The sequence below is a fragment of the Dietzia cinnamea NBRC 102147 genome (assembly GCF_001571065.1).
Lineage (GTDB): Bacteria > Actinomycetota > Actinomycetes > Mycobacteriales > Mycobacteriaceae > Dietzia > Dietzia cinnamea.
Map to the genome: position 1 here is coordinate 1 of NZ_BCSW01000002.1, position 165,643 is coordinate 165,643.

A 165,643-nucleotide genomic window follows, 5' to 3' on the forward strand; every position below is an offset into this window, starting at 1 on the left:
GGGGGCCGATGACCGACGAGAGCGCGGGCATCGGCCCCCGCCTGCGCGTGGGATACGTCTCAGGTGTCCAGCCCGACAAGTGGCTCACCCGGTGGCGCGAGCGCAACCCCGGTGTGCCGATCACGGCCCGACGTGTGGGGGACCCGTGGCCGGATCTGGCCCGGTCCGCCGGGGAAGACGGGTTCGACGTGATCTTCCTCCGTGAGGCCGACGATGCGCCGCGGTCGGCGCCCCCGGGACTCCTGCGGATCCCCCTGTACACCGAGACCATGGCCGTGCTCGCCGAGAAGGACCACGAGCTCGGGGCGTTCGACTCGTTGAGCGCTGAGGACCTGGAGGCCGAGCGCTGGCTCGATCCGGTCGACGCGGTCACGGCGACGCCGGAGGAGGTGTCCGCCGCCGTCGACCTGGTCGCGGCCGGGGTCGGGCTGCTCGCCCTGCCGCTGCCGTACGCACGGTCGCTGAGCCGTCGGGACGTGGTGGCCCGTCCGCTCGAGGGCGTCCCGGCCACGCGGATGGGCGTGGCGTGGTCGCCCGCCAGGGAGGGCGACGAGCTGATCGACGAGTTCGTCGGGATCGTGCGGGGCCGCACGGCATCGACGTCGCGGGGTGCGGGGGAGCCGCCGCGTGAGAAGCGCACGGCCCGCGAGAAGACGGCGGCGAAGGCGCGTGCTCGCGCCGAGCGCGGGGCGCGGCCAGCGGAGCGGGGCGTGTCCCCGGCGAGGGGTAAGCGGAGGCGCTGACCGCCGCTGGTCAGCGGTCGGCTGCGCCGACCATCCGGCGGGCGAACTCGACGTGGCGACACACGACGTCGTCAGCGCTCAGCGGGCCGTCGGGTCGGTACCAGTTCGCGATTGAGACGCACAGTGACGCGATCGCCCGCGCCGCGTCCTCGGGGAACTCGCACGCGAAGTCGCCGGACCCGATGCCCGCGCGGATGGCGTCCTCGATCATCTTCTGCTGGGCATCGCGTTGGCCGACGTGGTGGGCGCGTACCTCCGGCTCCATGCTGCGCATCTCGGTGGAGGCGACGAACGCCTGGTCGCGCCGGGCCATGTGGAAGCGGGCGAGACATTCCACCACGTTCTCGAAGCGGGTCACCGGATCGTCGCCGGCATCGTCGGCGGCAGCGGCGGTGTTGGCGAGCATCTCGGTCATCGCGGTGTCGACCAGGGCGGCGAGGATCGCCTGCTTGGAGCGGTAGTGGTGGTACAGGCCGGGCACCGACAGGCCGGCGGCCTCGGCGATCATCCGGATAGAAGCTCCGTGGTAACCGTGGCGCGCGAACACGCCCAGCGCGGCGCGTAGGGGAGGGGAGAGCGCGTCGTCTCCGAATTCGCGCCAATCCGCCGTGGTCGCGATCTCCTCACTCATCCCCATCACCCTATAGCCGTCCTCCGCTTGACACCCAATGTGGCGTAGGCAACACTATGGCACACCGAGCGATCGCTCGGTCGGCTACGTCGGAACCGGCGGTGACGGGAGGAGCGAGATGAGTCAGAGCGACCCGCGACCATGGCGGGAGCTGTACCGTCCAGGGCTCGACGAGAGCGCGGTGGCGCGACGATCGAGCCTGGTCGAGGCGTGGCGCGAGCGCGTCACCGCGGCGCCGGATCGAGTGGCGATCGCCTACTTCGACACCGAGCTGTCCGCGGCCGAGGTCGACCAGATGTCCGACGCGCTCGCCACCGCGCTCCAGGTCCGCGGGGTGGCGCCGGGCGACCGGGTGGGCATCCACCTGCAGAACATCCCCCAGTACGCGCTGGCGATGCTCGCGCTGTGGAAGATCGGCGCCGCGGCCGTGGTGCTCAACCCGATGTACTTCGGACGCGAGCTCCTACTCCCGGTCGCCGACTCCGGCGCCGTCGGGATCATCGCCACCGACAGGGACGTGCCCGCCATCCGGGACGCCGTCAGCGGTACGGACGTGGCCTGGGTCGTCAGCACCAGCGAGCGGGATCTGCAGACGCGGAACGATCCCCGCGCGTTCGGCGACGAGCAGCCGGCGGAGCCCTCCGCGGACGGGGACCTCGTCGAGCTCATCCGCCGGTTCGAGGGTCGCGCGCCGGAGCAGGTCACGGTCACGCCGGACGATCTGGCGCTGCTCACCTACACGTCGGGCACGACCGGGCCGCCGAAGGGGGCCATGAACTCGCACGGCAACGTCGTCGCGGTCGCCCGGAGTCTCGCGGACTTCGTCGATGTGGCGCCGGGGGACGTCGTCCTGGCCATCGCGCCGCTTTTCCACATCACCGGCGCCGTCATCAACGCCACGCTCGCCCTCATCGGCGACGCGACGCTCGTCTTCGCGGGCCGGTTCCGACCCGAGGTCGTACTCGACGCGTTCCGTGAGCACGGCGTCACGTTCACGATCGGCTCGATCACCGCGTACAACGCGCTCATGCGCCTGGAGGACGCGGGCCCGGAACACTTCGCCGCGGTGAAGACCCTCTACAGCGGTGGTGCCCCCATCCCGCCGTCGACGGTCGAGCGGTTCGCCGAGCGGTTCGGGCACTACATCCACAACGGCTACGGCATGACGGAGACGACCTCCGGTGTGATCGCCGTGCCGCCGGGCCTGCGGGCGCCGGTCGACGCCGCCAGCGGCACTCTGTCGATCGGCGTGCCGCTGCCGGGGATCGACGCCGAGGTCGTCGACGCGGACGACGCCCCCGTCGCTCCCGGCGAACAGGGCGAACTCGTGCTGTCCGGGCCGCAGATCGTCTCCGGTTACTGGCGGAACGAGGAGGCCACCGCCGCGACCATGCCCGCCGGGCGGCTGCACACCGGTGACGTCGCCGTCATGGACACGGCCGGCTGGGTCTACCTCGTCGACCGCCTCAAGGACCAGATCAACGCCTCCGGTTACAAGGTGTGGCCGCGCGAGGTCGAGGACGCCCTCTACGAACACGACGCCGTGTTCGAGGCCGCCGTCGTCGGCCTGCCCGACGAGTACCGCGGGGAGAAGGTCGTCGCGTTCGTCTCGCTCAAGGCCGGCCGCACCGCCACGGAGGACGAGCTGATCGCGTTCGCCGCCGACCGGCTCGCCGCCTACAAGCGACCGGCCGAGGTCCACCTCGTCCCCGAACTGCCCAAGACCCAGACCGGCAAGATCCGCCGTCGCGAGCTCCGTGACGCACATGCCCCTGACCAGCGCTGACCGCGCGCCCCGAACCACCCCTCACACCGAAGGACACTGACATGGCCGAGGCCACCCTGAACCCCGGCGACAACGGCGGCACCACCGCCCACGCCGCGCCACCCGCGCAGACGGCACCGGGAAACCGCAACAGCATCCGCTCCCTGGCCGCCAGCACCACCGGGCAGCTGTTCGAGTGGTACGAGTGGACCGCCTACGCGGTCTTCGCGCCCTTCATCGCCGCAGCGATGTTCAACAACGACAACCCGGTGTCCGCGCTGCTGGCGACCCTCGCGGTCTTCGCCGTCGGCTTCCTCATGCGCCCCCTCGGCGGGATCGTCTTCGGCCGCATCGCCGACGTCAAGGGCCGCAAGTTCGTCCTCATCACCACCATGCTCATGATGGCCGGCGCCAGCCTGCTCATCGGCCTGCTCCCGAGCTACGAGACGCTCGGGATCTTCGCCTCGGCGCTGCTGCTCCTGTGCCGCATGATCCAGGGCTTCGCCCACGGTGGCGAGTCGGCCACCGCCTACAGCTACGTCGCCGAGATCGCACCGCCGCACCGTCGCGGCATGTGGGGCAGCCTCGTGTTCGTCGCCATCATGGGCGGCACCGTGATCGCCTACGGCATCGGCGGCGGCATCACCGCCGTGCTCTCCGAGTCCGCCGTCGGCGAGTGGGGCTGGCGCGTGCCGTTCCTGCTCGGCGCCGTGTTCGCACTGTTCGTGCTCTACCTGCGCCGCGGCATGGAGGAGTCCGACGTCTTCGACAAGGCCGCGGCCGAGGCCGAGGCGTCCGGCACCACCGTCACGTTCTCCCGGCGCAAGCTGGCCGGCGCGATCGCCCTCGTGGTGGCCATGGTCTCCGGCATCACGGTCGCGCACTACACGTGGAGCTCGTACGCCTCGACGTTCGCCATCACGCAGCGTGACATGGACTCGGAGGCCGCGTTCTGGGCGATCTTCGGCAGCCAGCTCATCGCCCTGTGCACCCTCCCGCTGTGGGGTCTGCTCTCGGACCACATCGGCCGTCGCCCGGTCATCTTCATCTTCGCCATCGGCACGATCATCACCACGCCGATGCTCATGGGGATGATCGACGACCGCCCGTGGACGCTGTTCGTGGCCTCGCTCATCGCGATGACGTTCGTCGCGGCCGCCGGGTCGATCCTGTCCTCGTTCATGTCCGAGGCGTTCCCCACAAAGATGCGCACCGCCGGGATCGGGTTCGCCTACTCCCTGTCGGTCGCGGTGTTCGGCGGCAGCGCCCCGTACCTCAACGCCCAGTTCATCGAGTGGGACCTGTACTGGATGATCAGCGCATACATCATCTTCCTGTGCGTCTGCACCATGGTCGCGACCGCCTTCATGAAGGAGACCCGGGGTCACGACCTGCACCGGGTCGGCCAGCACTGACACGGCGCCTCCGACCCACGCAGCCCAGGACTGCTCCGAACCGTTCACCCGGCCGCCCATCAACAGCGAGGATCGAACTCCATGACCCCATCATCGTCAGAGGCCACCGGCCTGTCGCTCGACCAGCTGCTCCGCCCCGACATCGTGGGTCCGAAGATCGCCGAGGCCACCGGCGACCGGGCGTGGACCGACTTCGACGCCGAGCTCATCGCCGGCGGCAAGTCGAACCTCACGTTCACGCTCCGCTCGGACGCCGGTGAGCTCATCCTGCGGCGGCCGCCCACGGGGAAGCTCCTGCCGAGCGCCCACGACATGGGCCGCGAGGCGCGCATCCAGCTCGGACTCGCGGACACGGACGTGCCGGTCGCGAAGGTGGTACTCAACGAGACCACCGGTGACGACCTGGGCGTGCCGTACTACGTGATGGAGAAGGTGGTCGGCCACGTCATCCGTGACGTGCTACCGCCGGGCTTCGCCGAGTCCGACGACGACAAGGCGGCCATGGCCGACGCCCAGATCGACGCCCTGGTCGCGCTCCATGCCGTGGACCAGGACGCCGTGGGCCTGTCCGATCTCGGACGCCCGGAGGGTTATCTGGAGCGACAACTCCGACGCTGGCTGGGCCAGTCGGAGAAGTCCAGTGCCTCCGTCCGGGCCGAGCGCCTGCCCGACCTGGCGGCGCGTCTCGGCGAGAGCATGCCCACCTCGCCGTCGTCGCGGATCATCCACGGTGACTACCGCCTGGACAACTACGTCGTCGACCCCGACGACCCCGGGCGCATCAAGGCGATCCTCGACTGGGAGCTGTCCACCCTCGGTGACCCCGTCGCCGACCTGGCGCAGACCGTCCTGTACTGGGGCGATCCCGACGGGCCGACGGTGCCGCTCATCCCCACCATCACCACCGAACCCGGGTGGCCGGGGCCGCAGCGCCTCCTCGACCGGTACTGCGACGCCACCGGCACGGACCCGTCCCACATGCCCTGGTACCTGGCGTTCGCCACGTTCAAGTTCGCCGCCATCGCGCAGGGCGTGGCCACCCGCTCCGAGGCCGGCGACATGGCCGGACAGGACTTCGGAGACATCGGCCCGCAGATCCGCGAGCTGGTCGACCACGGCCACTCGATCCTCGACTCCCGGAAGGGGACCACGTGATGACTGATCCCACCCCCGGCGCCTCCGATCCCGGTGCGCCGGCCCCCGTCGACCCGCGCACGGGACCGCAGTCGGCGGTGCCCGTTCTCGACCGCTTCCGGCTGGACGGCCGCGTCGCCGTGATCACCGGCGCGTCCTCCGGACTCGGGGCGGGATTCGCCCGCGCGCTGTCCTCGGCCGGCGCCACCGTCGTGCTCGCCGCCCGGCGCCGGGACCGGCTCGAGGCGCTCGCAGACGACCTGCGTGCGTCCGGCGGCACCGCGATGACCGTGGCCTGCGACGTCGCGGACCCGGAGGCCTGCGCGGCGATGGTCCGCGCGGTGATGGACGCGCACGGGCGCATCGACATCCTGGTCAACAACGCCGGTCTCGGCACCGCCGTGCCCGCCCTCAAGGAGACGCCCGAGCAGTTCCGCGGCGTGGTGGACGTCAACCTGAACGGCGCCTACTGGGCGGCCAAGGAGTGCGCGGCCGTCATGGGGCCCGGCTCGAGCATCGTCAACGTCGCCAGCGTGCTGGGACTGACCGCCGGCTTCGCGCCCCAGGCCGCGTACTCCGCGACCAAGGCGGCCGTTCTCGGCCTGACCCGAGACCTGGCGCACCAGTGGGGCAGCCGCCGCGGCATCCGCGTCAACGCGCTCGCCCCCGGGTACTTCGCCTCCGAGATGACCGACGAGATCCCCGAGAAGATGCTCGCCGACATCACCGGCAGCACCATCTTCGGGCGGCTCGGACTGCAGCCCGAACTCGACTCAGCGCTGGTCTTCCTCGCCTCCGACGCCTCGTCCTTCATCACCGGCGCGACTCTCGTGGTCGACGGTGGCATGACCCTGCACTGACCGCGTCCGCGCCGACAACCTTTACAGGAGTAGAAACAATGGAATTCGCTCACAGTCAGCGCAGCCTCGAGCTGCAGGAGAACATGTGGGAGTTCATGCGGGAGCATGTCTTCCCGGCCGAGCCCGTGTGGTCCGCGTACCTGCGCGAACACGGCGACAACGCCTACCCGCCGATCATGGAGGACCTCAAGGCCGAGGCCCGCCGCCGCGGCCTGTGGAACCTCTTCCTGCCCGAGTGGTCGGGCATCTCCAACCTCGAGTTCGCCGCCGTTTCGGAGATCACGGGATGGTCGCCCGTCATCGCCCCCGAGGCGATCAACTCGCAGGCCCCCGACACCGGGAACATGGAGACCTTCCACCTGTTCGGCACCGATGAGCAGAAGGCCAGGTACCTCGAGCCGCTCAAGGAGGGGAAGATCCGCTCGGCGTACGCCATGACCGAGCCCGATGTCGCCTCCTCGGACGCCACCAACATCCAGACCGTGATCCGCCGCGAGGGCGACGAGTACGTTATCAACGGCCGCAAGTGGTGGATCACCGGCATCGCCGACACCCGCTGCGAGATCCTCATCGTCATGGGCAAGACCGACCCCGACGCCGAGACCCACCGTCAGCAGTCCATGGTCCTCGTCCCGCGCGACACCCCGGGCCTGCGGATCGAGCGCAATCTGCCCCTCTTCGGCTACCAGGACCAGCACGGGCACTGTGAGCTGGTGTTCGACAACGTGCGGGTGCCCGCTTCGAACCTGCTCGGGGAGGAGGGGGCCGGCTTTGCGATCGCCCAGGCGCGCCTCGGACCGGGCCGCATCCACCATGCCATGCGCGCCATCGGGATGGCCGAGCGGGCGCTCGCGCTGATGGTGGACCGCGCCAAGTCGCGCCACGCGTTCGGCGGGTCGCTGGCGAGCCAGGGCGTGGTGCAGGAGCACATCGCCAACTCGCGGATCGAGATCGACCAGGCGCGCCTGCAGGTCCAGCACTGCGCGTGGATGATCGACACCGTCGGCGCCAAGGAGGCCCGCTTCGAGATCTCGGCCATCAAGGTCATCGCGCCGCAGGTCGCGTGCGCGGTCATCGACCGGGCCATCGAGGTCTTCGGCGGCGCCGGCGTCTCCGACGACACCCCGCTCGCGTACTTCTACGCCTGGGCGCGCGCCCTGCGGATCGTCGACGGCCCGGACGCGGTCCACCGCCGCACGATCGCGCGAGGCGAACTGAAGAAGACCCCGCCGTACATCGGATAACCCTAGGCTGTCCTACCAGTAGCCGGGGCGACCGGCACCGGGGGACGCACGAGAGAGAAGGAAGAACCTACATGGGTGCAGTGATAGTGGAGGCCGTGCGTAGCGCGGTGGGTAAGCGCAACGGCGGCCTGGCCGGGGTGCACCCGGCCGACCTGTCGGGCGTGGTGCTCAACGGGCTCGTCGAGCGCGCGGGGATCGACCCGGCGGTCGTCGAGGACGTCATCTGGGGCTGTGTGACGCAGGCCGGTGAGCAGGCCGGCGACATCGCCCGGACCGCTGCCCTGTCCGCCGGGTGGCCCGAGACGGTCAACGGCGTGACGATCGACCGGCAGTGTGGGTCGTCACAGCAGGCGCTGAGCTTCGCTGTCGCGGTGGTCGAGTCCGGCTACCACGACGTGGTCGTGGCCGGCGGCGTGGAGTCGATGACCCGCGTGCCGATGGGCTCGCACGTGTCGTCCGATTCGTTCCCCTACGGGCAGCAGTTCATGGACCGGTACAACGGCATCGCGCCCAACCAGGGCGTGGGCGCCGAGATGATCGCCGAGCGGTGGGGCTTCTCCCGCACCCAGCTCGACGAGTTCGCCGTGGCCTCGCACGAGAAGGCCGCCGCCGCCCAGGACGCCGGCTTCTTCGCCGGGCACATCGTGCCGGTGACCACCCCGGACGGCGTGTTCGACACCGACCAGGGCATCCGCCGCGGCAGCACCGTCGAGGCACTGTCCGGGCTCAAGACGCCGTTCAAGGAGGATGGCGTCATCCACGCCGGTAACGCCTCGCAGATCTCCGACGGCTCGGCGGCAATCCTGGTGATGAGCGAGGAGGCGGCCGCGAAGTACGGCTGCACCCCGCTGGCGCGCGTGCACACCGCGACCCTCGCCGGCGACGATCCGGTCATCATGCTCACCGCGCCGATCCCCGCCACGGCCAAGGCGCTGACCAAGTCCGGCCTGTCGATCGACGACATCGGGGTGTTCGAGGTCAACGAGGCCTTCGCCTCCGTGCCGATGGCGTGGCTGGCCGACACCGGCGCGGACCCGGCCAAGCTCAACCCGAACGGCGGCGCGATCGCCCTCGGGCACCCGCTCGGCGGCTCCGGCGCGCGTATCTTCGCCGACCTGGTCCACCACATGAAGGACGAGGGCATCAAGTACGGCCTGCAGACGATGTGTGAGGGCGGCGGCCAGGCCAACGCCACCATCATCGAACTGCTCTGACCGGCTCGATCAGCGCTACCCGACCCCCGGCCCCCGCCACGACGGCGGTGGGCCGGGGGTCGCTGCGTGTGCGGGTCATCCGGCGTGCGCGCGGTACCCGGCGGCCGCCGCACCGCCTATTGCCGTTCGCCACCATCCAGAAGACGATTTCGCCTGTGTCGACCGAGTAGATCTGTGCGAAAGGCTCTTCTCGACGCGTGAGTTCAGTCGCCGGTGAGGACGATGGCGCGCCCGAGCACCTCGCCACGGTCGAGCGCCTCGTAGGTCCGCGGCGCCTCGGCCATCGGGACACGCCGCGAGATGACCTGGCCGAGGTCCAGCTTGCCGGCGGCCAGCAGGCGGATGAGGGCGGGGACGTCCTGTCGGGCCCGCGCTCCGTACGAGCCCTTGATCTGGATCTTCCGACGGACGATGCGCGCCAGGTCCGCGTCCAGCGACGTCCCGGCCGACGGGATGCCCACCACGACGACGCGCCCGCCCTCTCTGGCGACCTCGGTGGCTTGGCGGGTCGTGACCGCGGAGCCGAGCGCCTCGAATGCCGCGTCGACGCCCCGTCCGCCCGTGATCTCCATGACGGCGGCCGTCGCGTCGGTCTGCGCCGAGTTGATGGTGTGGGTGGCGCCCATACGGCGGGCGAGCGCGAGCTTGTCGTCGTCGACGTCGATCGCGATGACCGATTCCGCGCCGCTCACCGCGGACAGCTGGACGATGTTCTGGCCGACGCCGCCGACCGCCACCACCGCGACCGACTCCCCGGTGCGGACATCGCCGACGTTGCGGACCGCCCCGTATGCGGTGAACATCGAGCACCCGAGGATCGCCGAGTCGGTCAGGTCCAGTTCCTCGGGGAGGGGGAACACGGCCGTGGCCGGGGTGACGCTGTACTCGGCCAGCCCGCCCATGGAGTACATGGACAGCGGTTCGCCGGAGGCCCGGCGGAGCCGGCTCTCGCCGTCGTACAGGGTGCCCCGCAGCCGGTTGTACTCGAAGAACGTGGAGCAGATGTCCTCCATGCCGCGCGCGCAGTTCTCGCAGTAGCCGCACGGCATGATGAACGAGCCGACCACGCGGTCGCCGGGGCGAACGGTGGTGACGCCGCGGCCGACCTCGGCCACGACGCCCGAGATCTCGTGGCCGAGCACGCCGGGGAGCGGGAATCCGACCTCGCCCTTCATGACGTGGAGGTCGGTGTGGCACACCCCGCAGGCGTGGTTGTGCACGAGGACCTCGCCCTCGCGGGGTTCGGGGATCGGGATGTCCTCGATCACCAGCGGGGATCCGGTCTCGACACACACGGCGGCCTTCATGGCGCCGACTGTACTCAGGCGCCGGCGCCCACCTCAGCAGATCCGATGGCACTCAGGGGCGGATGAAGCTCCCCGCTAACGATGATCATAGTTGGTAGCATCCAGGCGACGCGCTGGAAGCGGCGGAAGGCGGGCGATGAACACGACGGTGGCGGACCCGGAGGTCTCCGGGGACGATTTCGCGGACATCCTCGCGACCACGCGCGACTACATCCGCACGGTGGTGCTGCCGCGTGAGCAGGAGATCGCGGACGCCGACGAGGTCCCGGCGGACATCCGCACGGGGCTGGCCGACCTGGGCCTGTTCGGTTACGCGATACCGCAGCGCTGGGGCGGCCTGGGGTTGGACCTGACCCAGGACGTCGAGTTGGCGATGGAGTTCGGGTACACGACCCTCGCGATGCGGTCCCTGTTCGGTACCAACAACGGGATCGCCGGGCAGGTGCTGGTGAACTTCGGGACGGACGAGCAGAAGGCGAGGTGGCTGGGGCCGATCGCCTCCGGGGAGGTGATCGCGTCGTTCGCCCTCACGGAAGACGGCGCGGGGTCGAGCCCAGCGGGGCTGACCACTAGGGCGGTGCGCGACGGAGCCGACTGGGTGATCGACGGGACCAAGCGTTTCATCACCAACGCGCCGCTCGCCGGCCTGTTCGTCGTGTTCGCCCGGACCCGCCCCGCCGACGCCGACGGCACCGGCATCGCCGTCTTCCTCGTCCCCGCGGACACGCCGGGCGTGACGGTGGGGCCCAAGGACGAGAAGATGGGTCAGGAGGGTGCCTGGACCGCCGAGGTCAGCTTCCAGGCCGTCCGCGTACCTGACGATGCGTTGGTCGGCGGTGACGAGGACACGGGCTACCGGGCCGCGATGACCTCGCTGGCGCGGGGCCGCGTGCACATCGCCGCGTTGGCGGTCGGTGCCGCGCAGCGCGCATTGGACGAGTCGCTCGCGCACGCCTCCACCGCAACCCAGGGCGGGACGGTGATCGGTGAGTTCCAACTGGTACAGGCGATGTTGGCGGATATCCAGGTGGGCGTGATGGCGGGTCGCGCGATGGTCCGCGAGGCCGCCGCGAAGTATCACTGTGGTGAGGACCGCCGGATCGCCCCGTCGGCAGCCAAGCTCTACTGCACCGAGATGGCCGGTCGGGCCGCCGACCTGGCCGTCCAGATCCACGGTGGCAGCGGGTACATCCGCGGCGTCCCCGTCGAGCGGATCTACCGGGACGTCCGGCTGCTGCGCCTGTACGAGGGGACCAGCGAGATCCAGAGGCTCATCATCGGTGGCGGCCTCGTCCGGGCGGCCACGCGGGCGGCGGGTAGCCGGTGACCGCCGCGGGGTCGGTGGGTGGTTCGCCCGACTCGGCGGAGCGGGCCGACAGTCCGGACCGGTTCGGTGTGCCGGCGGCGCGGCTCAACGACGTCGCCGGGCTGATCGAGCACCCGCAGCTCGAGGCCCGGAACCGCTGGCGCGAGGGGGAGACCCCGGCCGGCCCGGTCCGCGGACTGCTGCCGCCGATGACGTTCTCGGACGTCGAACTGCCGATGGGACGCGTGCCGGCGCTGGGCGAACACACCGAGGCGATCCTGGCCGAACTGGCCGGGGCACTGGACGAAGGGGACACATGATGGGACTGCTCGAGGGTCGGACCGCGGTCGTCACGGGGGCCGCGCGCGGGATCGGGCTGGAGATCGCCCGGACGTTCATCGCGAACGGGGCCCGGGTGGTGATCGGAGACATCGACGACGAGGCCGGCACCGCGGCGGTCGCCGACCTGGGGGGCGAGGACAACGCACGGTACGTGCACTGCGACGTGCGGGACGGCGCCGCGGTCGAGGCGATGATCGACGTCGCCGAGGAGGCGTTCGGGCCGCTCGGGGTGTTCGTCAACAACGCCGGGGTCACCCGCGACGCCACGATGCGCAAGATGACCGAGGAGCAGTTCGACGACATCATCGCCATCCACCTCAAGGGAAGCTGGAACGGCACCCGCGCGGCGGCGGGGCGCATGCGCGGCCACGGGGGCGGGGCGATCGTCAACATCTCCTCGATCTCCGGGAAGGTCGGGCTGGTGGGCCAGACCAACTACTCGGCGGCCAAGGCCGGGATCGTCGGACTGACCAAGGCCGCGGCCAAGGAGGTCGCCTTCGCGGGCGTGCGCGTCAACGCCGTCCAGCCCGGGCTCATCCGGACCGCGATGACGCTCGCGATGCCCGAGCACATCTGGGAGGAGAAGATGGCCGAGATCCCCATGGGGAGGGCGGCCGAACCGAGCGAGGTCGCGCAGGTGGTGCTGTTCCTCGCCAGCGACATGTCGAGCTACATGACCGGCACGGTCCTGGAGATCACCGGCGGTCGGCACATCTGACACCGCGCCGCGCCCGTCACCAGGCGAGGTCCCATCGGATCGGCTGCTCCAACGCCGCGCGGAACTTCTTCTTCAGATAGTGGTGGTGGTCCGTGATGTGCTGCGCCATGAGGTCGTGGGCCGCCACGGCGTCGCGGTCGGCGATCGCCCGGTAGATGTCCTCGTGGATCGCGCACGTGTGATCGCGCTGTCGCTTCGGGTAGGCCACCCCCATGGATGCGCCCGCCAGGATCCCGAGCAGCGCGTCGAAGAGATAGCCGAACAGGACGTTGCCCGACCCCCACGCGATGAGGGCGTGGAACCGCTCGGAGTCGTCGGTGAAGTACTCACCCCCCTCGGCCCCCTCGCGCGTGGCCTCGACGTTGAGGCGGAGCTCCTCCAGCGCCTCGCGGCTCATCCGCGCGGCGGCGAGCCTCGCTATCGACGGCTCCATCGCCGCCCTCGCCTCCATGATCGTGGAGAACGGGGCGTTCTCGAACTGCATGAGCAGGCTCAACGCGGCGGCGAGCGTCCCGCCGTCGGGCTGCTGGACGATCGGGCCGCCACCCGGCCCGGGTTTGAGGGTGATCGCCCCCTGGAGCTCCAGGTACCGCAGGGACTCCCGCAGCGTGCCCCGGCCGACGCCGTACTCCTCCAGCATGAGGTGCTCGGGCGGCAGCCGGTCACCGACGGTGTTGCCGCGCCGGGCGATGTCCTCGACGATCCGCTTCGCCACCAGTAGCGCCGTCTTCTGCGGACGCGAGACCCCGCCGGGCCCGCGCTGCGCATCGCCTGTCGTATCCATGTGCACCATCATCCTGCCTTCACGGCATGAGGACCGTGAAGGCCCAGTCCAGGACCTCCGCGTCGCCGTCGGGTCGGTGAGCACGCACCCGGGCGCGCAGGTCGAGTGCGGTGCCGCCGCCCTGGAGCGGCTCGGCGGTTCCCACCTCCAGCTCGCTGGACAGGGTGTCGCCCTCGCGCACGGGACCGGTGTGATCGCAGGACCGCCACCCGAGCACCGTCAGCATCGCCGGGAGGGCGCGCGTGGCCTGGGACAGCGCGAGGCCGATCGTGTGTCCGCCGTAGACGAGCCGCCGGCCGCCGGACACCCGCTCGTCGTGGTGGGTCTCCGCGATGTTGAGCGTGAGCCGGGCGAGTTCGGGCGCGCCGGTGACGACGTCCGCGCTCGAGCCCAGGACGGTGCCGGGCGCGGGGAGCGGATCGCCGGCACCGGGCACCGCGTCCCGATAGGCCGCCACGTCCCACCCGTCGGGCGCGGTCCACGGGCCGGGGTCGGAGGTGCCGATCGTCGACAGGTCGTCGGCGTGGTCGACGCGCTCGGGGTCGACGTCGGGGGACAGGGGGAGCATGGCGCAACGGTGGAAGTCCAGGACGGTCCGGCCGTGCTGGTCGGTGGTGGTCATCCGCAGCGCCGCCAGCCCGGTGGCCGGACGCCCCGGCCGCGGGGTGTTGCGCTTGAGGCCGACCACCTCGGTGCGCGTGGCGAGGGTGTCGCCGAGGTGCGGGTGGCGGTGGAACCTCAGCCCTCGGTAGAACAGGTTGGCCTTGACGCGCTGCGTCACGACGGTCGACTGGCCTATCGCGACGTCGGTGACGAGGCCGGGATGGGCGACGGGGCCGCCGGTGACCGCGGCGCCCAGCTGACGGTCGAGGGGGAGGCGGAGGCGGTCACCGAGGACGGCCTGGTGGGCCGCGGCCACGCCGTCGGTGAGGGTGAGCGCCGGCGCCCGGTCGAAGACCATGCCGCGCTCGAGATCGTCGAAGAACGGCCCGCCCGCGTAATCGATGCGCATGATTATCGACTATAGCGGTGCGGGTGGGGAGGATGGCGGGGGAACGCCGCAGCCGGCGGCGGGCGACGTGCGGCGGGGTGACCGCGGTGACGTGACGACGACGAGGTGGGACAGGTGCCGGAACTGAACGACGAAGAGTCCTACCTCGTTGCCACGGTCCGCCAGTTCATCGACCGTGAGGTCAAGCCGTCGGCGCGCGAGGTGGAGGACGCCGACACCTACCCCGAGCGCTGGATCGAGCAGATGAAGCAGATCGGTATCTACGGGCTCGCGGTGCCGGAGGAGTACGGCGGCATGCCGGTCTCCATGCCGTGCTACGTCCGGGTCACCGAGGAGCTGGCCCGCGGGTGGATGTCGTTGGCCGGGGCGATGGGCGGTCACACCGTGGTGGCCACGCTCCTGGCGCAGTTCGGGACCGAGGAACAGAAGCGGACCCACCTCCCTCGCCTGGCGACCGGCGAGATACGGGCGACGATGGCGCTCACCGAACCGGGCGGAGGATCCGACCTGCAGAACATGTCGACGGTCGCCCGCACCGACGGGAACGAGCTGGTCATCACCGGCGCCAAGACGTTCATCACCAACGCCCGTCGCTCGGGCCTCATCGCGCTGCTGTGCAAGACCGATCCGGAGGCGACCTCGCGCCACCGGGGGATGTCGATCGTGTTGGTGGAGCACGGCCCCGGGTTGACGGTCTCCCGTGACCTGCCCAAGCTCGGCTACAAGGGCGTCGAGACCTGCGAGCTCGCATTCGATGGGTACCGGACACCCGCGGACCGCGTGCTCGGCGGCGAGCCGGGCCGCGGCTTCGCCCAGATGATGAAAGGGCCTCGAGACGGGCCGCATCCAGGTCGCCAGCCGGGCGCTGGGCGTCGCGGCGGCGGCGATGCAGATCGCGCTGGACGCGGTCCGCATCCACGGCGGGTACGGCTACTCGACCGAGTTCGACATCGAGCGGTACTTCCGGGACGCCCCGCTGATGATCGTCGGCGAGGGGACCAACGAGATCCAGCGCAACGTCATCGCCTCGCAGTTGGTGGCGCGGGGTGGCCTGGGATGAGGAGAGGACGGATATGAAGGTATTCGAGGGACTGGACCAGGTCGAGGCGGCCGTCGGCCAGCACATCGGCTACAGCGAGTGGATGGAGATCACGCAGGAGCGCGTCGACGCGTTCGCCGACGCGACCGGGGACCACCAGTGGATCCACGTCGACCCCGCGCGGGCGGCGGAGGGGCCCTACGGCACGACCATCGCCCACGGTTACCTCACCCTGTCGCTGTTGCCGGTGCTCGGTAACCAGGTCATGGACATCCGCGGGTTCTCGATGATGATCAACTACGGGCTCGGCAAGGTGCGGTTCCCCGCGCCCGTCCCGGTGGGATCCCGGATCCGGGCCGGCGTCGAGCTGACCTCACTCGACCGCAAGCCCTCCGGCGCCCAGCTCACCACGCTCGTCACGGTCGAGATCGAGGGCGGCGACCGGCCGGCGGTGGTCGCCGAGGCCATCCGCCTCATGGTCGAGTGACGGACCGCAGGCGGGAGGACGCGCGGTGAACCCGCGGATGACCGAGGCCCTGGCCGACGTCGTGATCTGCGAGCCGGTACGCACGGCGGTCGGGCGCAGGCACGGCGTGTTCGCGCCGCTGCAGGCCGCCGACCTGGCCGCGGCCGCGATCACCGGTCTGCTCGAGCGCACCGGACTCGGCACGGCCGACGTCGACGACGTGATCCTCGGGCAGTGCTACCCCAACGGCGAGGCCCCCGCGATCGGCCGGGTCGCCGCACTCGACGCCGGCCTGGACATCAGCACACCGGGGATCCAGATCGACCGCCGCTGCGGTTCGGGCCTGCAGGCCGTGCTGAACGCGGCGATGCAGGTCGCGGTCGGGGTCAGTGACGTGGTGATCGCCGGTGGTGCCGAGTCGATGTCGAACAGCGAGTTCTACTCGCTCGGGTTGCGTGGGGGCGTCCGCGGCGACCGGGTCGAGTTCATCGACCGCATCGCCCGCGGCCGCGTGACGTCCGGTGGTCGCGATCATCCCGTCCCCGGCGGGATGCTAGAGACCGCCGAGAACCTCCGCGCCGAGTACGCGATCTCCCGGGAGGAGCAGGACGAGCTGGCCGCCGAGAGTCAACGCCGGGCGATCGCGGCGCAGGACGCAGGGGTCTTCGACGAGGAGATCGTGCCGGTGCGGGTCCGGCGGGCGAAGGAGGACCTCGTCGTCGTCGACACCGACGAACACCCCCGGCGAGGCGTCACGGCCGAGTCCCTCGCCGCGCTACGGCCCGTCCGATCGCGCGTCGACCCCGAGGCGACGGTGACGGCCGGCAACGCCTCGGGGGAGAACGACGGCGCCTCGGTGTGCGTGGTCACGACCCGGCGTCGCGCGGCGGAGCTGGGCCTGCGCGCGTTCGTCCGGCCGCTGGGATGGGCGGTCTCCGGCGTGCATCCCGCGCGGATGGGGATCGGCCCGGTCCCGGCCACGGCCGAGCTGCTCGGGAAGCTCGACCTGAGCCTCGCGGACTTCGACCTCATCGAGCTGAACGAGGCGTTCGCCGCCCAGGTGCTCGCGTGCCTGCGGGAGTGGGAGGCCGACCACGGCTTCACCACCGCTGACCGCGCGCGGCTCAACGTGCACGGGTCGGGAATCTCGCTCGGGCACCCCATGGGCGCGACCGGGACGCGGGTCCTCACCACCCTGGCGCGGGAGCTCGACCGGCGAGACGGACGGTTGGCGCTGGAGACGATGGGTCTCGGAGGAGGCCAGGGCCTCGCGGCGGCGTTCGAACGGGTGTGAGGGCCGCGGGCGGGGCCCGGAGTCGGCGGCCCGGAGGCGGCGGACGCGGAAGGCCGCGGAGAATTCACGTCGACTTAACTACAGCGATGTGATTCGGGGCGTAGCGTCGGGGCCAACGGTCGGTGGGGAAGCCGACCGTCGGGAGGCCCAGCCGATGATCGTTTTCCGCGATCGGGAGGGGGCCGGCACCCGGCCCTGTCGTCTCCGGACGACCTGGGCCGACCGGTCCATCCCGACACGACCGCGGGTGCCGCGGTCCAGGAGCGCGCCGTGACCGACACCGTCCGTACCTACGTCCTCGACACCTCGGTTCTGCTGTCCGACCCGTGGGCCGTCACCCGCTTCGCCGAGAACCGGGTGGTCCTACCCATCGCGGTGATCGGGGAGCTCGAGGCCAAGCGCCACCACCCCGAGCTGGGCTACTTCGCCCGCGAGGCACTGCGGCTTCTAGAGGACCTGCGCCTGCGCCACGGCCGCCTCGACGGCGACCTGCCCGTCACCGACACCGGCGGCACCCTCCGGGTCGAGCTCAACCACACCGACCAGTCGGTCCTGCCCGCCGGGTTCCGCGACACCGGCAACGACTCCCGGATCCTCGCCTGTGCGCTCAACCTGCGGGCCGAGGGCGACGACACCGTCCTCGTCTCCAAGGACGTCCCGCTCCGCGTCAAGGCGGGCTCGGTGGGACTGCCCGCGGACGAGTACCACGCGCAGGACGTCGTCCTCACCGGCTACAGCGGCGTCTCGGACCTGCCCGCCACCCAGGAGCTCGTAGACACCCTGTTCTCGACCGGCGGTGTCTCACCGCTCGCCGCCCGCGCGGCCGGCCTCGACGCCGAGACGCCCGTCCACTGCGGGGTGCGGGTACAGACCGACTCGTCCTCCGCGTTGGCCCGTGTCACCGACGACGGCGGCCTCAGGCTGGTCCGCGGCGACGTCGAGGTCTTCGGCCTGCGGGGCCGCTCGGCCGAGCAGCGTATCGCGATCGACTGCCTGCTCGACGAGTCGATCGGCATAGTCTCGCTCGGTGGCCGCGCCGGCACCGGCAAGTCCGCCCTCGCCCTGTGCGCCGGGCTCGAATCCGTGCTCGAGCGACGTCGACATCGCAAGATCGTCGTCTTCCGGCCCCTGTACGCCGTCGGCGGTCAGGAACTCGGCTACCTCCCGGGCAGCGAGTCGGAGAAGATGTCTCCCTGGTCGCAGGCCGTGTTCGACACCCTCGAGGGGCTCGTCAGCGAGAACGTGATCGACGAGGTGATGGATCGCGACATCCTCGAGGTGCTGCCACTGACCCACATCCGGGGCCGCAGCCTCCACGACTCGTTCGTGATCGTCGACGAGGCGCAGTCGCTCGAGCGCAACGTCCTGCTCACCGTGCTGTCCCGACTGGGCACCGGATCGAGGGTCGTGCTCACCCATGACGTGGCGCAGCGCGACAACCTCCGGGTCGGCCGGCACGACGGGATCCAGGCGGTGGTGGAGAAGCTCAAGGGCCACCCGCTGTTCGCCCACATCACGCTCAGCAGGTCCGAGCGCTCGGCCATCGCCGAGCTCGTCACGACCATGCTCGAGGAGTTCCAGCCGGACGCCTCGGTCGGTGCGCTGCGGCGCATCCACGCCGCCTGAGGCGGGCGGTCGGGGACCGGGCCCGCCCCTCGGGGCGAGGAATCCAGCGGAGAGAGGACGGCAGCGGCGCAGGGCCCGGGCGGAGTCGCCGGGGCCCTGCGCCTGTGTCCGGGTGCGGTGGCGGCGGGTCAGCGCTCGCGATCGAGACCCGTCATCCCGAGGACGTCGAGACGACGGTCGAGCTCCTCCTCGGACAGCGGGTCGGGGACGAAGCCCAGCGCGATGACCGCCTCGCGGATGGTCAGCCCCTCGGCGAGGGCGTGCTTGGCGACGCGGGCCGCCTCCTCGTAGCCGATCGCCGAGTTCAGCGGCGTGACGATCGAGGGGGAGGACTCGGCCAGACGGCGCATGCGGTCGACGTCCGGCTCGATGCCGTCGATGCACCGCTCGGCGAACAGGGTCGACGACGTGGACAGGATCCGGACCGACTCCAGCACGTTGCGGGCCATCACGGGGATGGCGGTGTTCAGTTCGAAGGCGCCGCTCGCGCCGGCCCAGGCGACCGCGGCGTCGTTGCCGACGACCTGGGCGGCGACCTGCGCGACCGTCTCGCACAGCACCGGGTTGACCTTGCCGGGCATGATCGACGACCCGGGCTGCAGGTCCGGCAGGTGCACCTCGGAGAGCCCGGTCATGGGGCCGGACCCCATCCAGCGGATGTCATTGGCGATCTTGGTCAGCGAGACCGCGACCGTGCGCAGTGCGCCCGACAGCTCGACGAGCCCGTCACGGGCGGCCTGGGCCTCGAACGGGTCCACGGCCAGGCGGAGCTCCTCGAGACCGGTGAGGGAACGCAGCTCCTCGACGACGGCGGAGCCGAACCCGTCCGGGGCGTTGAGCCCGGTGCCCGCTGCGGTGCCGCCGATCGGCAGCTCGCCCACGCGGGGCAGGGTGCCGCAGACACGCTCGATGCCGGCCCGGATCTGGCGGGCGTAGCCGCCGAACTCCTGACCGAGGGTGACGGGGACGGCGTCCATGAGGTGCGTGCGGCCGGGCTTGACCACGTCGCGCCACTGCTCGGCCTTCGACTCGAACGACTCCGCGAGCACGCCGAGGGCCGGCACGAGGTCGGCGATCACGACCTCCGTCGCAGCGACGTGCGTGGCCGTGGGGAACGTGTCGTTGGACGACTGCGACATGTTCACGTCGTCGTTCGGGTGGACCGTGACGCCCTCGGCCGCGCAGAGCGAGGCGATGACCTCGTTGGTGTTCATGTTGGAGCTCGTGCCCGACCCCGTCTGGAACACGTCGACGGGGAAGTGGTCGTCGACCTCGCCCTCGGCGATACGGCCGGCGGCCGCGACGATCGCGTTGACCTTCTCCCGGTCGAGCAGCCCGAGGCGCCCGTTGACGGTCGCGCAGGCGGACTTGAGCAGCCCGAGCGCGCGGATCTGCGTCCGCTCGAGGCCCCGGCCCGAAACGGGGAAATTCTCCACGGCGCGCTGGGTCTGTGCACGCCAGAGGGCGTCGACCGGGACCCGGACCTCGCCCATCGTGTCGTGTTCGATACGGAATTCAGTCTGATCGGCCATGGGGCCAGACTAGGCGCGCCCGCCGGGCCGTGCAGGAACTACGGCGCGGGCCCGGCGAGCGCGGGTGCCGTCAGCGGGCGTCGGCGGCCTGGCCGTAGTCGACGGCCGAGAACTCGCGGAGCTTCTCCATCTTGTGACGGCCCTCGACGTGGCGGACCGTGCCGGACTTGGACCGCATGACCAGGGACCGGGTGACGGCGCCGTTGGAGCGGTAGCTCACGCCCCGGACCATGTCGCCGTTGGTGATGCCGGTGGCGGCGAAGAAGCAGTTGTCGCCCTTGACGAGGTCGTCGGTGCCGAGGATGGCGTCGACGTCCAGGCCGGCGTCGACGGCCTTCTGCCGCTCCGCGTCGTCCTGCGGCCACAGCTGGCCCTGGATCTCGCCACCCATGCACTTCATGGCGCACGCGGTGATGATGCCCTCCGGCGTACCGCCGATGCCCATGAGCATGTCCACCGAGCTGTCGTCGGAGGCCGCCGCCACGCCGCCCGCGACGTCGCCGTCCATGATGAGACGGACCTTGGCGCCGGCCGCACGGATCTCGGCGATGAGCTCGGCGTGGCGGGGCCGGTCGAGCACGCACACCGTCATGTCGCCGACGTCGATGTTCTTGGCCTCGGCCACCGACCGGATGTTCCACTCGGTGGACCTGGACAGGTCGATCCGGCCGACGGCGTCCGGGCCGACCGCGATTTTGCGCATGTAGAACACCGCCGACGGGTCGAACATCGCGCCGCGCTCGGCGACCGCGATCACGGCGATCGAGTTGGGGCGACCCTCCGCCATGAGGCGGGTGCCGTCGATCGGGTCCACGGCCACGTCGACCGCCGGCCCGTCACCGGTGCCGACCTTCTCGCCGTTGTAGAGCATGGGCGCCTCGTCCTTCTCGCCCTCACCGATCACCACTGTGCCGTCCATGTCGACGGTCGAGATGAGCTCACGCATGGCGTCGACCGCGGCACCGTCGCCACCGTTCTTGTCGCCCCGGCCCACCCAGCGCCCGGCGGCGAGAGCGGCGGCCTCGGTCACACGGACCAGCTCCATGGCGAGGTTACGATCGGGGCGCTTGGCGTCTGACATAGGTGGTCTGGCTCCTCGGAGGCGGGCGCGGGCGCGACGGGGTCACGCGCGTGCGGCGGGTTGTCGGCGCTCATTGTTCCACCTCCGCCACCGGGCCGGGGCCCACGCACCGGAGTCGCCCCGGGTGGGTGGGATACTCACAGGCGTGGCCGAGGCGAAACCGAGAATCCTGCAGGGCAACCGCGACATGTTCTGGTCGGTGGTGGTGCTCATGGTCATCTGCGGACTCTTCGCCGGTGTCGCCGGACTGTGCACCTTCAGCCCGTCGGGCCCCGAGCAGGGGCAGATCCCGCAGTTCGACGCCGACGCGTCTTTGCGCCAGGACGCCCGCAGCCTCGAGTACCCGATCCGCTCGCCCGAGGTCCCCGCGGACTGGACCGCCAACTCCGGCCGCGTCCAGGGCTTCGCCGGCACCACCTCCAGCCACGTCGGCTGGGTGACCGGCGAACGCAGCTACGTCGAGCTCGTCCAGTCCGACGCACCGGAGGACGCGTTCCGCTCGCTGAACGGCGGCCCGCGGCCCGAGCGCACCATGGTGCCGATCGCCGGGCGGGAATGGACCGTCCTCACCGGCGACGACGTCCGCCCCGTGTGGGTGCTAGACCTCGACGACGTCCGCGTGGCCGTGACCGGCTCGGCGCCCACCGATCAGTTCGAGACGCTCGCCGCCGCCGTCCAGGACGCGGAGCCGCTCCCCGCGCAGTGATCGCCCGCGCGGGGAGGTGAGCCTTCCCGCATGACCGGGCGGCGGGCTCAGCCCCGGGCGGCGCCGCCCTCGTCGTCGTCGCCGAGGACCGCGTCGATGCGCGCACGGGCGCCGTCGAGATGCTCGGTGCACCGCGCGGCGAGTTCCTCGCCCCGCTCCCACAGGGCGAGGGAGGCGTCCAGGTCCTGGCCGCCGGCCTCGAGGATGCGGACCACCTCGATGAGCTCGTCGCGGGCCTGCTCGTAGCCCAGTTCGGAGACGGGGGTCTGCTCGTCGGACATCAGGACTGCTCCTCGGGGGTGTCGGACTCGGGGGTGTCGGACTCGGGGGTGTCGGTGGTGTGCGACCCGGTGGTGGTCGGCGCGGGGGCGGCGGTGCGGCCGGCGGCGGGCGTCGACCCGAGCACCGCCGCGGACAGGGCGCCGTCGGAGACCCGGATGCGCAGCTGGGAGCCGGGCGGGGCGTCGGCGATCGACGACACCACCCGGCCGTCGTGCACCCCGGCCACCGACTGGACCACCGCGTAGCCGCGGGCGAGGGTGGCCGCCGGGCCCAGGGTGGTCAGGCGCGCCGACAGGTGGCCGAGCGACGTGGACTCCGAGTCGATGATCCGGGTGATGTCGCGCCGCGCGGCCCGCAGCGCCTCGGCGACGACCTCCGCGCGCGAGTCGACGATCCCGTGGGGGTTCGCCATGCACGGCCGGGACCGCACCGCGGCGAGCTGGTTGCGCTCGCGCTCCACCCAGCCGCGCAGGGCCCGGGCGGTGCGGGCGCGCGCCTCGGCGATGCGGCGCCGCTCCTCGACCACGTCGGGGACGACGCGCTTGGCGGCGTCGGTGGGCGTGGCGGCACGCAGGTCGGCGACGAGGTCCGACAGCGGGGAGTCGGGCTCGTGTCCGATCGCCGAGACGACCGGCGTGCGGCACCGCGAGATCGCGCGGATCAACGCCTCGTCGGAGAAGGGGAGGAGGTCCTCGACGGAGCCGCCGCCGCGGGCGAGGATGATGACGTCGACGACGGGGTCCGCGTCCAGCTCGGCCAGCGCGTCGAGGATCTGGGGCACGGCCGACACGCCCTGCACGGCCGTGTTCCGCACGGCGAAACGCACGTCCGGCCAGCGGCCACGGGCGACCTCGACCACGTCGCGCTCGGCGGCGCTCGCCCGGCCCGTGATCAGACCGACGCACGTCGGCAGGAACGGCAGCGGTCGCTTGAGGCGGGGATCGAACAGACCCTCCGCCGCCAGGGCCTGCTTGAGCCGCTCGATGCGCGCCAGCAGCTCGCCCACGCCGACCGGGCGGATCTCCGAGACCTGGAGCGAGAACGAGCCGCGGCCCGTGTAGAAGCGCGGCGTGCCGCGCACCACGACCCGGCTGCCCTCCGTGACCGGGACGGGTGACTCGGAGATGAGCCGGGGCGGGCACGTCAGCGTCAGCGAATTGTCGACGGACGGGTCACGCAACGTGAGGAAGGCCGTGCGGGTGCCCGGGCGCAGACTCAACTGGGTGATCTGACCCTCGACCCACACCGCGCCCAGGCGGTGGATCCACGCGGCGATCTGGTCCGAGACGACCCGGACCGGCCACGGTGACTCGGGGCTGCTCGGGGTGCCGGGGGAGGAGGCGCTCACGCGTCGCGGGGGGTGACGCGGCCCGTCGGCACGTCCGGATCGTCATCGTCGTCACCGCCGCCGCGGGGCGCCCGCGACGAACCGTACACCCGGTAGGACACGTCGAGGACCTCCTCGGTCTCGTCCTCGTCGAACGTCGCCCACTCCGGCTGATCCGACCGGGCGGGGAAGACCGAGGCGAGCACCCTGTCGCCCTTGACGGCCAGGTCGGTGAGGGTCTGCCCCGCGTGCAGGTACGACTGCACCAGGCCGCCGGCGACCCGCACGGGCACGCCGGGCAGCGTGGACACCGCCTCGATCGCGCGGCCGGGCAGGGCCACGACGCGCTCGGCCGCGGTGGCGGCCAGACCGATCGAGGCACGGGTCAGAAACAATGGTCGGAGCATGCGGACCTCTCTGCCGGGGGGCGTGCGGGAGGCGTAATGGTCGAAATCCAGTATGAACCGTACCCTGGTGACATGACCGAGCAGACCGACATGATCGCCGAACCGGCAACCAAGCGGGTACTACTCGCGGAACCGCGCGGCTACTGTGCCGGCGTCGACCGAGCCGTCGAGACGGTCGAGAAAGCCCTGGAGAAGCACGGGGCGCCGCTGTACATGCGCAAGGAGATCGTCCACAACAAGTACGTGGTGGAGTCCTTCACCAAGCGTGGGGTGATCTTCGTCGACGAGACCGACGAGGTGCCCCAGGGCGCGAATCTCGTGTTCTCCGCCCACGGGGTCTCGCCCGCGGTCCGGGAGAGCGCCAAGCAGCTGGAGCTCACCACCTTCGACGCCACCTGCCCGCTCGTGACCAAGGTGCACACCGAGGTCAAGCGCTTCGCCCGGGAGGGCTACCAGATCCTGCTGGTCGGCCACGAGGGCCACGAGGAGGTCGAGGGCACCGCCGGCGAGGCGCCCGACGTGGTGACCCTGGTCGACGGGCCGGACGCCGTCGACACCCTCGAGGTGCCGACGGACACGGAGAAGCTCATCTGGCTGTCCCAGACCACGTTGAGCGTGGACGAGACCATGGAGACGGTCCGCCGCCTCAAGGAGAAGTACCCCACGCTCATCGACCCGCCGTCCGATGACATCTGCTACGCCACGCAGAACCGCCAGAGCGCGGTCAAGGCGATGGCGCCCCAGTGCGATCTGGTGATCGTGGTGGGTTCGAAGAATTCCTCGAACTCCGTGCGGTTGGTCGAGGTGGCCCTCCAGGCCGGCGCGGATGCCGCCCATCTGGTGGACTACGCCGACGAGATCGACCTGGCGTGGCTCGAGGGGGTCACCACCGTGGGGGTGACGTCCGGCGCGTCCGTTCCGGAGATCCTCGTCCGCGGGGTGCTCGAGCTCCTCGACGAGCACGGGTACAGCGATGTGTCGACCGTCAAGACCGCGCAGGAGACCATCACCTTCGCCCTGCCCCGCGAGCTGCGGATGCCGCAGAAGGCCTGACCCGACCGCCCGCTCCCCGCGGGCCGGAGGGCACTCACCGCCCCGGTACGCCCCGCCTCAGCGGCGGGCGTGTGCCGGGGCGGTGCGCTGGATATAGGGGGCCGCCGGCCGCGCGGGCCGCGGCTCCAGAACGAACGCCCGGATCAGGGCTATCGCGATGACGACGACGGTCGTGGCGACCATCAGGGGGAACCGGGTCGCCAACGGCAGTGCGACCGAGACGATCTGCGTCCGCGAGAACACGTCCGCGCCCGAGCCCGCCCCGGAGATCACGTAGACCAGCGGCACCAGCAGCGTCATGATGATCGGCGGCTGGACCGCGGCCACGAACAGCGAGCGGCGCGAGATCGCGAGCACCGACACCACGCACCCGAGGACGAACGCGACGGTGAACCCGACGCCGAGCTCGCCCGAGACCGAGTCGATGGCCACGCCGGTCAGCGTGATGGCCACCGCCAGCAGGACCGCGGTCCAGGCGGGCAGCCCGCGCATCGAGGAGACCACGGACCTCTCGTCCGCGGGCACCCGGCCACTCCTGCGTCTACTCACGGAAGATGACTCTAACCGCCCAGCCGACGGGCGAGGAAACGGCCGAAACGACGCAGCGGACGGGGCTTGGCCGCCTCCTCTCGCGGGGATGGCCGCGTGCCGGTGACCGCCATCGGGTCGGTGATGCCGGGTTCGGGCGGGAGCTGATCCGATAACGGCGGAGCGGCGAGGCCGGCGTCACCGCCCACCTCGTCGTCGTCACCCGTCGCGGCGACCCCCGCACCACCCGGCGCCGACGCGGCGACGGCCGCCGTGCGCGCTCCGGGCGTCGCCGAACGCGGCGGGGCGATGTCCGGCCGTTCGTCGATCATCCCGGCCATGATCGCGGTGCTGCTCTTACGGAGCGGAGCGAACCGCGAGCTGGACATCTCCCCGAGCCAGGCCGTCAGGCGGCCCTCGTCGGTCGCGGAGGCCAGATCGGAGGCGGTGACGTCGCCGGTGCGCAGATCGATCTGCTCGTTGATATACCGGATGACCACCGCGGCCACGGCGAGGATCGGCACCGCGAGGAACGCGCCGATGATGCCGAAGAGCGTGCTGCCCGCGGCCACACCCAGGAGGATGACGCCCGGATGCAGGTTCATGGCGCGCGACTGCAGGATCGGCTGGAGGACGTTGCCCTCGAGCTGCTGTACGGCGATGATGACCACCAGGACGATGATCGCGGTGGTGAACCCGTTGGCCACCAGCGCGATGAGCACGGCGAGCGCTCCGGCGGTGAACGCACCGACGATGGGGATGAAGCCCGCGATGAAGGTGATGACCGCCAACGCCCACGCCAGCGGTACGCCCAGGATCACGAGCGCGAGGCCGATGAGCACGGCGTCGACGAACGAGACGATCGCCTGGGCGCGGATGAAGCCGCCCAGTGTGTTCCACGCCCGGGTGAGGACCTCGGTGAGGTGGCGGCCGGCGGTGCGGCCGGTGTTGCGACGCACGAACGGCAGGAACCGCGGCCCGTCCTTGATGAAGAAGAACGTGAGCACCAACACCAGGACCAGGGTGACGACGAACGATCCCACCGCGCTGACTCCGGTGAACACGCCGGACGCGATCTGGTCGCCCCGGTCCTGCAGCGTCGAGCTGAGCTGGTCCAGCAGGCGGTCCAGCTGCTCGTCACGGATGTTGAGCGGCGGCCCCCGCAGCCAGTCCTGGACCTCGGTGATCGCCTCGGACGTCTGGTCGGCGAGCTGCACGCTCTGCTCCACGATCGACGGGGCGATCAGTGCGATGACGCCGGTCAGCAGCCCCAGGGAGCCGATGATCGACAGCATGGCGGCCAGGCTTTTGGGCACCTTGTGCCGCACCATCCAGCCCGTCACGGGCCACAGGACGGTGGAGATGATCAGCGCCAACAGGATCGGCAGGATCCCCACCCACAGCGCGCCGCCGATCCGCGAGATGAGCCATCCCGCGACCAGCAGGATGGCCAGGCGCAGGGCCCAGTCGGTGACCCATCGCCCACCCAGGCCGATGAGTACGGACCGGTCGACGTGCTGTTCCTGATCCTCGACGGGGGGATGCGGCTTCGGCTCGTCGCTCATGGGAGTCATCTTGTCAGAGGCCGCGTCGGTGCGCTCCCTGTGACGGCCCGACGGCCGCGGGGGAGGGCCGCAGGCCGCGGTCCGTAGACTGTGGCCTCGTGAGCCTCACCCTCGGAATCGTCGGACTGCCCAACGTCGGTAAGTCGACCCTGTTCAACGCCCTGACGAACAACGACGTCCTCGCGGCGAACTATCCGTTCGCCACCATCGAGCCCAACGTCGGCGTGGTCGACCTGCCCGATCCCCGCCTCAACCGACTCGCCGAGATCTTCGGCTCCGAGCGGATCCTGCCCGCCGTCGTGTCGTTCGTCGACATCGCGGGCATCGTCAAGGGCGCCAGCACCGGCGAGGGCATGGGCAACAAGTTCCTCGCCAACATCCGTGAGGCCGATGCCATCTGCCAGGTCGTGCGCGTCTTCGACGACCCGGACGTCATCCACGTGGACGGCAAGGTCGACCCGATGGCCGACATCGAGGTGATCGCCACCGAGCTGATCCTCGCCGATCTGGAGACCATCGAGAAGGCGCTGCCGCGGATCGAGAAGGACGCCCGCAAGGACAAGTCGCTGGTGGCGCAGCTCGAGGAGATCCGCAAGGCCCAGGCCGTGCTCGAGGACGGGCGCACCCTGTTCAAGGCCCAGGACGAGATCGACCGCGGCCTCCTGCGCGATCTGCACCTCATGACCGCCAAGCCGTTCCTCTACGTCTTCAACGCCGACGAGTCGGTGCTGACGAGCGACGAGCGCAAGGCCGAGCTCAGCGCCGCCGTCGCGCCCGCCGACGCCGTGTTCCTCGACGCCAAGGTCGAGGCCGAGCTGCAGGAGCTCGACGAGGACGACGCCATGGAGCTGCTCGAGTCGATCGGCCAGACCGAGCCCGGCCTGAACGCGCTCGCTCGCGCAGGCTTCCACACCCTCGGGCTGCAGACCTACCTCACCGCCGGCCCCAAGGAGTCGCGCGCCTGGACCATCCGCAAGGGCGACACCGCCCCCAAGGCCGCCGGCGTCATCCACACCGACTTCGAGAAGGGCTTCATCAAGGCCGAGATCGTCTCGTTCGACGACCTCGACGCCGCCGGCTCGATGGCCGCGGCCAAGGCGGCCGGCAAGGTGCGCATGGAGGGCAAGGACTACGTCATGGCGGACGGCGACGTGGTGGAGTTCCGCTTCAACGTCTGAGATCGCGCAACGGTGGCGGGGCCGCGGGTACCGGGAGCACCGGCGGGTCAGGCCCGTCCGCGCTGGTCCACCGGTCGCTCGCGGTAGTCGCGCCAGGCCCGACGCGCATTGTCGCGGGTTCCGGTCGGGTGAGTCTCGTGCCACGCGCGGGTGAACCGGTTGTACTCGAACTGCGAGTCGATCGGCTTCGCGTCCCGTCCGCGGGTCGATCGGTAGTGATCGAGTGCGTCCTGCATCGTGTGCGTTCCGTCGGTTCCGGCGAAGAAGGCGCGCATCTCGGCATCGAAGCTGAAGTGAGCTCCCACCTGCTCAACGAACCACGCCCGGACGACCTGGCTGCACCGCTGGCCCCGCGGTATGACCGTCTGGAGCGTCAACGGGCCGGCGAGCTGAGCTCCCGCGGAGCGCGCGGGCGCCGGTGGCTCGTCGAAGAGGGCGCCGTCCAGCGCCGCCGCGATTCGGCGGGTCAGCAGGTCCTTCCCGCCCGTCGCCCTGACGCCGAGTCTTCTGGCGGCCCCCGGCCTGATATCGAGCAAGAACGGTCAAGCCGAGGGCGCCCCGTTCCACTGATAATCACAGCATGACCGCACGACGCCCGGGACGAGATCGCATCCGCGAGCTGCTCGACGCCGTTCTCGCCGAGCACGAAGGCGGCGCAGTCCTGAACACGCTCGCGGCGGACGCCCACTCGTCGTCGTTCCACTTCAGTCGTCAGGTGAGCCGGGCGGCAGGAGAAGCGCCGGCGGCGATGCGGCGGCGTGTCCTCCTCGAGCGCGCGGCCTGGGAGATCCAAGGAGGACGCAGCGTCACCGATGCGGCGTTCGCAGCGGGATACGACTCGGTCGAGGGATTCTCGCGCGCGTTCTCGCGGGCGTTCGGGTGCCCTCCTGGCGCCATGCCGCCGCGACACGACCGGGGCCACTGGCTGCCTGCACCGAACGGCATCCATTTCCACTCCCCGACGGTGCTCTACGTCGACGCGGGACGGGAGATCTCGGCCGGCGACGTCGTCGCCTTGATGATCCGGCACGACCTCGACGACACCGCCGCGGTGCTCGCCGCCGCCGAGGGGGTTGACGACGACGAGTTCCGGCGCGAGAGGTTGCCGGGACACAGGGTGCTCGAGTGGGCGGGTGACGAGACGACGCTCGCGAACGTCCTGCACCACCTGGCCTCGGACAAGCTGCCCTGGCTCGCGTGCATCGAGGGGGAGGACGAGCCGGACCTCGGCGTGGAGGACGACGTCGCGAGTCTCCGCAGGCGGCACTCCGAGATCGCCGCGCGGTGGCTGGCCATGACACGCGATGTGGAACGCCGTGGCGCGTGGGGCGACCGGGTGGTCGACGCGCTCTGTGACCCACCCGAGTCGTTCCTGCTGTCGCAGATCGTCGCCCACACCCTCACGTTCTCGGCCCACCGCCGCCAGCTCGCGCGCTGGATGCTCGCGCAGGCCGGCGTCGACATCAGGCACCTCGATCCCGACCCGATCATGTGGCACCGCCGCGCCTCAGGAGGACTGTCATGACCCGCTACCGCTACTCCACCGCCACGACCCTCGACGGATTCCTCGCGGACGACGACCACTCGCTGGCCTGGCTGTTCAAGCAGGACATCGACGAGAACGGGCCGGGCAGCACCGACGCGTTCCTCACGGAGGTGGGGGCGCAGGTCATGGGGGCGTCCACGTACGCGTGGGTGCTCGAACACGACCGTGACTGGTTGCCCGAGATCCCCACCTTCGTGTTCACCCACCGGGAGCTGGAGGCGGTGAATGACCACGTCTCCTTTGTCGCGGGCGCCCCGTCTGATCACCGCGAGTCGCTGGAGTCCGCGGCCGGTGGTCGCGATGTGTGGGTGATGGGTGGCGGCGGGCTGGCAGCCGAGTTCGCCGGGGCGGGGATGCTCGACGAGGTGGTGGTCTCGATCGCGCCCGTGACCCTCGGTTCGGGCAAGCCACTCTTCGGCGGCGCGTTCGACCTCGAGCTGAAGGGGTGCGATCGCAACCGCGACTTCGTAGTTGCGCGGTACGGCGTCCGGGGACCTCTGTCAGACTCGTGAAGGCCGGCCCGTACAGCGGGTGGCAGCGCACGCGGTAGAGCGCCGCCAGGGAGGGCGGAGCCGGTCGCGCCGACGGAGAGGGGAGCCAGTGACTGTTCTACGCGAGGTGACCGGTGTGATCGCGGCGGGCCTGTGCGGCGCGCTGCTCGCCGACGCCGTGCCGCACACGGTCAAGGGAATGACCGGCGAGCGGTTCCCGACGCCCTTCGCCACGCCCCCCGGGAGTCGGGTTGTCCCCGCCACTGCACAACGTGGCCTGGGGCGTGCTCAATCTCGCGGCGGGTGGCGCGCTGGCACGCCGCGTGGGATCTCCGAAGGACAGGGCCGCTGCAGCCACCGGCGGCGTCGCCATGGCATTCGTCCTCGCGCACTACTTCGGCGGCCTCGACCTCTCCGGAGATCGGGCGGGGCGCTGACCGGAGTGCCGCGGCGGTCGTTGGTGGCCCGGGGTCGTGGCGGTCGGGGGCATCGCATGCAGGGCGGGGCCGGCGCTCGCAGACCCGGCCCGATCCGTCAGGCGTGAGAGGTGACGAGCTCCTCGCGGACGAGGCGTGTTCCAGCGCTGAGTGCGCTGAGCTTCGCGAGTGCGACGTCCCGCGACAAGGGCGCCATGCCGCAATTGGTGCTCGGCAGGAGCTTGTCCGCGTCCACGAACTCGAGCGCGCTGCGGAGCGTGTCCGCGACCTCCTCAGGAGTCTCGACCTTCTCGCTCGCCACGTCGATCGCCCCGAGCATGACCTTCTTGCCGCGCAGTAGCCCGACCAGGTCGATCGGGACGCGGGAGTTATGGGACTCCAGCGAGATGATGTCGATACCGGACTGCTGCAGGAGGGGGAACGACTCCTCGTAGTGCCGCCACTCCGAGCCGAGCGACGCCTTCCAGTCGGTGTTGGCCTTGATCCCGTAGCCGTAGCAGATGTGGACGGCGGTCTCGGCGCGCAGGCCTTCGACCGCGCGTTCCAGGGCCGCCACGCCCCAGTCCTTGAGCTCGGCGAAGTAGACGTTGAAGGCGGGCTCGTCGAACTGGATGATGTCGACCCCCGCGGCCTCCAGGTCTCGCGCCTCCTGGTTGAGGATCGCCGCGAACTCCCACGCCAGCGCCTCGCGGCTGGAGTAGTGGCGGTCGTACAGCGTGTCGATCATCGTCATGGGCCCGGGGAGAGCCCACTTGATGGGCTTGTCGGTCTGCTGCCGCAGGAACGTCGCGTCGTCCACGAAGACCGGCTTCTCGCGGCTCACGGCGCCCACCACGGTGGGCACGCTGGCGTCGTAGCGGTTCCGGATGCGCACGGTCTCGCGCTGCTCGAAGTCGACCCCGTCGAGATGCTCGATGAAGGTCGTCACGAAGTGTTGCCGGGTCTGTTCGCCGTCGCTGACGATGTCGATGCCGCGATCGCTCTGCTCCTTCACGGCGATACGCAGCGCGTCCTGCTTACCTTCGATCAGCTCGGGGCCCTCCAACCTCCAGGGCGACCAGAGGGTCTCCGGCTGTGCTAGCCACGACGGCTTGGGCAGGCTGCCGACGGTGGTGGTGGGCAGGATCGGGGACATGATCGACTCTCCTCTGGTGCTCATCCGACGAGCACCGGGTAGCGGGCGGCCCACTGTTCGAGCTGCGCTCGGTGCGGCTTCATGAGGGCTTCCTCCGTGAACCTGCCCTGCGCCTTGCCGAGCCGGTTGCGCTCCTCGCGGTCGTACACGATCGGGGTGGGCGAGAAGTCGCCGTGATCCAGGGTCGGGCGGTAGACGTCCGCGGCAGGGGAGTGAGCGTTGTAGATCTCCGGACGGTAGATCTTCTGGAAGGTCTCCATCACGCTGATGGTGCCGATGAGCTGCAGGTCCGTGTAGTCGTGGAGCAGGTCACCGCGGAAGTAGAACGCGAGCGGCGCGACGCCGCCCGGTGGCATGAAGTACCGGACCTCCAGCCCCATCCGGGCGAAGTACTCGTCGGTCAGCGAGAAGTCGTCCTGCTGGTACTCGGTACCGAGGACGCGATGGTGGTGTCCGGTCCGGCGGTAGGTCCGGCTCGTCGACACGCTGATGCAGATAACCGGCTCCGCGGAGAAGCGCTCCCGGTACGCCTCCGAGGCGACGAAGCGCTGAAAGAGTCTGCCGTGCAGGTCGCCGAAGTCGTCGGGCACGGTGAACTCAGCGGTGTTCTCGTTGGCCGCCGGCAGGAGAACGCTGAAGTCGTAGTCCCGGACGTAGGACGAGAAGTTGTTCCCCACGATGCCCGGGTGACGCTCACCGGTGTCCCGGTCGAGGATCTGGACGTCCAGGACCTCGATCAGCGGGAACCGCTGGCTCTCGCCTGCCGAGGTGAACTGCAGATCCGCGGACACGATCTCCAGCTCGACGGTGTAGCGGTCCCGGCTCGGGTCGTGCCGGCCGGCGAGTCCGTTGAACCGGTCGTCGATCATGGCGAGGGCGCGGCGGAGGTTCTGCCGGCGGTGCTCGCCCCGTGCCAGGTTGGCGAAGTTCGTGGTGGTGCGGGAATTCTCCGACGGTGAGTAGTCCTCGTCGAAGCGGGTGGTGGTGATGCTGAACGCGAAGTCGTCCGACATGTACATCCAATCCGGGTCTCGATCGGCCGGGCTCGGCCTTGCGGAAAATCTGTGCCCTCATCCTGCAGCCCCAGTTCAGGCATCGGGTAACTACCGTTTGCTATGCGTCTCTATAGTCTGTGCCTATGGGCAGGGCATCCAGGGGCATCACGCTGCAACAGTTGGAGTACTTCATCGAGGTCGCGGCGGAGGGGTCGATCACGGGCGCGGCGGAGCTCCTCTACGTCGCCCAGCCGACCATGTCCGCCGCGATGAAGGACCTCGAGTCCAGGGTCGGGCGCACGCTGCTCTCGCGGTCCGCCCGGGGTGTGACGCTGACCGAGGAGGGTGCGGAGTTCCTCGGCTACGCCAGACAGGTCGTCGAGCAGATGTCCCTGCTCGAGCAGCGGTATCTCGGCCAGCCGCCGTCCCGCCGACTGCTCGGGGTCTCCGCGCAGCACTATTCCTTCGTGGTCGAGGCGTTCATCAGGATGGTGCGGTCCGCTGACGTGGAGCAGTACGAGTTCTCTCTTCGCGAGACGCGGACATGGGACATCATCGAGGACGTCCGGACGCTCCGGAGCGAGGTGGGCATCCTGTACCGCAACGACTTCAACCGGAAGGTCATCGACAAACTCCTGCGCGATTCCGGTCTCGTCTTCCACCCGCTCTTCGCGGCGGTCCCGCACATCTTCATCTCGAGGAAGAACCCGTTGGCCGCCCGCGAGCGGGTCACGCTCGGTGACCTGACCGACCTGCCCCGGCTCACGTTCGACCAGGGGGCGAACAACTCGTTCTACTTCGCCGAAGAGATCCTCTCCACCCTGTCGAGCAAGCGGGAGATCCGGGTCGCCGACCGCGCGACCATCTTCAATCTGATGATCGGACTCGACGGGTACACCATCTCGACCGGCATCATCAGTGACGACCTCGACCCGGAGATCGTGGCGATCCCGCTCGACGTGGACGAGAGCATCGAGATCGGCTGGATCAGCCACTCCGGCATTCCGCTCACCGAGCAGGCGCTGCGCTACCTGGCCGAGGTACGGGCCGTCGTCGCGGACTACGGAATCGACCTACTCGACTCGCCGTGACGCGGGTCGGAGTCTCGGTTTACTGTTCAGCGCTCGTCGCCTACACCACCGCGTGACCGGCCCGCTGGTTCTCCACAGGCGAGCCGAAGCCGGATCCTTCATCCACAGGTGGCCGCGCACGAGCTTCTCAGCACGTCGCTCTCCGCGATGCTGGGCTCATGGGAATCCGTTACTACGCATATGCCTTCGACGCCGACGCCACCCAGGCCGTGCTCGCCGACCCGCGCGCCTACATCAGCGCCGACCCCTTGGCGGATGCCTGGGGTTTTCCGCCCGGGTCCACGGTCGCCGCGACCGACTTTCGACAGGGCCCTCGGGAGGAGGACATGCTCTACCTGGACAAGGCGTGGAGAAATCTGCAGTTGATGACGTCACCGTCTGATCCGACTGACGAACCCCGCCCGGCGTATCGCATGTTCGAGGGCGACGTGACGCCGCTCGCGAACTGGGAAGGGTGGCTGCCGTGGGTTCGGGCGATCCCGCCAGAGGACGTCGCCCCGATCGCCGATGATCTGGACACACTCACCCGTGCGGACTTCGTTCCCTGTCTGCCCCCTCGTGACGGAGATGAGCCGGGCAACGAGTCGGAAGCGGAGTACGTGGACCACTACGTGAACCGGACGAGACGATTCCTCCGCGGACTCGAAGAGTCCGGCCGGGGCTTCGCGTACCTGATCGGGTAGCGGGGAGCACGGCTTCCCCGGGCCGACCGTCGTGCCCGGGGGAGCCGTGCCAGTCTGCGCCGCCACAGCAACTGCGCGGATACGCTGCCCGCCTGATCACAGTCCTCCCCACCTCGAGCTCACCGCATCGCACTGGGGGCCTGACCGGCACGGCCGCCACGGGTGACGTTCTGGCGAGGAGATGAGTCGATTCTCAGGCTCGCGGGGGTGAAGTTGCCGCGGTCGCCGCACTCATGGATGGTGTGGTCATGAGCTTCACCGTGTACCTGTCCGGCGAGATCCACACTGACTGGCGCGACCAGATCCGGAGCGGCGCGACGGCCGCGGGCCTCGATGTCACGTTCACCGAGCCGGTCACCGACCACCCGGCCAGCGACGCTGCGGGCGACCACCTCGGCGAGACCGACAGCCCCTTCTGGCGCGACCACCAGTCGGCGAAGGTCAACGCGATTCGTACGCGTACGTTGATCGAGCAGAGCGACCTGGTGGTGGTGCGGTTCGGGGAGAAGTACAAGCAGTGGAACGCCGCCTTCGACGCCGGCTACTGCGCGGCCCTCGGCAAGCCCTACGTGACGCTCCACGATGCGGAGATCGTCCACCCGCTCAAGGAGGTCGACGCGGAGGCCCAGGCCTGGTGCACGACCACCGACCAGGTGGTGGAGATCCTCCGCTACGTGCTCGAGGCGTGAGTCCGGCGGCACCCACGACGGGTGAGGTGGCGTCGCCGTGGGCGTGAGGGCGCGACCCCGGCGGCCCTCCCCGCTGCGGGGTCGGCGACCGACGAAGCAGGATCTCGCCGCCTTCGCCGATCTGCAGGAGGACGGCGTCGACGACGTCCTGCCGGTCGACCCCGGCGCGCTACGGCTGCTCATCGTGGGCATCAACCCCGGCCTCTGGACCGCGGCCGTCAACGCGCCCTTCGCACGGCCCGGCAACCGCTTCTGGCCGTCTCTCCATCGCGCCGGGCTCACCGACGACTTCGTCGACGCCTCGGCCGGACTCTCCGACGCGGACGAGGGAAAACTCCTCGCGGCCGGCATCGGGATCACCAACCTCGTCGGGCGCGCGACCGCGCGCGCCGACGAGCTCTCCCGCGAGGAGCTGCGGGAAGGTGGAGCGCGTCTCGCGGAGCGCGCGAAGATGCTGCGCCCGGGGGTCGTGGCCATCGTGGGGATCACCGCGTTCCGGACCGCGTTCACCCGCCCCGGCGCGACCGCGGGGAGGCAGGACAGCACGGCACTGCCCGGGTGGCCGGAGGACGTCGAGCTGTGGCTCGTGCCGCAGCCCAGCGGGCTGAACGCCCACGAGACCATTGATTCGCTCGCCGAGCACTGGCGACGGGTGTGGGCTGAGGCACAGGCCCGCGCTCCGCACCCCGGGCAGGCGGAGGACGTCGGTTCACCGGAAAGCTGATCCATCCACCAGCGGTATCCTGGTGTTTCGAGACGGGCCGGGAGGGCGACGATGGCTGTAGTGGTACAGGTGAACTTCTCGATGCGCGGCCCCTGGGGCGCGGAGATGGCGGAGGCGTTCCGAGGGCTGGCGGAGTCGATCAACGCCGAGCCGGGTTTCCTCTGGAAGGTGTGGATCGAGGACGAATCGGCCGGCCGGTCCGGAGGGATCTATCTCTTCGACACCCGCGCGAACGCCGAGGCCTACGTCGCGATGCACACCGAGCGTCTCGCAGGCTTCGGGATCACGGACGTGAGTGCCATCTTCTCGGACGTCAACGAGGACCTGAGCACGCTCAACCGCGCCAGGCTGCCCTGAGCCCGCCGAAATGACGTCACAGCGCGCGGCAGGCGGCCGGCCCCCGCCCGCCCGCCGTCTGACCGCGCCGACCCCCGTCCCGGCCACGACCACGGTCTCGCGACCGGCCGCCACCATTGTCGTCGATGAAGGGCACGCCGGCCGTCGGCTGGACAAGTTCCTGCGATCCCAGCTCAGGGGTGTGCCGGCGGGGCTGCTGTTCAAGCTTCTGCGCCAGGGCCGGCTGCGGGTGAACGGTCACCGAGCCGAGCAGAACTACCGGCTCGCCGAGGGCGATGTGATCGACCTCCCCGCGATGCAAGCCGGGGCCCCCGCCACGACGGTGACGCGGCCACCTACCGCCCTACTCGACCGGATGGCCAAGGCCGTCCTCTACGAGGACTCGAACCTACTGGTGGTGGACAAGCCCGCCGGGGTGGCCGTGCACCGAGGCTCGGATATGCCCGCCGGCGTCATCGAGACGCTGAGATTCCTCTGCCCCGACCTGCCCGGTCTCGAGTTGGGCCACCGGCTCGACCGCGACACCTCCGGGGTCCTGGTCCTTACCAAGACCCCGCCGATGCTGCGTCATCTCCACGAGATGCTGCGCGATCGGGAGAAGGAGATCGAACGGCATTACCTGGCGATCGTCGCGGGGCAGTGGCCTGCGAACCTCAGGGTGCTGGAGGCGCCGCTCCGGAGGCGAGACGCCGATGTGGTGGTGGACCCGCGGGGCCAGCGCGCGGAGACCCACGTCAGGGTCCGAAGGCGCGTGGGGGACTGGGCCACCCTGGTGGACGTGCGGCTTTTCACCGGCCGCAAGCATCAGATCCGCGTCCATCTGCAGCACGCCGGACATCCGATCGCCGGCGACGACCGGTACGGCGACCCCCGGTTCGACAGTGTGGTCGCGTCGCGTGGCGGTTCCGGGCTCCACCTACACGCCGCGAGGATGGTCATCCCGCTGCCCGACGGCCGCGACGTTGTGGTGTCGGCGCCGATGCCGGAACGGTGGCGGCGGGTGCTGGGCACCCCGGCGACGGGCGGTGCCGGGCGGGGGTCTCGTCGCAGCAGGCCGGTACGCAGCGGACGCTGACAGAGACCACCGCGCCCCCGTCGGAACATTTCGGCGGGGGCGCGGTCGGCTGAGGCGGGCGTGTCGGCTCAGTGAGCGGGAACGGCTGCCGACTCCGTCGACCCGGCGCGTGAGTCCAGGTAGCTGGTGATGGCCAGTCGGTTGATCGCCAATCTGCTGACGATGCCCACCATCGCGCCTGCGTCCCTGACGACCGGCACCTTCTTGAGGTGTGCGTCCGAGAGCGCGGCGACGGCGTCGGCGATCGAGGCTCCGGCGTCGATCGTCACGACCTCCCGGGTGGCCAACCGCATGACGTTGAGATCCGCGAGGTCCGCCATCGCGTCGACGAGGTCGTCGTCGGCCCCGATCGCGTAGGAGTAGATCGAGGTCGACGACGGGTGCGCCGCCGACAGGTAGCGCATGACGTCGCCGTCGGAGAGGAATCCGACCAGCGCGCCGTCAGCGTCGAGGACCGGGGCGCCGGAGATGCCGCGGACACCGAACGTGGTGAGGGCGTCGAGGACCGTGTCCGTGGAGGACAGTGCGTACACGTCGGTCTTCATGATCGACTCGACGGAGTCGACGGGGCGCGACCCGGTCTCGGACGCCGACGGGCGGGCGGTGCGCGCCGCCCGGTTCGCGGCGAACGCCAGCGCGATCCCGAGGAGGGAGACGATGACGACGACACCGACGGCGCTGCGGAAGCCCGTGAGCAGGGACTCGAACTCGTCGCCCCCGGAGTCGAGGTTGGCGCCGGAGACGGCGCCGTAGATGCCGGCGGCCAGCGACGTGCCCACGCAGCCCGCGATCTGGAAGCTGGTCGAGACCACGGTCACGCCGTGCGGCGCGGAGTCGCGGTCCAGGCTGGACAGCGCGAAGGTCTGCGACGGCCCGATCACCAGGGCGGTGGCCAGGACGGCCGGGATGTAGAGCAGGCCGAAGAGCAGGATCGACGAGTACCCGGCGGCGATGCCGACGCCGGTGACGAAGACCGCCATCACGAGGAAGCCGAGCGGGATCGACCAGCGGCCACCGTGCCGGTCGAACAGGCGGCCGGCCACCGGCCCGGCGACCACGGTGAGCAGGATGCCCGGCGCGAGGGTGAGCGAGGCACCCAGCGGCGAGATGCCCTGAGCCGCCTGCAGGAACAGCGGGATCACGACGTTCATCGCGAAGACGAACACCAGGCCCAGCATGGTCATCGACACGCCGAGGACGAACGCGCGGTTGGAGAACGGTCGCATGTCGATGAGCGGGTGCGCGATCCGACGCTGACGGACGACGAACACCCACAGAGCGGCGAGGCCGATGACCGCCGAGAGCGCGGCGTAGACCGGAGCACCGCCGAACGCGGCCGAGATGCCATAGAGGATGCCGACCAGGCCGACCGCGACGAGCAGGAACGACGGGATGTCCAGTACGGGGCGGCCCAGGTCAGCCACGGTGCGCAGCGCGATCGCGCCCGCGATCAGGACGAGCAGGGTCAAGGCGCCGAAGACCCACAGCAGGGTGGTCCACGGGGCGAACGTCAGCAGCACGCCGGAGAGCACGATCGCCAGGGAAGGCCCCAGGGTGGTCATCGCGGCCATGATGCCCATGTTCAGCCCGAGCTTCTCGCGGGGCGAGACGGCCAGCGTGATGTTCATGCCGATCGGGGTGAGCAGACCCGTCCCGATGGCCTGGAGCAGGCGGGCGATCAGCAGTACCTCGAAGGACGGGGCGAGGGCACCCATAATCGAGCCGATGACCATGACCGCGACGACCGAGACGAACAACTGCCGGGTCGGGAAGCGGTGGTACAGCACGTTCGAGACAGGGACGAACACGGCGGCGACCAGCAGATACCCGGTGGTGAGCCACTGCACGGTGTTCACGTCGACGCCGAAGTCGTTCATGATCGGCGTGAAGGCGACGTTGAGGAAGGCCTCGTTGAAGGTGGCGAGGAACGCCGCGGCGGCGGCGACCGCGATCATCCAACCGGCACGGCCGGGGACAGGCGCAGGGGCAGTATGGGATGAGGACAAGGAGTCTCCTGACGTCCGGCGGGTGGGGTTGATCGACCGTGCCGTGTCAGAAGGTCCCTGCGTGGACCCTCGCGTGTCGTGTCATCGATGCTTGAGTACGGCTGTGAAGCCGACGAACGAAGCTATCACGATTCCGCGTCGTCGCGTAAGCGCGTCCGGGTAATGGACCGGTTCATGGGGGCCCTGCGGGTCCGCCACCCCGTACCTGGCCGGGACGGGCCTACGGGCTGCCCTGTTAGCCTGACCAGGACATTCGCCGATCCGTCGAGGAGTATCACCGTGGAACTGAGCATGGACAAGGGCAACCGGTTCGTCGAGGAGACGCAGTCCCCGGAGTCGGCGGCGGCATGGAAGCAGCAGCTGGACGAGTTCGCGCCCGGGGCATCCGACTGGGTGGTCGGCGCGGTGTTCGGTGGAACCTACCAGCGGGACGGCCTGGAGCTCCGCGATCGCCAGATGCTCAACATGGCCGCCCTGGCCGCGATGGGCGGGACAGAGCCGCAACTCACCGGCCACATCAAGACGGCCATCGATGTGGCCGGGATGAGCCGGGAGCAGGTGGCGGAGTGCTTCGTGCACCTGATGCCCTACATCGGCGTGCCCAAGACGCTGGCCGCGATGCGCTGCATGAAGGCCGCGCTCGACAGCTGAACATCTTCTCTTGACGTCACTCCTACGTGGCGCCCGCCCACCCCGGCGGCGGGTCGATCTCCTCCGTGCCGCAGCGCCAGCCGGAGTGGAAGTCCTCGAAGGCAGACGGGGGAGCGCCGATCTCCTCGGCACGGTGCCTCATCGCGGCGAACCAGCGGCAGTAGTCGGCATCGTTGAAGTACCGCACCTGGCTCGGGGAGCCGAGGCCGCGCAGGATCTCGTCCGCCACGTCCCGCGCGCTCGTGCGGATCGAGACGGTGAGGTCCCCGACGTGGGGGAAGGCGCCCTCAGTGGCCCGGAACACCGCGTCGTCGTCCCTGGGTGGGAGATCCACCCCGTTCGGGAGGTTGTCGGCGGTGGTGACCTCTAGTCGCCAGTAGCCGACGGGACCGAAGTACGGCAGGGCGCGGATGCCGGCGAACCCCCGGTCATGGAGGTCCTCCACCGCGGCGAGCAGGAGTGGCCACACGTGTCGTGGGGCCGGGTAGTCGGTCGCGTCGGAAACGTCGGTCTCTCGATTCTCCCGGGAAATGGCGCACCGCACCCCGGGGCGGGCCCGGGGTGCGGTGCGGCTGCGGCGTGGAAGTCAGCCAGAGATGCTCGCGAGGGCGGCGTTGAACGTCTCGCTCGGACGCATCGCCTCCTTCAGCTTGTCGATCGCGGGCTGGTAGTAACCGCCCAGGTCGACCGGCTTGCCCTGCACCTCGAGGAGCTCGCCGAGGATGGTGTCCTTCTCAGCGTCGAGCTTGCCCGCCAGCGGCGCGAAGTGGGCCGCCAGGTCTGGGTCGTCGGACTGCGCGGCCAGCTCCTGGGCCCAGTACAGCGAGAGCCAGAACTGGCTGCCCCGGTTGTCGAGCTCACCGGTCTCCCGCGACGGGGACTTCCGGTTCTCCAGCAGTTTGCCGGTAGCGGTGTCCAGCGTCCGGGCCAGGATCGCGGCCTTGGGGTTGTCGTACTTGCGTCCGACGTCCTCGAGGCTGGCGCCGAGCGCGAGGAACTCGCCGAGCGAATCCCAGCGCAGGTGGTTCTCCTCGACGAGCTGCTGCACGTGCTTGGGCGCGGAGCCGCCCGCGCCGGTCTCGTACAGGCCGCCGCCGGCCATCAGCGGCACGATCGACAGCATCTTGGCGCTGGTTCCCAGCTCGAGGATGGGGAACAGGTCGGTGAGGTAGTCACGCAGGATGTTGCCGGTGACCGAGATGGTGTCCAGGCCACGCCAGGCGCGCTCGAGGGTGTACCGCATGGCGCGCACCTGGGACATGATCTGGATGTCCAGGCCCTCGGTGTCGTGCTCGGCGAGGTACTTCTTCACCAGGGTGATGAGGTTGTTCTCGTGCGGCCGGTACGGATCGAGCCAGAAGACGGCCGGCATGCCCGAGGCGCGGGCGCGGTCCACGGCGAGCCGGACCCAGTCGCGGATCGGCGCGTCCTTGACGGTGCACATGCGCCAGATGTCGCCCGCCTCCACGTTCTGGGAGAGCAGGACCTCGCCGGTGGCGGCGTCGACGATGTTGGCCACACCGCCGTGCTGGACCTCGAAGGTCTTGTCGTGGCTGCCGTACTCCTCGGCCTTCTGCGCCATCAGGCCGACGTTGGGCACGGTGCCCATGGTCCGCGGGTCGAACGCCCCGTTGGTCTTGCAGAAGTTGATGATCTCCTGGTAGATCCGCGCGAACGTGGACTCCGGGATGACGGCCTTGGTGTCCTTCTTACGGCCGTCGGCACCGTACATCTTGCCGCCGATACGGATCATCGCGGGCATGGAGGCGTCGACGATGACGTCGGAGGGGGAGTGGAAGTTGGTGATGCCGCGGGCCGAGTCGACCATCGCCAGCTCCGGGCGCGACTCGTGGCAGCGGTGGATGTCCTCGATGACCTCCTCCTTCTTGGAGGTCGGCAGGGACTCGAGCTTGTCGTAGAGATCGCCCATCCCGTTGTTCACGTTGACGCCCAGCTCGTCGAAGAGCTCGCCGTGCTTGGCGAACGCGTCCTTGTAGAACACGCGGACGGCGTGACCGAACACGATCGGGTGGCTGACCTTCATCATGGTGGCCTTGACGTGGAGCGAGAACATGACGCCCGTCTCCTTGGCGTCGTCGAGCTGCTCCTCGTAGAAGTCCAGGAGCGCCTTCTTGCTCATGAACATCGAGTCGACGACCTCGCCGGCCTCGAGCGGCACGGTCTTGAGGACATGGGTCTCGCCGTCCGGGGTCACGATCTCCATGCGGGCGTCGCAGGCGCGGTCCAGGATGATGGACTTCTCGCCGGCGTAGAAGTCGCCGTGGGTCATGTGCGCGACGTGGGTCTGCGACGCCATCGACCACTTGCCCATGGAGTGCGGGTTCGCCCGCGCGTACTCCTTGACCGCCTTCGGCGCGCGCCGGTCGGAGTTGCCCTGGCGCAGCACGGGGTTCACCGCGCTGCCGAGGCAGGAGCCGTATCGCTCGGCGATCTCCTTCTCCTCGGGCGTCTTGGGGTCGTACGGGTAATCGGGGAGGTCGTACCCCTTCTCCCGGAGCTCGGCGATCGCAGCGGTGAGCTGCGGCACCGAGGCGCTGATGTTGGGCAGCTTGATGATGTTGGTGTCGGGCTCCTGGGTCAGCCGACCCAGCTCGGCCAGGTTGTCGGGGACGCGCTGCTCCTCGGTGAGCCGCTCGGGGAACGCGGCGAGGATGCGGGCGGCCACCGAGATGTCACTGGTCTCGACGCCGATACCGGCGGGCGCTGCGAAGGTGCGGAGGACCGGGAGGAACGCCTCGGTCGCGAGCCGCGGTGCCTCATCGGTGAGGGTGTAGATGATCTTCTGGGGACCTTGGGTCATGGATGTCGACTCTTCTCGTTTCGGGCTGATCGTGTTCTTGTGGAACTGCGCCATCTGGCCGCCCACCATCATCCCCCGGGTCGGACCGACGGTGTCGGAGCCCCCGGCGGGACGATGGACGCCCCGTTCCGTGCGTACGGCCCGGGAATCGAGGCGGCCTCCCCTGCAGTGTGGTCCAACTGGCGCTCGCTCGCCGGGTTTCCCGACGTCGCCCACCCCGGTCGGGCCCGTTCTAGGCCGGGTCCGGGGCGCTGTCCACGGCGGTCGCCCGCCGGCCGGCGGACCAGGCGGTCCATAGTCGGTGGTAGATCCCGCCGTGGGCGACGAGGTCGTCGTGGGTGCCGCGCTCGACGATCCGTCCGGAGTCCATCACGAGGATGGTGTCCGCCCGAGAGGCCTGATCGAGCCGGTGGGCGATCACCAGGGCGGACCTGTCGCGGGTGACCTCGTCGGCCGCACGCTCCAGCGCCTCCGCGCCCGCCGAGCCGGCCTCGGCCGTGGCCTCGTCCATGACGATGACGGCCGGATCGAGCAGGAGGACGCGGGCCAGGGCCAGCTGCTGCGCGGCGACCGGATCCAGTTGGAGCCCGCGCGCCCCGACGACCGTGTCGAGCCCCTCCGGCAGCCGCTCGAACCACGCGGTGGCGTTGACCCGGCGCAGCGCGTCGAGCAGCTCGTCGTCAGTGGCCTCCGGTCTGGCCAGGGTGAGGTCCTGGCGCAAGGTCCCCGAGAACACATGGACCTCCTGGCTGACGGTGGCCAGACGGGCGATGCGCTCGCGGTCGGACAGCGACGACACCGGGTGGCCGTCGACGAGCACCTCGCCGGCATCCGGGACCAGGAGGCCCGTCAGTAGAGCGGCAACCGTCGTCTTGCCGGCGCCCGACGCACCGACGATCGCGACGGTCCGACCCGGTTCGATGGAGAAGCTGATGTCGCGCACCGCCCACGAGTCGCCGTAGCTGAAGCTCACATCGCGCAGCTCGACCCGGCCCTGCGGCGGCTCGACACCGCTGTCGGGCACCGGCACGGGCGGGTCCACCACCACGCCGACGATCCGGGACAGCGACGCGTAGCCCGACTGGACCACGTCCAGGATGCGCATGAAGGTCATGAGCGGACCCCGCAGGCGGATGATCATGAGCACCGCCCCGGTCACCGCGCCCACGGTGAGGGAGCCGGTGGCGACGAGGTGGTAGCCCACCGTGAGAGCGATCGCGAGCATGAGGAACTCGCCCACCAGCATCCAGACGTTGAGTACGAGCATCGTCGTGCGCGCTCGGATGCCCTTGCGCACCACGTCCCAGGAGGCGTTGCCGATCCGGGTGTGCATCCGGTCTTCGAGCGAGAAGGCGCGTACGGTCGCCCGGCCACGGATGGCCTCGAGGACCCGTCGCGCCCGCTCGGCCATTGCCGCGCGCTCCGCGGCGTAGCGGTCCGGGGCCTTGGCGAGGTATCGACGCGCGGCGAGGTAGTAGACGGGCGCGACGACGAGGGGGACGACGAGGAACTGCCAGTCCAGGGCGAACAGCGCGATCACTGTCGCCACGACCGTCAGGGCCGAGGTGGACAGCGTCGGGACGGTCTCGGTGACCGCCGAGGACAGTTCGGCCACGTCATCGGTGGACCGGCTGACGAGGTCGCCGGAGCCCGCGTCCTCCACCCGGTGGGTGGGCAGTCCGAGCGCGGTGCCGACCATGTCCTGCCGCAGGTTGGCGATCACCCGCTCGGACAGCCGGGCCACCAGGTAGAAGCCGGATGCGCTGAGCGCCGCGCCGCCGACCGCCGCCGCCAACAGCAGTCCGCCGATCTGCCACAGCGACCCCCCGCGTTCACCGGTGACCAGGTCCACGATCCGACCCATCAGCTGGGGGATGAGCACACCCGCGGTCGCCCCGAGGCTCAGCAGGATCAACGCCAGCGCCAGCCACCGCCCGGCGTGGCGGACCCGGGAGAGCTGCCGGGCCACCTCGCGACGGACCTGGCCCGCGGAGGCGACCGGAAACCTCAGGGCGGTGTCGGTCTTCAGGGGTGGTGTCGAACTCGTCGTCGTCATCCCTCGGCCCCCACGAGCAGACCCTCCGCGGTCTCGCGCAGTCGCCGTGCGGTCAGCCGCGCGTCCGCGACGGCGTTCCACGCCGGGGCCGGGCTGAAGACGATCGTGGTCTTCCCGATCCGCTCAAGGGCGATGTTGTCCGCGAGGTTCTGTTCGGTCACCGAGTCCACAGCGGTGGTGGGGTCCTGCAGTACGAGTACCTCCGGGGCGAGCGCGACGGCACGCGCGAGGGCGACGCGCTGCCGCTGACCGCCCGAGAGCATCCGCCCGCTCTCACCGACCCGCTTGTCGGGGCCGTCGGGGATGTCGTCGCAGCAGGCGACCCGCAGGGCGTGTTCCGCCGCCGCGCGATCGGGGTGGACGTTGTCCGCCACGCTGCCGTCGAACAGGTCGGCGGCGTGGGGCACGACCGCCACCCGCGTGCGGGGCAGTGACTCGAGGAGGCGGATCAGCTCGGCGTCGGTGCCGTCGACGACCGTCAGGCCTGACGGAAGGGCGCGGATGAACCGCTCCGTGGTGGCGGCGTCGGCCTCCGAGATACGCTCGAAATCCGCGCCGAGCACCTCGCGTATCCGTCGGCCGGACGCCTCCGCCGACGCCCAGCGGGAGGCGATGTTGCGGCCGAACATGGTCATGGGGACCACGAGGAACTGGGTGAGGCCGACCACCGTGATCAGCTCGCCGATAGTGACGTGCCCGGCGAGCGCCAACGCGCCCGCCGCGATCCCGAGCGTGGACACGAAGACGGCTCCGGTCGCCTCGGTGGCGCCGTTGAGCCGTGCCTCGGCGGCGTCGGCGTGAACGGTCTTGCGGTAGGCGTCGTCCGACACCTCGTCGTAGCGCCTCCGGACGGTGACGATGGCGCCCAGGCCCTTGAGGATCCGCAGCCCCTGCACCACGTCGGTCGCGGTGGCCGCGGCCTGGGCGATCGCCTGCTGACGCGCCACCGACCGGCGCTGCAGCGGCCGCGCCACCCGAAGCGCCACGATGACCAACACCGGGCCGCCGACCAGGGTGGCCAGGCTCAGCCACGGGTTGATCGTGAACATCATCGCCGCGCCGTATGTGATGGCCGCCGCCTCGGCGACGGGCATCACGGTCATCATGACGATGTCCCCGACGCGCGTGGTGTCCGACGAGGCGATGGACAGCAGGCCGCCCGCGGTGCGTTCCCGGCCCGCGAACCCGCGCGGGTCCTGGATGCGGTCGGTGACCGCGGTGCGCAGGTCGTGGCTGACGAGTTGCTGACTGCGGACCAACATGAAGCGTGCGGTCCAGTTGGCGACCATCGCCACCAGGAACACGCAGGCGAGCACGCCGATCCATAACCAGAGCCGGTTCAGACGGCCGGTGGCGATCGCGTCGTCGACTGCACGGCCCACGACGACGGGGGTGAGCCCGTTGCAGAGAAATCCCACGGCCATGCCGCCGGAGGCGATGAAGCTCCACGGACGCTGGGACAACGCCACTTTGAGGGTCCACCGCGGTGAGTCGACGGCGGGCAGCTTCGACCGGCGGCCCCCGGGCCCGGGAAGCGCCGAGTAGTCGACGATGCTGCCCGTTCCCGGGGACTGCGAGTTGTCGGGCACGAGGGTCGATGGTAGCGGCGGGACGCCGGGTTCCTGTCATCCGCTAGCGGTGGTCAGAGGCGGTTCACCGGGCCGCGTGCCGCCCACTCACGCGCGGCTGCCGTTGCGCGCGGCGCGGCCGCCGACGATCTCCACGGTGTCCACGTCCGCCACCCCCAGCGCCAGGAGCGCCTGCCCCGTGGCATCCAGCTCGTCCTCTATCGTTCGCAGCCAGCCCCGCACCACTTCGTCGGGGAGGCGGTGCCTGGCGGACAGTCCGACGACGAATCCGGGCGACGCGATGGCTGGCAGGACGGCCATCGCGTCGCGGCGCTCGTGCGATGTGCACAGCCAGTCCACGTCGCTGATGAGGATGGGGGCGGCAAGGCCGACGTCGTGTTCGTCGCACGGGAGGATGAGCATCGTGTTCCGGCCGCGGTCGTGGTGACCGATGACGAGGTCGATCACGCCGGCGGCGAGCGGGGCGTCGTCGAGCGGGAGCGTGTTCCAGTTGTCGGGGAGGTCCTCGAATCTCATGCCCCGAGTCTCGGCGCTCCCGAGCGCCGGCGACAGCCCCGCGGCGCGTTCTGTGTAGCCGCCGGAACGCCCTGTGGACAAATGGATCCGCGGGAACCCGGAGGTGGCCGGACGCGTCTGGTCAGGACTCGTGCCGGAACCCCACCTTGATGGTCACCTGCCAGTGGGCGACCGCCCCGCCGTCGAGCTTGCCGCGGACGGACTGGACCTCGAACCACTCGAGGTTCCGCAAGGTCTTCGACGCCTCCGCGACCGCGTTGGCGATGGCCTGGTCCGTTCCGTCCGGCGAGGAGCCGACGATCTCGGTGACGCTGTAGACGTGGTTCATGGTGACCTCCGGAGTGCGCGCGGCGACGTGTGATACGGATCACTCTACGGTGGTCCGCGCGCTCGGCCACCGGCGTAGGGTCGGGAGGTGAAAGTTCCCGTTCCAGAGGAGGATCGAGATGCCCGACGTACGTGCACGAGCAACCACGCTGGCCGAGCTCCACGAATCGGGTGAACTGACGGTCCTGCCGACCGTGTGGGACACCTGGAGCGCCCGGGTCGCCGCCGATGCCGGCTTCAAGGGACTGACGGTGGGCAGCCACCCCGTCGCCGACGCGATCGGCAGCGCGGACGGGGAGAAGATGGACTTCTCCGAGTACCTGCGCGTGGTCAAGCGGATCACGGACGCGGTGTCCGTTCCCGTCAGCGCGGACGTCGAGTCGGGCTACGGTCTCGACCCTGCCGAGTTGATCACCCGCCTGCTCGAGGCCGGGGCCGTCGGCGCGAACATCGAGGACGTCGTGCACCGCGAGGGCAAACGCGTCCGGGACCGTCAGGAGCACGCTGACTACATCGCCGCCGCTCGCCGCGCGGCTGATGACGCCGGGGTTCCCTTCGTCATCAACGGACGCACCGATGCCGTCAAGCTGGGAACGGACGTCTTCCCGGACCCGGTGGCGGAAGCCGAGGCCCGTATCGCGCTCATGGAAGATGCCGGAGCGCGATCGGTGTACCCGGTGGGCGTGACGACCGCCGATCAGCTGACGCGTCTCGTGCAGGCGGTGACGATCCCCCTCAACGCGACCGCCCATCCGGTGAAGGGACACGGCGCCGGCGACCTGGCGGCCCTGAAGAAACTCGGTGTGCGCCGGGTGTCCTTCGGCCCGCTCTGGCAGATGTGGCTCGCCGAGGCCTCCGCCGACCGGTTCGTCGACTGGCTCCCGGAGAACGGCTGACGTCGCCGACCGGGCCGATCAGGCCGCGGGCCCGCTGCCAGGGTGAGACGGTGGAGGCATGGACACCCCTCCCGAACCATCGCTGCCGGACACGAAAGACTGGACGACCGTTCTCGAGTCCGGCTGTGACGACTGTGGATACCGGCCTCACGACCCGGCTTTCACGAGCGACCGACTGGCTTCCGCCCGCGACCGGTGGCTCGCCGTCCTCCGGCGGACCGGGGTCGAGCGGCGACCGTCGCCGCGGGTGTGGTCGCCGCGGGAGTACGCGGGCCACTGCCGTGACCTCATCGAAGTCCTGGGGGACCGCATAGCGGCGATGCTCGACCGAGCCGAGCCGACCTACGACGATTTCGACGGCGAGGCGGCGGTCGTCGAGCACGGGTACTGGCGCAGCGACCCGGACGATCTCGCCCGCCGACTCGACGCCACCACCGCTCGGACGCTGAAGGTTCTCGACCGCGTCGGCCCCGCGGACCGGGACAGGACCGGTCGACGCGGCGACGGCTACGTCTTCACCGTCGCCTCTCTGTGCCAGTACATCGTGCACGACGTCGAACACCATCTGGGTGACGTCGACGGGTGAGAACGCGCGGTCCCTGTTTCCCGCCCCGGGGCCTCGCGGGCGGGCTCGCCGACCGGCCCGTGGTCGGCGCCCACGCCGTCGCCCAGCGGCGTCACGCACCTGACGTTCCAGCGGCGCCGCTGACGGGGGCGTGTGTGAGGGTCCGGCGCGTGGCGAACCGTCGGGGCTCGCCGGTGACTGGGTCGGTGAACCCGAGCTCGCGGGCGAGGAGTTGCAGCGGCAGGTCGGGGTCGTCGGGGGCCTCGGGCAGCAGGTCGGGGTAGCGCCGGTCGCCGAGGATGCCGATCCCCAGCGCGGCGAGGTGCACGCGCAGTTGGTGGAGCCGCCCCGTGCGGGGCCGGAGGAGAGTCTGGACGACGAGCCGCCCTGAGGCGCTGTGTCCGGTCCGGAGCACGTCGACGAGGGTCTCGGAATTGGGCGGTAGCCCGGGGTGGAGGGTGACGCGCAGCTCGCCGCGCCGCGACCGGATGTGCTCGCGGTGGGTCACGGGTGCCGGGCGGCCGGCGAGAAACGGCGCGGCCGGGTCCCACCCGGGCGGGCGCGCGGAGACGGCCTCGTAGACCTTGGTGACCTCTCTCCGCTCGAACATGGACTGGTAGGCGCCGCGGGTGTCGGCGCGGGCGGAGAACATGACCACCCCGGCGGTCTCGCGGTCGAGTCGGTGGATCGGCGTGATGTCGGCGTTGCCCAGGCGGGTGCGTAGCCGGACCAGTGCGGTCTCGCGGAGGAAGTGGCCGGAGGGGGTGGTGGGGAGGAAGTGCGGTTTGTCGACGACGACGAGGTGGTCGTCGCGGTGCAGGATCTCCTCCCGGTAGGGCAGGGTGGGCTCGTCGGGCAGGTCACGGTGGTACCAGACGAACTCGTGCGTGCCCAGCGGTGTGTCGTGGTCGATCGCCCGGCCGTCGGCGCCGACGATCTCGCCGGCGGAGATCCGGCGCCGCAGCTCGCGTGGGTCGAGGTGGTCGAACCTCGCCTCGATGTACTCGGCGATGCCCGCCCACGAGCCGTCGGCGGGGACTCGCAGGCGGGTGGGGCTGACGCCGTCCCGGACCGGTAGAGGCGGCGGTGCGGGCACGGTCACACGTCCTGTCCGGTGACCGTCCGCGCCGGCTGGAAGTCGTTGTCGAGACGGCTCGGGACGTACATGGTGTGCTCGGGCCCGACCCCGGCGCGGCGGACGACCGCGGAGAAGAACACCCGCGCGGCCGGCAGACACCCCACGCACTGCTGTCCGACCGGCGTGTGTTGATCCACGGGAGGATCGTGTCACGGTTGCGACCGGTCCGCAGCGGGCCGCGCGCCGAATAGGGTGGAGGTCGCCCGGCAGGAGCGATGCGGAGGCGAGAACGGTGTGGGGTGGGGAGATGGCGCAGCGCGAGGCCGGGTCGGACCCCGCCACCGAGCCGTCGGTGGGGGATCCGCCGCTGGTCGGCCCGGTGCCCGCGCCCGGCCTCCACGTCATGACGTGGAACATCCGGCGGCCGGTGCCCGCTGCGCTCACCCGGCCGGCGGACCGGTGGCATCACCGGGCGCCGCGCGTGCGGGCGCTTCTCACATCCGAGCGGCCGACCGTTCTGTGCGCGCAGGAGGTGGCCGCCCGACAATTCGCCACCGTGCTCGAGGCCCTCGGCCCGGGCTACGACCACGTCGGTCGTGGCCGCTCGGCGGGCGGCGGGGGAGAGGCGTGTCCGATCTTCTTCGACGCGACCCGTCTCGAGCTGCTGGGCTGGGAACAGTCCGCCCTGTCGGACACGCCTCACCGTGCCGGGTCGGTGTCCTGGGGCAACCTGTTCCCCCGGGTGATGGTCGAGGTGCACCTTCGCGACCGGGTCACCGGTCGCGACCTGCTGGTGGTCAACACACACCTCGACCCGCTGTCCGGCCGGTCCCGGCTGCGCTCCGCCCGTGCCCTCCTGGAGGTGGTGGCCGCACGGGGCCTGCCGGCCGTCGTGACGGGCGACTTCAACGCGGGCCCGTCGAGCCCGGCCGTGCGCACACTCCTCTCGGACGGGGTACTGGTGGACAGTTGGCGGGTCGCCCGCGCCCGGCACAGCGAGCAGTGGGGCACCTACGCCGACTACCGGCGGCCGCGACGGGACGGCGCCCGGATCGACTGGATCCTCGCCACTCCCGATCTCTCGGTCACCGACGCCGCGATCAACCCGCTCCGCCACGAGGGCGGGTGGCCCTCGGACCATCTGCCGGTGCACGTTGTGGTGCACCCGGCCGGTCCGGGCGATGAGGAGCACAGTGGGCCGCGAGACGAGACGCGAGGACAGGGAGGAGCCCGGCGGACGTGATCGACAACTTCCTGCGCCCCGCCGGGAGCGCATTCCAGACGGTGGCGGACGCCCTGCGCCTGCTCGGCGTCCTCAGCGTGGTCTCGGCCCTGCTGTTCCACGGGGTGACGGACGCCGCCATCGTGGCCTTCGCCCTACCCGGACACATGCTGCCCCGGTTCCTCGGCATGCGCGCGTGGGCGGACGTCGCCGTGTCGGCCACGCTGCTCGTGGCGGCGTGGAGCAACGTCGTGGACCTCTACCGAACCGTCTGGTGGTGGGACATCCCGATCCACTTCTTCCTGGCCGCCGCCCTGTCGGTGGTGGCGTACGTGTTCTGCGCACACCGCGGGATCGTGCGGGCGCCGGGTGCCCGCGGGTTCACCGTCACCGGCGCGGTCGTGCTCACCACGGCGTTCGGGCTCGCGCTGGGCGCGATGTGGGAGATGGTGGAGTGGTTCGGCTACGCCTACCTCGCAGACGAGATCTACGTGACCTACGAGGACACCGTCGGGGACTTGGCGGCGGGCGGACTCGGCGCGCTGCTCGCCGGCGTGCTCATGGCCCGTGGCCCAGAGTTGCTGCTCCCCGCGGCCACGCTGCCCGCCCGGCCGGCGCCCGCCTACGGCACAGGTAGGTCTCGGCCCGCCCGTCCCCGGAGCGAGCTGCACCGTTCGCGACGAGAGCCGGCCTCGTCGTCGTCGCCGTACCCACGCAGGCGCGAGGCGCGGCCCACACCACCATCGCGATCCGGAAGAGGGAGACGAGTTCGGTCGAGGAGGGCTCCGCGGCCGGGCCGGCAGGCGGTGGCGCCCGGCGTGGCGGCACCGGGTGACCATGGGCGTTCGGCCCGCCGTGCCGCCCGTGCCAAGGTGGAAGCCATGACCTCCTCGCCGTGCACCCGTTCCGACGGTGACCCCCGCGCCCTGCCGGGGTTCCGGCGCACCTTCGCGCCCGGCCGACTCACGCTCGGCCTCGGGTTCCCGATGCGGAGCCGGACCGACAGCGACGACGTCCACGACCCGGCGGCCCAGGTGCGCCTCGCCCGGGCCGCCGAAGCCGGCGGTTTCGCCGCCCTCTACGTCCGTGACATCCCGCTGCGCGTGCCGTCCTTCGGCGACGTCGGTCAGGTCTACGACCCGTGGATCTACCTCACCCACATCGCCGCCCACACCTCGCGGATCGCGCTGGGCACCGCGGGCATCGTCCTGCCGGTGCGGCACCCACTGCACGTGGCCAAGTCCGCGGCCAGCGTCGACCGGCTGTCGGGCGGACGGTTCCTGCTGGGATTGGCGTCCGGCGACAGGCCCGAGGAGTTCCGCGCGTTCGGCCTCGAGCAGGGCGAGCGCGGTGAGCGGTTCCGCGAGAACCTCCGCGTGATGACGCACGCCCTGACCACCGAGATGCGCGGGATCCGGTGGTCCGGCGGATGGATGCACAGCGCGGACGTGGTGCCCAAGCCCACCGCCGCGTCGGTTCCGGTCATCATGATCGGGTCGTGTCAACAGAGCGTGGCCTACCTCGCCGCGCACGGGGACGGGTGGATGACCTACCCGCGCGACTTCGACGCCCAGCGGCGCACCGCCGCACAGTGGAGGGACGCGGTGGCCGCCGCCGCGGCCGGCGGAGTCGGCGACGTGAACGACGACGCCGACAGGGTCGACGGGGAGGTGTTCAAACCCTTCGCGCAGTCGCTGCAGATCGACCTCTCGCAGGACCCGGACGAGTCAGCCTCCCCGATCACCTTCGGCTTCCGGATCGGCCGGCGCAGGCTGGTCGACCACCTCGAGGACCTGAGGGGGATCGGGGTCAACCACGTGCAACTGGGTCTGGGGGCCTGCCGTCGCCCGGTCGGCGAGGTGATCGCCGAGCTGGCCGAGTACGTGGTGCCCCACTTCCCGGCCCACGCGCACTAGGGTCGCCGGACTCACCGGAGCGGCTCCCGTGCGCGTTCCCGCGGCCGAGCGTCTGGCTGCCCGGCGAGGGCCGCACTTCTGCCAGACTCGATGATCACGGCGACGGATCCCGGTCGATCCGCCGCGAGCGCCGACGAGGAGGCCCCGTGGGGATCTCGATTCTGTGGTTCCGCCGCGACCTGCGACTGTCCGACCATCCGGCGCTGCTCGCGGCAGTGGAGGCGGGGGATGAGGTGCTGCCCGTCTTCGTCCGCGACCCCGGCCTGCTGTCCCGGGCCGGCGCGCGAGCCGACAGACTGGCGGCGTCGGTCGCGGCGCTGTCGGCTGACACCGGGGGAGCGCTGGTCGTGCGAACCGGCGATCCAGCCCACGTCATCCCCGGGCTGGCCGCGCTCACCGGTGCCCGCGAGGTGCACGTCAGCCGTGAGTCCACGCCCTACGGACGGCGCCGGGACGCACGGGTGGGGGCCGCGCTCGAGGCCGACGGCCGCCGGCTGGTCGAGACGGGGTCGCCCTACGCCGTCGGGCCCGGCCGCGTTCTCAACGGCAGCGGCCGTCCGTACCAGGTGTTCACCCCGTTCTCACGCGCGTGGCGCGAACACGGGTGGCCCGCGCCCGGACAGCGGCCCCGGGACGTCCCCTGGGCGGCGGTGCCCTCCGGGGGGCTCCCCGGAGTCGACGGTGACGGCTGGGGACGCGGCACGGCGGGTGGCGTGGTTCGCGGTGCGGCCGGAGACGCGGGGGAGGCCGCGGCCCTCGCCCGGTGGCGAGCCTTTCTCGAGGATGACCTCGAGCACTACGGACAGCAGCGCGATCGCCCCGATCTGGACACCACGAGCCGCCTGTCCGCGCCGCTGAAGTACGGCGAGATCCACCCGCGCACGATCCTCACCGACCTCGCGGCGCACCCCGCCGCCGACGGCGAGGGGGCCCGCCGCTTCGTCACCGAACTCGCGTGGCGGGAGTTCTACGCCGACGTCCTGTGGCACCAGCCCCGGTCCGCCTGGCGAGACCTGCGTGACGCCCTCGCCGGGATGCCGTACGACCGGGGTCCCGAGGTGGACGACCTCGTCGAGGTCTGGCGACGGGGCCGGACGGGCTTCCCGTTCGTCGACGCGGGCATGCGTCAGCTCCTCGCGCAGGGGTGGATGCACAACCGCGTCCGGATGGTCACCGCGAGTTTCCTGATCAAGGACCTGCACGTGTGGTGGCCGGTCGGCGCCCGGCACTTCCTCGACCACCTGCTCGACGGCGACCTCGCCTCCAACAACCACGGATGGCAGTGGGTGGCCGGCACGGGGACGGACGCCTCCCCGTTCTTCCGCGTCTTCAACCCGGTCACCCAGGGGCAGCGCTTCGACCCGGACGGTGACTACATCCGTCGGTGGGTCCCGGAGTTGCGGCATCTACCCGGGGCGGCCGCGCACGAGCCCTGGCGGTGGCCCGACGGCCACGATCACGGGTACCCGGAACGGATCGTGGATCACGCCGAGGAGCGGCTCGAGGCGTTACGCCGGTACGACCTCGTCAGGAACGGCTCCTGATGATCAGGCGGGTTGCGGGCGGCGGTCAGTCTGCCACGTGCAGCAGCTCAGTTTCTCCCAGGGGGGAACAGGCCGACGTGCCACTCGCCGGCGAAAGGGGTGCGGTATCCCGCGTCACGCAGGAGTTCCGCTACGGTCGGCACCGGGTGGTCGAGGTATCCCTCGTAGCCCGGCTGCATGTACTGGTTCAGCTCATGCAGCGGCTGCATCACGCCGAGGCCCGCGGGTGTGGAATCCCCGGCCCGATCGGTGGTCTGTCGGGCCGCGGCGGAGGGGCCGACCGCGCAGCTGGGCCGACAATGCCTAGGCTGTGCGCATGAGCTCCGGAACCGACATGCCTCGCCCAGGACACGCGGCCACCGGCCGCGAGGTCGACATCAAGCCCCGAAGCCGCGACGTCACCGACGGGCTCGAGAAGACCGCCGCCCGCGGGATGCTCCGCGCGGTGGGTATGGGCGACGACGACTGGGTCAAGCCGCAGATCGGTGTGGCCTCCTCATGGAACGAGATCACCCCGTGCAACCTCTCGCTCGACCGGCTGGCCAAGGCCGTCAAGGACGGGACTCACGCCGGAGGCGGTTACCCGCTGGAGTTCGGCACCATCTCGGTGTCCGACGGCATCTCGATGGGCCACGAGGGGATGCACTTCTCGCTGGTCTCGCGTGAGGTGATCGCCGACAGCGTCGAGACCGTCATGAGCGCCGAGCGGCTCGACGGCTCTGTGCTGCTCGCCGGCTGCGACAAGTCCCTGCCCGGCATGCTCATGGCCGCTGCGCGGCTGGATCTGGCGAGCGTGTTTCTCTATGCCGGGTCCACCCTTCCCGGCTTCGCCAAGCTCTCCGACGGAACGGAGAAGCAGGTCACGATCATCGACGCCTTCGAGGCCGTCGGGGCCTGCTCGCGCGGTCTCATGAGCCGGGAGGACGTCGACACGATCGAGCGGTCCATCTGCCCGGGCGAGGGCGCGTGCGGCGGTATGTACACCGCCAACACGATGGCGAGCGCCGCCGAGGCGCTGGGTATGTCCCTGCCGGGCAGCGCGTCGCCGCCGGCCCCGGACCGCCGGCGCGACGACTACGCCAAGGCGAGCGGCGAGGCCGTGGTCGAGCTGCTGCGGAAGGGCATCACCGCGCGCGACATCATGACCAAGGAGGCATTCGAGAACGCGATCGCAGTCGTCATGGCCTTCGGTGGGTCCACCAACGCGGTCCTACACCTGCTCGCGATCGCCAGCGAGGCCGAGGTCGAACTGACCCTCGACGACTTCGCTCGCATCGGCGCCACGGTGCCGCATCTGGCCGACGTCAAGCCGTTCGGTGCCCACGTCATGACCGACGTGGACAAGATCGGTGGCGTCCCCGTGGTCATGCGGGCGCTGCTGGACGCCGGGCTGCTCCACGGTGACTGCCTCACCGTCACCGGCCGCACCGTGGCCGAGAATCTCGCCGACATCGCTCCGCCGGACCCGGACGGCAAGGTGCTCCGAGCTATGTCCGAGCCGATCCACCCGACCGGCGGGATCACGATCCTGCGCGGGTCGCTCGCCCCCGAGGGTGCGGTGGTCAAGTCCGCCGGTTTCGACTCCGACGTCTTCGAGGGCACCGCGCGCGTCTTCGAGCGCGAACGCGCTGCCATGGATGCTCTCGAGGACGGGACCATCACGGCGGGCGATGTCGTCGTGATCCGCTACGAGGGTCCCAAGGGCGGCCCCGGCATGCGTGAGATGCTCGCCATCACCGGTGCGATCAAGGGCGCCGGCCTGGGCAAGGACGTCCTGCTCATGACCGACGGGCGCTTCTCGGGTGGCACCACCGGGCTGTGCGTCGGCCACATCGCCCCGGAGGCCGTGGACGGTGGACCGATCGCGTTCGTGAAGGACGGCGACCGGATCCGACTGGACGTCTCGCAGGGGACCCTCGAGCTGCTGGTGGACGAGTCCGAACTGCGGTCCCGGCGCGAGGGGTGGGAGCCCCTGCCGCCGCGCTACACCCGCGGCGTCCTCGCCAAGTACTCGAAGTTGGTGCAGTCCGCCTCGACGGGCGCCATCTGCCGCTGAGGCCGGCCGCGCGGAACGCCGCGCCGCCCGCTGACGCGCGGGCGGCGGTCAGCCTCGCCTGACCGGGGGAGCGTCTCCGGACAGGGAGGCCGGCGTCATCGAGATCCGCGAGGAGGATCCGGTGATCTGGCCCGGTATCGCCGCGGTCGGTGCGGGTCAGTCGAGGACGGTGCCGTCGTCGAGGTGGGAGAGCGAGCCGCCGTCAGGGCGCTCCCCGGTGGCGAGGTAGACGATGCGGTTGGCGATGCTCACGGTGTGGTCGGCGAAACGCTCGTAGTACCGCGCCAGCAACGCCAGGTCGACCGCGCTGACCGACCCGTGCGGCCAGTCCTCCGACGAGATCTCCTTCATGAGGTCGGCGTGGAGTTGGTCTACGGCGTCGTCGTCGTCGTTGAGAGTCCGCGCCTTGTCGGCGTCGTGGTCGCTGAGCAGGGTCGTGAGCTGTCGGGCCATCACGCCGTCGCGGCGGGCCATCTCGCGGATGAGGGGGACGACGGGCTCGGGAACGACCGGGTGCGGATGCCGACGTCGGGCCACTCGTGCGATGTGGCCGGCGAGCGCGGACATCCGTGTGAAGTGTTCGACGATGTAGATGCCCGAGACCACCTGGCGGAGGTCACCGGCGACAGGCGCCTCGAGTAGGAGGAGCTCGAAGGCGTGCTGCTCGCTCACCTCACGGAGGTCCTCCAGTTCGGCGGCGCCGTCGATCACCTCTGTGGCGGCGACCTCGTCAGCGTCGAGCAGGGCGGCGGTGGCGCGCTCGAGCAACCGGGTGTTCGTCTCACAGAAGCGGATCAGCTGGTCCTCGAACTCGTCGAGCTTGGATCGGAAAACAGTACGCATGACACCACTGTAGTTGCGCGGTCGGGGCTCCGGCTCTCCGTTCTCCCAGTGTTCACCGCGCCGCCCTCCGGAAAGGGGGAGCCCGCCCGGGAATAGTTAGACAGAACTGTCTGTTCTCTCTACCGTGGGGCCAGACGACGAGACGACGCCCCGGGAAAGGAACACCCCCCAATGACCCTCTTCCTCTACGAGATCACCCCCTCGGCGGAGCAGCAGACCGACCCCTCCGCGCTGATCGATTCCATCGCCTCGACCCTCGCGGGCTCCGGCGCCGAGGTCATCGAGACCCAGGTGACCAAGGGCGCCTCCCGCGTCTTCACCATCATCGAGCTCCCCGACGACGAGAACGGTGCCTGCGCCTTCGAGGCACCCGCCCTGGACGCGTCCGCGATCGGTGCGGCCGAGGTCACCGAGCCCGCGCAGGTGCGTCTCGTGGGCACCGACCTCGAGACCATCAAGGCGGCCCGTCCCGAGGCCGGCTACCTGGTCGAGTGGGACATCCCAGCCGAGATCGACATGGACACCTACCTCACGCGCAAGAAGGAGAAGTCCCCGAAGTACGCGGAGATCCCCGAGGTCTCCTTCCTGCGCACCTACGTCCGTGAGGACACGGACAAGTGCCTGTGCTTCTACAACGCCCCGGACACCGACGCCGTCGTCCGCGCGCGTGAGATCGTGTCCACCCCCATCTCGCGTCTGCACGAGCTGGCATGAGCGACTCCGCGACCGACACCATCACCCACGACCTCGGGGCTCCCAGGGCCCGGCTCGCCGCCGGTGAGTTCGGCAGTGTCGACGTGGCGGGTCTCGTCGCGGTGATCGACTCCGTCGCCGCACGCGCCTCCGCGCTGGACCGGAACGAGGCGGATCTGCGTCAGGACATCGCCGCACTCGCCGACCTCGGCCTCTTCGACGTGGACCGCACGCCGGTCTCCGCCGCCGCCGCGGTCATCGAGGCGGTGGCCACGGAGAGCCTGGCCGTCGCGTTCGCAGCGTGGGCGCAGCGGATGACCGCCGCCTACCTGCGGCACTCGGCCGACCGCTCCGACGCGGCGGCCCGGACCTACCGGGCCGTCGCGGACGGCGGCCGCCCCGGCGTCACCGGGATGGCCGCAGCCCAGCGGCAGGTAGTCGGCCTCGGCAACGTCCCGATCTCCGCGACGAAGGTCGACGGTGGTTACCGGATCGACGGACCGATCGCGTGGGCGTCCAACGTGTACCCGGACAGCACGATCGTTCTCGCGGCCAACACCGAGGACGGGCGCAGCCTGGTCGTCACCTTCGACGCCTCCGCGCCCGGCGTGGAGATCCGCAATGCTCCGGACCTCCTGGCACTCAACGCGACCGCCTCCATGATGATCGGTCTGGACAGCGTGATCGTCCCCGACGAGCAGGTGCTCGGCGAGGATCTCGCCGACTTCCTGTCCGGCGTGCGCCCCCAGTTCCTGGTCCTCCAGGCCGCGTTCTGCTCGGGCGTCGCCGCCCGGTCTCTGACCGAGGCCGAGGGGCGGCTCGAAGGACTCGGTGCCTTCTACTCGGACGAGCACGCCGACCTCGCTGCTCGTCATGCGCATATGCACTCCGAACTGCACCGACTCGGTGCGGCACCGCACGAGGCGTCGCTGAAGGATCTTCTGCTCCTGCGACTCGACGGGGCTGAGATCGCGCCGGCGGCGACCCGGCTCGAGGCCGTCCTCTGCGGGGGGATGGGGTACGCCCAGACGGCCCCTGCGAACCGTCGGATGAGGGAGGCGGCGTTCCTTCCCGTGCAGTCGCCCTCCCAGTCTCAGCTGCGGTGGGAGCTCGACCGGCTCGGGGTCGCGCCGTGACGGCCGGAGTGCTCGAGAAGCCCGTGGCCGTCAGCGTCACGGGCCTCCAGCACCGGTTGCCCGGTGGTCGGCCGTTGTTCACCGACCTCGATCTGCAGGTCCGGTCCGGTGAGTCGCTCGTCCTCCTCGGCCCGTCCGGCGTCGGTAAGTCCACTCTCCTCCGGCTCCTGGCGGGGCTGGAGGAACCGGCCGGCGGCGAACTCCGTGTCGGTTCGGGCAGCATCGGCGGCGGTGGCCACTCCTATGCCGTGGTCTTCCAGAAGCCGCTGCTGTACCCGTGGCTCACGGTGCGGGAGAACGTGGCGCTGGGCGGCCGGTTCCGTGCACTGCGGGGCCGCGTCGACGCGCGTCACGTCGATGATCTTCTCGACCACTTCGGTATCGCCGAGCTCGCCGACTCCCGCCCCGATCAGATCTCGGGCGGGCAGGCGCAGCGGGTCGCGGTCGTCCGTGCCGCGGCGACGCGCCCGGAGATCCTCCTGCTCGACGAGCCGTTCAGCGCACTCGACCCGGTCACCCGGGCTGATTCGCAGCGGTGGCTCGTCGGTGTGACGGCCGACCTCGGGGTCACCTCGGTGATGGTGACGCATGACGTGGACGAGGCACTGGTCGTGGGCTCTCGCATCGCGCTGCTCGGCTCATCGGGCCGCGTGCAGCAGGAGTGGACGAACCCCTCTCACGGCACCACCGACTCGGATCCGGCCCTGCGAGAGAGCATTCTCGCCGCCTACCGGACCGCCTGACCGTCGCGGCGATGTCTGATTCTGCCGGGGCCAGGGGCCCCCTTCTCGACCGGCGGGCTCTGCTCAGGGCCGGAGGTGCCCTCGCCGTCGGGGCCGGTGCCCTCGGGGGCGCCGCCTCGCTCGGCTCGCTGGTCACGGCGGCGACGGCGTCGCGGGGCGCGGCCACCGACGACCTCCGGATCGGCTACCTGCCGATCACCGACGCGGCCCCCCTGCTCGTCGCGCACGGTGACGGATACTTCGAGCGGCAGCGGCTCATCGTCGGTCGGCCGGTGCTGTTCCGGTCCTGGTCGTCGCTCATGGAAGCGTTCCTCACCCGCCAGGTGGACCTCATCCACCTGCTCATGCCCTCGGCCGTCCAGCTCCGGTACGTGATCGGCGCGGACGTCAAGGTGGTGAGTTGGAACCACACCGGCGGCGGGGCCATCACGGTGGCCCCGGACGTGACGGAGATCGGCCAACTCGCCGGCACCCAGGTGGCGATCCCCGGTTGGTGGTCGATCCACAACATCTTGCTGCAGCGGGTCCTACGCGCGCACGGTCTCACTCCCGTGGCGCGACGGGCCCCGAGCCGGCCGGAGGACACCGTCGAACTCGTCGTCATGGGGCCGTCCGACATGATCCCGGCGCTCGCCACCGGCTCCATCTCGGCCTTCACCGTCGCCGACCCGTTCAACGCCGGTGCGGTCGCGCAGGGCGTCGGCTCGCTGCACATGCTGCTCGATCAGGTGTGGCGGGATCACGCCTGCTGCGTCACGGTCGTGCACCGGGAGCTGATCGACAACCGACCGGACACCGTCCAGGCTCTCGTCGACGCCGCCGTCGCGGCGCAGCTCGGGATCACCGCGGATCGCTCCGCGGCCGCCGCGATCCTGTCCGGAAAGGGCTATCTGCCGCAGCCGCCCAAAGCGGTCGACGTGGCCATGACCGGCACAGTTCCCGACCCCGACGGCGGACCCGCGCGCAACCGGATCGACTTCCACCCGTATCCGTTCCCCAGTTTCACCGCCGAGCTGGTGAGGCAGATGCGGACGACGGTCGTCGACGGGGAGACCCGCTTCCTCGACGGCCTCGACCCCGCGGGCGTACATGGCGAACTCGTCGACGACGGGTTCGTCCGCACCGCGATCGCCCGCCACGGCGGGCCCGCCGCCCTCGGTCTCCCCGCCTCGCTGACCCGACACGAACGGCTGATCTAGATGACACGCACCGACTCCACGCCGGATCCGGGCACCGACCCGGTGGCGGCCGACCCGATGATCGCCGGGCCCGGAGCCCCCGAGCTCGGCGCCGCCAGCGCCGCCGCGGACCGGGGATCGGACGAGCGCGCGACCCCGAGCGTTCGCCGGGGTCGTCGCGGTGTCGGCGCAGGGGGGCTCGCCGCTCGCTGGGGAGCCGGCCTGGTGGGCCTTCTCCTGGGGCTCGCGGTCTGGGCTCTTCTCACCTCCGGCCTCGTCACCGATGACCCGGTGATCGGAGGCATGTCCCCGGCGGAGACGTGGTCCGGTTTCGGCGACCTGCTCGACCGTGGGGTGTTGCTCTCCGATGCCGCGGTCAGTCTGTACCGCCTGGTAGCCGGGCTCGCGGTGGCCGCTCTGCTCGGTGTCCCACTCGGGCTGTGGCTCGGCCTACGTCGGCGCGCCGAGGCGGTCGCGGGCCCGCTCGTCCAGTTCCTCCGGATGATCTCGCCGTTGTCGTGGGCGCCTGTCGCGATCGCCGTCTTCGGGATCGGCAACGAGCCGGTGATCTTCCTCGTCGCCGCGGCGGCGATCTGGCCGATCATGCTCTCCACCTCGTCCGGCGTCCACGCGATGGACCCGGGTTATCTCGACGTGGCCCGCACGATGGGCGCCAGCGGGTGGGAGCGACTGACGCGGGTCGTCATCCCGGCGGTGAGACCGGCGATCCTCGGCGGTATCCGGCTCGCCCTGGGCACGGCGTGGATCGTGTTGGTGCCCGCGGAGATGCTCGGAGTTCGGTCGGGGCTGGGTTATCAGATCCTCAACGCCCGCGATCAGCTGGCCTACGACCAGGTCATGGCCGTGATCCTGGTCATCGGCGTGCTGGGGTTCGCGCTGGACTCGCTGTCCCGGCTCATCCTGCGGGAGCGCACCGCGCGCTGACGCGCGGCCCCGGCGGTGGCCGGTGCAGGTGCGGGCGCAGGGCTCATACCCGGCGCAACTCCGAGCGCAGGTGGTGCGTGAGGGGTACACCCACGGCGGCCATCGCGAATGTCGTCACCATCCGGTCGCCGACGATCTCGTATCGGCGACTGGTGGTGACGACCTCCTTGGCGGTGGCACTGCCCACGACGCGCGAGTCGAATTCCAACACGACGGTGTCGGCCTCTGCGACGACCGTGCCTTCACACAGCTCGGTCTGCCCGGTGGGCTGGGCGAGGACGAACTCGGCCACGCCGTCGCGGGGCGCTCGGAGGAACCCTGTCTCGGTGTGCATGGGCGAGCCGTTCGGTGCCCACGTCCGCTGGGTGTAGTGCAGGAAGGGTTTCCCGACATCCGTGAACGTGAGCTCCTCGGTGTAGGAGAAGTCGTCGATCGTCGGGTACGTCCCCGCGCCGTTCCCCTTCCAGGAGCCGAGGAGTGCCGCCAGGGGCGTGAGGTTCGGGGCGAGCGTCGATGCGGGATCCATGGCCGAGAGACTAGGCCACGGCCGGGCACGCGGCGGTCTCCGGCGCCGGGTTCGTAGCGATCGCCGGGTTCGCGGCGACAGCTGATCAACCGTCCCAGACCGGGTTACCGTCCTCGTCGAGCCGCAGGCCCTCGCTCGGCGTGTGCTCGGTGATCGAGCCGGAGTGCATCAGGTGCCCCACCGGCAGCTCGTGGACGGTCGCCACCACGTCAGCGACAATTCTCCGGTGGCAGCGCCACCACACCGATTCCGAGCACATCACCGCGACCCGCCGCTCGTGCGCGTCCGCCACGACGCGGGCGAGGGCCTCGCGAAAGGCGGGGTCGCGGGTCCAGGCGCTGTACGCCCGGAACGCCTCCACGCGCCACCATGTGTCGGGCGACCGCCGTCGTTGTTCGGCATCGAGGTGTCGGCGCCCGCCGAGGGCCTCCTCCCAGCGGTAGTCGATGCCGGCCTCCCCGACGATCTCGGGAACGGCGCCCTTGGCCGCCGCCTCGTTGGCACGGCTACCGGGGAACCTCCGGATGTCCACGAGGAGCTCGACCCCGGCGCCGCGGAGCAGGCGGGCTAGTTCGTCGCGGTCGAGTCGGCCGTGTCCGACGGTGAGGAGCATCAGCGATCGGTCTCCCGTCCCGTCCCCTCGGTCGCCCGCGGGTCGCCGCCGCCGGCAACGCCGCCGCCGCGAGGCGCATCGCGGTGTCCGTCACCGGATCCCCGCCGGGGGATCAGGTGCATGACCGCGACGATCACCGCACCCACGGCGAGGCCGAAGACGAGGGCGCACGCCGTGTCGACCAGCCATCCGAGTACGGCGCCCACGCCGGCGACGCCGGCCGCGGGCTCCGCCAGGACGTGCACGAGGTCGTACGGCGCGGTCACACCGAGCTCGCCGAGGCCCACGAGAAGGATGTGTCCGCCGACCCACAGCATCGCGAGCATGCCGACGAACGAGATCACCTCGAGTACGGTCGGCATCGCCTTGACCAGGTTGCGGCCGAACCGTTGGATGCCGGGGGAGTCCTTGGCCGCGAGGTGCAGCCCGATGTCGTCCATCTTCACGATCATCGCGACGACACCGTAGACGAGCGCCGTGATCGCCAGGCCCACCACCACGAGGATGACCCCCCGCGACCAGAACGACTCGGACGCGACCTCGTTGAGGGCGATCACCATGATCTCGGCGCTGAGGATGAAGTCGGTGGTCACCGCGCTGCGCACCATCCGCGCTTCGGCCTCGGGGCCCTTCTCCACGACGGGCGCGGCCTCCTCGTGGTGTCCCGAGACACGTTCCCACACCTTCTCGGCGCCCTCGTAGCAGAGGTAGAGGCCGCCGAGCATGAGGATCGGGGTGAGGAGCCACGGGACGAACTGGCTGAGCAGGAGCGCGAAGACGATGATGATCGCCTTGTTGCCCAGCGATCCGAGCGCGATCTTGCGGATGATGGGCAGTTCGCGCGACGGATCGACGTCGCGCACGTACTGGGGCGTGACGGCGGTGTCGTCGACCACGACTCCGGCGGCCTTGACGCTGGCCCGTCCCGCGGCGGCCGCGACATCGTCGGCGCTGGCGGCGGCCATGCGTGCGAGTACAGCGACGTCGTCGAGCAGGGCGGCGAGTCCACCGGCCATGGAAGACCTCATTTCGGGCGGGCGGGCATGACCCCGCGGACGGGTCCGACCGCGAGGCCGGGTCGTCCCAGGGTAACGCTCAGTCCCGGGGCGTCGAGGACCCAGCGCAGCGTGGGGGTCGCGGGCGTCGTAGCGGTGCCCGCGGTGACCGGTGCCCACGACCGTGCGGCGCGAGGTATCGTCGGGACGATGTCACCGCACGACCGCATCATGTACGACCGCGTCCCGTTCGACCGCTCTCGCCTCCGGGGGGTGGTCGGGGTCGTCGGGGTGCTGGGGACGTTGGTGGCCATCAACCTCACCGCGAATCTGGCGGGGCTGCCGTACCGCGACTGGATCGTTCCGTTGGCCGTGCTCGTGATGGTCGTGGTGGTCAAGGTGCGCGGCATGCAGTGGGCCGAGTTGGGCCTGTCCCTGCGGCACATGCCGCGCGGACTGGCGTACGGCCTCGCCGCGACCGTGGCCGTGGCCGCGGTGGTGACGGCCGGGTGTCTGATCCCGGCGACCAGCCCGTTCTTCCTCTCCGAGCGCTACTCGGACCTGCGGATGGCGGTGTTCTCGGCGCTCGTGCTCATCCCGCTGATGACCGTCCTGCCGGAGGAGTTCGCGTTCCGGGGCGTCCTGCAGGGTGCCCTCGAGCGCACCTTCGGCACCACCGGGGTCTTCGTGATCGGCTCACTGGCGTTCGGTCTGTGGCACGTCACGTCGTCGTTGGGCCTGACGGCCGGCAACGCCGGGCTGGCCGAGGTCCTGGGAACGGGGCCGGTCGGTCAGCTGGCCGGGATAGGCCTGGCGGTGACCGCGACGTCCGTGGCGGGCGCGGGATTCATCTGGATCCGCCGCCGCAGCCGGAGCCTGCTCGCACCGATCGGCCTGCACTGGGCGTTCAACGCCGTCGGCGCGCTGGCGGCGGCGCTCACGTGGCGCGCCCTGGCCGGCTGAGAATCGCCCACGCGGCCACCACGGCGATCGTCGCGCATGTGCCCATCACCGCGAGCATGGGGACGGCCGAGTGCGGTCCGGCGAGCCCGGTCAGTGGCGAGACCACCGCGGCCAGGCTGAACTGGGCGGCGCCGAGCAGTGCCGACCCGGCGCCGGAGTTGCCGCCGGTGGCCTGCATGGCCAGGGCCACCGCGTTGGGCAGGACCGTGCCGATCGACAGAGTGAGCACGATGAACCCGACCGTGACCGGCGCCAGCGAGAGGGTGCCGGCGGGGGAGAGGGTGACGACGACGACGAGGAACACGATCGCCACGACCATGCCCACCACCCCGGTGCCCATGAGCTTCTCCGGTGCGAACCTGCCCACCAGCCGCGCGCCCGCGAGGTTCGACACGAGGATGCCCAGTGCGTTGACGGTGAAGGCGATCGCGTAGGCGGTGGGCGACAGGCCCACCATGTCCTGGTAGATGAACGGGCTGGCCGAGATGTAGGCGAACAGGACGCCGAAGGTGAACACGAACACCGACACACGGGCGGCGAACGGCCCGTGCGTGGCCACGGCCCGCATGCCGGAGAGGGCCGCGCGCACGCCGCCGGCGCGACGGTCCGCGGCCGGCAACGACTCGGGCACGGCCACGGCCACGCCGACGGCCGTGACGGCGGCCAGTGCGGCGAGCAACCAGAACACGCCCCGCCAGCCGCCGAAGGGCACCACCGCGCCGCCGACGAGCGGGGCGATCACCGGGGCGACGGACTGGATGGCCATGAGCGTCGCGAACGCCTTGGCCACCCCGTCGCCCCGGCCCACGTCGACGATCACGGCCTTGGCCAGCACGACGCCGGCGGCGCCGAAGAAGCCCTGGGCCACCCTCCCGGCCAGCAGCACCCAGATCGCGGGGGCGAGTGCGCAGACGACGGCCGCGAGTGCGGTGCCGATCGCGCCCGCCAGGAGGAGGGTCCGGCGGCCCGTCCGGTCCGAGATCGGGCCGATCACCAGCTGGCCCAGCGCCAGCGACACCATGAACGCCGTGAGTGTGAGTTGCGCGGTCGAGGCGGTGACCCCGAACTCGTCGACGATCAGCGGCAGCGCCGGCAGGTAGGTGTCGGTGGCGAAGGGGCCGATCGCCCCGGTGAACGCCAGCGCGACGAGCATCGTGGCCGGGACGCCGCCGGCGGTCGGGGGAGGTGTCGGGGAGGGGGCGGACGTCACGACTGGACGATATCGGCGCCGTGAGCGCCGGGCCCGCCCGGGTCAGTCGGTCTCGACCTCCGCGACCCCGTCGAGGTAGGTGATGACGCCTCCCTCGAACGTGGAGATCCAGCCGCCGTCCGTGGTCGCCTCGTCCGCCGTGGGGAAGCCGAGATCGCCCGCCGGGCCGCCCGCCTCGCGGTAGGCGGCGAGGATCTCGCCCTGGACGACGAATGGGCGGCCCCGGGGAGTCAGGACGATCGCACCCCGTTCGAAATCGACGACCGAACCACCCTCCACCTCCGTAGCGGGCCCCGTCACCCGGCCGAGCATGCCCTGCTCGCCACCGAGTTCCTCCCAGCGCTGTGCCACCGCCGCCGGGATGTCGACCGGGGAGCCCGCGGACCCGGGTACGGGGGTGGAGCTCGTCGTCGTCGCCGTCTCCGCCGTCGTCACCGCGGTCGGTGACGCCGGCGCGGCGGAGTCCCCACCGGTGGGGCCGTCGGCGGACGAGCAGGCCACCAGGGTGGCGCCGGTGACCGCGGCCAGGGCCAGAGGGGCGAGGATACGCGTGATCCTGTCCATGGCGCCGATCCTAGTCGCCCGTGCCGTAGTGGGACCGTGGCCGAAACCGCAACGCCGAACGGCTTTCCCGGCTGAGGCGCACCGGCGCACACTGAAGGGCACCGCCGGGGCCCCGCGTCTCCGGCACCGCGGAGGGGAACACGATGGCCCAGATGAGCACCTGCCTGTGGTTCGCCACCGAAGCGCAGGAGGCCGCCGAGTTCTCACGCCTCCGGAGTACACGGACGCGGTATCCCTCGAGATCCGGTGCGACACCCAGAAGGAACTGGACCACTACTGGAACCGACTCCTCGCCGGCGGCGGTCGGGAGGTCCAGTGCGGCTGGCTCATCGACCGATACGGGGTCCGTTGGCAGGTCACCCCGCACATGCTCTACGACCTGGCCCGCGGCGACGACCCCGAGGCGGCGCGACGCGCGTTCACCGCGATGATGAGCATGGTCAAGCTCGACGTCGCCACTCTCGAGGCCGCCGCCCGCGGGGACTGAGCTGCGCGGACGACGGCCGGGAGGACGGATCAGAGCCCGGGGCGCTTGCCGATCGTCAGCGTGACCTCACCGGTGTGGGCGAAGAAGTCCTCGCCCTTGTCGTCGACCACGATGAACGCGGGGAAGTCCTCGACCTCGATCTTCCACACCGCCTCCATGCCGAGTTCCTCGTACTCGATGATCTCGACGTGCTTGATGCAGTCCTGCGCCAGGCGAGCGGCCGGGCCGCCGATCGAGCCCAGGTAGAAGCCGCCGTACGTCGCGCACGCGTCGGTGACCTGCTTGGAGCGGTTGCCCTTGGCCAGCATGACCATCGAGCCGCCGGCGGCCTGGAACTGCTCGACGTAGGAGTCCATCCGTCCGGCCGTCGTGGGGCCGAAGGACCCCGACGGCATGCCCTCCGGCGTCTTGGCCGGACCCGCGTAATACACGGGGTGGTCCTTGAGGTACTGCGGCATCTCCTCGCCCGCGTCCAGGCGCTCCTTGATCTTGGAGTGCGCGATGTCGCGCGCCACGACCAGCGGACCGGTCAGCGAGAGCCGCGTCTTGACCGGGTGCTTGCTCAGCTCGGCCAGGATCTCCGGCATCGGCCGGTTGAGATCGATCCTCACCGCCGCGCCCTTGCCCGTGCCGGACACGCCGTCGGTCGCGGCGTCGAGCTCCGCGTCGGTGGTGGCCGGCAGGTACTGCCCCGGGTTGAACTCGAGCTGCTCGAGGAACACGCCCTCCGGGGTGATCTTGGCCTTGGCCTGACGGTCGGCGGAGCAGGACACGGCGATCGCGACGGGCAGCGAGGCCCCGTGTCGGGGCAGCCGGACCACGCGCACGTCGTGGCAGAAGTACTTGCCGCCGAACTGTGCGCCGATGCCGATCTGCTGGGTGAGCTCGAAGACCTTCTCCTCGAGATCCGTGTCGCGGAATCCACGACCGGTCATCGCGCCCTCGCGGGGCAGCTCGTCGAGGTAGTGCGCGGAGGCCAGCTTGGCGGTCTTGAGCGCGAACTCCGCCGACGTGCCGCCCACGACGATCGCGAGGTGATATGGCGGGCACGCGGCGGTGCCGAGGGAGCGGATCTTCTCCTCGATGAACTGCATCATCCGCTCGGGGTTCAGGATCGCCTTGGTCTCCTGGTACAGGAACGACTTGTTGGCCGACCCGCCGCCCTTGGCCATGAAGAGGAACTTGTAAGCGCATCCGGATCCGGGCGTGGTGTTGGCGCCGATCTCGATCTGCGCGGGCAGGTTGGAACCGGTGTTCTTCTCGTCCCACATGGTGAGGGGCGCGTTCTGCGAGTAGCGCAGGTTGAGCCGGGTGAACGCGTCGTAGACGCCGCGGGCGACCGCCTCCTCGTCCGGGCCGGGGGTCAGCACATGCTGGCCGCGTTCACCCTTGACGATGGCCGTGCCGGTGTCCTGGCACATGGGCAGCACGCCGCCGGCGGCGATGTTGGCGTTCTTCAGCAGGTCCAGCGCGACGAACTTGTCGTTGTCACTGGCCTCGGGGTCGTCGAGGATCTTGGCGACCTGCGCGAGATGGTCACTACGGAGGTAGTGGGAGATATCGTGCATCGCCGTCTCGGTGAGCAGGCGGATGGCCTCGGGGTCCACCTTGAGGAACGTCATGCCGTCGGGGCCCTGCACTGTCGAGACGCCCTCGGTGGTGAGAAGGCGGTACTCGGTGGTGTCCTCCCCGACGGGAAGAAGGTCCTCGTAGAGGAAGTCGGCCATCGACGGCTCCTGGGTGTGCAGGTGGATGATCTGCGTCCCAGGATAGTTGCCGGATCATGCTGGTCGGAATCGGGTGTGGATCAAGGGCACGAACCGGTAACCGCCGTGCTCGCTGATCTCGAGGTCGGCGCCCGATCGCCGCACCCGGTGCATCCGGTTCGCCCACGGCGCGACCATGATCCCGTTCTCGCCGAGCTGGCCGACGAGCTCGCGGGGGAGGTCGTCGGCCATCGCGGAGACGAGGATGCGGTCGAACGGCGCGTGCCCGGGGAGGCCGAGTGCCCCCGGTTCGGCGTGGTGGACATGGACCCACGGTTGGTCGATCGCCTCGCGGGAACTTTCCACCAGCTCCGGGACGAGTTCGACGGCGCGGACCTCCGAGTCCGGCCCGCCGAGCTCGCCGAGGATCGCGGAAGTCCATCCGCTACCGGACCCCACGTCGAGCGCCCGCATACCGGGGAACGGCTCGAGGAGGGTCAGCATGTCCGCCACGGTGGACGGTTGCGAGTTGGTCTGCCCGTACCCGATCGGCAGCGGAGCGTCGAGGGCGTGGTCTCCGACGACCTCCGGCGGGAGGAAGCGACGGCGGTCCTGGGCGCGCATCGCCGCCGCGATATCCGGGACGCTCACGGCGACACCCCCGCGGTCGGTCGCTTCGGTCAGGCCTCGCCGAGGACCCGGGTCTCGCCGTCCGGGTCGAGCTCGTCGATCTCGTCGCGGGGCTCTGGCGAGACCCCCTCGTCCTCCGGCTCCGGGCTGTCGACGTCCGGACGCTCGGCCGCGAGCTTGTCGTCGAGGTCGTGGTTCTCCTCGATCGGCTTCCACGTCTCCGGCGGGTCGACGGTCAGGTCCTCGTTGTCCGTGGTGATGACGTCGGCGTCGAGACCCTCGCTACCGTCGAGCGTGTTCTCGTCGTAGTCACCGTCGGTGTCCTGGTCGTACTGTCGTTCGGTCATGACTCTGATTGTCCTGAATCCGGGGCCTTCCCGCATCCGGTCTCCTCGATGCCGCCGGGCGGGACGCACCACGGTCGCAGGGTTCGAGGAAGAGGCGTGGTGCGTGTTAAGTGAGGCAAGCCATACTTTCAACTTGCCTATCGATGATTCGTGCGGTTAAGGTGAGGCTAACCTTCCGAACTATCCCTGGAGTGACATGAAGCGATTCCCCAAGATCGCCGCCGCAACGGCAGCGATCGCGTTGACCGGTGGCGCGCTCACTGCGTGCGGCAGCTCGGACGCACAGTCCGCCGGCGCCGAGGGGGAGGGACCGACCCGGGTGGTGCTCACGAGTCACGCGGCGGCCGACACCCTGGATGCGCTCGACCTGGAGGATCGGGTCATCGGTCTGGTGAAGACCGGAGTCTTCCCGGCGGCGTTGGACGTGTACGCGGGAGACGAGTACACGGACATCGGCAGCCTCAAGGAGCCGAAGATGGACGTCATCGCCGAACTGGGACCCGACCTGATCCTGTTCGGTAACCGCACCCGGGAGATGGAGCCGGAGTTCGCGAAGATCTCCGACCAGGTGATCGCCGGAGATCCGGACACATCCGACACGATCGCGTCGAACCGCGCCAAGGTCGAGGAGATCGCGGCGCTGTTCGGAGCCGAGGACAAGGCTGTCGATGAGCTCGCCGAGATCGACGAGATGGTGGCCGAGACCCGGGCCAAGGCGGAGGGGGCGGGCACGGCCCTCGTCCTGATGACGTCCGGCGGCAAGGTGACCGGGTACGGACCGGGCTCGCGCTTCGATCTGATCTTCAACGAGCTCGGGATGTCGCCTGCAGGTGAACTCGAGGCGGAGGGCAGCCACGGTGCCCCGCTCAGCTGGGAGCAGATCGCCGAGCTGAATCCCGACCACGTCTTCGTCATCGATCGGGACGCGGCGATCGGTGCCGAGGGTGAGGCCGCCGCGGCCCTGCTCGACAACCCGCTCTTCAACCGGACCTCGGCTGCGGTCAACGACAACGTCCACTTCCTGGACGGCCAGAACTGGTACCTCGTCGGGGGCGGGCTCGGCGTCCTCGAGTCGATGATCGACGAGATCGACTCCGCCGTCTCCTGACGGTAGGCAGCCACCGCAGATGACGACGACCCTGGCCGAGCGCCGACCGCAGCGTTACTCGCTGTGGCCGGCGCTCGGCGTCGCCGCGCTCGTGATCTCGCTCGTGGCGAGCGTGTTCGTCGGCGCAGCGGACATCACCGTGTGGGACGCCCTCACGGGTGGACTCACCGAAGCGCACCGTGTGTACCTCGTCGAGGCCCGCCTCCCGCGTACCGCTGCTGCCGCCCTCGCGGGGGCGTCGCTGGCGATCGCGGGTCTGCTCATGCAACTGCTCACCCGAAACCGGTTCGTCGAGCCGTCGACCGCCGGAACCGTCGAGTCCGCCGGGCTCGGCCTGGTGGTGGTGGCGATCATCGCGCCGGGTGCACCGATCGTTGCCAAGATGCTCGTGGCCATGGTGTTCGCCCTCGCCGGGACCGCCCTCTTCCTCGCCTGCATCCGGCGGGTACCGGTGTCGGATTCGTTCGTTGTCCCACTCATCGGCATCATGCTCGGGTCCGTGATCGGTGCCGTCGCGGCTTTCCTGGCCCTGTCCCGCGATCTGCTCCAGATGCTCAACTCGTGGATGCTCGCCGACTTCTCCGCGGTCCTGGCGGGGCGGTACGAATTGCTGTGGCTGGTGGGAGTGCTCGGCGTCCTCGCCTACGTCGCCGCGGACCGATTCACTGTCGCGGGTCTGGGCGAGGACGTTTCGACCGGCCTCGGACTCGACCACAAGACCGTGGTCGGCGCCGGGATGGCCATCGTGGCCGCGGTCGCGGCGGTCGTGGTGGTCACCGTCGGCGCACTTCCGCTGCTCGGGCTCGTCGTGCCCAACGTGGTCTCCCGCCTGGTGGGCGACGACGCCCGCCGTGGCCTGCCGCTCGTCGCGCTTCTCGGTGCGGTCACGGTCCTGGTCTGCGACATGGTGGGTAGGTCGCTCCCCGGGTTGTTCGCCGGTGGTGCCCCCGGCGCCGGCGAGGTACCCGTGGGCACGATAGTCGGGATCCTCGGCGGCGCCGTGTTCCTCGCCATGATGCTGCGGGGGGTGCGCAATGCCTGAGAACGCCATCCTCGTCGCGCCGCCGAACAGTCTGTCCCGGGGACGGACCCGGGCCGAGGCCGACCACCGGCGACGGTGGATCGTGACGCTCGTGTGCGCCGCACTGGCCGTCGTGGCCCTCGTGGCCCTCGTGCTCTCCGGCCTACCGGGCACCGTCGGCTCCAAGGCGTGGACCTACTCTCTCGACCGCCTATCGCGTCACGCCGTGGCGATCGTCCTGGTCTCGGTCGCGGTCGGGGTCTCGACGGTGCTCTTCCAGACCGTCACCGGCAACCGGATCCTCACGCCGGCACTGATGGGATTCGACTCGCTCTACCTGCTCATCCAGACGATGCTTGTGTTCTTCATGATCCCGCGCGACGCGGCGGTGATCGGGGGACTGACGAGCGGTGGTCTGGCGGGGTTCCTCGGCCAGACCGCGATCATGGTGGTCGCGTCGACGTCGTTGTACCTGTGGCTTCTCGGGGGCCGCAAGACCGACATCCACCTCCTGCTTCTGGTGGGCGTGGTGTTCGGGGTCTTCTTCCGCTCGGCGTCCACGTTCTTCCAGCGTCTGCTGGACCCGGCGGCCTACCTTCAGGTCCAGGACGCGATGTTCGCGAGCTTCCGCGGGGTTCAACTCGACGTGCTCGCGGCCTGCGGGGCCATCGTGGTGGCGGGCGTCATCGTCGTGGCGGTCCTCGGTCGCCGGCTCGACGTGATGCTTCTGGGGCGCGACCCCGCCGTCGCGCTCGGCGTGAACCACCGACGGGTCACGATCGTGGTCCTCGTGGTGGTCTCCTTCCTCGTCTCGGCGTCCACCGCCCTGATCGGTCCCGTGATGTTCTTCGGGCTCATCGTCGCCAACGCGGCGTACGCGCTACTCGGCACCACACTGCACCGGTACACCCTGCCGGTGGCCTCTCTGCTGGGTGTGATCGCCCTGGCGGGCGGCGAGATGGCCCTCGGCGCTCTCGGCGTCGAGTCCGCGCTGAGCATCGTCATCGAGTTCGCCGGTGGTCTCCTGTTCCTGTTCCTGCTCCTGACCAACCGCGCACGCTGAAAGCGAGGCACGACATGTCCCTTCTCCCGTTCCGACGCCGCGGCGACCGATCCGGTGACGCCCGGTGGGCGGCCGGGTGCGGCATCGAGGCGCGGTCGGTGTGCTCCTCCTACGGTGACACCCCGGTTCTCCACGACGTCACGGCGTGTTTCGCGCAGGGCGGCGTCACGTCGCTCATCGGTCCCAACGGTGCGGGCAAGTCGACTCTTCTCGGTGTCATGAGCCGCCTCCAGCCAGCGGATTCCGGAACAGTGCTCGTCGACGGGGTCGACGTGTCTGTCAACGGGGGACGTGAGTTGGCTCGCCGCCTCGCCGTGCTCCGTCAGGAGAACGCCGTCTCCATCCGGCTCACGGTGCGTGAACTCGTGGGGTTCGGACGATTCCCCCACAACGGCGGCCGCCCCGGTCCGGACGACGCCGAACACATCGACTACGCACTGGGGGCGATGGAACTCGAGGACCTCGCCGACAGGTATCTCGACGAACTGTCGGGCGGCCAGCGTCAGCGCGCCCACATCGCGATGGTGCTGGCGCAGGACACGGACTACGTCCTGCTGGACGAGCCGCTCAACAACCTCGATCTCCGGCACGCCACCGCGATCATGCGACTGCTGCGTCGCACCGCGGCGGAGCGGGCGAAGACCATCGTGCTCGTCATCCACGACATCAACATCGCCGCCGCGTACTCCGACCGGATCATCGCCATGAAGGACGGCCGGATCGTCTCCCACGGTACCCCGGCCGAGATCATGCGGACAGACGTCCTCAAGGCGGTCTACGACATGGAGATGCAGGTCGCCGAGGTCGCCGGACGTCATGTGGCTCTGTACTTCGACGGAGAAGAAGCCCCGGACGCGCGCGGCGTGGCGATGTCGACGGCCTGAGCCCGGCACGGGTCTCCCGGCGACCAGTAGGTGCGTCAGACCGCCCCGGCTACAGTGTCGTTCTCAGAGGTGGCGGGGATCCCGCCCCCGCCCGGAAAGGAGTCCCCGCATGGCGCCGCTGTCCGTGGTCACGATCGTCCTCGCTGGTGGCGCGGGATCCCGCCTCCGCGCTCTCACCCGGGACAGGGCCAAGCCGGCCGTGCCCTACGGGGGCGGATACCAGCTCATCGACTTCCCGTTGAGCAACGCGGCCAACTCGGGCCTGAGAGATGTCTGGGTGGTCCAACAGTTCCACCCGGTGTCACTGGGTTCTCACCTGCGCAGCGGCCGTCCGTGGGATCTCGATCGTCTGGAGGGGGGACTGCTCGTGCTGCACCCGTCGCAGGGCACCGGCCGCGACGGGTTCCACTCGGGGACGGCCGACGCTCTGTGGAAGCAGGTCGGACCGCTGCGCGAAGCGGCTCCCGAGGTGACCGTCGTGGTCAGCGCCGACGCGGTGTACCGCCTCGACTACGACCGTCTGGTCCGCGACCACCTGGAGTCCTCCGCGGAGGTCACCATGGTCACCACCCGGGTCGATCCCGGGGACGCCGGGCGCTACGGGGTGGTTCGCGTGGCCGACGACGGCACGATCACCGACTACGCGTACAAGCCCGACGACCCGGCCACCGACCTCATCTGCGCGGAGATCTTCGCCTTCGACACCGCCGCCCTGATCCGCTACCTCGAGAAGGCGCACGCGGACGCCGCCGCCGACGGCGATGACGGGGACGGCGCCGACATGGGCGACATCGGCGACAACGTCCTTCCGGCGATGGTCGGGGCCGGGCGGGCCCGGGAGTGGCGCCACGACGAGTACTGGCGCGACGTGGGCACCGTCGAGTCGTACTGGGCGGGGCACATGGATCTGCTCGGCGAGCCTCCCGCGTACGAGCTCGACGTCCCGGGCTGGACGTTGCGGACCGCCTCGACGTTCAGCGGACCGGCCAGGACGGGCCCGGACGCCCGGCTGACGACGTCGCTGGTGGGTCACGGCGCGGTCGTGTGCGGCGTCGTGGAGCATTCGGTCATCGGTTCCGGAGTCGTCGTCGAGGAGGGCGCCCGGGTCCGCGACAGTGTGATCCTGCCCGGCGCCGTGGTGCGTTCCGGGGCGCGGGTGGAGACCGCCGTCGTCGACGCCGGGGTCGAGGTGCCGGCCGATGCGCGCATCGGGGAGCCGCAGCCGGGTGCCGACGAGTCCACTGTCCGGGTGGCGCTGCTGGGCGCCGCGCGGGACGGGGCGCGGCCGCCCGGCTTCACCCTGGAGGCGGGGAGGCTGGATCCCCCCGACGACGACGAGGACTCCAGCGTCTGACATGGGCCGGGCGCCGGGGGGATCGGGCCCGGCCGGTTCGATCCCGCCGGGAACCGCCGGTGCGACGCTACGCTCGTGCCATGCGATTCGGTCTCTTCCTGCCCCAGGGCTGGCGCCTCGATCTGGTAGACGTGCCGGCCGACCGCCACTGGCCCGTGATCTCCGATCTCGCCGCCCGAGCCGACGCCGGCCCGTGGGAGTCGGTCTGGGTCTACGACCATATGCACACCTCGCCCCTGACGTCGTCCGAGGCGACCCATGAGGCGTGGAGCCTGATGTCGGCGCTCGGTGCGGTGACCTCGCGGGTGCGGCTCGGCCAGATGTGCACGTGTCTCGGGTATCGCAACCCGGCCCTGCTCGCGAAGATCGCCGCGACGGTCGACCACATCTCCGGTGGCCGGGTCGAGATGGGGATCGGCGCGGGGTGGTACGAGCACGAGTGGCGCGCGTACGGCTACGGCTTCCCGTCCGCCGGTGAACGACTGGGAATGCTCGACGAGGGCGTGCGCATCATGCGCGAGGCGTGGGCGCAGGGCGTCGTCTCCCTGGAGGGCGAGCACTACCGGGTGGACGGGGCGATCGTGCAGCCGCAGCCGCTGCAGCCGGGCGGCATCCCCGTCTGGGTCGCGGGCGGGGGAGAGCGCAAGACCCTGCGGATCGCCGCCCGGTACGCCGACTACACGAACTTCGACGGCACCCCGGACGGCTTCGCCCACAAGGCGGAGGTCCTGCGAGGCCACTGCGCGGATCTGGGCCGCGACCCGGCGGAGATCACCATGACGGCCAACTACAACGTGGCCATCGGCGAGACGGAGAAGGAGGTCGCCGACCGGCTGGCCTCACTCCGCGACCGCATGGCTCGTCACGTGGGCGCGGACGAGGCGGATCGCCAGCTGGGGGCGTACCGGGGCCTGCCCGGCGTCGGGACGCCGGGGCAGATCGTCGACAAGCTCACCGCGCTGCGGGACCTGGGTATGGACTACGGCATCTTCTACTTCCCGGAGATCGCGACAGACACCTCGGGTCTCGAGCTGTTCGAGCGAGAGGTCGTCCCGGCGTTGAGCTGAGACCCGGTGGTGCCGGGGCCCCGGCGTCGCGCTGACCCCGACCACCGAGAGCAGGTGCCCGCGATGAGGACGGTCGAGTACGAGGAGCTGCCCGCGGAGGCGGTCCTCGACCACGTGACGCCGGGGATGCACGTCATCTCGCCGATACAGAACGCCGCGCCCCCGGCGCTCCTGCGGGCCCTGGACGCCGGGGCGGACGGATTGACGGACGTCACGGTGCACCACATGGACCCGTGGGAGTCGCTGCCCTTCATGGAGGGGGCGTATCCCGGTCGGCTGCGCCACGTCGACTACTTCCTGGGGCCCGGTTCGCGGAAGAACTTCCACGAGGGCCACTGCGACCTCATTCCTGTGGACTTCGCCAAGATCCCGGCCACTCTGCGCGAGTTCAGTCCCCCCGGTCTGGCGATCACCACCGTGTCGGAGATCGACGAACACGGCTTCTTCTCGATGGGCACCAACGCCGACTACGTGGCCTCGTTCATCGGGCAGGTGCCGTTTTTCGTCGAGGTCAACGCCAACATGCCGCGGACCTTCGGCCGCAACCACATCCACATCTCGCAGGTCGTGGGGGTGACCCGCAATGACGTACCGCTGATCACCACCGAGCCATCGGTGCCCGGCGAGATCGAGAACGCGATCGCCGACCGGATCGCCGAGCGCGTCCCCGACGGCGCGTGCCTGCAGCTCGGCGTGGGGAAGTTGCCCAACGCGTTCCTCTCACGGCTGACCGGTCACAAGAACCTCGGCATCCACACCGAGGCGCTCTCCGATGGCGTCATGGACCTCGTCAACGCAGGCGTGATCGACGGTTCCAGGAAGACCGGCCGCCCCTACAAGCACGTCACGACCTTCGCTGTCGGCTCCCAGAAGCTGATGGACTGGCTGCACAACAACCCATCGGTGGCGATGCTGCCGGTGGACATCGTCAACGACCCGCGGGTAATCGGGCAGGAGCACAACCTCTACTCGGTCAACGCGACGAGCGAAGTCGATCTCTACGGGCAGGCCGCCTCCGAGACGATCGCCGGCCGGTACTGGTCGGGCGCGGGCGGGCAGGCGGATTTCGCCCGGGGCTGCACCTTCTCGCCGGGAGGGCACGGCTTCATCGTCACCCCCTCCCAGACCTCCAAGGGGATCAGCCGCATCACCCTCTCCCTCACGCCGGGCAGCCCGGTCACCACCCACAAGAACATCATCGAGAACGTGGTGACCGAGTACGGGATCGCGTCGCTGCGCGGCAAGTCCGTATCCCAGCGAGCCGCCGCGCTCATCGACGTCGCGCACCCGGACCACCGCGAGCGGTTGAGCCGCGAGGCCAGGGAGGCGGGCCTGCTGCCCCGTACCGTGCATTAGTCACCGAGAAGTCGCGGCGCGGAACAATGAGCCGATGAACGTCATCCTGACCGGGATGGGGCTGTCCGCCGCCGCCCGCACCGTCGCCAACACGGGGCCCGCAGGTGCCGCCGCGCCCGTCCCGTCCTCGGTCGAGGACGTGTCGGCGCTCGGTCTGAGTCTGGTGGCGATCTCCGCGCCGATCATGGTCCTGGTGGCACTGCTCGTGATCTTCTCCGCCATCGGGTACGCATGGTGGGCGTTGGCCCGGCTCCGGCGCCGGAGCCGGGGCGGCGGCACGTGAGTGATCCGGTGGCGCCGCGTTGTGACCGGAGTTACGGTCCGGACGTCAGTGACCCCAACTACGGAGGCACCCATGGATCCCGTCATCTGGATCATCATCGCGGTCATCGCGGTGATCCTGATCGTCGTGCTCGTCGCGGTAGCAGTCAAGAGCAGGAACAAAAAGAAGCTCGCCGAGGCGGCCGAGCTCCGGCGGGACGCACGCGAGCGGGAGGCGCAGCTGGAGCAGAAGCGCTCGGTCGTCGAGGAGCACGAGCATCGCGCGGGCGCGGCCGAGCAAGAGGCCAAGGCGAAGGCCGCCGAGGCCGATCGTCTGCGTGCCGAAGCGAACGACCACCGGTCCACCCTCGACGATCAGCGACGCGATGTTCGTTCGATGGAGAACCGGGCCGACCAGCTGGACCCCAAGAACCGAGCTGACGACGTGGTCGGTGGTAGCCGCCACGACGACCGCCACCGCGATGACGGACGGGGCCTCGGCGACCGTGGCCGCGACGACCGGGCCCTGGATGATCGTGGCGTCGACGACCGCGGTCGCGGCGGTGGCGCCGGTGGCGCAGTAGTCAGTCCGGGCGCCGCCGGGGTCGCGTCCAACCGTGCCGATGATCGCCACCAGGACGCCGGGTGGACGGACCGCCAGGTCGGCGGTGACGATCTCCGCCACGGTGATACACGTCAGGACTACGCACAGCAGGGCCGGGCCCAGCACGGCCCCGAGAAATCGGGAAGCACACAGCAGGACTATGCCCGGCAGGGCATGGACCGTGACACCCAGGCCCGCGGTGGTCTGGACCACGACCGCACCGATCTCGCCGGCCACGACGCGACGGCGGGCGGCGGTGTGCGTCGGGACGCCGGGGCGACCGGCGGTGGACGACACGCGATGGCCGACGATCGTGAAGGCCCGGGCCACGACGGCCGTGGCGCCGACCGGGCGGCCCACCCCGACCGCACGGGCCATCCGGACGAGAAACCCGGCATCGTGGACAAGCTCCTCGGCCGGAGCGACCGCGACGACCCGCGTCGCTAGGCGCAGGCGACCGATAAGCGAAAAGGCCCCGTGGGATTCGATCCCACGGGGCCGACGCTTGTGTGTGTGGGGGTCAGGCGTTGCTTCGCGCGGTGACCGCGGCCCCGACCTTCTCGCCGAAGAGCGGGCCGTAGAGCGCGCCGGCGATCAGGGCGCCGATGATCGGCGCCACCCAGAACAGCCAGAGCTGGCCGGGCGCTCCGTCACCGTGGAAGAACGCGACGGCGGTGGAGCGGGCCGGGTTCACCGAGGTGTTGGTGACGGGGATCGAGATGAGGTGGATCAGCGTCAGCGTGAGGCCGATCGCGGCGGGGGCGAACCCGGCGGGGGCGCGGTGGTCGGTGGCGCCGAGGATCACCCACACGAACACCGCGGTGAGCACGATCTCGATGACAAGTGCCGAGAGGAGGCCGTAGCCGTCGGGGGAGTTCGCCCCGTAGCCGTTCGCCGCCATGTTGCCGGCCGCGGACCAGCCGTCCTTCCCGCTGGCGACGAGGAAGATCACGGCGCCGGCGACGAGGCCGCCCACGACCTGGCTCACGATGTACAGCGGCGCCTTGGCCCACGGCAGGCGTCCAGCCGTGCAGGCACCGACCGTGACGGCCGGGTTGAAGTGCCCGCCGGAGATATGGCCGAGTGCGTAGGCGCCGGTGAGGACGGTGAGGCCGAAGGCCAGGGAGACGCCGAGGTAGCCGATGCCCACCTGGAAGCTGGTGTCATCGACCGAGGCGATCTGCTTGGCGGCGAACACCGCGCTGCCGCAGCCTCCCAGGACGAGCCAGAAGGTGCCGAGGACCTCGGCGGCGACGACGGACGTCGTGGACGGCGTTCTCGTGGATGAGTCGGACACTTCAGGTGACCTCCGATCAGAGCACTCCCGGGTCGGAAGAGCGACGGCACGGGAACACGACCCCGCGTCCGGGAATGCTAGTCCGGCCGACGGGGCCTGTCCACGCCATCTCCAGCGGGTCAGGAGAGGATCTCGGGCACGGCTTCGCCGGCGGTGGCCCGGACGTGGACGGTCACCGCGGGCGCCAGGCCTGAGGGGCCGGGATTGACCTCCACGACGGGTATGCCGGCCTCGGCGGCGAGGTCGGGGAGCGAGGCCGCAGGGTGGACCAGCCCGGAGGTGCCGACGACGAGGACCGCGGCAGCCCTGTCGATCGCGGCTACCGACTCCTCCCAGGGGCCCGGGGGGAGCATCTCCCCGAACCACACGATCCCAGGTCTGGCCCGGCCGCCGCAGGCGATGCAGTGCGGGGGTGCGAGACGGCCGACGGCCGCCACGGGTGGCGGGCCCACGTCCATCGGCGTTCCGCAGGTGTCGCACCGGTGCGAGAAGAGGCTGCCGTGCACGTGGTGCACGACCGGGGAGCCTGCGCGTTCGTGCAGGTCGTCGACGTTCTGAGTGACGACGATGACGTCGCGGCGCTCCGCGGCGCGGGCCACCGCGAGATGGCCGGCGTTCGGCTGGGCGTGGGAGATCAGGTTCTCCCGCCAGCGGTACCAGGCCCACACCGTGTCGCGGTCGCGCGCCCACGCCTCCGAGGTGGCCAGCGCGGCGGGGTCGTAGCGTTCCCACAGTCCGGTCTGCGCGTCACGGAACGTGGGCACATCGCTCTCGGCGCTCATCCCGGCGCCGGAGAGGACGACGAGAGACCCGTCACCGGCGAGGGCGAATCGGGCCTCCCTGAGGTCGTGCGCAGTGATCACCTGACGTGCGCGGTCCCCACAGTGGGGAAGGCGACGCAGTTGGAGGTCCCGCCGTTCTCGAGGTTTGTGGTGACCCCGCCCTGCAGGAGCATGAGCACCTGCCCGGGGCCGGTGTCTGCGACCCCGTTGATGGTGGCCGGGCCGCCCTCGTTGAGGCCGTTGTATCCCAGGACGGTCGTGCCGCGACGGCCGTTGTTGATGTTGAACCAGTCGACGGTCATGGGCTGGGCCTGCTGGGCGGCGACCCCTTCGGTGCCCAGCGCGGTGAAGATGAAACCGAGATGACCGGGCGCTATGCCGGGCAGCGGGAGGTCGGCGGGGCCGGGCACCGCGGTCGCGGCGCCCACGGCGGTCTGCTCCCCGCCGATGCAATGCTGCATGATGGTCGGGTAGGCGAACTGCGCGAGGACCGGCCCGTTTTCCGGCAGCGGCGTGCCGGGTTCGCCGGTGCCGCGGAAGAAACCGACGAGACGGGCGATGGTGCCGCGGGTCTCCTCGGGGATCCACTGCTGCGCGGCGAGGTCCTCGATCGCCTGGAGGACGGGCTCGGTCGGGCGCCCGAGCTCGTCGAGCGACTGGGCGCCGGCGGTGGCGGGGGCGGCTAGCCCCAGCACGACGGCGGCGGCGGCTCCGAGGCCGAGGGTCTGAAGCGAGGTCCTGAGCGAGTGGCGGGTCACTGGCGAGTCCATTCTTCGGCAGGGGCGGGCGGACCGGTCGGCGGCCGACCGGGCGACCGCTCGATGTTCTCACAGTGCCCCCGTATCGGGGACACGCGGAGCCGGATTGGCGAGCTTGCTGGGTCTGATGTTACAGATGTTGTGCGTGATGTAAATAACATCGCGCGCGCACGGACGGCACCGGCGGAGGTCGGGATAGCGGCGCCGCGCCGATCAACGGGTAAAGTGGTCACGCAACGCGCGCTCGACCGGACGCGCTTGTGGATCACGCGGGAGACCCCGCCGATTCCCGCGCCACGCGCCCCGGCGGCGACCCCAGCCGCCTCGGCGCCGAAAGCCTCCGAGGGAGAACCCAGCGTATGGCCCAGACCGAGTTCCGTAACGTCGCGATCGTCGCGCACGTCGACCACGGCAAGACGACCCTCGTCGACGCGATGCTGCGCCAGTCGGGCGCATTCGACGAACGCGCCGAGCTCGTGGACCGCGTGATGGACTCGGGGGACCTGGAGCGCGAGAAGGGCATCACGATCCTCGCGAAGAACACCGCAGTCCGCCGCCCGGGCGCGGGTTCCGGCGGTGCCGATCTCGTCCTCAACATCATCGACACCCCCGGCCACGCCGACTTCGGCGGTGAGGTCGAGCGCGGCCTGTCGATGGTCGACGGCGTCGTGCTGCTCATCGACTCGTCCGAGGGTCCGCTGCCCCAGACCCGTTTCGTCCTGCGTAAGGCGCTCGCCGCGTCGCTGCCGGTGATCATCGTGGTCAACAAGACCGACCGCCCGGACGCCCGCATCGACGAGGTGGTGGAGGAGGCCCAGGACCTCCTGCTGGACCTCGCCTCGGACCTCGAGGACCCCGATGCCCAGGCCGCCGCCGAGCGCGCCCTCGAACTCCCCGTCGTGTTCGCCTCCGGTCGCGCCGGCAAGGCCTCCACGACCCAGCCGGCCAACGGCCAGGAGCCGGACGCCGAGAACCTCGACGATTTCTTCTCGCTCCTCTACGACGTCATCCCCGCCCCCCGTGGCGACGCCGACGCCCCGCTGCAGGCGCACGTGACGAACCTCGACGCGTCCAACTTCCTCGGCCGCATCGGCCTGGTCCGCATCCACAACGGCCGCCTCCGCAAAGGGCAGCAGGTCGCGTGGATCCACCATCTGCCGAACGACGAGACGGAGACCAAGTCGGTCCGGATCTCCGAGCTCCTCGCGACCGAGGGCGTCGAGCGCGTCCCCACCGAGGAAGCCGTGGCCGGCGACATCGTCGCGGTGGCCGGTATCAGCGACATCATGATCGGCGACACCCTCGCGGACCCGGAGAACCCGGTCGCGCTGCCCGCCATCACCGTGGACGAGCCCGCGATCTCCATGACCATCGGCGTCAACACGTCCCCGCTCGCCGGACGCAACGGCGGCACCAAGCTCACCGCACGGATGGTCAAGGCGCGCCTCGACCAGGAGCTCGTGGGCAACGTCTCCCTCAAGGTGCTCGACACCGAGCGTCCCGACGACTGGGAGGTGCAGGGCCGCGGTGAGATGGCGCTGTCCATCCTGGTCGAGACGATGCGCCGGGAGGGCTTCGAGCTCACCGTGGGTAAGCCCCAGGTGGTCACCAAGCGCATCGACGGCAAGGTCCACGAGCCGATGGAGCACATGACCATCGACGTGCCCGAGGAGTACCTCGGCGCGGTCACCCAGCTCATGGCCGCACGCAAGGGTCGCATGGAGCAGATGAGCAACCACGGCACCGGGTGGGTCCGGATGGAGTTCCTCGTCCCGGCCCGCGGCCTGATCGGCTTCCGCACGACCTTCATGACCGAGACGCGCGGCTCCGGCATCGCCAACTCCGTGTCCGCCGGCTACGAGCCGTGGGTCGGGGAGATCCGTTCGCGGCACACCGGCTCCCTCGTGGCCGACCGCGCGGGCAAGGCCACCGCGTTCGCGCTGCTCGGCCTGGCCGATCGCGGCGACTTCTTCATCGAGCCCGGCTCCGAGGTGTACGAGGGCGTCGTCGTGGGGGAGAACCCGCGCTCCGAGGACATGGACGTCAACATCACCAAGGAGAAGAAGCTCACCAACATGCGCTCGGCCACCTCCGACGCCACCGAGACGCTGCAGAAGCACCGCAACCTCTCGCTCGAGGAGGCCATGGAGTTCTGCGCCGGCGACGAGTGCGTCGAGGTCGGCCCCGACGCGATCCGCGTGCGCAAGGTCGCGCTCACCGCGACCGAGCGCGCCAAGGCCCGCAGCAAGGCCAAGTCCCGCGAGCAGCAGTCCGTCAGCTGACGCAGGTGAGGCCGTGAGGACGACGGGGGTGTACGCGCGCCGGCGGGCATCCGCCGTACTGGGCGCCGCGCTCGCCCTCGTCGTCGCCTCCGGCTGCGTCGCCGACCCCCCACCCCCAACGGTCGTGGGCGACGACCGCACCGACGGCACGGCCGTCAGTCTCACGGACGGCGGCATCCTCCTCGCGCTCGACCGTGTCGAGGCGGGGTTCAACCCACACCTCCTCGCCGACCAGGGTGCGGACACCGACCTCGTCGCCTCGCTGCTGCTCCCCAGCGCGTTCGTCCCCGGCGTCGACGGCGAGCCCGTCCTCAACCGCGACCTGCTGCTGTCCGCGGCACCGCTGCCGGACGCCCCAGAGACCATCCGCTACACCATCGATCAGCAGGCCCAGTGGTCCGACGGCGTCCCGGTGGCGGCCGAGGACTTCGAGTACCTGTGGCGGCAGATGACCGGTCAGCCCGGCGTAGTCGACCCCGCCGGTTACGAGCAGATCGTCGACGTGCGCTCCGGCGCCGGCGGCAAGGTCGTCGACGTCGTCTTCGAGTCCGTACCCGCGCACTGGCGGTCACTCTTCCAGCACATGCTGCCCGCGCACATCCTCAAGGGTGCCCCCGACGGTTTCCAGGGCTCGATGGAGGCGCTGCCGGTGATGAGCGCGGGGCCGTTCATGATCCGTGCGGCCGACATCGGCCGTGGCGAGATCGAGTTCGTCCGCAACGACCGCTACTGGGCCGGGGCCCCGGAGATCGAGCAGATCGTCGTCCGCCGCGCCACCGGCCCCGGCCAGCTCGGGGCGGCCCTGCGTGACGGTCCGGGGTCGATGGCCCTGGTCTCCGCGACGCCGGTGGCCAGGGACGTCTCCGAGACCGTCCCCGGGGTGACGGGCACGCCGTTGGCCGGCACCGCCCAGCTGGAGCTGGCGTTCAACACCGTCGCCCCGACCGTGTCCGAGCCCGCGGTCCGTCGCGCCGTCGCCGCCGCTCTCGACCCGCAGGTGATCGGGCGGGTCGTCACGGGGGAGGCGCGGCCCGAGGTGACATCCCATCCTTTCCCGGCCGGGTCCGCCGTGACCACGACCGCCGATCCCGCGCTGACCGAACGCGCGCTGACGGGAGCCGGTTTCGCCCTGACCGGTCCGCGCTGGCAGCGCGACGAGGTCCCGCTCTCCCTCACGCTCGGCGTCGAGGCCACCGACGACCGCGCCGTGACCGCCGCGTACTCCGTCGCCGACCAGCTGCGCGGCGCCGGGATCGGCGCCCGGGTGTGGGAACTCGGGTCGACGGCTCTGTACGCCGACGCGTTGCCGCACGGTCTGGTCGACGCCGTCGTCGGCTGGCAGAGCACCGACGGGCAGCCGGAGCTCGCCGCCGTCTCCCGCTTCGCCTGCGCCCCGGCCGCTCCCCGACCGGGATCGGGGGCGTCCGCGTCCGCGTCCACGTCCGGCTCGGCCACGTCGGAGGAGGCGACCACGACACCGGCCCGGCCCCGCACGACCGTGCCGAGCCTGTCCCCGCCCGAGCCGGACACCGGCCGGAGCCGCCAGCGCCGCACCACCGACACGACCGTGAGCGCCGGCGCGACCAGTACCGCCCCGACCTCCCCGCCCCGGACGATCGGCCGGGACGCCACCGCCCGCGCCTCCGACGTCTCCGGGATCTGCGATCCCGTGCTCGACCGCGCGTTGGGCGTGTCCGGCGGGGACGCATCGGCACCGACGGCCACACCCGATCTGGTCGCCGCGGGAGAACGCGTCGCCGACCTGGCGCTGCGTGTGCCGCTCGTGCGCCCCACCCTGCTGCTGGCCACCGACGGGGTCGACGTGAGCGGGTCAGGCACCGATCCCGACGGCGGGGCACAGGCCACGCGTCCGGTCACCGACGTCTTCGACACCGCACGCACCTGGAGGAGGACCGGATGACCCCGACGCCCGCGACCCCGGCCGCGGACGGGCTGCGCGCCCTGTTCGTGCACGCTCATCCCGACGACGAGGCGATCACCACCGGTGGCACGATCGCCGCGCTGGTCGCGGCCGGCGCCGAGGTCCGCGTGATCACCTGCACCCTCGGCGAGGAGGGGGAGGTCCTCGGAGATGCGTTGTCCGGGCTCGTCGCCGACCGCGCCGACCAGCTGGGCGGGTACCGGATCGGAGAACTCGGGATCGCGCTGCGCGCCCTCGGCGTGGACCGGACCCGATTCCTCGGCGGGGCCGGCCGTTGGCGGGACTCGGGGATGTCCGGCACGCCGTCGGCCCACCATCCGCGCGCGTTCGTCCGGTCCGGTGACGAGGCCGTCGCCGAGATGGTGGCGGTCCTCGACGACGTCCGGCCCCACCTCGTCGTGACCTACGACCCCCGTGGCGGGTACGGACACCCGGACCACATCCGCGCCCACGAGGTGGTGCACGCCGCGATCGAGGAGTCCGCCCACCGGCCCGACCGGGTGGCGTGGACCGTCACCGCGCGCTCCGAGCTCGACCGCACGCACCCCGAGCCGCCCGCCCACCTCCGTCACGCCGAACCGGAGGAACTGCCCTCCGTGCCGGACTCGCGCCTCACCCACCGCGTCCCGCTGGACGACGCGGACTACGCCGCCAAGCTGGAGGCCCTCACCGGGCACGCCACCCAGCTCGAGCTCGTGCCCGGGCCCGAGGGGGAGCCGTGGTTCCTCGCCCTGACCAACGGCGTCCTGCAGCCCGTCCCGCAGGTGGAGTGGTACATCGCCCACGACCGGTCCGGCGACGACGGGCCCTACGTCACATGCCAGCCCGGCTCGGCCCGTCTGTTCGACGGCCTCCGCGGGGACGCGTCGTGACCGCCGCGGCCGGTGCGGCCGGTGCGGCCGCCGTGCCCACGGTTACCGACCCGGTCCGCCCGGCCCGGCCCGCCTCGGCGGTCGAGTTCGGGGTCGCCCTGGTGCTGCTGGCGATCGGCGCGGCGGCCAGCTGCGTGCTGGCCTCGGCATGGCTGACGATGTACCTGGGCCCCGTGCCGATGCCCGTCAGCGTGCTGGCGGCGGGCGCCTGGTCGCTGTTCCTGGTGCGCGTCGCCTCGACGTGGTCGGACCGGAGGATCGTCGCGGCGTTCCCCGCCCTGGTGTGGATCCTCACGCTCGTCGCACTCGAACTGGGCCCGGGCGGCGACATGCCGGTGCCCGTCGGCCTGCGCGGTCTGGCGCTGCTGGTCTTCGGCGGCCTCATCCCGCTGTGGGTGGCCACCCTGCGGGTCTCACCCGCGCCGGACCCCCAACGACGGTGACACGCGGCCGCCCGGGTCGGCGTCGTGGTGCCAGACGTCGGTGATGCCCGGCGTCAGCGCCTCGGCCAGCGCCCACGCCTCGTCGGCATCGATGTCCATCACGGAGTAGACGCCGTTGCCGGCCGGGGTCGCCGCCGCCACCGTCGCCACGCCCGCCGAACGCTGGAAGACCGACTGGGTGACGGTCCATCCGATGATCCCGTCGGCCTCGAGGATTGTCCGCTTGGCGGTCCACGACCCGTGCGAGGTGACGAGCATCCCCGGCAGGAGTGCGTGCCCGAGCATGCGGATGCGGTCCGCCGCGAGCAGCAGGAAGAGCACGAGCGCGGCCGGGATTCCCCACTCCACCCAGATGTCGGCGGACGGGCCGGAGTCGATCCGCACGAGCACGATCAATCCCGCGACGATCCAGAAGGGCAGCAGGCCGCGCGTGATGCGACGCCGCGCCGCCTTCCACGGGTGACGACGCAGCGGGACGGTCACCGGCGTCGAATCCCCGAGGATGCGGATCGCCACGCGGCGCACGTCCTTGATCGGTGCCTGCGGCAGCAGCGTGGACGCCGTGGCACCCTTCTTGGTGCCCGTCATGATCGGCTCGAGGCGGCCGCCCCCGAGCATCCGCAGGTACACCGGCAGGCGCATCTCCACGCCGCGCAGGCGGGCCTTGTCCAGCGCCTGGTGCTTACGGCGCAGGACACCGTTCTGCACGTAGAGCAGCTGGCCGTGGTCGGTGAGCGCGTACTTGCCGTAGCGGATCGCGTAGGTGATGACCGCCAGCACCCCGGCGACCGCCCAGATGGCGACGCCCTTGCCCACGAACGCCCACGGCTGCCCCAGCGAGTCCAGCCAGGCGATGGTGCCCTCGACCACCGCGAGGTCCATGATCCGGTCGTGCATGTCGCCCATCTGCCACGTGATGAGCCACAGGGAGAACAGGACGCCGAACCCGATGAAGGAGAACGGGGCGAACCGGGCCCACGTGACCTTCCACTGCGCGATGTCCTCGCCGTACTTCGACCCCCACTGGACCTCGTCCTCCTCGGAGAGGGAGGGATCCAGCGCCCGCCGGTGCTTGAGCAGCTCGTCGCGCAGCGGCTCCACGAGCGCCGTGTCGATCGCGTCGAGGCGGAACCGCTCGGCGTCCGACTTACCCGAGTCCGCGCGGCCCGTGCCCACCTCCACGATCGAGACCCTCAGGACCCGGTGGAACAGGTCGGACTCGGTGTCCACGCTGCGGATCCGCTGCCGGGCCACCGTGACGACCTGGCGGCTGAAGAAGCCCTTGCGCAGGATGATGTGCGTGCGGCCGACCTGGTAGCTGGTCGAGAGCCACCGCAGCACGCCACCGAGGATCACCATCGAGACGATGACGATCTCGAACCAGTAGTTGCTCCGGTTGGAACCCAGCCAGAGGGAGACGAGGAACAGCGGCAGGAGGCGGGTGAGCATCCCGAGCGGATAGACGAGCAGCATCCGCCACGACAGGCGCTCCCACGGCGCCTCCGGGTCGACCTTCTCCGCCGCCGCGGGTTCGTCGGCCGCCAGGACCTCCTCCGCCGGTCCCGCCTCCGGGGCGGTGGCGGTGTCGACGGGGGAGCGGCCCTCGTCGTCGTCGCCGTCAGGTCGTCCCCCCGCGCCGGGCGCGGTCACGTCCCGTCCCCCGCGTCCAGGTTGGCGATCGCGATGAGGTGCTGCGCCAACGCCTCGGCGTCCGCGAGGTTCAGGCCGCGGATCTGCACCGTCCCCTGCGCGGAGGCGGTGGTAGCGTTGACCGTCGCGAGGCCGAACCAGCGCTCGAACAGCGTCCGCGTGGTGTACACGCTCTGCAGTCGCGCCAACGGGGCGATGCGGAACTGGGTGGTCCACCACCCCTGGCGCGAGCACACCGCCGTGTCCGACACGTCCCACCGGGCGACCAGGTAGCGCCACCACGGCGCCACGACGATGCCCATGAACGCCAACGGCACCGTCACGCCCAGGGCGACCCAGTTCCAGAAGCCCATGACGTTGTCACCCCAGTAGAACCAGGCGACCTGCAGGCCCGCGAGGACGGCCCACGACCAGATCCCCTCGATCACGAACAGCAACGCGGTCCGCTTCTCGATACGGTGCCGCGGCGCGGTCACCAGCACCCGGTTGGAGGTGAGCAGGGCGTCACCGGCGTCCGGAACGACGTCGGGGGAGCCGCCGTCGTCGGCCGGACGGGGCTCGCGGAGAGCGTGGGCGCCCCCCTGGCCGGGCGCCGCGGAGGAGACCAGGGGGTCCCCGTTCGTGCGGAGGGGCACTGCGTGATCGGGCATGGCGACAACAGTAACGCCAGCCTGGCGCCGGTAAGCCCGTGACCACCGTTGGAGCACCGCTCCGCTCTCGCCGCCGCCGCGGTGGGGCATCATCGCGGGTATGGATCCCGCCGTGCCGCCCGCCGATCCCCAGCCCACGCCGTCGGCCATGCGCCGCGCCCTGCGCCGCGCCGCCGACGGCCTCACGCTCGACGTGACCGAGGCCGCGGTGCTGCTGGCCGCGCGGGGCGGGGACCTGGACCGCCTGATGGCCCTGGCCGCCGCGCGTCGGGACGCGCGTCTGGTCGACGAGGGACGCCCCGGCGTGGTGACCTACTCGCGCAAGGTCTTCGTCCCGCTCACCCGCCTGTGCCGGGACCGGTGTCACTACTGCACGTTCGTCACCGTGCCGGGCAAGCTCCGCGCGGCCGGACAGGGCATGTTCCTCGACCCCGATGAGGTCGTGGAGCTGTGCCGCCGCGGCGCGGAGGCCGGTTGCAAGGAGGCGCTGTTCACCCTGGGGGACCGGCCCGAGGAGCGGTGGCCCGAGGCGCGCGAGTGGCTCGAATCGCGCGGCTTCTCCTCCACGCTGGACTACGTGCGCGCCATGGCGATCCGCGTGCTCGAGGAGACCGGCCTGCTGCCGCACCTCAACCCCGGCGTCATGAGCTGGGCGGAGCTGTCGCGGCTCAAGCCCGTCGCGCCGTCGATGGGCATGATGCTCGAGACCACGGCGACCCGCCTGTTCACCACCCCGGGCGCCGCCCACCACGGCAGCCCCGACAAGGACCCGGCCGTGCGGCTGCGGACCCTCACCGATGCCGGCCGCCTCGCGGTGCCGTTCACCACGGGGATCCTCGTGGGGATCGGGGAGAACCGCACCGAGCGCGCCGAGAGCCTGCTGACGCTGGCCGGGCTCGCGCGCGAGTTCGGCCACCTGCAGGAGGTGATCGTCCAGAACTTCCGCGCCAAGCCCGACACCGCGATGCGCTCGGCCGACGACGCCGACCGGGACGAGTTCCTCGCCGCGATCGCCGTGGCGCGACTCGTGCTGGGGCCGCGCGTGGCCGTGCAGGCACCGCCCAACCTCGTCGACCGGGGTGACGTGCTGGCGCTGGTGGACGCCGGGGTGGACGACCTGGGGGGCATTTCGCCCCTGACCCCTGACCACGTCAACCCCGAGCGGCCGTGGCCGCACCTGGACGAGCTCACCGCGGACCTCGCCGCGCGCGGGTGGACGCTCACCGAGCGCCTCACCGCCCATCCGCGCTACGTGGGCGGGGGAGACGCCTGGATCGACCCGCGGGTGGCGGGCCACGTCCGCGCCCTGGCCGACCCGGCCAGCGGGTTGGCCGTGTCGGGCGACGACGACGAGGTGGTGCAGCCGCAGGGACGGCCCTGGCAGGAGCCCGACGACGACTGGGACTCGAGCGGACGGACCGATCTGCACACGGCGATCGACTCCGAGGGCCGCAATACGGACACCCGGTCGGACATCGGCGAGGCCTTCGGCAACTGGGACGTCATCCGGGCCCGCGCGGCGGAGCTCGGGGCCGCGGCGCTGGTCCCCGAGCGGGCCGACGCCGAGGTCGTGGCCGCGCTGCGCGCCGCCGAGGCGGACCCCGCCGGCCTCACCGATGAGCAGTACCTCGCGCTGGCCACCGCCACCGGGGACGGCCTGGCGGCCGTCGCGGGGCTCGCCGACCGGATCCGCGCCGACGTGGTGGGGGACACCGTCACCTACGTGGTCAACCGGAACATCAACTTCTCCAATATCTGCTACACCGGCTGCCGGTTCTGCGCGTTCGCCCAGCGCAAGGGTGATGCCGACGCGTTCTCGTTGTCCGCCGCCGAGGTCGCCGACCGGGCGTACGAGGCGTACGTCACCGGGGCGTCCGAGGTGTGCATGCAGGGTGGGATCGACCCGGACCTGCCCGTGTCCGGCTACGCCGACCTCGTGCGCGCGGTCAAGGAGCGGGTGCCGTCGATGCACGTCCACGCCTTCAGCCCCATGGAGATCTCCAACGGCGCGTCGCGCTCCGGGGTCGGCGTACGCGAATGGCTCACCGAGCTGCGGGCCGCCGGTCTCGACACCATCCCGGGCACCGCCGCGGAGATCCTCGACGACGAGGTCCGCTGGGTCCTCACCAAGGGCAAGCTGCCCGCCGCCGAGTGGATCGACATCGTCACCACCGCTCACGAGGTGGGCCTGCGCTCGAGCTCGACCATGATGTACGGCCACGTCGACACGCCCCGCCACTGGGTGGCGCACCTGCGGACCCTGCGTGGGATCCAGGAACGCACCGGCGGGTTCACGGAGTTCGTGCCGCTGCCCTTCGTGCACCGCAGCGCCCCGTTGTACCTCGCCGGGGCCGCCCGTCCCGGGCCGACGCGCGAGGAGAACGTGGCGGTGCACGCGTTGGCGCGGATCATGCTGCACGGGGCCATCGACCACGTGCAGACCAGCTGGGTCAAGCTCGGCGTGGCGGGCACGCGGACGATGCTGCGGTCGGGCGCCGACGACCTGGGCGGCACCCTCATGGAGGAGACCATCTCGCGGATGGCGGGGGCGGAGAACGGCTCGGCCAAGTCGCCGGCGGAGATCGAGGAGATCGCCACCGGGATCGGTCGCCCGGCCCGCCGGCGTGACACCCTGTACGGGCCCGCGCCGCGCCCCGTTCACGTGGCGGTCGTCACATAGCCGGAACCGCGCGTGGGGCGGCTTCGGCATCGGAGTGTGTCGTGGCATACGATGCTGGCCATACCGCTACGAGGAAGGTGGCTGACGTGACCTACACGATCGCAGAGCCGTGCGTCGACGTGATGGACAAGTCCTGCGTCGAGGAGTGTCCGGTCGACTGCATCTACGAGGGGGGACGGATGCTGTACATCCACCCCGACGAGTGTGTCGACTGCGGCGCGTGTGAGCCGGTCTGTCCCGTGGAGGCCATCTTCTACGAGGACGACGTCCCGGACGAGTGGACCGAGTACAACGCCGCGAACGCCGACTTCTTTGTCGAGCTGGGTTCGCCGGGCGGGGCGGCCAAGGTCGGCAAGGTCGACTACGACGTGCCGTTCATCAAGGCACTCCCGCCCATGAACCAGGAGTGAACCCGGTGGTGTCGCGCCCGGAGCGTCGACCGCCCGGGCGTGCGCTCCCGGTGTTCCCCTGGGACACCCTCGCCGAGGCGCGCTCCCGCGCGGCGGCTCACCCCGACGGGCTCGTCGACCTCACGGTCGGCACTCCCGTCGACCCGGTCGCCCCGGTCATCCGCGAGGCGCTCGCCGTCGACGCGGCCGAACCCGGTTATCCCACGACCGTCGGCACACCCGCACTGCGGCAGGCCGCCGTGGGCGCCCTCGCACGGCGCTACGGCGTCACCGGCCTGACGACCGACGCCGTCCTGCCCGCGATCGGCACCAAGGAGCTCATCGCCGGGCTTCCCTCACAACTCGGCCTGGGCCCGGGCCACACGGTCGTCGTGCCGGAGGTCGCCTACCCGACCTACGAGGTGGGGGCCCTGCTCACCGGGGCCACGGTCGTGCGCGCGGACTCGCTCACGCAACTCGGACCGTCGTCGCCGACGCTCCTGTACCTCAACTCGCCGTCCAACCCGAGCGGCAAGGTCCTCGGCGTGGACCATCTGCGCAAGGTCGTGGGCTGGGCACGCGACCGCGGTGTGATCGTCGCCTCCGACGAGTGCTACCTCGGCCTGGTGTGGGAGGGGGAGGCCCCCTCGATCCTCGACCCGCGCGTGTGCGACGGCGACCACACCGGGCTGCTGGCGCTGCACTCGCTGTCCAAGACCTCCAACCTGGCGTCCTACCGGGCCGGGTTCGTCGCCGGCGACCCCGCCCTGGTGGCGGAGCTGCTCGCGGTGCGCAAGCACTCCGGGCTGATGATGCCGCTGCCGGTGCAGTCCGCGATGGCGGTCGCCCTGACAGACGACACCCACGAGGACGAACAGCGCGAGCGGTACCGGGCCCGCCGGGCGCGTCTGCGGCCGGCGGTGGAGGCCGCGGGCTTCCGGATCGACCACTCCGAGGCCGGGCTCTACCTGTGGGCGACCCGCGACGAGCGCTGCCGGGACACGGTGGACTGGTTCGCTGAGCGCGGCGTGCTCGTGGCGCCGGGCGAATTCTACGGCCCCGCCGGTGCGCGGCACGTGCGCATCGCACTCACCGCCACAGACGCGACTGTCGACGAGGCCGTGCGCCGGCTGGCCTGACCGCCCGGCCCGGGCCCCCGCGTCCTGCACAGCACATCGAGAAGACGGCTCCGCACACATCGCCCGAGTGGGGTGTGCGGAGCCGTCCTGTCGTTGCGGGACGCGTCTCTAGTCGTTGGCGTGCAGATCCGCGTTGAGCTCGACGCCCTCGCGCTTCCACGGAACGGCCTCGACCGCACCGGAGACGGAGTTGCGGCGGAACAGCAGGTTGTCCATCCCGGACAGCTGACCGGCCTTGACCGGCTCGCGCTCCGCCCAGGCCCCGGCGCGGACGTCTACCTTGGTGCCGGCGGTGACGTAGAGACCGGCCTCGACCACGCAGTCGTCACCGAGCGAGATGCCGACGCCCGAGTTGGCGCCGAGGAGGCAGCGCTCGCCGATCGAGATGGTCTCCTTGCCGCCCCCGGAAAGGGTGCCCATGATGGAGGCCCCGCCGCCCACGTCGGAGTCCGCTCCGACGACGACGCCCGCGGAGATGCGGCCCTCGACCATCGACGCGCCCAACGTCCCGGCGTTGAAGTTGACGAAGCCCTCGTGCATGACGGTGGTGCCCTCGGCCAGGTGCGCGCCGAGGCGGACGCGATCGGCGTCGGCGATCCGAACGCCCGACGGGACCACGTAGTCCACCATGCGCGGGAACTTGTCCACTCCGTACACGGTCACCGGGCCGCGGGCGCGGAGCCTGGCCCGGACCGACTCGAAGCCCGGGACGGCGCAGGGGCCGAAGTTCGTCCACACGACGTTGGTGAGCTTTCCGAACAGGCCGTCCATGTTCGCGAAGTGCGGTCGGATGAGGCGATGGCTGATCAGGTGGAGGCGTAGGTAGGCGTCGTAGGCGTCTGCCGGTGGTTCGGTGAGGTCGGAGATCTCGACCCGCACGGCCACCCGCTCGACCCCGCGGTCCTCGTCCGGCCCGGTCAGGGACGCGAGCTCGGCGGGCACCTCGTCGCCGGACAGGACGGCGTGACCGCTCGAGGAGGCGGCGCCCAGCTCCGGTTCGGGGTACCACACGTCGAGGACGGTGTGGTCGGACGTCAGGGTGGCGATTCCGGTGGCCACGGCTCCATGTGCACTCATGGCCCCGATGCTAGCGGTCCGCCCGGACGCACACCGGTCACGGTCGAGTCGCACACCGGGCCAGGGCAACTAGGGTGGAGACCGTGACCGCCGCCCTCGATCTGACCGCCGACCCGGTCGACCTCACCCGTGCCCTGGTCGACATCCCCAGCCCCTCGCGGCAGGAGGACGCGATCGCCACGGCCGTACACGCCGCGCTCGAGTCGACCGTCGCGGCCTTCACCGGCCCGGCCGCGGGGCGGACGGAGGTGATCCGCGACGGCAACCGGGTCCTCGCCCGGACCCGACGCGGGCTGCCGGGCCGGGCCGTGCTGGCCGGGCACCTCGACACGGTGCCGCTCGCCGACAACGTCCCCTGCCGGGTCACCAGCGAGGCCGACGAGCAGATCCTGCACGGCTGCGGGACGGTCGACATGAAATCCGGGGACGCGGTGTTCCTCCACCTCTTCGCTCTCCTGGCGGACAGCGAGGACCTGGTCCACGACCTCACCCTCGTGCTCTACGACTGCGAGGAGATCGAGGCGACGGCCAACGGCCTCGGTCACCTGGAGCGCAGCCACCGCGACTGGCTGGTCGGTGACGTCGCGATCCTCGGTGAGCCCACCGGCGGACTGATCGAGGCCGGGTGTCAGGGGACCCTGCGGATCCGGGTCCACGCCCGCGGTGTGCGCGCACACTCGGCGCGCAGCTGGCTCGGCGACAACGCGGTGCACCGCCTCGCGCCGGTGCTCGGGGCGCTCGCGGCCTACGAGGCCCGGTCGGTGGACATCGACGGCTGCGTCTATCGCGAGGGGTTGCAGGCGGTGCGGATGTCGGCGGGAGTCGCCGGCAACACCGTGCCGGACGAGGCGTGGCTCGACGTCAACTTCCGTTCGGCCCCGGACCGGGACACGGACGCCGCCCTCGCGCACGCGCTCGACGCCCTCGGACTCGCCGGGCTCCCCCGGGTGGAGACCGGCGAGGTCCCGCCGACCGAACCGGGGCTGTACTGGGAGTTGACCGACCTGTCCCCGGGCGCGCTGCCCGGGCTGAGCGCCCCCGCGGCGGCGGACCTCGTCCGCGCGGCCGGCGGGCGGGTCCGCGCCAAGTACGGCTGGACCGACGTGTCCCGGTTCGCCGCACTGGGGATCCCCGCGGTCAACCTCGGACCCGGCGACCCCGGACTGGCGCACAAGCGCGATGAGCACTGTCCCGCCGTCCAGATCACCGAGGTGACCCGGACTCTGCGCGACTACCTCACCACCCCGGGCTGAGACGGCGCCGGGCCCCGCCCGAGCCAGGGTCCCGCGCCGCCGCCCGACTCACCAGAGCACAGAAGGAGACACGGCCCATGGCCCCCAACGACCCGGTCCACATGCGTGGACCCGTCCTCGTCCGTCGAGAGAAGGACGGCGAGCGCACGACCACAGACCAGCGACTGTTGGACAAGAACCAGGACACCGACTGGCTGCACACCGACCCGTGGCGGGTCCTGCGCATCCAGAGCGAGTTCGTCAACGGCTTCGGCGCCCTGGCGGAGTTGAGGGACGCGGTCAGCGTGTTCGGTTCGGCCCGCACCCGGCCCGGTGACCCCGCCTACGAGCAGGCGGTGGAACTGGGCCGCGCATTGTCCGAGGCGGGCTACGCGGTGGTGACCGGCGGCGGCCCGGGCCAGATGGAGGCGGCCAACAAGGGCGCGTGGGAGGCCGACGGTCAGTCGGTCGGACTGGGTATCGAGCTCCCCCACGAGCAGGGCATGAACCGGTGGGTCGACCTCGGTCTGCACTTCCGGTACTTCTTCATCCGCAAGACGATGTTCGTCAAGTACACGCAGGCGTTCGTGTGTACGCCGGGCGGATTCGGCACCCTCGACGAGTTCTTCGAGGCCATCACCCTGGTCCAGACGGACAAGATCACCCGGTTTCCGATCGTGTTGTTGGGCGTGGACTTCTGGTCCCCTCTCGTGGACTGGATCCGCGGCACGCTGGCCGAACAGGGCATGATCTCGGCGTCCGACCTCGAGCTGTTCCTCGTGACCGACTCGGTGCCCGAGGCGGTGGAGTTCATCCGCGAGGCGCACCACCGCGCCGCACTGACGTCCGAGCAGCGGGAGGACCTCATCGGCGAGGAGCACCGCGGGGTCGAGCGCTGATGGCGCCGGTCCCGAACCGTCGGGTGTGCGTCTACTGCGCGTCCTCGACCTACGACCCGCGCCTGCTCGAGATCGCGACCGAGGTGGGCGACGCGATCGCCCGCCGGGGCTGGTCGCTGGTCTCGGGCGGTGGCAACGTCTCCATGATGGGCGCGCTGGCCGAGGCGGCCCGCGGGGGCGGCGCCCGGACGGTCGGGGTGATCCCCGAGGGGCTGCGGGTGCGGGAGGTCGCCGACACGGCGGCCGACGAGCTCGTCGTCGTCACCACCATGCGTGAACGCAAGCGGGAGATGGAGGAGCGCTCGGACGCGTTCCTCACGTTGCCCGGGGGGATCGGGACCATGGAGGAGATGTTCGAGATGTGGACCTCGGCCTCGCTGGGGTTCCACCACAAGCCGGTCGTGCTCTACGACCCCATCGGGTTCTACCGCCCGCTCCTCGACTGGGTCGACGGGCTGGCGGAGGCCGGGCTGGTCAAGCCGGCGGCGCTGGACCGCCTGGTGGTGCGCGACGATCTCGACGCTGCCCTCGACGCCTGTGGAGGGCGCAGGTGACCACGCCCGGCGACTCGCCCGCCACCCAGCCCGCCAACCAGCCCGCCACCCAGCCGGGCCCCGCTCCCCGGCCGGTCGTGGCACCCACTCTGTGCGGTCGGCCGGTGCCGGTGGACCGCCCCCTGGTCATGGCGATCGTCAACCGCACCCCCGACTCGTTCTACGACCGCGGCGCGACGTTCACCGATCCCGCGGCGATGCGCCGCGTCGACGAGGTCGTGGCGGCGGGGGCCGACGTCCTCGACATCGGCGGCGTCAAGGCCGGGCCGGGGGACCTCGTCGACGTCGACGAGGAGACCCGCCGGGTCGTACCGTTCGTCGAGGCGGTGCGCGGGCGGCACCCGGACGTGCTCATCTCGGTGGACACATGGCGCGGTGAGGTGGCGCGGCGCGCGCTCGCGGCCGGGGCGGACGTGGTCAACGACACGTGGGCGGGCCACGACCCCGGGGTGCTCACCGCGGCCGGGGAGGCCGGCGCGGGCTTCGTGTGCTCGCACACCGGAGGCGCGGTGCCGCGGACGCGCCCGTTCCGGGTGGGGTACGCCGACGTGGTCCGTGACGTCGTCGAGGAGCTCACGTCCGCGGCCGAGCGGGCGCTGGCCGCGGGGGTGCCGGCCGACGGCGTCCTCATCGACCCGACCCACGATTTCGGCAAGAACACCTTCCACGGGCTCGAACTGCTCAGGCGGATGGACGAGATCGTGGCGGTGGGATACCCGGTGCTCATGGCCCTGAGCAACAAGGACTTCATCGGCGAGACCCTGGACGCCGGGGTGGACGACCGCGCGGAGGGCACGCTGGCGGCCACGTCGGTCGCCGCCTACCTCGGCGCACGGGTGTTCCGCACGCACGACGTGCCGGGCACGCTGCGCGCCCTGGAGATGGTCGCGTCGATCGTGGGCACCCGCCGACCTGCGCGGACTGTACGCGGTCTGGCCTGACCCGTGTGGGAGACTGGGCGCGGCGGTCGTCACTACAGGAGGGGAGCGCGATGCTCACCATCGTCGTCTACGTGGTCGTGACGCTGATCGTGGCCTCGGGCCTGTTCGCGCTGTCGCTGCTGGTGTTCGGGCGTTCGGAGTTGCTGCCCGCAGTGGAGGCGGGCCACACCGTCACCCGCCTGCCGCAGGGCCCGCTGTCCGGGGATGATATCCGGGCGGTACGCCTCGGGGTGTCCGCGCGCGGGTACACGATGGCCGAGGTCGACTGGACCCTGGAGCAGGCCGCGCTGGAGATCGACAGGTTGCGGGCGCGGCTCGGGGAGACCGCCGTCGGTGACGGCGCGCCCGTCGGGGCGGACGGCGGCGCGGTCGGCGGGGTGCGTGGTGCGGACGGTCGGTCTGCTACGACGTCCGAGTCGGGCCGGACGCGCTAGAATCTGTTGTATCCACTGGAGCAGTACCGATCGTGGGCACGGGCGCCCGGCAGGGCGCGCCCCGCGGACTAGGACGAAGGGAATCGACCTGATGGCGGCTATGAAGCCCAGGACCGGTGACGGACCGATGGAAGCGGCCAAGGAGGGCCGCGGGATCGTCATGCGCGTCCCTCTCGAGGGCGGCGGTCGACTGGTCGTCGAGCTGACCCCCGATGAGGCCAAGTCGCTCGGCGAGGAGCTGACGCAGGCCACCTCTTGATCGATCGTCCCACCGATGCCGGCGCATCCGACCCTTGTGGCGGATGCGCCGACTCATGTCACCGGAAGGTACCGCCGATGTCCGATGTCCCCAGCCGCCCCCTGCCCGCGGTCCGTGTCGCGTCCGGTGAGGTCCCCGCGGCAGCGCGGCCCGTCGTGGTGCGTCGTCCGGAGGCCGGCCGGGTGACGCGCGGCCTGGCCCGTGAGGTCAGTGTGACCGTCCGTGACGGGCGTGCCGTGCTGGAGGTGGAGGTCGACGGGTCGACGCCGCGTTCGGGCTGGTCGGGCGCCGTGGACCACGGGTTGGGGCATCGCCGCGCGGGCGCGGCGCTGGCGCGTCACCTCCGCGAGGCCGGGTCCGTCGAACCGGTGGCGGTCTCGGTGCCCGGCGAGGTCCCGACAGACCGGGTGGCGGACGTGGTCCTGGGCTACCTGTTGGGGGCGCGCGGCCAGGACGTGTTCGCGGCCGACCCCGCGCCGGTGGCGCCGGAACTCGTGGTGGTGGTCACCGCGGGACCGGGAGGGGGCGACGACGACGAGGAGCGCGTCTGCCGTGAGGTGGCGACGGCGGTGGAGGCCGCGCGGGCGACGGCCGCGGCCCGCGATCTCGCCGGCGCCCCCTCGGACCGGAAGACGCCGGAGTGGCTGGTGGGGCGGATGGCCGGGGCGCTGCGCGCCGCTGGGATGCGCGCGGACGTCCTCTCGGGTGGGGATCTCGTCTCCGGCGGGTTCGGCGGCGTGCTCGCGGTGGGCGGTGGCTCGGCGAACCCGCCGGCCGTTCTGGTGGCCCGTCGCCCCGGCCCGGGCCCGCGGGTGCTGCTGGTGGGCAAAGGCATCACGTTCGACACGGGCGGGATCTCGGTGAAACCGGCCGACGGCATGCACCTCATGCGGACCGACATGGCGGGCTCGGCGGCCGTCGTGGCGGCGGCGGAGGCGTTCTGCGCGGACACCGCGCCCGCGTACACGGGAGTGGATCTCACGGTGGTGGTGCCGTCGGCGGAGAACATGCTCTCCGGTTCCGCCTACCGTCCGGGCGACGTCGTCACCCATGTGGGCGGGACGACCTCCGAGGTCACCAACACCGACGCGGAGGGCCGGATGGTCCTGGCCGACGCATTGGCTCACGGCATCGCCGAGTGCGACCCGGAGGTGGTGATCGACGTCGCGACGCTCACCGGCGCGATGAAGGTGGCGTTGGGGATGCGGACGGGTGCGGTCATGGCCACCGACGACGATCTCGCCGACCGGGTCGCCGCCGCGGGGGCGAGGGCGGGGGAGCGGTGGTGGCGGCTCCCGCTCCCCGACGATCTGCGTCCGGCGGTCCGCTCCGACGTCGCCGACCGCCGCCAGGCACCGAAGGGACCGGGCGCCATCACCGCGGCGCTCTTCCTCGAGGGCTTCGTCGACGGCCGCCCGTGGGCGCACCTCGACATCGCCGGGCCGGCCCGCTCTCCCGAGGAGATCGACGAGGTCGGGCCCATCGCGACGGGATTCGCCACCCGCACGCTGCTCGGGTTGCTCCGCGACCTCGCGGATCGACCGCGGGCGTGACCCCCGGACCCGCCCTCCGACGGATCGTGCCCCTGTTGCGCTGCCCGTTCTGCGGGGAGGCGATGCGGGCGACCGACCAGGGCGTCACGTGCGGTTCCGGGCATCCGTTCGACCGGGCCCGCCAGGGGTATCTCAGCCTCTTCGGCCCCCGGGGTCGGCGCTTCCCCGGGGACACCGCCGATCAGGTCGCGGCCCGCGACCGGGTGCTGTCCTCGGGGCTCTTCGACGGGGTCCTCGACGCGCTGGCGGCGGTGGCCCGTGACGCCCTCGGGGCGGGAATCCCGGACCGCGACGGCATGGGGGCGGGGACCCCGGCCCGTGACGCCCTCGGTGCCGGGGCCCCGACCGGGCCCGCCGCGCGCCGCGTCGTCCTCGAGGCGGGCGCGGGAACCGGCCACTACCTCGCCGGGGTGCTCGACGCCGTCGGCCGACACGGCGACGGCGCCGACGTGGTGGGGATCGGCACGGAGATCTCGGCGGCGGCAGCCCGGCGGCTGGCCCGCGCGCACCCGGCGGTGGCCGCGGTGGTGGCGGACACGTGGGACGGCCTCCCACTCGCGGACGGCTGCGTCGACCTCGTGCAGGTGGTCTTCGCACCCCGCAATCCGTCGGAGTTCGCGCGTGTGCTGCGCCCGGGCGGGACGCTGGTCGTCGCGGTGCCCGGGGAGGGGCACCTCGAGCCGCTGCGGTCGGCCGGGGGACTGCTCGAGCCGGCGCCGGACAAGGCCGCGAGACTCGACTCCGAACTGGCGGCAGCCTTCGAGCCGGGCCCGGTCCGCGTCGTCGACCAGCGCACCGAGGTGCCCGCGGCGGTCGCCGTCGACCTCGCGCTCATGGGGCCCAGCGGGGTGCACCTCGACCGGTCACGGCTGGAGGCCGCCCTCGGCGCCGACGACCGGCCGGTCCGGCTGCACGTCGAGGTGCGCTCCTACCGCGTGCCGCTGGGCGACCGCCGCTACTGACGATCCGGGCGTGCGGGCGTGCGGGCGCACCGGGCGGCCGCCGTCGGCACGGCGCTACAGCAGCGAGGAGTACATCCGGTGGGTCTGCTCGGCGATCGCCTGCCACGAGAACCGGGACACGGCCCGCTCCTTGCCGGCCCGGCCCATCCGCGCCGCCCGCTCGGGATCCGCGATCAGCTCGTTGACCGCCTCCGCGAGCCCCCGCTCGAACGCCCCGGTCGCCGACTCGTCGTAGTGGACGAGGACGCCCGTCTCGCCGTCGACGACGACCTCCGGTATCCCACCGACGTCGGAGGCCACCACGGCGGTGTCACACGCCATGGCCTCGAGGTTGACGATGCCCAGCGGCTCGTACACCGACGGGCACGCGAACACCGTCGCGGCGGACAGGATCTCGATGACCTCCTCGCGCGGCAGCATGTCGCGCAGCCAGAAGACCCCGTCCCGTGCCGCCCTGAGCTCGGCGACCAGTGACTCCATCTCGGCCGCGATCTCCGGGGTGTCCGGCGCGCCCGCGCACAACACCAACTGGGCGTCCGGGTGGAAGTCGCGGGCGGCCCGCACGAGATGCGGCACGCCCTTCTGCCGGGTGATCCGCCCGACGAACGCCACGATCGGACGGTCCGGGTCGACCCCGTGGCGCCGCAGTACCGAGTCCTCCCCGGAGAACGTCTCGACCGGCGCCCACACCGCGGTGTCGATGCCGTTGAGGATCACGTGGATGCGGCCCGGCTCGACCTCGGGGTAGACACGCAGGATCTCGTCCTTCATCCGGGCGCTCACCGCGACCACGGCGTCGGCGTTCGCGAACGCGTTGCGCTCCGACCACGACGAGACCCGGTAGCCGCCTCCCAGTTGCTCGGCCTTCCACGGCCGGCTCGGTTCGAGCGAGTGCGCCGACACCACGTGGGGGACGCCGTAGAGCTGACCGGCCAGATGCCCTGCGAGCCCCGTGTACCAGGTGTGGGAGTGGACGATGTCCGCCCCCTCGGCCGCGACGGACATCCGCAGGCCGGCGGACAGGGTCTGGATCGCGGGATTGGCGTCGGGCCCCAGCTCCGGGTCGGGGCGGAACGCGCGGGCGGTGTCGCGGTCCGCGCCCATGCACAGCACGTCCACGTCGCACAGCGGCCGCAGGTTGGCCACCAGTTCGGTCACGTGTACCCCGGCCCCGCCGTAGACCTCCGGCGGGTACTCCCTCGTCATCATCGCTACTCGCACACCGGCCAAGGTAGTCGCTCGGGCCCCCGCCCGAGGCGTGCCCGGTGAACGCCGCCCGTCGCCGGGGTGACGACCGGGCGCGCGACGGGGGTCAAAGCGCCCGTTGCCCCGTGGCGGGTCGCGCGGAGTCGATACGGTGGGGTCGTGAGGAACCAGCCGCATGTCCTAGCAATCGTCCTCGCCGGCGGCGAGGGCAAGCGACTCTTCCCGCTCACGGCGGACCGCGCGAAACCCGCCGTGCCGTTCGGCGGGTCCTACCGGCTCATCGACTTCGTGCTGAGCAACCTCGTCAACGCCGGGTTCATGCGCATCTGCGTCCTCACCCAATACAAGTCGCACTCCCTGGACCGCCACATCGCGCAGGTGTGGCACATGCGGGGCATGGGCGGCGAGTACGTGGCCCCCGTGCCGGCCCAGCAGCGGCTCGGGCCCCGCTGGTACACGGGTTCGGCCGACGCGATCCTGCAGTCGCTCAACCTCGTCCACGACGAGAAGCCCGACCACATCGTCGTCTTCGGCGCCGACCACGTGTACCGCATGGACCCGCGCCAGATGCTCGACCACCACATCACCACCGGCGCCGCGGTGACGGTCGCCGGGATCCGTGTCCCCCGCGACGAGGCGTTCGCCTTCGGCTGCATCGACGCCGGCGAGGACGACATCATCCGCGGCTGGGTGGAGAAGCCCTCCGACCCGCCCGGCACCCCCGACGACCCGGACGCGACCTTCGCGTCGATGGGTAACTACATCTTCACCACGGACGCGCTCATCGAGACCCTGAGGGCGGACGCCGAGAAGCCCGACTCCTCCCACGACATGGGCGGCGACATCATCCCCGCCCTGGTGGAGCAGGAGCGCGCCTACGTCTACGACTTCGCCCGCAACGACGTGCCCGGCGAGACCGAGCGCGACCGCGGCTACTGGCGCGACGTCGGCACCATCGACGCGTTCTACGACGCCCATATGGACCTCGTCTCGGTCCACCCGGTGTTCAACCTCTACAACGACCGGTGGCCCATCCGCACCCAGCAGGACAACCTGCCGCCCGCGAAGTTCGTCAACGGCGGGATGTCGCAGGAGTCGATGGTCGGGGCGGGCACGATCATCTCCGCGGCCACCGTGCGCAACTCGGTCGTGTCCAACAACGTGGTCGTCGAGGACGGCGCCGTGGTCGAGGGCAGCGTCCTCATGCCGGGGGTGCGCATCGGCCGCGGCGCGGTCGTGCGCAAGGCGATCGTCGACAAGAACTGCCACATCGGCGACGGGGACCTCATCGGCGTCGACCACGAACGCGACCGGAAGCGGTTCCCCATCAGCGCGGGCGGGGTCGTCAGCGTCGCCAAGAACACCGTCACGTCCCTGCCGGGCTGATCGCCGGGCGCGCCGGGCGGCGTGACGGGTCAGAGCGTGACGGGTCAGAGCGTGACGACGGTGAGCCCGGCGCCCACCGGCAGGAGCGTCACGTGGGCGTGCTCCGGGAGGTCCGTGTCCTCCGGCAGGGGCGCGTGCTCGCCGATGAGCACGAGCGCCCCGCCGGAGCGCAGCAGCTGGTGCGACCGCGAGATCAGGCGCGTCACCGAGTGGGCGGGGACGTCCGCGACCACCAGGTCGTATGCGCCGTCGGTGAGCTTGTCCGCGACCTCCAGCGGGCGGGCCGCGATGTAGCGCGCCGCCGAGGAGGGATGACCCGCCCCGCGGACCGCGGCCCGCGCGGCGTCGAGGTGGTGCGGATCCTCGGTGATGCACGTGACCACGGCCCCGGACCCCTGTCCCGCCGCCGCGAGGATCGCGAGTGCGGGGACACCCGGCGCCGGCGTGATGCACACCGCGGCGCGGGTGCCGTTCAGCCGGGCGATCATCCGGATGGCCTCCGCGGTCGGGGCGTCCGGTGAGGGCGCACCCAGTTCGTCGGCCTCGGCGCGGGCCGGGGCGTAGAGGGAGTCGTCGACGAGGGCCGCGCTCCGGTGCGCCAGCCCGTCGGCTCCGGAGCGGTCGGTGGCGGGGAGATCAGAGGAATCGGACACCCGAGCAGCGTATCGCCGCGGACCGGCGCAGCGGCGACCAACGCGCGGTGACCGGATCGGTACAAAACTCTCAGTGCGATCTCAGTACGCGTATACCGTGAGGACAGACCGGTAGGGGACAGTGGTCAGACGTCGCGCCACGAGGGCGCGAACCACCACCGCGCGGGGACACGCCCCGCGCCGGAAGGCGGCGGCAGCGCATGTACTCACGAACCGTGCACGGGACGACGATCGCCCCGGTGGCCCCCGACGAGTCGGCAGGCACCGCACGATTCGACTCGACCGGCGACGCGGCGGACATGCCCACCTGGTCCCAACTGGTCGCCCAGCACGGTGACCGGGTCTACCGCCTCGCGTTCCGACTCTGCGGCAACGCCCATGACGCGGAGGACATCACGCAGGAGGCGTTCATCCGCGTCTTCCGGTCCCTCGACCGCTACAAGCCCGGGACCTTCGAGGGGTGGATGCACCGGATCGTCACCAACCTCTTCCTCGACATGGCCCGGCGACGCTCGCGCATTCGCTTCGAGACCCTGCCCGAGGACGCCGAACGCGTCCCCGGGCGCGAGCGGAGCCCGGAGCAGGTCCTGGCCGACGAGACGTTCGACCCGGTGCTGCAGGCGGCGCTCGACAACCTGACCCCGGAGTTCCGGGCGGCCGTCGTCCTCAGCGACATCGAGGACCTCAGCTACGAGGAGGTCGGCCGCATCCTCGGGGTGAAGATGGGTACCGTCCGCAGCCGTATCCACCGCGGCCGCGCCGCCCTGCGCGCCGAGCTCGAGGCCGCCGGGGTCACCGGAGCGCACCAGCGGTCCAGCTGAGCCGCCGCGTCCGACGGCGGGAACAGCGGAGCCGTTTCGGACGTTGACCCATCGAGATCGGGCGGGACACCGCCCCGCAGGCCGACGGTCGGGAGGGCGTGGCGTGGATCGACATCGTCACGGGCGCGGCTCCGCGCCCGAGTTCAGGTTGTCGCAGACGTCCGCGCGGGAAGTGGTCGGCCGGACCGGGCCGCCGCGGACGCGGGAGCACTTCCTGTCCACCGACCACCTCTCCATCGAGGCCGCGGCAGCGTACGTCGACGGCCGGCTGCCCGAGGCCGGCCAGTCCCGCGCGGACGCGCACCTCGCCCGCTGCGCCAACTGCCGCCGCGAGGTCGAGGGGCAGCGCGAGGCGCGCCACGCGCTGCGGGGCTCGGGACCCATCCACATGCCCCGCGAGCTACTCGAGCGACTACGCAACCTGGACGATCTGACCGTGGCCGCTCACGGGCCAGCCGACGACCGGGACGGGACGCCCGCCCCCGCGGAGGCGTCCGCGACCGCGTGGGCGAGGCTGCTTCGCCGGCTGCGGCGACGCGGCCGTTAGGGTGGGCCGGGTGGAGGACCAGAGTGGCGTGCGCGGGGCGACGGGGCGCGACGAGGAGCCGGACCGCCCCCTGCGCGAGCCGGCACCCATCCACCGACCGGCCGTCGATCCGGACGTCGTCGCCCTGTTCTCCCGCCCCGAGGGCGTCTCCGGTGGATTCGACCCCACCTCCGCCACCGGCGCCGTGGGCAGCGCCGACCCGGGCGTCGTCCGTGACGCCGATCCCGCACTGGCGCAGGCGTTCGGCCCCGGCCCGGAGAGCCCCCGGGGTATCGAACGTCATCCGGAGTGGCAGGACGAGGCCGCCACGCCCCCGGCGCGCACACCCGACCCCTGGCGTGACCCGCAGGCCCCGGTCGGTCTCGGCGCTCCCGCCGTGGCGGCCACTCCCGAGCCGCGCCCCGTCGACCTGTCCGGTGCGGACGAGGCCCCACCGGCCCGGCTCTCGCTCTCCGAGGCGCTGTTCGAGCGCCGACTGAGCAGGCGGGCGCTGGCCGGGGCGATCGCGGCCGTCGCCGTCGTCGCCCTCGCCGGCGGTGCCATCGGCGCCGTCGTCGCCGATTCCGCCCGCGTCCTCACCACCTCGACCGTCCGCATCGCCGACGCGCCGGACAACGTCCTGCGCCCCGACAATCCGGTCGGCGAGGTCGCACGGCGGGTCCAACCCGCCGTCGTCAACATCCAGGTCTCCACCCCGTCGGCCCGCGGGGAGGGCTCCGGCATCGTCATCGACCCCCAGGGATACATCGTCACCAACAACCACGTCGTCACCATGGACGGTGCCGCCGACCGCGCCGACATCGACGTCATCTTCCCCGACGGCTCCCGCGCCGCGGCGGAGATGGTCGGCCGCGACCCCGCCACGGACCTGGCGGTCCTCAAGGTCGAGGACGTCCAGAACCTCACCGTCGCCACCCTCGGAAACTCCGACGACGTCCAGGTCGGCGAGCAGGTCATCGCGATCGGATCCCCGCTCGGACTGGCGCGGACGGTCACCGAGGGGATCGTCTCCGCGACCCGGCGGCCGATCGCGCTGGGGGAGTCGACCTCCGACGGCGACGTGGTGATCGACGCCATCCAGACCGACGCCGCCATCAACCCCGGCAACTCCGGCGGGCCGCTCATTGACGGCACCGGGGCGGTCATCGGGATCAACACCTCGATCTTCACGCAGTCCGGCGGATCCATCGGCCTCGGCTTCGCGATCCCCGTCAACGACGTCCGCGACATCGCCACCTCACTCATGACCGAGGGGTCGGTCCGACACGCGACGATCGGGGTCAACGCCCGTAAGGCGGACAACGGCGCGGTCGAGGGCGCGGAGATCGTCAACGTGCGCGAGGGATCGCCCGCCCAGTCCGGCGGACTACGCGAGGGCGACGTCGTCACCCGCGTCGGGGAGCGACGGGTGCGCTCGTCCGACGAACTCGTGGTGGCGGTCCGCCGCGCCGGTGCGGACGTCGACGTCCCGGTCGAGGTCATCCGCGGCGGATCACGCGTCGAGCTGACCGTCCGTCCCACGCTCGGCTGAGCCCGGGGGTCACCCGCGCAGGTCACGCTCCCGCTCGCGCGCGCCACGACGTATCCTGACTGCGATGTTCACAAACGTGGGGTGGTCCGAGCTCCTGGTCCTCGGGGTGATCGCACTGGTCGTCCTGGGGCCCGAGCGTCTGCCCGAGGCCGCCCGCTGGCTGGCGTCCGCGATCCGCAAGGTCCGCGAGTTCGCCAGCAACGCGCAGCAACAGCTCAAGGACGACTACGGGACCGACTTCGAGGAGTTCCGCGAGCCGCTCAAGCAGCTCAACGACCTGCGCGGCATGAGCCCCCGCGCCATGGTCACCAAGCACCTGCTGGACGGCGACGACTCCCTGTTCACCGGGGACTTCGGCGCCGCCGCTCCCGCTGGAGGTGCCGCCGTCGCGGGAGGCGCCGGCGCGGCCGGCTCCGCGGGCGGCGGGACCGCGGCCGAGCCGCGCCGCTCGACCCGCCCGCCGGCCACCACCCCGCCCGCGGCCGGCCGGGACGCGGACGCCCCCGGCGACACGGCGCCGGCGTCCGGTCCGGTCTGGGACCTCGACGCCACCTGAGGTCGGACGTCGGGTGGGCTATCGCCCGCCCGGAGGCGGTAGGCGACCCCGCCCGGGGGCTGTAGGCGACCCCGCCCGGGGGCTGTAGGCGACCCCGCCCGGGGGCGGCGGGGCGTGACGCCCCGCCGGCCATCCGAGATGCCGGTCCGTCAGAGGTGACGTGTGGTGTCGATCCCCAGGTTCATCCCCGCCAGGCCCCGGGGTCGCACGGCCAGGCCGTCAGCGATCTCGCGGTACGCGCGCCCCGACGGTGACTCGGGCTCGGCCAGGACGATCGGCGTGCCCTCGTCCCCGTGCTCGCGCACGGCCTGCTCGAGCGGCACCTGACCGAGGAGCTTGACGGGTGCGCCGACCGAGCGGGACAGGTTGGCCGCGACCTCCGCGCCGCCGCCGGTACCGAACACGTCCATGCGGGTGCCGTCGGGCAGCTCCAGCCACGACATGTTCTCGATGACACCGGCGATCCGCTGACGGGTCTGCAGCGCGATCGACCCCGCGCGCTCGGCGACCTCGGCGGCCGCCTGCTGCGGAGTGGTGACCACGAGGATCTCCGCCGACGGGATGAGCTGGGCGATCGAGATGGCCACGTCGCCGGTGCCCGGGGGCAGGTCCATCAGCAGGACGTCGAGGTCGCCCCAGTACACGTCGGCGAGGAACTGCTGCAGGGCCCGGTGGAGCATCGGACCACGCCAGACGACCGGGGTGTTGCCCTTCGTGAACTGCGCGATCGAGATGACCTTCACGTCGTGCGCCACGGGCGGGAGGATCATCTGCTCGACCTGGGTCGGCCGGGCGTCGGTGCCGAGCATCCGCGGGATCGAGTGCCCGTAGATATCCGCGTCGAGCACGCCCACGGACAGGCCGCGGGACGCCAGCGCCGTCGCAAGATTGACCGTCGCGGTGGACTTGCCCACGCCGCCCTTGCCCGAGGCGACCGCGTAGACCCGGGTGAGGTTGCCGGGTTGGGCGAACGGGATGACGGGTTCCGCCGCGTCACCACGGAGGTGCTTGCGCAGTTCGGTGCGCTGCTCGTCGCTCATGACGTCGAGCTCGACGGCGACCTCGCCGACGCCCGGGACGTCGGACACCGCCGAGCGGACGCGGTCGCTGATCGTGTCCTGCATCGGACACGAGGCGACGGTCAGGTAGATGCCGACATCGACGCGGCCGGTCGCGGGGTCCACCTCGACGCCCTTGACCATGCCGAGCTCGGTGAGCGGCTTGCGGATCTCCGGATCGTCGACCTTGGCCAGTGCGGCGCGGATCGATTCTTCGCTGGGTGCACTCATGATGCCCCGAGTCTAGGGGTCGCGGCACCCCGTGACGATTCAGGCCGGGGGCGGCGGCACGCAGAACGGCGGGATACAGGGCAACTCGATGACCGGCAGGCCCGGGATGGCGGGCGGCGCCGGCGCCGGGGCGGGCGCGGCGGCCGGGGACGACTCCGTCGTTGTCGGCGTCGGCGCCGTCGACGGCGCCTCGGTCGCGGGAGACGTCGGCGCCGCCGGCGGGGCGACCTCCGTGCAGCCGGGCACCGGCGGTTCCGCCTCTCCGGGCTTCGCGGGCTCCGGCGCGGCGGTCGGCTCGCCCTCCCAGCCCTCGGGGCAGCGCTCCGGTGGCCGCGGGGGCTCGACCGTGGGCTCCGGTCGGTGGATCTCCGGCAGATCGGAGGGCAGCGGGAAGGCGTTGACCGCGTAGCCGTGCGCCCACGCGTTGACGTTGGCCACGTACGCCAGCGAGTTGTTGTAGGCCAGGATCGCGCGGGTGCGGGCCGCCGGGTCCGCCATCGACCCGCCCTGGTTGCACAGGAGCGTCGCCGCGGACAGGGCACCGTCGTAGATGTTGTTCGGATCGGCCACGCCGTCGTCGTTGCCGTCGCGCCCGAGCGTCGCCCAGGTCGACGGGATGAACTGGACGGGTCCGACGGCACGGTCGAAGTCGGGGTCGCCGTCGAATCTGCCGCCGTCGGTGTCGGTGATGACGGCGGTGCCCGGCAGGGAGCCGTCGAGTCGGGGGCCGACGATCCGGCCGATGGTGTTGCCGCGCACGTCGAAGAGCCCGCGGCCCTGGTTGGACTCGACCTGACCGATCCCGGCGAGGACGGTCCAGTCCATCTCGCAGGCGGGGCGCTCCGCGTTGAGCCGCTCCGTCGCGCGGTGGTAGGCGTCCAGGGCGATGCCCGGGATCCCGAGCGGTCCGTCGGGGATCGTCGCCGGCTCGATGTGCGCGGCGCCGGGGTCGACCGGCGGCTCCGGGATCTGCTCCGAGGTGGTGGGGTCGGTGGTGGGAGGGGGCGGCGTCGTCGCGGGAGGCGGCTCCGGCGAGTACTCGGCCAGCGGCGTGATGTCAGGTGCGGCGGGGCGGCTCGTGTCGATCGTGAGCCCGACCGCGGCGAGGACCGTGATGGCTCCGACGGTCACGGCTGCACTGGTGAGCACCCGGCGGTCTGCAGTGTGCGCGATTCGGCGCAAGATTCTCCCCCTACGACGTAACGGACGGCGCCACGGCCGTGCACCGCCCCCGCGACGCTTCGTCTGGGGCGAGGTTACCCCCGGCCCCTGTCGTCTGGATCGGTTTTCCCGCCATCGGCGTTACCGCCGCCGGTGGAGAGCCCGGCCAGCATCGTCTCGATCCGTTCCACGGAATCCCGCAGGTCGTCGAGCTCGCGGCGCAGGTAGTCACGCGTGACGGTCTCGCCCACCGACAGGCGTACCGACGCGAGCTCGCGGGCGAGGAATTCCGTGTCCGCCTTGGTCTGGGTGGCCCGGAGCCGGTCCTCCTTGACGGACTCCTTGTCGCGGTCCTCCTGACGGTTCTGCGCGAGCAGGATGAGCGGCGCGGCATAGGCGGCCTGGGTCGAGAACGCCAGGTTGAGGAGGATGAACGGATACGGATCGAACCGCAGCGCCACGACCGCGACATTGATGACGATCCACACGATCACCACGACCGTCTGGATGAGCAGGTACATCCCGGTGCCGAAGAACCGGGCGACGGCCTCGCTGTACCGGCCGACCGCGTCGGAGTCGAAGCTGATCCGGGGTCGGCGGGACGTCATCGGGGTGGACAGCGACGACCTCACGGTGGGTTCGGTCATCGCGCCGTCTCCGTGTCGTCGTGCAGGTCCATGTCCCGCCAGTCGTCGGGCAGGAGGTGATCCAACAGGTCGTCCACCGCGACCGCTCCGAGGAGGTGCCCTTCGTCGTCGACTACGGGGCCGCACACCAGGTTGTAGGTGGCGAAGAAGCGGGTCACCGCGTCCACCGAGTCGGTGGGGCGCAACGCCGACAGGCTCGTGTCGACCGTCTCGGCGACCATGGCGGACGGGAGCTCGCGCAGCAGCGCCTGGATGTGGACGCAGCCCAGGTACTTGCCCGTCGGGGTGGCCGTGGGAGGGCGGACGACAAAGACGAGGCTGGCCAGAGCGGGACTGAGGTCGGGGTTGCGACAGTGCGCGAGCGCCTCCGCCACCGTGGTCTGCGGCGAGAGGATGATCGGTTCGGGCGTCATCAACCCGCCGGCCGTGTCGGCGTCGAAGGTCAGCAGGCGCCGGACGTTCGACGAGTCCTCGGGGTTCATCCGCTCGAGATACGACTCGGCGTCCTTCTCGGGGAGCTCGCCGAGGAGGTCGGCCACGTCGTCGGGGTCCATGGCCTCGAGAACGTCCGCCGCACGCTCGAGTTCCAGCCGGGTGACGATCTCGGTCTGCTCGTCGTGGGGGAGCTCCTGCAGGATATCGGCCAGCCGTTCGTCGTCGAGGGTGCGCGCGACCTCGAGTCGACGCACCTCAGGCAGTTCGCGCAGGGCGATGGCGACGTCCGCCGGACGGAGGTCGGCGTACTGCTCGACCAGGCTCTCGGCGCCGTGCTCAGGGGTGCCGATCGCGTCGTCCAGGCCCCTGATGCGGTTCCACGGGTGGATCGACACCTCCCCGCGCCGACCGAGGGGGGAACGCCCGCGGCGCTCGCGGACGGCGAGCCGCGACACGAGCCAGTCCCGCGAGCGTTGGCGTTCGATCTCCACGTCGACGACCTGGTACCGGGTCGGGCGGTCCGGGTTCCCGGAGCGCTCGCCCGCGGGCTGGTCGCGCTCGACGCCGATGACCGAGTCCACGAGGGCGCCCAGGACGAGATTCTCCCCGGGCCTGGACTGGAACCGGTGCAGGTTGATGGTGCCCGACACCAGCGACACCGACCGCGGATCGATCGAGGCGACCCGGAGCATGGGCACGAAGATCCTGCGCCGCGTGGGTAGCTCGACGACCAGCCCGATGACCCGCGGGGGTTTGTGCCCGGAGCGCATCGTCACCACGACATCCCGGATGCGTCCGATGTCGTCCCCGTCAGGGCCGATCACGGGCAATCCGGCTAGCCTGGCGACGAAGGCCTTGTTGAGGTTCGCCATGCAGACCAACCTAGTCACCGACAGGCGGCGCCCGCCCGCCGTACCGGACGTAAGGGAGTGCCACCCACGATGACCGCAGCCCCCCACGCGACAGCCGCGCCTTCGGAGGACGCCGCCTCGGCGATCGCGGACCTGCGCGCCCGGCCACGGCGCACGGTCCTCGCCGTGCCCGGCAGCAGTGTGAAGATGATCGACAAGGCGCGGGGACTGCCAGTGGACGAGGTCTTCCTGGATCTCGAGGACGCGGTGGCCGGCCCGGCGAAGGAGGAGGCGCGCGAGAACGTCGTGGCCGCTCTCGGCCGGGGTGGGTTCGCGGCGCCCACCGTGGTGGTGCGCGTCAACGCCTGGGACACCGAGTACACGGTCCGCGACGTCACGGAGGTCGTCGGTCGGGCGGGTGCCCACGTCGACGCACTGCTGCTGCCCAAGGCGCGGACCGCGGCGGAGGTCGCCGCGCTCGACCTCGTGCTGACCCAGGTGGAGAAGGCCGCGGGCCTGCCGGTCGGTCACATCGGGATCGAGCCGCAGATCGAGGACGCCCTCGGTCTGACCAACATCGACGCGATCGCGACGGCCAGCCCGCGGGTGCTCACGCTCGTGTTCGGTCCCGCCGACTTCATGGCCTCCATCGGGATGCGCACGCTGACGGTGGGGGAGCAGCCGGACGGGTACGCCCCGGGCGACGCCTATCACCACGTGTTCATGACGATCCTGGTGGCCGCCCGCGCGCACGGCCTTCAGGCCATCGACGGTCCGTTCCTCAGAGTCCGCGACGAGGACGGTTTCCGCCGCGCGGCGGCCAGCACCGCCGCCCTCGGGTTCGACGGCAAGTGGGTCCTGCACCCCGCGCAGGTCGACGCGGGTAACGAGGTGTTCAGCCCGCGTCAGGACGAGTTCGACAAGGCCGAGGCCATCCTCGAGGCCTACGCGCGCTCGACCTCGGTGGAGGGCGGCGCCCGCGGTGCGGTGATGTTCGGTGACGAGATGCTCGACGAGGCCAGCCGTAAGATGGCGTTGGTCGTCTCCGCCCGTGGCCGTGCGGCCGGGATGACCGTCTCGGATCGGGACCCCGCCGGGAACGAAACGGAAGGACGGACCTCATGACCACTCCCGTGAACCCGCGGGGCGCGCGCGCCCGGGGCGCCCAGACGCCGGGTCTGCCCACACCGCCCACCGGGTGGGTCGTCGGCTCCTACCCCACGTACGCGCAGGCCCAGGCGGCGGTCGATCACCTCGCCGACGAGGACTTCCCCGTCCACGAGGTCACGATCGTCGGCGTCGATCTCATGCAGGTCGAGCGGGTCACGGGCCGACTCACCTGGCCGAAGGTCCTGCTGGGCGGGCTGGCGACCGGCGCGTGGCTCGGCCTGTTCATCGGCCTGCTCCTGGGCATCTTCACGCAACCCATGTGGGGCGTGGTGCTGACCGGTCTGGTCGGCGGCTCCGTGTTCGGCGTCGTCTCGGCGTCGCTGTCCTACGCCGCGACCCGCGGGAAGCGGGATTTCGCGTCCACCTCCCAGCTGGTCGCGGGCCGCTACGACGTCCTGTGCGAACCCGCCAACGCCGAGCGGGTGCGCGACGAGCTCGCCCGGCTCGGGCTGAAGTAGTGCTACCGGGAGGCCCTGCGGACGGGTCGACGGTTCCGGCGGCGGTACGCGCTCACCTGGAGGAGCGCTACGGACCGGAGCCGCAGGAGGCGTCGGTGACGTTCCTCGGCACCGCGCCGATCCGGATCCTCCGGTTCGTGGACTTGGAGAGCGGTGTGGTGCGGTACGTCTCGCTGGGGTGTTCGGCCGAGCCGATGGGGGATCCGTCGGCGCTCGTGCCCGATCCGACAGCGCCGCGCGCGGAGCTGAGCCTCGTGCTCCGGGGCGGTGTGGACGGCGTGGTGCGCGCCCTGGCCGTGCTCGCGGCCGCGCCCGCGGTGGAGGGACTGGTCTTGTCCGAGGGCGCGCTGATCGACCTGGGCGAGCCGCTGTGGCCCGGCGCGGCGTTCACCGCCGTGGTGCTGCGTGCCCCCGAGATCCCGGACGTCGAACTGCCGGGTGACGCGGCACCCGTCCGGGTGTTCCGGGCCGTGCCGGTCACCCACACGGAGGCGGCGTGGGTCCGTATGAAGGGTGCGGCCGAACTCGAGGAGGCGTGGGCGGAAGCCGGGATCGACGTCACCGATCCCGCCCGGTCCGCCGTGAACCCCGGCCTGACCCGCTGACGGACGGCCCGTCGACTCCGGACGGCGACCACGTGGGGCCTCGGCGTGACGGCGCCGGGACGGTTCTGGGACACTGTCGGACGAGATGTCCGCGCTGACGGGTGCGGTCGGTGTGAGGAAGGACGTGGTCGGGTGCTGCGGACGGTGGGGCGGCCCGGGAGGCGCGCGGTGGCGCTCGCGGGTGTGGTGGCGATGGCTCTGTCCGGCTGTCAGGCGCAGTCGTCGATCGTGCCGGCGCACCGGGACGACCCGGTGGCGGTGATCGAGACGGCCTCGTTCGGTGAGGCGGAGATCGTGGGCCACATCTACGGCAACGCGCTGGTACGGTCCGGCTCGCGGGTGACCGCGCGACCCCAATCCGGGACCCAGGCGGAGGTCGTGGAGTCCGTCGTCGCGGGAGACGCGACCTTCACGGTGGGATTCACCGGTGAGCTCCTGGGAGCCTTCGACCCCGGTGCGACGGCGACCGAGGGGGACGAGGTGTATGCCGCGATGATGGCCGCGCTACCGGAGGGGGTCACCGCCGCGGACCCGGCACCCGCCGAGGACGCGCCGGTGTACGTGGTCACGCGCAACACGTCGGAGACCCGGGGATTGCGGACGATGTCCGACCTGGCCGGTCGGTGCGGTGACCTCACGCTCGGCGCGAGGCAGGAGGCCCTCGCTGACGGCGACCTGGCCGCCGCCGTGGGAGAGACGTACGACTGCGGTTTCGGCCGTCGGATCCCGTTGGGGCCGAATCCTCGTGCGGTGTTCGACGCCCTGCGTGCGGGGGAGATCGGCGTGGGGTTGGTCCAGTCGGCCGACCCGGTGGGCCTCCCCGAGGACATCGTGACACTGGACGACGACGAGAACGCGGTCCGCGCCCAGAACCTGGTGCCCGTCTTCCGCAAGGGCTCGCTCTCGGAGGACCAGTTGAGTCTGATCAACCGGATCAGCGGAGAGCTGACCACCGACGACGTGCGTGAGCTGCTGCTGGGTGTGGAGTTCGGGACCTCAACCCCCGTCGCCCTGGCCAACTACTGGTTGGACTCGCACGGGTACTGACCGGCCCGGCGGCGGCGCGCCGCATAGGAGAACGGGGCCCGGCCGCCGATGGCGGCCGGGCCCCGTTCCCGGTTCGGGTGGGTCAGGCGAACGCCTCGTCCACCAGAGCCTTCTGCTCGACGGCGTGGACCTTGCTCAGGCCGGTCGAGGTGGCGGCCATCGGGCGACGGGAGACCCGCTTGAGCGGCGGGAAGTCGTCGATCCGCTCCGGCAGTTCGAGCGCGAGGAAGCTCCACGCGCCCTGGTTGGCCGGCTCCTCCTGGACCCAGCGGACCTCGGTGAGGTTCGGGTAGTGGTCCAGCGCCTCGCGCATGCGGCGGTGGGGGATCGGGTAGAGCTGCTCGAGGCGGACGATCGCGATGTCGTCGCGGCCCTCCTTCTCCTGGCGGGCGGCCAGCTCGTAGTAGAGCTTGCCGGACACCAGCAGCATGGTCTTGACCTTGCCCGCGTCCCTGGACCCGTCCGCGAACGTCGGATCGTCGAGGACGGACCGGAACTTGCCGGAGGTGAAGTCCGCGATCGCGCTGACGGCCTTCTTGTTGCGCAGCATCGACTTGGGCGTGAACACCACCTGCGGCCGCTTGATGCCGTCGGTGGCGTGGCGGCGGAGGAGGTGGAAGTAGTTCGCCGGGGTCGACGGTTGGGCGACGGTCATCGAGCCCTCCGCACACAGCTGGAGGAACCGTTCGATGCGGCCGGACGTGTGGTCCGGGCCCATGCCCTCGTGGCCGTGGGGGAGCAGCAGGGTGACCGAGGACTTCTGGCCCCACTTGGCCTCACCGGACGAGATGTACTCGTCGATGATGATCTGCGCACCGTTGACGAAGTCGCCGAACTGCGCCTCCCAGAGCACGAGTGCGTCGGGGTCGCCGACGGAGTAGCCGTACTCGAAGCCGAGGCCCGCGTACTCCGTGAGCGCCGAGTTCCACACCTCGAAGCGGCCCTCGGCGTCCTCGAGGTTCTGCAGCGGGGAGTAGGGCTCGGAGGTGGTCTTGTCGACCACCACCGCGTGCCGCTGGGTGAAGGTGCCGCGCTGCGAGTCCTGGCCGGCCAGGCGGACGGTCTTGCCTTCACGGACGAGCGAGCCGAGCGCGAGGAGCTCGGCGAAGGCCCAGTCGACGTTGCCGTTGTAGGCCATCTTCTGGCGTGCCTCGTACACCGGCTTCACGCGCGGGTGGATGTGGAACTCCTCCGGCAGGCTGCCGAAGGCGTCGCCGATCGCGTGGATGACAGACTCGTCCACCGCCGTCACCAGGCGCTTGGGCAGCGGCTGGTTGGGCAGGATCGACTCGGAGGCCTTGACCGGGTGTTTCTCGAGTTCGCGGACCTCGTTGAAGACGCGCTCGAGCTGGCCCTGGAAGTCGCGCAGGGCGTTCTCCGCCTCCTTCTCGGTGATGTCGCCACGGCCGACGAGATCCTCGGTGTAGGACTGGCGGACGCTCTTCTTACCGTCGATCACCTCGTACATCCGCGGCTGGGTCATCGACGGGTCGTCGGCCTCGTTGTGCCCGCGACGGCGGTAGCAGACGAGGTCGATCACGACGTCCTTCTTGAACTGCTGACGGAAGTCCATCGCGAGGCGGGCGACGCGCACACACGCCTCGGGGTCGCCGCCGTTGACGTGGAAGATCGGCGAGCCGATCATCTTGGCGACGTCCGTGGCGTACTGGCTGGAGCGGCCGGCCTCGGGGGCGGTCGTGAACCCGATCTGGTTGTTGACCACGATGTGGATCGTCCCACCGGTGCGGTAACCGTCGATCTGGGAGAGGTTGAGCGTCTCGGCGACGACACCCTGGCCGGCGAACGCGGCGTCACCGTGCAGCATGAGCGGCACGACCGGGTACTCGGCGCGCCACTCCGGGTCCTCGATGAGGTCCTGCTTGGCGCGGACGATGCCCTCGAGAACCGGGTCGACCGCCTCGAGGTGGGACGGGTTGGCCGTGAGCGAGACCTTGATCTCGTTCTCGCCGAACATCTGGTACTGGATGCCTTCGGCGCCGAGGTGGTACTTCACGTCGCCCGAACCGTGCGCGGCCGAGGGGTCCATGTTGCCCTCGAACTCCGTGAAGATCTGGCGGTAGGGCTTGCCGACGATGTTCGCCAGCACGTTGAGGCGACCGCGGTGCGGCATGCCGATGACGACCTCGTCCAGGCTGAACTCGGCGGCCTCGTCGATGACCGCGTCCATCATCGGGATGACGGACTCGGCGCCCTCGAGGGAGAACCGCTTCTGACCCACGTACTTGGTCTGCAGGAAGGTCTCGAATGCCTCGGCGGCGTTGACCTTGGACAGGATGTACTTCTGCTCGGCGACGGTCGGCTTGTCGTCGACCCCCTCGATGCGCTCCTGGATCCACTGGCGCTGTTCGTTCTCGAGGATGTGGGTGTACTCGATGCCGATCTTGCGACAGTAGGCGGCGCGCAGCGCGGCCAGCACGTCGCGCAGACGCATCTTGTCCTTGCCGACGAATCCACCGACGGAGAACCTGCGGTCGAGGTCCCACAGGGTGAGCTCGTGCGAGTTGACGTCGAGATCCGGGTGGAAGGTGCGGCGCCGCTGCGCGTGCTTCCCGTCGAGTGGGTCGATGTCGGCCATGAGGTGGCCGCGATCGCGGTACGCGGCGATGAGCTCCAGGACGCGGGCGTCCTTGTCGACGCGGGGATCGGTGATGTCCTGGCGCCACCGGACGGGCTCGTACGGGATGCCGAGGGCGTCGAAGATCTCGTCGTAGAACTCGTCCGCGAGGAGCAGGCGGTGGATCTCACGCAGGAACTCGCCGGACTCCGCGCCCTGGATGATCCGGTGATCGTAGGTCGAGGTCAGTGTGGTGATCTTGCCGACGGCGTTGTTGGCCAGCTGCTCCTCGCTGGCACCCTGGAACTCGGCGGGGTACTCCATGGCGCCCACACCGAGGATCGCGCCCTGACCCACGGTCAGACGGGGCACCGAGTGCACGGTGCCGATACCGCCCGGGTTGGTCAGCGAGACCGTGACGCCCGAGAAGTCGTCCATCGTCAGCTTGCCCTCGCGGGCGCGGGCGACGATGTCCTCGTAGGCGTCGAGGAAGCCGCGGAAGTCGAGCGCCTCACAGTTGCGGATGGCCGCGACGACGAGCGAGCGACCGGCCTTGGTCTTCATGTCGATGGCCAGTCCGAGGTTGATCCCCGCCGGGGTGACGGTGTGCGGCTTGCCGTCGATCTCCTCGTAGTGGTTGTTCATATTCGGGTACGCCTTGATGGCCTGCACCATCGCGTACCCGATGAGGTGGGTGAAGGAGATCTTCCCACCGTGTGTGCGCTTGAGATGATTGTTGATGACCATCCGGTTGTCGATCATCAGCTTGGCCGGGACCGCGCGGACGGAGGTCGCGGTCGGCAGTGAGAGCGACGCGTTCATGTTCTTGACGATCACGTTGGCCGCACCGCGCAGCGCCTTGGTCTCCGTCTCCTGCGGAGGGGTGTACTGCGGACGGGAGGGCTTGCCGACCGCCGGCGTATCGGGTTTCCTGCGTGTCTCCGGGGTTCCCGAGGGGGCGGGTACGCCCTGTCCCCGCGCCTTGCGACGCGGGGACGCGTCGGCGTCCGGCTTGGCCGCGACGTCCTTGGCGGACGCGGTCGGCGTCACATCGTCCACAGTCAGATCCGCGGCCTTCTTCGTCTTCTTCTCCGCCGAGGACCCGGTCTCGGCCGGGGCGGTCGCACCCGTCGCCTTGGCCGACTGCTTCGACGACGCTCGGGTCTCACCGCCGGACCGCGCCCGGTCTTCGGCTCCGTCCGTTCCGCGCGGGGCTGTGCCGTTGGTGGAGCCGGACCCGGTGGAGGAGGCGGCCTCCGGGTTGGCCTTGAAGAATTCGTGCCAGGACTCGTCCACCGAGGACGGGTCCTGGGCGAACCGCTCGTACATCTCGTCTACGAGCCACTGGTTCTGTCCGAACTGTGAGACGTTGTTGCTCACGATCTTGTGGTGCCTCTCTGATTCTGTGGTGGGTTTCACACGTCAATGGGTCCAGGCTAGACCGTCTGCCCGATCGGGGCTTTCCGATCTCACCTGACAGGGGGATGCCACTCGCCCGTCACCGTGGGTTCACACGGTGGGCCGGGTCGTCTGTTCATACGGTGGGCCACTCCTTCGGGGACGCGCCGAAGGTCGCGTCGGCGGTCTCCACGACCGTCCTCCCGAGTCGCCGGTTTCCCCATCCACCGACCGCGGCCCCGAGCCCGGCGGGCGCGAGTTTGCCCACGGCCAGCCCGGCGCGCTTGACGGCGAACTTGCGGGCGAAACGACTCAGCATGCGGCGGTTGATCTCCTTGAGGCCCGGCACGTGCAGCGACCTGCTCGCCAGCGAACCCGCGCCGCCGGACGGCCCGACCGCGTTGGCGAGGATCGCCGTGCCGGACGCCCCGAGCATCACGGTCATGACCAGGAGTTCCTCGTGCTCGCCCTCTCGGACGTCGATACCGTGCACCTCCGCCACCGCCATCGTGTAGAAGGCGGCCGCCTCCAGAAACACCAGAGATTCTGCTCCCACCGCGCCGATCGCGACGACCGTGCCGATGCCGGGAACGGCGGCGGCGGCGCCCACGGCCGCTCCGGATGCGGTGACGGCGGTGAGGAATCGGCTGTCGAGACGTTCACGGATCCGCGCGGGCGACTCGTCGGGGTGCGCGCGACGGAGCTGGCGGACATAGGCGCGGGCGGCGCCGGCCTGACCTCGGATAGCCCGGCGCAGGGCTGCCGTCACCACCCCCGCTGCGGGACCGGAGGCTTCGGCGGGGACGCGGTCGGGCACTGGTCACTCACTCCTGGGGGTCGTGGCGGGCGGTCGGCTCGGGCCGCTCGGACCACCACGGTACGCAACCCGGGGCGGGGCGCGCCTTAGGGCAGTACACGCTCGGTGTACTCGTTGCCGAAGAGCCGATCGGGGTCGAGTCGGTCGCGCACCGAGACGAAGTCGTCGAAGCGCTCGACCATCGTCGACAGGTCCGCGGCGGTCCGGGTGTGCATTTTGCCCCAGTGCGGTCTCCCGCCCGATGCGAGGAAGATTGACTCGGCCAGCCGGAACAACTCGGTGTGGTCCATCCGGTGGTACTGGTGGACGGCGATGTAGCACACCTCGCGGTGGTGCGCCGTGGACATCCACACGTCGTCGGCGGCGGCGAACCGCACCTCCACGGGGAACGGCGTGACGACGCCGGACCGATCGATCGTGTCTCGCAGATCGCGCAGCACGCTGGAGGCCGCTCCGAGGGGTACCGCGTACTCCATCTCGCGGAACCGCACGCGCCGCGGCGACGCGAACACGCGGTAGCCGCGATCCGTGAACCCGCGGGCGGTGAGCGCCCGTGAGGCGAAGCGGTTGAGCCGGGGTGTCAGGGTGGGCCTGCGCGTCGCGGCGCGGCACAACGCGTCGAACGCCTCGTTGGCCAGGAACTCGTCGCTCACCAGCTCGCGGACACGGCCCACGGGGCTCAGCTCAGTGTCCCCGGGTAAGCGGGTGTTGCGCTTGACGGTGATCGCGTCGGTGTGCGGGAACCAGAAGAACTCGGCGTGGTCGGCGGAGCGGGCGAATCCCTCCAGGTCCCGCAGTGCCGCCGAGAGCGTCCACGGGCGTTCCTCGGCCCGCAGGGCGAAGGCGGGCACGCACCGGATCGTCATCTTGGTGATGACCCCCAGGGCTCCGATCCCGAGACGCGCGGCCTCGAAGACCTCCGGATGCGAGGTCGGCGAGCAGGAGAGGACGGACCCGTCGGCGGCGACGAGCTGCAGTCCGACGACGGTGGCGGGCAGCCCGGGCGCTCCGCACCCGGTTCCGTGGGTCCCGGTGGACACCGCGCCGGCGAGCGACTGCTCCGCGAAGTCCCCGAGGTTCTGCTGCGCCAACCCGAGTTCCCAGAGCAGAGGGCCCAGCCGGTGCAGGCGGGTCCCGGCCCAGACCGTCACGTCGGCGCCGTCGACCCGGCCGGCCGCGTCGCGGGTCGGCACGATCGACTCGATGCCGGTCAGGTCGTCAAGGGATACCAGGACCCCGTCGGTCGCCGCGGCCGGCGTGAAGGAGTGCCCGGCGCCCACACACTTGACCCGGTCACCACGCTCCGCGGCCGCGGTCACCACGTCGCTCACCTCGGCGACTGTCGTGGGCGCCCGCCGATCCGACGGGGTCGCCAGCACGTTGCCAGCCCAGTTCTGCCAGGGGGACACCGAGGTCGTCATGGCTGGAGAGAGTACCCGCGGGCGGCCGGACCGGGAGCCGTCCTGGACAATCGACCTGAATAGATGACGGAGGCCCGGACGGCCGGGGGAGCAGAGGCCTGTTATCGGTGTCTACTCCCTCCTCGCCGTCGTACCATGGACGGGTGACCAGACGACTACCTGCCGATCAGCGCCGGGCGCAGCTCCTCCGGGCCGCGCTGGAGATCGCCGAGCACGACGGCCTCGGGGCGGTGACCGTGCGAGGCGTCGCCGAGCGTGCCGGCGTCTCCCTCGGTGTCGTCCACTACTGCTACACCGACAAGGAGGAACTCCTCCGAGAGGTGATCGGCGCTGTGAACTCCGAGGTGCACCAGGCCGCCAGGGCCTTCGTGAGCGTCGACTTCGATTCGGGCGCCCGCGGGACGGAGGGCCTCCGCCGCCGGCTGTATGAGGCGATCGACCTGATCTGGGCGGTCATCTCCGCGTCGCCGGATCGGCAGTTGCTCACCTACGAGATCGTCTCGTACTCGTTGCGGACGCACGGTTTGCCGGAGGTGGGGCTGGCCCGGGACCAGCAGGAGTCGAACGAGGCGATCGTGCGCTCCCTCCTGGAGCGCACCGCCGAGTCGGCCGGCGTGCGGTGGGGCATGGGCCTGGACGACATGGTGCGGGTGGTGTTGTCGATCATCACCGGCATCAGCCTGCGGTGGCAGATCTACCGGGACGACGACGAGGCCAACGACCTGCTGCACCGTGCGGTCGACCTCGTGGTGCGGGACGCGCGGCCCGCCGACGGTGCGTAGCCCGGCCCGGGCCCATGAGCTCGGAGTCGTCGGCGCCCTGGACGCCGCGACAGCCGACATCGACGCGCCGCTCGCCGCGCTGCACCTGCCGAGCCTGCGGGCGAACCTGCGGGATCTGCGCCGGCGGGCCGGTGGCACCAGGATCCGCGTCGCCAGTAAATCGGTGCGGTCGCGTGGGGTGCTCCGCGAGGTACTCGGGTCGGACCTGCTCGGGGACGAGGCGGTCCGTGGCGTCATGGCGTACTCGCTCTCCGAGGCGCTGTGGCTCGTCGACTCGGGGTGCGACGACGTTCTCATGGGGTACCCCACCGTCGACCGCGCGGCGCTGGGCCGCCTCGGTGCGGATGCGGCGGCGCTCGACGCCGTGACCCTCATGGTCGACCACCCGCGGCAGCTGGAGATCGCCCGCGAGGCCGGGGCGGGCGACGCGCGGGTGTGCATCGACGTCGACTCGTCGCTGCGGTTGGGTCCGGTCCACCTCGGGGTCCGGCGATCCCCCCTCCGCGGCCCGGAGGACGTGGCACCCCTGGTGCGTCACGCCACCGGCGAGGGGTTCCGTGTGGTCGGCTCGATGTTCTACGAGGCGCAGGTCGCAGGGGTGCCGGACGACGTCCCCGGGGTCGGTGTGGTGAAGCGGCTGTCGATGCGGCGGCTCCGCGGGGTCCGCAGTTCGGTCGCCGAGGTCATCGCGGACATCACCGGTCAGTGGCCGGAGATCGTCAATTCCGGCGGCTCGGGGTCGGTCGCCGAGAGCGCTGCGGCTCCCGCCGTCACCGAGGTCACCGCCGGTTCGGGCCTCTACGTGCCGGGGCTGTTCGACGCCTACCGGTCCTTCACGCCACGGCCGGCCCTGATGTTCGCACTGCCCGCCGTGCGGAGGCCCGGGCCCGGACTGACCACGTTTCTCTACGGGGGCTACGTCGCCTCGGGCGTACCGGGCGGCGATCGCCTGCCCGTGCCCGTCGCGCCGGCGGGGTTGCGATACCTCGGCCGGGAGGGCGCCGGAGAGGTCCAGACGCCCGTGCGCGGGGAGGTGGCCATCGGCGGGCGTGCCTGGTGGAGGCACGCCAAGGCCGGTGAGCTGTGCGAGCGGTTCGACACGCTGCACGTGGTGGACGAGACTGCTGACGGGCCCGCCCTCGTGGACCGCTGGCCCACCTACCGTGGTGAAGGGAAGTGTTTCGGATGACCGACGCCCACGAGATGACCGACGAGGCCCGGGAGCGGATGCGCGCGGAGGCCGTCTCGATCACGGCCGACCTCGTCGCCATCGACTCGACCAACACCGGTGATCCCGCGACGATCGGCGACGGCGAGACCCGTGTCTGTCTACGGATCGCCGAGTACCTCCGCGAGGTCGGCATCGACAGCGAACTCGTGGAGTCGGTCCCGGGCAGGGGAAGCCTGTTCGCGCGGATGGAGGGTGAGGATCCGCACGCAGGTGGTCTCGTCGTGCACGGTCACGTCGACGTGGTGCCGGCGGTCGCGGAGGACTGGTCCGTCCCGCCTTTCGCGGGGGAGATCCGGGACGGGTGGCTCTACGGCCGCGGGACCGTCGACATGAAGAACATGATCGGCATGATCCTGGCCGTGGTGCGCCACTACCGCCGCGAGGGGATCGTCCCCCGTCGCTCCCTTCTACTCGCCTTCTTCGCCGACGAGGAGGCGGCCGGCATCATGGGCGCCAAGTGGATCGTCCGCGAACGCCCCGAGCTCTTCGACGGCATGACCCAGGCGCTCAGCGAGGTCGGCGGATGGTCGGTGCCCGTGGCGGGACGTCGTCTGTACCCCATCGCGATCGCCGAGAAAGGCGTGGCCTGGGCGAAGGTGACCGCGCACGGTGCTGCCGCACACGCGTCGCGCCCCACGCCCGACAACGCCGTCGCGGCCATCGCCGGTGCGGTCCACCGCGTCGCCGGCATCGACTTCCCGGTGGAACCCACCGAGGCCAACACCGCGCTGGCCGCGGCGGTCGGCCGAATCGCCGGCGGCAGCGGGGACGTCGCGGAGCTGCCGGACCGCCTCGAGGTCCTCGGCCACTTCGGCCCGCTCGTCGCCGCCTCCTTGTCGCACACCGCGTCGCCGACCGTCCTGTCCGCCGGGTACAAGACCAACGTCATCCCGACCGAGGCGCACGCCGAGATCGACTGCCGTGTCCTGCCCGGCGGCGAGGAGACGTTCCGCGCGGAGGTGGAGCGGGAACTCGGGCCCGACGTGTCGGTCGAGTGGATCTGGCAGCCGCCCATCGCGGCTCCGGCGGACGCCCCCCTGGTCGACGTGATCGGCGAGGCCGTCCGAGAGTCGGATCCGGACTCCCTGGTGGTGCCCTATCTCCTGCCCGCCAGCACCGACAACAAGCATCTCTCCGAGCTGGGGATCGACGGATACGGCTTCGTCCCGCTGCGTGTGCCCGACGAGTTCGACGTGTTCGGGCACTTCCACGCCGTCGACGAACGGGTGCCCGTCGACGCGCTGCACTTCGGTGCTGACGTGCTCGCGCGCGTCCTCCGATCGGCGTGAGGGGCACGACGCAGGACCGCGACGCCGCGCGGTCCTCGCCGCGACCCCGCCTGCCCGCGGACATCTGGGTCCTCGTCGTGGCCGCGTTCGCGGTCGCGATCGGGTACGGACTCGTGGCGCCGGTGCTGCCGCAGTTCGCCCGCGACTTCGACGTGTCGGTCGCGGCCGCCTCGGTCGTGGTCAGTGCCTTCGCCTTCTTCCGCCTGGTGTTCGCGCCCGCCGGTGGGTTCCTCGTGGACAGGATGGGGGAGCGCTGGGTCTACATGACCGGCCTGCTCATCGTCGCGGTCTCCACCCTGGCGACCGGCCTGGCGCAGTCCTACTGGCAGCTGCTGGTCTTCCGCGGCCTCGGCGGTCTCGGGTCCACGATGTTCACCATCTCCGCGATGGCGCTGTTGACCAGGCTCTCACCGCCGGGCGAGCGGGGACGGATCGCCGGGCTGTACGCGACCGCGTTCCTCATCGGCAACATCGGCGGGCCCGTGCTGGGCGGACTGCTGGCGGAGTTCGGGATGCGCGTCCCGTTCTTCGTCTATGCCGGGACCCTGCTCGCGGCGACCGGCGTGGTGGCCGTGTTCCTACGCGGCGGCCGTCGACGCTCACCCGATGACGACTCCCCCGAACAGGAGTCGTTGCTCGTCGGCGAGGCGTTGCGTCACAGCGGCTACCGTGCCGCGCTGATCTCCAGTTTCGTCAACGGCTGGACCTCGTTCGGCGTCCGTGTCGCCATCATCCCGTTGTTCGCCGCGGCCAATTTCGACGCCGGTGCCGGCATCGCGGGCACGGCGTTGGCGTCCTTCGCCGTGGGCACGGCCTCCGTGGTCTCGGTGGCGGGCAGACTGTCGGACCGGTTCGGGAGGCGGCCGATGGTGATCACCGGTCTCGTCGTCTCCGGCGTCACGACCATCGCCCTGGGATGGTGCGACACGGTTCCTCTCCTCGTCGCGGCGTCGGTGGTGGCGGGCATGGGCGCGGGGATCCTCAACCCGGCACAGCAGGCGGCCGTTGCGGACGTCATCGGCGCGGACCGCGCCGGCGGCAAGGTATTGGCCACGTTCCAGATGGCGAGTGACTCCGGGGCGATCCTCGGCCCCGTGGTCGTGGGCCTGGTGGTGGACCGGCTGGGCTACGCGACGGGTTTCGCGGTCTCCGGCGTCCTCCTCCTGGCGGCGGTGGTGCCGTGGGCCGTGGCCAGGGAGCCCCGGCAGACGGCCGACAGGGTGGCCGCGGGGGAGTGACCTGCGCAAGCCGTGTCGCTCAACGGACCTCGCAGGCCGTAGCATGTAAGGCCTCATGGACAACAACGACGAGGACCGTACCGCCACCGCCGGCGACGAGGTCGACACCGACGCCAGCACTCCCGAAACGCCCGTAGCCGCGCCCGCCGGAGCCCGCGACGACGCCCCCCACGACGAGGCTCCCGCCGAGGACGCCGCGGTCACCTTCGCGGACATGGGGCTCGCGCCCGCCGTCGCGAAGGCGGTCCGGGACGTCGGCTACGAGGTGCCGTCCGCCATCCAGGCGGCCACCATCCCGCTCGTCCTCGAGGGACGGGACGTCGTCGGGCTCGCCCAGACCGGTACCGGCAAGACGGCCGCGTTCGCGCTGCCCATCCTCTCGCTGATCGACCCGTCGGTGAAGAGCCCCCAGGCCCTCATCCTGGCGCCGACCCGCGAGCTCGCGCTCCAGGTCGCCGAGGCGTGCGTCACCTATTCCGCGGGCATGCCCCAGGTGAACGTCCTGCCCATCTACGGCGGTCAGGCCTACGGTATCCAGCTCTCGGGTCTCCGGCGGGGCGCGCAGATCATCGTCGGCACCCCCGGGCGGGTCATCGACCATCTCAAGAAGGGCACGCTTGATCTTTCCGGCCTGCGGCACCTCGTCCTCGACGAGGCGGACGAAATGCTCGCGATGGGCTTCCAGGAGGACGTCGAGCGAATCCTCTCGGACACTCCGGAGAGCACCCAGGTCGCGCTGTTCTCGGCCACGATGCCGTCCGCGATCCGACGCATCTCGCAGAAGTACCTCACCGATCCCACCGAGGTGAAGGTCGCCTCGAAGACGTCGACGGCGCCGACCATCCAGCAGCGCTACGTCCTGGTCAACCACCGTGACAAGCTCGACGCCCTGACCCGCATCCTCGAGGTCGAGGACTTCGACGCGATGATCATGTTCGTCCGGACCAAGTCGGCGACGGAGGAACTCGCCGAGCGGCTGCGCGCACGTGGCTTCTCCGCCGCCCCGATCAACGGCGACATCCCCCAGAATCTCCGCGAGCGCACCATCGAGGCGCTCAAGGACGGGCGTACCGACATCCTCGTCGCGACCGACGTCGCCGCCCGCGGCCTCGACGTGCCGCGTATCAGCCACGTCGTCAACTACGACATCCCGCACGACACCGAGTCGTACATCCACCGCATCGGCCGCACGGGTCGCGCCGGCCGGAGCGGGCACGCACTGCTGTTCGTCACCCCCCGCGAGCGTCGACTGCTGTCCCAGATCGAGCGCGCGACCCGGCAGCCGCTCACGGAGATCCAGCTGCCCAGCGTCGACGACGTCAACGAGATGCGGATGGCCAAGTTCGCGCAGTCGATCACCGAGAGCCTCGACGACCCCAACATCGCGCTGTTCCGCCGGCTCGTGGAGGAGTACGCGTCCGAGCACTCGGTCTCGATGGCCGACATCGCGGCCGCACTGGCCACCCAGTCCCGCAACTCGGACGAGTTCCTCATGCGTGAGCCCGAGCGTCCCCAGCGGCGTGAGCGGCAGGACGACCGCGGGGGCGACCGTCGCGACCGTCCCGCGCGGAACTTCTCCGACGGGCCGCGGCCGTCGCGCTCGGGCAGGGACATGGCCCAGTACCGGATCGCGGTGGGCAAGCGGAACAACGTCAAGCCCGGTTCCATCATGGGTGCGTTGGCCAACGAGGCCGGCCTCAGCGGGGGCGACATCGGGCGTATCTCGATCCGCTTCGATCACTCGATCGTGGAACTGCCCGCCGGCCTTCCCTCGGATCAGCTCGAGTCCATGAAGGGCATCCGCGTCGGCGGCGCTGAGATCGACATCCGCCCCGACAGCGGTGCGCCGGCGGGGCGGCCCTCCTCGTTCCGGGACGACCGCGGCGGGAAGCCGCGCGGGGGCGGCCACCGGCGCGACGACCGGCGTGGTTTCCGCCGAGGGGACGACGACCGTCGCGGCGGCGGAGGGTTCCGCGGGCGTTCCGGGGGCGGGCAGGACCGCTACTGACACGGATTCCCGCGGGGAGTCCGTGTCGACACCGGCCTGCCGCCTCACCGCCCGGCCGGACACCGGCGGGCGGCGTCGGCGAGCGCCGCGTGATCTGCCTTCGTCACGGGTAGCCCGTAGACCGTCGCCGCCGTGAGGTACCGGGACGCGTAGAAGCAGTGACGGGCCGGGTCCGGCGGGAGCCAGTCGGCCGGGGTGGAATCGCTCTTCCCGGTGTTGACCGCGGCGGTGACGGCCAGCAGATTGTGGTCGACATCGTTGGCGAAGGCGGCACGCTGGCTCGAGGGCCAGGCCGACGCGCCGAGGTCCCACGCCGCCGACAGTGGGTACACGTGGTCGATGTGGATCCCGCGGAGCCCGGTGACGCCCACGTCGACGGTCCTCCCGGTGTACGGGTCGACGAGGACGCCACCGGCCCGCTCGCATGGCGAGCCGGGTACCGGGGTCCCCCCGCGCAGGTCACGCGCCAGGACGTCGTGGCGGGTCGAGCACCCGTTGCCCGACCCTGGCGCCTCGGTCGTGTCACTCCAGGCGGGCCCGAACACGCAGGCGGATGCACCGCTGCACTCGCGGTCGTATCCGGGCACCGGCTCGCGGGCGTCCACCACGCGCACCGTCTCGAGCAGAGCCAGGACCGACTGCCTCGGCGGGCTACCGGGCGCCGAGTCGGGCGGCTGGCCGAGGCGGGCGACGACGATCGCCGCCACGACGACCGCCGACGCGAGCGCCAGTGCCCGCGGTGCGAGGGGCGGGACCACCCTCGCGCGTGCCGTGGTGCGCCGTCGCCGCGGCGGCCACGGGCCCGCCGCCGCCCGCGCCGACGACCACTGCCGCACTCTCCGGATCACGGACCGATCCTGACACCGACCCCGGGGCCCGCCGCCCGCGCACGAGGTTGCGGCGGTCGGCCTGTGGAGAGGGACGGCCCTGTGGAGCACCCGCGCGTCGTCTCGGGGGCGTGCGCCCGGAGCCGTGTCGGACCGGCGTGCTTACATGTGGGCGTGACCCCGACGCCAGCCCCCCGCCTCCACGCCGTGTGGCAGTCAGGGGTCATCGGCCTGTGGTGCGAGACGGGCCTGCGCCGGCCCGGTTCGATTGCCCCCGCGTCGTCGGTGACCGCGGTCGGGAGGGCCGGGGCCCCGCGGGACGTAGTGGAGTTGCTCGGCGGGTTCTCGCTCACCCACCGGATCGCGGTGCGGGTGCCCCTCGAGGGTCGGGTCCGTCCGGCGACCGTCCCGGGGATCCGCGTCTCGGTGGCCACGGCGGTGGACCTGTGCGGGATGACGGACGTCGCCGAACACTGGGTCGGCCCGGGGCTACGGGCGCTCGCGGCGCTCTCCGCCGGTGTGGCGGCCTTCGTCCGCGCCGGCCACGTCGTTCCGACGATGTCGCGGTCGGACGGCGCGTGGAACGCCTCGTGGGCGCTCGCGGCCTCGCCCGTCGTGTCGGCGTGGGCCGCGGAGAGTCTGAGCCGGTGCCACGGTCTGGTGTCGGACCGCGAGGATCTCGACCGGCTGCTCGCGGCGCTGGCGGATCAGCACGCCCGGATGGCCCTCGCGCCGCTGGCCGCCGACCGGCGCAGCGTGCTGGGCTCGGCCCTGATCGTCGGTGGAGAGGTGACCTCGGGTGGCCACGCGCTGGCCGAGGCGATCGGGGAGTTCGGACGCGCGGCGGCGGCGAGAGACGTCGAGGTGGTCTTCCGCGTGGTGGAGCCGTCCGGGGAGGCGGACGTCGACGGTGACGGCGTCGGTGATGCCGACCGGGACGGAGTCGGTGATGCCGGGCGGGGCGCCGAGCCCGGGGCGGGCGTCCACGGGGACGAGAGGACCGGTGGTGCCGTCGACGCGGAGGTTCTGTGGCGGCTGGAGGTCTTGGTGCGCACGGGCACGGACACCTTGCGCCCGTTCTCCGACCTGCCGGACACGACCGCGGTCGGCGACGCCGTCCGCGATGTCGTCGACCGCGCGGTGCGCTGCTGGCCGCCACTGGGACGCGCCGTACCGGCGCTCGACGGCCAGGACCTCCTCCTCCCCACCGAGCTGGTGGTGCAGCTCGTCGACGAGGGGGTCGAGGCGCTGCGCGGGCGGGGCGTCGAGGTGCTCCTGCCACGGGCGTGGACCAGGGTGCGGACCGCCGTGCGCGTCACCGTCGCGGAACCCGGCACGGAGAACGTCGACTCCGGTCGCCGCCTGGGGCTGGACCAGCTGGCGGACGTCAACTGGGAGATGGTGGTCGACGACGTCCCCCTCGACGCCACCGAGGTCCGGATGCTCCTGGACGCCGCCTCGGACCTCGTCAAGCTCCGCGGTCAGTGGGTCCGTGCGGATCCGGGGGCGCTCCGGCGCGCGGCCCGCTTCCTCGCGGCCAGGCGTGGCGGGCGGGTCACCGCACCGGCTCTCGCCGCCGCGATGATGTCCGAGGAGGCGGAGGGCGTCGAGATCGAGGCGCCCACGACCCTCGACTGGATCCCCTCGTCGTCGTCGATGCCCGTCGACCTCCCGGCGTGGTTCGTCGCCACCCTCCGTCCCTACCAGCTCGAGGGCGTGCGCTGGCTGACGTCGCTCGCCCGCGCGGGTGTCGGCGCCGTCCTGGCCGACGACATGGGGCTCGGCAAGACCATGCAGGTTCTCGCTCTCACCGCCTCCGAGCACGCCCTGGGCGTGCTCGGCCCCACCCTCGTGGTGGCGCCTCTCACCCTGGTCGCCACCTGGGCGCGCGAGGCAGCGACCTTCGCCCCGGAGCTGACGGTGCGCGTCCACCACGGCCCCTCACGTGAGCGGGGCGACGACGCGGCCGGGCGGCTCGGTGCCGCCGACCTCGTCCTCACGTCGTATGGCACCGCTTCGCGTGACGCCGAGCTCCTCGCCGCGGTGCCGTGGCGCCGACTCGTCGCCGACGAGGCCCAGACCATCAAGAACCCCTCCACCTCGGTCGCCCGCGCGATCGTCTCGATCCCGGCGGAGCACCGTATCGCCCTTACGGGCACGCCGGTCGAGAACCGGCTGGACGAGCTGCGGGCGGTACTCGACTTCGCCAACCCGGGTCTGCTCGGGTCGGCGAGCACGTTCCGCGCGCGTTTCGCGGTGCCCATCGAATCGCACCGCGACGAGGCCGCGGCCTCGCGGCTGCGGGCCCTGGCCGCGCCGTTCGTGCTGCGTCGCCTCAAATCGGATCCCAGGGTGGTCGCCGACCTGCCGGACAAGCTGCACATCCGGGTCGACGCGCCACTGACCCGCGAGCAGGCGACCCTGTACCAGGCGGTCGTCGAGGACATGATGGAGCAGGTCAAGGAGTCGGAGGGGACCGCGCGCAAAGGCGCGATCCTCGCCGGGCTCACCGCGCTCAAGCAGGTGTGCAACCACCCCGCCCACTACCTCGGGGACGGGTCCGCGCTCCTGCGCGGCGGCCGCCATCGCTCAGGAAAGCTCGCCGCCCTCGATGAGGTCCTCACGGAGATCCTGGACGCGGGCGAGAAGGTCCTCCTGTTCACGCAGTACCGCGCGTTCGGGGACCTCATCCTGCCCCTGCTCGAGCGACGGGCGGCCAGCTCGGTGCCGTTCCTCCACGGTGGCGTCACGGCGGCCGGTCGGGCGCAGATGGTCGAGGAGTTCCAGAGCGCGCAGGGACCGCCGGTGATGCTGGCGTCGCTGCGCGCGGGCGGGACGGGTCTGACGCTGACGGAGGCCAATCACGTCGTGCACCTGGACCGGTGGTGGAACCCGGCGGTGGAGAACCAGGCGACCGACCGTGTGCACCGGATCGGTCAGACGCGGCGGGTCCAGGTCCGCACTCTCGTCGCGCCCGGGACGGTCGAGGACCGCATCGACGAACTGCTCGAGGCCAAGCGGGACCTCGCCGAGCTGACGTTGGGCCCGCTCGCGGGCGCGCTGACCGAGCTCGCCGACGCCGATCTCGCCGCGCTGGTGGAGCTCACCGACGAGGGGCGGGACGAGGAATGAACGGCGGCAAGGGCATCCGCGCGAGGGCGCGCGCGGGCGCGTTCGGCGGGCACATGTGGAGCCGGCGGTGGACGAGCGACCTCGAATCCGGGGTCACCCGCGGCGAGGCGTACCTCGCGCGGAAGGCCGCGCGCGCCGACAGGGTGCTCTCGCTGGAGCACGCGGGCCGGTCCGTGCGCTGCGACGTCGACGGCAGCCGACCCGAGCCGTTCACCGTCGAGTTCACCTTCGCCCCCCTCGACTCCGCGGACTCGGACGCGCTCCGCACCGCCCTGAGACGCGAGGAGGGCGGTGTGCTCGGAGCGCTCGCGGGGAACTTCTCCGACACCGTCGGGTTCCTCCTCCTCCCGGCGGTCCACGGCGACACCGCCTACTCCTGCCGGTGCCCCGTCCAGCCCGGGCCGTGCCTGCACGTATTGGCGGCCGCGTACATCATGGTCGAGTGGTGGGACGCCAGGCCGGACGTCATGTTCGCGCTGCGGGGCCTGAGCGCCGAGCACCTCGGCGCCGTTCTGAGGGGAGGTGACGACGACGAGGTGTCCGTCGACGTCGAGGAGGCGCTGTGGGGGACCGAGCCGGTCCTGCCGACGGTGCCGTCCCCGGAGCCGGCCGGACTCGAGGACCTCCTGGACGCGCCCGTGACCCGCAGACTGGCCGCCGCGACGACCAACGACCCCCTCGAGCAGCTGCGGGTCGTGGCCGATCTGGAGGACTTCCTCGACGCGTTCGGCAGGGACCGACCGCGGTGAGCGGGCCCGCGTCGGCCGTCGTGTCGGACCGGCGTCCTACGATGCGGCCATGACCACCCCACGGGACGGCGAGACGATCCGATTCCTGCATTCCGCCGACTGGCAGCTCGGCATGACGCGGCGATTCCTCGGAGACGAGTCGCAGGCCGTCTACACCGCCGACCGGCTGGCCGCCGTGGAGGCGCTCGGCACGCTTGCGGCCGAACACGGGGCGCAGTTCATCGTGGTGGCCGGCGACGCCTTCGAGGACAACGCGGTGCCGCGCTCGGTCGTCCTGCGCGCGGTCGAGGCCTTGGCGGCGTTCCCGGTGCCGGTGCTGGTGCTTCCCGGCAACCACGATCCGCTGGACGTGTCGTCGGTGTTCCGGTGCAGGGACTTCGCGCCGGCGGTCGAGGGCGGCGGCGTCGTCGTGCTCGACGGCACCGGACCGGTCGAGGTCGTGCCCGGCGTCGAGGTCGTGGGCGTCCCGTGGACGTCCAAGCGGCCGGATCCCTCCCGACTGCCGGCGTTGCTGGACTCCCTGGAGCCGACGGACGGTCTGCGTGTCCTGGTCGCCCACGGGGGGACGGACGAGATCTACGGAGGTCACTCGCCGTCGGTGGAGGCGATCGCGGTCGCCTCCCTGGAGGAGGCCATCGGGTCGGGTCGGCTGGACTACGTCGCGCTCGGCGACCGGCATTCGGTGACCAGGGTGGGCTCCGGTGAACGGATCTGGTTCTCGGGCAGCCCCGAGACCACCGACTTCGACGATGTGGAGACCGACTCGGGCCACGCCCTGCTCGTCGAACTCTCCCGGGCCGCGACCTCGTCGCAGCGGGGCGCCTGCACGGTCACGCCGCTGCGGACGGGACGATGGTCGTTCCACGCGGTCGACGCCCGGATCGACACGGACGCCGATCTCGACGCCCTGGCGGAGCGGATCGAGGCGATGGACGACAAGCCGCGGACGGTGCTCAAACTCGGACTCACGGGCACGGTCGGGGTCGCTCTCCGGGCGCGGATCGACGACCTGCTGGAGACGTGGGACGCGCTGTTCGCCGCCGCCTATCTGAGACAGTCCCGGACCCATCTGGTCGTCCGGGCCGAGGACACGGACTTCACGGACCTGGTCGACGGGTACGCGGGCCGCGCGGTCGCGGATCTCGTCGCAATGGCCGGGTCCGGCGGGGCCGAGGCCGAGGACGCGGGCCACGCCCTCAGTCTGCTGTACCGACTCGTGGACGGAGGAACGCGATGATCCTGCACCGACTCATGCTCGAGGACTTCCGAGGGGTGGTCCGCGAGGAGGTCGAACTGGAACCGCGCGGCGTCCTGGTGATCGAGGGGCCGAACGAATCGGGCAAGACCAGCCTCATGGACGCCCTGGAGATGCTCCTCGAGCACAAAGCGTCGTCCGGCCGCGCGGAGATCAAGGCCGCGAGCCCCGTGGGCAGGGACGTGCCGGTGGTGGTGGAGGCCGAGTTCACGGTCGACGGGCAGCGGATGCGGTACCGCAAGGAGTTCGTCCGCGGAAAGCGGACGTCACTCGAGTTCCCGGGTTCCACGCGCCCGGCGCTGAGCGGTGACGACGCCCACGACCACGTCCGCGACCTGCTGGACCGCCAGGTGGACCGGTCGCTGTGGAAGGCTCTGCGGATCGCGCAGGACGAACCACTGGGTCAGGTGGACGCGGCCAAGGGGATGGGCTCTCTGCGCCGCGCCCTGGACGCCGCCGCGGGCGGAGAGGACCCCACGGGTGACGACTCGCTGATGGACCGCGTCGCGGAGGAGCGCAACCGCTACCTGACGGCCCGCCGCGGCGAGCCGACCGGCGAGCTCGCGCGTTCGGAGACGCGGCTCGCCGAGGCCCGCGCCGCCCTGTCCGAGGCGCGGGCACGCCACGCCGAGCTCGACGCCGCGGTAACCGATCACGAGGCTCAGGCGTCCGTCCACCGGGCGCGGCAGGAGTCGCTGACCACGCTGCGCGCGGAGGTCGACAGGCTGGAGGCCGCCGGCCGCGTGGTGGACGAGCTGCGCCGTGCCCGTGCGGCCGCCGACGCCGAACTCGACCGCGCCGTGGCCGCGCACGACGCCGCGTCCGGCGCGCTGCGGGAGCGGCGGGCACTCATCGCGAGGGCCGAGGACGAGCAACGCCGGCACGACGACCTGTCTGCGGCCACGGCAGTGGCCGCAGAGCGGATGGCGCCGGCGCAGGCCCGGGCCGACCGCGCCCGCGCCGAACTGGAGGCAGCCGAGGAACGCGTGTCCCGTGCCCGGGCTCGACTCGACGCCGTCCGGGCGGAGGAGGAACGGGCGCGGAGGCGTGCTGATCTGGAGGGGATCGAGCGCCTGCTGCGGACGCTGGAGACGCTCGGCGAGGAGTTGCGGGGCAAGGAGGCCGACCTGGCCGCGATCGCGGTTCCCGACGGCGCCGTCGAAGCCTGTCGCCGTGCCGAGGACGCGCTCCGGCAGGCCGTCGCCCGGAGTGCGGCCAGCGCGCCCAGGGTGGAGATCGCCGGTGAGGGCGACGTCCGCGTGGCGGGGGAGAGCCTCGATGCGGGGACGGGGTGGACCCGCGACATCGTCGAGGAGACGGTCTTCGAGGTGGGCACGGTCTCCCTCACGGTCGTCCCCGCGGGCGACACGGAGGCGGTCAGGCGGGAGGAGAACGCCGCCCGCGCCGAACGTGACCGGCTCCTCGCCGACCTCGGCGTCGACTCCGTCGAGGAGGCGGATCTGCGTGCACGACGCGCCGAGGGCCTCCGGGCCGAGGTCGCCGCGTTGAGGCGTCGGCGGGCGGACCTGCTCGGCGCCGACACCCCGCAGGATCTCGAGGACCGGCGCGCCGACCTGCGGGCCCTGCTGGCAGACGCGCCGGAACCGGCGGCCGAGGAGGAAGGCGGGCCGGCGGCACCCGACGCCGACGGGGCCGGGGACCCGGCGGAGGAGACCGCGAACGCGGAACAGGCGCTCGCACGATGCCGGGCCGACGACCGCGCCGCGGATGTCGAGGCCGCGACCCTCAGGACCGAGCACGCGACCAAGGCGGCGTTGGCCGCCGAGGCCGCCGGACGGCTCGGCGAGTGCAGAGACGCGCTCAGCGCCGCGAGGGAGGCGGTCTCCGACCGGGACCTGGAGGAGGCTGAGGCGGAGACACGCGAGCACGCACAGTCGGCGCGGGATAAGGCGCAGCAGGCCAGGGCCGCGCTCGAGGACGCGCTCGCCGATGCACCGCCGGACCTGCTCGAGAACGCGCGGGCCTCACTCGCCACACTCGCGGCGGAGGAACGCGACTCCGCCGCGGCGGTGGCCACGGCGCTCGGTCGGGTCAACGCGATCGGCGACCAGGGACGGCTCGAGGCGGTCGCCACTGCGGAGCGCGAGCTGAACGCGGCGGAGCGGGAGAACGCCGCCCTCTGGCGTCGGGCCCGCGCGGCGGACCTACTCCACCGAACGCTCGTCGCCCGGCGCTCCGAGGCGTTGCTCGCCTATCAGGAGCCGTTCCACCGTGCGGTCGTCGAACTGGGGTCGCTCGTCTACGGGCGGGACTTCGACGTCCGGCTCGGTGAGGACCTGACGATCCTGTCCCGGCGGATCGGAGATGTCACAGTGGATTACGAGTCACTGTCCGGTGGAGCGCGGGAGCAGTTGGCGGTGATCGTCCGGATCGCGTGTGCGCGTCTCGTCGGGGACGACGGCGTCCCGGTGTTCCTCGACGACACCATGGGTTACACCGACCCGACACGCAGGCTCACCATGGGAGCGGTCATCGCCGCGGCCGCGGCGACCTCACAGGTGATCGTGCTCACGTGCGACCGGGCGCGCTTCGCCGGCATCGGTGGGGCCCGGACGCACGTGATGCAGCGATCGGGTGCGTCCAACGGGTGAACGCGGACTGATCGAGTGCGGGTGGCGGGGTAGAGCCTGGACACTCGGCGAAGGAACGTCGTGCTGTAATAGTCACATGAGTCAAACACGCTGGTTGAGCGACGATGAGCAGCGCATGTGGCGGCGGTACCGCGACGCCAATCAACTGCTCGAGCTCGCGATGGAACGGCAACTCCAGCGTGACGCCTCGATGTCCCAGTCCGACTACTCGGTACTCGTGAGCCTCAGCGAGGGCAGCGAGCAGGGTTTGCGTGCTCGTGAACTCGGCGCAGCGCTGGGCTGGGACCGCAGCCGGGTCTCCCACCAGGTCCGTCGGATGGAGGGGCGCGGCCTGGTCTCCAAGGGCGAGTGCCCCGAGGACGGTCGCGGCACCGTCGTCACCCTGACCGAGGCCGGCGCCCAGGCGATCGCCGCCGTGGCCCCCAAGCACGTGGAGAAGGTCCGCGAGTTGTTCATCGACGAGCTCACGCCCGACGAGGTCGGAATCCTCACCGACATCTTCGAAAGGGTCGTGCAGCGCGTCGGGAAGGTAGACGGCATCACCTTGCCGCGGTGACGCCACGGTGACGCCGCGGCAGGGGGCTCATCAGGTGCGCCGCCCACCGGCCCGGCGATTGCCGCGTTGCTCCCGGCGCCCGCCCCGGATAAGTGACAAGCCCTCTCCCTGTCCTGCGTCTGTGCAGGCGGGAGAGGGCTTTCCGTCGTGCCCCCGAAGGGAATCGAACCCCTGACCTTTGGTACCGGAAACCAACGCTCTATCCCCTGAGCTACGAGGGCGGGATACCGACCCGCATGGGCCGGAGGCTGTCTCGTGGACCCGCGTGGCGGATCCGGTCGAACAGCGAGACTGATCGTAGCACCGGGCCCGGGCGGACACCGCATCGGGTGTCCTCCGGCCGGGCGACCGGCGTGCCCACGGGCTCCGATTCCCGGCTCGACGTGCCGACATCTAGGATGGGCAGACGTGACTCCCGCCGACCTCGCCGCCGTCATCCGCGCCGCCCTCATCGCCGTTCTCACCGAGCGCGGCGCCGACACGTCGGTCGTTCCGGAGACGGTGACCGTCGAGCGGCCCCGCAACCCCGAACACGGCGACTACGCGACCAATGTCGCGCTGCAGCTGGCCAAGAAGATCGGGTCCGCACCGCGGGACCTCGCACAGGCGCTCGCGGACGCGTTGGCGCAGGATCCGGGCATCGCATCGGCGGAGATCGCCGGTCCCGGTTTCCTCAACATCCGGCTCGACTCCGGTGCGCAGGGCTCGCTCGTCGCCACCGTGCTCGAGAAGGGGGAGCGGTACGGCTACGGCGACGCGATGGCCGGCCGACGGGTCAATCTCGAGTTCGTCTCCGCGAACCCCACCGGCCCCATCCACCTGGGCGGCACCCGGTGGGCGGCCGTCGGTGACGCGCTCGGCCGCGTCCTGGAGGCCTCCGGAGCCGAGGTCACCCGCGAGTACTACTTCAACGACCACGGTGCCCAGATCGACCGGTTCAGCCGCTCGCTGGCCGCTGCTGCGCGTGGGGAGGAGACCCCGGAGGACGGGTACGCCGGGGCCTACATCCAGGACATCGCCGCGCAGGTGATGACCGCGCATCCGGGTGTCCTCGACATGCCGGAGGACGAGGCGCTGGAGACCTTCCGCGCGGCCGGGGTCGACCTGATGTTCTCCCACATCAAGAACTCGCTCGCCGAGTTCGGCACCGTCTTTGACGTCTATACCCATGAGAACTCCATGTTCACCTCGGGCGCCGTTGACCGGGCGATCGAGACGCTCAAGGGCAACGGCAACCTGTACGAGTCCGAGGGCGCGTGGTGGCTGCGTTCCACCGCGTTCGGGGACGACAAGGACCGTGTCGTCCTCAAGTCCGACGGCGACGCCGCCTACATCGCCGGCGACATCGCCTACTTCCTCGACAAGCGCGAGCGTGGATTCGACCTGTGCATCTACATGCTGGGCGCCGACCATCACGGGTACATCGCACGACTCAAGGCGGCCGCCGCGGCGTTGGGCGACGACCCGGCGACGATCGAGGTGCTCATCGGCCAGATGGTCAACCTCGTGCGCGACGGCGAACCGGTGAAGATGAGCAAGCGGGCGGGCACGGTCATCACGCTCGACGACCTCGTGGACGCGATCGGTGTCGACGCCGCGCGCTACGCGCTGATCCGCTCCTCGGTCGACCAGACCATGGACATCGACCTGAAGCTGTGGACGTCGGCGACCAACGACAATCCCGTCTTCTACGTTCAGTACGCGCACGCCCGTCTGTGTTCGCTCGCGCGTAACGCGGCCGACCTCGGGGTCACCACGGAGGGCGCGGACCTGGCACTGCTGGTCGAGGACCGCGAGGGCGCCCTCATCCGCACCATCGGCGAGTTCCCCCGGGTCGTCGCCAGCGCCGCGGACCTGCGCGAGCCGCACCGCGTCGCGAGGTACCTCGAGGAACTGGCCGGCGCTTACCACCGCTTCTACGACACCTGCCGGGTCCTGCCGATGGGCGACGAGGAGCCCGGGCCCCTGCACGAGGCCCGGCTCGCGCTGAGCTCGGCGACCCGGCAGACGCTGGCCAACGGCCTCCGCCTCATCGGCGTCACCGCCCCGGAGAGAATGTGAGCGCGCATCCCGCGGGCACCCGACACGAGGTCCCGCACGCCCCCGGTATCGCCGAGCGGCCCGCCGACGCCGACGACCTCATGGCGCTGGCCCCGTCGGTCTGGCCGCGGGGCGCACGTCGACGCGACGACGGCGTCGTCGAGATCGCCGGCGTGCCGGTGACCGACCTGGCCGCCGAGTTCGGCACGCCGCTGTTCGTGATCGACGAGGACGACTTCCGGTCGCGCTGCCGCGAGATGGCCGACGCGTTCGGGGGAGCGGATCGCGTGCACTACGCGTCCAAGGCGTTCCTCACCACCGAGACGGCCCGATGGGTCGCCGAGGAGGGACTCAGTCTCGACGTCGCATCGGGGGGCGAGCTGGCCATCGCCCTGCGGGCGGGCTTCCCGCCGGAGCGGATCACCGTGCACGGCAACAACAAGTCGGCCGACGAGCTGCGGTACGCCGTGCGCAGCGGCGTCGCCCACGTGGTGATCGACGCGATGTCGGAGATTGAGCTGCTGGACAGGATCGCCCGCGAGGAGGGGGTGGTCCAGGACGTGTTCATCCGCGTCACCGTCGGCGTCGAGGCCCACACCCACGAGTTCATCGCCACCGCGCACGAGGACCAGAAGTTCGGTTTCTCTCTCGCCGGCGGCGCGGCGATGGAGGCGGTCCGCGCCGTCTTCGCCGCGTCGCACATCCGGCTCACCGGCCTGCACAGCCACATCGGTTCGCAGATCTTCGACATCGACGGCTTCGAGCTCGCGGCCCGCCGGGTCATCGGACTCCTGCGCGACATCGTCGACGAGTTCGGCACGGAACGCACCGCTCAGCTCGATCACCTCGACCTCGGCGGAGGACTGGGGATCAGCTACGTCCCCTCGGACGATCCGCCTCCTGTGGCCAGGCTCGCCGCCTCCCTCCGCGAGATCGTCGAGGGCTTCGCGCGTGACGCGCGGCTGACCCCTCCGACCCTGGTCGTCGAGCCCGGCCGCGCCATCGCCGGTCCCGGGACGGTCACCGTGTACGAGGTCGGTGTGGTCAAGGACGTCGACCTCGCCGGGGGCGAGCAGAGGCGGTACATCAGCGTCGACGGCGGCATGAGCGACAACATCCGCACGGCCCTCTACGACGCCGTCTACGACGCCCGGCTCGTGGGTCGTGCCTCGGGTGCCGAACCGGTCGTGTCCCGGCTCGTGGGCAAACACTGCGAGAGCGGTGACGTGGTGGTCCGCGACCTGTGGATGCCGGAGGACGCCGGCCCCGGCGACCTGGTGGCCGTCGCGGCCACCGGCGCGTACTGCTACTCCATGTCGAGCCGCTACAACCTGATCGGGCGTCCCGCGGTGGTCGCGGTGCGCGACGGGCGGGCACGACTGATGCTGCGCCGTGAGACCCTGGACGATCTGACGAGCCTGGAGGTGGGACAGTGAGCGACGTAACCGCGTCGGGCGTGCGACCCGTGGGAGTGGCGGTGCTCGGAATGGGCACCGTCGGATCCGAGGTCATCCGCTACATGACCGAGAACGCCGAGGCGCTGGCCGCCCGCATCGGGGCGCCCCTGGTCCTGCGCGGCGTCGCCGTCCGTGACCTGACCAAGGACCGCGGACTGGACCCGGATCTGCTCACCGCGGACCCGGCCTCGCTCGTCTCGCGCGAGGACGTCGACATCGTCGTCGAGCTTATGGGCGGCATCGACCTCCCACGTCCCCTCCTGCTCGAGGCGCTGCGTCACGGCAAGGCCGTGGTGACCGCGAACAAGGCGCTGCTCGCCGAGTACACCGACGAGCTGGCCGAGGCCGCGGACTCGACGCACACCGACCTGTACTTCGAGGCGGCCGTCGCCGGCGCGATCCCCGTCATCGGGCCGCTGCGTCGGTCGATGGCCGGCGACCAGGTCGAGCGCGTGGTGGGCATCGTCAACGGAACCACCAACTACATCCTGTCGGAGATGGGTTCGACCGGCGCGGACTACTCGGAGACGCTCGCCGAGGCCTCACGACTGGGTTACGCCGAGGCAGACCCGACGGCGGACGTCGAGGGCTACGATGCCGCGGCCAAGGCGGCCATCCTCGCCTCGATCGCCTTCCACAGCCGCGTGACCGCCGGGGACGTCTACCGCGAGGGAATCTCGCGCATCTCGCCCGACGATTTCGAGTCCGCGCGTGACATGGACTGCACCATCAAGTTGCTGGCGATCTGCGAGAAGCTGCGTCAGAGCGACGGCTCCGAGGCGGTCTCGGCGCGCGTGTACCCGGCTCTGCTGCCGAACAGCCACCCGCTTGCGGCGGTCAACGGCGCGTTCAACGCGGTCGTGGTGGAGGCCCAGGCGGCTGGTCGCCTCATGTTCTACGGTCAGGGCGCGGGTGGCGCGCCCACGGCCTCCGCCGTACTCGGAGATATGGTCGCGGCCGCGCGCAACAAGGCCGGCGCGGGTCGCGCGCCCGGCGAGTCGACGTACGCCGCCCTGCCCGTGGCGAACATGGACGAGATCTCGACCAGGTACCACGTGCGCATGCGCGTCGCGGACAAGCCGGGTGTGCTCGCACAGGTGGCCACGGAGTTCTCCACTCACGGGGTCTCGATCGCCCAGGTCCGTCAGACCGAGGTCGAGGTGCCCGACGCCGAGGCGGAGGACGTCGAGCCGACCGCCGAGATCACCGTCCTGACCCACCTGGCCACCGAGCGCGCACTGGCGGACACCGTCGCCGCGTTGTCGGACCAGGACGCGGTCACCGCCATCACCAGCGTCATCCGTCTCGAGGGAGTGGACACCGAATGAGTAACACCCACCAGCCTGTGCACCGCCGGTGGCCCGGCCTCATCGAGGCCTACCGGGATCGCCTGCCGATCGGGTCCGACTGGGAGCCGGTGACGCTGTACGAGGGCGGCACCCCGCTCATCCACGCCACCCATCTGTCCGCGGTGACCGGGTGCGAGGTGTACCTCAAGGTGGAGGGCCTCAACCCGACCGGCTCGTTCAAGGACCGCGGCATGACCATGGCGGTCACGGACGCGAAGGCGCGGGGCCAGAAGGCGGTGCTGTGCGCGTCGACGGGCAACACGTCGGCGTCCGCGGCGGCGTACGCCACCCGTGCCGGCATGGGCTGCGCGGTGCTCATCCCGCAGGGCAAGATCGCCGCCGGCAAGCTCGCCCAGGCGGTCATGCACGGCGCGACGATCATCCAGGTCGACGGCAACTTCGACGACTGCCTGGAACTGGCACGCAAGACCACCGCCACCTACGCGGAGATCGGGCTCGTCAACTCCGTGAACCCGGTGCGTATCGAGGGGCAGAAAACCGCGGCGTTCGAGATCGTCGACGTCCTCGGCCGGGCGCCCGACCTGCACTTCCTGCCCGTCGGCAACGCGGGCAACATCACCGCGTACTGGAAGGGCTACACCGAGTACAACGCCGACGGCGTCATCTCGTCCCGGCCGCGGATGATGGGTGTGCAGGCCGCGGGTGCGGCACCGCTCGTCGACGGCGCGCCGGTCAAGGATCCGGAGACCATCGCCACCGCCATCCGGATCGGCGCCCCGGCGTCGTGGGACGGGGCCGTGGCGGCGCGGGATGAGTCCGGCGGGACGTTCCGCAAGCGCACGGATGAGCAGATCCTCGAGGCGTACCGCACGGTCGCCGGCAAGGACGGCGTCTACGTCGAGCCCGCCTCGGCCGCGTCGGTGGCGGGCCTGCTCGACGCGCACGCGAACGGCGAGCTCGAGGCCGGGCAGACCATCGTGTGCACGGTGACCGGTAACGGTCTCAAGGACCCGGACACGGCGCTGCTGGGCATGCCCGAGGTCGAGCCCGTGCCGGTGGACCCCTCCGCGGTGGCCGGCGCTCTCGGTCTGCAGTGAGCGCCGTGGACGGTTCCGGCCCGGAGGTCTTCGGCAGTTCAGGCGGGCGCATCCTGCCCGTCGGCCGGACGGTGACGATCGAGGTCCCCGCCTCGAGCGCGAACCTCGGGCCAGGGTTCGACGCGCTCGGTGTCGCGCTCGGCCTGTACGACACCATTACGGTGACCGTCATCGCCTCGGGTCTCGAGCTCGAGGTCTCGGGGGAGGGCGCCGGCAAGGTGCCGGAGGACGCCTCGCACCTGGTGGCCAAGGCCGTCGAGGCGGGTCTCCGGGCGGGCGGAGTCGGAGCGCCGGGCGTCCGGATCTCGTGCTCCAACTCCATCCCGCACTCGCGCGGTCTCGGATCGTCGGCCTCGGCCGCGGTCGGGGGACTGGTGGCGGCGAACGGACTGATGGACGGTGCGCTGTCCACCGACCATCTCGTGCAGCTGGCGAGTGAGTTCGAGGGTCACCCGGACAACGCCGCCGCGAGTGTCCTGGGCGGCGTCGTGGTCTCGTGGACCGAGCGGTCGTCCGACGGCGTCCACTACCGGGCCGTGCGCATGGAGGTCGACCCGTCGATCGTGGCGACCGTGCTGGTGCCGTCGGAGACGTCCTCGACCGCCCAGACCCGGGGCCTGCTGCCGGCGACCGTCCCACACGAGGACGCGGCGTTCAACGCGAGCCGCGCTGCGCTCATGTCGGTCGCCCTGGCCTCCCACCCCGAGCACCTGCTGGCCGCGACGGAGGACCGGCTGCACCAGTCGTACCGCGCGCCGGCCCTGGTCGGCACCACCGAGTGGGTCACCCGGCTCCGCGAGCGCGGGCTGGCCGCGACGGTTTCCGGTGCGGGCCCGACCGTGTTGGTGCTCGGCACCGGCGCGCTCCCCTCGGATCTGCGGGAACTGGCCGAGCGGCAGGGGTGGACGGTCCGGGACCTGGAGATCGCGGACGGCGCCCGCGTCGTGGCGGCCGGCTGACCGGCGTCAGCGCGGCGCGATCGTCGTGACCTGGTATTCGCCCGCGGCGTGGCGGGCGCGGATCCGGATCTTGTCGAACTTCCCGACGGTGGTCTGGGGGATGTTGTCGACGAACGCCCAGTGATCGGGGCGTTTCCACGGCTCGACGAGCCCGTCGAGCCCGTCCCACAGCGAGCGGGCGGTCGCGGTGGCGCCGGCCTTGAGACGCACCAGCACGAGGGGCCGGTTTCCCCAGCGCTCGTCGGGCACGCCGACGACGGCGACCTCCGCGACCCGGTCGTCGCGCAGCACCGCGTGCTCGAGTTCGACGGTGGAGATCAGCTCGCCGCCGGAGGCGATGATGTCGTCGACCCGGTCGACCACGTCGAGGTAGCCCCTCGACGAGATGGTGCCCACGTCGCCGGTGCGGAGCCATCCGTCGACGAACCGGTCGGACGCCTCGTCCCCGAGGTATCCGGCGGTGACCCACGGTCCGCGGATCTGGAGTTCGCCGGCGGACCACCCGTCGTTCGGCTGGACTCGGTCGCCGTCTACGAGGCGCGCCTCGACGCCGGCGGGGAACCTGCCCTGGCCGAGCATCTGTGCGCGTCGGTAGGTGGCCGACGAGTGCGGGTCCGGGCGCGCGAACGCGGCGATCGGGCTGGATTCGGTGAGGCCGTAGGCCTGCATGATCGTGACGCCGTGGCGCTTGACGAACGCGTCGAACAGCGCCTCGGGCACGGGGGAGCCGCCGACGAGGACCTCGCTGAGGTGGCCGACCTGCTGGGGGTTCGTCTCGAGGCGCTGGAGGAGTCGTTGGAGGGTGGCGGGTGTGGTCGCCATCTTGTTGGGTCGGTAGGTGGCGAGAAGTCCGGCGACGTCTGCGCCGGTGCTCATGACCTTCCCCGGGCGCGGCCTGGCGGTGATGATGCCCGCGCCGGACATGAACGCCGCGTAGGGGAGTCCCCACGCCATGACGTGGTACATGGGGATGGTGGTCAGGACGGTGTCGCCGCTGCGTAGCGCCGCGCTCTCGGCCATGCACATCTGCATGGAGTGGAGCCAGATGGACCGGTGGGTGTAGGCGACGCCCTTGGAGGCGCCTGTGGTGCCCGAGGTGTAGGCGATGGCCGCCGCGGAGCGTTCGTCGAGTTCGGGCCACGGGTAGGTGGTGGGTTGCCCGTCGAGGAGGGCCTCGAGGGCGTGGACCTCGGCGCGCATGTCGCCGGGGGCGGAGGGGACGGCGGCGTCGACGACGACGAGGTGGCGCAGTGTCTCGACCTGTGCGGCCACGGCGTACGCCGAGGGGAGCAGTTCGGGATCGACCACGACGACCTCGACCCGGTTGTCCCTCAGGACGGAGAGGATGAAGTCCTCCGAACGGTGGATGTTCACGGGGAATGCGACGGCGCCCATGGCGGGCAGCGCGAACATGAGCTCGACGACCTCCGTGCGGGCGCCGGAGAGAATGCCCACCACGTCGCCGGGGCGCACGTCGAGGCCGGCGAGCGCGTGTGCGGTGGCGGCGGCCCGCGAGGCTACGACGTCGAAGCGGACGGGCCGTGGCTCCAGATCTCCGACGAATCCGGTGACGGTGGAACCGCCGTGTCGTTCGGCGGCGTGCTCGAGTATGCGGGAGACGAGCAACGGCGTGTCCGCCATGGTTCCGAACACGGTCACCTCCACCTCGTGCGCCCTTCGGTGTGGTGTACGTTACCGGCCCGGGAGACCGCCCCCTCGCGCCGGTCGCGACCCGCGTGAGGGGGATGTGCACGAGATCGGCATCCGGGTAGTATGCTGTACCTCAGTCACGGGCGCTCGGTCGTCCCCGCGTCCCGAGTCATCCCACTTCCATTCCCGCCGCTACAGGTCGGTACGACGTGGGTCGGTCTCGGTCGGAGCGGCCGATCGGCGAGTGACGTACAGGGATCCCCCGCATCGGGCGGTTCTCCCCTCGCGTGGATCCCCCTCAGACGAAAGATCCGTGCCCGGCCATTGTGCCGGTGCGGAAGGCCCACGTGGCCACCCCGGGACGCCGAGTCCGCTTCCCGGACACCTGCTCGATGCGAGGCGGAACACACCGCCCCGGCCCCGGGCCCAGAAAGGATCCTTGTGACCTCGACGGACACCACTTCCACCCCTCCCCAGGGTGCCGCGCTGTCGGCGATGCGACTGCCCGAGCTCAAGGCACTGGCGCAGCAGATGGGCCTCAAGGGCCTGTCGGGTAAGCGCAAGGGCGACCTCGTCGCGATGATCGAAGGCGCGCGAGGCGGCCGCCCCGCTCAGTCCGACGCACCGCGCCGTGCCGAGACCCCGCGCGAGGCAGAGACCCCGCGCCAGGCAGAGGCCCCGCGCGAGGCAGAGGCCACGAGCCGGGCCGACGCGCCGGAGCAGGCGGACGTGCCCCGCCGCGAGGAGCCGCAGGCGCCGTCCGAGTCCCCCTCGGCAGATGGAGCGGCACCGTCGACCGGCACGGGTCGCCGGGGACGCGGCAACCGCGCGGACACCGCGGGGGAGAAGGCGCGCAACGGCGGCGACGGCGGCGACTCCGCACCGGCGGGCGACGAGGGCGGCTCCCAGGGCGACGGACGGGCCCAGGGCGAGCGGTCGCGCCGCGAGGACGGCAACCGCGCTGGTCAGAGGCAGGGACGCGGGCAGCAGAACCGCGACCAGGACACCCGTGACCAGCAGGGCGGCCGCAACGACCGCGGCAACCAGGGCGGCCGGAACAGCCAGGGTGGCCGCAACGACCAGGACGGCCAGGGCAACCGGAACGGCCAGGGCAACCGGAACGACCAGGGCGGCCGGAACAACCAGGACGGCCAGGGCAACCGGAACGACCAGGGTGGCCGCAACAACCAGGACGGCCAGGGCAACCGGTCCGACCAGGGCAGCCAGGACGGCGGCGACAACGGCCCCCGTGGCGACGGCCAGAACCGCGACGACGACGGCGGGGGCCGCGGTCGCCGTGGTCGCCGCCGCCGCGAGCGCAATCGTGGCGGCAACCGCCCGGCCGAGGGTGAGACCGAGGTGCGGGAGGACGACGTCCTCCAGCCGGTCGCCGGCATCCTCGACGTCCTCGACAACTACGCGTTCGTCCGCACCTCCGGCTACCTCGCCGGCAACAACGACGTCTACGTGTCGATGAACATGATCCGTCGCTACGGGCTGCGTCGCGGTGACGCGATCACCGGCGCGGTCAAGATGCCCCGGGACGGGCAGTCCGACGGTCAGCACGACGGTCCGGGCGGTGGCCAGGGTGGCGGCCGCGGTGGCGGACAGGGCGGGAAGAACCGGGCGAAGTTCAATCCGCTCGCCCGCATCGACACGGTCAACGGCAGCCCGGCGGACCAGGCCCGCCAGCGTCCGGAGTTCTCCAAGCTCACTCCGCTGTACCCCAACCAGCGGCTGCGGCTCGAGACGGAGAAGAACATCATCTCCACCCGCGTGATCGACCTGATCATGCCGATCGGCAAGGGGCAGCGCGCCCTCATCGTGTCGCCGCCGAAGGCCGGTAAGACCACGATCCTGCAGAACATCGCCAACGCGATCGCCACGAACAACCCTGAATGCCACCTCATGGTCGTCCTCGTAGACGAGCGACCGGAGGAGGTCACCGACATGCAGAGGTCGGTCAAGGGCGAGGTCATCGCCTCGACCTTCGACCGTCCGCCGTCCGACCACACGCAGGTCGCCGAGCTCGCGATCGAGCGTGCGAAGCGGCTGGTGGAGCTGGGCCAGGACGTCGTCGTCCTCCTCGACTCGATCACGCGTCTCGGTCGCGCCTACAACAACTCGTCCCCGGCCTCGGGGCGCATCCTGTCCGGTGGTGTCGACTCGACCGCCCTATACCCGCCCAAGCGGTTCCTCGGCGCGGCACGCAACATCGAGAACGGCGGGTCCCTGACGATCATCGCGACCGCGATGGTCGAGACCGGCTCGGCCGGTGACACCGTGATCTTCGAGGAGTTCAAGGGCACCGGCAACGCCGAGCTCAAGCTGGACCGTCGGATCGCCGAGCGCCGGGTCTTCCCCGCCGTCGACGTCGGCCCCTCGGGCACCCGCAAGGAGGAGCTGCTCATGAGCCCCGAGGAGGCGGGCATCATGCACAAGCTCCGCCGGGTGCTCTCGGGTCTGGACACCCACCAGGCCATCGACCTGCTCATGTCGCAGCTGCGCAAGACCAACACCAACTACGAGTTCCTGTTGCAGGTGGCCAAGACGACGCCCACGCTGCCGCAGGACGAGGAGTGACCCAGGGCGCGGGACGGTCGCCGTCCTCGATCGACGACGTCCTGTCCGAGTACGGGGGCCTCGAGGCGCAGCTGTCCGACCCGACGTTGCACGAGGACGCGGCCGCCGCGCGCCGGGTCGGCAAGAGGTTCGCCGAGTTGACCCCGATCGTGCAGTGTCACCGCGCGCTGGTCTCAACCCGCGACGACGCCGCCGCGGCCCGCGAGCTCGCGGGGGACGACTCGTCGTTCGCCGAGGAAGCCGACCGTCTCGACGCCGAGGCCGCCGAGCTCGAGGCACGACTGGCGGATCTCCTGGCGCCCCGCGACCCGCACGACGCCGACGACGTGGTCATGGAGATCAAGTCCGGCGAGGGCGGTGAGGAGTCCGCGCTGTTCGCAGCCGACCTGGCCCGCATGTACACGCGGTACGCCGAGAAGCACGGGTGGATCGTCGAGGTCCTCGGCGTCACCGAGTCCGACCTCGGCGGCTACAAGGACGCGTCGTTCTCCATCCGCTCCCGCCAGCCGTCGCGCGACGGGGTCTGGTCGCGGCTGAAGTTCGAGGGTGGCGTGCACCGCGTTCAGCGGGTGCCCGTCACCGAGTCGCAGGGACGTGTCCACACCTCGGCCGCCGGGGTGCTGGTCTTCCCGGAGCCGGAGGACGTCGGCCCCGTGGAGATCGACGAGTCGGATCTGCGGATCGACGTCTACCGCTCGTCCGGCAAGGGCGGGCAGGGCGTCAACACCACGGACTCCGCAGTGCGCATCACCCACCTGCCCACCGGCACGGTCGTCACGTGTCAGAACGAGCGCAGTCAGTTGCAGAACAAGCAACGCGCCCTCCAGGTGCTCGCCGCGCGGCTCCAGGCCGCGGCGGAGGAGGCCGCCGGAGCGGAGGCAGCGGAGGGCCGGGCCAGCCAGGTCCGCACCGTCGACCGCTCGGAGCGCATCCGCACCTACAACTACCCGGAGAACCGCATCGCCGACCACCGGGTCGGGTTCAAGGCCCACAATCTCGACGCCGTGCTTGACGGCGACCTCGACGCGGTGCTCGACGCCCTCGCCGCCGAGGAGCGCCGTCGCCGCATGGAACAGGCCTAGCCCGTGGAAGGCTGCTGACGTCGTGGATCCCCGCCCCGCCCCGGCCGCCGAGGTGGTGCGCTCGGCCACCCGGACGCTACAGGCGGCCGGTGTCGACTCGGCACACGTCGAGGCGCAGCTCATCTGCGCCCACGTCCTCGGCATCGACCGCGGCCGACTCATGATCGCCGATGACCTCGACGCCACGGCGGTGGCCGAGGTCGAGCGCATCGTGGCCGCCCGCGCGCGGAATCGGACGCCCCTGCAGTACCTGCTGGGCCGTGCGGCCTCGGGTCGGCTCGACCTGGCCGTGGGGCCCGGCGTGTTCATCCCGCGCCCGGAGACCGAACTGCTCGTCGAGTGGACCCTCGCCGCCCTGCCCGCGCCCACGCCCGAACCCGGACCGGTGGTGGTGGACCTGTGCGCCGGCAGCGGCACGATCGCGTTGGAGATCGCCCACGCCCGGCCGGACGCCCGCGTGCACGCCGTCGAACTGCACGACGCGGCCCTCGAGTGGCTCCGCCGCAACGCGGACGAGCGGGCGGCGGCGGGGGACACGCCGGTCGAGGTCCACCACGCCGACGCCACCGCTCCCGAGACCCTCGTGCACCTGCGGGGCCGGGTCGCGGCCGTCGTGTCCAACCCGCCGTACATCCCCGTGACCGACGACCTGCCCGCCGAGGTCCTCGCGCACGAGCCGGCCACCGCGCTGTTCGGAGGAGGGGACGGCCTCGTCGTCGTCGTCCCCCTCGTCGACCTCGCCGCCGCTCTCCTCGCGCCCGGCGGACTCCTCGCCGTCGAGCACGACGACACGACCGGCGACGCGGTCGCCGCGGTGATCTCCGCTCAGGGGGGTTTCGGTACCGTGGAGCAGCACACCGACCTCGCCGGTCGGCCGCGGTTCGTCACCGCGAAGCGACTCGACGCGCGCCGCGGCGCCGTCGGCGACCACGGTGACACCCACGACGACGACGAGATCGACACGAGCGCCCGGAAGGGGACCACCAGGTGACCATCACCTACGACTGCACCGAGGACACCGGCCGCGAGGTCGGCCTCAGCTCCGCGGCCGGCGCCCTGCGCGCGGGCAGGCTGGTCGTGACCCCCACCGACACGCTCTACGGCATCGCCGCCGACGCCTTCGACCCCGACGCCGTCAACCTGCTGCTCTCGGCCAAACACCGCGGGCCCGACATGCCCGTGCCCGTGCTGGTCGGATCATGGGAGACCATCGACGGCCTCGTCGTGAGCACACCCGCCCCCGCCCGGGACCTCATCCGTGCCTTCTGGCCCGGCGGGCTGAGCCTCATCGTGCACCAGGCGCCGTCGCTGAACTGGAACCTCGGGCACACCCGCGGCACCGTCATGCTGCGCATGCCGCTGCACCCGGTGGCCATCGAACTCCTCCGGGAGGTCGGTCCGCTCGCGGTGTCCAGCGCCAACGTCTCCGGACAGCCGCCGGCGACGACCGTCGCCCAGGCGCGCGAGCAGCTCGGCGACTCCGTCGCCGTGTACCTCGACGGCGGGCCCTGCGCGATCGGGGCCCCGTCGACGATCGTCGATCTCACCGGGGCCGCGCCGCGCATCGTGCGTGAGGGTGCGGTGACCGCCGAGCGCGTCGGAGAGGTCCTCGGCATCGACCCCGCGGCCCTGCGCGGCTGAGCCGTGGGCATCGGGATCCCGTTCCGGGAGCTCCTGCTCATCGGTGTCACCGCCGGTCTCGTCACCTTCGTCGTGACCGGACTCGTCAGGGGAGTGGCGCCCGCGATCGGCGGTCTCGCCTATCCGCGGGAGCGCGACGTGCACGTCGTGCCCACCCCCCGGCTCGGCGGGGTGGGCGTCTTCACCGGGCTGCTCGTCGCCGTCTACCTGGCCGCCCAACTCCCCGCCCTCAATCGCGCATTCCCGCCCTTCGCGCCCGACGTCGAGGCCACCATCATGGCCGGCGGCGTCATCGTCCTGGTGGGGATCGTCGACGACATCCTCGGCCTCGGTGCCGTCACCAAACTCGCCGGTCAGGCCGCGGCCGCCGGTGTCCTGGTCGCCATGGGCGTGTCGTGGACCCTCGTGTACCTGCCGTTCGGCGACGGCAACATCCTCGTCCTGGATCAGCTGCAGGCCGGGCTGCTCACCGTCGTCTTCACGCTGGCGATCGTCAACGCGATGAACTTCGTCGACGGGCTCGACGGGCTCGCCGCCGGACTCGGCGCGATCGCCGCGCTCGCCATCTGCGTGTTCTCCGTGGGGATCATGCTCGACCAGGGCGGAACGGTAGGCGCCTATCCGCCGGCGCTCGTCACCGCCGTGCTCGCGGGCGCGCTCCTCGGCTTCCTGCCCCACAACTTCCAGCCCGCGCGCATCTTCATGGGCGACTCCGGGTCGATGCTCATCGGGTTGGTGCTCGCCGCGGCCTCCACCAGCGCGTCCGGGAAGATCTCGCAGAGCCTGTACGGGCCGCAGGAGATGATCGTGCTGCTCTCGCCGGTGATCGTCGTGGCCGCGGCGATGTTCGTGCCCGTCCTGGACCTCGTCATGGCGGTCGTCCGCCGCGTCGGGGCGGGGCGCAGCCCGTTCGCGCCCGACAAAATGCACCTCCACCACCGCCTCCTCGCGTTGGGGCACTCCCACCGCCGTGTCGCCCTCGTGATCTACGCGTGGGTCTCGCTCATCGCCTTCGGCGCCGTGGGCGCGACGATGCTGCCCACCGAGGTGATCGTGCCGCTCGTCGCCGCCGGTCTGCTCTCCGTGCTGGCCGCGACCCTGGTGCCGCGCCTCCGCAGCTCCCGGGCGCAACACCACGCGGGAGGCGGGACCGCATCCGGCTAGGCTGCACGGCATGACTGATGCGCCCGCACCCGACGACCGTCCCGCCGAGAGCCCGCACACCGCCGCGTTGCGCAAGGCGGTCCGGTTCGGCGTCCTGGCCCTGGCTGTACTCGCCGTCATCAGCGCGATCGTCTGGGCGCTCGTCGACGGTCTGCCCGGGTTGTGGGGCGCCCTGATGGGCGCCGGGATCGGCGGGGCGTTCGTCCTCGCCACCGCGATCGTCGTCATCGCCACCGCGCGCTCCGCGCCGCAGACCACCGCAGCGGTCGTGCTGGGCACGTGGCTCCTCAAGCTCCTGGTGGCGATGGGCGTGGTCGCCGCCCTCGCGCAGTTCGATTTCTACTCGCACACGGCCTTCGGCGTGACGATCATCGTCGCACTGGTCGTGGTGCTCGCGGGGGAGACGTGGGCCGTGCTCAAGGCCCGGACGCCGTACGTCGAACCCACCGTCCCCTGAGGGGTGCCCCTGCCGTCACGGACCGAGACCGGGGTGTTACTCTTTACGACGGTGAGACGAGCACGTCACCGGGCTGCCACGTGGCCTGACGACGTTCGCGCGCTGACCCGATCCGGCCGCGAACTCCGGGCCGCTCATACCGAACGCGCTGGGGCGCCCGTCGCCCGACACGACCAGGGGAGAACACACTGAGTACCACGCTTCTGGCCTTCAAAGGCGAGTTCCACCCCCCGAACATCGACAAGGAGTTCTTCCCTGCCGAGCAGTGGTTGACGGACTTCGCCGGCGGTGCCTTCACCCTCGACCGCCTCATGCTGGTCCGACTCCTCATGGCGGTCGTTCTCCTCGCGTTCCTGGTGATCGCGATGCGCAACCCGAAGCTGGTGCCGCGGGGCGTCCAGAACGTCGCGGAGATCTGCCTCGACTTCGTCCGGGTGCACATCTCGGAGGAGATCCTCGGCAAGGAGCAGGGTCGCCGCTTCCTCCCGATCATCGCGACGATCTTCTTCGCGGTGGTGGCGATGAACCTGCCGGCCATCATCCCGGGGCTGAACATCTCCCCGAACGCCCGGATCGGGTTCCCGCTGGTGCTCGCCCTGCTGGGCTACGTCACCTTCATCTACGCGGGATCCAAGCGCTACGGCTTCGGACGCTTCATCAAGGCGAGCGTCGTGATCCCCAACCTGCCGCCGGCCCTGCACCTGCTGGTGGTCCCGATCGAGCTCGTCTCGACGTTCATCCTGCGCCCCGCCACGCTGACCATCCGACTCATGGCGAACATGCTCGCGGGGCACCTGATCCTGGTGCTGCTGTTCAGCGCGTCGAACTTCTTCTTCTGGCAGCTCAACGGCTGGACGGTCCTGTCCGCCGGCATCTCCCTGCTGTCCGTCGCGTTCACGCTCTTCGAGCTGCTGGTGATCTTCCTGCAGGCCTACATCTTCGCGCTGCTGGTCGCCGTCTACATCGACAGTGCGCTCCACGCGGAGAACCACTAGTACCCGGGCCCCCAGGCCTGACACGACCACCCGTCAATCAGACAACCCACGTCCGACCGGGGCGGAACCACCCGCCCCGGCCATCTGAAAGGGAAACCCCATGGACATCGTCACTCTCGCCCAGGCCGCCGAGCAGAACGTCACCGGCTACGGCGCGATCGGCTACGGCCTCGCCGCCATCGGCCCCGGCATCGGCATCGGCATCCTCGTCGGCAAGACCGTCGAGGGCATGGCCCGTCAGCCCGAGATGGCCGGCACCCTCCGTACCACGATGTTCCTCGGCATCGCCTTCACCGAGGCGCTCGCCCTGATCGGTATCGTCGCCGGCTTCCTGTTCTGATCGACGACACACCGACCTCTTAGGGACGCACCATGAACAACGTCATCGCCATCTTGGCGGCCGAGGGGGAAGCACTCCCCCTGGAGGAGAGCCCCAACCCGCTCATTCCTCCGCTGTATGACATCGTCTGGTCGCTCATCCCGCTCGCCGTCATCCTCTGGCTGTTCTGGAAGTTCATCCTTCCGAAGTTCCAGCAGGTTCTCGATGAGCGAGAGGAGCGGATCGAGGGCGGTCTGCGTCGTGCCGAGCAGACCCAGGCCGAGGCGAAGGAGGAGCTGGCCAAGTACAAGGCACAGCTCGCCGAGGCGCGCAGCGAAGCGGCCAAGATCCGCGACGACGCGCGAGCCCAGGGCCAGCAGATCCTCGCGGACATGAAGGCCGAGGCGCAGGCCGAGAGCGACAGGATCGTCGCCGCCGGCAACCAGCAGCTCGCGGCCCAGCGTCAGCAGATCGTCGCGGAACTGCGTTCCGATCTCGGGCGTCAGTCCGTCGATCTGGCCGAGCGGCTCATGGGTGAGCAGCTGTCGGACTCCGTCCGTCGCTCCGGCACCATCGACCGCTTTCTGGCAGACCTCGACCGGGTCCCCGGCGCGGGCAAGAACTAAGGGAAGTGGAGTCCATGCACGCAGCGAGTCGCGACGCGCTCGACCAGACCCGTGAGGCACTGAAGTCCGCCCTGGCCGCCGACCCGGCCGGCGGGGCGACCGGTGCGAAGGTGGGCCAGGAGCTCTTCCAGGTCGTCGACGTCCTGGAGGACAACCGGTCACTCCGGGTCGCCGTGGCCGACACGTCCGCCCCGGTGGAGGCCCGCCAGGACCTCGTGCGCGGGGTCTTCGGGTGGAAGGTCGACCAGACCACGCTCGACCTCCTGCTCGCTGCGGTGTCCCGGGACTGGTCCAACCCGCGTGAACTGCGGGCGGGCCTGATCCTGCTGGGCCGCGAGGCGCTCCTGCGCTCCGCGGAGCAGCAGGGCCAGCTCCAGACGGTCGAGGACGAGCTGTTCCGGCTCGGCCGCATCGTCGCCGGCGACGCGGAGTTCGAGCAGGCCCTCGCCGACAAGACCGCGCCGGCGGACGCCAAGCGGGCCCTGCTCGCCCAGGTGCTCTACGGCAAGGTCACCGCGGTCACCGAGGCGCTGGCCTCCCAGGCCGTCGCCCGGCCGGCCGGGATGCCCGCGGACGACTTCATGGAGATCTCCCGGCAGGCCGCGGAACTGCGCGGCCGCGCCGTGGCCGTGGTGACGAGCGCGGAGCCCCTGACCGAGCAGCAGACCGACGACCTCCGTGGCCGGCTCGCGTCGATCTACGGCCGCGAGCTGGCCATCCACAACGACGTCGATCCCGCCCTGCTGGGCGGGGCGGTGGTCCGCGTGGGTGACGAGATCATCGACGGCAGCGTGGCGGGTCGCCTGGACGCGTTGCGGCGCACCCTGCGCTGACCGGTTCGACCGGTCGAACGACGAGCTGCGGTCTCCAGTGGTCGAGGCTCGGCACACACCTATAAAGCACATCCCGACTTTGAGAGCAGGAATGACATGGCGGAGTTGACGATCTCCTCCGATGAGATCCGCAGCGCGATTGCGAACTACACCTCGACTGTTTCGACCGACGCGACCAAGGAAGAGGTCGGCGTCGTCGTCGACACCAGTGACGGCATCGCGCACATCAGCGGTCTCCCCTCGGCGATGGCCAACGAGCTGCTGGAGTTCCCGGGCGGCATCCTCGGCGTCGCGCTGAACCTGGAGGACCGCGAGATCGGCGCGGTCATCCTCGGCAACTTCGAGGAGATCGCCCAGGGCCAGGAGGTCCGTCGCACCGGTGACGTCCTCTCCGTGCCCGTCGGCGACGGCTTCCTCGGCCGCGTCGTCAACCCGCTCGGCCAGCCGATCGACGGCCTCGGCGACATCGAGTCGGAGGACACCCGCGCCCTCGAGCTGCAGGCCCCCTCCGTCCTCGAGCGCCAGCCGGTCGAGGAGCCCATGCAGACCGGCATCAAGGCGATCGACGCCATGACGCCGATCGGCCGCGGCCAGCGTCAGCTCATCATCGGTGACCGCAAGACGGGCAAGACCGCCGTCTGCATCGACGCCATCCTCAACCAGAAGGCCAACTGGGAGTCGGGCGACAAGACCAAGCAGCTGCGGTGCATCTACGTCGCGGTCGGCCAGAAGGGCTCCACCATCGCGGGCGTCAAGGCGACCCTCGAGGAGCACGGCGCGATGGAGTACACGACCATCGTCGCGGCCCCGGCCTCCGACTCCGCCGGCTTCAAGTGGCTCGCCCCGTTCACCGGCTCGGCCATCGGCCAGCACTGGATGTACCAGGGCAACCACGTCCTCGTGGTGTTCGACGACCTGTCGAAGCAGGCCGACGCCTACCGTGCGATCTCGCTGCTGCTGCGTCGCCCGCCGGGCCGCGAGGCCTACCCGGGTGACGTCTTCTACCTCCACTCCCGCCTGCTGGAGCGGTGCGCCAAGCTCTCGGACGAGATGGGCGGCGGCTCGCTGACCGGCCTGCCGATCATCGAGACCAAGGCCAACGACGTCTCGGCGTTCATCCCGACCAACGTCATCTCGATCACCGACGGCCAGGTCTTCCTCGAGTCCGACCTGTTCAACCGTGGTGTGCGGCCGGCCGTCAACGTCGGTATCTCCGTCTCCCGAGTCGGCGGCGCCGCCCAGACCAAGGGCATGAAGAAGGTCTCCGGCTCGCTGCGTCTCGACCTGGCCGCATACCGCGATCTCGAGTCGTTCGCGACGTTCGCCTCCGACCTCGACGCCGCCTCCAAGGCCCAGCTCGAGCGCGGCCAGCGTCTGGTGGAGATCCTCAAGCAGGACCAGAGCTCGCCGGTGGCCGTCGAGGACCAGATCGTGTCGATCTACCTCGCGGGCGAGGGCTTCTACGACAGCGTCCCCGTCGAGGACGTGCGTCGCTTCGAGAACGAGCTCCTCGAGCACCTGCACCACGCCGCCTCCGACGTCTACGAGCAGATCGCCGGCGGCGCCGCGCTGTCCGACGACTCGATGTCCACCCTCAAGGCCAAGACCGACGAGTTCAAGGAGGGCTTCGTGGCCTCCGACGGCTCGCGGGTCGTCAACGAGCCCGAGGCCGAGGCGCTGTCCGAGGACGAGATCGACCGCGAGACGCTGACGGTCACCAAGAAGAAGAAGGCCTGAGGCCTCGCGATGACAGCCATCCGATACTCGGGCGAGAGGAGCGTGATCTGAGACCATGGCCAACCTGCGCGAACTCCGCGACCGGATCAAGTCGGTCAACTCGACGAAGAAGATCACCAAGGCCCAGGAGCTGATCGCCACCTCGCAGATCTCCAAGTCCCAGGCACGGGTCGCCGCGGCGAAGCCGTTTGCGGACCAGATCACGGCGATCCTGACCGACCTCGCGAGTGCGTCGTCGATCCAGCACCGCATGCTCAACGAGCCCGAGGATCCCAAGCGGTCCGCGGTCCTCGTGGTGACCTCCGACCGTGGCATGGCCGGCGGCTACAACCACAATGTCCTCAAGGAGGCCGCCGAGCTCATCGCGTACCTCGAGGGCGAGGGTCGCGAGGTGGACATCTACGTCCTCGGCAACAAGGGCATCGTCTACTACACCTTCCGGGAGATCCCCCTCGCCGGTTCGTGGTCCGGGCACTCCGAGAAGCCCGACTACCAGGAGGCCCGGCCGGCCTTCCAGCTCCTGTCGAAGGCGTTCGCTGTCGGCGGCGAGGACTCGTTCGACGCCGCGGAGTTCCTCGGTGAGGATCACCAGGGCGACACGACCCGTAAGGGCGTGGACGAGGTCCACATCGTCTACACCCGGTTCGTCTCCATGCTGACCCAGACGCCCAAGGCGCGGCGGTTGGCGCCGATCGAGACCCAGGTCGAGATCGAGGAGCTGGACCTGGGCGAGGACTACATGGACTCCCCAGAGGCCGAGTTCAAGCCCGAGGTCACCTTCGAGCCGGACGCCGACACCCTGCTCGACAACCTCCTCCCGAGGTACATGTCGACCCGGGCCTTCGCCGCACTGCTCGAGTCGGCGGCGTCGGAGTCGGCGGCCCGTCGTACGGCCATGAAGTCGGCGACGGACAACGCGACCGACATCGTCGAGGGCCTCAGCCGTGAGGCGAACCAGGCCCGTCAGGCACAGATCACCCAGGAAATCAGCGAGATCGTCGGCGGAGCCGGTGCGCTCGCCGCGAGCGCAGGAAGTGACTAGACAATGACCACAGCTGTAACCGATCAGAGCACGACGGGCACGGCCGGTCTCACCGGCCGGGTCTCCCGCGTCCTGGGCGCGGTCGTCGACGTGGAGTTCCCGCGCGGCGCCCTCCCGGCCCTCTACAACGCCCTCACGGCCGAGATCACCCTCCCGGCCGTCGCCAAGACGGTGACCTTCGAGGTCGCCCAGCACCTCGGTGACAACATGGTGCGCTGCATCTCGATGCAGTCGACCGACGGTCTCGTCCGCGGTGCCGAGGTCGTCGACTCCGGCAAGCCGATCTCGGTGCCGGTCGGCGATGTCGTCAAGGGCCACGTCTTCAACGCGCTCGGCGACTGCCTCGACGCCCCCGGCACGGGCCGGGACGGCGAGCAGTGGGGCATCCACCGCGAGCCGCCGGCCTTCGACCAGCTCGAGGGCAAGACCGAGATCCTCGAGACCGGCGTGAAGGTCATCGACCTGCTGACCCCGTACGTGAAGGGCGGCAAGATCGGCCTGTTCGGTGGCGCCGGTGTCGGCAAGACCGTTCTCATCCAGGAGATGATCACCCGTATCGCGCGTGAGTTCTCCGGTACGTCGGTGTTCGCCGGCGTCGGCGAGCGCACCCGTGAGGGCACCGACCTCTTCCTCGAGATGGAGGAGATGGGCGTTCTCCAGGACACCGCCCTGGTGTTCGGTCAGATGGACGAGCCGCCGGGGACGCGTATGCGCGTCGCCCTCTCGGCCCTGACGATGGCCGAGTACTTCCGCGACGTGCAGGGCCAGGACGTCCTGCTGTTCATCGACAACATCTTCCGTTTCACCCAGGCCGGTTCCGAGGTCTCGACGCTGCTGGGCCGTATGCCGTCCGCCGTCGGTTACCAGCCGACCCTGGCGGACGAGATGGGTCAGCTGCAGGAGCGGATCACCTCGACCCGCGGGCGCTCGATCACCTCGCTGCAGGCGATCTACGTCCCCGCGGACGACTACACCGACCCCGCGCCGGCGACCACGTTCGCCCACCTCGACGCCACCACGGAGCTCTCCCGCTCCATCGCGTCGAAGGGTATCTACCCGGCCGTGGACCCGCTCACCTCGACCTCCCGCATCCTCGAGCCCGGCATCGTGGGCGAGGAGCACTACCGCGTCGCGCAGGAAGTCATCCGGATCCTCCAGAAGTACAAGGAGCTCCAGGACATCATCGCGATCCTCGGTATGGACGAGCTGTCCGAGGAGGACAAGGTCACCGTCCAGCGGGCCCGTCGTCTCGAGCGCTTCCTGGGCCAGAACTTCCTCGTCGCCGAGAAGTTCACCGGCCAGGTCGGCTCGGTCGTGCCGCTGTCCGAGACCATCGAGGCCTTCGACAAGCTGTGCAAGGGCGAGCTCGACCACCTGCCCGAGCAGGCGTTCAACGGCATCGGCGGTCTGGACGACGTCGAGAAGGCCGCCAAGAAGCTCTCGGGGAAGTGACCGTAGACAATGGCTGACATCGAAGTCGAGTTCGTCACGGTCGAGCGCCGCTTCTGGTCCGGTACCGCCACGATGGTGGTCGCCAAGACCACCGAGGGCGAGATCGGCATCCAGGCCGGGCACGAGCCGCTGCTCGGCGAACTGGACGCCGGTGGCACCGTGACCGTCTACACCGACGAGGGCAAGAAGGTCGCCGCGGTCCAGGGTGGCTTCCTCTCGGTCACCGCCCACAAGGTCAGTATCCTCGGTGAGGCGGCGGAGTGGTCCGACGCGATCGACCGTTCCGCTGCCGAGAAGGCGCTGTCCGAGGCCGGCGACGACGCCGCCGCCGCCGCAAAGGCCCGGGGTCGCCTCCGCGCCATCGAGAAGGCCGGCGCCTAAGTCGACCTCCGGCCCGACCGGCACCCCCGGCCGCGGCCACCGGAAGGAGTTGAGCAGATTGACGGCTCCCATCGAGATCGTTCTCGGTGTCGTCGTCCTGCTCGTCCTGATCCCGGTGGTCGCGGCCGCGGTCTATCGTCTGGTGGTCGTCCGACGGAACTCCACGTCGGTCCTCGTGCGCAGGACGGGGGAGGAGTCGTGGCGATACGGAGCGGTCCGGTACTCCGATACCGACGTCGCCTTCTACCGCCTGGGCAGCGTCCGGTTCGGAGCCGATGTACGGCTCGACCGTCGGAGTCTCGCACTGGGGGCGCGACGACAACCGACCGGTCCCGAGCTCGACGTGGCCGAGGAGGGCGAGGTGATCGTGCCCTTCTCCGGGACCGATCCCGGGGGCTCCGTCGTCGAGGGTGAGCTGTGCCTCGCGCCCGCCGAACTGACCGGATTGCTCGCATGGGTCGAGGCCTGTTCGACCGAGCAGATCCGGCCCCGGCGTCCCCACCGCTGACGCCCCGGGACCGCGCTCTCGGTCCGCTGCCCGCTCCCAGCGGTTCACTGCCCGTATCCAGGAGGAATCCTTGCGTCTCGTCGTCGCCACCTGTCAGGTCGACTACGTGGGCCGTCTCACCGCGCACCTTCCCATGGCGCCGCGCCTGCTGCTCGTCAAGGCGGACGGCTCGGTCAGCGTCCACGCCGACGACCGGGCGTACAAGCCGCTCAACTGGATGACGCCGCCCTGCTCGCTTTCCGAGCAGGAGCACCCGGAGAACCCTGATCACGTCCTCTGGATAGTGGAGAACAAGTCAGGGGAGCAGCTGCGGATCACCGTGGCCGAGGTGCACCACGAGTCCCAACACGAACTCGGCGTGGATCCGGGTCTCGTGAAGGACGGCGTCGAGGCCCACCTCCAGGAACTGCTCGCGGAGCACATCGAGACCCTTGGCCCCGGGTACAGCCTCGTGCGCCGCGAGTACATGACCGCCATCGGGCCGGTCGACATCCTCGGCCGTGACGCCGACGGTGTGACAGTGGCGGTGGAGATCAAGCGTCGTGGCGAGATCGACGGCGTGGAACAACTCACGAGGTACCTGGAGCTGCTCAACCGCGATCCGCTGCTCGCCCCGGTGACCGGGATCTTCGCCGCTCAGGTCATCAAGCCGCAGGCCCGCACCCTCGCCACTGACAGGGGAATCCGCTGCGTCACCCTCGACTACGACACTCTCCGCGGCATCGAGTCCACCGACCTACGGCTCTTCTGAGCTAGGCAGATGCCCAGGAGACACCGGCGCGGCGGCGGCGAACCCCCCGCGCCCCGGCGGGACGGCCTCGGCGGCGGCCCGCTCGAGTCCGGCCCCGCCGGCGATCCCGATCCGTACCACGTCCGACGGATCCCGGCGGCACGGGCTACGAAGGACTACAGGTGCCCGGGCTGCGACCACCTCGTCACCGTGGGAACACCTCACGTGGTCGCCTGGCCGGACCGGCCGGGCGGCGACGACGAGCGACGGCACTGGCACGCCGGATGCTGGGCTGGCCGCGGCCGTCGTGGCCTCACCCGTCGCTGGAGCTGAACCCCGGCTCCGGCGGCAGGTCGAACTCGTCGTCGCCCTCGGCGCCGGGGACGGGTTCGAGCCTCGCGCGGATCGCGGAGAGATCGCCGACCACACGCAGCCGGAGGTCCCGGAGCTCCTCGACGTGTGCGCGTGCCCGCGCCGTCACGCCCCGCGCCTCGTCCCGGGCTCGGTCGACGATCCGGCGCGCCTGACCGTGTGCCTCTCGACGCGTCGCCTCGGCGGCGGCGACCGCGGCGTCGTGGCGCTCGCGTTCCTCGCGAAGCGATTCGCTGCGGCGCAGATCCGACGCGAGCCGGAAATCCTCGTCGATCCGCTCCCGACGACGGGCGGCCTCCTCGTCGAGCGTTCGCGCCTCACGCCGCGCGGCGCGGACGATCTCCTCCGCCCGCGTGCGGGCGGCGGCGAGCACGCGGGCGTGTTCTGTCCGGACGGCCGCGGCCCGGGCGCGGACGTCCGACAGTTCGGCGGCCGCGGTCTCCCGGAGTCTCCACGCCTCCTCGTCGGCCTCCGTGCGGACGCGATCGGCATCGGAAAGGGCGGCGTCGCGAATGGCCGCGGCCTCGGCGGTGGCGAGCGAGAGCATGGTGGACAGGCGATCCGACATCTGGTCACTGGTGACCGGCGCCCGTCCCAGCTCCGCGACGCGGGCCTCCAGTTCGCGCACCCGGGCATGCGCCCGCTCGGCCTCCGCCGCGGCCCGGTCAGCGCGGGCGACGGCGGCGTCGCGGTCAGCACGCAGGAGCTCCGTCTCGGCCTCGAGGCGGGAGAGGGCGGCCGTCACCTGCTCGCGGTCGAAACCCCTGCGCACCACCGCGAACGGCTCGATGGTCGCCGGGGGTGTGTGCATGCTCGACATACCCCCACCCTAGCCGCGGGCGCGGCCGTCGCGCCTAGGAGGCGTGTCTCCCATAGTTGAGTGTTGACTCGCGAGACCGTGGCCGGATGGGACAGACGAAGTCACGTTTTCGCCAGTTCACCGATGAGCAGTGGGCACGGATCGAGCCCCTGCTGCCCTCGAACGAAGGACGGCAGGGGCATCCGTTCCGCGACAATCGCAAGGTCGTCGAGGGCATCATCTACCGCTACCGAGCAGGAATTCCCTGGCGGGACCTGCCGCGGGAGGAGTTCGGGGCCTGGCAGACGGTCTGGAAGCGTCACGCCCGCTACGCCCGAGACGGCACGTGGGACCGAGTCTTGCAGGCCATCCTTGCCGAGGCCGATGCGGCCGGAAAGATCGACTGGAACGTCTCGGTAGATGCCACCATCTGCCGAGCCCACCAGCACGGCACAAACACAACGCGCCCTGATCAGGACACAGGGGGCACGATCGAATCACAAGAACCGCCCCTTCCTGGACTGTGAACCTGCAGGTCACGGCATTGGCCGCTCCCGCGGCGGGCTGACCACCAAGATTCACAGCGCCGTCGACGGTCGCGGCCGGCCGCTGGCGAGTGTGGTCACCGGCGGCCAACGACACGACGGCGCGATGCTCGAACAGGTCTTGGCCGACATCCACGTCCCGCGCCCTGGCCGGGGCAGGCCTCGCACCCGTCCCGACGCGGTGATCGCCGACAAGGCGTACTCGTCCGGCACGATCCGCCGCCAGCTCCGCGCCCGTGGAATCACCGCGGCCATCCCCGAGAAGAGCGACACCATCGCCTCCCGCAAACGCCGAGGCTCCCGCGGTGGCCGGCCTCCGAAACTCAACGCCGACCTCTACAAAGACCGCAACGTCGTCGAGCGATCCTTCGCGCTGGCCAAGCAGTGGCGAGCTCTGGCCACCCGATACGACAAACTCGCGATCACCTACCGCGCCGCCGTCACGCTCTGCGCAATCCTGACCTGGCTACGCCAATTAGGAGACACGCCCTAGTAGGTTTCAGGCCGATACGCTGCTCCGCGCCGGGTCGGACAGTCGTCCCCGATTCGGTACGGATAGTCCGGGTAGAGGGCGTCGATCCGCGGATTGTCTTCGGGCGTATCGAAGGTCTGGCCGAACGTTGCCACCCATTTGCCACTGTCGGCGTGATAGGTCCACGCGGTGACCTCGCGGATGCGCTTCACGGTCCCGCCCACCGCAATCGTCATGGGCTCCAACGCCGCACGAACCGCCGCGCCAACTTTCCAGTACCCGGCGTCCGCCTGCTCCTGTTGGCGCTGGTCGACTTCTCCGTACGGCCGCCCGTCGGGGTCCTTGTACGTACGGCCAGAACGCGAGATCACCGGAAACGGTCGCCCCTGCTTTGCCTGACGTCGGAGCTGTGTTGATCGGTGAGGCTCTGCCGGCGGCATTCCGTGCTGCCTGAGTAGCTCAACTTGCTCCGGAGAAAGAACAGCATGGGTTCTGTGCACGGCTTCGTTCTGTGACATGGCGTCACGGTAAAGCACACAGCATTGCGGCGCAATAGTTTGCACGGTCCGCACGTGGTCTCTCATCACCTTGGATGTGGAAGCAGACCGAATGAGAGGCGATCGCCGGTAGCCGCGGCAGGCAGTGGCCGTGATCGAACGCTGACGTAGTGCCACCATTTCAGACGTGAGTCAACGTCCCCGGCAGTCGAAACCGGGACGGACTGCCCAGCTTTTCGAGCGACCGGCCCTCCACAGGCCCATTGCAGCGATTCATCAACCTGGCTGGTGGGTCATCAACACCGAAGTGCCCCTGCTGATGTGAGGTCTTTTTTTCCCATTGTTTGCTGTGCGCACCCACTGACGGTGTTAGCGTCCGCAATGTGAGCATCAGTATCTTTGCTGTTGTGCTCACCCCTCCGCCACCTAGTCGATCAGGAGAAGACACATGAAAGCTCGTATCGGTGTGGTAGGGGCGACTGTCGCCACCATGGCAGCGCTCCTGGCGCCAACTGCCGCCGCACT

Annotated in this window: 155 protein-coding genes, 1 tRNA gene and 3 pseudogenes; 106 read left to right on the forward strand and 53 right to left on the reverse strand. The window is 71.1% G+C overall.

Going from position 1 to position 165,643, the window contains the following annotated elements:
• The coding region (locus DCI01S_RS01090; protein ID WP_244881622.1) for a substrate-binding domain-containing protein at nucleotides 1-743 on the forward strand (743 nt) is incomplete at its 5' end.
• A gap of 10 nt (nucleotides 744-753) precedes the next feature.
• Here the strand turns inward: DCI01S_RS01090 and DCI01S_RS01095 are convergent.
• Nucleotides 754-1,380: a TetR/AcrR family transcriptional regulator gene (locus DCI01S_RS01095; RefSeq protein ID WP_438356732.1), complete on the reverse strand. Its 627-nt coding sequence runs from the start codon at nucleotides 1,378-1,380 to the stop codon at nucleotides 754-756.
• A 112-nt stretch (nucleotides 1,381-1,492) separates the two neighbouring features.
• On the opposite strand from DCI01S_RS01095, the gene DCI01S_RS01100 reads away from it, so the two are divergent.
• The 6 genes from DCI01S_RS01100 (at nucleotide 1,493) to DCI01S_RS01125 (ending at nucleotide 9,006) form a co-directional block, all read left to right on the forward strand.
• A complete protein-coding gene (locus DCI01S_RS01100) occupies nucleotides 1,493-3,160 on the forward strand; it encodes a class I adenylate-forming enzyme family protein (protein ID WP_061227584.1) in 1,668 nt (555 codons plus the stop codon).
• Between the two features lie 41 nt (nucleotides 3,161-3,201).
• Nucleotides 3,202-4,554, forward strand: coding sequence for an MFS transporter (locus DCI01S_RS01105; protein WP_174521500.1), 1,353 nt, complete (start codon nucleotides 3,202-3,204; stop codon nucleotides 4,552-4,554).
• Between the two features lie 81 nt (nucleotides 4,555-4,635).
• Nucleotides 4,636-5,709 carry a phosphotransferase family protein gene (locus tag DCI01S_RS01110; protein ID WP_061227585.1) on the forward strand — a complete coding sequence of 358 codons (1,074 nt, stop codon included), beginning with the start codon at nucleotides 4,636-4,638 and terminating at the stop codon, nucleotides 5,707-5,709.
• A 77-nt stretch (nucleotides 5,710-5,786) separates the two neighbouring features.
• Nucleotides 5,787-6,548: an SDR family NAD(P)-dependent oxidoreductase gene (locus DCI01S_RS01115; RefSeq protein ID WP_061227671.1), complete on the forward strand. Its 762-nt coding sequence runs from the start codon at nucleotides 5,787-5,789 to the stop codon at nucleotides 6,546-6,548.
• 38 nt (nucleotides 6,549-6,586) lie between these two features.
• Nucleotides 6,587-7,792: an acyl-CoA dehydrogenase family protein gene (locus DCI01S_RS01120; RefSeq protein ID WP_061227586.1), complete on the forward strand. Its 1,206-nt coding sequence runs from the start codon at nucleotides 6,587-6,589 to the stop codon at nucleotides 7,790-7,792.
• 71 nt (nucleotides 7,793-7,863) lie between these two features.
• A complete protein-coding gene (locus DCI01S_RS01125) occupies nucleotides 7,864-9,006 on the forward strand; it encodes a thiolase family protein (protein ID WP_061227587.1) in 1,143 nt (380 codons plus the stop codon).
• Nucleotides 9,007-9,209: 203 nt separating this feature from the next.
• Here the strand turns inward: DCI01S_RS01125 and DCI01S_RS01130 are convergent, their stop codons facing one another.
• Nucleotides 9,210-10,313 carry a zinc-binding dehydrogenase gene (locus tag DCI01S_RS01130; RefSeq protein ID WP_061227588.1) on the reverse strand — a complete coding sequence of 368 codons (1,104 nt, stop codon included), beginning with the start codon at nucleotides 10,311-10,313 and terminating at the stop codon, nucleotides 9,210-9,212.
• A 136-nt stretch (nucleotides 10,314-10,449) separates the two neighbouring features.
• Here DCI01S_RS01130 and DCI01S_RS01135 point away from each other — a divergent pair, with 136 nt between their 5' ends.
• From DCI01S_RS01135 to fabG, 3 genes and pseudogenes are all read left to right on the forward strand, one after another.
• On the forward strand, nucleotides 10,450-11,640 hold the full coding sequence (locus DCI01S_RS01135) for an acyl-CoA dehydrogenase family protein (RefSeq protein WP_061227589.1): 1,191 nt from the start codon (nucleotides 10,450-10,452) through the stop codon (nucleotides 11,638-11,640).
• A 65-nt stretch (nucleotides 11,641-11,705) separates the two neighbouring features.
• Nucleotides 11,706-11,939 (forward strand): annotated as a pseudogene (locus DCI01S_RS01140) (CoA transferase); the annotation flags it as partial.
• Nucleotides 11,939-12,679 (forward strand): 3-oxoacyl-ACP reductase FabG, encoded by a 741-nt coding sequence (gene fabG / locus DCI01S_RS01145; RefSeq protein WP_061227591.1) that lies wholly within the window; start codon nucleotides 11,939-11,941, stop codon nucleotides 12,677-12,679. The pseudogene DCI01S_RS01140 and the gene fabG, both read left to right, overlap by 1 nt.
• 16 nt (nucleotides 12,680-12,695) lie before the next feature.
• Here the strand turns inward: fabG and DCI01S_RS01150 are convergent, their stop codons facing one another.
• On the reverse strand, nucleotides 12,696-13,463 hold the full coding sequence (locus tag DCI01S_RS01150; RefSeq protein ID WP_243699641.1) for a FadR/GntR family transcriptional regulator: 768 nt from the start codon (nucleotides 13,461-13,463) through the stop codon (nucleotides 12,696-12,698).
• A gap of 19 nt (nucleotides 13,464-13,482) precedes the next feature.
• Nucleotides 13,483-14,475: a MaoC family dehydratase gene (locus DCI01S_RS01155; RefSeq protein WP_061227592.1), complete on the reverse strand. Its 993-nt coding sequence runs from the start codon at nucleotides 14,473-14,475 to the stop codon at nucleotides 13,483-13,485.
• A 114-nt stretch (nucleotides 14,476-14,589) separates the two neighbouring features.
• Between DCI01S_RS01155 and DCI01S_RS01160 the strand changes: the two are divergent.
• The 4 genes and pseudogenes from DCI01S_RS01160 (at nucleotide 14,590) to phoH2 (ending at nucleotide 18,900) form a co-directional block, all read left to right on the forward strand.
• Nucleotides 14,590-15,535, forward strand: a pseudogene (locus DCI01S_RS01160) (acyl-CoA dehydrogenase family protein).
• A gap of 13 nt (nucleotides 15,536-15,548) precedes the next feature.
• Nucleotides 15,549-16,001 (forward strand): MaoC family dehydratase, encoded by a 453-nt coding sequence (locus DCI01S_RS01165; protein ID WP_061227593.1) that lies wholly within the window; start codon nucleotides 15,549-15,551, stop codon nucleotides 15,999-16,001.
• Between the two features lie 49 nt (nucleotides 16,002-16,050).
• Nucleotides 16,051-17,274 (forward strand): acetyl-CoA C-acetyltransferase, encoded by a 1,224-nt coding sequence (locus DCI01S_RS01170; RefSeq protein WP_243699647.1) that lies wholly within the window; start codon nucleotides 16,051-16,053, stop codon nucleotides 17,272-17,274.
• Nucleotides 17,275-17,544: 270 nt separating this feature from the next.
• Nucleotides 17,545-18,900, forward strand: coding sequence for an RNA 5'-3' helicase PhoH2 (phoH2, locus tag DCI01S_RS01175; protein ID WP_061227594.1), 1,356 nt, complete (start codon nucleotides 17,545-17,547; stop codon nucleotides 18,898-18,900).
• 128 nt (nucleotides 18,901-19,028) lie between these two features.
• Here phoH2 and DCI01S_RS01180 read toward each other — a convergent pair whose 3' ends face one another.
• Complete coding sequence (locus DCI01S_RS01180; RefSeq protein WP_061227595.1) at nucleotides 19,029-20,432, reverse strand: class II fumarate hydratase; 1,404 nt, start codon at nucleotides 20,430-20,432, stop codon at nucleotides 19,029-19,031.
• A 70-nt stretch (nucleotides 20,433-20,502) separates the two neighbouring features.
• Nucleotides 20,503-21,513, reverse strand: a complete 1,011-nt coding sequence (gene glpX, locus DCI01S_RS01185) for a class II fructose-bisphosphatase (protein ID WP_061227596.1) — start codon at nucleotides 21,511-21,513, stop codon at nucleotides 20,503-20,505.
• A 145-nt stretch (nucleotides 21,514-21,658) separates the two neighbouring features.
• Here glpX and DCI01S_RS01190 point away from each other — a divergent pair, with 145 nt between their 5' ends.
• Nucleotides 21,659-22,219, forward strand: coding sequence for a DUF4245 domain-containing protein (locus tag DCI01S_RS01190; RefSeq protein WP_061227597.1), 561 nt, complete (start codon nucleotides 21,659-21,661; stop codon nucleotides 22,217-22,219).
• 47 nt (nucleotides 22,220-22,266) lie between these two features.
• On the opposite strand, the gene DCI01S_RS01195 is transcribed toward DCI01S_RS01190, so the two are convergent.
• Genes DCI01S_RS01195 through DCI01S_RS01205 form a run of 3 tightly spaced genes read right to left on the reverse strand, consistent with a single transcriptional unit; the run spans nucleotide 22,267 to nucleotide 24,223 of the window.
• A complete protein-coding gene (locus DCI01S_RS01195; protein WP_061227598.1) occupies nucleotides 22,267-22,500 on the reverse strand; it encodes an exodeoxyribonuclease VII small subunit in 234 nt (77 codons plus the stop codon).
• A complete protein-coding gene (gene xseA, locus DCI01S_RS01200; RefSeq protein ID WP_061227599.1) occupies nucleotides 22,500-23,849 on the reverse strand; it encodes an exodeoxyribonuclease VII large subunit in 1,350 nt (449 codons plus the stop codon). The genes DCI01S_RS01195 and xseA overlap by 1 nt, the downstream gene beginning before the upstream one ends.
• Entirely contained in the window at nucleotides 23,846-24,223 is a 378-nt protein-coding gene (locus DCI01S_RS01205) for a hypothetical protein (protein WP_236885286.1), read from the reverse strand. Before DCI01S_RS01205 ends, xseA begins: the two co-directional genes overlap by 4 nt.
• 84 nt (nucleotides 24,224-24,307) lie before the next feature.
• Between DCI01S_RS01205 and DCI01S_RS01210 the strand changes: the two genes are divergently transcribed.
• On the forward strand, nucleotides 24,308-25,288 hold the full coding sequence (locus tag DCI01S_RS01210; RefSeq protein WP_061227601.1) for a 4-hydroxy-3-methylbut-2-enyl diphosphate reductase: 981 nt from the start codon (nucleotides 24,308-24,310) through the stop codon (nucleotides 25,286-25,288).
• A 57-nt stretch (nucleotides 25,289-25,345) separates the two neighbouring features.
• On the opposite strand, the gene DCI01S_RS01215 is transcribed toward DCI01S_RS01210, so the two are convergent.
• Together DCI01S_RS01215 and DCI01S_RS01220 are read right to left on the reverse strand one after the other, a co-directional pair.
• On the reverse strand, nucleotides 25,346-25,837 hold the full coding sequence (locus DCI01S_RS01215) for a DUF6542 domain-containing protein (RefSeq protein WP_243699642.1): 492 nt from the start codon (nucleotides 25,835-25,837) through the stop codon (nucleotides 25,346-25,348).
• Nucleotides 25,838-25,848: 11 nt separating this feature from the next.
• Nucleotides 25,849-27,381 (reverse strand): AI-2E family transporter, encoded by a 1,533-nt coding sequence (locus DCI01S_RS01220; protein WP_061227602.1) that lies wholly within the window; start codon nucleotides 27,379-27,381, stop codon nucleotides 25,849-25,851.
• Nucleotides 27,382-27,479: 98 nt separating this feature from the next.
• Here DCI01S_RS01220 and ychF point away from each other — a divergent pair, with 98 nt between their 5' ends.
• The gene (gene ychF / locus DCI01S_RS01225) at nucleotides 27,480-28,559 is read left to right on the forward strand and encodes a redox-regulated ATPase YchF (RefSeq protein WP_061227603.1); all 1,080 of its coding nucleotides are present in this window, start codon (nucleotides 27,480-27,482) and stop codon (nucleotides 28,557-28,559) included.
• A 47-nt stretch (nucleotides 28,560-28,606) separates the two neighbouring features.
• Here ychF and DCI01S_RS01230 read toward each other — a convergent pair whose 3' ends face one another.
• Nucleotides 28,607-29,095, reverse strand: a complete 489-nt coding sequence (locus DCI01S_RS01230) for a DUF6434 domain-containing protein (protein WP_061227604.1) — start codon at nucleotides 29,093-29,095, stop codon at nucleotides 28,607-28,609.
• 44 nt (nucleotides 29,096-29,139) lie between these two features.
• On the opposite strand from DCI01S_RS01230, the gene DCI01S_RS01235 reads away from it, so the two are divergent.
• The 3 genes from DCI01S_RS01235 to DCI01S_RS17705 all read left to right on the forward strand — a co-directional run bounded on the left by DCI01S_RS01235 (nucleotide 29,140) and on the right by DCI01S_RS17705 (nucleotide 31,033).
• Nucleotides 29,140-30,084: a helix-turn-helix domain-containing protein gene (locus tag DCI01S_RS01235; protein ID WP_061227605.1), complete on the forward strand. Its 945-nt coding sequence runs from the start codon at nucleotides 29,140-29,142 to the stop codon at nucleotides 30,082-30,084.
• Nucleotides 30,081-30,617, forward strand: coding sequence for a dihydrofolate reductase family protein (locus tag DCI01S_RS01240; RefSeq protein WP_061227606.1), 537 nt, complete (start codon nucleotides 30,081-30,083; stop codon nucleotides 30,615-30,617). Before DCI01S_RS01235 ends, DCI01S_RS01240 begins: the two co-directional genes overlap by 4 nt.
• Before the next feature lie 230 nt (nucleotides 30,618-30,847).
• Complete coding sequence (locus DCI01S_RS17705) at nucleotides 30,848-31,033, forward strand: hypothetical protein (protein ID WP_218001303.1); 186 nt, start codon at nucleotides 30,848-30,850, stop codon at nucleotides 31,031-31,033.
• Between the two features lie 97 nt (nucleotides 31,034-31,130).
• Here DCI01S_RS17705 and DCI01S_RS01245 read toward each other — a convergent pair whose 3' ends face one another.
• Both DCI01S_RS01245 and DCI01S_RS01250 read right to left on the reverse strand, forming a co-directional pair.
• Nucleotides 31,131-32,168: a methionine synthase gene (locus DCI01S_RS01245; protein WP_061227607.1), complete on the reverse strand. Its 1,038-nt coding sequence runs from the start codon at nucleotides 32,166-32,168 to the stop codon at nucleotides 31,131-31,133.
• Between the two features lie 20 nt (nucleotides 32,169-32,188).
• Nucleotides 32,189-33,181, reverse strand: a complete 993-nt coding sequence (locus tag DCI01S_RS01250; protein ID WP_061227675.1) for a putative oxygenase MesX — start codon at nucleotides 33,179-33,181, stop codon at nucleotides 32,189-32,191.
• 125 nt (nucleotides 33,182-33,306) lie between these two features.
• Between DCI01S_RS01250 and DCI01S_RS01255 the strand changes: the two genes are divergently transcribed.
• From DCI01S_RS01255 to DCI01S_RS01280, 6 genes are all read left to right on the forward strand, one after another.
• Nucleotides 33,307-34,254 carry a LysR family transcriptional regulator gene (locus tag DCI01S_RS01255; protein WP_061227608.1) on the forward strand — a complete coding sequence of 316 codons (948 nt, stop codon included), beginning with the start codon at nucleotides 33,307-33,309 and terminating at the stop codon, nucleotides 34,252-34,254.
• 158 nt (nucleotides 34,255-34,412) lie between these two features.
• Nucleotides 34,413-34,937, forward strand: a complete 525-nt coding sequence (locus DCI01S_RS01260; protein WP_061227609.1) for a DUF1877 family protein — start codon at nucleotides 34,413-34,415, stop codon at nucleotides 34,935-34,937.
• Nucleotides 34,938-35,185: 248 nt separating this feature from the next.
• Complete coding sequence (locus DCI01S_RS01265; RefSeq protein WP_061227676.1) at nucleotides 35,186-35,626, forward strand: YtoQ family protein; 441 nt, start codon at nucleotides 35,186-35,188, stop codon at nucleotides 35,624-35,626.
• 37 nt (nucleotides 35,627-35,663) lie between these two features.
• Nucleotides 35,664-36,350, forward strand: a complete 687-nt coding sequence (locus DCI01S_RS01270) for a mismatch-specific DNA-glycosylase (protein ID WP_061227610.1) — start codon at nucleotides 35,664-35,666, stop codon at nucleotides 36,348-36,350.
• Nucleotides 36,351-36,401: 51 nt separating this feature from the next.
• Nucleotides 36,402-36,707 (forward strand): monooxygenase, encoded by a 306-nt coding sequence (locus DCI01S_RS01275; RefSeq protein ID WP_061227611.1) that lies wholly within the window; start codon nucleotides 36,402-36,404, stop codon nucleotides 36,705-36,707.
• Between the two features lie 10 nt (nucleotides 36,708-36,717).
• Nucleotides 36,718-37,782 carry an RluA family pseudouridine synthase gene (locus DCI01S_RS01280; protein WP_232303019.1) on the forward strand — a complete coding sequence of 355 codons (1,065 nt, stop codon included), beginning with the start codon at nucleotides 36,718-36,720 and terminating at the stop codon, nucleotides 37,780-37,782.
• A 68-nt stretch (nucleotides 37,783-37,850) separates the two neighbouring features.
• Here the strand turns inward: DCI01S_RS01280 and DCI01S_RS01285 are convergent, their stop codons facing one another.
• A complete protein-coding gene (locus DCI01S_RS01285) occupies nucleotides 37,851-39,737 on the reverse strand; it encodes an MFS transporter (RefSeq protein WP_061227612.1) in 1,887 nt (628 codons plus the stop codon).
• Nucleotides 39,738-40,067: 330 nt separating this feature from the next.
• Here DCI01S_RS01285 and DCI01S_RS01290 point away from each other — a divergent pair, with 330 nt between their 5' ends.
• Nucleotides 40,068-40,439 carry a carboxymuconolactone decarboxylase family protein gene (locus tag DCI01S_RS01290; protein ID WP_061227613.1) on the forward strand — a complete coding sequence of 124 codons (372 nt, stop codon included), beginning with the start codon at nucleotides 40,068-40,070 and terminating at the stop codon, nucleotides 40,437-40,439.
• 22 nt (nucleotides 40,440-40,461) lie between these two features.
• Here the strand turns inward: DCI01S_RS01290 and DCI01S_RS01295 are convergent, their stop codons facing one another.
• The 6 genes from DCI01S_RS01295 to DCI01S_RS01320 all read right to left on the reverse strand — a co-directional run bounded on the left by DCI01S_RS01295 (nucleotide 40,462) and on the right by DCI01S_RS01320 (nucleotide 47,749).
• A complete protein-coding gene (locus tag DCI01S_RS01295) occupies nucleotides 40,462-40,908 on the reverse strand; it encodes a hypothetical protein (RefSeq protein WP_007631376.1) in 447 nt (148 codons plus the stop codon).
• Nucleotides 40,909-41,025: 117 nt separating this feature from the next.
• Nucleotides 41,026-43,260 (reverse strand): NADP-dependent isocitrate dehydrogenase, encoded by a 2,235-nt coding sequence (locus DCI01S_RS01300; RefSeq protein ID WP_007631378.1) that lies wholly within the window; start codon nucleotides 43,258-43,260, stop codon nucleotides 41,026-41,028.
• Nucleotides 43,261-43,492: 232 nt separating this feature from the next.
• The gene (locus DCI01S_RS01305; protein ID WP_061227614.1) at nucleotides 43,493-45,316 is read right to left on the reverse strand and encodes an ABC transporter ATP-binding protein; all 1,824 of its coding nucleotides are present in this window, start codon (nucleotides 45,314-45,316) and stop codon (nucleotides 43,493-43,495) included.
• Complete coding sequence (locus DCI01S_RS01310) at nucleotides 45,313-46,905, reverse strand: ABC transporter transmembrane domain-containing protein (protein ID WP_156482524.1); 1,593 nt, start codon at nucleotides 46,903-46,905, stop codon at nucleotides 45,313-45,315. Before DCI01S_RS01310 ends, DCI01S_RS01305 begins: the two co-directional genes overlap by 4 nt.
• 87 nt (nucleotides 46,906-46,992) lie before the next feature.
• The gene (locus DCI01S_RS01315; RefSeq protein ID WP_061227615.1) at nucleotides 46,993-47,421 is read right to left on the reverse strand and encodes a hypothetical protein; all 429 of its coding nucleotides are present in this window, start codon (nucleotides 47,419-47,421) and stop codon (nucleotides 46,993-46,995) included.
• A 121-nt stretch (nucleotides 47,422-47,542) separates the two neighbouring features.
• Entirely contained in the window at nucleotides 47,543-47,749 is a 207-nt protein-coding gene (locus tag DCI01S_RS01320) for a dodecin (RefSeq protein ID WP_007629964.1), read from the reverse strand.
• Nucleotides 47,750-47,867: 118 nt separating this feature from the next.
• Here DCI01S_RS01320 and DCI01S_RS01325 point away from each other — a divergent pair, with 118 nt between their 5' ends.
• Entirely contained in the window at nucleotides 47,868-48,644 is a 777-nt protein-coding gene (locus tag DCI01S_RS01325; RefSeq protein ID WP_061227616.1) for an isocitrate lyase/PEP mutase family protein, read from the forward strand.
• Nucleotides 48,645-48,702: 58 nt separating this feature from the next.
• Nucleotides 48,703-49,230, forward strand: coding sequence for a DinB family protein (locus DCI01S_RS01330; RefSeq protein WP_061227617.1), 528 nt, complete (start codon nucleotides 48,703-48,705; stop codon nucleotides 49,228-49,230).
• 91 nt (nucleotides 49,231-49,321) lie between these two features.
• On the opposite strand, the gene DCI01S_RS01335 is transcribed toward DCI01S_RS01330, so the two are convergent.
• Together DCI01S_RS01335 and DCI01S_RS17095 are read right to left on the reverse strand one after the other, a co-directional pair.
• Nucleotides 49,322-50,311 carry a pseudouridine synthase gene (locus tag DCI01S_RS01335; RefSeq protein WP_061227618.1) on the reverse strand — a complete coding sequence of 330 codons (990 nt, stop codon included), beginning with the start codon at nucleotides 50,309-50,311 and terminating at the stop codon, nucleotides 49,322-49,324.
• Complete coding sequence (locus DCI01S_RS17095) at nucleotides 50,308-50,484, reverse strand: HAD family hydrolase (RefSeq protein ID WP_156482525.1); 177 nt, start codon at nucleotides 50,482-50,484, stop codon at nucleotides 50,308-50,310. The genes DCI01S_RS01335 and DCI01S_RS17095 overlap by 4 nt, the downstream gene beginning before the upstream one ends.
• Before the next feature lie 110 nt (nucleotides 50,485-50,594).
• On the opposite strand from DCI01S_RS17095, the gene DCI01S_RS01340 reads away from it, so the two are divergent.
• The 3 genes from DCI01S_RS01340 (at nucleotide 50,595) to DCI01S_RS01355 (ending at nucleotide 54,969) form a co-directional block, all read left to right on the forward strand.
• Entirely contained in the window at nucleotides 50,595-51,530 is a 936-nt protein-coding gene (locus tag DCI01S_RS01340) for an endonuclease/exonuclease/phosphatase family protein (protein WP_061227619.1), read from the forward strand.
• On the forward strand, nucleotides 51,527-53,425 hold the full coding sequence (locus DCI01S_RS18115; RefSeq protein WP_311200969.1) for an LLM class oxidoreductase: 1,899 nt from the start codon (nucleotides 51,527-51,529) through the stop codon (nucleotides 53,423-53,425). Before DCI01S_RS01340 ends, DCI01S_RS18115 begins: the two co-directional genes overlap by 4 nt.
• Before the next feature lie 152 nt (nucleotides 53,426-53,577).
• Nucleotides 53,578-54,969: a cryptochrome/photolyase family protein gene (locus DCI01S_RS01355; protein WP_198150714.1), complete on the forward strand. Its 1,392-nt coding sequence runs from the start codon at nucleotides 53,578-53,580 to the stop codon at nucleotides 54,967-54,969.
• Between the two features lie 47 nt (nucleotides 54,970-55,016).
• On the opposite strand, the gene DCI01S_RS16625 is transcribed toward DCI01S_RS01355, so the two are convergent.
• Nucleotides 55,017-55,178 carry a sulfatase-like hydrolase/transferase gene (locus DCI01S_RS16625; protein WP_239550338.1) on the reverse strand — a complete coding sequence of 54 codons (162 nt, stop codon included), beginning with the start codon at nucleotides 55,176-55,178 and terminating at the stop codon, nucleotides 55,017-55,019.
• Between the two features lie 107 nt (nucleotides 55,179-55,285).
• On the opposite strand from DCI01S_RS16625, the gene ilvD reads away from it, so the two are divergent.
• Complete coding sequence (ilvD, locus tag DCI01S_RS01360; RefSeq protein ID WP_232303018.1) at nucleotides 55,286-57,025, forward strand: dihydroxy-acid dehydratase; 1,740 nt, start codon at nucleotides 55,286-55,288, stop codon at nucleotides 57,023-57,025.
• A gap of 156 nt (nucleotides 57,026-57,181) precedes the next feature.
• On the opposite strand, the gene DCI01S_RS01365 is transcribed toward ilvD, so the two are convergent.
• Nucleotides 57,182-57,868, reverse strand: a complete 687-nt coding sequence (locus DCI01S_RS01365) for a phosphate signaling complex PhoU family protein (protein WP_061227621.1) — start codon at nucleotides 57,866-57,868, stop codon at nucleotides 57,182-57,184.
• 171 nt (nucleotides 57,869-58,039) lie between these two features.
• Between DCI01S_RS01365 and DCI01S_RS01370 the strand changes: the two genes are divergently transcribed.
• The 5 genes from DCI01S_RS01370 to DCI01S_RS01390 are packed head-to-tail and all read left to right on the forward strand — an operon-like array spanning nucleotide 58,040 to nucleotide 62,563.
• Nucleotides 58,040-58,582, forward strand: coding sequence for a DUF4242 domain-containing protein (locus DCI01S_RS01370; protein WP_061227622.1), 543 nt, complete (start codon nucleotides 58,040-58,042; stop codon nucleotides 58,580-58,582).
• The gene (locus DCI01S_RS01375) at nucleotides 58,579-59,697 is read left to right on the forward strand and encodes an acyl-CoA dehydrogenase family protein (RefSeq protein WP_007629771.1); all 1,119 of its coding nucleotides are present in this window, start codon (nucleotides 58,579-58,581) and stop codon (nucleotides 59,695-59,697) included. Before DCI01S_RS01370 ends, DCI01S_RS01375 begins: the two co-directional genes overlap by 4 nt.
• Before the next feature lie 56 nt (nucleotides 59,698-59,753).
• Complete coding sequence (locus DCI01S_RS01380) at nucleotides 59,754-60,440, forward strand: ABC transporter ATP-binding protein (protein WP_050797162.1); 687 nt, start codon at nucleotides 59,754-59,756, stop codon at nucleotides 60,438-60,440.
• An 11-nt stretch (nucleotides 60,441-60,451) separates the two neighbouring features.
• The gene (locus tag DCI01S_RS01385) at nucleotides 60,452-61,639 is read left to right on the forward strand and encodes an ABC transporter substrate-binding protein (protein ID WP_007629774.1); all 1,188 of its coding nucleotides are present in this window, start codon (nucleotides 60,452-60,454) and stop codon (nucleotides 61,637-61,639) included.
• Entirely contained in the window at nucleotides 61,640-62,563 is a 924-nt protein-coding gene (locus DCI01S_RS01390) for an ABC transporter permease (RefSeq protein ID WP_311200406.1), read from the forward strand.
• A 43-nt stretch (nucleotides 62,564-62,606) separates the two neighbouring features.
• Here the strand turns inward: DCI01S_RS01390 and DCI01S_RS01395 are convergent, their stop codons facing one another.
• The 3 genes from DCI01S_RS01395 to DCI01S_RS01405 form a co-directional block, all read right to left on the reverse strand.
• On the reverse strand, nucleotides 62,607-63,089 hold the full coding sequence (locus DCI01S_RS01395) for a heme-binding beta-barrel domain-containing protein (RefSeq protein ID WP_061227623.1): 483 nt from the start codon (nucleotides 63,087-63,089) through the stop codon (nucleotides 62,607-62,609).
• Nucleotides 63,090-63,174: 85 nt separating this feature from the next.
• A complete protein-coding gene (locus tag DCI01S_RS01400) occupies nucleotides 63,175-63,702 on the reverse strand; it encodes a DUF488 domain-containing protein (protein WP_061227624.1) in 528 nt (175 codons plus the stop codon).
• Nucleotides 63,702-64,718 carry a DUF808 domain-containing protein gene (locus DCI01S_RS01405; protein WP_061227625.1) on the reverse strand — a complete coding sequence of 339 codons (1,017 nt, stop codon included), beginning with the start codon at nucleotides 64,716-64,718 and terminating at the stop codon, nucleotides 63,702-63,704. The genes DCI01S_RS01400 and DCI01S_RS01405 overlap by 1 nt, the downstream gene beginning before the upstream one ends.
• Before the next feature lie 189 nt (nucleotides 64,719-64,907).
• Between DCI01S_RS01405 and DCI01S_RS01410 the strand changes: the two genes are divergently transcribed.
• Nucleotides 64,908-65,660, forward strand: a complete 753-nt coding sequence (locus DCI01S_RS01410) for a CPBP family intramembrane glutamic endopeptidase (RefSeq protein WP_061227682.1) — start codon at nucleotides 64,908-64,910, stop codon at nucleotides 65,658-65,660.
• Here DCI01S_RS01410 and DCI01S_RS01415 read toward each other — a convergent pair.
• Together DCI01S_RS01415 and DCI01S_RS01420 are read right to left on the reverse strand one after the other, a co-directional pair.
• Nucleotides 65,635-66,870: a multidrug effflux MFS transporter gene (locus tag DCI01S_RS01415; RefSeq protein WP_232303017.1), complete on the reverse strand. Its 1,236-nt coding sequence runs from the start codon at nucleotides 66,868-66,870 to the stop codon at nucleotides 65,635-65,637. The genes DCI01S_RS01410 and DCI01S_RS01415 overlap by 26 nt on opposite strands.
• A gap of 42 nt (nucleotides 66,871-66,912) precedes the next feature.
• Nucleotides 66,913-67,434 carry an LGFP repeat-containing protein gene (locus DCI01S_RS01420; RefSeq protein WP_007632510.1) on the reverse strand — a complete coding sequence of 174 codons (522 nt, stop codon included), beginning with the start codon at nucleotides 67,432-67,434 and terminating at the stop codon, nucleotides 66,913-66,915.
• A gap of 166 nt (nucleotides 67,435-67,600) precedes the next feature.
• Here DCI01S_RS01420 and DCI01S_RS01425 point away from each other — a divergent pair, with 166 nt between their 5' ends.
• Entirely contained in the window at nucleotides 67,601-67,921 is a 321-nt protein-coding gene (locus DCI01S_RS01425; RefSeq protein WP_007632512.1) for a VOC family protein, read from the forward strand.
• A gap of 29 nt (nucleotides 67,922-67,950) precedes the next feature.
• Here the strand turns inward: DCI01S_RS01425 and DCI01S_RS01430 are convergent, their stop codons facing one another.
• Genes DCI01S_RS01430 through DCI01S_RS01440 form a run of 3 tightly spaced genes read right to left on the reverse strand, consistent with a single transcriptional unit; the run spans nucleotide 67,951 to nucleotide 70,604 of the window.
• Entirely contained in the window at nucleotides 67,951-69,648 is a 1,698-nt protein-coding gene (locus DCI01S_RS01430; protein WP_061227627.1) for a fumarate hydratase, read from the reverse strand.
• A 54-nt stretch (nucleotides 69,649-69,702) separates the two neighbouring features.
• Nucleotides 69,703-70,278 (reverse strand): protein-L-isoaspartate O-methyltransferase family protein, encoded by a 576-nt coding sequence (locus DCI01S_RS01435; protein WP_232303016.1) that lies wholly within the window; start codon nucleotides 70,276-70,278, stop codon nucleotides 69,703-69,705.
• 29 nt (nucleotides 70,279-70,307) lie between these two features.
• Nucleotides 70,308-70,604 carry a hypothetical protein gene (locus DCI01S_RS01440; protein WP_007632519.1) on the reverse strand — a complete coding sequence of 99 codons (297 nt, stop codon included), beginning with the start codon at nucleotides 70,602-70,604 and terminating at the stop codon, nucleotides 70,308-70,310.
• A 196-nt stretch (nucleotides 70,605-70,800) separates the two neighbouring features.
• Between DCI01S_RS01440 and DCI01S_RS01445 the strand changes: the two genes are divergently transcribed.
• The 9 genes from DCI01S_RS01445 (at nucleotide 70,801) to DCI01S_RS01485 (ending at nucleotide 79,769) form a co-directional block, all read left to right on the forward strand.
• Complete coding sequence (locus DCI01S_RS01445) at nucleotides 70,801-71,712, forward strand: siderophore ABC transporter substrate-binding protein (protein ID WP_007632520.1); 912 nt, start codon at nucleotides 70,801-70,803, stop codon at nucleotides 71,710-71,712.
• Between the two features lie 19 nt (nucleotides 71,713-71,731).
• On the forward strand, nucleotides 71,732-72,754 hold the full coding sequence (locus tag DCI01S_RS01450) for an ABC transporter permease (RefSeq protein WP_007632521.1): 1,023 nt from the start codon (nucleotides 71,732-71,734) through the stop codon (nucleotides 72,752-72,754).
• A complete protein-coding gene (locus DCI01S_RS01455) occupies nucleotides 72,747-73,796 on the forward strand; it encodes an iron chelate uptake ABC transporter family permease subunit (RefSeq protein WP_007632522.1) in 1,050 nt (349 codons plus the stop codon). Before DCI01S_RS01450 ends, DCI01S_RS01455 begins: the two co-directional genes overlap by 8 nt.
• Before the next feature lie 14 nt (nucleotides 73,797-73,810).
• Nucleotides 73,811-74,680: an iron ABC transporter ATP-binding protein gene (locus tag DCI01S_RS01460; RefSeq protein WP_007632524.1), complete on the forward strand. Its 870-nt coding sequence runs from the start codon at nucleotides 73,811-73,813 to the stop codon at nucleotides 74,678-74,680.
• Nucleotides 74,681-74,789: 109 nt separating this feature from the next.
• Nucleotides 74,790-76,034: a glucose-1-phosphate adenylyltransferase family protein gene (locus DCI01S_RS01465; RefSeq protein WP_007632526.1), complete on the forward strand. Its 1,245-nt coding sequence runs from the start codon at nucleotides 74,790-74,792 to the stop codon at nucleotides 76,032-76,034.
• 80 nt (nucleotides 76,035-76,114) lie between these two features.
• Nucleotides 76,115-77,101 (forward strand): LLM class F420-dependent oxidoreductase, encoded by a 987-nt coding sequence (locus DCI01S_RS01470; protein ID WP_007632528.1) that lies wholly within the window; start codon nucleotides 76,115-76,117, stop codon nucleotides 77,099-77,101.
• A gap of 63 nt (nucleotides 77,102-77,164) precedes the next feature.
• On the forward strand, nucleotides 77,165-78,457 hold the full coding sequence (locus DCI01S_RS01475; protein WP_007632529.1) for an acetyl-CoA hydrolase/transferase family protein: 1,293 nt from the start codon (nucleotides 77,165-77,167) through the stop codon (nucleotides 78,455-78,457).
• 34 nt (nucleotides 78,458-78,491) lie between these two features.
• On the forward strand, nucleotides 78,492-78,740 hold the full coding sequence (locus tag DCI01S_RS01480; RefSeq protein WP_007632531.1) for a DUF4126 family protein: 249 nt from the start codon (nucleotides 78,492-78,494) through the stop codon (nucleotides 78,738-78,740).
• Between the two features lie 72 nt (nucleotides 78,741-78,812).
• Nucleotides 78,813-79,769: a hypothetical protein gene (locus tag DCI01S_RS01485; protein ID WP_061227629.1), complete on the forward strand. Its 957-nt coding sequence runs from the start codon at nucleotides 78,813-78,815 to the stop codon at nucleotides 79,767-79,769.
• Between the two features lie 73 nt (nucleotides 79,770-79,842).
• Here the strand turns inward: DCI01S_RS01485 and aqpZ are convergent, their stop codons facing one another.
• The 3 genes from aqpZ to DCI01S_RS01500 form a co-directional block, all read right to left on the reverse strand.
• Nucleotides 79,843-80,619 carry an aquaporin Z gene (aqpZ, locus tag DCI01S_RS01490; protein ID WP_061227630.1) on the reverse strand — a complete coding sequence of 259 codons (777 nt, stop codon included), beginning with the start codon at nucleotides 80,617-80,619 and terminating at the stop codon, nucleotides 79,843-79,845.
• Nucleotides 80,620-80,738: 119 nt separating this feature from the next.
• Nucleotides 80,739-81,482, reverse strand: coding sequence for an SIR2 family NAD-dependent protein deacylase (locus tag DCI01S_RS01495; protein WP_007632538.1), 744 nt, complete (start codon nucleotides 81,480-81,482; stop codon nucleotides 80,739-80,741).
• Entirely contained in the window at nucleotides 81,479-82,159 is a 681-nt protein-coding gene (locus DCI01S_RS01500) for an Rv1157c family protein (protein ID WP_007632545.1), read from the reverse strand. The genes DCI01S_RS01495 and DCI01S_RS01500 overlap by 4 nt, the downstream gene beginning before the upstream one ends.
• 359 nt (nucleotides 82,160-82,518) lie before the next feature.
• Between DCI01S_RS01500 and typA the strand changes: the two genes are divergently transcribed.
• The 4 genes from typA to DCI01S_RS01520 are packed head-to-tail and all read left to right on the forward strand — an operon-like array spanning nucleotide 82,519 to nucleotide 87,698.
• Nucleotides 82,519-84,441, forward strand: a complete 1,923-nt coding sequence (gene typA, locus DCI01S_RS01505) for a translational GTPase TypA (protein ID WP_061227631.1) — start codon at nucleotides 82,519-82,521, stop codon at nucleotides 84,439-84,441.
• Between the two features lie 13 nt (nucleotides 84,442-84,454).
• Nucleotides 84,455-86,362 (forward strand): ABC transporter substrate-binding protein, encoded by a 1,908-nt coding sequence (locus tag DCI01S_RS01510; RefSeq protein WP_232303015.1) that lies wholly within the window; start codon nucleotides 84,455-84,457, stop codon nucleotides 86,360-86,362.
• On the forward strand, nucleotides 86,359-87,255 hold the full coding sequence (mshB, locus tag DCI01S_RS01515) for an N-acetyl-1-D-myo-inositol-2-amino-2-deoxy-alpha-D-glucopyranoside deacetylase (protein WP_061227633.1): 897 nt from the start codon (nucleotides 86,359-86,361) through the stop codon (nucleotides 87,253-87,255). The genes DCI01S_RS01510 and mshB overlap by 4 nt, the downstream gene beginning before the upstream one ends.
• Nucleotides 87,252-87,698, forward strand: coding sequence for a hypothetical protein (locus DCI01S_RS01520; RefSeq protein ID WP_232303014.1), 447 nt, complete (start codon nucleotides 87,252-87,254; stop codon nucleotides 87,696-87,698). Before mshB ends, DCI01S_RS01520 begins: the two co-directional genes overlap by 4 nt.
• Here DCI01S_RS01520 and DCI01S_RS01525 read toward each other — a convergent pair.
• Together DCI01S_RS01525 and DCI01S_RS01530 are read right to left on the reverse strand one after the other, a co-directional pair.
• Nucleotides 87,669-89,348: a PH domain-containing protein gene (locus DCI01S_RS01525; protein ID WP_061227634.1), complete on the reverse strand. Its 1,680-nt coding sequence runs from the start codon at nucleotides 89,346-89,348 to the stop codon at nucleotides 87,669-87,671. The two genes, DCI01S_RS01520 and DCI01S_RS01525, sit on opposite strands and share 30 nt — an antisense overlap.
• A complete protein-coding gene (locus tag DCI01S_RS01530) occupies nucleotides 89,345-89,998 on the reverse strand; it encodes a PH domain-containing protein (protein ID WP_043568524.1) in 654 nt (217 codons plus the stop codon). Before DCI01S_RS01530 ends, DCI01S_RS01525 begins: the two co-directional genes overlap by 4 nt.
• Nucleotides 89,999-90,098: 100 nt before the next feature.
• On the opposite strand from DCI01S_RS01530, the gene DCI01S_RS01535 reads away from it, so the two are divergent.
• The 3 genes from DCI01S_RS01535 to dapC all read left to right on the forward strand — a co-directional run bounded on the left by DCI01S_RS01535 (nucleotide 90,099) and on the right by dapC (nucleotide 94,206).
• Entirely contained in the window at nucleotides 90,099-92,678 is a 2,580-nt protein-coding gene (locus DCI01S_RS01535) for a bifunctional FO biosynthesis protein CofGH (RefSeq protein ID WP_007632555.1), read from the forward strand.
• Between the two features lie 86 nt (nucleotides 92,679-92,764).
• A complete protein-coding gene (gene fdxA / locus DCI01S_RS01540) occupies nucleotides 92,765-93,088 on the forward strand; it encodes a ferredoxin (RefSeq protein WP_007632557.1) in 324 nt (107 codons plus the stop codon).
• 5 nt (nucleotides 93,089-93,093) lie between these two features.
• Entirely contained in the window at nucleotides 93,094-94,206 is a 1,113-nt protein-coding gene (dapC, locus tag DCI01S_RS01545; RefSeq protein ID WP_217354149.1) for a succinyldiaminopimelate transaminase, read from the forward strand.
• A gap of 108 nt (nucleotides 94,207-94,314) precedes the next feature.
• On the opposite strand, the gene dapD is transcribed toward dapC, so the two are convergent.
• On the reverse strand, nucleotides 94,315-95,283 hold the full coding sequence (dapD, locus tag DCI01S_RS01550) for a 2,3,4,5-tetrahydropyridine-2,6-dicarboxylate N-succinyltransferase (RefSeq protein WP_061227636.1): 969 nt from the start codon (nucleotides 95,281-95,283) through the stop codon (nucleotides 94,315-94,317).
• 83 nt (nucleotides 95,284-95,366) lie between these two features.
• Here dapD and dapE point away from each other — a divergent pair, with 83 nt between their 5' ends.
• From dapE to DCI01S_RS01585, 8 genes are all read left to right on the forward strand, one after another.
• Nucleotides 95,367-96,536, forward strand: coding sequence for a succinyl-diaminopimelate desuccinylase (gene dapE / locus DCI01S_RS01555; protein ID WP_061227683.1), 1,170 nt, complete (start codon nucleotides 95,367-95,369; stop codon nucleotides 96,534-96,536).
• Nucleotides 96,537-96,613: 77 nt separating this feature from the next.
• Nucleotides 96,614-97,414, forward strand: a complete 801-nt coding sequence (locus tag DCI01S_RS01560; protein WP_061227637.1) for an LOG family protein — start codon at nucleotides 96,614-96,616, stop codon at nucleotides 97,412-97,414.
• The gene (locus DCI01S_RS01565) at nucleotides 97,414-97,968 is read left to right on the forward strand and encodes an LOG family protein (RefSeq protein ID WP_061227638.1); all 555 of its coding nucleotides are present in this window, start codon (nucleotides 97,414-97,416) and stop codon (nucleotides 97,966-97,968) included. Before DCI01S_RS01560 ends, DCI01S_RS01565 begins: the two co-directional genes overlap by 1 nt.
• Before the next feature lie 128 nt (nucleotides 97,969-98,096).
• Nucleotides 98,097-98,909 carry a dihydropteroate synthase gene (gene folP / locus DCI01S_RS01570; protein WP_165928459.1) on the forward strand — a complete coding sequence of 271 codons (813 nt, stop codon included), beginning with the start codon at nucleotides 98,097-98,099 and terminating at the stop codon, nucleotides 98,907-98,909.
• 50 nt (nucleotides 98,910-98,959) lie between these two features.
• Entirely contained in the window at nucleotides 98,960-99,343 is a 384-nt protein-coding gene (locus DCI01S_RS01575) for a DivIVA domain-containing protein (RefSeq protein WP_061227639.1), read from the forward strand.
• A 91-nt stretch (nucleotides 99,344-99,434) separates the two neighbouring features.
• Complete coding sequence (locus tag DCI01S_RS16630; protein ID WP_007629831.1) at nucleotides 99,435-99,602, forward strand: DUF3117 domain-containing protein; 168 nt, start codon at nucleotides 99,435-99,437, stop codon at nucleotides 99,600-99,602.
• Nucleotides 99,603-99,679: 77 nt separating this feature from the next.
• Nucleotides 99,680-101,155, forward strand: a complete 1,476-nt coding sequence (locus tag DCI01S_RS01580) for a leucyl aminopeptidase family protein (RefSeq protein ID WP_061227640.1) — start codon at nucleotides 99,680-99,682, stop codon at nucleotides 101,153-101,155.
• A complete protein-coding gene (locus DCI01S_RS01585; RefSeq protein WP_232303184.1) occupies nucleotides 101,152-102,117 on the forward strand; it encodes a putative RNA methyltransferase in 966 nt (321 codons plus the stop codon). The genes DCI01S_RS01580 and DCI01S_RS01585 overlap by 4 nt, the downstream gene beginning before the upstream one ends.
• A 54-nt stretch (nucleotides 102,118-102,171) precedes the next feature.
• On the opposite strand, the gene glgA is transcribed toward DCI01S_RS01585, so the two are convergent.
• Nucleotides 102,172-103,338 (reverse strand): glycogen synthase, encoded by a 1,167-nt coding sequence (gene glgA / locus DCI01S_RS01590; protein WP_174521502.1) that lies wholly within the window; start codon nucleotides 103,336-103,338, stop codon nucleotides 102,172-102,174.
• Nucleotides 103,339-103,482: 144 nt separating this feature from the next.
• Here glgA and glgC point away from each other — a divergent pair, with 144 nt between their 5' ends.
• Nucleotides 103,483-104,709, forward strand: coding sequence for a glucose-1-phosphate adenylyltransferase (glgC, locus tag DCI01S_RS01595; protein WP_007629839.1), 1,227 nt, complete (start codon nucleotides 103,483-103,485; stop codon nucleotides 104,707-104,709).
• A gap of 44 nt (nucleotides 104,710-104,753) precedes the next feature.
• Here the strand turns inward: glgC and DCI01S_RS01600 are convergent, their stop codons facing one another.
• Nucleotides 104,754-105,362, reverse strand: a complete 609-nt coding sequence (locus tag DCI01S_RS01600; protein WP_061227641.1) for an O-methyltransferase — start codon at nucleotides 105,360-105,362, stop codon at nucleotides 104,754-104,756.
• A 200-nt stretch (nucleotides 105,363-105,562) separates the two neighbouring features.
• Here DCI01S_RS01600 and sigE point away from each other — a divergent pair, with 200 nt between their 5' ends.
• From sigE to tatB, 4 genes are all read left to right on the forward strand, one after another.
• The gene (gene sigE / locus DCI01S_RS01605) at nucleotides 105,563-106,183 is read left to right on the forward strand and encodes an RNA polymerase sigma factor SigE (RefSeq protein ID WP_061227642.1); all 621 of its coding nucleotides are present in this window, start codon (nucleotides 105,563-105,565) and stop codon (nucleotides 106,181-106,183) included.
• Between the two features lie 103 nt (nucleotides 106,184-106,286).
• Complete coding sequence (locus DCI01S_RS01610; protein ID WP_061227643.1) at nucleotides 106,287-106,730, forward strand: anti-sigma factor family protein; 444 nt, start codon at nucleotides 106,287-106,289, stop codon at nucleotides 106,728-106,730.
• 28 nt (nucleotides 106,731-106,758) lie between these two features.
• Entirely contained in the window at nucleotides 106,759-108,261 is a 1,503-nt protein-coding gene (locus tag DCI01S_RS01615; protein WP_061227686.1) for a S1C family serine protease, read from the forward strand.
• A gap of 64 nt (nucleotides 108,262-108,325) precedes the next feature.
• Nucleotides 108,326-108,817: a Sec-independent protein translocase protein TatB gene (tatB, locus tag DCI01S_RS01620; protein ID WP_061227644.1), complete on the forward strand. Its 492-nt coding sequence runs from the start codon at nucleotides 108,326-108,328 to the stop codon at nucleotides 108,815-108,817.
• A gap of 149 nt (nucleotides 108,818-108,966) precedes the next feature.
• Here tatB and DCI01S_RS01625 read toward each other — a convergent pair whose 3' ends face one another.
• From DCI01S_RS01625 to DCI01S_RS01640, 4 genes are all read right to left on the reverse strand, one after another.
• On the reverse strand, nucleotides 108,967-110,106 hold the full coding sequence (locus DCI01S_RS01625; protein WP_007631677.1) for an Mrp/NBP35 family ATP-binding protein: 1,140 nt from the start codon (nucleotides 110,104-110,106) through the stop codon (nucleotides 108,967-108,969).
• Nucleotides 110,107-110,145: 39 nt separating this feature from the next.
• On the reverse strand, nucleotides 110,146-111,237 hold the full coding sequence (locus tag DCI01S_RS01630; RefSeq protein WP_061227687.1) for a lytic transglycosylase domain-containing protein: 1,092 nt from the start codon (nucleotides 111,235-111,237) through the stop codon (nucleotides 110,146-110,148).
• 125 nt (nucleotides 111,238-111,362) lie between these two features.
• Nucleotides 111,363-111,914: a DUF1003 domain-containing protein gene (locus DCI01S_RS01635; protein ID WP_061227645.1), complete on the reverse strand. Its 552-nt coding sequence runs from the start codon at nucleotides 111,912-111,914 to the stop codon at nucleotides 111,363-111,365.
• Nucleotides 111,911-113,221 (reverse strand): magnesium transporter MgtE N-terminal domain-containing protein, encoded by a 1,311-nt coding sequence (locus tag DCI01S_RS01640; protein ID WP_007631682.1) that lies wholly within the window; start codon nucleotides 113,219-113,221, stop codon nucleotides 111,911-111,913. The genes DCI01S_RS01635 and DCI01S_RS01640 overlap by 4 nt, the downstream gene beginning before the upstream one ends.
• A 15-nt stretch (nucleotides 113,222-113,236) precedes the next feature.
• Here DCI01S_RS01640 and DCI01S_RS01645 point away from each other — a divergent pair.
• The 4 genes and pseudogenes from DCI01S_RS01645 to DCI01S_RS01660 all read left to right on the forward strand — a co-directional run.
• A pseudogene (locus tag DCI01S_RS01645) lies at nucleotides 113,237-114,325 on the forward strand (HpcH/HpaI aldolase/citrate lyase family protein); the annotation flags it as partial.
• Nucleotides 114,322-114,828: a YflT domain-containing protein gene (locus DCI01S_RS01650; RefSeq protein ID WP_061227646.1), complete on the forward strand. Its 507-nt coding sequence runs from the start codon at nucleotides 114,322-114,324 to the stop codon at nucleotides 114,826-114,828. The pseudogene DCI01S_RS01645 and the gene DCI01S_RS01650, both read left to right, overlap by 4 nt.
• The gene (locus tag DCI01S_RS01655; protein WP_082767582.1) at nucleotides 114,828-115,433 is read left to right on the forward strand and encodes a suppressor of fused domain protein; all 606 of its coding nucleotides are present in this window, start codon (nucleotides 114,828-114,830) and stop codon (nucleotides 115,431-115,433) included. Before DCI01S_RS01650 ends, DCI01S_RS01655 begins: the two co-directional genes overlap by 1 nt.
• 168 nt (nucleotides 115,434-115,601) lie before the next feature.
• Entirely contained in the window at nucleotides 115,602-116,480 is an 879-nt protein-coding gene (locus DCI01S_RS01660; RefSeq protein ID WP_082767583.1) for a glycine betaine ABC transporter substrate-binding protein, read from the forward strand.
• A gap of 82 nt (nucleotides 116,481-116,562) precedes the next feature.
• Here DCI01S_RS01660 and DCI01S_RS01665 read toward each other — a convergent pair whose 3' ends face one another.
• The 3 genes from DCI01S_RS01665 to DCI01S_RS01675 form a co-directional block, all read right to left on the reverse strand.
• Nucleotides 116,563-120,435: a multifunctional oxoglutarate decarboxylase/oxoglutarate dehydrogenase thiamine pyrophosphate-binding subunit/dihydrolipoyllysine-residue succinyltransferase subunit gene (locus DCI01S_RS01665; RefSeq protein ID WP_174521503.1), complete on the reverse strand. Its 3,873-nt coding sequence runs from the start codon at nucleotides 120,433-120,435 to the stop codon at nucleotides 116,563-116,565.
• A 154-nt stretch (nucleotides 120,436-120,589) separates the two neighbouring features.
• Nucleotides 120,590-121,270 carry a YbdD/YjiX family protein gene (locus DCI01S_RS01670; RefSeq protein ID WP_061227648.1) on the reverse strand — a complete coding sequence of 227 codons (681 nt, stop codon included), beginning with the start codon at nucleotides 121,268-121,270 and terminating at the stop codon, nucleotides 120,590-120,592.
• 86 nt (nucleotides 121,271-121,356) lie between these two features.
• Complete coding sequence (locus tag DCI01S_RS01675; protein ID WP_061227649.1) at nucleotides 121,357-122,691, reverse strand: FAD-linked oxidoreductase, L-gulonolactone oxidase family; 1,335 nt, start codon at nucleotides 122,689-122,691, stop codon at nucleotides 121,357-121,359.
• 143 nt (nucleotides 122,692-122,834) lie between these two features.
• Here DCI01S_RS01675 and DCI01S_RS01680 point away from each other — a divergent pair, with 143 nt between their 5' ends.
• The 5 genes from DCI01S_RS01680 to DCI01S_RS01700 are packed head-to-tail and all read left to right on the forward strand — an operon-like array spanning nucleotide 122,835 to nucleotide 129,239.
• Nucleotides 122,835-123,473 carry a TetR/AcrR family transcriptional regulator gene (locus tag DCI01S_RS01680; RefSeq protein ID WP_061227650.1) on the forward strand — a complete coding sequence of 213 codons (639 nt, stop codon included), beginning with the start codon at nucleotides 122,835-122,837 and terminating at the stop codon, nucleotides 123,471-123,473.
• A complete protein-coding gene (locus DCI01S_RS01685) occupies nucleotides 123,466-124,662 on the forward strand; it encodes an alanine racemase (protein ID WP_174521504.1) in 1,197 nt (398 codons plus the stop codon). The genes DCI01S_RS01680 and DCI01S_RS01685 overlap by 8 nt, the downstream gene beginning before the upstream one ends.
• Nucleotides 124,659-125,993 (forward strand): M20/M25/M40 family metallo-hydrolase, encoded by a 1,335-nt coding sequence (locus tag DCI01S_RS01690; protein WP_061227651.1) that lies wholly within the window; start codon nucleotides 124,659-124,661, stop codon nucleotides 125,991-125,993. Before DCI01S_RS01685 ends, DCI01S_RS01690 begins: the two co-directional genes overlap by 4 nt.
• Nucleotides 125,990-127,231: an MFS transporter gene (locus tag DCI01S_RS01695; RefSeq protein ID WP_082767584.1), complete on the forward strand. Its 1,242-nt coding sequence runs from the start codon at nucleotides 125,990-125,992 to the stop codon at nucleotides 127,229-127,231. Before DCI01S_RS01690 ends, DCI01S_RS01695 begins: the two co-directional genes overlap by 4 nt.
• 55 nt (nucleotides 127,232-127,286) lie before the next feature.
• Nucleotides 127,287-129,239: a DEAD/DEAH box helicase gene (locus tag DCI01S_RS01700; RefSeq protein ID WP_061227653.1), complete on the forward strand. Its 1,953-nt coding sequence runs from the start codon at nucleotides 127,287-127,289 to the stop codon at nucleotides 129,237-129,239.
• Between the two features lie 44 nt (nucleotides 129,240-129,283).
• Here DCI01S_RS01700 and DCI01S_RS01705 read toward each other — a convergent pair whose 3' ends face one another.
• Nucleotides 129,284-129,997 carry an HNH endonuclease family protein gene (locus DCI01S_RS01705; RefSeq protein WP_082767585.1) on the reverse strand — a complete coding sequence of 238 codons (714 nt, stop codon included), beginning with the start codon at nucleotides 129,995-129,997 and terminating at the stop codon, nucleotides 129,284-129,286.
• Between the two features lie 243 nt (nucleotides 129,998-130,240).
• Between DCI01S_RS01705 and DCI01S_RS01710 the strand changes: the two genes are divergently transcribed.
• The 5 genes from DCI01S_RS01710 (at nucleotide 130,241) to DCI01S_RS01730 (ending at nucleotide 138,370) form a co-directional block, all read left to right on the forward strand.
• Nucleotides 130,241-133,198 (forward strand): DEAD/DEAH box helicase, encoded by a 2,958-nt coding sequence (locus tag DCI01S_RS01710; RefSeq protein ID WP_061227693.1) that lies wholly within the window; start codon nucleotides 130,241-130,243, stop codon nucleotides 133,196-133,198.
• Nucleotides 133,195-133,947: a hypothetical protein gene (locus DCI01S_RS01715; RefSeq protein WP_061227654.1), complete on the forward strand. Its 753-nt coding sequence runs from the start codon at nucleotides 133,195-133,197 to the stop codon at nucleotides 133,945-133,947. The genes DCI01S_RS01710 and DCI01S_RS01715 overlap by 4 nt, the downstream gene beginning before the upstream one ends.
• Nucleotides 133,948-133,996: 49 nt before the next feature.
• Nucleotides 133,997-135,184 carry a metallophosphoesterase family protein gene (locus tag DCI01S_RS01720; RefSeq protein ID WP_061227655.1) on the forward strand — a complete coding sequence of 396 codons (1,188 nt, stop codon included), beginning with the start codon at nucleotides 133,997-133,999 and terminating at the stop codon, nucleotides 135,182-135,184.
• On the forward strand, nucleotides 135,181-137,814 hold the full coding sequence (locus DCI01S_RS01725) for an AAA family ATPase (protein WP_061227656.1): 2,634 nt from the start codon (nucleotides 135,181-135,183) through the stop codon (nucleotides 137,812-137,814). Before DCI01S_RS01720 ends, DCI01S_RS01725 begins: the two co-directional genes overlap by 4 nt.
• A gap of 76 nt (nucleotides 137,815-137,890) precedes the next feature.
• Nucleotides 137,891-138,370, forward strand: a complete 480-nt coding sequence (locus DCI01S_RS01730; RefSeq protein WP_063935426.1) for a MarR family winged helix-turn-helix transcriptional regulator — start codon at nucleotides 137,891-137,893, stop codon at nucleotides 138,368-138,370.
• Nucleotides 138,371-138,518: 148 nt separating this feature from the next.
• On the opposite strand, the gene DCI01S_RS01735 is transcribed toward DCI01S_RS01730, so the two are convergent.
• Nucleotides 138,519-138,591 (reverse strand) — tRNA-Arg (locus DCI01S_RS01735).
• Nucleotides 138,592-138,778: 187 nt separating this feature from the next.
• Here DCI01S_RS01735 and argS point away from each other — a divergent pair.
• Genes argS through thrB form a run of 5 tightly spaced genes read left to right on the forward strand, consistent with a single transcriptional unit; the run spans nucleotide 138,779 to nucleotide 145,233 of the window.
• Complete coding sequence (argS, locus tag DCI01S_RS01740) at nucleotides 138,779-140,431, forward strand: arginine--tRNA ligase (RefSeq protein WP_061227658.1); 1,653 nt, start codon at nucleotides 138,779-138,781, stop codon at nucleotides 140,429-140,431.
• Nucleotides 140,428-141,846: a diaminopimelate decarboxylase gene (gene lysA / locus DCI01S_RS01745; protein WP_061227659.1), complete on the forward strand. Its 1,419-nt coding sequence runs from the start codon at nucleotides 140,428-140,430 to the stop codon at nucleotides 141,844-141,846. Before argS ends, lysA begins: the two co-directional genes overlap by 4 nt.
• A complete protein-coding gene (locus DCI01S_RS01750; protein ID WP_061227660.1) occupies nucleotides 141,843-143,195 on the forward strand; it encodes a homoserine dehydrogenase in 1,353 nt (450 codons plus the stop codon). The genes lysA and DCI01S_RS01750 overlap by 4 nt, the downstream gene beginning before the upstream one ends.
• Nucleotides 143,192-144,274 (forward strand): threonine synthase, encoded by a 1,083-nt coding sequence (thrC, locus tag DCI01S_RS01755; RefSeq protein WP_061227661.1) that lies wholly within the window; start codon nucleotides 143,192-143,194, stop codon nucleotides 144,272-144,274. Before DCI01S_RS01750 ends, thrC begins: the two co-directional genes overlap by 4 nt.
• On the forward strand, nucleotides 144,271-145,233 hold the full coding sequence (gene thrB, locus DCI01S_RS01760) for a homoserine kinase (RefSeq protein WP_061227662.1): 963 nt from the start codon (nucleotides 144,271-144,273) through the stop codon (nucleotides 145,231-145,233). The genes thrC and thrB overlap by 4 nt, the downstream gene beginning before the upstream one ends.
• A 6-nt stretch (nucleotides 145,234-145,239) precedes the next feature.
• On the opposite strand, the gene DCI01S_RS01765 is transcribed toward thrB, so the two are convergent.
• Complete coding sequence (locus tag DCI01S_RS01765; RefSeq protein WP_232303098.1) at nucleotides 145,240-146,892, reverse strand: long-chain-fatty-acid--CoA ligase; 1,653 nt, start codon at nucleotides 146,890-146,892, stop codon at nucleotides 145,240-145,242.
• Between the two features lie 432 nt (nucleotides 146,893-147,324).
• Between DCI01S_RS01765 and rho the strand changes: the two genes are divergently transcribed.
• From rho to DCI01S_RS18265, 17 genes are all read left to right on the forward strand, one after another.
• Nucleotides 147,325-149,466: a transcription termination factor Rho gene (rho, locus tag DCI01S_RS01770; protein ID WP_082767588.1), complete on the forward strand. Its 2,142-nt coding sequence runs from the start codon at nucleotides 147,325-147,327 to the stop codon at nucleotides 149,464-149,466.
• Nucleotides 149,463-150,548 (forward strand): peptide chain release factor 1, encoded by a 1,086-nt coding sequence (gene prfA, locus DCI01S_RS01775; RefSeq protein WP_061227663.1) that lies wholly within the window; start codon nucleotides 149,463-149,465, stop codon nucleotides 150,546-150,548. Before rho ends, prfA begins: the two co-directional genes overlap by 4 nt.
• A 22-nt stretch (nucleotides 150,549-150,570) precedes the next feature.
• Nucleotides 150,571-151,539 carry a peptide chain release factor N(5)-glutamine methyltransferase gene (gene prmC, locus DCI01S_RS01780; RefSeq protein WP_061227664.1) on the forward strand — a complete coding sequence of 323 codons (969 nt, stop codon included), beginning with the start codon at nucleotides 150,571-150,573 and terminating at the stop codon, nucleotides 151,537-151,539.
• Complete coding sequence (locus DCI01S_RS01785; RefSeq protein WP_061227665.1) at nucleotides 151,536-152,189, forward strand: L-threonylcarbamoyladenylate synthase; 654 nt, start codon at nucleotides 151,536-151,538, stop codon at nucleotides 152,187-152,189. The genes prmC and DCI01S_RS01785 overlap by 4 nt, the downstream gene beginning before the upstream one ends.
• A 3-nt stretch (nucleotides 152,190-152,192) precedes the next feature.
• The gene (locus tag DCI01S_RS01790) at nucleotides 152,193-153,353 is read left to right on the forward strand and encodes a glycosyltransferase family 4 protein (RefSeq protein ID WP_061227666.1); all 1,161 of its coding nucleotides are present in this window, start codon (nucleotides 152,193-152,195) and stop codon (nucleotides 153,351-153,353) included.
• A 10-nt stretch (nucleotides 153,354-153,363) separates the two neighbouring features.
• Entirely contained in the window at nucleotides 153,364-153,810 is a 447-nt protein-coding gene (locus tag DCI01S_RS01795; protein ID WP_007627626.1) for a Cg1360 family ATP-synthase-associated protein, read from the forward strand.
• A 203-nt stretch (nucleotides 153,811-154,013) separates the two neighbouring features.
• Entirely contained in the window at nucleotides 154,014-154,805 is a 792-nt protein-coding gene (gene atpB / locus DCI01S_RS01800) for a F0F1 ATP synthase subunit A (protein WP_043566452.1), read from the forward strand.
• A 100-nt stretch (nucleotides 154,806-154,905) separates the two neighbouring features.
• The gene (locus tag DCI01S_RS01805) at nucleotides 154,906-155,145 is read left to right on the forward strand and encodes an ATP synthase F0 subunit C (RefSeq protein WP_007627622.1); all 240 of its coding nucleotides are present in this window, start codon (nucleotides 154,906-154,908) and stop codon (nucleotides 155,143-155,145) included.
• Nucleotides 155,146-155,177: 32 nt separating this feature from the next.
• Nucleotides 155,178-155,750 carry a F0F1 ATP synthase subunit B gene (locus DCI01S_RS01810; protein WP_007627620.1) on the forward strand — a complete coding sequence of 191 codons (573 nt, stop codon included), beginning with the start codon at nucleotides 155,178-155,180 and terminating at the stop codon, nucleotides 155,748-155,750.
• Nucleotides 155,751-155,764: 14 nt separating this feature from the next.
• Nucleotides 155,765-156,583 carry a F0F1 ATP synthase subunit delta gene (locus DCI01S_RS01815; protein WP_007627619.1) on the forward strand — a complete coding sequence of 273 codons (819 nt, stop codon included), beginning with the start codon at nucleotides 155,765-155,767 and terminating at the stop codon, nucleotides 156,581-156,583.
• A gap of 96 nt (nucleotides 156,584-156,679) precedes the next feature.
• Nucleotides 156,680-158,320: a F0F1 ATP synthase subunit alpha gene (atpA, locus tag DCI01S_RS01820; RefSeq protein WP_007627617.1), complete on the forward strand. Its 1,641-nt coding sequence runs from the start codon at nucleotides 156,680-156,682 to the stop codon at nucleotides 158,318-158,320.
• 55 nt (nucleotides 158,321-158,375) lie between these two features.
• Nucleotides 158,376-159,362: a F0F1 ATP synthase subunit gamma gene (locus tag DCI01S_RS01825; protein WP_007627615.1), complete on the forward strand. Its 987-nt coding sequence runs from the start codon at nucleotides 158,376-158,378 to the stop codon at nucleotides 159,360-159,362.
• A gap of 3 nt (nucleotides 159,363-159,365) precedes the next feature.
• Complete coding sequence (gene atpD, locus DCI01S_RS01830; protein WP_007627613.1) at nucleotides 159,366-160,814, forward strand: F0F1 ATP synthase subunit beta; 1,449 nt, start codon at nucleotides 159,366-159,368, stop codon at nucleotides 160,812-160,814.
• Nucleotides 160,815-160,823: 9 nt separating this feature from the next.
• Complete coding sequence (locus DCI01S_RS01835) at nucleotides 160,824-161,195, forward strand: F0F1 ATP synthase subunit epsilon (protein WP_007627612.1); 372 nt, start codon at nucleotides 160,824-160,826, stop codon at nucleotides 161,193-161,195.
• Between the two features lie 58 nt (nucleotides 161,196-161,253).
• On the forward strand, nucleotides 161,254-161,703 hold the full coding sequence (locus tag DCI01S_RS01840; RefSeq protein WP_007627611.1) for a DUF2550 family protein: 450 nt from the start codon (nucleotides 161,254-161,256) through the stop codon (nucleotides 161,701-161,703).
• Nucleotides 161,704-161,773: 70 nt separating this feature from the next.
• The gene (nucS, locus tag DCI01S_RS01845) at nucleotides 161,774-162,454 is read left to right on the forward strand and encodes an endonuclease NucS (RefSeq protein WP_007627610.1); all 681 of its coding nucleotides are present in this window, start codon (nucleotides 161,774-161,776) and stop codon (nucleotides 162,452-162,454) included.
• 9 nt (nucleotides 162,455-162,463) lie between these two features.
• A complete protein-coding gene (locus DCI01S_RS18265; RefSeq protein ID WP_082767589.1) occupies nucleotides 162,464-162,766 on the forward strand; it encodes an Rv1322 family protein in 303 nt (100 codons plus the stop codon).
• Here the strand turns inward: DCI01S_RS18265 and DCI01S_RS01850 are convergent.
• Complete coding sequence (locus DCI01S_RS01850; protein ID WP_244881623.1) at nucleotides 162,747-163,625, reverse strand: coiled-coil domain-containing protein; 879 nt, start codon at nucleotides 163,623-163,625, stop codon at nucleotides 162,747-162,749. The genes DCI01S_RS18265 and DCI01S_RS01850 overlap by 20 nt on opposite strands.
• An 86-nt stretch (nucleotides 163,626-163,711) precedes the next feature.
• Here DCI01S_RS01850 and DCI01S_RS16645 point away from each other — a divergent pair.
• A protein-coding gene (locus DCI01S_RS16645) for an IS5 family transposase (RefSeq protein ID WP_375544743.1) occupies nucleotides 163,712-164,642 on the forward strand; the annotation gives its coding sequence in 2 pieces (ribosomal slippage) (nucleotides 163,712-164,095 and nucleotides 164,097-164,642; 930 coding nt in all).
• Here the strand turns inward: DCI01S_RS16645 and DCI01S_RS01860 are convergent.
• Complete coding sequence (locus DCI01S_RS01860; protein WP_153038723.1) at nucleotides 164,639-165,139, reverse strand: hypothetical protein; 501 nt, start codon at nucleotides 165,137-165,139, stop codon at nucleotides 164,639-164,641. The two genes, DCI01S_RS16645 and DCI01S_RS01860, sit on opposite strands and share 4 nt — an antisense overlap.
• Nucleotides 165,140-165,643: the final 504 nt, after the last annotated feature.

What these genes read in the sequence shown, in the direction of transcription:
- DCI01S_RS01095 (WP_438356732.1), bottom strand. Translation starts at nt 1,380, where the DNA reads ATGGGGATGAGTGAGGAGATCGCGACCACGGCGGATTGGCGCGAATTC.
- DCI01S_RS01100 (WP_061227584.1), top strand. Translation starts at nt 1,493, where the DNA reads ATGAGTCAGAGCGACCCGCGACCATGGCGGGAGCTGTACCGTCCAGGG.
- DCI01S_RS01105 (WP_174521500.1), top strand. Translation starts at nt 3,202, where the DNA reads ATGGCCGAGGCCACCCTGAACCCCGGCGACAACGGCGGCACCACCGCC.
- DCI01S_RS01110 (WP_061227585.1), top strand. Translation starts at nt 4,636, where the DNA reads ATGACCCCATCATCGTCAGAGGCCACCGGCCTGTCGCTCGACCAGCTG.
- DCI01S_RS01120 (WP_061227586.1), top strand. Translation starts at nt 6,587, where the DNA reads ATGGAATTCGCTCACAGTCAGCGCAGCCTCGAGCTGCAGGAGAACATG.
- DCI01S_RS01125 (WP_061227587.1), top strand. Translation starts at nt 7,864, where the DNA reads ATGGGTGCAGTGATAGTGGAGGCCGTGCGTAGCGCGGTGGGTAAGCGC.
- DCI01S_RS01130 (WP_061227588.1), bottom strand. Translation starts at nt 10,313, where the DNA reads ATGAAGGCCGCCGTGTGTGTCGAGACCGGATCCCCGCTGGTGATCGAG.
- DCI01S_RS01135 (WP_061227589.1), top strand. Translation starts at nt 10,450, where the DNA reads ATGAACACGACGGTGGCGGACCCGGAGGTCTCCGGGGACGATTTCGCG.
- fabG (WP_061227591.1), top strand. Translation starts at nt 11,939, where the DNA reads ATGGGACTGCTCGAGGGTCGGACCGCGGTCGTCACGGGGGCCGCGCGC.
- DCI01S_RS01150 (WP_243699641.1), bottom strand. Translation starts at nt 13,463, where the DNA reads ATGGATACGACAGGCGATGCGCAGCGCGGGCCCGGCGGGGTCTCGCGT.
- DCI01S_RS01155 (WP_061227592.1), bottom strand. Translation starts at nt 14,475, where the DNA reads ATGCGCATCGATTACGCGGGCGGGCCGTTCTTCGACGATCTCGAGCGC.
- DCI01S_RS01165 (WP_061227593.1), top strand. Translation starts at nt 15,549, where the DNA reads ATGAAGGTATTCGAGGGACTGGACCAGGTCGAGGCGGCCGTCGGCCAG.
- DCI01S_RS01180 (WP_061227595.1), bottom strand. Translation starts at nt 20,432, where the DNA reads ATGGCCGATCAGACTGAATTCCGTATCGAACACGACACGATGGGCGAG.
- glpX (WP_061227596.1), bottom strand. Translation starts at nt 21,513, where the DNA reads ATGTCAGACGCCAAGCGCCCCGATCGTAACCTCGCCATGGAGCTGGTC.
- DCI01S_RS01195 (WP_061227598.1), bottom strand. Translation starts at nt 22,500, where the DNA reads ATGTCCGACGAGCAGACCCCCGTCTCCGAACTGGGCTACGAGCAGGCC.
- DCI01S_RS01210 (WP_061227601.1), top strand. Translation starts at nt 24,308, where the DNA reads ATGACCGAGCAGACCGACATGATCGCCGAACCGGCAACCAAGCGGGTA.
- DCI01S_RS01220 (WP_061227602.1), bottom strand. Translation starts at nt 27,381, where the DNA reads ATGAGCGACGAGCCGAAGCCGCATCCCCCCGTCGAGGATCAGGAACAG.
- DCI01S_RS01235 (WP_061227605.1), top strand. Translation starts at nt 29,140, where the DNA reads ATGACCGCACGACGCCCGGGACGAGATCGCATCCGCGAGCTGCTCGAC.
- DCI01S_RS01240 (WP_061227606.1), top strand. Translation starts at nt 30,081, where the DNA reads ATGACCCGCTACCGCTACTCCACCGCCACGACCCTCGACGGATTCCTC.
- DCI01S_RS01245 (WP_061227607.1), bottom strand. Translation starts at nt 32,168, where the DNA reads ATGTCCCCGATCCTGCCCACCACCACCGTCGGCAGCCTGCCCAAGCCG.
- DCI01S_RS01250 (WP_061227675.1), bottom strand. Translation starts at nt 33,181, where the DNA reads ATGTCGGACGACTTCGCGTTCAGCATCACCACCACCCGCTTCGACGAG.
- DCI01S_RS01255 (WP_061227608.1), top strand. Translation starts at nt 33,307, where the DNA reads ATGGGCAGGGCATCCAGGGGCATCACGCTGCAACAGTTGGAGTACTTC.
- DCI01S_RS01260 (WP_061227609.1), top strand. Translation starts at nt 34,413, where the DNA reads ATGGGAATCCGTTACTACGCATATGCCTTCGACGCCGACGCCACCCAG.
- DCI01S_RS01265 (WP_061227676.1), top strand. Translation starts at nt 35,186, where the DNA reads ATGAGCTTCACCGTGTACCTGTCCGGCGAGATCCACACTGACTGGCGC.
- DCI01S_RS01275 (WP_061227611.1), top strand. Translation starts at nt 36,402, where the DNA reads ATGGCTGTAGTGGTACAGGTGAACTTCTCGATGCGCGGCCCCTGGGGC.
- DCI01S_RS01280 (WP_232303019.1), top strand. Translation starts at nt 36,718, where the DNA reads ATGACGTCACAGCGCGCGGCAGGCGGCCGGCCCCCGCCCGCCCGCCGT.
- DCI01S_RS01285 (WP_061227612.1), bottom strand. Translation starts at nt 39,737, where the DNA reads ATGATCGCGGTCGCCGCCGCCGCGGCGTTCCTCGCCACCTTCAACGAG.
- DCI01S_RS01300 (WP_007631378.1), bottom strand. Translation starts at nt 43,260, where the DNA reads ATGACCCAAGGTCCCCAGAAGATCATCTACACCCTCACCGATGAGGCA.
- DCI01S_RS01305 (WP_061227614.1), bottom strand. Translation starts at nt 45,316, where the DNA reads ATGACGACGACGAGTTCGACACCACCCCTGAAGACCGACACCGCCCTG.
- DCI01S_RS01315 (WP_061227615.1), bottom strand. Translation starts at nt 47,421, where the DNA reads ATGAGATTCGAGGACCTCCCCGACAACTGGAACACGCTCCCGCTCGAC.
- DCI01S_RS01320 (WP_007629964.1), bottom strand. Translation starts at nt 47,749, where the DNA reads ATGAACCACGTCTACAGCGTCACCGAGATCGTCGGCTCCTCGCCGGAC.
- DCI01S_RS01325 (WP_061227616.1), top strand. Translation starts at nt 47,868, where the DNA reads ATGCCCGACGTACGTGCACGAGCAACCACGCTGGCCGAGCTCCACGAA.
- DCI01S_RS01330 (WP_061227617.1), top strand. Translation starts at nt 48,703, where the DNA reads ATGGACACCCCTCCCGAACCATCGCTGCCGGACACGAAAGACTGGACG.
- DCI01S_RS01340 (WP_061227619.1), top strand. Translation starts at nt 50,595, where the DNA reads ATGGCGCAGCGCGAGGCCGGGTCGGACCCCGCCACCGAGCCGTCGGTG.
- DCI01S_RS16625 (WP_239550338.1), bottom strand. Translation starts at nt 55,178, where the DNA reads ATGCAGCCGCTGCATGAGCTGAACCAGTACATGCAGCCGGGCTACGAG.
- ilvD (WP_232303018.1), top strand. Translation starts at nt 55,286, where the DNA reads ATGAGCTCCGGAACCGACATGCCTCGCCCAGGACACGCGGCCACCGGC.
- DCI01S_RS01365 (WP_061227621.1), bottom strand. Translation starts at nt 57,868, where the DNA reads ATGCGTACTGTTTTCCGATCCAAGCTCGACGAGTTCGAGGACCAGCTG.
- DCI01S_RS01370 (WP_061227622.1), top strand. Translation starts at nt 58,040, where the DNA reads ATGACCCTCTTCCTCTACGAGATCACCCCCTCGGCGGAGCAGCAGACC.
- DCI01S_RS01375 (WP_007629771.1), top strand. Translation starts at nt 58,579, where the DNA reads ATGAGCGACTCCGCGACCGACACCATCACCCACGACCTCGGGGCTCCC.
- DCI01S_RS01385 (WP_007629774.1), top strand. Translation starts at nt 60,452, where the DNA reads ATGTCTGATTCTGCCGGGGCCAGGGGCCCCCTTCTCGACCGGCGGGCT.
- DCI01S_RS01390 (WP_311200406.1), top strand. Translation starts at nt 61,640, where the DNA reads ATGACACGCACCGACTCCACGCCGGATCCGGGCACCGACCCGGTGGCG.
- DCI01S_RS01395 (WP_061227623.1), bottom strand. Translation starts at nt 63,089, where the DNA reads ATGGATCCCGCATCGACGCTCGCCCCGAACCTCACGCCCCTGGCGGCA.
- DCI01S_RS01400 (WP_061227624.1), bottom strand. Translation starts at nt 63,702, where the DNA reads ATGCTCCTCACCGTCGGACACGGCCGACTCGACCGCGACGAACTAGCC.
- DCI01S_RS01405 (WP_061227625.1), bottom strand. Translation starts at nt 64,718, where the DNA reads ATGGCCGGTGGACTCGCCGCCCTGCTCGACGACGTCGCTGTACTCGCA.
- DCI01S_RS01410 (WP_061227682.1), top strand. Translation starts at nt 64,908, where the DNA reads ATGTCACCGCACGACCGCATCATGTACGACCGCGTCCCGTTCGACCGC.
- DCI01S_RS01420 (WP_007632510.1), bottom strand. Translation starts at nt 67,434, where the DNA reads ATGGACAGGATCACGCGTATCCTCGCCCCTCTGGCCCTGGCCGCGGTC.
- DCI01S_RS01430 (WP_061227627.1), bottom strand. Translation starts at nt 69,648, where the DNA reads ATGGCCGACTTCCTCTACGAGGACCTTCTTCCCGTCGGGGAGGACACC.
- DCI01S_RS01440 (WP_007632519.1), bottom strand. Translation starts at nt 70,604, where the DNA reads ATGACCGAACGACAGTACGACCAGGACACCGACGGTGACTACGACGAG.
- DCI01S_RS01445 (WP_007632520.1), top strand. Translation starts at nt 70,801, where the DNA reads ATGAAGCGATTCCCCAAGATCGCCGCCGCAACGGCAGCGATCGCGTTG.
- DCI01S_RS01450 (WP_007632521.1), top strand. Translation starts at nt 71,732, where the DNA reads ATGACGACGACCCTGGCCGAGCGCCGACCGCAGCGTTACTCGCTGTGG.
- DCI01S_RS01455 (WP_007632522.1), top strand. Translation starts at nt 72,747, where the DNA reads ATGCCTGAGAACGCCATCCTCGTCGCGCCGCCGAACAGTCTGTCCCGG.
- DCI01S_RS01460 (WP_007632524.1), top strand. Translation starts at nt 73,811, where the DNA reads ATGTCCCTTCTCCCGTTCCGACGCCGCGGCGACCGATCCGGTGACGCC.
- DCI01S_RS01465 (WP_007632526.1), top strand. Translation starts at nt 74,790, where the DNA reads ATGGCGCCGCTGTCCGTGGTCACGATCGTCCTCGCTGGTGGCGCGGGA.
- DCI01S_RS01470 (WP_007632528.1), top strand. Translation starts at nt 76,115, where the DNA reads ATGCGATTCGGTCTCTTCCTGCCCCAGGGCTGGCGCCTCGATCTGGTA.
- DCI01S_RS01475 (WP_007632529.1), top strand. Translation starts at nt 77,165, where the DNA reads ATGAGGACGGTCGAGTACGAGGAGCTGCCCGCGGAGGCGGTCCTCGAC.
- DCI01S_RS01480 (WP_007632531.1), top strand. Translation starts at nt 78,492, where the DNA reads ATGAACGTCATCCTGACCGGGATGGGGCTGTCCGCCGCCGCCCGCACC.
- DCI01S_RS01485 (WP_061227629.1), top strand. Translation starts at nt 78,813, where the DNA reads ATGGATCCCGTCATCTGGATCATCATCGCGGTCATCGCGGTGATCCTG.
- typA (WP_061227631.1), top strand. Translation starts at nt 82,519, where the DNA reads ATGGCCCAGACCGAGTTCCGTAACGTCGCGATCGTCGCGCACGTCGAC.
- mshB (WP_061227633.1), top strand. Translation starts at nt 86,359, where the DNA reads ATGACCCCGACGCCCGCGACCCCGGCCGCGGACGGGCTGCGCGCCCTG.
- DCI01S_RS01530 (WP_043568524.1), bottom strand. Translation starts at nt 89,998, where the DNA reads ATGCCCGATCACGCAGTGCCCCTCCGCACGAACGGGGACCCCCTGGTC.
- DCI01S_RS01535 (WP_007632555.1), top strand. Translation starts at nt 90,099, where the DNA reads ATGGATCCCGCCGTGCCGCCCGCCGATCCCCAGCCCACGCCGTCGGCC.
- dapD (WP_061227636.1), bottom strand. Translation starts at nt 95,283, where the DNA reads ATGAGTGCACATGGAGCCGTGGCCACCGGAATCGCCACCCTGACGTCC.
- DCI01S_RS01560 (WP_061227637.1), top strand. Translation starts at nt 96,614, where the DNA reads ATGGCCCCCAACGACCCGGTCCACATGCGTGGACCCGTCCTCGTCCGT.
- DCI01S_RS01565 (WP_061227638.1), top strand. Translation starts at nt 97,414, where the DNA reads ATGGCGCCGGTCCCGAACCGTCGGGTGTGCGTCTACTGCGCGTCCTCG.
- folP (WP_165928459.1), top strand. Translation starts at nt 98,097, where the DNA reads ATGGCGATCGTCAACCGCACCCCCGACTCGTTCTACGACCGCGGCGCG.
- DCI01S_RS01575 (WP_061227639.1), top strand. Translation starts at nt 98,960, where the DNA reads ATGCTCACCATCGTCGTCTACGTGGTCGTGACGCTGATCGTGGCCTCG.
- DCI01S_RS16630 (WP_007629831.1), top strand. Translation starts at nt 99,435, where the DNA reads ATGGCGGCTATGAAGCCCAGGACCGGTGACGGACCGATGGAAGCGGCC.
- DCI01S_RS01580 (WP_061227640.1), top strand. Translation starts at nt 99,680, where the DNA reads ATGTCCGATGTCCCCAGCCGCCCCCTGCCCGCGGTCCGTGTCGCGTCC.
- sigE (WP_061227642.1), top strand. Translation starts at nt 105,563, where the DNA reads ATGTACTCACGAACCGTGCACGGGACGACGATCGCCCCGGTGGCCCCC.
- tatB (WP_061227644.1), top strand. Translation starts at nt 108,326, where the DNA reads ATGTTCACAAACGTGGGGTGGTCCGAGCTCCTGGTCCTCGGGGTGATC.
- DCI01S_RS01625 (WP_007631677.1), bottom strand. Translation starts at nt 110,106, where the DNA reads ATGAGTGCACCCAGCGAAGAATCGATCCGCGCCGCACTGGCCAAGGTC.
- DCI01S_RS01635 (WP_061227645.1), bottom strand. Translation starts at nt 111,914, where the DNA reads ATGACCGAACCCACCGTGAGGTCGTCGCTGTCCACCCCGATGACGTCC.
- DCI01S_RS01640 (WP_007631682.1), bottom strand. Translation starts at nt 113,221, where the DNA reads ATGGCGAACCTCAACAAGGCCTTCGTCGCCAGGCTAGCCGGATTGCCC.
- DCI01S_RS01650 (WP_061227646.1), top strand. Translation starts at nt 114,322, where the DNA reads ATGACCACTCCCGTGAACCCGCGGGGCGCGCGCGCCCGGGGCGCCCAG.
- DCI01S_RS01675 (WP_061227649.1), bottom strand. Translation starts at nt 122,691, where the DNA reads ATGACGACCTCGGTGTCCCCCTGGCAGAACTGGGCTGGCAACGTGCTG.
- DCI01S_RS01690 (WP_061227651.1), top strand. Translation starts at nt 124,659, where the DNA reads ATGACCGACGCCCACGAGATGACCGACGAGGCCCGGGAGCGGATGCGC.
- DCI01S_RS01700 (WP_061227653.1), top strand. Translation starts at nt 127,287, where the DNA reads ATGGACAACAACGACGAGGACCGTACCGCCACCGCCGGCGACGAGGTC.
- DCI01S_RS01715 (WP_061227654.1), top strand. Translation starts at nt 133,195, where the DNA reads ATGAACGGCGGCAAGGGCATCCGCGCGAGGGCGCGCGCGGGCGCGTTC.
- DCI01S_RS01720 (WP_061227655.1), top strand. Translation starts at nt 133,997, where the DNA reads ATGACCACCCCACGGGACGGCGAGACGATCCGATTCCTGCATTCCGCC.
- DCI01S_RS01725 (WP_061227656.1), top strand. Translation starts at nt 135,181, where the DNA reads ATGATCCTGCACCGACTCATGCTCGAGGACTTCCGAGGGGTGGTCCGC.
- DCI01S_RS01730 (WP_063935426.1), top strand. Translation starts at nt 137,891, where the DNA reads ATGAGTCAAACACGCTGGTTGAGCGACGATGAGCAGCGCATGTGGCGG.
- thrC (WP_061227661.1), top strand. Translation starts at nt 143,192, where the DNA reads ATGAGTAACACCCACCAGCCTGTGCACCGCCGGTGGCCCGGCCTCATC.
- DCI01S_RS01795 (WP_007627626.1), top strand. Translation starts at nt 153,364, where the DNA reads ATGACTGATGCGCCCGCACCCGACGACCGTCCCGCCGAGAGCCCGCAC.
- DCI01S_RS01805 (WP_007627622.1), top strand. Translation starts at nt 154,906, where the DNA reads ATGGACATCGTCACTCTCGCCCAGGCCGCCGAGCAGAACGTCACCGGC.
- DCI01S_RS01810 (WP_007627620.1), top strand. Translation starts at nt 155,178, where the DNA reads ATGAACAACGTCATCGCCATCTTGGCGGCCGAGGGGGAAGCACTCCCC.
- DCI01S_RS01815 (WP_007627619.1), top strand. Translation starts at nt 155,765, where the DNA reads ATGCACGCAGCGAGTCGCGACGCGCTCGACCAGACCCGTGAGGCACTG.
- atpA (WP_007627617.1), top strand. Translation starts at nt 156,680, where the DNA reads ATGGCGGAGTTGACGATCTCCTCCGATGAGATCCGCAGCGCGATTGCG.
- DCI01S_RS01825 (WP_007627615.1), top strand. Translation starts at nt 158,376, where the DNA reads ATGGCCAACCTGCGCGAACTCCGCGACCGGATCAAGTCGGTCAACTCG.
- atpD (WP_007627613.1), top strand. Translation starts at nt 159,366, where the DNA reads ATGACCACAGCTGTAACCGATCAGAGCACGACGGGCACGGCCGGTCTC.
- DCI01S_RS01835 (WP_007627612.1), top strand. Translation starts at nt 160,824, where the DNA reads ATGGCTGACATCGAAGTCGAGTTCGTCACGGTCGAGCGCCGCTTCTGG.
- DCI01S_RS18265 (WP_082767589.1), top strand. Translation starts at nt 162,464, where the DNA reads ATGCCCAGGAGACACCGGCGCGGCGGCGGCGAACCCCCCGCGCCCCGG.
- DCI01S_RS01850 (WP_244881623.1), bottom strand. Translation starts at nt 163,625, where the DNA reads ATGTCGAGCATGCACACACCCCCGGCGACCATCGAGCCGTTCGCGGTG.
- DCI01S_RS01860 (WP_153038723.1), bottom strand. Translation starts at nt 165,139, where the DNA reads ATGTCACAGAACGAAGCCGTGCACAGAACCCATGCTGTTCTTTCTCCG.